The organism is Vibrio gangliei, assembly GCF_026001925.1.
Taxonomy (GTDB): Bacteria; Pseudomonadota; Gammaproteobacteria; order Enterobacterales; family Vibrionaceae; genus Vibrio; species Vibrio gangliei.
Genome location: NZ_AP021870.1, coordinates 57,672 through 288,357, shown reverse-complemented (window position 1 = coordinate 288,357; position 230,686 = coordinate 57,672). Strand labels below are relative to the sequence as shown.

Genomic DNA, 230,686 nt, shown 5'->3' with positions numbered 1-230,686 from the left:
CAACAAACCGGCAACTGCTAAAGCCAAATATAATTTTTTCATTTTATCTTCCCTTCATGCACGATGAATGATTTTAGGTTTAACAATGCACCCAAACTGTATTTTATGCATCAAATGTTAGTTATATTTTTGTATTTTATCTAAATTTTATCCGAATTTCTTCCATTTTATACCCTAAGTGAGAGCACAAAACAGAGTATTATCGACACATTAAATAGAGAAGGTAGACCACACTCAATACCGGAGACAACAAACTCGCGAGAAATTGCCACGGAGACCAAAGCACTCTACCCACCCAATCTGACAACTTCTCCAGCAAAGGATAAAAGCACCACAAACCGACATTTAAAAGTGGTTAGTGAGACATGAGCAATAATAAGAAGTAAAAATGAAGTTGAAAACTCCAGCACAGAAACACAATTGCTAACAATTATCATATTATACAAATACCTCTAATTAAGACTATCTGATTGAACCACCAAATAGCACTTGCTAAAATTAATGCCAATCGACGTGTGGACGACCTCACCTCTCAGTTTTCTTCGGGGACGACCCCATTCAACCATGAATGAGGTATAACCATGGCGTGGATAATTTTGCTTCTTGCGGGTATCAGTGAAGTCGCTTGGGCTGTTGGGCTCAAATACACAGAAGGCTTTACTAAACCCCTTCCTTCCATTATTACGGTCTGCTGCTTAATAGTAAGCTTCTTCCTCTTAGGCTCGTCATTGCGTACATTACCGCTCAGTATTGCTTACGGTATTTGGGTAGGAATTGGCGCTGTAGGTACAGCCATTTTAAGCGTCTACTTATTTAATGAGAGTATGAGCGCCCTCAAAATGATCAGCTTATGCTTAATCGTGCTAGGTATTCTGGGAATGAAAGTTTCTGCATAAAACTCAACTGCAAGCATCATGAGCACATATTATTTCAATCAATATCAATATGTGCTCTTTTATTATTCCAATAGCTAGCATCTCGTCTATGACGATTTAAGTAAATTCATATTGCTTATTTTCCCTAAAACTAACTCAGTCAAATTGCTCTCCGAGTATTACACCCATTGTAAACATCCCACCTTTAACTCAGATTTGAATGTAGACACCAGATGGCCACCGTGAGATTTCGAATAGAAATATTTAAACGGTAGACACACAAAATCACTCAATAAAGAGTGTTACTTTTCAATGCGTTACAAGGAATTTTAACTAGATAAGATTTGGAGCGTGCGGCGGGAATCGAACCCGCATCATCAGCTTGGAAGGCTGAGGTAATAGCCATTATACGACGCACGCTTAATAGGTAAGCTGTCTGTTGAAGACGGTAGTTACTATGCCACAACGTTTGAAAAATAAAAGCCCTTTTCTGCACATTTTCGTTTAAGTGCGCACAATATAATCAACACCTTACTTAACTCTCAATACTACTCACAATTTGCATAAAAAAGCAGCTCCCCGTTTCATAGAGAGCTGCTTGAATTTAAAACTGATTGCATTTGTAGCTAATAGACGTATTTTATTTTACTTTTTCTTCTTTCTCCACTTGCTCAGCTCCTAGCCACACGGTGAAAACGCCCCACCACAGTGACAAGATAACCGCGCCTAAGAACAAGCCTATTATCCCCGCGAACATCATACCGCCTAATGAACCAATCACGACGATTGGCATTGGTACCACTGAGCCACGGCCCATAAGGATCGGTTTTAAGATGTTATCGGCAAGACCAGCTAGTAATCCCCACACGGTAAAGATGATGAATGACGTGGTATCGGCGGTCATGTACATATAACCAAACAAAGGCAATAGCGGCAAAATAGCGGGCAGCTGGGCGATACAAAGCACCAAGACCGCCAAACTGATCAAACCGGCTGCCGGAATATGGAAAGTAAATAACGCCGCGCTAATAATTAAGCTTTGAATGAAGGCGACACCAATCACACCGACGAGCACACTGCGAATAATATTCGACAACATATTCGCCCACTGGCTACCATGTTCACCCGCGCTGCGTTCAAACACTTGAGTCACTACTTTCTCAATAGGTTCACTGGCTGCCATGAATACGCCAGCAATCACCAGCGACAACATAAACATAATCAAGCTACCTAGCCCACTACCAAAGGTGGCTAATAAATGGCTAAGCACCACTTTAATTTGTGGTAGGAACTGAACCACCATATCTTTGATGTGCAACGATAAATAGGTTAAACCATCAAAAATATGCTGCCCAACAAGAGGCCATTCCTTTATTGCAGGATTAGGCGCCCAATGGGCAAGTTGGCCAGATTTCACAACTTCCGTTAAGAATATCAACCCATCGTAAATAGATGTGGAAATCATCGCAAATGGAGAAATCAGTAATAGAATACTCAGCACAGTCACGATAGTCGCAGCAACCGTTCGCTTGCCATTTATTCTGGCACTGAGCATATTCACTAAAGGGTTTAAAGCAACTGCAATAATCGCACCCCAAAGCACCGGCAAGATAAAAGGTTTAATGATATGGAATGTCCCCCACACCAAAATAAAAATTAACCCGATACGAATGGCGGACTCGACCATGTTATTTACAAATTGACGCGAAGATTCATCAATCGGCTTCATATTGAAGTTTCCTGTAGAGTGCAAGGCTATAAGAATTAAGAACTTAACTATAGTTTATTTCACAATAAAGAGCACTGAATTCAGACAATTTATAATCCGTATTGACGAGCAGGTTATACCCTTCTTAAAACTTCAGATAGGAATAGGACCAAATGCATACCGAAAAAACAGAAAAACAAAAAATGTTAGCAGGAGAATTATTTCTGCCATCTGACGACGAGTTAGCTAAAGAGCGAGACCGCACCAAGAAATTGTGTTTTCAGTTAAATCAGACATGTCCAACTGAAATTCAAAAGCGACAAGACATCGCCAAAGCAATCGTCGGTGAATCCAATGGTTTGTATTTTGAATCACCTTTTAACTGTGATTATGGATACAACATCAAGGCGAAAGACAATCTCTATATCAACCACGGTTGTACTATTTTGGATGCAGGTGAAGTCAAAATTGGTCGTAACTGTTTGATTGCTCCAGGGGTAGTGATTGCAACCGTCAACCATCCGCTTGAAGCCAGTGTTCGCTCTAGCGGGCTAGAGTATGCTCGCCCCATCACCATTGGCGATGATGTTTGGATTGGTGCTAACGCCACGATTTGCCCAGGCGTAACCATTGGAGACAATTGCATTATTGCCGCAGGTAGTGTCGTTACGAAAGATCTGCCTTCGAATACTGTTTGCGGTGGTGTCCCTGCAAAGGTTCTGAAAGATAACCCAAGAAAATAATGCACCGTCTAAATAGAATAAACCCCACCGAAGTGCATCACCTGATGGGGTTTGCTAACCAAGCGTTCTTTGCATCAGAGCGTTAACGCAATATCGAGTACTTTTTCAATAAAGTCGCGAGAACCAGCATTGACATCACACCAATCGCTGCTGCCACGTAGCCTATGTTTGGCAAACCTAAGTGAATAATAACTTTACCGCCGAGCAATGCGCCCGCACCAATACCTAAGTTAATAATGCCGGAATACATCGACATAATAACTTCAAACGCATCATTATCAATATTGAATACTTTCACCTGCATAGTGACCGGAACCAACATCATCACAACTCCCCACACAAAAATCAGGCTGCTAATTCCCCATTGAGATAAAGCCACAGCACTTACCATCAACAAACAAATACTCAATAGCACACCGCTTGCTAGCAGTAATTTTGTATTGTGTTTCTCACCCCAGAAACCAAAAATCACACTGCCAACAATACCTGCGCCACCAAACAACAATAATAAAAACGTCGTAAAGTAACTATTAGCCTGCCCCACTTCATGCATGAAAGGTTCAATGTAGCTGTAGCTTGTGTAATGCGCGGTGAAAATCAGAAAGATAAACAAATAGGAACCAAGCAGTACTGGCTTTTTGAAGACCGCAGACAAACTCTTCAAGCTGCCCGATGACACACTAGGTAACGTTGGCAACAAGCGAGCAAGAATGATCATCATGGTAAACGCGATCACACCAATCACACCAAAAGTAGCGCGCCAACCAAACCATTGACCAATTAAGCGCCCAACAGGCACACCAAGGACCATAGCCAATGATGTACCAGTGGCAAGCACACTCAGCGCAAAGGTCTTTTTACCTGCTGGCGCAACACGAATGGCGATCGCAGCGGTGATTGACCAAAACACCGCGTGAGAAAACGCAATCCCGATCCGACTGATCACTAAGACTGGAAAATTCCAGGCGAAAACCGATAACACATGGCTAGCTGAAAATACGCCAAATAAGCACAGCAGCAAGGTTTTACGTTCCACTTTGCGGGTTAGTAGCATGAGAGGAAGTGAAAACAACGCCACCACCCACGCGTAAATCGTGAGCATCCATCCCACCTTAGCGGCAGTAATATCAAAGCTGCTCCCGATATCAGTTAAAATACCGACCGGAACAAATTCTGTGGTATTAAAAATAAACGCACTGAACCCCATCGCCAGTACTTGTAAATACTGTTTACGACGCGATATTTTTTCTGTCATAGCCAATCCAAAATGTGTATTTGCCCAAATGTTTCGAGCACAAAATCGTGATTTGAGTCACACATGTTAGCACTGTATTTTCACGGAGTATAAATACTATTTTGATATTTTTTATGGCTATGGGAACACCAGTTAATCTTCACAACAAGGTGATGTTTTAGGCGATATTCTGCATTTAGTCATAATGATGATCGTTTTAAGACCTTTTTGGAATTTGGGTAAACACCCTCAAAGCGTTACCATATTGACCCTTTTGTGATTGTCTCGATTATTCACACGCTCATTTTTTAAAATAAGGTCTGATATGGCTTCTGCGATTAAAGCCACTTTTCGCTCTCTGCAATTTTATAACTACCGTTTATGGGCCATTGGCGCATTAGTCTCAAATATCGGGACTTGGATGCAACGGACCGCGCAAGATTGGTTAGTCTTGACTGAATTGACGCAACACAACGCGACCGCTGTGGGTGTGGTGATGTCGTTGCAATTTGGCCCTCACGCTTTATTGCTGCCCTTTTCTGGCTATATTGCCGACCAATTTGATCGACGCAAAGTTCTCATTGTTACTCAATCTTTACTCGCGCTTTTACCCTTGTTGCTTGGCATTTTGACGTTAACTGGCCATATTGAACTGTGGCATGTGTATATTTTTGCCTTTATTCTCGGCTGCACCACCGCAATTGATGCCCCTGTTCGCCAAACCTTTGTGACTGAATTAGTGAGTGATAAAGATCTCTCCAATGCGGTTGCATTAAATTCAACCTCATTTAATTCTGCAAGGATGATAGGCCCTTCTCTGGCGGCATTGTTAATTGCAGGCATTGGTACTGGCTGGGTATTTATCGTCAATGCTTTATCTTTTATTGGTGTGATCTTTTCCCTGTTTCATTTCAAGCTCCATCAATTACATCCAAGCACTCGCAGCGCCAAAGGACCGGGAGCGCTGCTCAAAGGATTCAAATATTCATGGCAACGTGAAGATCTACGCACCATCTTCTTCATGTTATTTATGATTGGAACCTTTGCGCTTAACTTCCCTATTTTCATCTCAACCATGGCGGTTAAAGTATTTGATATGGGCGTAGGACACTTTGGGTTTCTCACAACGTTAATGGCGGTGGGCTCCGTAGCTGGCGCATTATTCTCCGCCAAAGGTGAAGGCCCCACTATGCGTTCATTGGTGCTCGGTTGTGTCGTCCTGACAGTCGGATTCACCATTTCAGCCATCAGCCCTACTTATTGGCTATTCGGCTTAACCTTGATATTAATTGGTGTCTCGGTGCAAACCTTTAACACTTCCAGTAATAGCCTACTTCAACTGACTACTGAACCCAGCATGCGTGGCCGCGTGATTGCAATCCGTATGGCAATTGCTATGGGATGTACCCCAATTGGCGCACCTATTGTCGGTTGGATTGCCGACCAATATGGCCCGCGCTGGTCACTCGCCTTAGGCGCATTAAGTAGTGCAATTGCCGCTTTAATTGGCTTGTACTATTTCAAGAAGCAAAAACAGGCTCAAGAAACAAAAACAGATTCAGAAGCCAAGACAAGTTAAAGAAACAAAGCAACTTGAATTTAATTCATAATCAGCATGAAGTAATTACTATTGTTTTTGTCACTAATTGGGAAGATTATTTAGCCATCTAGACGGTTATTTATCTTCACAATTCGAGGCAGTATTCATGGAAGACAACAAATCAAGCTATATCATCAACACAACCACCACACCTTTTTATGCTGATCAAGTTGGCAGTTTACTTCGCAGCGAACCTCTGAAAAAAGCACGTCTGCAATACCAAAACGGTGAACTTTCTCAACAAGACCTCATCGATATTCAACGCGATCAAACTCGTCTTCATGTCGAAAAACAAAAAGAAACGGGCTTAAAAGTGATCACTGATGGCGAATACTCTCGTGCTTGGTGGCATTTTGATTTTCTTGAAGGTCTCAATGGCGTTGAAGGTTTTACCCCAGAAGTACCACTTAACTTTAAGGGCACTAAACCAAAACTGCACAGTGTCAAAGTGGTTGATAAAATCAGCTTTTCCAATTCTCACCCTTTCCTCAGTGACTTTAAATTTCTAAAATCTCTGATTAAAGACGATAAGCATGTAGCAAAACAAACCATTCCAAGCCCAAACATGTTGTTCTTACGTGGTAAAAATGAAGCCGCCTGCTATCAAGATAATTTAGATTCCTACCTCAATGATCTTATTCAAGCGTATCAAGATGCGATTCAAGCCTTTTACAATGCGGGATGTCGTTACCTACAACTTGATGACACAGCTTGGGCGTTATTTTTCTCCGAAAATGGTGTAAAAGATCTTGAAAAGCTAGGCTACACAACAGAGCAAACTTTAACGATTTTTACTAAGCTAATTAATGAATCCATTAAAAACAAACCCGATGACCTGTTGATCACCATGCACATCTGCCGTGGCAATTTCCGTTCGACCTACTTTGGATCAGGCGGTTATGACGCTGCCGCCGAAACCATTTTTGGCAAGCTAAACGTCGATGGTTTATTTCTCGAATTTGATGATGAACGATCTGGGGGTTTTGAGCCGTTGAAATACGTTAATCGTAAAGATTTATTCGTTGCTATCGGCGTGATCACGTCAAAATCACCACGACTTGAAGATAAAGAATTCATCAAGCAACGCATCGCTGACGCTGCAAAATATCTTCCACTAGACCAATTACGTCTAAGCCCACAGTGCGGTTTTGCTTCTACCGAAGAAGGCAATGTACTTTCTGAGCAAGAGCAATGGAACAAGCTCAAGCATGTAGTTGAAATCGCAGAGGAAGTCTGGAGCTAAAGACGAAACTCACGAGCAATTAGCGCTGACTCAGGTTGGCGCTTTTTGTGAGTAAATTAAAATTTATATGTAAATCCATATCAACTTAGAACAAATTTTAGTCAAAAAACCGCTTACAGCCAAATTTTTCAAAACGCCGTTTTCATTTTATAAAAAATCAATTCTATAAATAACATTCCAAATAATAACCACTCTATGGACGGAATGTATTAATGAAAAGATATTTAGCGCTCGCTGCCATTGTTACCTTACCCGGATGTTATTTCGAAAAATTAGAAATGCTACCCGTATGCCGTGACATGACGGATCTATACGTTTGTGATGACTTCAACCAAAATAATTTAACTAAATGGCAATTATTAGCCACGGATGGCGGTGATCCAGACGGTGTGTTTGATGTGCCCAAAGGTGAGGGTTATTTACGTTATACCGCGGGTTCAAAAGGTGGCGAAATTCTATTAGCTTCACCTAAGTCGATTCAAAAAGTCCTACCCTATGATGACTACTTTATTGAAGCTCGTATTCGACCTAGACAAAACAGCACCACGGCCAATAAACAACTGTATTTCTTTGGCCGCTATCAAGAAGCCGGCAGTTGGATTGCAGGCGGATTAAACCTTCAAAACTCCCCAACAAGTACCAAAGCAGAAATGGCGATCAGTGAACAGGCGTCCATTTCACGCCCTTCGCAAACCTCAATGCCCATCTACTTAGGAGCAAAAGATGGCACTGATGACGGCACTTGGTACAAAGTTCGCTTTGATATGGAAGGTAACGATCTCACTTTGTATTTAGATGGTGAGAAGATCAGCACGATGTCACTACCAACGACTAACACAGACTTTTCACAATCAGGCCCGTTCGGTATTTTTACTAACAATCGCTCATTTGAAATCGATTACATCAAGATTGGTAATCCAGAATTAAAACCGGTATTACTGGTTCTCGATTACAAACAGCCAACTTGGGATTCAGCAATAGCTGGTGGTGAATCGTTGGATATTAATGTCACCGCCATGCAGAGTGATGGTGTGACTGCCGATACCTTCACTGTGACCTCAAGCGACACTAGCATTGTTCAAGTGGATACCTCGGGCAATATGGTCAGCCTTATTCCACTTGCCGTTGGTGAAGCCAGTGTCACCTTCCAATCAGGTTCAGATCCAACGCTCGCCAAAACCATTCAAGTCAATGTTGAAGCGCCTTTTGTCATGCCAAGCGAAAGCTACAACTTAACTGGCAAAACCTTCCCAGCCATCAACAGTGTTGAGCAAGCCATTGATCCTGAGCTATTACTCACTTTTGATAACACCCCAGCATTAGGCGAAAAAGGTGAAGTGCGTATTTACCGCAGCAGTGATGATCAATTGGTGGATACCTTGCTACTAACTGGCGACATCAATCAATTAGGCTATAAGACTCAAGATAAAGTTCGTACCGTGAATCAACACCCTATTTACTTAGATGGCAATACACTACGAATTCAACCACACAGCGATGTATTGGATTACGGAGAAAACTATTACGTAGTGGTTGGTGATGGTCTCGTGACAGGTGCAACCTTGGATGGAAAAGCGTTCGTTGGACTAGGCAAATCTAGCCAGTGGTCATTTATGACGAAATCAACTTTACCTTCTGGCGATCAAATCACTGTAGGTAAAGACGCCAGCAATGACTTCTCAACGCTTCAAGCTGCTTTCAATTTCATTATGAAAAATAGCGCAGCAGATACACCGGTGAACATTAATTTAGCCGCAGGCACATACCGAGAACTTCTGTATCTAGCCAATAAACATAATGTCACTATTAGCGGTGTCTCTCCTGAAGACACCATTATCGAATATGATAACTATGAAACCTTAAACTCGGGATCTGGCAAAGGCTCTGCACCAGGAGCAGTTGAAGGTGGACGAAGTGTCTTTTTGGTGGAGTCCTCAGATATGTTAACGCTAGAAAATTTAACGCTGAGAAATTCACATGTCCGCTCCAATTCAGCCTCAAATCAGGCAGAAGCAATCTATTTCAATGCCAATGACAAGCAGCGTTTGATAGCCAAAAACATTCATTTCGAAAGTGAACAAGATACCTTACAGCTGAAAGGTTATAGCTGGTTTTATCACAGTCTGATTGCAGGAAATGTCGATTTTATCTGGGGTAACAACAATACCGCGCTATTTGAAGAATCGGAAATTAGAACCATTGGAGATTCTAAAGATGGAACTGGCCTAGAAACCAGTGGTGGTTACGTTCTTCAAGCTCGTACCGTCAGCGCTAATGATCTCGGATTTGTGTTCTTAAACTCAACCTTTACTCATGGGATTGGTCCTGTTGGAAATACCATCAGTGATGCATCTACCTACTTTGCCCGTAGCGCTGGCTACAGTAATTACTTTGACAACATCATTTTGATTAACAGTAAAGTGGATAGCCATATTGCCGATATTGGCTGGGCTGTTGAAGGCATTAATGGTCAACCAAAACCGAATCCAAGTGAACCAACCGCAACCACCGGATGGCGCGAGTTCAATACCATGAACATTGATGGTGAACCTATGGCACTTGAGAATCGCCAAGGGGTTTATATTCTAAATCAAGAAGAGGCTCAGCCTTATTTGACACGTGAAGCCATTTTCTCAAATTACAATGGTGGCGCGGGTTGGAATCCACAGCCTTAATCAATAAATTCTGATTCAGCAATAAAAAATCCGAGCCACTTCAAGAAGAATGGCTCGGATTTTTATTTATCTGAATTGATTAACGCAGATTAAGCTTCTGTTACTTTAGGTGGCTCAAACGCTTTGGTTTCAAGCGTATCACCTACCCATTTTTCCACTTTAACTAACGCAGAGTTAGCCGCACAACCATTGGCTAGGCGAGAGGTTGGGATATCTAAAGTCAGAACGTTTGGACCACCGTTACGGCAGATACCGATTTCAGGGTCAAAATCAGGCCATGCGCCTTCGTGGATACATACAGAACCTTGTTTAATCCCATCCGTCACATTCGCCCCCGCAAGCACTTGACCACGTTGGTTAAATACGCGAACCACATCACCAGTTTTGATGCCACGTTTTTCAGCATCGTCTTTGTTGATAAGGATCGGCTCTTTACCTGCAATCGCGTATTCTTTACGAACATCCGCGTAGTTGAACTGGCTATGTAGACGGTACGCTGAGTGTGCCGTCATAAGCTGCAATTCGCCTTCTTTGGCAGAGCCAGTGTATTCAGTCGGTTCTAACCAAGTTGGGTGTGGAGGACAGTCTTTAAGACCATAGCTTTCCAATGTCTTAGAGTAGATTTCAATCTTACCACTTGGCGTACCAAGCGGGTTCATGACTGGATCTTTACGGAATTCAGCAAAACGGACAAACTTCGCAGCCTCTTCATTCCACTTCATTTCTAGGTATTCATTTGCTTCCCAAAATTGAGTGAAGTTAGGCATAGGAACGCGAGCATTACGGCCACCTTTTTGCGCCTTCTTATAGAAATCACGCAGCCACTCCATCTCTTCACGGCCTTCGGTATAAACGCGACGACCACCTTTGAATAAATGCTCAGACAACGAAGCAAACACTTCAAAGTCACTCTTCGATTCCCCTTGAGGCTCAACCACTTGCTTCATTGGTGTGATGAACTGATTACTGTAGTCACCCACCATGGTCATGTCATTGCGTTCGAAGCTTGTAGTGATTGGGAAAACGATATCGGCGTGTTTTGCAGCAGCCGTCCAGTAAATTTCATTGATAACAACAAAATCTAGCTTGTTCCACGCTTTAACCAAACGGTTAGTATCTTGGTGTTGAGTAAAGTTCGCCCCACCTGAGGTCCATAGCATACGAACATGCGGGAATGTACGAGTTTGACCATTGTGTTGGTATTCTTTACCTGGATTTTCCATCGCTTCAACAATACGTGCGACGGGGAAAGCATTCACCACACCACCGACATTAATGCCCGCTGTGAAGTTTTCATCAATGGTTGCCGTCATCGCAGGAAGTACACCAGCATCACGGGCTGGGTTACCACCATTTGAGTAATGGTAAGAGAAACCAAAACCACCGCCTGGTAAACCGATTTGGCCTAACATGGCAGCCAGCGTTGTGATCATCCAGTGACGTTGTTCACCAAATTGTTGACGCTGCATGCCCCAGCCAGCCATCAACATAGTGCGGTTTTTCGAGAAAATATCCGCTAATACTTCGATTTGTTTGGCAGGAACACCTGTGATTTTTTCAGCCCAAGCAGAGTCTTTAGCAATACCGTCAGTTTCACCTTGTAGGTACTGGTTAAATTGATCAAAACCTTGCGTATATTTATTTAAGAACTTCTCATCGTGCTGCTTATTCTTAACTAAGGTATGCGCGATACCCATAGCAAGCGCCACATCGGTCATTGGGTTTGGCGCGACCCATTGTGCTTTTTCACCAAAGAAATCAATGGTTTCAGAACGAATTGGATCGATAGCAATGATGGTTTTGCCAGATTTTTTCAACTGGTGGAAGAATTCTAAACCTTGGCCATCCGCTGCCGTCCAAGCAATTTCCAACGTGTTGATTGGGTTCAAGCCCCAAAGCACAATCACTTCAGAGTTTTCCATGACCACTGGGTAAGTCGTTTGTTGCTCATACACTTCAATTGAACCCACGACATAAGGCATGATCACCTGTGCGGCACCAGTTGAGTAGTCACCTAAGTAACCAACATAGCCACCAGCTAATGCCATATAACGCTGTAACAAAGTACGCGCATCGTGTAAAACACCACTTGAACGCCAGCCGTAAGACCCCGCATAAATCGCTTCTGGGCCGTAAGTATTACGAATTTGCATGTGCTTATCATGGGCAAGTTTTAGTGCTGTATCCCAAGAAACACGCACATAATCATCTTTGCCGCGCACACCAGCCGGATTGTCAGGGTTTTCAAGGAAACCTTTACGTACCATTGGGTAATTAACACGCGCTTTGGTATAAACCTGAGACGGGCCAGTTTGTTGTAAATGGTTCACGACGGTTTGTGGTAATGCATTCGTTGTTTCAACTAATTTTCCGTCTTCAACTCTCGCTTTTAGAATGCCCATACGGCCAGCCGTGACCACATAACCACGCTCAGCAATTTTGGTATTGGCAGAAGCAGGAAGATGCACAACACTGCTGATCGCTAACGCACCGGCAGAAGCGCCCGCACCTTTTAAAAACCCGCGACGGGAGATATTCATATTGCTCATAATTCTTACTCCTGTCCTTTCATATCTTTGGCGTGATATTGGAAGAATTTAGTCAAAATTTCTAAGTTCGCATCTGAGATATCAGTACGAGAACCCATGGTTTTCACAACCGATGGCCATGCGTTCATTGTAAAATGATCAGCTGGAATCTTAGCGTGACAGGTTGAACAATATACATTGTCTAAATCTTTCGCGTATTTCCACATTGGCTCACGAGATGACAATACAGGGCTATCAATCTCACCGGTTAAGGTTGCGCTACGCCACTCGTTTCCATAATGGTCTGTTTCGTACTCACCTACTTTCAGCGCTTTCTGACCATTCTCAGTCAAGCTAGCAAGGATGGCACGTTTACCATTATCAAAATAAAGGATCTGCTCAGCACCTTTCATTTGGTAACCCGATACCGTTACAGAACGTTTCTCGCCATCGGCTTTCTCTACAGTTAATGCAGTGGTCGGATTAATGGTTGCAAGATCCCCCATTTGAATAGGGTTAAGTGCATACACTTCTTTGGTATCCGCCGGTGTTTTCTTCGCGATATCAACTAAATGGTCGAATTCAGACGTATCTAACTTCATCTGTGGAGCCATGTGAGCGACGCCTTTATGACAATCGATACAAGTTTGGCCATCTTTTTGCGCTGCGATATGCATTTCACGAGCGCCTTTAGGTTGGTCGTAAAGCTCCATCGCATCAAAACTGTGGCATGAACGGCAGGTTGCAGAATCATTCGCTTTAAGCTGATCCCACACGGTTTGCGCCATTTCTAAGCGATGTTCTTCGTACTTTTCATCAGTATCAATTTTACCGGTTACGAACTCATGGTAGAGATCTTTTGATGCACGGATCTTGGTCCACAGATAATCGACGGTGTTATGGGTTGGAATGTGGCAATCGGCACACTCGGCTCTTACGCCTTTGCTGTTACTAAAGTGCACTGAACCTTGGTACTCGTGAAAAGGTTTTTCCATAGTGTGGCAAGAAACACAAAATTCAGTGGTCGAAGTGGCATGAAGCACAGCTTGGGTTCCCCCAAAAGTGATCCAGCCAATTACCACACCGATTAAAACGATAATGGCAACGTAGCGTTTTTTCATAATTATTATCCTATATATGCTCACAGGTTAGATTCGCAGCGGCGGCAAATCTACCACTTAAGGATAGGTTCCGAAAGTGATATTTATCAAGTAAATCATTAATTTTTAAGCTATGTGGTTCGTTTATAAGTTTCGCCCTTGAATCATTACAATTACGCCACAACTTATAAAATTAGATTTAACACTTTCTCACAAGACAAACACTAAAAACCATTTGTCTGAATTTGCTGTCTTCTCTTCTCATGACTAAGGAAAACCCATGTCTATTTTGTCTGATATTCCCTTCTCTCTTCTCGAACTTGCTCCTATGAGACAAGACTTCACCGTCAAACAAACTCTAAACAATAGCCTTAAATACGCGCAGCACGCAGAAAAACTCGGTTATCACCGCTTTTGGCTAGCAGAGCATCACAATATGCCTGGCATCGTTTGTGCAGCCACATCAGTACTTATTGGCTATATTGCCGGCGGCACAGAAAAAATTCGTGTCGGTTCTGGCGGGATCATGCTGCCGAATCACCCACCACTGGTAGTAGCGGAACAATTTGGCACATTAGAAAGTTTGTATCCTGGAAGAATAGATTTAGGTCTAGGACGTGCTCCTGGAAGCGATCAAATTACCAGCCGCGCACTCAATAGAGATGAGAAACGCGCCGATGAGTTTCCAATCGAAGTAGAAGAACTGCAAACCCTGCTTGGCCCATACAACGGATTTAGCCAGGTTCGAGCCATGCCAGGTGAAAATACCAATGTGCCGATTTGGCTATTAGGTTCGAGCCTTTTCAGTGCACGACTTGCGGCAGAAAAAGGCTTACCTTATGCTTTTGCTGGTCACTTTGCTCCTCGATTTATGCACGATGCAATTGAGATTTACCGCAATGAATTCCAACCTTCTGATGTTCTGGATAAGCCTTACGTTATGCTCGGTTTACCTTTAGTTGCCGCGGAAACCGATGAAGAAGCCCAATATTTATCGACTACGACAAAACAGCGTGTGCTTTCGCTCATTCGCGGTAAAGAACTGTGGCTAAAACCACCCGTCGACAGTATGGACGGATTATTGAATGAGCAAGAAGAAGCCTATGTCGATAATTTCCTAGCGCTATCCATCACTGGCGGCCCTTCAACTATCAAACATCGTTTAGAAATGATGGTGAAACAACTGGGCATTGATGAATTTATTTTCACCAATGATTTGTACGACCCAGAAAAACGCAACCGTGCACTTGAAATATTGGCTGAAGTTAAGAACGCGTAAATAGCCATTTTTTAAAGATAGAAATATCAAATTCAAAGCTGAAATAATGCACTCTTATAGAGAATATTTTTCAGCTTTCATTCTTGCCAATTTAAACAACTTTCACTCTGTACATGAAACCAAACACTCTATTTGCGCATAATGTGACCATGCCAGAAATATAAAAACACCCAGTTCCATCAAATGACAAATAATGAAAATCATCACGGTATGCGTAATGAGATTCGCTCTATTGTCCGTCCTCTAATATTCACTTTTTATCATAATAAGAATTAAGGATGAGACATGAGGAAAAATAACAAACATATAAGGACATTAAAAACCTACTTATTATCTGCTTGCACGATAGCCCTATTATCAGCATGTGACGACACCAAAGATGAGACAGACGACAACGATAATGGCGCCATATCGGAAACCTACTTTGATACTACCAATCCTCCCAATTTCGATATCGTATTACCGGAAACTTCCGGCCCAACAGCAAAATTAGCCGCCAGTGAACCGGTTACAGATCCTGTTACGCCTGAGGCTAATCACGCCATTATCTACTACGTTACTAAACCGGGCGATACGGATTACAGTCAATACAGCTTATATACGTGGAATAACGACAGTTGCGATAGAAGTGACGAAAGTTGGTTGAAAGGCTGGGAGGATACGTCTAACTCCCCAACCGGCATCGATCAATACGGACCTTATTGGGATATTCCTCTTAAAGATGGGAATACCGATTGCATTAATATCATTATTCGAGATCAGGATTTATCAAACACGCTAGGCAGTGACGCCTCGCCGAACTTAAGTAGCAACAATTATAATATTGCTTTAGTCGCTGGTAGCACGACGGCATATAAAAATAGAGAACAAGCTTTTATTGAATTATCGGGGATTTCTAATGCTCAAGCTCACTTAATAACATCAAATCAATTAGTATGGAAAAACGCACCGAGTAATGTGGCTGAATATCGACTCTACGTTTCACTTGATGGAAAAATACAATTAAATGACAACTATGAATATACTCAGCCGTATATTGTTTTGTCTTCATCAAGTTTATCGGCAGAGCAACAAAGCCAATACCCACAACTTAAAGATGATAGCTTAACCTTTACTTTCGATAACACCATTAATAGTCGTAATGTTATTAAGGCACAATTAGTTGCTATCGCAGTGGACGACGAAGGTAATGTACTTGGTGGCACCAAGGTTCAAACGGCCAATAGCTTAGATGCCTTATTTGCCGACAACGCCCAAGATACTGAATTGGGGTCAGTGCTCGAAGCTGACGGGCGAACTCAATTTCAAGTTTGGGCTCCCTCTGCACAGAATGTCGTCTTGGTTCTTTTCGATGAAGCTAAGAAAGAACGCGGCCGTTTACAAATGGACTATGATTCAGCGACTGGTGTCTGGTCATTGACAACGGATAAAGCTCAATCTGGCTCCTATTATCGCTACGATACCACTGTTTTTCATCCCGCTTCTAACCAAGTCGAACAATATCAAGTCACCGATCCCTACTCTTTAAGCTTATCGACCAATTCAGCTTACAGCCAAGTTGTTGATTTAACCGATCCGAGCTTAAAACCTCAAGGTTGGGATACATTACAGCGACCAGTGAAGCAAGATAATCCTGCAGATTTCATTATTTATGAATCCCATGTGAGAGACTTCAGCGCACTGGACAATTCAACTCCAAGCGAATACCGAGGAAAATATCTCGCCTTTACTCAAGCCGATAGCACTCCAGTGAAACATTTACATTCACTGAGTGAAAGTGGTGTCACTCACTTACATTTATTGCCTATTTTTGATATTGCGACCATTGCAGAATCGAATGATAACGTGGCTAATCTGGATCAACCGTTTAGCAAACTATGCCAAGTTAATGCAAGCGTGAAAAACAGTGACTTTGCGAGTTATTGCCAATCGGCCATGAGCATTCAAGAGGTATTAGAAGAGTTATTAGGATCCGATAGTGCTGATAATCCTAAAGTTCAGGAACTTAATCGATTCATAGCCGATGTGGATAGCTTTAACTGGGGCTATGACCCGTTTCATTACACAACACCAGAAGGTTCTTACTCAACAAACCCAGAAGGCACGGAACGTATTCTTGAAACCCGAGAAATGGTTCAAGCAATCAAAAATAATATCGGTATGAATGTAGTAATGGACGTCGTGTATAACCACACCAATGCAGCTGGCCCAACGAGTGATACTTCGGTATTAGATAAAATCGTACCTTGGTATTACAACCGTTTAAACCCCATTACGGGCAGTGTCGAGAACTCAACTTGTTGTTCAAATACTGCGCCAGAGCATGAAATGATGGGCAAACTTATCCGTGACTCTTTAGTTGTGTGGGCACGAGATTACAAAATCGATGCATTCCGTTTTGACCTTATGGCCCATCATCCACTAAAACAGATCCAAGATGCCTTAGCCGCGGTGCAACAGGTTGATCCTAATATCTATTTCTATGGTGAAGGCTGGAATTTTGGTGAAGTGGCTGACGATGCATTATTCACTCAGGCTTCTCAAGCTAACCTCGCCGGAACTGGTATTGGTAGTTTTTCTGACCGTTTAAGAGATGCCGTGCGTGGCGGCAGTCCATTTGACAGCCAAGAAGGGATCAGAGCCACACAAGGGTTTGGTAATGGTATCTATGTTGAGCCAAATGACCTAAGCGAGCAAACCTTGACCGATGCCTTACATGTATCCGACCTTGTTCGCCTTGGTATGGCAGGAAACTTGAAAGACTTTTCATTTATCGATTCGACGGACGTACTGATTAAAGGCTCCGAACTCGACTACAATGGTCAAGCAGCCGGTTACGCCCAAGACCCAACAGAAATACAAAACTATGTGTCCAAACACGATAACCAAACGTTATGGGATAACAACCAATATAAAGTGCCTTATGCTAGTTTGCTCGAAGAAAGAGTCCGCATGCAGGCTGTCTCACTTGCGACGGCGATGCTAGGTCAAGGTGTGCCATTTACTCATATGGGTTCTGAGCTACTGAGATCCAAATCCATGCAACGTGATTCTTATGATTCTGGTGATTGGTTTAATAAAGTGGACTTTACACTTCAAGACAACAACTGGAATAAAGGGCTGCCACGTAAAGATAAAGATGGTGACAACTACGCCATCATTAGCAAAGTGATTGAAACGCACAGCCTAAACGCAACGCCATCTCATCTTGAAATGGAAACCATGGTGTCGTATTACAAAGATCTGGCTAAGTTACGCCACACCTACTCATTACTGCGTTTAGGAAAAGGTGAAGAAGTCATTAACCGAGTAAAATTCCACAATACCGGCAGCGATCAAATCCCTGGATTGATCATCATGAGTATTGATAACGGCACTCACGTTGATGATGTTTCCACTAACAATATTGATGGTCTAGTCGTTGCCATTAATGCCTCACCAAATACGATCAACTTTCCTTTACCAGTAGAACGGCTTAAATTAAGTCCGGTGTATCAATCCGATTTAGCCCAAGGAGTTACAATTGAAGGAACCGAATTAACCCTTCCAGCTTGGACTCCAGCTGTTCTAATTCTTCCGAGACAATCCGTTAGAGGAGAAGGCATTCCAATCAACTGATAACCCAATAAACTTATCGTTTATAAAACTGATAGCTCTACCTACGGCAGAAAAGCCAATGGTAGAGCTCTACTCCCCCTATAAAATGCTCCTTTTTGTAGGAGTGGAATAAAGATTCATACTAATCGCTACTAACAAATCCGAATCAAACAACAACTGAGCATTAAAGTATCTAGTCCTGTCTTCGCTTTAGAGCGTTTACAGACAGCACTGGAAAACAGGTAGTAAGATGTTACTCTTTTCGATGTTGCCTCTAGCAGTCTTGAATTACCTGCTTGCTGAGAGGTTTGACCTTGAGCCTGCTAAGGTCGCTTCAATGGTGCTGTTTGGTAACTTTTTATGCATCGTAACTTTGCCAGTGCTATTGACGATTGCTTTGTCATTAGAACCTTTTTAATCAATATTCTCTTTTGAATGACTATATTGTCCTTGTTTTAAGAATGCATACATAACACCGGTTACAATCGTTCCTGCAATAATTGACAAAATGTATAAGCCAACATTGCCAACGGCATTTGGAATCGCCAGAACAAACAGACCTCCATGTGGTGCCATCAAGGAACAACCAAAGAACATAGATAGAGCACCAGCTAAAGCACCACCGACCATAGTAGAAGGGATTACTCGCATTGGATCTTTCGCAGCAAACGGTATGGCACCTTCAGAGATAAAACACAATCCAAGTAAAAATGAGGCTTTTCCCGCTTCTTGTTCCGTTTTAGTAAATTTGTTCTTAGATAAATAAGTCGCGAGTCCCATACCAAGAGCAGGTACCATCCCTGCAGCCATGATCGCCGCCATTGGTAAGTATGATTGTGACGCAAGTAATCCGACACCAAATGTATAAGCCGCTTTGTTTACCGGACCACCAAGGTCGAAACATTGCATTGCACCAAGAATTAACCCTAGTAAAACTGCGTTAGCCGACGTCATGCTTGATAAGAAATCGGTCAGCATCGTCATGGTTTGCGCTACAGGTCCTGCTACCAGATAGATCAACACGAGACCAGTAAATAAGCTTGAAATAAGAGGAACAATTAAAATGGGTTTCAACGCTTCCATACTTTGTGGCAGTACTACTTTTTGGACAACAAATCTTGCTGAATAACCCGCAATAAAACCAGCAATAATTCCGCCAATGAAACCCGCACCACTGCTAGCCGCAATGAACCCTCCGATTAAGCCTGGAGCTAGCCCCGGACGGTCAGCAATAGAAAATGCGATAAACCCGGCTAATACAGGAACCATTAGAGCAAAAGCAGATTTTCCGCCAATCTGCATTAATGCTGCGGCTAATGTTCCTTCCTCTTTAAATGCCTCAATACCAAAAACAAAAGAGAGTGCAATACATAAGCCTCCGGCAACTACGAGTGGAAGCATGTGTGACACACCGGTCATTAAGTGCTTATATACACCGCCTAACTCTATTTTAGTTAACTCGTCAGTCGCCTTAGTCGTTTGGTAGATTTTCCCGTTCTCTAATGCTAATGCAATAACCTCGTTTGCCTTTTTTAACGCATTCCCAGTACTGGTTTTATATAATTTTTTACCGGAAAAACGGGCTAGATCGAGTTCAATATCAGCAGCAACGATAACCACATCTGCTTGATCAATATCGACCTGCGTAAGTGTATTTTTTGAGCCAACCGATCCACGCGTTTCCACTTTAAGTTCATAACCACTATTTTGGGCGGATAGTTCTAACGCTTCAGCCGCCATAAATGTATGCGCTACGCCCGTAGGACAGGCAGTAATAGCAACAATTTTATATGTCATGTAGGGTACCTTATTTATTTTTTATTCGATTTAACATTCACTTCTTGAATAAGCTGCTGCTTGCTCAAAAAGCTCCTGACTCGGTTTAATTCCGGTATATAAGTGAAACTGCTCAACGGCTTGAATAGCAAAAACTTCACTACCGGTGATCACGGTTTTATTTATGGATTTTGCAAACTCAACCGCTGGTGTAACAACCGGGATGGCAACAACATCAAACAGCACTTGCGCATGTTCAATTTCTTGCTCAGAAAAGCAAAGGCTTCCCTCTTCTGGGCCACCACTCATGCCGAGTGGCGTTGCATTAATCAGCAAATCAGCTTCGATGCCTCTCATATCAGCTTGCCATTTGAAACCACACAAATCGGCTAACGCCTTACCGCTCGTCTCATCAATAGCCACGATCACGCCATTGGTGAATCCCAGGTCTCTTAGTGCACACGCCACCGCCTTCGCCATTCCTCCACTGCCTTTTAAAGCAAATGAAAAATCAGTTGGGATCGAGTATTGAGTCAGTAACGTAGAAATAGCAATGTAGTCGGTGTTATACGCCTTGAGATGGCCGTCAGTATTAACGATGGTGTTGACGGAATTAATCGCTGCCGCAGAAGGATCGAGCTCATCCACTAATGCGATGACTTGCTCTTTAAATGGCATCGAAATAGCGCAACCCCGAAAACTAAGGGCTCTCACCCCGGCTATCACGCCAGCCAGATCTTTACTGGTAAATGCCTTATAGAGATAGTTCAGATCCAATGCATCGTAGAGGTAGTTATGAAAGCGTGTACCAAAGTTGGTAGGTCTTGCAGCTAAAGACATACAAATCGTTGTATCTTTGTTAATTTTTGTGTTCATCAAAACTCTCCATTTCTTTATTCACGAATAGGTAAACCACGGCGAAAATGTATCGAAATCTCGACATTCTCTTTTGCTCACGGTGAGATACACCTTGTTGATGGAGATAGAATGGTCTAAATTGAGGTAATTAAAAATTGATGCATTTAAATTTTTTAAGTTCCTCTTTTATGACTAGCAATAGACTCGAACAACAATATCTCAAACTGCTTAACCACTTTGGTGAAACAAGGGTGTCGGTAACGTTACAAGAGCTTTCGGACTACCTTTTCTGTACCAAGCGGCATATGCGAAATCTTTTGATCAAAATGCAAGAGTCCGGCTGGATTGATTGGCAAGGAGAGTTTGGGCGTGGAAAACGCTCGACACTAACGCTACTAAGTAATAAAAACCAGTTACTTAGTAAAAAAGCTGAAACCTTAATTGATAAAGGTCGCTTCAATGAAGCAATTGATCTTCTCGGCTCAGACAAACACTTAGTTGCACCATTATTGCGGTCGAAATTAGGCTTTAGCATTAACCCAGACAACCAGGTTCTGCGTGTTCCCTACTATCGAACTATGTACAATTTGTACCCAGGGACACCTTTGCGCCGTTCAGAGCGTCACCTTATTCGTCAGATCTTCAGTGGATTAACTAGAGTAAAAGAGGAAATAGGTGAAGTAGAAGGCGATTTAGCTCATCATTGGCGACAAATTAACCCGTCTATCTGGCGATTCTATATAAGGCCTGCGGTTCAATTTCACGATGGTCGTCTGTTAACTTGCGACGATATTGTTACCTCTCTTAATCGTGCTCGTAAGCTTGACCTTTTTTCACATATTGAGCAGATAAAAATTGTCGGACCACATTGTGTAGAATTTGAACTCAGCGCAGAGGATGATAACTTTCCGCAACTATTAGCAACAGCCTCAGCACTCATACTACCTGCTGATCATGATGAAATAGAGCATTTTGCCCGCTCACCAGTTGGTACAGGCCCCTACCAAGTGATACAAAATGACGAACGCCGTTTATGTCTTAAAGCATTTGATAGTTATTTTGGATTAAGAGCTCTACTTGATCAGGTCGATATCCTGATGTGGCCGAATCTAACCCATCAATCAGATGGATCAGTCGAAGAGACACAGCTATCATTATCAAACAAAGCGAATGCAACCTGGTTGAGTTCAAGTTTGAGTGACAAAGAATATATCACAGGAGTTGCGTCTGATCTGACTGGTGGGCCTTCTGACCTTTTCGAGGAAATGTTTTTAGAACAAGGTGGATATTTCCTACTCTGCGATAGTCACTCGGATAAGTGGCAAAATCCAGAAAGCCGAGCTTGGTTGCAACAAATTCTTAATCCTTATTCCATATCACAAGAGCTGAATCCTGCTATTCGCTATTTATGGGTGCCGGCAACCAGTTTACTTCCCAATTGGTGCCACAGGATTGCACCGACTCATTCAGCTTCTCCTTTTAATAGCACAGTATCAGATGCTGTGATTCGCTTAGCCTATCATGATCACCATCCTGAGTTTCCAGCTCTCGCCAATGCGATGGCCTCCCTACTTAAGAGTAACAATATTAATCTCGAGATAATCGAGTTACCTTATGAGCAGTGGGCGCAAGGTACGGCAGATAATATTGATATCTGGTTGGGTACCATCAATTTTCCAGTACCAGAAACCTGGCATGTTGGTGCCTGGTTACTAGGCTCGCCGCTGATGCGCAGATCAATTGGTGGCCGAGATAACAACCTATTGCGGTACTGGCATAATCAATGGCGCTGTGGAGAAATAAATTCGGAACATCTTATTTGGCAAGTAGTTCATTCTGGTTGGCTACAGCCACTATTTCACCATTGGATGCGTCTTAAAGGCCCAGCTAACGCTCAGGGTATCCACCTTAATAACTTAGGTTGGTTTGATTTTCGAACTACTTGGTTTGAACCAGAAGACCAATAACTATCTACCACATACGATCCATATATCGACATATTACTAGGCAAATTAATTAGAAAAATCATGCAAATTTCTGACGAGTAAGTTCATATCTTTGTTGGGCAAACTCGTCTTGGGGCACTTTCGATTTAGAAATGGCAGCATATCGACTGCGATAGCAGCCATTTTAATACTCCACTTTAATGCTCAGTATTGTTCTTTAATAATTAGCATTAGACTTTATTACTCACTCACACATTTCCACACGCGTAACACACATAACCTTTCTTTTTGTAATGACAAATTCATAAACTTAATTTTCATTTTTAATGCGTGCGTTAATGAATTGTTAGCAGTATTGTTAAATGGAACTTACATTTAGTTACAATTTGGAGGTAGAGTATGAAAGTTCTTATTCAATATGAAGAAACGGGTATGTACAAAGACAGTACATGGAGCACTCCTTCATTACGCGCCAAAGGCCAATTACATGCGGTCGAACCTGCTTGTGCAGCAACGTTAATTAAAAACCACAAAGCGAGTTTACACAGAAATAAACAAGGGGATATTGTCATCGAAAAATAAACAATATCCATTAATGCTAAGGTTAAAACATAGCAAATAAACTCGCATAAAAAAGAAGCAAAAAGCGCCACCATTAATGATAATGACGGCGCTTTTGTTGTTTCTGATAGTCAGAAATTTTGCAGAATTAAGACTTAATTAAACGAGATAGATACAACAAGATCACAGCACCAACGGTAGCAGTAACAATTGAGCCAATGAATCCTCCAGAAGAAAGCCCTAGAAGACTGAAAGCGAAGCCACCAATAATTGAACCCACAATACCAATGACTATGTTACCTACAACGCCAAAACCAGAGCCTTTCATGATTTGCCCAGCTAACCAACCTGCTATTGCACCGATAATTAGGAATGTAATTATTGACATCGGCATTCTCCTTTTTATTGAAAACAAACTAATCTCACTGTTCTAAGACTAGCTAACTTTTCAAAAAAAACTCAAGAATTCATTCAATTATTTAAAATTTTCATCTTGCCTGATTTCTTCCTCATTAGAAAAAGAACAAAAAAAGCAGCCGACATCCCGCTGCTTAAAGGAAGAACTAAGCGTGTTTAGTCTGAGTTAGACTAAATGCTTTTTAAACAAGTTGATCTGATCCAGCAAGACTGGACACCACATTAAGCGACATTTTGCTGTTCAAAGTTAACTGGGCTTAGATACCCAAGAGCACTGTGCCTTCTCGTCCGATTATAATCAACCTCTATGTATTCGAAGATCGTTTGACGCATCTGGTCTCTCGTCATAATCGGCTCATATTGGATCGCTTCAACTTTCATAGAATGGAAGAAGCTCTCAACACAAGCATTGTCCCAGCAATTTCCTTTCCTACTCATACTTTGTTTTAGATTATAAGTAGTTATGAGGTCTCGATAATCTTTTGAGCAGTACTGACTACCTCGATCACAATGAACGATAACCTGCTCAGGGAACCCACGACGTAACAACGCCATTGAGAGTGCGTCACAGACCAGCGTAGCCGCCATTCTGGTATCCATAGACCATCCGATTACTTGTCTTGATTAAAGGTCAATAATTACTGCCAAGTACAGCCAGCCTTCGCTTGTCGCAACATAGGTGATGTCTCCCGCCCATTTTTGATTCGGAGCCGCTGCGTTAAAGTTCTGAGCCAACAAGTTTGGAGCAACAGGCATTTGATGCTTGCTGTCCGTAGTGCACTTAAATTTACGTGCGGCTTTCGGCGTTAAATCTTGACGCTTCATACTGGCCGCCATGGTTTTAACGCCTTCCGAAAAAAGACTATCGAATGGCTTTAAAGAGAATTGAAGCCATATTCGACGCTAAGCCAGGTACACCTGAAGGTGATGAGATTGAACTGCTAGCTTCTTTTGTTGAAGGATATGAAGATGAGCATTATCCAATATAATTGAATTTATCAGTTGAAGTAGTCAATGAAAATTGCTCATAGCAAATATATAATGAGTGACACTGGCTATTAGTAGAGCAATTGGTTAGTTAAATAAATCACTAGAAGTACTATCGATATTAATAAAATCACAAAGATTAGAACTTGAAGCACCTTTTTTATCAGACTTGGCCTATCAAGAATTTCACCAGCTTCTTCTCTTAACCTTCTATCTTCATCAAAATGCCACTTAATAGCAAAATAGGCCCCAATACCTAAAACTATAAGTTTCAAAGCTCCAGCAATGTACGGAAAAACATCTATTAAACTGTTATCCATTTTTATTCCCAATAAACTAGATGCTGATTATAGTGATGAGAATACCAGACCACCGAATGAAGTGAAACATAGTGACAAAACTTTACGTATTTGGTGCTGCAATAAAGGCCATAAATGGAAGGAAACCGTTAACTCTCGAGTGGCTCGCCTAAAAGATGAAACATACGGAGCTGATTGCCTTTACTGCAAGCACTGTGCTGTATATGGAAGCCTGTATTTAGGCGAAAATCGTCCTGATTTGTTAGAACTATGGGATTATTCTAAAAATACTATCGACCCGATGACATTGATAGTGATGGATACTGATGTTCATCTCTAGTGCAAAAAAGACAACAGCCATAGTTTTAATAGCTCTTTAGTTCAGACGAAAAAAAGGCACCCGAGGGAAGGTGCCAATCATTACCATTCAAAATGGAACGAATTACATATTTTTACTTTAGTAGTTAGATTTTCGCGCCGTCATTCACCCAATCTACGACCAATTCACGCTCTTCATCTGTCATCTTGGTTAAGTTACCTAATGGCATAACACGCGTTTGAACTTGAGATTGAATACGTGGTGCATTAGTTTGGATTTCTTCCGGCGTATCCAACATCACACCGGCGGGCGCTGTCGCAAACATATTGCTGGTTGGCGTTGCTGAGTGACATTCCACACAACGCTCCTTGATCACAAGTTGCACTTGAGCAAACACTGAGGCTTCACCCGCGCTGGACTCAGTTGCCGGCTCGGTTGCTTGTGCATTCTCACTGGTTGCGGAAGAGGCATTGTCATCGACTGTTGGTGCTTGTTGTTGAGCGACAGGCGCATCAGGTTGAGATAAGCTCGGCATTTTATTCGATGTCACAAACGCAAGACTTATCATACCCAATACCGCCACAGGCACCGCCCATGCAAATTTTTGGCTGCCATGACGCGTATTAAAGTAATGACGAACCAAAATACTGAATACCGCTAAACACGCCAAAATTAACCAGTTGTATTCCGAGCCATACGTGCTTGGGAAGTGGTTACTAATCATGATGAACAGCACTGGCAATGTTAAGTAGTTATTGTGACGAGAGCGCAATAGACCTTTCGCTGGCAGTGCAGGATCAGGTTCAGTCCCCTCTTCAATTGCTTTCACTAAGTTACGCTGCGCAGGCATGATGATGAAGAATACGTTACCCACCATGATGGTACCAATAATTGCACCAACGTGAATGTAGGCACCACGTCCACTGAATACTTGGCTTAGCCCGTACGCGGCACCTACTAAACAGAAGAACAGCACAATACCCAATAGCATTGGTTTCTTACCCAATGGCGAATCACACAATAATGTGTAAATAACCCAACCAGATACCAATGAACCCACACCAATACCAATCGCAGCACCCACACTTAAACCTGAGCCAGGAGCAATCAGATAGATATTCGCATTGAGGTAGTACACCACCGCCAATAGCAGCACACCGGTGATCCAAGTGAAATACGCTTCCCATTTAAACCAATGTAGGTTGTCTGGCATTTTTGGTGGCGCAAGTTTGTATTTTTCTAGATGGTAAATACCACCACCGTGAATCGCCCATAAATCGCCTGATAAACCGGTTTTAGGGTTCACACGGTTTAAGTTATTTTCAAGCCAAACGAAGTAGAACGACGCACCAATCCACGCGATACCCACGATCATGTGTACCCAACGAATTGCAAGGTTGAGCCATTCGGTAATATGCGGATCCATAATTTTCTCCTTAACTTTTCCATGTCTAGAGCACAATAAGCCGGGATATGGTGAACCGACTTGCTCTGAGCAGACTCTTCTTTTAACAGGCTATCGCGCTTAACAGGTTAATATCGACAACAACCTAAACTAGATCATGACTAACCCAATGAATTACTTAACTTTAGGTAAGTTATCTAGTGACAAGATGACTTTAGTTGATGGTTCAAAATACACTTCATCACAGTTATTGCCCTCTCCGGCACGATCAACAATTAAGAATTGATCATCGGCTTCAAGGGCCAATACTGGATGGTGCCAAACCCCTTTGTGATAATTGACACCTTGACGCCCGTTGCTCAAAAACGCGCGTAATGCCTCGGGTTGCAAATCTTCACCTTTCTCTGCCACCACGATTAAGTATGGGTGACCAAGAAGAGGAATAAAGGCTTGCGAGCCTAAAGGATGACGCTCCATCATTTGAATATGCAACGGGTACGTTAAAGGGGTAGCCTGGAAAATACTGATGATGGGTTCACCACCGTTGTCTGCCACATCCACATCTGCCATACGGTGATAGCGTCGAGTCGAGCCGTTGTTAATCATAAAATAGTCACTGACTTCTTTATCAATCACATCACCAAATGGCTTAAAGGCCTCTTTAGTTAATGGTTCGACTTCAAGTGAAATAATGGTGTCTACAGTCATGTTATCCCTTCCGTAATTTTCTAGCTGAGTGGGACGTTATCTCAACAGATCAAGACGTCCTCGTGTCTAGACAGTCCTCATTCCCTTTTATGATTTACATGTCTTGCAGGCGAAACAGAGCGATCTTATTGATCTGAGCGATTGCTGTCGCAAACTCGGTTTCTTTATCGTTGTGAATTCTCTCGGCAAACGAGGCCAAGATTTGGTGACGGTTCGCCCCTTTTACCGCCATGATAAAAGGGAACTGAAAACGAGCTTTGTATCGCTCATTAAAATCGGTAAATTGTGCAAATTCTTCTGGCGTACATTGGCTAATACCTGCGCCAGCTTGCTCGGAGGTTGAAGCAGCAGTCAATTCACCATTAATTGCGGCTTTGCCAGCTAAATCCGGGTGAGCGTTGATCAAGTCTAATTGCTCTTGTGGCGAAGCATCTAACATGGTTTTGGCCATTGCCGCGTGTAAATTTTCAATATCATCCGAGGTCTCATTTAACCCCTTATCAAATGTACGCTCGGCTACCCAAGGGCTGTGTTCGTAGATATCTGCGAAGGTTTCTACAAACTCAGCTTTGGTCATTTGGCTTGGTTTACATGTCTTAAATAGTGCCACGATCGCTTCCCTTTTCATTGCTTATTTATTTTTATTTGCTTATTTATTTTTATTTGCTTATTTATGCTTCCATTGTATTTCTATTTTCTGATTACTTGAGCATGTCTGGATGTGGATGACATTCATGCCAATGTTTCGCAATATCAATACGACGGCACACCCATACTTTGTCGTGCTGTTTGACATATTCCATAAAGCGCTTCAAACCTTGAATACGTGCTGGGCGACCAATCAAACGACAGTGCAAACCCACCGACATCATTTTTGGCGTTTCTGCCCCTTCTTCATACAAAGTATCAAATGCATCTTTCAAATATTGGAAGAATTGCTCACCGGTATGAAAGCCTTGGTTAGTTGCAAAGCGCATATCATTGGTATCGAGCGTATAGGGAATAACAAGTTGAGGCTTCGGTCCTTCGGTATGCCAATAGGGTAAGTCGTCATCGTAGGCATCTGAGTCATATAAAAAGCCACCTTCTTCTGCGACTAATTTACGCGTATTCACACCATTGCGGCCTGTGTACCAACCGTAAGGGCGCTCACCTGTGATGTCTTTAATCACATCAATCGCTTTTTGCATGTGTTCACGTTCGGTATCAATATCGATATTGTGATAATCCAACCAACGATAACCATGGCTACAGATCTCATGGCCCGCTTTCACCATTTCCTTTATAACGTCAGGGTGGCGTTCTGCCGCCATACCGACCACGAAAGCGGTCAACGGATAATTGAATTGCTCGAAAAGTTTCAGAATACGCCATACGCCAGCACGACTACCGTATTCGTAGATGGATTCCATGCTGATGTGTCGAGCATTAGGGAAAGGTTGCGCACCAATAATTTCAGACAAAAACGCTTCAGATTCTTTATCACCGTGTAACGTACAACGCTCACCGCCCTCTTCGTAATTCAATACAAATGAAACGGCAACTCTGGCATCGTTTGGCCATTGTGCGTGAGGTAGTTCTTTTCCATAACCAATTAGGTTACGTGGATAATCACTGCTCATGAACCTCTCCTTATTAATCATCCCTGAATTCAATTACGTTCTGCTTACTGTCGAGGCCTGGATTTTTAATCTGCACGACTGGTTTCTAACGGTACAGAATACGACTGCAGTTTGCTTTTTCGAACGAACTTTAATCTTTGTTTTATTGATTGTATACAATTATTAAAACATGGCAAATTATTTTCTTCACATCTTGTTAACTCGCGCACTATTCACCCTGTCACAACTAAAAACCTGACTTATTAGTCAAATAATGCTCGATTTTTATAGTAGATTTCAGCATGCCAAAAAAAGAATAAAATCATTAAATTTCAACCAGATATAAAATTACAAGCAAAATACCAAAGCCGACATAGCATGATCTGTTGCTAATTTTTTATACAGTCAGCTTTACCTAACACAATCTTGTGTACATAATTAAATCCAAATATTCACATTTCTTTCACAATCAACAGGGATGACCATGGGAAAACTTACAACACACGTTTTAGATACCGCCAGTGGTGTGCCAGGCAGTGACATTAAAGTTGAGCTTTTTCGTATTACTGAGCAAGGGGCGCAAAAGATCAAAACCGTCATGACGAACTTTGATGGCCGTACCGATTCACCGCTATTAGAGGGAGCAGAATTTGAAACGGGTAAATATGAATTGATTTTTCACACAGCGGCCTACTTTCAGCAACGTGGTGTCACGCTCGACGAAGTCCCATTTTTAGATGACATTTCAATTCGTTTTGGTATTAACGATCAAAGCAGCCACTATCATGTGCCACTACTTTGCTCACCTTATAGCTTCTCAACCTATCGCGGTAGCTAATCAAAAGATTCGATGAAATAGCCCGTTTGCTGTCGGCTATTTCATCCAGTCAAGGGAAATGCCCATTTTATTAAACCGGTGTGAAGATCATGATGTTCTTCAGGGCTTCTTACGCCTCAATTGGCGTCAAGCTCTCTATCTCAGCAGCCTCATTTGACGACGTTGCAAGTAGATGCCAAACCACAAGGAATCAAGACAGTGGAAAATTCAAACAGCGAAACCTTAACGCCAGAATCAAGCCAACCAACGGGTTTGCTCGAACGTTTCTTCAAACTGAAAGAACATGGCACCACAGTTAAATCTGAAATCATTGGCGGTATCACCACTTTTGCCACCATGGCTTACATTATCTTCGTAAACCCATCAATCATGGCCACTTCCGGTATGGATGCGGGGGCATTATTCGTTGCGACTTGTGTCGGCGCGGCCATCGGCACGTTATTAATGGCCTTTTATGCTAATTGGCCGGTCGGACTGGCACCGGGCATGGGCTTAAATGCTTTCTTCGCTTTTACTGTTGTCGGTGAAATGGGCTACACCTGGGAAGTCGCCTTAGGCGCAGTATTCATTTCAAGTGTGCTGTTTGTCGCCATGAGTTACAGCAGTTTTCGTGAATGGATCATTGACAGTATCCCGCATAGTTTACGTTATTCGATGACTGCTGGTGTGGGCTTGTTTTTGGGCTTAATCGGCTTAAAAACAGCAGGCATTGTAGTAGAAAGCCCAGCGACGTTAGTTTCGCTTGGTGATTTCACTCAGCCGAGTGCCGTACTCGCCGCGGTCTGTTTTTTGATCATTAGCGTGCTGAGTGAACGTAACGTATTTGGTGCAGTATTGATTGGTATTTTCTCTGTCACGTTAATTGGCTTTTTCATGGGCATTGTCGAGTATCACGGCATTTTTGATACTCCTCCTAGCCTAGCACCAACCTTTATGGCAATGGACATTAGTGGTGCGCTAGAAGTCTCTATGATCAGCGTGATTTTGGCTTTCTTGTTCGTCAATATGTTCGACACAGCGGGTACTTTGATGGGTGTCGCGCAACGAGCGCACTTGGTCGATGAACAAACGGGCAAAATTAAAGACCTACGTAAAGCATTAAAAGCAGACAGTATCGCCAGCGTAGCCGGTGCGTGTGTAGGCTGCCCTCCTGTAACGAGCTACGTTGAAAGTGCCGCGGGGGTCGCAGCCGGCGCTCGAACTGGCTTATCTTCGGTTGTGGTTGGCTTATTATTTATTGCTGCGATTTTTGTTTCGCCGCTAGCAGGCATGATCCCTGGTTATGCTACCGCGGGCGCTTTAATTTATGTTGCGTTCGTAATGATGAGCAGTATGCAGCACATTAAGTGGAATGACTTTACCGATGCCGCTCCTGCTGCCATTACCGCGCTCATGATGCCGCTGACCTTTTCTATCGCCAATGGTATCGCACTCGGTTTCATCACTTACACTGTGCTGAAAGTGGCAACGGGAAAGAGCAAAGAAGTCTCGATTTGTATGTACGTACTCACCGCTATTTTTATCGCTAAATTGGTCTTTATGACTGGGCATTAATTTCTCTCAAGCAGGCTGTCACTCAGCCTGCTTTCTTTATAGAGACGTTAAACCTGATCGAGTTCAAATAAGTCAAATTGTGTCTATGCAAGCGAACTCAAAATTGCTCTAAATCAAAATTAATTCAGCCACACTCCGTTATGTTGAAGTCATGCTAAACACTTCATAAGAGAGGATGTCTATGAAGCTAAAAGCCTGTGAAAATGATTCCATCATGATCATCTCACCACCAAAGCCTATATGTTGAAAGGTGGACTTAATCACGAAGTAGAATTGGCACGCATGCCAACCACAGAAGATGAACTGCTTGAACTACTCAGTGATTCCATTTCCATGCAAATGAATTAGAACCCATTGAACTAACCAACCTAAGCAGTCAAGAAAATTCACGAAGGTTCCAATTTTACTATCACCCCATTTGTATACCGCTAATGGGGTGATTTTTACGTAATTGATAACTCTCTCACCAATTTTAGTCTTAAAAACGACCAATAAAATATATTGATATATAGTAACCGGATCGAGAACGCATTCATGCAAGTAATAAAAGATCCACTATTGATTACATATTAGGCAGTTAAATCTTCTTGCAATGTGATTTTATATACATTTTTCTTGCATAAAATAACGTTTTCATTAGTATATCGAACTAGTAATTAATTGGTGCAGATAGTAAGCATGACCATTCAAATTAACGACATTAATAAATTCTACGGCAGCAACCAGGTCTTGCATGATGTGAGCTTTAGTTGTGATGCAGGCGATACTTTGGTTTTACTTGGCCCAAGTGGGGCGGGAAAAAGTTCACTGTTGCGCGTATTGAATTTATTAGAAATGCCAGATAGCGGTACACTCACCATTGCCGATAAATCATTCAACTTTTCAGATGATATTTCTGAAAAACAAGGAATGGCACTGCGTAAAAAAGTGGGCATGGTTTTTCAGCAATATAACTTATGGCCGCACATGAGTGTGTTGGATAACTTAATTGAAGCTCCGGTTAAAGTCGCAGGTATGCAAAAAGAGCAAGCCAAACAAGAAGCGATGCAGATTTTAACTAAGCTGCAATTAGCCGATAAAGCCGATGCTTGGTCTCTACAGCTTTCCGGTGGTCAGCAACAACGCGTTGCGATTGCACGCGCGTTAATGATGAAACCTGAAGTATTACTGTTCGATGAGCCTACCGCGGCGCTTGACCCTGAAATCACCTCTCAAGTGGTCAACATTATTAAAGATTTGAGCAAAACTGGGATCACGCAAATTATCGTGACTCACGAAGTTGATTTTGCTAAAAAAGTAGCCAGTCATCTTCTCTATTTAGAGAAAGGCCACGTGGTGGAATATGGCGATCATTCGCACTTTACTCAACCACAATCACAAGCTTTTGCTGACTATTTAAAACATTAATCAAACAGATTAAAAAACACTGATAATAAAACAGAATGCTAGCCCAGGTTAGCGAAAATCACAGATATAAACGGAGTTATACAAATGAAAAAAGTTCTACTTGCGAGCCTAATTGGTCTAGCTTCAACGCATGCCTTTGCTCAAGACACGATTAAATTTGCGACCGAAGCGACTTACGCGCCATTTGAATACATGGATGATAACAATCAGATTCAAGGCTTTGATATTGATTTAGCCAAAGCGCTTTGTGAAGAAATGAAAGCCACTTGTACTTTCCAAAACCAAGCGTTTGACAGCTTGATCCCGGCGCTTAAATTCAAACGTTATGATGCTGCAATTTCTGCAATGGACATCACTGAAGAACGTCTACAGCAAGTAAACTTCACCAATGCTTATTACGATAATGCTGCTGCATTCGTTTCTGCTAAAGGTAAAATTTCAACGTATAAAGATTTAGAAGGCAAACGTGTCGGCGTACAAAACGGCTCAACCCACCAAAGCTATTTAACCGAGCAAATGCCAGGTGTAGAAGCTGTACCATACGCAAGCTACCAAGATGCGTTCATCGACATGCAAAATGGCCGAATTGATAGCGTATTTGGTGACACCGCCGTTGTTGCTGAATGGTTTAAAAAAGACGACAACCTAGCTTACGTTGGCAAGCCAGTGACGAACCCAAACTACTTTGGTAACGGTTTTGGTATTGCCGTGAATAAAGAAAACAAAGAATTGGTTGAGCAACTCAACGCAGCTCTAGAAAAAATCAAACAAAATGGCGAATACAAAGCGATCTTCGACAAGTACTTCGCTAGCAAATAAGTGGTAAACAATACGTGATGTTCTCAGGTTACTCTTTGGCGTTAATAAACGCGAGCTGGCTGACTATTCAGCTCGCTTTCACCAGCCTTTTGGTCGGTTTGGTTCTTTCTATGATATTTGCAAGTGGGGAAATGTCTCGCTTCAAATTCATCTCTTGGCCAACCACAGCCTTAGTCACGGTGATCAGAGGGTTACCTGAGTTATTAGTGGTTTTATTTATTTTCTTTGGCTCTAGCCAGATCTTGTTTTACATCACGGGTGATTACATCGAAGTCAGCCCGTTCTTATCTGGTGTGGTCGCGTTATCGCTGATTTTTGCTTCCTACGCGGCTCAAACCTTACGTGGCGCATTAAAAGCGGTGCCAAAAGGTCAACGTGAAGCGGCAGTTGCACTCGGCTTACCTAAGTCGCATGCCTTTATTCGTATTATTCTGCCGCAAGCCATTCGTCATGCCCTACCCGGTTTAACGAACCAATGGCTCGTGTTATTAAAAGACACCGCTTTGGTTTCTTTGATTGGTGTCACCGATCTTCTCAAACAAGCGCAGCTCACTTCAGCTGCAACCCATCAAAGTTTTACTTGGTATGCGACTGCGGCAGCGGTCTATCTAGTGATTACCTTAATTACTCAACGCGTGATCGCCAAGATCAACAAAAAATATCAATTACAAGATGCCAATATGGCTTCAAACAAACCTAAGAAGAAACAGCCGCTAGGAGCGCAATCATGAATGAACAACATGTTTGGCAGCTACTCGATGGCCTGCAAACTAGCCTTGAGTTAACCGCGGTATCATTGCTGGTTGGTTGTACTTTGTCACTGCTGATGACCATGACGCTAATCGTGCGCCTACCTGTTGTTCATTGGTTAAGCCGAGGTTTAATCACGCTATTTACAGGCACGCCGCTGTTAGTACAAATCTTCTTGATTTATTACGGCCCAGGCCAATTTGCATGGATTCGTGATAGCTTTTTATGGGATTGGTTACGTGAGCCTTGGTTTTGCGCAATGTTAGCGCTGGCGTTAAATACCGCTGCGTACAGTACACAATTGTTCAAGGGCGCATTTGATGCTATTCCTTCTGGTCAGTGGCAAGCTTGTCGCGCACTCGGCATGAACACCAAAACAACCTTGGGTGTACTGTTGCCATACGCCATTCGTCGCGCCATTCCCGCTTATTCTAATGAAGTCATTTTGGTGTTTAAAGGCACCTCACTGGCCAGTACCATCACTATCATGGACTTAATGGGATACGCACAACGCATCAATGCACAAACCTACGACACCTTAACCGTGTTTGGTATTGCCGGCGCTTTCTACCTGATTGTGAATGGCATTTTGTCTTTAGTATTCCGCAAAGTAGAACAAAAAGTGCTGGCGTTTGAATCACAAAGCCATTGATAGCAGAAAGAAAACAGAATCAAAAAAGCGAGCTGATGAGCTCGCTTTTTACGTTCAGACACATTAAATAATACCAATCACACTAGTTAGATGGTCAGAGATTGCGTAGGAAAAAAACTTGAGAACAAGGCGAAAATTTTCGATAAGTAGTTATTCTACAATCAACTTTTTATAAACGAAAAGTATAACGAAGTTATCGAGTTTTTTAACAAGCAAGGATGATCAGATAATTAGTACGATTGGTATAACTCAACTAAATATCAAACATCAAATTACCCGGTGCGAGGAATGGCCAGCGCAATACCGTTGGCTCTCCTTTTTCTCCATCAGCAAAGAAGTAGCCTACTTGTGGTGCGGCATACACTTGATCACCACGGCTAAAAGAGTGTTCATTTAATGTTTGATGCGACAACTTCGCTTCCCAAATTTCATTGGTTTCCCAACCCAGTGGAGCTAACTCAACACGCACTTCTGCACCAACAGGGTTAACCGCAATGACTTGGCATGGCAATGATGCCTGGCTGTTTGGCTTTTTCGATAAGCTCAACTCATGACCACGAATGTAAAGTGAACCATTTTTTTGTGTCGTTTCCGTTTTTGGCGGCAGAATAAATGCTTCGCCATTTTGCCAATGTATATTATTCCAATTGGCTTGGAATTGATTCACATTACCGAAGAAATCAAACACAAAGCGGCTGTTCGGGTGCGCATACAGTTCAACCGGAGAATCCACCTGCTCAATTTTACCGTTACTCATTACCACCACGCGATCAGACAGCTCTAATGCTTCATCCTGATCGTGAGTCACAAACACACTGGTAAAACCTAATTCATCGTGCAAATTACGCAACCAACGGCGCAGGTCTTTACGCACTTTCGCATCAAGCGCACCAAACGGTTCATCCAGCAATAACACTTCAGGTTGGGTCGCCAACGCACGCGCTAACGCAATACGCTGTTTTTGCCCGCCAGAAAGCTGTTCAGGGTAACGCCCAGCCAAGTGACCAAGCTGTACGATTTCCAGTAATTGTTGCACGCGTTTATTAATTTCAGCCGCATTTGGTCGCTTTGAACGTTCCATAACTTGCAAGCCAAACGCCACATTATCTGCAACCGTCATGTGGCGAAATAAGGCGTAGTTTTGGAATACAAAGCCAACGCGGCGATCACGCACATGTACATTGGTCACATCTTTATCACCAAAATGAATCGAACCAGTATTAGCATTTTCTAGCCCAGCAATAATGCGCAATAACGTGGTTTTACCTGAACCTGATGGGCCTAACAAACCTATCATTTCACCATTTTCAATATCTAACGAGAGCGGTGAAAGTGCCTCAAACTTGCCAAACTGTTTGGAAATATTATCTAAACGAATACTCATAAATCACCTTGTTGCTCTTGTTGAGATTGCTGCCCATTGATGTGATTTCGTTCTTGTCGCCATTCAACAAAAGCTTTCAAAATCAAAGTTAATAACGCAATAAATGCCAGTAAGGATGCGCTGGCAAACGCGGCTTCTGATTGGTAATCCTCATAAAGCAACTGGACATGCAGCGGTAAGGTATTGGTTTCACCACGGATGTTACCCGAAACCACAGCGACTGCACCAAACTCCCCGACTGCGCGAGCATTAGTTAAGATCACACCATAAATCAGGGCCCATTTAATATTTGGTAAGGTGACGCGACGGAATAATTGCCACCATGAAGCGCCAAGAATAACCGCGGCTTCTTCATCTGAGCGCCCTTGTTGCTGCATCAATGGGATCAGCTCTCTGGCAACAAACGGGCAGGTAACAAACACTGTCACCAATAATATACCCGGCCAGGCGAACATAATTTGTAAATCATGCTCAAATAGCCATTCACCCAGCCAACCACTACTACCGTATAGCAACAAATACAAAAGACCGGCAACCACAGGAGAAACCGCAAATGGAATATCAATTAATGTGATTAAAAATTTGCGACCTACAAAATTAAAACGAGTAACTGACCACGCCAGCATTACGCCAAATACCAAGTTAATCGGCACCGTCATTAAAGCCACGATCAAAGTTAGGCCTATCGCATGTAGCGTATCTGGCTCACTTAGGTTTTCAAAATAAGTCGCAATACCGCTTGCAAAAGCCTGTTGGAAAATACTGACTAGTGGGATCACCAAAAGAATGGCAACAAAAAATAACGCTAATGAAATTAAGCTCCATTTAACCAGTGGTTGCTCGCCAATTCGTGTAGGTCTAATGTTTGAAGAGTTGGACATCCTTTCCCCTTACTTTCCGTGAATACGGCGTAAATAAGCGCCTTGCCATAAGTTAATCACCAGCAATAAAGACAACGACGTTAATAACACAATCGAAGCAATCGCACTGGCGGCAGGGAAATCAAATTCTTGTAAGCGCACAAAGATCATCAATGACGTAATTTCACTGACATAAGGCATGTTACCGGCAATAAATATGACCGCGCCAAATTCACCTAAACTTCGCGTAAATGACAATGCAACACCCACCAATAACGCAGGTCGAATCGATGGCATGATCACTTTCCAGAATACCGCCCAATCAGACGCGCCGAGTGTCATACCCGCTTCTTCTTCCTCTTTAGAAATCTCTTCTAAAACTGGCTGAACGGTACGAACCACAAACGGAATACTGGTGAATGCCATGGCGACAATAATACCAAGCGGCGTGTAAGCGACTTTAATACCAACGCTTTCTAATATGCTGCCTAGCCAACCACTGCTCGAGTAAAGCGTCGCTAGCGTTATGCCCGCGACCGCGGTCGGCAAAGCAAAAGGCAAATCGACTAGTGCATCTAAAATTCGTTTACCCGGGAATTGATAACGGACTAATACCCAAGCCAGTAATAAGCCGAAAGCACCGTTAAACAATGAAGAGATAAACGCAGAGCCTACCGTCACTTTATAACTGGCAACAACACGAGGATCGGCAATCACATGCCAATATTCACTCAATGTCATTCCTTTGGTTTGCATCACAAGTCCAGTGGCAGGTAACAACAAAACCAAGCTTACAAACAGTAGAGAAATCCCTAAACTGATGGCAAAACCTGGTAATACGCGTTGCTGTTTTGGGCGAGACATAGTTTTTGGACGAGACATCACTGGTGATTCGCTCATAAACCCTCAAATAACCAATCTAAAAATGACTTGTTACCGCCCTGAAAAGAGCGGTAACAATATGCTAAGAAATGCAGCTTAACGACGTTGAAGTTGATCGAGTTTCGCACCATTGGCAAATTGAGTTTTCATTGCGTTATCCCAACCACCAGCAATCTCTTCTACAGTTAACAGCTCGACTTCAGGGAAACGGTCTGCAAATTCCGCTTTCACTTTTTCATCATGCACACGGTAGTTAAAACCGGCTAGCATGCGCTGTGCTTCTTCACTGTATAAGTAAGAAAGGTATTCCGTTGCCACTTCCGTTGTGCCGTTACGTTTTGCATTACGCTCAACCACTGCCACTGGGAATTCAGCTAAGATAGACGTTTTTGGCACCACCACTTCGTAGTTATCTTCACCGTATTGTTTACGGATATTGTTTACTTCCGATTCGAACGTGATAAGAACGTCGCCAATTTTACGCTCAACGAAAGACGTTGTTGCGCCACGGCCGCCTGTATCAAATACGGCAACGTTAGCCAGCATTTGTTTTAGGAACGCATCTTGTTTGGCTTCGTTATCTTTACCAAACGTTTTTTGTGCATAGCCGAGAGCGGCTAGGTAAGTGTAACGTGCGTTACCAGATGTTTTCGGGTTAGGGAAAACCGATGCCACGCCTTCACGTGCTAGATCGCCCCAATCTTGAATATTTTTAGGGTTACCTTTACGTACCAAAAACGCGGTAGTTGAGTAATATGGTGAACTTGCATTTGACAACTTACTCTGCCAATCCGCAGGGATCAATTTACCTTTATCATGCAATACTTGTACGTCTGTCACTTGATTAAATGTCACCACATCGGCAGACAACCCTTGCAGAATGGAACGTGCTTGAGCAGAAGATCCACCGTGAGACTGTTTGATCTCAACCGTTTTGCCGGTTTTCTCTTGCCAGTGCTTTTCAAAGATTGGGTTATAAGTGGCAAACAATTCACGCGCGATATCATAAGATGAATTCATAATGGTTTGATCGGCGGCTGATGCGTTAAATGAGCTTGCAATGAATAGCGTTGCAAGTGCGGTTTTGATTCGTTTCATTATCGTGATACTCCTGTATGAGCCTGAATGGCTTCCTTATGTGACTAGAATATCTGCATAATTTAATGATAACAAAGGTTAGAAATAGAACTTTTTGGAATATTATCGAACAATAAATTGTTTACAGTATTGTTAATAGCTATTGTGTTAGCATCTGGGAACAATAGAAACTAGCCACTGAATTTATTACAGCGCAGAGGGAAGCACGTGTCTGAAAATCCAACTTCTGAATTTCCAACGATCGAAGCTTATGTTGGCCAAACGCCTTTAGTCCGATTACAACGCTTGGTAACTGACAATCAAAGTACGGTTTTAGTCAAACTAGAAGGCAACAACCCAGCGGGCTCGGTGAAAGACCGCCCTGCCCTCAATATGATTATCCAAGCAGAAGCCCGTGGCACCATAAAACCAGGTGACACTATCATTGAAGCCACCAGCGGGAACACAGGTATTGCATTGGCGATGGCTGCCGCGATTAAAGGCTATAAGATGATTCTCATCATGCCGGATAACTCAACCCAAGAACGTAAAGACTCGATGCGAGCCTATGGCGCAGAACTGATTTTAGTCACCAAAGAACAAGGCATGGAAGGCGCGCGCGATCTTGCTTTGCAAATGCAGAGTGAAGGCAAAGGGATTGTGCTCGATCAATTCAATAATGCAGATAACCCAGATGCGCACTTCAATTCAACGGGGCCTGAAATTTGGCAGCAAAGCCTCGGCAAAATCACGCATTTTGTGTCGAGCATGGGTACAACGGGCACGATTGTTGGTGTTTCTCGTTATCTCAAAACGCAAAACCCCGATGTGTGTATTGTCGGTTTACAGCCATCCGAAGGTAGCGCTATCCCAGGCATCCGCCGTTGGCCGAAAGAATATTTACCAGGCATTTATGATGATTCCACCATTGACCAAGTCATCGATATAGACCAAAAATCCGCAGAAGATACCGCTCGTGCTCTAGCGCGAGAAGAAGGGATCAGTGCAGGAGTAAGCTCAGGTGGCGCAGTCTTTGCTGCAATTGAAATAGCCAAACAAAATCCCGGTTCTGTTGTTGTTGCGATCGTATGTGACCGTGGTGATCGCTACTTATCCTCTGGACTATTTTCTTAATAATTTTTTAAGCTCGTGTTTGTCTTACTAAGATAAACACAGCTTACCGATAAAATGAGTCCCCAAGCGCACCAAAAATCATCATTCATCCCTAATTGAGTGCATGAATCACATTTTTGTCTACAAACAGAATACACAAATGCAACAATAATAAGGAAAATCAACCAATTAAAAATTTGGCACGCATTCTGCTTTATATACATTGAATACATGGCAGTATTCGTGAGGCCAATCTCTCACAGCAATGTGGTTAGTTGGTTCATGTTATTTTCCTTTGAGGTTACCTTTCCCATTGATTTGGGAAAGGTTTTTTTTTGCTCTCATACTCAACCACCAACATCAATACGCCTCATCTATGGACAATTATTTTTATCGTTTAGACAAAAACTTTTCACGAGACTGAGAAAAAAATTATTGTTAAATTCGCGCCGAAAACACACCTATCTCGTTAATCATTTGTTATAGTAAAAACACTTACATTTAATGTGATTATACCCAAGTGACTTCAAAGTGCGAACACTCTGTTCACTAACCATTAGCGAATTGTATTTTTCTCGTGCTCGTAGCGATGAGCGCATTCATTTACACCAACCTTAGCGATATACAGATGACAAATAAAATCATTGTAGGATGGCGGGAAATGCTTGCTTTACCAGAGCTTGGCATTGAACAAATCAAGGCAAAAGTCGATACCGGTGCGCGCAGTTCTTGCCTGCATACCTTTAAGATTGAGCCGTTTGAACAAGATGGCGAATTGTGGGTCCGTTTCTGGATTCACCCTGAACAAAAAAATGATGATTACGTAAAAGAATGCGTAGCAAAAGTTATCGACCAACGTACAGTGAAAGATTCTGGCGGTCATGAAGAACAGCGCTATGTCATTAAAACCCTTCTCCGATTTAATAATGAAGAGTGGCCCATCGAAGTCACCCTCACCAATCGTGAGAATATGCTATTTAGAATGTTGTTAGGACGTACGGCCATGCACCATCGCATTATTGTCGACCCTACCGCTTCTTTTTTAATTGCTTCACCTGAGACACATTAGTCAACAGATTCTAAGGAACACGATTTATGAAAATCGGAATTTTATCTCGTAACCGCTCTTTATATTCTACTAAGCGTTTAATCGAGGCTTGCCAAAAACGCGGTCATGAAGTGAAAGTGATTGATGCGCTACGTTGTTATATGAACATCAACTCAGATAAGCCTGAGATTCATTTTAAAGGTGAAGAGCTGAAAGATTTTGATGCGATTGTTCCGCGTATCGGTGCTTCTGTAACGTTTTACGGCACAGCGGTTTTACGCCAATTTGAAATGATGGGCGTTTACCCGGTCAATGAATCCGTGGCGATTACCCGTTCTCGCGACAAACTACGCTCTATGCAGCTGCTTTCTCGAAAAGGCATCGGCATGCCAATCACGGGCTTTGCGAGTAAACCTGATGATATTAAAGACCTACTCGACATGGTTGGCGGCGCGCCAGTGGTGATCAAACTACTCGAAGGCACGCAAGGTATTGGCGTGGTATTAGCAGAAACACGTAAGGCCGCCGAAAGCGTGGTTGAAGCCTTTATGGGCTTGAAAGCCAACATCATGGTACAAGAATACATTAAAGAAGCAGGCGGCGCGGATATTCGCTGTTTTGTGATTGGCGATAAAGTGATTGCCGCCATGAAACGTCAAGCTGGCGAAGGGGAATTCCGTTCTAACCTTCACCGTGGCGGTACTGCTTCATTAGTACGAATTACACCTGAAGAGCGTAAAACCGCCGTCGCTGCAGCCAAAATCATGGGCTTAAATGTAGCGGGGGTCGATTTACTTCGCTCTTCTCGTGGTCCTTTAGTCATGGAGGTGAACTCATCACCAGGTCTTGAAGGTATTGAAGCCGCAACAGGGAAAGATGTTGCAGGCATGATTGTGGACTTTATTGAAAAGAATGCATCAGCAAAAGGAACCAAAACTCGTGGGCGTGGATAAATCTGAGCGTGGCGAAAAAAGAAGAGTGAAAAAAAATTCACCTTTTGAATTCATGGGCCATACCGTACAAGCCGGTGAACGTAAAGTATTGGAAATCGAAGCAGCGAAACTCTATACCCATTCGCCGCTTTCGATTCCTGTTGAAATTATTCATGGTAAGCAAGCTGGGCCGATTTTGATGGTCAACGCTGCGATTCATGGCGATGAGCTCAATGGTGTTGAAATTGTGCGTCAATTGATCGAAAAAATTGATGCCAACAAACTCAAAGGCACCCTCATTGCGGTGCCAATCGTGAACGTATTTGGCTTTATTCATAAGTCACGTTATTTGCCTGACCGCCGTGACTTGAACCGTTGTTTTCCGGGTTCAGAGCAAGGCTCTCTGGCTTCACGTATCGCTTACACGTTCTTTACCGATGTGGCGAAAAAAGCGGATTACATCATTGATTTGCACACTGGCGCGATTCATAGAACCAACTTGCCGCAAATCCGTGCTTGCTTAGATAACCCAGAAACACTGCGCATGGCGAAAGCCTTCGGCACACCAGTGATCATTGATGCTGCGCTGCGTGACGGTTCATTACGTGCTGAAGCAGAGAAATTTGGCACGCCAGTGTTAACTTATGAAGCCGGTGAAGCGCTTCGCTTTGAGCCCATTGCCATCAATGCGGGTATTTTAGGTGTACAACGTGTAATGCAAGCCTTAGGTATGCAGCGCATGAGTCGTAAAAAAGTTCCTGAGTCGGTGATTGCAAAATCAACCAATTGGGTTCGCGCAGAAAGCGACGGCATTCTTCGTACTATGGTGACCTTGGGTGACCGAGTACACAAAGGGCAAGTGCTGGCTTATATCAGCTCACCGCTTGGACATGAAGAAATCACCATGAACGCACCAAAAGATGGCATCGTGATTGGTCAGCAAACATTGCCATTGGTGAACGAAGGTGATGCGGTTTTCCACCTCGCTTACTTTAGTGAAGACAATGACGAAGTGGGTGATAAAGTCGAAAGTTACATCGACCAAGTGATTGAACACGTCGAAGCGAAAGAAGAAAGCATTACGACTGGCTTTATTGCAGTCCCGAACCAAGATCGCGATAAAATCAATAATTAATCCGTTGTTTCTTTACTACGAGCAAACATAAAGCGCTTTATTAAGCACAAAGGCCAAGCAAATCACTCTGCTTGGCCTTTGTTTTTTATACTAACGAAACACTTAAAACGCCGTATTAAGCATTAAGCATTAAGCATTAAGCATTAAGAAGCGATAATACATCTTGAGTTGAACCTGTCTCGGCTAAACGCGGGAAAATCAGATTAACGCTGTTGTTATGTGTATCTAGGTTCAGGTCTGTCATCGCATCCGTCGCAAGAGTAACGTTGTAACCCAACTCCCACGCTTGACGTGCAGTCGACTCCACGCCAATACTGGTCGCAACACCCACGACCACCACTTGTGTCACCTGATTAGCTTTTAAGTATTCATCTAAATCGGTATTGGTAAATGCGCCCCAAGTTTTCTTAGTCACTAGGTGATCGCTTGGTTGAACATCTAAGCGAGCATCTAATTCAGCCCAATCAGCGGGTAGTTCGCCATGCGAAGCCACTTGTTCATTACGACCTGGTGCGCCGCCCGCTACGTTAACCAGTACAACAGGCTGCTGCTTAGATCGAAACGCTTCAATAAGTTGGCAAGACTTCTCAACAACCGGATCCGTGTCATGGCAAGTTGGCAAAGCCAAAATACCTTTTTGTAAATCAATGACGATCAAGGCTGTTTTAGGGTCAAGAACGGTAATAGGCATGAATACTCCGATATAAGCGAAAATAAATAGTAAATTACATTTTGTTACATTCAAGCATTGTACTGGATAATTGCACCCACTGTTAGTTTTATGAATAACTGGTTTTATAAATAACTGTTAGTAAGCTGCATGTTTCCCCTACTTCAAAAAGCATAGCCCTAAAAACAAAAAATCAAACACAAGCCTACACTCATGTTTGATTTTTATTCATAGTGAAAATTGGAAAACGCTAACTAAATTAACGCTAACAACGATTACAAATACTCACAAAGGTAAGCCGTTGCCACTTCAACTTTCAAGTCAAAAGACGAATCACCAATCACATTGAAAGATTCGCCAGATTGATAGGTCACCCAATCTTGTGTGCCAGGCAGCTTCACCGTTAATGCGCCTTTGACGACGGTCATACGCTCTGGGGCAGCGGTGCCAAATGTGTATTCACCCGCAGCCATCACACCAACGCTGCTATCGCCGTCTTGTTGAGTAAAACCAAGAGATTTAACGCTGCCTTCGAAATAAGTATTTTCTTTGATCATCTTCATGTCCTTATGAGATATAAAATAACAAGCATTGTTGTATACAATCGCAAGCCAGAGCTCAAGTTTTATTTTCAGTTTGTGCTAGTATCTGTTGACCTTAGTATCAGCAAGCGCAAGGCGATCAAATGCATCCATCACTTGTTGAGAAGTCATGATTCTGCTGTGCCCAAAACCTGTTGTCGTCACTAATTCAACCAAAGCGCTTTGTTTTGCCATCATTTGGCTAATCGGCAATTTAGCAAATCGATCTGCATCATCATGCACAATGATCGTTGTGCTTTGACGTTCAAGTAAGTGTTGCTGAGGATTAATGGATTGAAGCGGATATTGGTACTCCTGCTCGACTTCGGAGATCACTTCGTTAAACAGTTTCATCGAAAACCCTGAACGTGAGACGGCTCGCATTAAGTTTTCCAAATAGTCCAACACCGGCGCAACCAGCAGTAATGGAATACTCTGAAGTTTCTCATGTTTCGATTCCAATACCGCTGCACTGCCCATACTGTGAGCCGCAATACCAACAATGTCACCACAAGAATCCGCCATCGCTTCCAGCGCATTCACAAACGCGGGCAAGTGCCCATAACGCCCTTCACTTTCACCATGACCAGCATAATCAAAGGCCAATGCGGTAAAGCCTTGTTGAGCAATATGCTCCATCAACGGATAAAATTGTGAGGTGGAACCCGACCATCCGTGCGTGACTAACCAAATCGGACCTTGGCCTAAGGAATAGGTGGTTAACGTGCCTTCATCACATGAAACTTTGCCACGCACAATGCCTTGAGGCTCTGTGTTCTTCACCTTTAAGCGAGCAGGGGTCAGCAATAACTTTTTTGCCGTTTTAATCGCATGCTTTCGCGCTAATGTATGGTGAAGACGAGTAGACACATTCACCAAACTGCGCTTTAAGCTAAAACGACTTGGGGTATTAAAATAAATTTTATTGCTCATTTACACATCCTACTTATTGCAAGGCAGAGAGACATTCAGCCGCACAATGTGTCACATTCGTTATATGAAACGCAACATTTTGAAACAGCTTTGCAATTAATCGCTGAAATTACCATCGATACCATTCTTTCAGGCAAAAATTTGTGATAAAAATGATCATAATTAGTTAGCAAGAAAACTATTTTTTCTTTTCACAATCTCTATGGATGGATCATGTCAGGCATTATCGAGCAGTTTCTCTTTTCCGCGTCCATTACTGGTCCTATTTGCCTCATGTTGCTACTGGGTGTGTTCCTGAGACGAATCCATATTATCAATGACACCTTTATCGATATAGCCTCTAAATTGGTGTTTAAGGTTACCCTCCCTGCCTTACTGTTTTTAAGTATTATTAAATCGGACTCCATCAGTGATAGCAGTATTCCGCTTGTCGGCTTTGCGGTGATAGCCAATATTGCGTTTTTTATCTTTTCCACTTTTACCGTGAAATGGTTAATGAAAGATGGCAGTCAAAATGGTGTGATCATTCAAGGGGCATTTCGCTCTAACACAGGGATTATTGGCCTCGCTTATGTTGCCAATGCCTATGGCAATGAAGGGGTGGCAATTGCGGCCATTTATGTTGCTGCAGTGACCGTACTGTATAACATCTTAGCGGTGATCACTTTATCGCCTAAAAATCAGCAACCGGACGTCAATACCTACAAAAACATGCTGATTTCTATTATCAAAAATCCACTGATCATTGCAATTCTTCTTGCTTTCAGCTTGCATGAATTCTCAGTCACGGTGCCACAAATGTTACTGCATACGGGGCAATATTTTGCCAATATGACATTGCCTCTCGCATTATTGTGCACCGGTGGTTCTTTAAATATCAGTGAGTTACGCCACGATAAAGCCGCCAACATCATTTCAAGCAGTTACAAGCTAATTTTGTGTCCATTGCTTATCACCTTAGGTGGGTATTGGTACGGATTTCATGGTTTAGAGCTGGGTATTATTTTCTTTATGAGCTCTTCCCCTGCTGCGGCAGCTAGCTATGTGATGGCAAGGGCCATGGGCGGTAATGCGACCCTCGCTGCCAATATTATTGCGTTAACCACCGTAGGATCCATTGTGACCTGCACACTCGGCATTGTATTACTTTCCAGCCTCAACTTGATGTAGATATTTATGAGCCAAGAACTGAACAAAGACATCACTTTACTTGGTGGTGTCGGGCAACTCTCCACCACTTTATTAGGCACAGGGCTTTTTATGATCCCAGCTATCGCCGCCAACCTTGCTGGTGAGTGGTCTCTGTGGGCTTGGGTCATTTTATTTCTCGCCATCTGCCCAATTGCTCTCACTTTTGCGATCCTCGGTAAGCAATATCCAAACGCAGGTGGCACAGCCTACTTTGTCAAACAAGCTTTTAACCGCAGGGCTGAGCGCAGTGTTGCTTGGCTGTTTTTAAGTGTATTGCCCGTTGGCTTACCTGCTGCGTTAACGCTCGCAGGTGGGTTCGGTAAAGCCTTACTGCCAGAGGTTATGGCCAATCAATATTTCGCTGAAGTATTGAGCCTATTGCTTATTCTGGCTTTAACGTTACTCGGCAGCAAATCTTCTTCCCAATTTCAAGCCTTAATCGCATTCGGTATTTTTGCACTGGTGGCGGTGTTCTTTTGGCAAGGTGACATTTTGCTACCTGACATTGCCATGCCAGCATTAAATCCTTCATCCATTGTGCCTCTTGGCAGTGCTTTGGCGGTGATGTTCTGGTGCTTTGTGGGGATTGAGGCGTTTTCTCACATGGGAGAAGAATTTAAAAAACCTCAACGAGATTTCCCTATTGCCATCATTCTGGGGTGTTTTGTTGCCGGTTTCATTTATTGGGCGTGTTCTGTGGTGATCTTAAAATTCCACGCTTTTGAACCTAATGTGGCAGCGCACAGCTCAATTCCTTGGCTAAGCGAGCAATTACTTGGCGACAAAGCGAGCATTATGATCACAGTAATTGGTTACTTTGCCTGCTTTGCGAGCATCAACTTATATACCCAAAGCATGATTAGATTGGTGTGGGCACAAAGCCGCGATTACCAACCACACAGTCGATTAGCGCAACTGTCTAAACGAGGTGTGCCTACGGGGGCAACCTATGCAGTGGCGGCGGTGTTATTTCTCTCCATTTCGTTAAGCCATATCGTCAATTTGGACCTCGAATTGCTCGTCAAATTAGCCAACAGTGTATTTGTGCTGCTTTATCTGCTCGCCATGTTTTCGGCATTTCGCTTGCTGACTGGCTGGGCAAAATATCTCGCCGGATTTTCGACTTTACTTTGTACTGTTGTGTTCATCTGCTTAGGCTGGAGCATGCTCTATGCCCTCACTATTTTCATTTTATTGATGCTGCCTTGGGGTACATGGTTCAAGAAACGTACGGCAACGGAATACAGCCTAAAATAAACTGAACGCTGGAGAAATACCGAAGCTGAGGTTAAAAAGAAAAAAGGAGCATGAGACTGCTCCTTTAATTTTGATGGTATAGGCTTGCTCTTCAACAACAAGCCAGAGTGTTAATGCAATTATTTAGGCTGCACAAAATACATGTCTTTCGCGTAAATATTGCCTTTCGGGTTGTTGTCAGGGAACCCTTTTAGCGTTTCACGAACCAGTCTTGTGTGCATGTAATGGTGCAGAGGAATAAATGGTTCTGCTTGATTCAATAATGCTTCTGCTTGCTGGTAGATCTGATAGCGCTTAGTTTGATCTGCTTCATTGCTTGCTTTTTTCATTAAATCATCAAATTTCGGATCACAGTAGCCACTTTCATTGGCGACATGACCACAGGTAAAACTATCGAGTAAACCTGATGGCTCTGGATAATCGGCAAATGCCCAAGAGCGAGCCATTTGGTAATCACCTTCCCCTTTGCTCGCAACATACGCCTGCCATTCCATATTTCTTAATTCGACTTTTACACCCAGTGGCTTCCACATTGATGCCAAGGCTAACGCAATCTTCTTATGGTTTTCACTGGTGTTATAAGTCAAGGTAAATGAAAGTGGATGCTGCTGGTCATAACCTGCCTCTTTCAAGAGCGCTGCAGCCTTTTCCATGCGCTGCTTTTGATCAAGCTTAGCAAACTCTGGCAATGCGGATTGATAATCTGGAATTGTAGGTGGCACAAGCGAATAAGCAGCGGGTTCGCCTTGTCCTGTGATTTTTTCAACTAAAATATCACGGTCAACGGCCATGCTCAGAGCTTGGCGTACACGAACATCATCAAACGGTTTTTGCTTGATATTGAAAGAATATAAATAAGTACCAAGTAATGGCTGCGCTTTAATTTGAGCTGGATTTTCTTTGATGAGTTTTTGATAGTACTCAAGCTGCACTCGGTTGGTCATGTCGATTTCACCCGCTTGAAAACGTGCTAATTCGGCAGCTTGCGACTCAAGACCTAAGTAAGTCACTTTATTAATGACGGTTTTATCGTTATTCCAATATTGAGGATTGCGAGCCACTTCTACGTATTCATTCGGCACCCATTTTACTAATTTGTACGCACCGTTAGTGACTATGTTCTCAGGGCGAGTCCATTGATCGCCAAATTTCTCCACTACTTTTTTTGGCAGTGGGAAGAAAGTTTTGATGCTCATTAAACTCAAGAAATAAGGCGTTGGTTTGGCTAACTGAATTTCTACCGTTTTATCATCAAGAGCTTTGATACCTAATGATGAAGCTGGTTTATCGCCTTTTAGAATTGCTTCCGCGTTAACTATGTTAGCCGTGGTAAAGTAATGACCGGTATTATTGCCCGTATTTGGGTCCACCGCTCTTTGCCACGCAAACACGAAATCAGACGCTAAAACTGGCTCCCCGTTTGACCACTTCAAGCCATCACGCAGTGTGAAAGTAACGATTTTGCCATCTTCAGAAACCACCCATTTTATGGCTTGACCTGCGATAATTTGTCCATGCGCATTTTCAATCAAAAAACCTTCAAACATATCGTTATCGATAATGTCACCAGGCATGCCTGAATTAACAAATGTTGGGTCCAATGTACTTGGCTCAGCACCGTTTCCTCTTACGAGTTCTTGTTGTTTAGCTAATACATCACTAGGGCTAACATCAGCCGCTTGAGCCGATAAACTCGCAGCAAATAACACCGCAGACGCAATTAGAGATTGCTTCATCTTATCTTCCTTGATTATTGAGTCGAACTTTATTGAGAGATACTACACCAACGTATGAGGAGTTTGATAGATTAATCAGTAATGAAAACTTCCACTAACTGATAAAAGAATTTTAAGATAAACTCTCGTCATGTATTTGTTTGCAAGGAAGCAAGCCTGATGTTTACAGAATGGGAATCCAACCGAGTTTGGTACATAGATAAAAGCTACCGTGTATGTGGTTTAACTCACATTCAACGCATGGTGGTGATTAAACTCGAAAATGATGAACTCATGGTGATTTCACCGATTGAACTTTCGACGCAGTGCCAGTTGGAATTATCTCAACTCGGAGCGGTGAAATTTGTGGTATCGCCCACTCCGACTTATCATCATCACCTTTCAGATTGGTGGCTTGCCTACTCCAAAGCTTATTTTTTCGCGACACATTCACTCATTGAAAAACGCACCGATCTGAATTTTGATGGGGTTTTGTCGCATCAAACACCCAAAGAATGGCAAGGACAATTATTACAAACGTCTATTGGTGGCGATGAGTCACCCAATAAAATGTTGTTTTGTGATCCACTCAGCCGCACGCTTTTTATTACCGATAATTTGGTAGCACTACAGCCTCACCTACCCACAGGTCAAAAGATCACAACCTTGATTCAAGGTGGCCGTAACCAGCTTACTTTGCCATATCGTGTGCGCCGTAAGTTTAAAAATAAAGCAATGCTACGAGCATCCGTGCAAGAAGTGATGACTTGGCCATTTGACCGTTTGATTTCAAGCAATGGTCTGTTAATTGAAAAAGACGCGAAGGACGCGTTTTACCAAGCCTTTTGGTGGGCATTCCAATAATTATTTTTAACAAACAATCACTAAAACTTCCTATTTCCGGCAAATCATGACAACCTACGCGCCTAATTCAGTCATTTGATTTAACGGTATATTGTATGAATTATTTTTTCACTTACCTGAAAGGCATTGCCATGGGCGCGGCCGATGTGGTTCCTGGTGTATCAGGCGGAACCATTGCTTTTATAACAGGGATTTACGACACCCTGCTTGGCAGTATTCGTAAAGTTAATCCAAGCTTACTCGGATTGTGGAAACGTGAAGGCTTTAAAGCGGTTCTCACCCATATTAATGCCGGATTCTTAGCCGCTCTATTTGGTGGTATTTTAACCAGCATTTTGACCTTGGCGAAATTAATCTCTTGGCTGTTAGTCACTCACCCTATTCCGCTTTGGTCATTCTTTTTTGGTTTGATCTTAATTTCCGTGGTGCATATCTTAAAGCAGGTCGATGATCGACGTCTGATCCATGTCCTCTTTTTAGTCGCGGGAATTGCGTTTGCCTACACCATCACGGTATTACAACCGCTCGATTTACAGCCAACGCCGCTTAACCTCATCTTAGCGGGCGCCATTGCTATCTGTGCGATGATTTTACCGGGCATTTCAGGTAGTTTTATTTTATTGCTATTAGGCATTTACCCGGCCATTTTAGCTGCGGTAAAAGAGCTCAACATTGGCGTATTAGGTTTGTTTGCAGTAGGCGCAGTGTGTGGTCTATTAAGCTTTTCTCATTTACTGTCATGGTTATTAAACAAACATCGTTCGGCAACGCTAGTTTTCTTAACCGGATTAATGATGGGTACATTACCTAAAATTTGGCCGTGGAAAGAAACCATCAGCTGGCGAGTAAATTCTGATGGCGAGCAAGTACCTCTAGTCGAGCATAACTTGCTGCCACATCAGTTTGAGCAAGTCGTTGGCCAACCGTCTCAATTAATATTAGCCATCGTGTGTATGCTGGCTGGTATTGGTATTGTTTGGCTGCTTGAGAAAGTGGCACAGAACAAAAAATAAACGGGGTATTCATCAGCATGCTCAAACACCCAAGTGCTTCACTGTACTTGGGTGTTTTATTTTGTGCTCTTGTCCTCAAACAAAAGGGATTCTCATTCAAGTCGGAATCATTCGTGTTAGCATCATTCATATTAGTCTCTAAACCGTGACAATTAACTGATCTATCTTTATGTCCGAGATGTCATTCAAACATACAAAACACAATTCAGCCTATTTGTTAGGTATGTTCACTGTACTGGCGTTAGTGGCTGGTTTTTTTGCGCCTCAGCTATGGGAAATGTGGCGTACTCCCTCTGATTCACATTTTGAAGCGTCGCAATATTGTGCCCTTTCTCGCCAAGTTTGCCAGCAAAGCAATGTCAGTCTTCAGCTCGATACGGATATCGCAAAACCGTTACAAGAAACCCGCCTACAAGTGCAGTGGCCAGACAACAACAGCGAGCGTTTATTGTTAACTTTACGAGGTTTAGAAATGGATTTAGGAACCGCCAAATTTCCGGTAATAAAACAACCCGATGGCAGTTATCAAGGCTCTGTGGTTCTTCCCATTTGCACCGATTCGAAAATGACATGGATTGGCACATTGAGTGACCAAGCAGGCAATAAAATTTACGCGTCGATTAGGATGGAAAAATGAAGAAATCTTGGGTCATTATCTTAGCGTTGGCTTTTAGCTTAGGCTTGGCATTAAACTTTTATTTGCACCCATCACAACAGACATCTCAATCAGCTACAAGCTTAGCGCTCATAAATGGCGATAACGACAAAACGGATATTTTCGATCCCGCCGATACTCGAATTAGAGTCATTTATTTTGGCTTTACCCGTTGTCCAGATGTGTGCCCAACATCATTAGCCATGCTTTCTGCCGCAATGAAGCAACTGGATGACGATCAGCTTTCCCATATCCGTCCAATCTTCATTACATTAGATCCTGAGCGAGATTCCGGTGAAGATGCACAAAAATACGCACATTATTTTCACCCAAATATTCAAGGTTATTCAGGCTCTGCGGCAGCCATTCAGCAATTAGCAACTCGTTACGGTGTGATTTTCCAAAAAACCGAGCTTAAAGACTCTGAACTAAAATACACGATAGATCACAGCTCTTATTTCTATTTTGTTCAACCCGACGGCACCTTAATTAAAAAAGTGCCACATACATTGAATCCACAACCATTAATTCTTTCTATTCAACAAGTTGAAAAGGAAAACGCTTAATGAAAAAGCTTGCTTTATTACTCTCTGGACTGCTATTGAGCTCGGCAGCTTTTGCCCATAATGGCTTACACTACAATGACCCGTATGCTCGCGCGACTCCACCTAATGCAGCAAACAGCGCCATTTTCATGACTATAGAAAATCACATGGATAGCGAACGTACTTTGGTCGCAGCCCAAACGGATGTTGCGAGCAAGACTGAGCTGCATACGGTAGAAAAAGATGGCGACATGATGAAAATGCGTCAAATTGACCAGCTGAATTTGCCAGCTCATGGTGAAGTGGTATTGAAACCTGGTGGTTATCACATCATGCTGCTTAACTTAAAACAGCCTTTAGCTGAAGGTGACAAAGTAACCCTAACTCTGGAGTTTGCCAACGGTGAAACTGAAACGTTAAGCGTGCCGGTAAAAAAAGTGATGGCCGGTATTTCGCATAATTCCGACCATTCAAGTCATTAATCATTTTTCTCTGGTTTAGCTTTAGAAAGTACGTTTAAAGGAGGTATGAGGCCTCCTTTCTTATTCGAGATAACAGGATTCAAGCCCCATCATTATGCCTAACCATCAATCAAGCCATGCCTTCAAAACTTTTATTTTTACGGTATTTGCACTCATTGCATTTGCGGCAAATTCGGTTCTGGCTCGCCTTGCTTTAATGGATGGCAATATTGATCCATTAAGCTTTACCACCCTGCGATTAGCTTCCGGCGCTATCATGCTGTGCCTACTTCTAAGCCTTCGACCAAGGACAAGCCACAATAAAACCGCTTCTCACTTCACTTTGAAAGGCAGTATGGCATCCGCGCTGTGCTTATTTGTCTATGCTCTGTGCTTTTCTATCGCTTACCTTTCGTTAGAAACGGGCACTGGAGCGTTAATTTTGTTTGGCGCGGTACAAATCACTATGATCGTTTACCAATTATGCAAAGGGCATAAGTTGGTATTACTTGAGTGGTTGGGGATCACATTGGCGTTTGCTGGATTTGTTTATTTGATGTTGCCCAATGCTTCTACGCCATCATTTTCTGGCTTTGTATTAATGGCACTAGCAGGCATGGCGTGGGCAGGCTATACCATTCGAGGAAAAACAAGCTCTGATCCACTCAGTGATACCACAGGCAACTTTGTACGCTGTTTGCCTCTGTGCTTGTTATTAATCATTTATATTATGGTCACTGAAAATACGCTGACTTATCACGGTATGATCTTAGCCATCATTTCAGGTGCGGTGACATCAGGAATGGGATATGCAATTTGGTATGTCGCACTGAAAGGCTTAAAGGCGACTCAGGCCGGTGTCGTGCAATTATTGGTACCAGTGATTGCAGCTTTAGGCGGGGCGATCATGGTTCGAGAACCGATCACCCTACCATTTGTTGTTGCTTCAGCGATGATTTTATTGGGTATTCTATTGGTTACGTTACAAAAACGATAACCCTTTAGACTCAATTAAAGCCGCCAACCCAATTAACTGGCGACTTTCACTTTGATTTTACTGTTGTCGATTTCTTTGCCGTTTAACGCAAATCGAGCGGTTTTAGCCTGATCAAGATCCGGCATATAAATGAAACCAAACCCTTTAGAAAGACCGGTTTCGTCATCCAGTACTAAAGTGCACTCACCGACTTCTCCAAACTCTTCAAACAATTGACGCATTTCTGATTCAGTTGTTTCACGAGAAAGATTTCGAACTAACAGTTTCATGGTATATCTCTTTTATAAGTAGGAATGTAAAAACACACTTAATAATGGCATATAAATGGCTCGAGGTAGACTAAATTCTATATTTCGTGACATATTTGTCTCACTCCATCATTGTTTTTCAAGGAAGAAAAATGAATATCGGTATTTACCTCTACGATAATGCAGAAGTGCTTGATTTTTCAGGCCCTTATGAAGTGTTCACCACAGCAAACCGTGTGAATTCAAACGGTCAAGATTTCAATGTTTTCCTGATCGCAGAACAAGCAACCCCTGTGACGGCAAGAGCGGGTTATCGTGTTCTTCCCGACTACAGTATTGCTAATCATCCTAAATTAGATGTCTTAATTGTGGTTGGTGGTGTGCATACTGATGAAATGTACAAAGTTGGTGTGCTTGAGTGGATAAAAACTCAGGAGATGCAAGTACCTCTAATCGCATCGGTTTGCACTGGCGCTTTTATACTGGCGCAAGCAGGGATACTTAACCAACACTCAGTGACAACGCATTGGGAAGATATTCCCGATCTCAAACAACGATTTCCAAAGCTGAAAGTACAAGAGAACGTCCGTTGGGTAAAAGATGGTAACCGTATTAGCTCAGGAGGGATCTCGGCGGGCATTGATATGAGTTTATTTATCGTCAGTGAGTTATTGGGAATGGACATCGCGGAAGCAACCGCCAAACAAATGGAATTTCGATGGGAACAAAATCCTGACTAGCTCCTAAAATAGGAAACCCTGCCAACTCTTTAGTTAGCAGGGTTTGATTATTAGGCTTTATTTAATAAACCAATATTAAGCCGCTTTTTCTTTATCAAGTTGCTCATCATTTGATTCAAGACCGTCAATGAACTCTTCATGTAAGGTACAAATCGCCGCTTCATAATTTTCATCATCAACCACAAATTGCACATCCACATTACGCATCGACGAGTGCGCTGCACGCGGCGTAATATCTTGGTTCATTAATGCGATCATGCCGTGGCTCAGCGCTATATTGGTGTCAATTGAAGCACCAATCACGGAAATTAACGCCACCATCTTGCCGGTAATTTTTGCTCGTGGGAACGCTTTTTCTGCGCGAGACAAGACTTTGTTCTTGCTCTTCGAATTACCGCTTAAATAATAAGTAATCGAGTTGGCGTTCATTTCTTTACCCACTAGCTGAACACGCTCATCATTGATGATTTCCATCAACTCATAACCGACGTTATCCGCTTGGCCCACCATAGCTTGGTCAAAAATATGCAGTGCAAAGACTTTATTTCGACCAGCAATAATTTCCACTTTATCGGTGTTACCCGCATAACGATGTGGGTCAAACGCATGTGAAATCAGCGTACCTTTATGTTCTGGTTCAAAGGTATTTTTGATTACCAATTCAATACCACTACGACGTAAACCAGAAGCTGCATTCGGGTGAATCGCTTCCATACCTAAATTAGCAAGTTGGTCAGCGACGTCATAGTTCGTCTGCCCCATTGGACGCACTTTTTCTGGACCAACAACGCGCGGGTCAGCAGTACTCAAGTGATACTCTTTATGAATGACTGCTTGTTTTGCTTTCGACAACACCGCTAAACGACTAAAGGTCATTTCACTGTAACCACGGTCATAGGTCTTCATTAAGCCTTCGGCGCAGTAAACATAGCCTGTCACGATCGGAAGTTCTTTAGTCACATCAATATCTTGCAACGCATTTTCAATCACTGCGTCGAGATCACCTGACACATCTTTTCCTTGGCCATCAAGATCCCAACCAGATAAGTCAACGAACTTAGCGTTCACATCAAGAGTGTTTAGCTTCAAACAAGTATTGTACGCACTATGTGCTTCACCGATGGAAGATAAAAACTCTCGGATTTGCGGCAAATAATGCTGCATTGAAAACTGACCATACTGGCAGGTTTCCATAATATTGTTGATACAGTTCGTCGCTTGCGCGATGCGATCTTTAATAAAGTTATCGGCACGACGGCGACTGATTGGGTCAGCAAACATATTTTCGTTAATCAATAACATGCGTTGTTCAAGCTCTTCCATGGCTTCCACCCACGCATCATCACGATTTTCAACTAAACGATAAATACCGGCTTTACCTGAACGCTTACATTCCAATAATGCATCGGTAATACCGCCATAAGCTGAAACCACAAACATACGGTTATACGGGTTCTCTGGACGAAGTAAGATGTTATCGAGAACAGCGTCAAAGGCTGACATTGAGGTACCGCCAATTTTTTCAACGGTATGATTTGAGTTTTGAATGTTGGCAGTGTGGCTTCTATTTGAAGAAGTCAAAATAGGCTCCTTGGGTTTCAAAATTTTTCAATAAATGAATTCTTATGAGTGTGGACGTTTCACTCTCGTGACGCGGACACTTCGTGCTCGTATCTCGACCGAAATACGACAAAGCGTAGCGGCCGAGAAACGAGATACGTTTATTTATTCAACAATCGGATACACACCATCTTTATCGTGGGTTTCTGCACCCGTTAGTGGTGGGTTGAATACACACGCCATCACCATGTCTGCGCCTTCATAAGCACGTAATTGGTGATCATCATGCTTGTCTAGGATATAAAGCGTGCCTGGTTTGATTGGGTAAGTTTTGTCACCTTTCACTTCAATCTCACCTTCACCAGAAATGCAGTAAACCGACTCTAAGTGGTTTTTATAGTGAATATGGGTATCTGTGCCTGCATAGATATTGGTAATGTGGAACGAGAATCCCATCTTGTCTTCTTTCAATAGCATACGCACACTTTCCCAAGTATCGGCTACTACACGACGTTCACTGTTTCGGCATTCTTCTAATGTTCTTACAATCATTATTTATCCTTTTTTCCCCTTCTTATTTGAAGCTGCAGCTTTGTTGACTGCGTTTGTTCGCCCCAATCACATAGACAAGCTATGCTCATGGGCTCTCACAAACTTGTCGCCTCACTGCAACTCCAACTAATTTGGGGATATGTACATTTATTAATAGAGGTCGACGATACGTATACTAACTTTACGTTAGCACTCACTTGCCAAGACTAATTACGCATAGCTAACAACTGCCAAACTGGCATTTCACTGACAGGAAGCTCAGTAAATACTTCCGATTCTTTCTGTTTCGCTTGTTTCGATTTATGCATATTGGCTTGTATCATTACGTCTCCTTTACTACTTCATGAAGCTTTCTTAACTAATTTTTCTGAAACCTTCTCAACGGCATTTTCGAAAATGTGAATACCTTGCTCTAGCTCAGATTCACTGACCGTCAATGGACAGAAGAATTTCACTACTTCATCATCTGGACCAGCTGTTTCAATCACCATGCCGTTGTCAAAACACTCACTAGTGATCAGGTCTGAAATATCACCATTCTTACAGGCAATACCTTGCATCAAACCGCGACCTTTAATACCTTCAAACAAGTTTGAATATTGCTTCAATGCTTTGTTCAACGCTTTGTTCAATTGCTCTGCACGCTCTTTAATGTGCATCTCAAATTCATCGTTGTGCCAGTAAGTATCAATCGCTTCGGCAGCGGTGACGAATGCATGGTTGTTACCACGGAATGTACCGTTGTGCTCACCTGGTGCCCATTGGTCGAGCTCTGGCTTCATTAACATGATCGCCATTGGCAAGCCATAACCACCAATTGATTTCGATAGCGTCACCATATCTGGCTTAATGCCTGATGGCTCAAAGCTAAAGAAAGTACCTGTACGACCACAACCGGCCTGAATGTCATCGACAATCAATAGAATGTCGTTGTTTTTACAGATATTTTCTAAACGTTGTAACCATTCATTAGAAGCGGCATTCAAACCACCCTCACCTTGAACCACCTCAACGATCGCAGCAGCAGGTTTATCCATACCAGCCGAGTTATCTTGCAGCATGGTTTCAAATAACGCTAAACCATCAATGTCGGCATAACCTTCATAAGGAATACGGGTTACACCTGAAAGTGGCATTGCTGCGCCACCACGGTGATGCTGGTTACCTGTTGCGGCTAGTGCACCATAAGACACACCGTGGAAACCGTTAGTAAAGGCAACAATATTGCTACGACCTTTTACTTTACGCGCCAGCTTCATAGCAGACTCAACGGCGTTGGTACCTGTTGGGCCAGTAAATTGAACTTTGTATTCCAAATCACGTGGCTTCAAAATCTTCTCATTTAAGCTCTCAAGGAAACGGGCTTTCGCTTCCGAGTGCATATCAAGACCGTGGGTTAACCCATCTTGGTCGATATAATCTAGTAATGCTTTTTTAAGAACAGGGTTGTTGTGGCCGTAGTTCAATGAACCTGCACCGGCTAGAAAATCTAAGTAGCGATCGCCGTCTTCGGTGTGTAACCAACAGCCTTTCGCAGATGAAAATACAACTGGGAAGTTATTGGCATAACATTGAACGTTTGATTCGTGCTTTTTAAAGATATTCATGATTGATCCTGTCTATCATCCTATGTGTTTATCTCGGCTGAGCTCATCCCAACCAAGAATTTTTGAATTTATCGAATTTAAGTATTTATGTTGCTAGCTCGCGCTCTTGTCGCTAACTCATAGCAAGCGGGATATGAAATAAGAACTCACTGTCATGTTCACCATCAAAGTGATTGTCTTTATCTAAGAACACACTGACTCGCCCTTCTTCACCATCCTCTCGTTCAATCTTTCTAAATAGATTCCACGAGCCATGGTTGTCTTTAGTAATCGTCGTCTCAATAGCAGCTACGCCAGCAATACACTCACGAGCTAATAACGATTTGATCATGCGATAGGCAAGCCCACATCCGCGGCTATTTTCCGCAACAGCCACCTGCCAGATAAACAATACTGGGCGGTTAGGGTGACTAGAGGGTTTGAGATAAGCGGAAACAAAACCTGCAATTTCGCCATTTCGCTCAGCAAGTACACAAGTGTCGCTGAAATGGGATGTCTGTAAAAAGTTACAGTACGCAGAGTTCGTATCCAAAGGAGGACACGATTCAATCAAGGCATTCACCTGATTGCCATCGCTTATTTCGGGTTTTCTAAATGTCCACTCGTCCTGAGTGCTGGTCACTTTTTTAGGTTGTGCAACCCATGGTGCCGTAATCATCTTAGCCCTATTTTTTATTTGTACGCTTCGCTTTAAAAGGTGATGTCAAATCAAGAATCACACTCTTATGTCAGCTCAAGCGGTGATTGATTTTTATCAGTAGCAAACTAAACAAACCTCAAAATTGTTTAGTGCCCTAATCAATTTCGTTTTAAATAATAACGTCTGAGATATTTTTATCAACCCCTTATTCCTAAAGTGAATATACAGATACAACATAAATCACTGATAAAAAAGGAACAAATTGGGATAAAATTAATTTTTAATGACAATCAACACATTTAGGGGTGTAATCAATTATTCATTGCGATGTCACCAGAATGACAATGAAATGCAATCAAGAGCGACTAACGTATGGCAAGTGTTGAGATAACAAAAAGCCCTTTGCTTGAGTTCAAACAAAGGGCTTTGAATGGGGTTAATATTTTATGGATTTATGAATGAAACGTGTCACAAAAGCTTTCTACTTTTTTGACTAACTGCTGCTTTTCTTCCTCGGTGATAAAACTGGCTTCAATGGCATTGAGAGAAAGCTGCTTTAACTCTTCAAACGTTACCGGCAGAGCCTCTGCCACTGCAACAAAATTGTCTGTCATGTAACCGCCAAAATAAGCAGGATCGTCAGAATTCACGGTCACACATAAACCCTGACGTAGAAGCTCAACAATATTGTGTTCACCCATAGTTGAAAACACTTTGAGCTTAATATTCGATAGCGGACAAACCGTTAACGGCGTGCGATCTTTAATTAATTGCTCAACCAATTGTGGATCTTCAACACAGCGGACACCGTGATCAACTCGCGCTACCCCCAGCAACTTCATTGCATTGTGAATGTTTTGTGCTGGCCCTTCTTCACCTGCATGCGCGACGGTTAAAAATCCGTGATTCATCGCCTCTTCAAACACTTGCTGGAATTTTGCTGGCGGATGGCCTTGCTCTGAAGAATCTAAACCTACCCCGATAATTTTATCTTTGTGTGGCAGCGCTTGACGCAAGGTTTCAAACGCACTGTCTTGATCTAAGTGGCGTAAAAAGCACATGATAATTTGGCTAGAAATCCCAAGCTCTTCTCGGCCTTTTTTCAACGCTTTATCAATACCGTTAATCACAGTTTCAAACGCAATACCTCGCGCGGTATGGGTTTGAGGATCAAAGAAAATTTCTGTGTGGATAACATTATCTTGCTGGCAACGCAGTAGATAAGCCCAGGTTAAATCGAAAAAATCCTGCTCATGAATTAAAACGTTCGCACCTTGATAATAGATATCTAAAAACGATTGCAAATCATCAAATTGATAAGCCGCTTCCACTTCTTCTGGTGAGTTGAATGGAATAGTAATTTGATTACGCTTAGCCAAGTCAAACATCAAATCTGGCTCTAAAGAACCTTCAATGTGGAGATGGAGTTCAACTTTAGGTAAGCCTTGTATGTACGTCATCATTTGAGAATTCATTATGTTTATCCTTTATAAAAATAAAATGAATGCGCAACGATTTTTCTTTTGATGTAACAATCCAGTTCCGAGAACAAGCTCAGAAAAATATACGATTGATATAAGTGTAGCTGTACAAAGAGAAAACGATCGCCCGCTTGCTCTTCGTAATCAGAAATTGAGGCTTCTGGTAGAGACTCCTGCACCTAAAGCAGCTTGGCTAAATCATGGTCACATTTAGCAAGTGCTTAATCAGCGGGATTATACGAAAGGCACTTTGATGCATGAGTCACATCAAAGTTAGGTGTGAATTGTGCAGAAGAAGTGGCGTAAATGCAACACCACTTCTTAGGGTCTGTTGACCTTAGTTTAACCTTAAATGCTATTCAGAAAGCGTATCCCAATATTCACACATGATGCGATTAGCTTGCTTCCAGCGCGGATCCGATTGCAATTCTTTTAAGCTAAAGGTTTGTTGCTTAAGCAGGTTCATGGCTTGAGGCACTTCGACAATCGGTAGGTTATCTAAGACCTCAATGGCAGATGCGCGGTTATTACACATCAACACCATGTCACAACCTGATTGCATTGATTTTAGTGATCGAGCTGCTGGACCGCCCATGATCGCTGCGCCTTCCATATTGAGATCATCTGAGAATACGATGCCTTTAAACCCAAGCTGATTGCGTAACACGTCTTTGAGCCAATATTCAGAACCACTGGCTGGCTGATCATCATAATGTGGATACACTACGTGTGCTGGCATCATGGCGTCTAATACACCGGCATCAATTTGAGCTTTAAAAATCGCCATATCGTTTTCAAATATGTCCTGACGATCATCAAATGGGGTTTCATAATGCGAATCTACTACTACGCCACCGTGACCAGGGAAATGTTTGCCGGTGGTTGCCATACCCACTTGCTTCATCCCTTCCATGTAGGCGCTGCTGTAGGTCAAAATGGTATCGAGATCTTCACCAAACGCACGGCTGCCAATGGCTTTACATTGAAAGGTTTGGTCTAGAACAGGAGCAAAACTGAGATCAATATCATGAGCAATAAGTTCCGCCGCCATCAACCAACCGCCAAGCTCAGCGGCTTCAACCCCATTGTCCATTTGCGCATAAGTTTGCGCAGGTGGGATTTTAGTAAAGCCGTCACGAAAACGCTGCACGCGGCCACCTTCTTGGTCGACACCAATTAATATCGGGCATTTAGCCGCTTTACGGATTGATTGGTTAAGGGCAATAAGCTGTTCATTATCATGATAATTTCGAGCAAATAAAATCACGCCACCGACCGTTGGGTGAGCTAAGATTTCTTTGTCTTCTGCGTCTAATTCATAACCTGCAACGTCTAACCACAACGGACCCATGGCGCTTTCCTTATATATTCAAAATATTTTGCCCTATTTTGTCACTAATACGATATCTTTAAAACCGAAGTCTTGCTAAAACTAAGTCATATAAATCAAACATTAGAGGTTGTGATGGAAAAGTATATTGGGATTATGTCGGGCACCAGTTTAGACGGCGTCGATACCGCTTTGGTAGAAACCGACGGGCAATCTATCCAACTGCTTGCACAAGATTTTTTCCCTATACCAGACGACCTCAAACAAGATGTGCTGGATGTGTGTATTGGCCAGCAAACCACGCTAGTGAAAATCGGTGAAATTGATCATCGTCTGGGCAAAGTATTTGCCGATGCCGTGGAACAACTCATCGCCAACAATCATATTGAACGTAGTGACATCAAAGCGATTGGTAGTCACGGTCAAACGGTGTTCCACACGCCCGATTCGGCTTATCCATTTACCATGCAAATCGGTGATGCCAACCTCATTGCCGCGCAAACCGGCATCACAACCGTGGCAGATTTTCGCCGTAAAGATATGGCATTAGGCGGTCAAGGTGCGCCTTTGGTTCCGGCTTTTCATAAAGCGTTATTCGATCATCTCGACAATAACATTGTTATTTTAAACATTGGCGGGATTTCTAATATCTCCATCATTAATAGCGATCAAACTTCTGGCTACGACACAGGCCCGGGCAACATGTTAATGGATGCTTGGATGCAGCAACACTTTGGTAAGCCGTACGATAAAGATGCCGCGATTGCCCGTTCAGGTACAGTACAACCGGAGTTATTACAGCGTTTATTGTCTGAAGACTATTTGAAGCTGCCTGCCCCAAAGAGCACCGGTCGAGAACTGTTTAACCTACCTTGGCTTGAACAAAAACTGCTTGGATTAACGCTACAGCCGCAAGATGTTTTGGCAACATTGGCTGAGTTCACTGCACTCACCATTGCCGACCAAGTCACTGGCTTAACTCAATCTAATCAACAAAATGAATTGTTAGTGTGCGGCGGCGGCGCGCAAAACCCATTATTAATGGAAAGATTACAAACACTTTTGCCTGATTGGGAAATTGGCAACACCTTAAAATACGGCATTGATTCCGATTACATGGAAGCCATGGCGTTTGCTTGGCTGGCTCATCAAACCATGCACAACCTACCGGGTAACCTACCAGCTGCCACCGGCGCTTCTCGCCTTGCGGTGTTAGGGGCGATTTACCTACCTAATTAGAATATCAATAATTAAAAATGAGAGAGCCAAGCGATGACAATTCACTTGGCTCTTTATCATTTTATGAGTCGTTTCTGACTATACCTGCAACCAGACACATTCATCTTCGATTTTCACCGGCCATGTTTTCACTTTGGTTTCAGGTTGCTCTACACACTCTCCTGTTTGTAAGTCAAAATGCTGCTTGTACAAAGGCGAAGCAACGCACGGTTTACCTTTCACATCACCAATGATGCCACGGCTTAATACGAACGCATGGCCAATCGGATCCCAATTATCTATCGCGTACACTTTGCATTCTTGAGTGGGCAAGTAAAACAGTGCGATTTGTTGCTCTCCTACTAAAGCATTGGCTCCAAAGTGACGATCAAGTTGAGATAATTTACAAATGTTATGCCACATAATTAAGCTCCTACTATTTCGCGGGTTTGAGCCACAGTTTCATTTGTTTGTACTGAGCTGCTTGCATCTTCGATAAACCCATCCTCTTCTACAAACTTAGTTGGAATACGCTGTTCACGAATCCGTTGGTAAGTCATGGGCACAGAATGATTCGCATCCGGTTTATTGATAAATGGACGGAATTTGGCGAGTTTGAGTGGGTTTTCTACGGTGGTTTTCCACTCACATTGGTAAGTATCGATCACAAGTTGCATTTGGTTTTCTAGTGATTCAGCTAAACCAAGTGAATCTTCGATCACCACTTGTTGCAGATACTCTAATCCGCCTTCCAAGTTTTCTAACCATACTGATGTACGTTGTAATTTATCGGCGGTTTTGACGTAGAACATCAACACGCGATCGATGTATTGAATCAATTGTTCTTTGGTGAGGTCAGTGGCAAATAAATCGGCATGACGCGGGCGCATCCCACCATTACCACACACATATAAGTTCCAACCATTTTCAGTGGCAATCACACCAATGTCTTTCCCTTGAGCCTCGGCACATTCACGCGTACAACCGGATACCGCCATTTTGATTTTATGTGGCGAACGTAAGCCTTTATAGCGATTTTCCAGTTCAATCGCCAAACCGACCGAATCATCGACGCCATAGCGACACCAAGTCGAACCAACACAAGATTTCACCGTGCGCAGCGATTTCCCGTAAGCATGGCCGGTTTCAAACCCCGCTTGAATCAACTCTTCCCAAATATCCGGCAATTGACCTTGTTGCGCACCGAATAAGTCGACCCGCTGACCACCGGTAATCTTGGTGTATAAGTCGTATTTTTTTGCCACTTCACCCAATGCGATAAGTTTGTCTGGAGTAATTTCACCACCCGCAATACGGGGCACAATCGAGTAGGAACCGTCTTTTTGTAAGTTAGCCATAAAGGCATCATTGGTGTCTTGCAGACCACTGTGTTGCGGCTCCAAAATATGCTCATTCCAAAGGGAGGCAAAAATCGAGGCCGCAGTCGGCTTACATAAATCACAACCTAAACCGTGACCGTGCTGACTGATTAAAGTATCAAAATCTTTAATACCTTCGACTTGGCATAAATGGAACAACTCTTGGCGGGAATATTCAAAATGCTCACAAATATGGTTGTTCACTTCCATGCCCATATTAGCCAGTTCGGCATCGAGCACGGTTTTAACCATGTTGCTACAACCGCCACAGCCGCTGCCCGCTTTAGTGCAGGATTTCAAAGAAGCAAGATCGTGACTACCTGCGTGGATCGCCTCCACCAAATCGCCTTTGGTAACGTTATGACAAGAACAAATCAGTGCGGTATCCGACACTTCACCGGATAACATTGAAGTATCAAATAATAGATGCGCCGCATGATCGGGCAAAGTCGTGTCATTGAGGTAGCATTGCAGCAAAGCATCATAATCGGCGTTATCGCCCACTAAAATCGCGCCTAACAATTTATCGCCTTTGGCATTGACCACCAGCTTTTTGTAGGTACCCGCCACCGTATCTTGCAATACCATTTCTTGCGCGCCTTGAGTCATCATTTGGGCATCTCCAATTGAAGCAACATCGACACCTAGTAACTTCAACTTGGTACTCATGTCGGCACCTTTAAAGCTATTTTTGGAATCAGAACCTTGGGTTGGAATAATGAACTCTTGCAATAAACTACCGCAAGCCACACGCGCCATTTGATAACCGGGCGCGACTAGACCAAAGATTTTTTGCTCCCATAACGCACACTCACCAATGGCATAAATATTCGGGTCATTGGTTTGGCACGCATCATTAATCACAATACCGCCACGTTCACCAATCGCGAGACCTGCTTGACGAGCTAAGGCATCTTGCGGGCGAATCCCCGCCGAGAACACCAATACATCGACTTCAATAAATTCACCATTTTTAAAGTTCAAACGGTGCTTGGCACTTTCGCCATCAGTGATTGAGGTGGTCGCTGTATCAAGATGCACATGCAAACCGAGTGCTTGGATCTTTTCTTCTAAAACATGGCTAGCACCCGCATCCAATTGCACTGGCATCAGACGCGGCGCAAACTCGATAACATGGGTATCGACACCGAGCAGACGCAGCGCATTGGCCGCTTCTAAACCCAGTAAACCACCGCCAATCACTGCGCCAGAGCTGGCTTTATCACAGGCTTGACGAATTTCACTCAAATCATCAAGTGTGCGATAGACAAAACAATGATCTCTATCATTCCCTTCAATCGGCGGTACGAATGGGTATGAGCCGGTAGCCAAGACTAATTTGTCGTAGGCTAAGACATCTTCATCATCCATCACTAAACGCTGGTTTTGCGTATCAAGCGTGGTGACTTTACTACCGAGAATTAAGCGCACACCCTGTTGTTGATACCAGTCTTCACTGCTGAGTAATAAATCTTGATGGCTTTGGCCGGAAAATACAGATGATAAATGCACTCGGTCATAAGCAATAAAGCGCTCTTCACCAATCACGGTAATGGCGTAGTGGTCCGTTGCTTTCGCTTCCACCAAACGCTCCACTAAGTGATGCCCGACCATACCGTTACCGACCACCACAAGGTTAGGTTTATTAATTGAATATGCTTGGTTCATGACAATCTCCTTAAGCGCGTTTGATGTCAGAAGCAAAAGTCACTTTCGCTTTCGGTTGAGAGGGTGAGGAATCTTCTGGCTGTTGATGCACTTGCTTTTCATACAAGAATGACAACACTGCTTGGCGATAAGATTGGTATTGTGAATCATTGGTGAGCGCGACACGATTACGAGGTCGTGGCAGCTCAATATTTAGCACTTCACCAATCGTGGCTGACGGGCCATTGGTCATCATGACGATTTTGTCTGATAGCAACACAGCTTCATCGACATCGTGCGTGATCATAATGATGGTATTACCGAGTTCGGCTTGAATTTTCATAAGTGAATCTTGTAAGTGCGCGCGGGTTAATGCATCTAACGCGCCAAAAGGTTCATCCATCAACAACACTTTGGGTTGCAGGGCTAACGCGCGAGCAATACCGACACGCTGCTTCATGCCGCCAGAAATTTCACTGGGCTTTTTATCGGCCGCGTGGTGCATTTGAATCAAGCCCAAATAGTGATTGGTTTGCTCTTTTACCCAAGCTTTATCTTTGCCTTTGGCGATTTGTTTTACCGCCAATTCAACATTTTGATATACCGTCAGCCAAGGCAATAATGAATGGTTTTGAAACACCACTGCCCGTTCTGGGCCTGGGCCATCCACTTCTCGGCTATCCACAATCACACCGCCATCGGTTGGCATAGTTAAGCCTGCGACTAGGTTCAGCACCGTCGATTTACCGCAGCCTGAATGGCCAATCAATGAAATAAATTCACCTTTTTTAATCGTTAAATCCACGCCTTTTAGGGCAATAAACTCACCTTTTGGGGTTGGAAATCGCATCCCCAAACGAGTCAATTCCACCATAGGTCTCTGCAATGAATGCTCCGGCAATGAAGACTCTGGGTTCGTGTCTTTTTCATCACTAACGGGTTGTATTTTTAATGCTTCCATACTCATATTTCTCTTCCTTATTCTGATTCTGTGAGTTGCCTACTTTGCGACTTATCGAAGCTGCTGGGTTTTATCCCAAGACAGTTTTTTCTGTAGCAGCAACATGCCTCGATCGAATAACAAACCAATAAAACCAATCACAATCACAGCCACCATAATTCGCCCGAGCGAATCCGAGCTGCCATTTTGAAACTCATCCCATACGAATTTTCCAAGCCCTGGGTTTTGCGCTAGCATTTCAGCGGCAATCAACACCATCCACGCAATACCAATCGAAAGTCTCAAGCCGGTAAAAATCATCGGAACCGCAGAAGGTAAAACGATGGTTTTCACGTGCTGCCACCATGAAAGACGAAGCACTTTACTCACGTTTAATAAATCCTTATCTACACTGTTTACCCCAACCGTGGTGTTGATCAGCGTTGGCCAAATACAGCACAAACATACCGTCAGCAAAGAGTTCACAAATGACTTCTCAAACATCGGATCATCCGAAACATAAGTGGCACTCACCACCATGGTAATAATCGGTAGCCAAGCAAGTGGAGAAACGGGTTTAAGTAATTGAATAATAGGGTTAAAAGCCTGATATAAAGATTGATTCAACCCCAGTACGATACCGACAGGAACCGCAATCACAGTCGCCAACAAGAAACCTGCCGCAACGGTTTTCAAGCTAGTGCCAATTTGGTCAAAAAAGGTTGCCTTACCTGTATATGGGCGAATACGAACTTCGGCATTTGGATCTTTCGCCAATTTGGCTTGATTGCGATCTTCTTGACGCTGATAAAACGCAGCTTCACGTTCACGGCTGGCAAAGTGATCATCGACTAAACCATTAAATTGCTGCGCCGTTTCGTAAGGACCTGGCAATGCACCTAATGAGGTATGTACCTGCTTAGCCGCCAAGCTCCACATCAATAAAAACGCTACGATCCCAACAATCGGTAATAACCATTTTTTCGCTTGAGATACCGACTCTTGGGCGGACTTATAGGGCAATAAAGAAAAAACATTATTTCTCTTTTTGCTAGCATCATTTGCGATGGAATAAGACATAATTTCTTCCTTGAATTGATTTAATTTATCCAGTACCAGTTAATCGTTCTTGACTTAACTATTTGTAACCAATAGCAAATTTATCTAAGTAAGCATTGGGTTGTTTACCATCAAAAGTAATATGATCAATAAAGTGTTTTTGTGGCGCTCGGAAACCATCGGAGGTATTGAGATCTGGGAAATCTGACGCTTTCATGGTGCCGTCATCAATCAGTGACTGTGCAGCAATTTTGTAGATATCTGGGCGATACACTTCTTTCGCGATATCCATATACCAAGAATCCGGCTTGTGCTCTGGGATTTGTCCCCAGCGACGCATTTGCGTTAAGGTCCAAATCGCATCGCTGTAATATGGGTAGGTGGCGTTATGACGGAAAAAGACGTTGAAGTCAGGAATAGCGCGTTTATCACCTTTTTCATATTCAAAGGTTCCTGTCATCGAGTTCGCGATCACTGCTTTATCTGCCCCCACATAAGCACTGCGAGATAAGATATTCACCGCTTCATTTCGGTTTTTGTTGTTTTCTTCATCCAGCCAATAAGCCGCGCGGATCATAGCGCGTACCACTCTTAAATGGGTGTTAGGGTATTCTTCCGCCCATTGTTTTGATACGCCGAACACTTTCTCCGGGTTGTTTTGCCAAATTTCATAATCGGTCACAACCGGTACGCCAATGCCTTTGAATACCGCTTGTTGGTTCCACGGTTCGCCGACGCAATAACCGTGAATCGTACCGGCTTCCATGGTGGCTGGCATTTGTGGTGGTGGCGTTACGCTAAGCAAGACATCGGCTTTGGCTGTGCCACTGTTATCGCCTTTTTCTGGCGCGTAAAAGCCTGGATTAATTCCACCGGCCGCCAGCCAATAGCGCAATTCATAGTTATGAGTAGACACAGGGAAAACCATGCCCATTTTGAAGTTCTTGCCTTCGCTGTTGTATTTTTCAATCACAGCTTTTAGAGCATCCGCTTTGATTGGGTGGCTAATTTTTCCATCGGGATCTTTGGCAAGTTGTGGTTTCATTTGCTGCCAGACATCATTGGAAACCGTAATCGCATTACCATTTAGATCCATACTGAATGCGGTAATAATGTCGGCTTTAGTGCCGATGCCTATGGTGGCTCCTAGCGGTTGCCCTGCTAACATGTGCGCGCCATCTAACTCACCGTCAATTACTCGGTCTAGTAGCACTTTCCAGTTAGCTTGTGATTCCAAGGTGACGTACAAACCTTCATCTTCGAAGTAATGTTTCTCATAGGCCACGGCGAGCGGCGCCATATCGGTCAACTTAATAAAACCAAATGTGAGGTCTTCTTTTTCTGGCTCGCCAATGGTGACTTTTGCCTGTACCACAGGGCTTACAGCCAACGAACAACTCAAGCCTAATACACTCAGTGCCAATGATGGCTTGACCCACTTTCGTCTAACTTTGTTTGATAACGTCCCTACTTTGCTCATATGCACTCCCTGCAAGCTTTAAAAGTTCTAAAAACAAAAAAGGCGCTACCGACCCGAAGATCGATAGCGCCTTTGCTATATCTTATTTGATGTTCACTTACCGCCATTGATAAGTAACTTCATCATTCATTTGTTTTTACTGCCTATCTAAAATAATTCAAATATTGTGCCAACTTTATAAATACCTAATTTTCAACAAGATAAGTATTAAACGAGGATAAATGCTGTCATTCATGTGTTGTAATGGTGCAGCTTTGCACTACTTTTTTACTACAAACTCAAGTTCTCTAGTGTCGAAATCAAGTTCTTGGCCACTTGGCCTAGGGTCTGACTGTTTTTCATCGCCGAGGTTCTAAGCGCTTGATAGGCTTGCTCTTCATCTAAATTATGCAGTTTCATCAATAACCCTTTCGCTTTATCGACGTATTTTCTGTCATCAAGCTTTTGATTTAATTTGTCGATTTGCTTGGCTTGCTCAAGTGCATGTTGACGAAGGTTAAGCGCATATTGCAGCCAGCCAGAGAGGTTGTCGGTTAAGCCTAAGGGTAATAACGCGTAACCTTCTTGGGTTGGTAATGAGTGAAGATCACTACTGCTAACCATTTGAGTAAAAACCAAAAGTGGCGTATTTTGCTGAGCGGAAAATTCGATGACCCATGCCAGCTCACCGCAGGGTTTATGCCAACTTGCGACAATACAGGCATTAGGTTGTGCTTGAAGTTGAGCCGGTAACTGTTTTAATGAGCACGCGGTAATGTCTTCAAAATCGGCCGCTAACTGCGCACACAGCTGCACTTGTCGTTCAGTATTATCACAGCACACAATCAGGGGCGTATATTTATCAATTTGCTCTGATTGAGTTTGAGAGCCTTGAGATTGAGAATATGGCATAGCTCGATTCACAGCGTATATCCTTGTCATCTTATTTTAAATAATAAATAAGCTGCAATTCACATACCTAAATGAATAACTTTCCCTTTAAAAACAACAAAATACCTCTAAAGTGGTAGACTCTCAATTTGCATCACTTGCGTCAATTGCTCATGCAAATTAACCACTTCTCCGATGATGATCAGCGCAGGTGTCAATCCTTTCAATTGCTTAGCTAAAGTAGGTAACTGATCTAAGGTTGAAATGTGGGTTTGCTGTGCTGCACTACACCCCTTACCAATGATCGCGACAGGCGTGCTCACCGCTAAACCAGATTGAATCAAACCTTGGTAGATTGCACTAGATTGTTCCAACCCCATATAAAAGACCAAAGTTTGCCCTGAACTCACCAGCCCTTTCCACGAATCAAACGCGCCATCCATGACGTGACCGGTAACCAAGGTAACGCTACGTGACATGCCTCGGTGAGTTAATGGAATTTTACTGGATGCCGCGCATCCAATGGCTGCGGTAATGCCAGGGATCACATCATAAGCAATGTTATGTTCAACCAAGGCCAAAGCTTCTTCACCCCCGCGGCCAAAAATAAAGGGATCGCCCCCTTTCAAGCGCACCACTTTTTTTCCCATCGCAGCCTGTTCAATTAAGATCTGATTAATCTGCTCTTGCTTTAAGCTAGGTTGACCGCAACGTTTTCCAACATACATTTGCTCGCAATGTTCAGGAATAAGCGCCAATATTTGCTCGCCAACCAAGCGGTCAAATACCACCACATCGGCCTGTTTAATAGCTTTGTAGGCTTTACGAGTCAGTAAGTCGGGATCATTTGGTCCTGCTCCAACCAACAACACTGAACCATTCTTTGGCTCCCTACTTTGTCTATGTTTAGCAACATTAGGGATAACAGGCGAACTCACGCCATTGAATGGATAGCGGTTCATTTTTCTATTGATACGTAATTGAATTGATGATGCATTCTTCATAACACGTTCCTTGTGCTTAAATTTATTTAATCGCAGTAACAGCAATAGGCTGCTGTTTTAAATACCCTTTCACTTCCGGTAAGCATGAACCGCAATTCTTGCCGCAGCTCAACACACTTTGTAGGCTGTCTAGGCTCATGTTGGGTGACTTTTCTAACTGCTTTAAAATGTCATCTTCGGTCACACGGAAACAACTGCAAATCAACTTACTGGCTTTACCGTCTTGTTGGCTCAGTACCGAGAGCAATCGACCTAAATTGAACTTTTCTCGAATCAAAGGTTGTAGGCTGTCGATATTAAGCTCGCTTGGCTGATTAGACACACACACCATGCCAATGACTTTTTGGTTCACCAGTATCAACATCAACCATGAGTCTTGCAGATCTAACGTCAGACATTTGCTTTTCGGATAAAGCTTCTGAGCCAAGGCTTTTATATCTTGTTTTTCAATGGCATTTACATCAGCAAAACGCCATATCCCCTGCTGGTATAACCCGGTTGAGCGTGCAGAGCTAAAATCAACATGCTGCAAACTTTTGTATGCCCATGGGGCTTGTTTACAATCTAGCCCTATTGCAAAGCCATAATGAACAACAGGCATGGCTGAAATATTTACCCATTGTGACTTAAACGCAGGCTGGCCTGAATGAGGATCAACCAGGCTATCATTTGCTAAGTTCACTTGGCTTTTGCCACCAAATAACCCAGCCCAATGCATCGACATAAAGGCTTGTTGCTGGCTAAGCCCTTTATCGACAGACAAACGTGCGATCAAAGCTTTCTCTATATTGTTTTTTTGAAAATCGGTTTGCTGAAAATTTGACTGCTGAATAACAACCAAACTATTGGGCTCAAGTTTATGCTGCTCGGCAGAGATGGGATTTAGATAAACCGTCGGCTCCACTTCACTTGCGCACAGATGACTGATGTGGCCAGTACGCGTCATGGTATGCCATTGATCACGCTGACGGCCTGAGTTCAACCACCAACTTTGTTTCACATTCGACTGCGTTTGTATCGCCGATTTAGCGGCCACAATCAGATTGGCTTTGCCATTTTGGGTAGGAAAATGCAGCTGCTGAGTGTGTTTATGGCGCAGTACTTTTTGACCGCCCAAAGGCCAAGACTGAGGCTTCCAAGCATGATATTGCTCATCACTCATTTTGCTAAGACTCGATAAATCCAACTGCAAATCCGTCGCTTGATTAATCCCAGTTAATGCGGCAAATTCTCGAAACACATCGGCTTCACTGGCAAACTCAAACCCCGATTTCACGGCCACTTTTTGGCACAACAACTTGCCAACTTGACTCACCATCCACCAGTCTGGTTTTGCTTCTCCTGGCGGGGCGATGAATTGTCTTTGACGGGTTAGGCAACGCTCAGAATTGGTCACCATACCTTGCTTTTCACCCCATCCGGCTGCGGGCAATAGCACATCGGCATATTGAGCCGTATCGGTATGAGACGTAATATCGGACACTACCACAAAATCACATTGCTCTAGTGCGCGCCTTACTTGCGCCGAGTTGGGCATAGATACAGCGGGATTGGTCGCCATGATCCATAAAAAACGCACCTTACCAGCTTCAACCGCTTGGAATAGATCCACCGCTTTTAAACCAGGTTGAGTTGCCATATTCGGCGCTTGCCAGAACTCACCCACTTGTTGAATGGAACGCTCATCAAAACCACGGTGTACTGCTAGCTGATTAGCAAGACCGCCCACTTCACGCCCTCCCATCGCATTCGGCTGTCCGGTTAAAGAAAATGGGCCGCTACCTGTTGAGCCTATTTTTCCACTGATTAGATGCGCATTAATAATGGTATTGGCTTTATCGGTACCCGATTGAGATTGATTTACGCCTTGGCAAAATAGCGTCATGGCTGCTTGAGAATCAGCAAACCACTGATAAAACGTTCTTAGTAGATTGATATTGACTGCCAGCGATTTACTTAATGCTTCTAATTGATATCCCGGCTGATTGACTTCATTCTCTAATGCATCAAAACCATTCACATGTTGTTGGACAAACTCAGAATTAATCGCTTTTGTATCAATAAGATAACGAACCAAGCCATTAAATAAACTGACATCACCATCATTTTCAATTTGTAGATGTAAATCAGCTTGCTCTGCGGTAATGGTTTTTCGAGGGTCAATCACAACCAGTTTCACATTTGGGTTGGCTTCTCGCGCTTGCTGAATCCGGCGAAAGAGGATCGGGTGAGTCCAAGCCGTATTCGCACCAACGAGAACGATTAGATCGGTATGCTTTATATCTTCATAATCAACCGGCACGATATCTTCACCAAAAGCGCGAACGTGTGCCGCCACCGCTGAAGACATACATAAGCGTGAATTGGTATCGATATTGGCACTACCGACGTAACCTTTCATTAATTTATTCGCAACGTAATAATCTTCTGTTAATAGCTGTCCCGAGACATACATGGCAACAGAATCCGGGCCATGCTGTTCAATCGTCTGATGAAGCTTATCCGCAATAAGCTCACTCACTTGTTGCCAGCTGACTTGTTCACCCTGCACATTCGGGTACAACAGACGAGAAGGCATATCAAGGCTTTGCGCAAGCGCCGAACCCTTAACACACAAAGCACCTTGGTTAGCTGGGTGGCTGACATCACCGATGATCTCACCATTCGGCTTCACTTCAACACCACAGCCTACTCCGCAATATGGACACGCTGATTGAATACATTCCTTTGCCATAAATAAGCTTCCCTTTCTTTTGTATCCAGAAGGCCAAACAATTCGAAACCAAATAAAAGTTACATAAAGCAAAAACGAAAAACGCCTCTTAGACTGTTTTCACCGAAGTGAGCACAAATCTAAGAGGCGTCTTTGCCTGTTGCGAATCAGGTTTTCTGAATATCAAATGTTATTCATTGTTTATAAATAAGCGAAAAACGTGCCAATTATTAGAGAATAACTAAGGTATTGTTTTTAATGACTTTCAATAGAAGCCCACTTAAAACCCCTATGAATTACGCACTCTTTCTGTGCACAAATTAAAACAACGCCCCTTATTTGACTAAGAGGCGTTGATCGTGTTTGAGCTTAATATCTTATCGAAAAATTAATGATCAACTGTGAATGCTTTATGCTGTTGATAAAGGTTAGACACAATATCATTCGAACTTGCACCGCTATCTAAGCCAAGTGAATCCGCGCTAATATTATCTAACACGATAACTTGCTCACCGCCTTGCTCATTATTAACGGTCAAATTGATTTTCCCATCTTGCTCAGACCCTTTCACACCGGCTAGCAGATCCTCCATATTGATACCGTTCGAGTCCATGTCTTTCAACAAACCTCGAATATCAATCTTATCGACATTAAGTTCAAAGTCTTTGATCACATCAATCGCGGGAGACGCCGTAGTGCCAATATCTTTAGCATGCCATACAAAGGTATCGGTTTCGCCATCGCCGCTACCATAACGCTCACCACCCCATAGCTCGTCGTTACCAGAACCACCAATGAGAATATCTGCGCCAGCACCGCCAACAAGAATATCGTTACCTGCACCGCCAATCAGCACATCGTGGCCTGAAGTACCAACTAAAACATCATTAGTATCATCACCGACAACAACCGAGTGATCGGTCGCATCTGTCGCCGTTAAAGCGTCCTCTGAATCTGGCTGAACATCAATATCAACATTTGTCGTTTGAGGCTCATCAATCGTTGTATCTACGGCATCCTCATGAGAAACCGCTTCGACAGTCAAACTATGATCACCTTCAGGCAAATCCGTTAAATAAGCATCAGCAAGATCTTGCGATGTCACAATCCAAGAGCCATCGTCTTGCTGCTCACCGACCGTTTCACCCACGGAATTAACCAATTTACCTGAATCTAGGTTATCAATTCGAATATGATCTAAATCCGATGCTTGAACATGCTCACTCAGTAAACCGAGCAATGGAATCAATGCCAGTTGCGCCGCCGTTACCGAGACATTCGGTACATAGCGAGTCGTACTCATTAAAGCAGGGCTTGCCATGAAAGCGGCTGCACCCGCGACTGAAACAGTGAATGAATCTTCATCGGTTAGCACATCACCTGAACCTGTATTTCCATTATCACTGGTAGTCATCGTGATGGTCGCATCACCCGCTATATCACCAGTAAAATTAATACCAATATCAAAGAGCTCTTTTAACTCAGCCAAGGTACCGGTCAATTCTAGAGATGCTGTACTATCGCCATGATTAGAGATAAACCCCGTATATTCTTCTGGAATCGATAATACGCCATTACTTGATGACAGCGTTACCGTTAAGATTCCGTCACCGTCATCGGCATCAATATCATCTACCGCTAGCCCTGTAATGAGGAAAGCCTCACCAGTCGTCGCCCCAGTGAGCGTTTCGGTTGGGACAGTGTTCTCCGGTGCATCATTGACGGGAGTAACATCAACATTAATCGTCGTTTCAACCGCCAAACTGTCATCGGCAACCACGCCATTATCAACTGAACGTATATCCAGTTGTAGCTGACCATCCCAATTACTACTATTGGCATTGCCTGGATTGAAAATGATGCTATCTAATGTTCCTGACTCTGTGATGATTATCCATGTGCCATCACCATTGTCAGTGATCGTACCGTTCACATCAGCAGGAAGGCTAAACTCAGCCCCCATACCAACAGGGACATTACTGATAGTCACTTGAATCACTTCCGGCCCATTTTCAGTAATTTGTGCCTCATCCGTACCAGCGCCGCCAGGAACAGGTACATAGGTGGCTGTGTTATCAACCGTAGAAACATCAAGACTCAGTACAATATCTTGCTTTTCATCACCAGATGCTGTGGTAACCACATCCGTATCAATTTCATCCGCTACCGGTAAAATTTCAACAGTAATACTCTTATTGATAGACACAATTTCATCAAGTGAATCTTCTTTGGTATTAACGATCACACCTACTTCAATCGTACCACTGAAGTTTTTAGGTGGTACAAGAGTTAAACTGTCAAAGGTATAACTACGCTGCTCCCCCGTTGCGCTTGAAATGGTCCAAGTGCCATCACCATTGTTGGCTGCGCCTTTCACCACAAAGCCTTCCGGTATACCGGTTAAAATAATGGAAACGATTTTTTCCGAGCCATCAATATCTTGCAGAGTAATAGTACCTTCAGCCAGAGAAATACCACCAGCAGCGTCTTCATTACCTTGAATAGAGTCACCGCTAGATGATTCCACTAATACGTCATCATTCACGGCAATCACATCAATGCTGACTGTGGTTTCTGCAGTGGTTCGAGTATCGGGTTCGGTTCTGTTTCCATCCAAATCATAAGTTGCCGTATCAACAATCACACCACTAACAGTAAAGTCTACTTGGCCACTGAAATCTTCTTTCGGCATAAATTGAACATTACTGAGTTGCTCTGGCGTTAACGTAACCTCACTCACTTGTTCGCCATTTAATAAGAAGTATCCCATGTCTGGATCAACACTAATCGTCAATGATTGGAGAGTTTCCATCCCTTCTTCAACAGTATTGCGAGAGTCGCCAAACGTCACATTTGAAAAATCTATCGTAATCAGTGCATCTTCATAAGCAATGCCCGAAATAGGAACTTCAGTCCCACCCGACTCACTAATAGGCTGTTTATTCTCATCAAGCCCACCACTGCTCACCACATCAACAGAAATACTCGCGCCGACATCTGCAACAGGAGAAACATTCACCGTCACGGTTTGAGTTTGTTCTTTCACATCACCACTATTGGTATCCGTGCTGACGTACTTGATGTCAAACTGGAAATCACCTGCATAATCTGCTGGCGGAATAAGAGATAGGCCACCTAAGTTTAATGTACCATCAACGTTAATGCCGGCTTCAAACACATATTGACCGGTTTCGAAATCGAACTCAGCCCCACCTATCACCGTACCTTCAGGAAGCTGTGAGGCATCAATGACAAGCGTCAACACATCATTCGGAATTTCACTATTTCCATCACCATTAACATCTTCAGTTGAGACAAAAACCGTATTACTTTCAACCAGTAAAGTGCCTAAATTGATCGTACCATCTTCTATACCACTGACCGTCGTTTCGTCAGCCGTAATTTCAGCCGCCAAATCAATCGAATCATTGGTATTGTTAGCAAAATCCAAAGTAATTTGACCTTCAATAACCACCACTTCACTTCGATCATTGTCATCACTCAAATCTTGAACCTTCGCGATAACTTTAATATTCACTTCATCGGTAAAACCTGCTGGTGCTTGAATCTGAATATTGGATAAATTGCCATCTTTGACGGTCCAACTACCATCGCCGTTATTGACCGCACCAGTGACGACAAAACCTTTTCCTTCCGACAAGCTAATGTCACCAAAATCAATCACTAGCTCAGTAATCACTTCATCACTGGATAGGTCATTTTCAGCAAACATGATGGTGCCAACACCACCTTCGGATGTCGGGCTTAGATCTACTACACCACTTTCATCACAAGGTGCAGAGCCTAAGTCATCAATAATGCCATCGTTATTAGCATCAGCACCGGTACTAATGACAATTTTCCCAGCACCTGTTTCGGAATCGTACGGGTCACCAACATCTTCTACTTTCGCGACGACATTAACGTCTAATGTGCCTATTATATTGACTTTTTCAGCAACGACATCAGAATCGACATCATCTTGTTGCACGGTGATCGTAGTCGTTAATTGGAAATCTTTATCTGAGTTGTCAGGCAAAGAAATTTTAAGTTCTGCACCATTGTTTAACTCATCCAGATAGGCATCAAGATTAATGCTACCGCTAGCGTCAAAACTTAGCTCTTGCTGCGAGCCATCGGAATGCACTATGTAGAGCGTATAGTCAGAGATCGCATCGCCGCTCACTCCACCTGGTAAGCTCAATGTAAAGGCCGTGACATACTCTTGCGAATCGGAAAAACTCGGTTTCCAGTTTAAAGTAACCAATTCATCTTCAATGCCGCTCGAACCCGTTGTATAGGTATCTTCAATATCAATAGATGGAGCGACATGAATAATAATGTCTTTTTCATAGACCGCACTATCACCATCATCTTCTGTCACGATAACTTTAGCGGTGAGGTTGATATCTTCGGTACTGTTTGTAGGAGGAAGCACCACAATATTATCAAGTGTCTCCAATTCCACTTGGTAAATAGGTTGACCATTTTCTTGACCAACGTAGGTCACCTTAACCTGTTCTCCGTTGCTAAATACCTTAACACCTTCAGGAATACCTGAAATCACGACTGAAAGTGTTTCAGAACTATCACCATCTAGCGCTTTTCCGTTTTCACCCGAAATAATACTAAAGTCAAATGGCACGCCATCGCCTGCAATAGAACCACTCACTTCGTCACTAGCATCATCTTCGAAGATATTGACTTCAACACCCGTCCCATTACCTTCGTCATCGGTGATAACCTTCCAAGTGCTGCCATCGTTAATTTGAATAATCGGATCATCCGCCACACCTTTGACAGCAACGTTTACAACCTTGCCTGGCATAACATAAATGTCGGAATCGTTGGCACTCGTAGTTGAATCATAAGAGGTGTTATCTTTTACGACACCTTGAACAGTAAAGGTAAAATCACCACTCGCTTCCGGTGGCGGCATAAAACTCAATTGATCTAGGTTTGAATATTCGATTTCGTAGTAATCACCTTCTTCATTCCAGGTTACAAGGTCCGTATTTTCTAAATCTAACTCTTCACCATTTAGGAGTAACTTACTGCCTTCTGGTAGGTCACTGATTCTCACATATAGAGTTTCAGAACCATCATCTTTATCAGAGTTTTGCGTTAACTCGATAACAGACGATAAATTAAGCCCCACATCTTCATCAGATTGAACACGGTTCACTTTTAAAATCAGATCTTCATCGGCATCCGGCTGAACCCGGACAACGATATCTTTTGGATCGGAAAGTGCGGTTTGCTTACCGTCTACGTACGGGTCTTGCTCTTCACTTTGAGCCCATGCATTAATGTGAATATCACCACTGAAATCTTTATCAGGGGTTACCGTTAAAGAACCAATATTAGCTTCTGAAATTCGGTAGGCTGTTATTGTACTACCATCCTCCAACGTCACTTCTACCTCTTCAAGGCCGGTACCTTTCAGCGTGCCAGAAGAGCCTTCAGCTATTTGTACAATGTAATACAGCGATTCAGAACCATCGTTATCATTAAGCACTGCTGACAAACCATCAACCGGTATGTCAGTATCTTCCGTGCCAATATATTCCTCAATGTCTGGATTGCTCCAACTAGGAATATCAGCGATACCATCAACCGTGATAACAAGATCGCCGGTAATAGAACGAGTTTCTCCATCATCCGTTGTGATGTCTGCTTTCACTTCAAAATGCAAGCCATCTGATGAGAAGTCTTTATCAGGAACAAACGTTAAACCTTCAAGAGTCATCACTCCATCAGCATCAGGGCCAGTAAAGGCACTGATAGGCAATTCAATATTGCCATCACTATTTAACGCAATCGGATCACCATTTAAGAAAAACTCACCATGAGGATCCTCAGGAAGCACAATGGTTACGGCATCAAATGTTTCACCTCGGTCAACATCCCCTAGGTCAACCGCCAGCGATACATCAATACCAGGAGAAACTTCCGTGTTATCAAACTCATCAACTGGCTGTCCATCTTCTTCTTGGCCACTCGAAGGGTCTGGGAACATAAAGAATGGATCTTGGTCACTCAAATTTAGTGTCGCTACTGCTGTATCTTCATCACCATCAAAATCGACAACTCTTACGGTAACCTGTGCGGATAAATTTTCCTCTTGGTTGTCCAATTCTGGGTTAGCGACAAAAGTCACTTTTCCATGATCATCAACACTGATTGTGCCAAGTAATTGATCACCATCATCGTCATAAATATTTAACTTACTGAAAGGTGCTTGATGCTGCACAGGCTTTATGCCATCAGTGCCATCAATAAAACTTAAATACAATTCATGTGTACCATCTGCCCCTTCATTTTCTGGGATCAACACAGTAATGTCTGTATTACCTTCCGTTACATTAATTTCAATATCTTCAATATCAGGAAAATCATCCTCAACGGTGACCACAATCGAAGAATTTGCGTAATCATCAGGGTCATCACTTCTGCCAACTTCGTCACCATCTTTATCCACGACATAAACAGGTAGTTTAATATCTAACTCTGTACCAATCGTTGGATCAGACTCAACCGGTTTGGCATGATCCAATGCACCAGTAATTTCGAACGTATAGCTGCCATCCGGTTGGAAAGTCACGATAAAGACTTCACGATCACCAGCCATACCACTAAAAGTGCCATCATTATTATCTAGCATTGTGACCGCAACACCTTGAGATGTTAGCCCTGGGTTCAATACAGTAAAGGCACTAGCATCAATTTTGAATGTGGCAATTTCATCGCTACCGGTATTGATTGTGATCTGGCCAGAAGCTATTTCAGTTGGAGAACCATCCGGGCTTGTCGCATCAGGCTCAGAGCCTTGATGATTATCTCCACCAGCATCAATACCTTGCTCTGAAACGGTGACACCAGAGTCGACAGAGAATGCAGGATCAATACCATCTTGTATTGTAATCTCCGCCATTGGGGGGACGGGTAATAAATCACCATCGGTATCTTCAATTTGGATAGGGAGATTAATAGTAATCTGGTCACCATTAACCAATACTCTCCCCGTGTCATTACCGTCATCACCACCTAGATGATCAAGAGGCCTATTTTGAGTGACGGTGACAGTATAATTTACACTCAAACCATCATCATCTTGAGTCGCAGCTAAACTGATAACCAACACTTCTTCGCCACCAGAAGTCGAGCCTATTAATAAACCAGTATCTTGATTAAATACAAACGTTAGCTCTTGGCCTCCCGATGTTAATTCACTCTCTAATTCTGCGATGAGAGATGGCAGGCCTGCTGGATCAATTTGAATACTCGTCGGATTTAAGCGGTCAACACTTGCATCAATATGCGCTGCTGCAGAGGTATTTGTAACAGGGTAGCCGCCTGTATTGCTACCATTGGGGTCATTAGGTGTTAAATCACCTTCGATAATAGATACAGATGTCCCTTCAGGAGCATCTGTTCTCGAATCACCATTATCATCATTTAAAGTAAATTCAATCACTCCTACTGCATCATCATCATCGGAATCTGTCCCAATAACATTTAGTGAAATAGTAGAAATATCACTTGAGTCTTGATCAAGTGGTTTATAGATTGTGACCGTATATTCACCAAGATTATTTGGATTCAGTACCACGGTTAGAACTGGGTTATTAAGATCATTTTCATCAATTAATGTTGCAGTCAGACCGTCTGTACTAAATTCCCAATGAGTATCATAGCCATTTGATGTAAATTCAGAGTTTTCTAAGCCTTCAAATACGATGGTTTTGACATCATCCGAGCCTGTTACCCAGGTTAAATTATCTGAGCCTGAAGTACTGACCGCTTGACCATCAGCCGACCTTAAATCATTTTCATTGAAAGATAATGGCGTGTCATCAGTATTAAAGACAGGATTATTACCATCTTCAATATTGATTGTGATAGTCGCTGTATCACTAGAATCACCATCTTTATCAGTAGCAAAAACATCAAGCTCAATGGAAGTGACATCTTCCGAATTAGTTTGGTCAAGTGGCTCATATTGACTAATGGTATATGAACCATCTGCCGATACTCTGATCTCTAAAACAGGAACATCAGGAGAACCTGAAATAAAAACGTTTATTCCGGTGATATAAGTAACATCACCCACAGTTGTCGTAACATACTCAACTTCTGTTGGAGTTTGATTCGAAGTCAGCCCTTCTAAAAATGTCTCTTGCTCTTCAGTTAGATTGAACTCCACTCTATCAATTGCGTCACTCGCAATGTCGATAGCAACTTGCCCTGAATGATTTTGAGGATCGGTGGTTGATACATCCGCTTCTTTAAATGACAGTGTGCTATCCGTTAAAACAGGCGCCTCACCATCATTAAACGTCACACTTACATCAATTGGCGTTGGTATGTTATCGCCATCAACTAACTGATCTCCATCGGTATCTTCAATTTGCAATGGAACATAAAAACCTAATTGATTATCTAGCGGGTGATCAAGTGGCTGTCTTTGCTCTAATTCCATGGCAACGGTAACATTACCATCCGTATCCACTGTTGGAGTGAAGGTCAAGACGAACACGATACTGCCATCATCAGCCTTACCTGTGATTGTAATCACCCCATTTTCATTTACTGGATCCGAATCTATCGTGACCGCACGGCCATTTGACATTAATCCCATTCCGTCAACAGTCGCTTTAAATGTTGAATAATTATCAATAGTTAAACTTGTTGGGTCGAGATCATCATTGGCCGCATTAATGGTGAATTCGCCTGTTGATTTTGGCACGGTCGGATAGTCTAGATCATTACTGTCCTCATCGTTTAAATTCCCTTCGGTAATACTGATCTCATTGTCTGTAACATCGCCCGAAGTTGGGTTTGCACCATCATTGATAGTCACGGTAATCGACGAACTCGCTTTATCTCCATCCATATCCGTGGCAACCACATCGAAAGTAAAGCTTGAAACGTTATCCTCTGGTTGATCAATTGGCTCAAATTGCTGAACAGTATAACGGCCGTCTTTGGCAGTATTATTAAAGATGATTTCCAATACTAAGATGTCGCCATTACCATCTGGATCGGGAATATACACTTGGATGTGGCCATCGGCCGGTTGACGTACCGATGTATCTTGACCGTTAGAAGTTATGCTATTGAGGGCGGTTTGCTGTTCTGGTGTTAAGGCGAAAGTAATCGACTCAATCACATCACTGTTGGTATCCAGATCTAACGTTCTACCGTCAGAAATCACATCACTACCCGCTTCAGTTTCTTCAATTACTGTAGTTTGATTAATATTCTCAGGATTGAAGCTAGGGTCCGCACCATCGACAATGGTCACAACCACGTTAACGGGTGAAGAGTTACCCTCAGCATCTTGCAGGAAATCACCATCGGTATCATCGATTTGAACAGGGACCGTAATATTAATTTTATCGTTAGTTTGTCCGTCAGGAGCAGGAGTAAATGAAATAAAGTCGCTATCAACAACATTTTCATGATCAAGCGGCCCATATTGAGTCAACGACATAGATACTTCAACATCACCACTATCCTCAACACTCATTGGGGTCAAAACAAGAGTAAACACCGCATTACCATCAGCAGTCGCGGTAATCGTAATGACACCATCAGCTGTATTTTGCGTAACAGAAAGAGGCTCACCATTTGATGTTAATTTCTCAATATCCGTTTGTAATGCAGCCCATATCCCATCTTCGAGTCTTAAAGTTTTAGGAGCTAGTGCATCATCCACGGCAGGGATAATAAATGATGTATCTTCAACTGGTGCATCGCCTGGATACAAAACGGTTGCAGAAGAATCAAGATCGCCTTCGATAATTTCAATTGTGGCATTTACACTTGCACCATCGGCATTACTACCATCGGCAACCGTTATCACGATTTGTCCAGGAGCAGGGTCACCATCGGTATCTGTAGCAGTAATGTTTATCTCAAATTTGACCTGATCAGATACATCGGTCTGATCTAAAGGTTTATACAGGGTGGCTGTATAGTTACCTTCCAGATCGTCCAAAGTGACAACCATAATTGGGTCATCAGGTGAACCGCCAACTTCATATAAGGTGAGAGTTTTCCCATCCTCACTATATGCAATCGCTGTATTCATCCCATTCGATGTCAGATTAGTTAAACTGTCGGGCTGTGTGGAATCAAACTTGATCGATTCAATATCATCGCTACCTACGGTCAGTACAACTTGACCAGTCGAATCGGTTACGCCATTTCCATTAGAATTAACCGCATCATCTTCTTCAAAAGTAATGCCGCTATCAGTAGCAAAGGTTGGATCGGCACCATCGGTAATAACGATATGAATCGTGCCAGGGTCACTTGGGTCGCCATCAAAGTCAGTCGCAACAACATCGAGAGTGATATCATTTGTACCCGGGCTGCTTTCACTATAAGGCTGTTCTAGCGCTTCATATTGAGTCACGGTGTAAGTGCCGTCTTTTTCTATATTATTGAGTTCAATAACTAAAACAGGGGTGTCAGAACCTTCAGTGTAAATCCCATCATCAGTAGCTGGATCGTCTGGAATATAAACGATCACTTTGCCATCAATAACTTGAACGCTGGTATCCTGATTATTGGACTGCAAAGCATTTAAAACCGCTAGCTGTTCATCCGTTAAAGCAAAATCAACACTCGCGATGGAATCACTTCCAACATCCAAGGCAATTGAGCCATTACTTGGTTGATTGGCTTCAATTTCAGTAATTGCAACTGTCGCTGAATCACCAAAACTCGGCGCAACGCCATCATTGATGGTAACGTTGACTTCGCTGGCATTGGTGAGGTAATCACCATCACTGTCTTTAACTTGAATGGGTACAGTGATAACAATATTGCCATCGCTTTCTTTGACTGAACCTTCTTGGTTGCCATTTTTCACATGGTCTAAAGGTGCATGTTGAGTCAGCACCATATCAACCGTGACATCGCCATTAGAGCCTTGAGCTGGGGTAAATGTTAGCTCAAGCACCAAGGTACCATCAGCGAGTTTTCCTTCTAATGCCCCAGTTTCAGAGTTAATAATAAAAGTAATTGTTTGACCAGATGATGTTAGTTCTGTCGAAAGCTCATTTAGAAATGCGTTCAAGTCTGCTGAGCTTTCATCCAATGGATTAGGATCGATGACTACACTCTCCGGAATTAATCGATCTACCCCAGAAGAAAGGTTTAATGTAACGGCTTCCCCAACAAGAGGATAATCAGATTCCCCTGAACTGTTCACTAAATCAGGTTCAGTTATGGTTATGTCAGCAGAGCCACCGGTGGCATCGGCTCCATCGGTGATAGTGATGGTAATTTCGCCAACATTACTGACATCACTGTCTTTATCAGTTGCAGTGACATTCAAATTAATGGTGGTTAAATTATCTTCCGGCTGGTCGATCGCTTCAAGCTGCTGAACGGTATAACTGCCATCTTTTGCGTCATTATCTAAAGTGATAACGAGAACAGGGGTATCATCACCACCATTAACGCCCGGAATATAAACGGTAATCACACCATCAATGTTTGAAACCTCTGTGTCATAACCATTAGAGGTTAAATCGTCCAGTACCGCTTGCTGTTCAGCCGTTAATTCGAATTGCAGAAAATCTATGGTGTCACTACCAACAGTAACTTCAATCTCTCCAGGTTGCGGATCCGCAGAATCACCATTAATTTCTGTAAATGAAATAGCATCATCGCCAACAGTCGGGTCTGTGCCATCAGTAATGGTCACAGTGACATCAGCTGGTGTTAAATTACCATTTTCGTCCGTTAACCAATCTCCATCGGTATCTTGAACTTGTACTGGAACAGTGAGCTTAATGGTATCGGCAGTTGAATTATCCGGAGCTTGAGTAAATTCTATAAAATCACTGGTGAAGTTTGGATCATGATCGAGTGGCGCATTTTGTGTAAACACAACCTCTACACTAATCCCGTTTTTACCGTCATCTTGAGCATTAACGCTTGGGGTTAACACCAAAGTAAAAACAGTAATGGTTCCTGCAACCGCCGTTAATGTGATAACCCCAGATGCATCGATGGTTTTAGTAACAACAAGGTTCTTGTCACCCGAGGTTAATTTTTCTAAATCTGCTTTTAAAGTGTCCCAAACAGCCGGTTCAATATCTAATGTCTCAGGAACAAGGTCATCATTCACCGCCGTTAACGTAAACGAACCATTATCACTTGGAGCTATGTCGTATGTTGTACTATCAACATCGGATAGCTGCCCTTCTGTCACACCAAGCTCAACGCCAATACCATCACCAGACGCATTTTGACCATCCGTAATATCAATAATGGCGGTGCCAGTGGCAGTATCGCCATCATTATCAATCGCCGTCACGGGTAATTCAAAATGGATAGTTTCACTGTCAGGTTGATCAATCGGGCCTGAAACTACCGCTGTGTAGGTACCATCTAAGTTGATAGTAATGGTCAATAATGGTTCGCCATCACTATTTGACAATGACAACACATTGCCATCTATATCCACACTAGTTGGTTGATCGTTAGAAGTGACATCAGTAAATGCATCGGCGGCTGACGCATCAAATGTTAAGGTTTGAATGGCATCAGAACCGACATCAAGCGGCACTTCGCCCTTAACCTCGAAGTCTATTTGATCGGTTTCATTGATGGTTGTGCCTTGGTCAGTGGAGAATTTAGGAATGTCTCCATCTGAAATAGTGATATAGACCGTCGCAGGATCTTGTAATAAAGACCCGTCAGTTTCGTTAATTTGGATGCCTGCATTTATCTTTATTTCTTCACCATCAACAGAAACATAACCATCACTATTCCCAGTATTGAGGTGATCTAACGGCTCGAATTGAGTCAGCTTGACATGCACAATTGCGCCGAGAGCTATTGGCGCGGCACTTAATTCAATGGTTAAAACTGTAACACCACCCGATATACCAGTGATCGTCTTACCATCAGCACTTAATGTAAATTCAATGGGATTACCGTTGGCTGTGCTTAATTCAGTAGCTAGTTCTGTAAGTAAATCGGAAACTTGCGACTCAGCAAAATGAACCGTACTAGCTTGAAGACGATCGACGCCACTATTAGAAGCTGGATGAATGGGAATATTCGTTGTTCCAACTATGGGATAAGTATTTTCTGGAAGAAGATCGCCTTCAACAATATCTAGGTCTCCTTCTTCTCCACCTGTTGGAAAATTTCCATCTTCAAAGCGAATATCTAAGACACCTTTCGCTATATCGCCATCTTTATCCGTAACGGTCACAAGCAAACCTGCATCCGGATTTTTAGATGTTCCTTGGTCAAATGGACGAAATAAAGTGGCGGTATAGGTTCCATCAGTATGAATTTCGACTGTGAATATCACTTCCCCGAAAACGTTTTTGACTGTTAATAAGTTACCCTCTATTTCGGGTTCAAGAATATCAAAGCTTTGGCTGGTAATACCTTCAAGCTGAGGCTGTACAGCATCAAAGACAATAGTGGATATTTCATCTGAGCCGATATCCAATGGGATTTGTCCATCAATCGGAATACCGCGATCATCCGCTTCCCTAATCAAAATTCCCGGGTCCGTACCAAAACTAGGGTTCTCGCCATCCAAAATCGATACATCAACTAATGCTGGCGAATTTAACTCATTGCCACTTTTATCTTGCCCTTGAATCGCCACATTGATGGTGATTTTGTTGTTAGCATTAGACACCAAACCTGCAGTATTGCCATTGGAAAGGTGATCTAGTGGACCATAAACCGTCGTGGTGAGAGTCACCGTGACATCTCGGTTATTATCTGAACTTGCGGTAATTTGAGCGGAAAACACACGCTCACCGTTAAGTTCACCGATAATGGCATTGTCTGCTTCACTGAAACTAAACGTAACCTTCTCTCCACCAGAGGTCACTTCGCTATTTAATTCGGATAACAAGGCTTGAAGTTGAATCGGTTCAAAAGTGAACGTATCGGGAACAAGAGGAAAACTGCCCGCTTTGAGGAATAAATCAACACTGTTAATCACTGGGTAAGCGGTATTCGAATAAGTTTGAATAAGAGAAAGGTCACCTTCCTCGAACACAGTTGAAGCTTGCACACCTCCACGAGCTTTAACGAGTGCGAATTCATCCTCTTCTTGTGGATATTCAATCTCAAAACCTTCCGTCATAAACCCCGCCTGCGTCAACACCTGATCGTTGTCATAATCGACTTCAACAAACCCATCGGTCGCGGTTTCAATTGGGCCAGATTCGGATGCTTGGGTATCTTCATCTTGGTTATCTTGCTCTTGTTCTTCTTGCTGATCGTCTTCAGAATTATCAACAGCAAGACCATTTTCAACCATAATGGCAATGTCTTGAGGAGAAAGGTTCGACTCTTGCAGTGCGGCAACACTGACAACAACATTAGGATCGACTTCAGTCGTGACTGGCTGTCCTGAGTCATCAACTGTGACACAAGTGACACAATCTGACTGAATCACCTGCTGCTGACCAGACGTTGTTACCACATAACGAGCATTTGGATCGGCCCATAGCTGGTCTGAAGACATAAGTGTCTGAGTCCCTGTAATAGGCTTTAAGGATGGAATATCTTGGCCAATATAGACTTGCCCTTTATCAACCGTAATCGTTGAAACATTTGAATTCATCTTATCCATACTACAGATCCCACTTCTCAATCATGCAATTTCAAACACATTTCATTGCAAAACATTCATCTAATCTATTGATAAATTTGCGCAAAACAACTTTACCGATACCCCCAATGAAACATAATATATACAAAACAACGCAACGCAATTCACATTTTTGTGATTTTGAGGTTTTGGTTACATTTAAGTGTAGAAAATCCTGACAGAATTCTCCTTAAACTCAGTGTTTTAATCGTCAGAAATATCTGAAATATCACAAACTCAACACTACACTTTGTAACAAAGCCCCATTCAAAATATCAACTTAGCCGTAAATATGGATATTGTATGAAGCAAGGACCGACACACGTAGCCACAGAAGATAGAGAGTTCATCGACAATAAGTCGGCCGCCTTGTTGATCTCATCACCAAAAAGACCTCGTATTATTTTGTGGTTAATTGCTCTATTTTTTATTTTTCTGATTGCTTGGTCAGCATGGGCGCAAATTGATAAAGTAACGACAGGCTCAGCTAAAGTTATTCCTTCATCTCAGTTGCAAGTGGTGCAAAATTTAGAAGGCGGTATTGTTAAGCAAGTTTTAGTCAAAGAAGGTCAATCCGTAGAAAAAGGCCAAACACTACTTTTAATTGATGACACTATTTTTCGTTCCAACTATCGAGAAAAAAGCCAAGACTTGGCCAGTCTGAGCGCAGATAGCATTCGACTAAACCAACTAATCACAAACATCACCATAAATAATAAAGCCTCAGATTGGCAGGAAAAAGTCGCTCTGACCATTACCCCACTCCAATTTGATGAAGCGTTTTCTAATCAACACCCTAATTTGGTAAGACAACAGCAGAATGAATACCGTGATGTGATGTCTAATTTGCAAAATCAACTGAATGTCACCGCACAGCAGATCAAACAAAAAGAACAAGAACTCAGAGAAACCAAAAGCCGCGTGGCAAATTTGGCCAATAACTACAAAATCATTCAGCGTGAATACAATATGACTAAGCCGTTAGCGGAAGATGGCGTCGTCCCTGAAATTGAGATTTTACAATTAGAACGCTCTATGAATGACAGCTTACGAGAGCTGACTTCCGCTCGGATGAAGTTACCTCAAACCGAGTCTGAAATTCAGGAAGCCACGTATAAATATGTCAATATTGCTTCGGATTTTCGCGCCAAAACTCAACAAGAATTAAGCGACACCACGAATAAGCTTTCGAGCATGAGCGAAGTTCAAGTGGGCCTACAAGACAAAGTGAGCCGTACAACAGTGGTTTCTCCAGTCAAAGGCACGATTCAAAAAATTCACGTGAATACCATTGGCGGTGTGATTCAGCCAGGCATGGACTTAATTGAAATAGTTCCAACTGAGGATACGTTATTAATCGAAACCAAAATTGCCCCGCAAGATATCGGTTTTTTACATCCAGGCTTGAAAGCAGTAATCAAGTTTACCGCGTATGATTTCACCAATTATGGCGGGTTAAATGGCACACTCGAAACCATCAGTGCCGATACGATCCAAGATGAAGAAGGCAATAGCTATTACTTGGTTAGAATACGTACTGATAAAAATAGTATGCATGATGCTAACGGCGAAGATCTTCCTATCATTCCAGGCATGACAGCCTCTGCTGATATCATTACCGGCAAACGTACGGTGTTAGATTACCTACTTAAACCGGTACTAAAAGCCAAGCAAACGGCGTTAAGGGAGTAACTATGAAAGATCCATTATTACAATCGTTACTCTACGTCAGCCAATATTATGGCCAAGACCACTCTGCTGATTCATTAATCAGTAACTTGCCTTTACAAGATGGCCTACTTACCCCGCATTTTTTTGAAAGAGCGGCAGAGAAAGCTGGCCTTGCAGCAAAGCCGAGACAAATAACATTGGCTCAATTATCGCCGACCTTATTACCTGTGGTCGCTTTGCTAAATGATGGTAGCAGCTGTGTGATCTTGTCACTCAATCATGAGTCTAACCAAGCCGAAGTAGTCTATGCGGAAACCGAAGATTTAGCGCAAGAAATCGATCTTGGCGAATTACAACAACAATACAGCGGACAATTATTTTTAGTCAAAAAGCGTTTTCGTCATGATGAGCGCTCACCGGAAGTATTAAAAACTCGTGATGGCCATTGGTTTTGGAGCACATTATGGCAATCTCGTACTATTTATACCGATGTGCTGTTAGCCTCTGTTTTAATTAATATTTTTGCCGTTGCGACCCCGTTATTTTCTCGATTAGTGTATGACAAAATCGTCCCTAACTTAGCGTTTGATTCATTGTGGGTGCTGTCATCGGGTGTGTTTGTCATTTTCATCTTTGATTTATCACTCAAGCTCATACGTTCTTACTTTATCGATCTAGCTGGTAAGAAATCGGACATTCTCATTTCATCGAAAATATTTAACCGCGTGATGGGGTTAAGAATGGAATCAAAGCCTGCATCTGTAGGCGCATTTGCCCGCCACCTACAAGATTTCGAATCCATTCGTGAGTTTCTCACTTCGGCAACGGTCGGCGCTTTGATTGATTTGCCTTTTGCGCTCTTATTCTTATTTGTGATCTATATGATTGCTGGGCCTTTAGTGCTTGTACCCTTTGGTGCCGTTGTCATACTGGCGATATATAGTTGGATGATCCAAGCGCCACTTAAACGCTCAATTGAGGAGGGTTCTCGCCTATCTTCGCAAAAGCACGCCAACTTAATTGAAAGTTTGCACCAATTAGAGACCGTAAAAACCTTTAACGCACAAAGCCAATTCCAATACCGCTGGGAAGAAGCTGTCGCGCACATGTCCAACTGGGGAATCAAAACACGCCGCATTACTGACTCGGTACAAAGTACGGCCGGTTTCTTACAGCAATTTGTTTCAGTAGCCATGATCATTGGCGGGGTATATTTAATCTCTAATGGCGATTTAACCATGGGGGGCTTGATCGCTTCCACCATGTTAAGTGGTCGCGCCGTTGGACCATTAGTACAATTATCCATGCTTTCTACGCGTTATAACCAAGCAAAATCCGCCATGACAATCATTGAACAAGTCATGGAGATGCCAATGGAGCAAGAAGAAGACAAACGGTATATTCATCGCTCGAAATTACAAGGCAAGATTGAATTTAATAACGTCAGTTTTCATTACCCAAACAGCAAAACTTACTCATTAAGAAACCTTAACTTCACTATCCAGCCAGGTGAGAAAGTGGCGATTATAGGCCGGATTGGCTCAGGAAAATCCACCATTCAGCGCTTAATAATGGGCCTTTATAAAGCCACTGAGGGCTCAGTAAAACTGGATGATTTAGATATTAATCAGTTACATCCGGTTGACGTAAGAAACAACATAGGTTGCGTACCGCAAGATTGCTCACTCTTTTTTGGCTCTATCCGGGACAACATCACACTAGGCAGACCTAGAAGCAGTGATCAAGATATCCTGATTGCAGCTCAACGCGCTGGTGTCACTGATTTTACTCAAGATGATGAAGCAGGCATTAATAAACAGGTTGGTGAAGGTGGCAGTGAATTATCTGGCGGTCAAAAGCAAGCCATCGCTATCGCCCGAGCTTGGTTAACCCGACCACCGGTATTAGTGATGGATGAACCCACTAGCCAAATGGATAATCGTTCAGAAGCGCTGTTAAAACATCAATTAAAGCAACTGGGTAAAGAAGAAACTCTCGTGCTCATTACGCATAAAACCACCATGCTAGATGTCGTGGACCGAGTGATTGTGTTAGAAAAAGCGCAGGTTGTGGCTGATGGCCCTAAGAATGAAGTATTGAGAATGTTGATGGGACAAACTGTCGACAGTGCCTCATCACAAAAAACGCAATCGGCCGTCAGTTCAGAAGAGAAGAAATCTGCGCCAGCTAAATCCAAACAAATTCAAGTCGAGATTCAGGGCAGTAAATAGCCTATCACCAAGTGACTTGGGTATAAATTTTGAATAAATAACGTTAAGCGATTTTTTGACAGCTCGGTAGCTGATACACGAAAGGATCATGACACAAACTGCCTTGTGGGCCGTGTTTTCTAACGCACGGCCTATTTCTGTCATTGCAAACCAACGGTTTTCGCACCATAAAGGCGATAATAATGTCGGCCTTCTCGCCGCCGCAGAAACACGATGATAGATAATATGCGCAGGGGTTCGACGAATAATCTCTGTTGCCACCTCAACATATTCATCCATTTCTGGCGCATCCAAGCGCCCTGCGCGCCACGCTTTTGCCATGGTACTGCCTTCAACGATATGAAGTGGGTGTAGCTTCAAACCATCCGTTCCGACTTGCATTACTTTTTCAAAGGTTTCAAAGTAATCGGTTCGATTCTCTTTTGGTAAGCCAATGATTAAATGAGTACATACTTTGATTCCGAGCGCACGAGCACGTTGAGTGATGTCGGCATAACAAGCAAAATCATGGCCGCGATTAATGCGTTTCAGCGTGGCATCATTAGCGGTTTGCAAGCCTAGCTCAAGCCAAATCTCATAACCTTGCTGCACATAACCACTGAGTAGCTCTAACACGGCATCCAGCACACAATCCGGGCGAGTTCCCACGCACAAACCGACCATATCGGCTGACTTTAATGCTTCTTCATACATGGTTTTGAGAATTTGGACTTCGGCATAGGTATTGGTGTATGCCTGAAAATAGGCGAGGTATTTCTTGGCACGCTTCACCTCTCCCGCTCGATCGTTGAGTTGGGAGTGAATCGGCTTGATTTGAACATTCTCGTCCACGAAGGAAGATACATTGCAGAAAGTGCAACCACCGCGGCCAATCGTGCCATCACGGTTTGGACAACTGAAGCCTCCATGAAGTGTCAGTTTGTGGACTTTCTCGCCATATCGATGCTGTAAATCTTGACCAATTGTGTTCACTAGCTCGTGCAGCTGCATGATACCCTCAGCATTATTGCAATATTCAAAAGCTGAGGAGTATAAATAAGCTCAAGGCCGTACACATTACTTGAAATCAAAAAACAATTATTTCACCACTTCCAGTGAATCGGTATCAATCGAGACTTTATTCCAATCTTTTTCCACTTCACCACGGATCACAATGGTGTCATTTGGCGTTACTGTGCGGCCATACCAAAGATCATCATCAATCTCGACCGTAATTTCACCGGTGGCATCTTGGAACACATAATCTTCGTCACCAAGCGACATAGTTAAATTGCCCATCAGCTCGACTTTGGTGTCATCGCTGGCATTCATTGCGCTGATGACATCTCGTAAAATACGCTTTGATTTAGATGGCCCAACAAAGCCGCCTTTTCCTTGGCTCACATTTTGCTGAACGACAGGGGTTCCATCGGCATTGACCAGATGATTGCTGGCTAATGCAGGTGTGGCAGCTAAACTCACTAAAGCTGCAATTAACAACGCTTTCATAAATCACCTCATGATCTAAATTCTTTTAATCTCTAGTTTGGATTATGACAAGTTAAGCGTGAAGATAGCGTGAAGAAATGGCCAAACTACAGCTCCCATTCACACAAACCTCATATAAATGCATTTGCTAAAAGCATGTACAAAATAGCTATCTGTGTTTTTCTATGAATTTACTAACATCACATTCTTGCATTTATCCGTAGTATCCATTCCATCGTGAAATAACTGGACGGGACTATAATGTATAAATATAAATTACCAGTGTTAGAAAAGATCGGCTTCGGTGCCGGTGATATGGCGGTTAACGTTGTGATATCGTCAATGATGTTGATCATTACTTTTTTCTACACCGACATTTTTGGTATTAAGCCAGAAGATCTTGCCATGCTGTTTATCGTGGTGCGTTTAATTGATGCGGTGACTGACCCCCTAATGGGCATGATCACCGATAAATTCACCTCTCGCTGGGGACGCTACCGCCAATACCTACTCTTCTTGGCGATTCCATTTGGGCTCTCTGTATACCTTGCGTTCAGTACTCCTGATGGAGACTACAACACCAAATTAGTTTATGCCTACGCAACTTACATCTTAGTAACCGTGATGTTTACCGCGGTCACTATTCCTTATATCTCGCTTATTAGTGTATTAACGGATGACCCAAAAGAGCGCTTATCAGCTAATGGTTACCGTTTATTCTTCGCCAAAATTGCAGCGTTTTTAGTAACGATTATTGTTCCTCAGTTGTCAGCAGCTTGGGGCCAAGACAATATCCAATTGGGTTACCAATATTCCATGGGTTTAATGGGCTTGATGGGCACTTTATTGTTCCTATTCTGCTTTGCCACTACCAAAGAACGTATTGAACACGTCGTTGATAAAAAGACGCTCAAAGAACAAGTGAAAATCCTAGCTAAAAATGATCAATGGCTCATCTTATGCGCAGTGTGTGTCACCGGTACGGTTGGTTATGTGATCCGTGGTTCAGTAGCCGCATATTATGCAAAATACTATCTAGGCGGAGATGCCAGTACAATTTCGGCTTTCTTAGCAACTGGTGTAGCCGCGGCTATTCTTGCGATGGTAGCGTCCACTTGGATTACTAAAAAATACTGCAAAATCAAACTGTTCCGTTATAGCCAAGTCGCCGTATTTGTGATTAGTGCGCTATTGTACTTCTGCGTAGGACGTGGTGATTTTGCTCTAGCGTTTATTTTGTACTTCCTAGTGTCTTTCGTTGTGGATTTACATGCACCGGTATTTTGGTCAGCCATTGCAGAAGCGGTTGATTACGGTGCATACAAAACCGGTAAACGTGTCTCTGGCCTAGCATTTGGCGGCATTTCGTTCAGCCAAAAATTCGGTATGGGTATTGCAGGCGCTATCGTGGGCTGGCTACTTACCTACTTCAACTATGTACCAAATCAAGACCAATCGGATTTCACCCTTACCGGCATCGCGCTGATGCTAACCATCATCCCTGGGTTCTTCCACTTCTTGATGGGTCTATTCATGTTCAAATACAAAGTGACAGACAAATACTATCACTCCATGACAGCCACGAAGATCCTCGATCGCGAAGAAAACTTAAGTGACGTAAAAGCGCAAAAACCGGTACGCAACCCACAAACTGCCTTGGGTAAATAATGATTGAGATAGCGATAAAATCCCCCCGTTTTATCGCTATCTCTTTGGCTTTAAATTCGAACATTGAGAAAGATTAAATAGAAAGGAAACGCCATGACACAACCTAGTCATCACCTCCCAAACCCGATTATTGAGCAACGTGCTGATCCACATATTTACAAGCACACCGACGGCTATTACTACTTTACGGCTTCAGTACCTGAATATGATCGCATTGAAATTCGCCGAGCAAAAAGCATTGCTGAGCTCAACACCACCAGTGAATTGATCAACGCTTGGTACAAGCCTGATACGGGCCCATACAGCGATTTAATTTGGGCACCCGAATTACATTTCATTGATAATGCTTGGTACGTCTACTTTGCCGCCGCCCCTTCTCGAGAAATCGTTGATGGGCTGTTTCAACACCGCATGTACGCCATCTCGAATAAAAATGCCAACCCAATTACCGATGAATGGATGTTTGAAGGTCAAATCGAAACCGGTATGGAAACTTTTTGTTTAGACGCCACTTCGTTCAGTCACAATGGCGTGAACTACTACGTGTGGGCCCAAAAAGAAAATGACATTCAAGGCAACTCCAACCTGTACATTGCGGAATTGGAAACGCCAACTATTCTCAAAACCACACCACAACGCTTAACCATTCCAGAGTTTGATTGGGAACAAATTGGTTTTTGGGTCAATGAAGGCCCTTCTGTGATTCATCGTCACGGTAAATTCTGGTTGACGTATTCGGCGAGCGCGACCGATGAAAACTATTGCATGGGTTTATTGTATGCCGATGAAGACAGCAATTTACTCGATCCAAACAGTTGGACCAAAGCGAAAGAACCCGTGTTTAAAACCAACTGGGAGAAAAAGATCTACGGCCCAGGACACAATAGCTTTACTGTCGATGAAGAAGGCCATGATTTGTTGGTTTACCACGCCCGTGATTACACTGAAATTGAAGGCGATCCGCTATGGGATCCAAACCGCCACACCCGCATCAAACGCTTAACTTGGGACAATGGTTTCCCAGTCTTTGGTGAAGCAGTGTAATTTTCTCAACAAGGTATCTGAGTGCTCAGATGCCTTTTTTCATATAAAGGAGCCGTTATGCTCACCTCTTCAAATACGACTTTCTCACCTGAGTCTTTAAAGCATTCACTCGAATCCAATTGTTTTTCTGATGGGCTACCCGCCAATATTAATATTCTCAAAAATCATCATGGCATGACGGCCACCTTTATGGATGTTGGTGCCACTTGGATAAGTTGCCAATTGCCGACAGCACAAGGAATGCGAGAAGTCTTGCTAGGTATGACATCACTAAAAGAATACCAAACTCACAGCGCATTTCTTGGTGCCACAATCGGTCGTTTTGCCAACCGTATCGCCAAAGGGCAATTTTCACTCAATGGACAAGATTACCACATCACAATTAACGACAACGATAACAGCCTTCATGGCGGTATTAATGGATTTGATAAACGACGTTGGCAAGTAAAAGAGTGCAGTGAAAGCCATATTACCTACAATTTACATTCACCCGATGGCGACCAGGGTTTTCCCGGCAACTTAGTGGTAGAAGTGGCCTACACCTTGACGGAAAACAACCAACTTTGTATTGAATATTCCGCCATGTGCGATCAAGATTGCCCGATCAATTTAACCAATCATGCCTACTTTAATTTAGATGGCGCAGAATCAGGACAAACGATTTTAAATCACGAACTGCAACTGTTTGCCGATGAATACCTACCTACTGATGAGCAACTGATTCCAACCGGTGAGCTTCGCCCTGTCGACAATACCCACTTTGATTTTCGAAACAGTAAAACCGTTGGACGCGATTTACTCAAAGATGCCGACCAAAAACTGGCAAAAGGTTTTGATCACGCCTTCACCTTACAACCTGAACTCACTGATGCCAGCAGCCCTATCGCCCATTTAACCAGCGGCGATAAGCAGGTGATGATGTCTGTTTTCACCGATAAACCTGCGATTCAATTCTACAGCGGTAACTTCTTAGCTGGCACGCCATCAAGACAGGGTACGTATCAAGACTATCAAGGCATTGCGCTAGAAACTCAGTTCCTACCCGATTGCCCAAATCACCCAGAATGGCCACAAAGTAATAAGCCATTCATCAAACAAAAAACGTTTTATCAGTATCAAACTATCTACCAATTTGAGTATTCAAAATGAGCACAGCTTTAGAAAAAATGCGCACAGGCGAACGATATGACATTAATGACGAAGAACTGATTGAGATTCGCGACACCACCCGCGATCGTACTGCCATCTACAACCAACTTCCTCGCCGTGAACGTAGAAGTCAGCGAGAGTTAATCGAGCAGATTTTTGCCCGAGTCGGTGAAGATGTGCATATCGAAAAATCGATGAATATTGATTACGGCATCAACACCTACATTGGCAGCCACGTATTCATCAACTTCAATTTTACTGTGCTTGATTGTGCAAAAGTCACCATTGGCGACGGCGCAGTGATTGGAGCAGGCAGCGTGGTGACCAAAGATATTCCAGAGAATGCAATTGCCTTTGGGAATCCTTGTCGAGTCAATAAAATCAACGGCTAAACGAACCATCCACCCACTCAAACTCCCCTATGGCTGATCGCAATGACTCAGCCTTTTTTCTACCCAAAACAAATTTGATATTTTTTATACAGTGAAATGTGTCAGTAATACAACCCCTTAAACACGTAAAAAATCATGAGGCTTCATCGATAATATTATTATTAATCAAACGAATACATTGAAATGCCACATCATGATTACCCGTCACATAAGCGGTCGTGATCGCTCCCTCTTTCATGATGCAAATCGTGTCTAATAATATCGGGTTTGCTTGCGGCATATATTTTTCAATCAAACTTGCAACATCACGCTTATGCTTACAGCAATATTGGGTTATTTGACTATCAGGTTGGCTAAACTCTGCCGCACTGTTAATAAAAAAACAGCCACGAAAATGGCCTAACATAGGCTCACCATCATCAAACCAACTTTTTAATGCCGTAAATAATTTTTCAACTAACTCTTGATTACTGCTTGCCCCTTCTAGCTTCTTTTCGAGCCATGCTAAAAAGACATGATGTCGTTGTTCAAGCGCTGCCAAAATCAATTCTTCTTTGCTTTGAAAGTGATTGTAAAGGGTCTTTTTCGCCACACCAGATACCTTCAAAACCTCATTAATTCCAATCGAATTAATGCCATGTTCATAAAACAAATGTAACGCGGTATTCACTAATCGTTGTCGTTTTTCATTCATGCCGATGCCTTCAAGATATTTCCTCAATGATCTTTCTTGACAAGAAGTAGACCAACTTGTCTACCTTAACAAGTAGACAAGTCTGTCTACCAACAAAACAAGGAAGGTTTATGAAAAGATTCATTACTCCAGTCATTGCAGGGTTCGGTGCCAGTTTCGCCATCGGGTTACTCGCTTTGTTAAACGATTCTATCCAAAACATCGCACTCATTATGGCTCCCTTTGGTGCTACCGCAGTATTAGTGTTTGGAGTGCCAGATAGCCCGCTCGCCCAGCCTAAAAATGTCATTATGGGACACCTGATCACCGCCGCTATTGGCATTATTTTCACGCAATATATTGGTGTAACACCGATTGATTTAGGGGTTGCAACCGGCCTAGGTGTGACTGCGATGCTCATAACGAAAACCACTCACCCACCAGCAGGAGCAAACCCTTTATTGATCATGCTGTCCGGCCAAAGCTGGCACTTCTTAGTGACTCCCGTATTAATTGGAGCGGTTGCGATTGTTTTACTTGGAAAGGCGATGCTACTATTTCAAAAAGGAATATTTCATACCAAACTTTCTAGCTAAGGACAGCGAATGGATCCGATTTCACAAGGGGTATTAGGGGCAACGGCTGCGCTATTAGTCTCCAACAAGGCTAACCGGCGACATGCGGCCAAAGTAGGCTGTGTTGCAGGTTTAGCCCCCGATCTCGATGTATTAATCAAGTCGAGTACCGATCCCTTGTTGGCATTGGAATTTCATCGCCAATTCACTCACGCGTTAATCTTTATTCCTTTTGGCGGCTTAATTGTCGCCTTTCTACTGTGGGCGATTATGTACCGCAACATTCCATTTAAACAAACCTTGTTGTTTGCGGTTGTCGGCTATGCCACTCATGGTTTACTCGATGCTTTCACCACTTACGGCACCCAGCTTTTATGGCCTTTTTCCAATCAAAGAATCGCGTGGGACATGGTGGGAATTATTGATCCGCTGGTCACACTCCCATTGCTCGTCGCCATCATCATGACATGCATAACGTTGTCTAAAAAATGGATCATCACTGGTTCGATATTTTTTGCGGCTTACATGAGTTTTGGGGCTCTACAACATCATCGAGCACTTGAGGCTACCAAGCAACTTGCTCAATTTCGCGGGCAAGAAATCACTCGAATTAAAGCGATGCCGACCATTGGTAATTTGATTGTGTGGCGCACACTATATCAATCTGGAGACCACTATTATGTTGATGCAATACGAGTGTCACTTTTAGGTAAAACCAAAATTTATCCTGGTGATTCTATTGAAGTGTTACATGTCTCGAATACGTATCCAACATTGGCTCAAAATAGTATTCAATTTAGCGATATTCAACGTTTTAGCTGGTTTAGTGATCAGTGGGTAGTTTCAAGTCCTTACACTTCCAACTCGATAGCGGATTTGCGTTACTCATTGCAAGTAAATGGCATTAAACCATTATGGGAAATCGCCGTAGATCCAACCCACCCAGATAAACATATTCAATACCAAATGAACGCTAGCGGTGAAAAAAGAGACATTCTTCCTTGGACTATTTTATTAGGGGAATAATTTCACTCAACTCTCTGAGTAAAGTGATCAAACGCAGTCACTTTTGTATAGCCTTCTGATTCATATAATGCCTGGGCAGCATGATTATCAACAGCCGTAGCAAGTTTAATGGTTAGCGCATTGGTTTCCTGTGCATGTTGCTTGGCCTTCTTTAGCAAAGATCTTGCTACGCCCTGTTTTCTTGCAGATTCAGACACAAAGAGATCATTTAAATACCACATCGGCTTCATCGCGACAGATGAGAACGCGGGATAGAGTTGAATAAAGCCTAATGCTTCATCTTTCTCATTAAGAGCTAAAAAAATCACCGATTCAGAATTTTCTATGCGGGCTTTAATAAACGCTTTTGATGAAACCAAATCCGATTGTTGGCCATAAAATTGACGATACAGATCAAATAAATGCGCGACCTGATCGAGCTCATTAATTGTGGCTTGTTGAATATTCAAATAAGGCTCCTTATTTAAGTCAAACTCAACGCGATGTAATGGCAGATTTAACAATGGTGACACCGATTAACCCTAAAATTGCGCCAGTGACTTTATCTATGTAATAAGCCATTTTGGTGAATCGATGGCGTACTTTTTCAGTTGAAAGTAAAAAGATAATCGCGGCATCCCATAAGAAAACCACCAAAGTCATCCAAACACCTAAGCTAAATTTAAACCCAAAACTGACATCATTATTAAGCACGACAGTAAATAAACTGAGATAAAACAATAGGTTTTTAGGATTCAAAATCCCTGACATAAATCCAGTAGCAAACTCCACGACAAAACTGCTCTTATTGGCAGAAGCGCTAGATGAAGCGGTCTCTATGGTTAACGCTTGGTAAGAGTCTTTACGTGCTTTTAACGCTTGGATGGCAAGATAAATGAGAAATAATCCACCTATGATTTTTAAGGTGATCATTATTGAAACTGAGGCGGCAAGAATAGAACCGACTCCGATAAGGCAAAGTGCAATATAAACCGCATTGGCAGAAGCAATACCAGCCGCGATACCAATAGCGTTTTTTCCTTTATTACGAATCGCACTTTTTACTACCAATACGAAATCGGGTCCAGGACTGAGCAAAGCTAAAAAATGCGCCACAGCAACGGTAACAAATATCCCAAATAAACCCACGTCCATCTTCACCTCCATATGTTGAAAAACGAACATTAGTATGGCCGATTGAGAAGAAATTGGAAGTCTTAATGCGCTTTGCAAGTAAAAGTAAAGGAGCCTAACCTTGTAACTCCGCCTGCTTGGCTTTTGTTAATCCTTCAAACACCAACCGATAAGACTCGGAAAGATAGTATTTCAAGTCCTCATCTAGGTGGCCTGAAGTGTCGAGTTGTTGGATCCATTTCATGCCACGACTGGCAAAGTAAGGGGCGGGAATATAGCCGGCTTCTTCACGTAAAAAATCGAAATTGATAGCTGAGGTTTTAAATGTAAAGGCGGGCTCACCTTGTTTATTGGTTGAGCCTATCGCAAAAACTTTTCCGCCAATTTTCCATACGTGTGAGTGATTCCACTGCATCACATAGGTGCTATTGGGAAGTGAGCGGCAAAATTGATTAAATTCTTCATGCGTCATCAGATGTTGCTCCCTTTGCCCCTTTCCTAATCATTTGAAAAGTATGCCAAGCACCCAGTCCAAATAACACAATGATCAAAACGTTCAGGACGATATTAGAGCTTTGTATCGCTGAGTGCATGCCAGCCAGTTGATCATAAATATCATCAGATAAGCCAAATAAACTGGTTTGATTAAAGCGCCACACTATCCATGCCGTGCTGAAATAAAAGCAGGCTAAATAAAGATGTTTAAAGCGCTTCAACCGTTTGCCTGTTTTGCGCATTACATGACTTTCTCGCGGTATAGTTTCGGGCTTAAACCGGCTTTGTTTTTAAATACGCGGGAGAAATACAATGGGTCAGAATAACCGATAAAACGTGAGATCTGGTTAATTGAGTAGTTGGAAGTGACCAGTAATTGTTTCGCTCGGCTGATGCGTTGATCATCGCGCCATTGGGTAATAGTCATGCCGATTTCATCACGGAACAAATGCCCTAAACGAGAAGGTGACAAGCAAATTAAATCCGCTAATTGCTCATTACTGAAATCTTCATTTAAGTGCTTAGCCATGTAATTGACCACTTCTGTAATGCGCGGATCGACACGCTTTTTAATCAGGTTAGGCTGATTCATTTTGCAACGGATCAGAATTTGCTCAAGCAGGTTCAGGCTCAGCTCATCGGTGTAAGGCTCTTCTAATTTACTCAATTCTTCAATCTGTAAAAATAGTTGATTGAGTTTTGATTGATCATCAATTTGCACCCCTTTGGTCATAAACACACCATTGGTGCATTCTTGCCATTTTAGGCGGTTATTCCAGTAGGCGCGTGGGCGAAAATAAATCCAACGGTGGTGCCATTCTTCCACATCTTTCTCTCGGTGGTAATAGTGTGGTACGCCAGTTGGAAAAAGCAGCAAATCGCCTTCTTTAACATTAAAGGCTTGTTCACCTTGAAAGACGGTCCCCTCGCCTTTCACGGTTAAATTAATAATGAAGCCTTTCATGCCGTTTGGGCGGTCAATGACAAAATCGAGATCGTTATCTCGTTCGATCGGGGTTAAACCTGCCACCAAATGGGCATTGAAATCATAACCGGGTTTAAGTGGATCGTTTTGCATATTGAGGTCCGTATTACTTCCATTAAATCGGAAAATATTGTTCTAATAATTGTTGTAATCCAGCACCTTGATTATCGGTGGTGCAAATGATTTTAGCATGTTTTTGAACATCACTATGAGCATGCAACATTGCAATCCCGATCCCTGCCGCATTTAACATCGAGATATCATTATAATTATCGCCCGCGGTAACTGCTTGCTTTATATCAATATTCAATGTTTGAAGGTAATGTTGCAATGCTTGGCCTTTACTGTGACCTTTCATGGCGAGATCAATTTTATTTTCCCCAGAAAGTGAGCCTTCGAAGTATTCAGTGATCAAAGGCTGCTGCATAAATTGTTGGAAGTTTTCGGTAGTACCTTGCGCAACAAACTTCCAAATTATTGAGCTTTGAGCCAATTCTTGCTTAAAACTGTCAATTTGATAAATGTTTGGCTGTTCCGGTTGCGGATAGGATTGTGCCCAAGCTTTTAGAGGCAGCATATATTCAATAGGCTTGTGCTGAGAAAACGCCATGCCTTGATTGGTGTACATTACCAGTTGCAGGTCAAACTGCTCGGCTAAATCAAGAAACTGCTCTGCAAGATAGTGCGGAATCGGCAATCCCGTTTCGACTTCATTGTTCGCATAATCAAAACGATAAACACCGTTACAACAAATGATAGGCGTGGTTAGACCCAACTCATCATAATAAGGTTTGGCTGCAGTGTGGTGGCGTCCGGTCACGATCATCACAGGGTAAATATGTTTGATTTTTTGTACAGACTCTTTGACCCAAGGATTAAGCGTGTGATCGTCTTGCAAGGTAGTGCCATCCAAATCAAGGGCGAGGAATTGGTACGTCATTAGGCTTCCTTTAGCATGATTGTTTGGATAAACAAAAGCCAGCACGTTCATGTACTGGCTTAGACAATATTGAATCGCGAATAATTAGAGTTTACCAGCAATCATGTCTTCAAGCTTGCCTTGGTCAATCGCAAAATTGCGGATGCCTTCTGCTAGCTTTTCTACCGCCATCGCGTCTTGGTTATGCTGCCACAAAAACTCGGCTTCGGTCAGTGGTTGTGGTGCCGGTTTTGTGGTTTGAGCCGGTTGTAATTTTGCGCTAATTTCACCTTCAGCTTGCTCTAATTCTTGTAGCAAATTAGGGCTAATCGTGAGGCGATCACAGCCGGCTAATTCAAGAATTTCACCGATATTACGGAAACTTGCGCCCATCACGACAGTTGGATAAGCGTGCGTTTTGTAGTAGTCGTAAATTTTCTGAACGGACAACACACCCGGATCTTCTTGCGATGCGAAATCTTTACCTTCTTTGGCTTTATACCAATCCATAATACGGCCCACAAATGGCGAGATTAGGTAAACACCCGCTTCAGCACATGTTCTCGCTTGTGCAAAAGAGAACAACAAGGTCAGGTTACATTGAATGCCTTCTTTCTCTAATTGTTCTGCTGCGCGAATGCCTTGCCAAGTTGATGCCAATTTAATCAAGATGCGATCGTTAGTAATACCCGCATCGTTGTACAACTTGATCAACTTACGCGCTTTTTCGATGCTACCTTGGGTGTCATACGATAAACGCGCATCCACTTCAGTCGAAATACGGCCCGGAATCACCTTTAATATCTCTTTACCAATACTGACTGCCAACATATCGCACGTATCTTCGATCTGCGTTTGCGTATCTTGACTCTGACTTTTCGCATATTCAATGGCTTGCTCGATCAATGGTTGATAGTCGGCTAATTGCGCCGCTTTTAAAATTAAAGAGGGATTGGTGGTCGCATCTTGCGGTTGGTATTGTGTGATTGCTTGAATATCACCGGTATCGGCGACGACGGTGGTGAATTCACGCAGTTGTTGTAATTGATTCATCTCGACTTTCCTAACGACACCCTATCGCCTTGAAGATGAATTCAATGACTCTAGGAATATAAACTTAAGAAAAAAGCGCTCACCCAATGAGCAAGCGCTTTAGCAGATTAGATACCGTTATTTAAGCGGTAGAATAGGCTGTTGTGTTTCAGCGTAGTTTTGAAGTCGCGAACGTTGGTGTTTTTATCAATCACCACTAGTTCAATACCCGCGAACTCCGCAAAGTCTTCTAGCATATCTAGCGTGACGTTTTGCGTGTACACACTGTGGTGCGCGCCACCTGCGTGGATCCAAGCGGCTGCAGACACTTCTAGGTTAGGTTGTGGTTCCCAAAGTGCGTGTGCCACTGGAAGATGTGGAAGATCCGACGGTGGTGTTACGGTGTCGATCTCATTGACCAACATGCGGTAACGGTTACCTAGGTCGATTAAAGTCACAACCAATGCAGGACCTGCTTTGGCGCTAAAGATAGCGCGAGCAACATCATCAGTTTTACCGATAGTATGGCGGTGAATTTGAATCGATGGTTTTTCTGCCGCAATAGTTGGACACACTTCTAACATGTGCGCGCCAAGCACTTGGCCATCACCGGTTAGGTTGTAGGTGTAGTCTTCCATGAAAGACGTACCGCCAGGCAAACCTTCACCCATGGCTTTCACAATGCGCACCATAGCCGATGTTTTCCAGTCACCTTCACCGCCGTAGCCGTAGCCTTTTTCCATCAAACGTTGCGTTGCAAGACCTGGCAAGTTAGTTAGGCCGGTTAAGTTTTCAAAGGTATTCACAAACGCCATGCAGCCACGCTCTTGCAGGAATTTCTCCATACCTAGCTCAAGACGCGCTTCGTTTTTCAAGATTTCGAGTGGCTCAGGCGTTTCGAAGATTTCAGCGGCGATGCTGTAAGTTGAACGGTACTCTTCAAGTAACGCATTAATCGCACTGTCTTCAACCGCATTCACCACTTCAGTCAATTCGCCTAGGCCATAAGCATGAACTTCAAAACCGAATTCAATTTGAGAGCTCACTTTGTTGCCTTCTGTTACCGCTACTTGACGCATGTTGTCACCGAAGCGAGCGACACGTAGTGTGTTACTTTCGTGCCAACCAATCGCCGCACGGCACCAGTGGTCAAGCTGCTTGCGAACCGATTCTTGTTGCCAGTAACCGACGATCACGCGGCGATTAAGACCTAAACGCGTACCGATGAAACCAAACTCACGGTCACCGTGCGCACTTTGGTTCAAGTTCATGTAAGCCATGTCGATGCTTTCCCAAGGTAGCGCTTCGCTAAATTGAGTGTGAAGGTGCACGAATGGTTTATTCAATTGTTTTAGACCCGCAATCCACATTTTTGCAGGCGAGAAAGTATGCATCCATAAAACCACACCAAGACAGTTTTCGTCATTGTTAGCCTCTTGGCATACTTTCAAGATTTCTTCAGGTGATTTCACTGTGTCTTTGCAAACCACTGGCACGCAAATATCGTTGCCTTGGTTAAAGCCCGATACAATTTCTGCACTGTTTGCTGCCACTTGTTCCAGTACTTTTGGGCCGTATAGGTGCTGTGAACCTGTGATAAACCATACTGCTTTTTTTGTTAATGGAGAGTTTGTTAGATCTTTCATAATTGCCTCTATGTTTGTTCTGTTTCGCTTTATTCTCAGTCTTAAGTTGTGCTGACAATGAAGCGCGATTAAATTTGGTCTTTACTGATTACTTTTCTTCTATCAACAGCGCTTTTACTTTTGTCCGTAGTAAGCATCTTTTCCGTGCTTACGTAGGTAGTGCTTATCCAATAACGTCTGCGGGATCGGCAGCGTGCTTGGATTAATAGTGATGGTGCGGTAAGCCATTTTAGCGACCTCTTCCACCACCACTGCGTTATGTACTGCGTTGTGTGGGTCAGTTCCCCAAGTAAACGGCGCATGTTCACGAACTAAAATACCTGGGATCGCCATTGGGTCATTGTCACCACTTTTATTGGCAAGAATGGTCTCAATAATCACCTTGCCAGTATTGAGCTCGTATTCATGCTTGATTTCGTCTTCCGTTAACGCGCGAGCACATGGAATGTGGCCGTAGAAGTAATCGGCATGCGTGGTACCAAATGCAGGAATTGCCGCTCCCGCTTGTGCCCACGATGTAGCGTAAGAAGAATGGGTATGTACGATGCCACCGATGTCTTTAAACGCTCGGTATAAAGCCAAGTGAGTTGCGGTATCAGACGAAGGTTTGAGATCGCCTTGCACCACATTGCCATCGAGATCCACTAACACCATATTTTCAGGGCTTAAATCTTCATAAGCGACACCGCTTGGCTTAATTGCCACCAGCCCCGAATCACGGTCGATACCTGATACATTTCCCCAAGTAAACGTCACCAATTTATGAACTTGTAGATCCATATTGGCACGCCACACTTGCTCTCTAAGTTCAGGTAATAAAAGCTCTGCCACGGCTACGCTCCTTTTTGATCTTCAGTGTAAGTTTGATCTTCGGTATAGGTTTCAATGTGCTGGCCTAAATCACGGTACGCTTGATGACGGCCTTGATAGAAGTCCACGCTGCGTTTAACAGGGGTATAAATATGACGAATTGGGCTCGCCATGGCCGCTTGTGCTTCTGTGACACTAGGGTGAGCATCAGCCGCCACCGCAGCGAAAATCGCAGCGCCAAGGGCACAACATTGGTCCGATTCCACCACCGCAATATCACGGCCCATAACATCCGCGCAGGTTTGCATCACTAATGAAGATTTTTGCGCAATACCACCAATCGCCAGAACGCGGTTCACATCTACACCTTGCGTCGTCATGCAATCCATAATGGCTTTTGCGCCGTGAGCGGTTGATTCCACTAAGCTGTAGAACACATCCGGTGCGGTACTGCCTAAGTTCAAACCACTGATCACGCCTTTTAAACGTTGGTTAGCAATCGGTGTTCTGCGGCCGTTGTGCCAATCCATGCTCAATGGCGAATGATCAGCTTGAGGTTGTTCGCTCGCGGAATCTGCCAGCATAGGAATTAAGATATCGTCGATGTTATCGAGCAAATGTTGGTCTTCAGGATGAGTCTTAACCCATTGTTGAATTGGCCACATCAGCAGGCGTTTATACCAAGCATAGATATCACCGAAGGCCGACTGACCAGCCTCTAAAGCCACTAGGTTTGGATGCGCACTGCCTTTCACTTGGCCACAAATGCCTTCAATAGTTTTGTCACCGATGTGATCCGGTTTCACCATCAAGATATCGCAAGTTGAAGTACCAATCACTTTCACTAGGTCATGCTCACCCGCACCCGCACCGACTGCGCCCATGTGGCAGTCAAACTCACCAATCGCAACCGCAATACCTTCTGGTAGACCAAAACGTTCCGCCCATTCGGCGCTTAATAAGCCCGCTTGCTGATCGGAGGTATACACTTCTGTGAACATGCGCTCACGGATACCATCTAAAGTAGGAGAAATCGCTGATAAGAAATCTTGTGCAGGAAGGCCGTTCCAATCATCGTGCCATAACGCTTTATGGCCAGCGGCGCAGATACCACGGCGCAATTTATTCGGTGCTTGGTTTCCAGAAATCAGGGCAGGGATCCAATCACAAAGCTCAACCCAAGTGTGTGCATATTTTGCCACTTCAGCATCTTGCTCACTCACCCAAGCCGCTTTCGCCCAGAACCATTCTGAAGAATAAATACCACCGACATAACGCGTGTAATCAGGGAAGTTGCCACCGTGAGCCAGTTGGTTAATCAATTCCGCTTTTTGAATCGACGTGTGGTCTTTCCATAAAATGAACATCGCATTTGGGTTATGTTCAAATTCAGGCAATAACGCTAAAACATTACCCTCTTTATCTACAGGCGCAGGCGTCGAACCAGTCGTATCAACACCGATACCGACTACGCTATTGCGTACGTTATCAGACACTTTCGCTAACGCTTCTTTAACCGCTGCCGTCATGGCATCAATGTAATCTTGTGGGTGATGACGGAATTGAGATACCGCAGGTTGGCAATACTGCCCTTCCATCCAACGCGGATAATATTGCACGCCACAAGCGACTTCTGCGCCCGTTATGGTATTAACGATTAACGCTCGTACTGAGTCGGAACCAAAGTCCAAACCGATAGTAAATTTTTCAACACTCATGATGAGTCACCCAATTATTATGAATACGACAAGAGCGAGTCGTTTATGATGATACTTTCGTCCTAACACGCTCTAACTTGTTATTCATTTAATAGGATGGGTCACGATCTCGCCATTAAGATAGCCGCTAAAAATATAGACAAAACCGCTACCCCAAAATTAGTGATAACTGGATCATATTTAGATGTCAGGTTTTGAAGCTAAGGGACATCTCAAAGAGGAGAAAAATGAAGGGTGGGTATTTTATTTGTGCTGACTAAACTGTATATCAACGAGTTTTATAGGTGTTAATCTCTCTCCATGCTATACTTTGCTCCCTTAAATTTTTATCTACTCAACTTGGTGAACACATGAGCCAGCAAAATGAACTTCAACAACTTAACAATCGACTCGATAAGTGCCGCCATAAACTTGCCGCAGCGCAAAAACGTGAAGATAAGCCGGTGATTTTTCAGTTTGAAACTGAGATTAACCAAATCACGAAAAAGATCGCGCAGATCAATCACAAAAATAATTACGACTTAAACAAAGAGCGTAAAGCACTGCTCGCAATGCCATTTAGCCGTGCATTAACGAAAGAAGAGAAAGCAGATCAAGGCAAACTGAAAAAATCAGTGAAAGGGTTAGTCGTTGTTCACCCTTTAACCAAAATCGGCAAAGCGCTACAGCTTGAAGAAATGACAGGATTTGCGCCAAAAGAATTCTAAGCGTAAATTACCCAGGTATATTTCAAAGGATGGTACAACGCCCTGTTTATCATCCTTTTTTGTGTCTCATTTATTGAAAATATCGATAAAACTATGAACAAAAGCTTAATCACCAACCTTATATCTTTATTACTTCTAACACTTGGCTACGTGTCTCAAAACCATATTGCACTCTATGCAGGGTTATTTGCTTTCTCTGGTGCTATCACCAACTGGCTCGCCATTCACATGCTGTTTGAAAAAGTGCCTGGTTTGTATGGCTCAGGTGTTATTCCTGCACGTTTTGAGGAGTTTAAAGCCGCGATAAAAAAATTGATGATGGAGCAGTTTTTCACCAAGCAGAATATTGATAAATTCTTAAATCAAGAAATGGCAAGCAGTGCAGCACTGAATTTAAAACCAATAATAGAAAAAATCGATTTAGCCCCAACCTTTGATTCACTAACGGAAGTCATCATGAATTCTTCATTTGGCGGTATGCTCGCCATGTTTGGTGGCGTTGAAGCAGTTCAACCGTTAAAGCAACCTTTTGTTGAGAAGATGCAGGCCTCTATCATTGAGATAAGCCAAAGCGAACAAGTAAAACAAGCCTTAAAAGAACAACTTGAACAACCCGCGATGATGGAAGACATTCAAGCCAACATTGAAAATATCATTGATCAGCGCTTGAACGAATTAACACCTAAGATGGTCAAAGAGATGGTTCAAACAATGATCCAAAAACATTTAGGCTGGTTAGTTGTTTGGGGTGGTGTGTTTGGTGGTTTAATCGGTGTGATCTCTGCGATTATCAGCGCAGCCTAATAAAACGGTATTACTATGAAAAAATTCGAATTAAGTGACACATTATTAGAGTATGAATACGTTGGCTTTTGGTCCCGTGTTGGGGCAAGTATTGTAGATACGATTCTCTATTCCATTGTACTTGGATTACTTGCTATTCCTGGATTGGAGTCTTATCAACAAAGTTACAGCACACAAACTGAACATTATTCATTTTCATCTTACTCAACCACATGGGCTGGCAGTTCTTTGATGTCTGACACTTGGTGGAGCTACATTCCGTTACTGATAGTCACGGTTCTATTCTGGAAGTTTCGTGGCGCGACTCCTGGCAAAATGTTGATTAAGGCACAAGTGGTTGATGCAAAGACTGGTCAACGATTAACCACGGTTCAATCTATCATTCGCTACCTAGGTTACTTTGTATCGATGTTTGTATTTATGCTCGGTTTTCTATGGGTAGGATTTGATAGCCGTAAACAAGGGCTACACGATAAAATCGCCGGAACAGTGGTGATTCGGCCAAAAGCTGAGACATTCAAACCACAATAAAAGATGCACAATACCAGTTCATAAAGCCTGAATAGTGCTTTTTCAGGCTTCTTTCACTCAAAGAGACCTAATGGCGTAAGTGTACGAATACGAATGCATAATTCCACTTAACACCACCACTTTATCTATCCTCGCTCCAATACAACTCGACAAAACATCAAAGCAAGCAATATCAACGAGGTCACAAATAAACATTAGAAACATTTAGCTACAAACAAACCTGTGAGCAACGCCGTATTAAACTCATGATTTTCATAAAAATAAAACATTCTCTTCTCATAATCCGGCTATACTGATTTAACACAGTGTTCAACTCACGGAGTGACTTATGAGACCCATCACATTGGCATTATTGGCAATCGTTGCCGCCGCACCAATTGGAGCAAGTGCAACCGATCCAAAACCCGCCACCAAAGCAACCATTGCTGAAAACAATAAACTCAAGCAAGCATTACCCTTTAGCGACAAACAAGACTTTGAAAATGCGCAACGTGGCTTTATTGCGAAACAGGATACTGTCACTATAAAAAATGAAAAAGGCGATGTGGTATGGGATTTAGAAGCCTATAAAAAATACATTGGCCTTGATAAGCCTGCACCAGACAGTGTTAACCCAAGTCTCTGGCGTAACGCTCAATTAAATATGATCAATGGCTTATTTGAAGTTACTGATGGTATTTATCAAGTACGCGGTTATGACCTTTCCAATATTACTTTTATTAAAGGTGATACAGGTTGGATTGTATTTGACCCATTGATTTCTCAGGAAACGGCAAAAGCCGCTCTTGAATTCGTCAATAAGCAACTGGGTGAAAGACCTGTTGTTGCTGTTATCTACAGCCATAGCCATATTGACCACTTTGGTGGTGTTCGTGGCATTGTTGATGAAAAAGATGTCTTAGACGGAAAAGTTCAAATCATAGCATCACACGATTTTACCGAACATGCAGTATCGGAAAACGTAATTGCTGGTAATGCGATGGGTCGCCGTGCCGTGTATATGTATGGTGCGTTACTTCCTAGAAACGAACGTGGTGGTGTTAACGGTGGCCTTGGTCAAACAACTTCGACCGGCTTAGCTACCCTAATCAAGCCAACCCATATCATTGAAAAAACTGGCGATGAAATGACCATTGATGGGGTGAAAATGGTTTTCCAATACACGCCAGGTTCAGAAGCGCCAACCGAAATCAATACCTACTTCCCAGACAAAAAAGCATTGTGGATGGCAGAAAACTCAACCAATACAATGCATAACATCTTAACCCTACGTGGTGCACAAGTACGTGATGCTTTGAAATGGGCTAGCTACTTACAAGAAACCATTGATATGTGGGGCGATAAAGTGGATGTGAAGTTCCAAAGCCACCACTGGCCAATGTGGGGACAAGAAAATATTTATGATTATTTCAAAAAACAACGCGATATTTATAAATATACGCACGATCAAAGCGTTCGCTTAATGAACCAAGGCTATGTAGGTTCTGAAATCGCCGAAATGATAACACTTCCAGATTCTTTAGAGAAAAACTGGAGTACACGTGGCTATTACGGCACACTGCGTCACAATAGCCGTGCAGTTTACCAACGTTACATGGGTTGGTATGACGGTAACCCATCCGATCTAAACAACTTACCACCGGCAGACGTTGCGGTTGAATATGTTGAATACATGGGTGGTGAACAAGCGGTAATTAAAAAAGCCAAAGCTGACTTTGACGCTGGTAAATACCGCTGGGTAGCGGAAGTGCTTAAACATGTGGTGTTTGCAAACCCGAAAAATACGGAGGCTAAAGAGTTATTGGCTGACACTTATGAGCAGCTAGGCTACCAAGCCGAATCTGGCCCATGGCGTTCTGTTTATCTACAAGGTGCTTATGAGTTACGTAATGGCACCCCTTCTGCAGGTGGTACAAATACAGCATCACCAGATATCATCAAAAACATGCCACCGGAAATGTTATTTGACTATCTTGCGGTACGAATTTTACCAGAAAAAGCGGCTGGTAAAGCGTTTGCGATCAACATGAACTTCACTGATCTAGATGAGAAATACACTCTGTATGTCGAAAACTCAGTGCTAAACCATACGACCAAACAAACAGATAAACCCGACGTAGCGCTAACATTGACTAAAGAAGCTTTAGATAATGTTCAATTAGGTAATATTACCCTTGAGCAAGCGATTGCAAATGGTGATATTAAACTAGAAGGCGACAAGCAAGTGTTTAAAGATTTTGTAGGTATGTTAGATACCTTCAATTTCTGGTTCAACATTGTCACGCCATAACTCGCTACGGCATCAACCTACGACAATAAAAGGAAGCAGTATGAAAGGAAAAACCATTTCTTGCCGTCCAAAGACCTGGTTACTTACTGCCCTTTTAACCTCAGCAAGCCCATTCACTTGGGCTTGCTCATACGATGGGCTATTTACCAATCCTTTTGCTGAAAGCTTTCCTGGCGCACTTGATGTTGCGATTGCGACACAAGAAGCCATACAAAGTAACCAGATCAAAATGCCTAAGAGGTTAACGGGTACTCCAGGATTACAAAGAGCCAGTTGGTGGTTGAATTTAATGGTGAAAAACCATCCAAATTTACCCGCAAATACGTATATCTACTTAGTAGATACTCAACTCTGGTCAAAATACGACGAAAATAAAAAGCTCACTGTACACGCCAATCCACCTGAAAATGATGCCAACATCGTGCTTGTGTCAGAAACGGCATTGTATAACATCACCAATCACAACTTAAAACTGGATAAGGCGATGCAACTGGGCATGGTCACTCAAACAAATAATGCCACCTTACTATCTAAAAATTAAAGTCCGTTAATTGTTTGAAAGAAATGAATTAGCAAAACTAAACTCGTATAATTGAGCCCTTACAACCATACTTACATCATTGCAACTAGGGCTCTATTTTTTATCACCTCAGCATACCACCGTCGAACCATCAGCTCGCTTCACCATACCTCACTCGCTGACATATTTATCGAGCTCAACCAACTCAAATACCAATTTATTTGCTAAGAGAATTTACCTTGAGCCAATAGACTCTGTTGACTACAATAGCGCCTTTATACCTCTATTATTTTAGGCAATAACTACTATGAGCGATACTAACCAAAAGCCAGAATTACCGGATCACCTAGCAGGTAACCCACGTAGCCCACACTATGTTGCTGAGTGTTTTGAGTATCCTATCGGAATCCGTTTTAACGGCAAAGAACGTACTGATGTCGAAGAATACTGCATCAGCGAAGGTTGGGTAAAAATTGCCTCTCCAAAAGCCAAAGATCGCTATGGCAACCCAATGTTGATCAAACTAAAAGGCGAAGTTGAAGCGTACTATCAATAAGCTTTTTAGAGCGACATAGAAAAGAAAGAGGTGACAGCGTTTGTTGTCACCTCTTTTTTAATGGTCAATATATTCTATTGATATTACTAAATTTAGCCTTACCGCCACTTCAATAACCGCTTCTCTAGCAATGTAATCACATAACTGATAAGCACACCAAGCAAAGACAAGATCGCCACGCCCGTGAACAATCGTTCTAAATCATATAACGATCCAGCTTCCAGAATATAAGCGCCAATACCATATTCAGCGCCAAGCATTTCAGCGGCCACCAGCAAGATGATAGCAATAGCAAGGCTGACACGCAGGCCAGATAGAATACCGGGCATAGCTCCAGGTAATACGATTTTGCGCACAATTGAAAACCACGACATGGAAAAGCTTTGCCCCATTCGGATTAACGAACGGTCGACGTTATCCACAGCACCGTAAGTCGCGACTACGGTTGGGGTAAACGTACCAAAAGCAATTAATGCATATTTTGATGCTTCATCGATACCAAACCAAATGACAAAAAGTGGCAATAAGGCAATTTTAGGGATTGGGAAAATCGCTGAAACCAACGGGACGAGTCCAGCTCGAGCTAAAGAAAATAATCCAATCATAATCCCAAGGCTAATCCCAAGTAATACGCCAATGGTTGCCCCAACAGCAAGGCGAGTGAGAGAAGGCAATAGCTGTTGCCACAACATTCCGCTTTGATATAAATCGACAAAGGTATGCCACACATTCGATGGCTGAGGCACGGTTAACGTTGAGATAAATCCGCTGCGAGTTCCTAATTCAAGTAAAGCAATCAACACAATAAACACTATCGCACCGACCCAAGGCTTAGACTTCGGCGCAAAACCTCCGCCACGAAAAGGTACGGGGGTTTGTTTCGCACCTGGAGAAATATTATCCATCAATCAACTCTCCTTCTGCGGCTAAGGCTTCTTCACGCATTAATTGCCATAAGTAGGATTGCTTTTCAGCCAAGTTCACATCGTTACTGTGTCTTTGATTAAGCGGGGTATCAATCTCCACCACTTCATGAATGCGACCAGGACGGCGTGATAACACGACAATCTTATGCCCTAATCGAACTGCCTCGTTGAGATTATGAGTCACATAGACCGCTGTAAAAGGCTCATTCGTCCACAGATTAACCAAATCATCCATCAAAAGCTCTCGAGTTTGGCTATCAAGTGCGGACAAAGGTTCATCCATCAGCATCACAGCAGGCTTAACCGCTAACGCGCGTGCAATGGCGACACGCTGCTTCATACCACCAGATAACTGTTTCGGTAGTGCTTTACGAAAATCCGTGAGATTGGTGCGATTCAATACATCCGCAATAATGGCTTCTTGCTTAGCACGAGGCAGTTTATGATCTTCCAACACCACACTGATATTGCCTTCCACACTTCGCCAAGGCAGCAAAGCAAAATCTTGAAAGACGTAAGTCAGTGGATTTAAACAATCTATCGTAGGTTCGCCTACTTGAAGTATTTGTCCAGAGTCAGCTTGCTCTAAGCCGCCAATCATGCGTAATAATGTCGATTTACCGCAACCAGATGGTCCAACAATACAAACAATTTTTCCCGTAGGAATATCTAATGAGATGTCTTTTAAAACCTGCATCTCACCATAATTATGGCTTAGGTTTTCAATGATTAAATTCATTTACCCGTGCCCTATTGCGCTTGAGCTGAATCATCCACAGTCTTCACATAACTGCTATCAACCACATCACCCAATTTGATATCTGCTTTCACCATTTTCTCTTTTTGGAACCAATCCAACTGATTTTGCAAAGAAGCCATATTTAAGTAGTTATCGGCATTCAAACGCATCGAACCATTAATGATACTTGGGGCTGCTTTTTCTAGTGGTTGGTCGGTATAGATGTATTTATGAATCAACTTCACCATATCGTCTTGTGCTTGTTTGCCAGCCGTTTTATCAATCATGGCGGCGTTATAATCAGCAGCGCCTTTGGCTAAAGCCGTTAGAAATGCTTGAGTTTGTTCACGTTCATCTTGTGCATTTTTTGTCGAAGTGAAGATGGTCGTTACTTGATAATTTGGTAAAAAGTCAGACACATTACCAATAATATGGATAGCTCCACTTTCCGCTAAAGGTTTAGCAATATGTGGCACAATCGACCACGCATCCACCTGACCGGTTTTCATTGCGCCAATGATCGCACCCACTTTTTGTAGAGGCTTAAACTTTAAACTAATGCCTTCTAGCTGTTCAATTTGTGCGCCAACGTAATGAAAAGAAGAGCCTGCTTGAGAAATAGCCCAAGTTTTACCATCCAGCTTAGACGGATCCGTTAGGCCAGTTTCATAAGCTTTATTTGAAACGACAATCTTTTGACCATCAATTTTAGGATCTTCAGAAAGCGAACCACCAATGACTTTAACTGCCCCTTTATCTGCCAATGAAATCAAGCCACCAGACATGGCCGTTACTGCATAGTCCACATCATGTGAAGCGACCGCCACTGCCATTGGTTGTGCGGCTTGGAAGAACTTCAATTTCACATCCAGCCCTTGCTGTTTGAAATACCCCTTTTCAACCGCAACAAAGGTGGCCGCATGGCTAGTAAAGCGTAATGCGCCAACCGTAATTTCTTTATCGGCTGCATAACCAGTATGAGAAAACAAAGCACTCACTAAAGTTAAAGAACTAAGTATTATAGAAAGTAAACGCTTATTTTCTTGGGGAGACGCAGTAATAAAACCCGCGGAGTTTAAAAGAGACATGGCAATTCCTTCTGATACATTTTCATTCACAATGTGGTGAGTCCAATTTCCACATGCATTTAGGTCTATTTGTAATTATTTATTAACAAATAGCTAAATTAAGCCATTTATCAGGGTGGATCAATCCTCTACGTCACATCCGCTCCATAAACCCACCGCAGACCCAAAAACAACGACCTGAAAGCAACGACATCTTATTCAAGTTTTTCGAACAAGTTAGTGCATGCACTGATCTCATCACTAATGCAATTTTCACTAAAATGACTACATCAATGACATAAACCCGAGGTTATTATGACTCAAGCTCATATTCGAGAAGTCCGTCTTGTTATGCAATCTCAACCCACATCTGATGGGGATGGCGTGAAAATCCAGCGTGTGGCAGGTTTTAATAACAAGCATTTTTCACCATTTTTAATGATGGATGAATTAAAAGCCGATGATAAAAAAGATTACGTTGGAGGCTTTCCTCCTCATCCACATCGTGGCATAGAAACGCTAACGTATATGATGAATGGTCACTTTCAACATAAAGACCACATGGGAAATGTTGGAGAACTGCGTAGTGGCGGTGCACAGTGGATGGCGGCTGGACAAGGCGTAATTCACAGCGAAATGCCAATTATGGAAGAAGGCCAATTGCACGGTTTCCAAATTTGGATAAACCAGCCTGCACGCGACAAAATGAAACCAGCTAAATACTTTGATTTTCAGCCTGAAACCATCACAGAAGAATATTTGTCGGATGGCAGCTTACTGCGTGTGTTAGCGGGCGCTCTTGAAGTCAATCGAAAAGCTCTACAAGGCCCTTTGATGGACACCGGCGTACCTGCAACCGTAGCGGATTGGAAAACTCAAGCAAATGAATCAATCTCGTTGAACATACCAAGCCAACATAATGCGATGATTTATGTCTATAAAGGCAAGATCAATGTAAACGGGAAATCACTAAAGCAATCTGATTTCGCCATCATGCCAGCTTCGAGCTTAGAAAATAACACGATGGATACCATCCAGTTAGAAGCAAGCAGCGATGCAGGATTATTGATCTTTGTTGGTCAGCCTATTGATGAACCCGTCGTACACTATGGCCCCTTTGTGATGAACAGCATGGATGAAATTAACCAAGCAATAAACGATTACCAAGCGGGTAAATTTCACCAATATTAAAATTAAATCGCCTAGGCCAATATCACAGAATCTTCATGAACATAACCTGTGATCAAGGTCTACAATTTAACTATCGTGATTCATTCACTCGCTATAACTGCCAGGAGAAAATAATCACGATACCTTGTGCTTCTGATTCGCATCATAATAAGCCACTCCCTGCTTTTCCCTAATAGCAGGGATTTTTTTGTTTAAAATTCTAGTTCTGCTGCCACTAAACAACCTCGCTCTAATCACTTTACCAATACATTCACCAAGCCAATACAATGAAAGAAAGCTACATTTTGATTGAATGAAAGATGAGTCATTTATTTCACGCAATAAAACAATTAAGCAATAGTGATTTAGATCACATCATAGATTCCATAAAAGATCTTTAATGATTATTTGGTGACAATGATCACAATAAATATTAGTACAGCCAATACTGAAAATGTGACCACCATCACTAAAAGTTTGGCTAAAAAGTTAACGTTATGGATTTGTAAGTAAATTACAAAATAATATTGATAAGTAGATCGCACAAAATTGAAAAAGTGCAGCAGAAAACATGAGGGGTATCACAAAAAACCCGTTATCAGTTCTTATTTAAAATTGTGTGGTAAATTGATTGGGTACTAAGCAACCAATACGGTTTTCGCGAACCGTTTACCACAACAAAATAATTAAGAACATCAAACGGGAGTCGATATGATATCACCTGATGCTAAGATCAAGATACAAAATTTTGGTCGCTTCCTCTCTAACATGGTCATGCCCAATATCGGAGCATTCATCGCGTGGGGATTTATTACTGCCTTATTCATTCCAACTGGTTGGCTACCAAATGAAACGTTAGCTTCCATGGTTGGCCCAATGATCACTTATTTACTTCCCTTACTGATCGGTTATACCGGCGGTAAATTAATCGGTGGTGAACGAGGAGCTGTTGTTGGTGCTATTACCACGATGGGTGTCATTGTGGGAACAGATATACCTATGTTCATGGGCGCGATGATCGTAGGCCCAATGGGTGGTTGGGCCATTAAGGCATTTGACCAACGTGTCGAAGGCAAAATTAAAAGCGGCTTTGAAATGTTAGTGAATAACTTCTCTGCCGGCATTATTGGTATGATCTGCGCCATCATTGCTTTCATGTTAATTGGCCCATTTGTCAAAGTGCTTTCAAGCGGATTGGCATCAGGGGTACATTTTTTAGTAAACGCCCACTTACTACCTCTCACTTCTATTTTTGTAGAACCTGCAAAAATCTTATTCTTAAACAATGCCATCAACCACGGTATTTTCTCACCACTAGGTATTCAGCAAGCTGCGGATACAGGTAAATCAATCTTCTTCCTAATTGAATCGAACCCTGGTCCTGGACTAGGTATTCTGTTGGCATACATGTTTTTTGGCAAAGGTACGGCGAAACAAACCGCTGGCGGTGCATCCATCATTCATTTCTTTGGCGGTATTCACGAAATCTACTTCCCGTATATTTTGATGAATCCTCGTTTGATTTTAGCGGCAATTGCCGGCGGTATGACGGGCGTATTTGTCCTGAATATTTTTGATGCAGGTATCGTATCTCCAGCATCTCCAGGCTCAATTTTCGCAATTTTACTACTGGCTCCAAGCAGTTCATTAATTGGTGTTCTTTGCTCTGTTTTCTCAGCGACAGCGGTTTCATTTACCGTTGCAGTAGTACTGATGAAATCACAAAAGACTACCGAAGAAGATGGTGATAAAGCTGCGCTGGATAAAGCAACGGCGGAAATGAACAACATGAAGTCAGCCTCTAAAGGTCAATCTTCAGATTCAAACAAAACGGTTAATTTGGCAAACACCGTTAATTTAGCAAAAGTAAATAGCATCATAGTGGCATGCGATGCGGGGATGGGCTCCAGTGCAATGGGAGCGAGCTTACTGCGTAAAAAGGTTCAACAAGCGGGCCTTAACATCCATGTGACCAACCTTGCTATTAATAATTTGCCAGAAGGAGCTGATATCGTGATCACTCATAAAGACTTAACAGACCGAGCTCGTAAACACGCGCCAAACGCACACCATATTTCATTAACTAACTTCTTAGATAGCGACATGTACAACCAACTTGTCACTAAACTATTGGCTACTCAGCGCCCAGAAGCCGCAAACGATAATCAAGTGGTAAAAGTTTCCATTCTTGCTGCAAATGATGATAGCTATGAAGAACAACCAACCTCTGTGTTTACTATTGAGCGCAAGAATATTCACCTTGGGCTAATGGCTAGCAATAAAGAAGAAGCCATTCGCTTTGCAGGAAGCCAGTTAGTTGAACTCGGCTATGCTGAACCTGAATACGTTGATGCCATGTTCGAACGTGAGCAACTAGTTTCGACCTACCTTGGCGAATCTATTGCTGTGCCACATGGTACAGTCGAAGCAAAAGATCGTGTGCTCAAAACCGGTATCGTCATTTGCCAGTACCCATCAGGGGTTCAATTTGGCGAAGACGACGATGAGATTGCTAAACTTGTCATTGGTATTGCAGCTAAAAATGATGAACACATTCAAGTAATTACTACGATAACAAATGCGTTAGATGACCCTGATGCTATTGAGAGATTAACGTCAACAGATGATGTAGAAGAAGTATTAGAAATACTGCAAGGCAACCAAGCCGCTTAATTGACTCTCATATTAGAGGTCAGGTGTTCCCCTATACATCTGGCCTCACCCAAAAAGTTTAATCGTAGGAATTTATTATGAAAAATGCAGTTCATTTTGGTGCAGGAAATATCGGCCGTGGGTTTATTGGTAAACTACTGTCAGATGCTGATGTTCAAGTTACTTTTGCAGACGTTAACGCCCCATTGGTTGATCAAATCAGTCACAAACAAGAATATAAAGTCAAAGTAGTAGGCTCTAAATGCCAAATTGATACCGTCAGCCATGTAACGGCGGTGAACTCGGCAAGTGACGATGTCATTGAGCGTATCGTTCATACGGATCTCGTCACAACAGCAGTGGGTCCAAATGTACTTGATATTATTGCTAAAACCATAGCAACCGGCATTGCTAAGCGATTTGAAGCCGGCAACACCTCACCGCTAAATATCATTGCTTGTGAAAATATGGTTCGAGGCACCACTCATCTAAAAGGTGAAGTCTATAAATATCTCGCTCCAAGCCTTCATAATCAAGCCGATGAATTGATTGGCTTTGTCGATTCAGCGGTCGATCGAATTGTGCCACCAGCCGAAGCGGCTAACGATGATCCACTTGAAGTGACCGTAGAAAGCTTTAGCGAATGGATCGTCGATGAAGGGCAGTTTAAGGGTGAAATCCCAGACATTGCAGGGATGGAAAAAACCAATAACTTAATGGCCTTTGTTGAACGTAAACTATTCACGTTGAATACCGGTCACTGCATTACGGCCTACTTAGGTTGTCTAAAAGGACATAAAACCATCCGTGAAGCCATTGAGGACCCTGAAATTTATTTTGATGTAAAACAAGCCATGTTTGAAAGTGGTGAGGTGCTGATCCAACGCTATCAATTTGATCGCGAATTGCACGCCGCCTACATCAATAAAATCCTAGATCGCTTTGCTAACCCTTATTTAGTCGATGAAGTTGACCGTGTGGGGCGTCAGCCAATCCGCAAACTTGGAGCCAATGACCGTTTGATCAAACCGTTACTTGGCACAATTGAATACGGTACAGAAAATATTTCATTATTAAAAGGGATTGCAGCCGCTTGTAAATACCGTAATGATACGGACCCACAAGCCGTTGAGTTACAAAAATCTATTCAAGATCAAGGTATTAAAAAAGCATTAGCGCATTATACTGGCCTTGATGAACACAGCCGTGAAATTCAAACAATAGAAAAACTATACCAAGAGTTATAAAAGCACTATTTATAAAGTGCCGGGCTTTAGAAAACGGACTTTAAAAACCAACGTTTAGGAGCCTAACTTAGGCTCCTAATGAAATTTAGAAGAAGTAATGAGCGAAGAACTAAACGAAACTGACATTCTTGAACGACTAAACCAAACGCCGACTGTGCGAGGTTTCTTTATTCAAACGGTAGACATTTTTAATGAGTCGATTGATGCGCTGATTAAAAGGATCTTCCGCAAGGATAACTTTGCCGTACAATCCGTCGTCGGCCCGTTACTGCAAGATTCTGGCCCACTTGGTGATCTCACCGTCCGGCTAAAACTGTTGTTTGGCCTTGGTGTACTACCCGATGATATTTATCATGATATTGAAGATATCATCAAAATAAGAAACAAACTCAACAGTGATGGTTCAGAGTATGAATTTACTGATCCCACCATCATTCAGTATCTTAAATCTCTCCATTTAACAAACCGTATGAATATGGTTTCGTTGCATGTTGCAGAGCCAGATGGCGATATTGATTTAAATTTTTATCAAATGCAGTTACAAAGACAGCAACAAGTTATCAAGTCCGGGCTCTCGCTTGCCATTGTTGAGATGTGTAATGAGTTGAAAAAAGACAGCCCTTTCTAGCCGTACTTTGACCAATTGATCGTACTTGAGCAGATTCGGTCACTCTTTTAAATATGCGCTGAAATCATATTCAATATTGTATTAAGTCATTCAAATATTCTTCCCGCCTCTCTTATACTGGTTTCCACTATTTATTTCATGGTTGAAACCAAGGAAGCTTATGTCTGCATTATTCCAACCTTTAACAATTAAAAGCATTGAATTAAAAAACCGCATTGCTGTTCCGCCTATGTGCCAATATTCGGCAATCGACGGTGTGGCGAATGATTGGCATCACATTCACTATGCTGGTCTTGCTCGTGGCGGCGCAGGTGTTGTGATTGTCGAAGCGACAGCCGTATCACCAGCAGGTCGTATTACGCCAAAATGCCTGGGTATCTGGAATGATGAGCAAGCAAATGAATTGGCGAAAGTAGCCACGACCATCAAACAAAACGGCAGCGTTGCCGGCATTCAAATTGGCCACGCAGGCCGTAAAGCCAGCGCTAATATTCCATGGGAAGGCGATGATCATATTGATTCATCTGATGCTCAAGGCTGGGACACCATCGCCCCTTCAGCCATCGCTTTTGGTGCCAATTTACCAAAAACACCAAAAGCCATGACGCTTGATGACATTCAACGTGTGAAGCAAGATTTTGTAGCAGGCGCTAAACGTGCATTAGAAGCCGGCTTTGAATGGCTAGAACTGCATTTTGCTCACGGTTATTTAGCACAAAGTTTCTTTTCTCGTCATACCAATCAGCGTGATGATCAATATGGTCAGGATCGTTCACTATTCTTAGTGGAAACGTTCAACGCGGTACGTGAAGTGTGGCCAGAGCATCTACCTCTGACTATTCGTCTTGGTGTGGTTGAATTTGATGGCGAAGATGAAACCATGCTGCAAGAGTCCGTCGCCATGCTCAATACAATGAAAGCGAATGGTTTGGATATGGTGAATGTCAGCGTTGGTTTTAACACGCCCACCGCTCAAGTGCCTTGGGGCCCCGCGTTTCTTGCACCGATTTCAGAACGTATACGCCAAGAAACAGGCCTACCGGTAGCGTCTGCTTGGGGTATAGATAAACCCGAAGATGCAGAACGCGTTGTCGCTGAAGGCCAAATGGATCAAGTCATGATAGGCAAAGCCTACTTGGCAGACCCTCATTACACCTATCGTTTGGCAAAAGCACTCAACGTTGAAAAACCTTCTTGGATTCTTCCTGCACCTTACGCTCATTGGTTAGAACGTTATACCTTCGCCGATAAGTAAGTACTAACATTTTTCAACCACTAAGCCTCAACGAATGGTCTATCAACCGTTGAGGCTTAAAAAATAAATCACGATCTTAAAATTACGCTTGGTAAAACTAAGATAAACCACCAACACATTGATAAAACCGAAGTGATCAGGACAAAGCTCGACACATTAACAGAGAAGTTAAACGCAGCCAACATCCACTGTTGATGAAACAAATTAAAGTATAGCGAAAGCCCCCATAGCACCGTAACCAGAGCGATTACAATCACAGAACCTTTAAGCGCGTTATTAAAATCGGCCTTACTCGGTATGCAATGAAAACAAATCAAAGAGGCAACCAATAAGCTCAATCCGGCCCTGGGTGAACTCAATGCGTGATTGAGTAACACTTCGCTCGCATGCCAACAATATTGTAAGGCAGCCATACTCACGGTATAAACATTGGCCACATCAACATCCAAAACAAACGTTGGCAGGCTTGGCATATTCATAAAATGATAAAGCAAGGTGATGACCGCAAATGCACTTGCTAATGGCGCTAAGGCGATAAAAATGCATCCGATTGATTGATATAAAGAACGACGGTTCCAATTATGTTCAACATAACCTAACCGACCATCTTTACCGACTTGAAACCAACAAATCTTATGGACTTTGTGCCCAAACAAGATCGCCATTAATGCATGAGATGCTTCATGGATGGGGGTACCAATTATCGCAGAAACATAAAACAGAAATTTAGAGAAGGGGTTACGAAAGATTTTATTCGCAAATGTTCGTGTCAATAAGTGGTGCAGCAGAATCACCACACTCACAACCGCAAAGAATAACCACAAACCGATCATATTTATTTTGTATCGTATTATCAGAAAGCCGTATTCTAGCTTAAATTTTGCCATTTATGTGAGTAACAACGTAGGGCTTAGCAACAAATAAAAAAAGTGGCGGCTAAATAACATTAGCCGCCACTTTGCGTATAGTCATGAATCATTGCTTACAACGATTAATCATCATCAACAAACACATGCCCTTCTAGAGAATAAGGTTCACTCAAATGCTCTCTGTGCTGCATTGAATGTCCACGAATTTTTTTCAGCTGCTTCTCAAGTTGAGTCGCTTGTTGGTAATCACCTTCTGCATAAGCAATATAGATTTGATGTTCAAGATCTTCGATACGGTCTTCATGAGTCATGCTAGCCTCCCGCTCGTTAAAGCTCCATTCAAGCCCACCTTGCTATCATGCTGAGTGTAGTATAGCGGTTCTCACCTTGCTAAATTTTTGCTATCTGAATCAAAACCTACAGTTTTAGTGGGAGTATTATCTTGGTTTTTCTCTTTAACCCGATTAACATAATGGTCAAATAATTAAAGATTCTTATTCCCGATAATTGAATGACAATACGGCAAGTGGAAGTGTCATATTCTTACCCCAAATGGGAATACATTTGCTTGCAATAAAGAGCACGGATACATGCCAAACTCAACCATAAGCCCAACCGCTTTTCGAAAAGTTATCATCACCTTGATGGCTCCCCTACCTTTCATTTTGGCAATGAGCGTCTACTTCAGCGAGTTGAGCATTAAAAACACATTACAGTTGGTCGCCACGACCTATGTAAGTCGAATCGAAGTACTCGTTAATGAACTAAGAGATGAAAATCAGCAAGCGCTTTATGATGCTCAAAACTGCAAACAGATACAGCACGATTTATTATTCGAAGCCTATTTGAGAGAAATGTTTCTCGTTGAAAATAGCAAAATAACTTGCTCGTCAAAACGCTCGGTCACCGGCACTCACTTCGAACAGTATCGAATCCCAAGCAACCTTCTTCAGCATGGCGAATTTTTATACGACTTGCCAAAATATCACCAACGTAGCTTAATCGTTGTCGATCAGGATAAAAATAATCCCACTCGATTTGCGCTTTCAATCATTGATAGCGCCTACCTGAATATAAGGCTTGGCGTCAATTCTGATGACCGTGTATCCGATTCTCACTTATTTGCTTCAGGATTGTATTACCCGGAGATCAACACTCAGTACCCACACGACTATAATGTCTCCGCTCAATCGACAGACATGCATTTTAAAGTCTACGTTGAACCAAGTAAAAAACTCATACGTGAAAAAAGAACCATTTATCTACTCAGTGCCATTCCCATTTCTTTGATCATTTCAGTTCTTTTCTATCTGATTTCATTTTGGGCTAAAGGTCGTCGCTCCTTAATTGAAGATCTTAAAAAAGGATTAAAAAACCATCAATTCTATCTAGTGTATCAACCGCTCATTGATAGCAAAACCGACAAAATAGGGGCTGTGGAGGCGCTAATTCGCTGGAATCATCCAAATAATGGTTTAATCCGACCTGATATTTTTATTCCTTTGGCTGAGCAACATGGGCAAATCAATGCCGTCACTGACTTTGTATTAGAGCAAGCGCTCAAAGATTGGGAAGACAAAGTTCACAAGGATATGAATTTTCATTTAGGAATCAATGTCCCTCCTACTTACCTGTCACAGCCCAATTGTATCTCGCGATTTCATAATTTGGCCCAACGATTCAAAGCACAAAATATTCAACTATGTATTGAAATTACCGAGCGTCAATTATTGGATGAAGCTGGCAGACGCGTGTTAACCGATATTCGTAAACTCGGTATTGTGGTGGCTATTGATGATTTTGGTACCGGTCATACCTCCCTTGCCGTACTGCAAGATACTGATTTTGATTATTTGAAAATTGATCGCTGCTTTATCAATACCATTGGAGTGGAATCGGTAAACGCACCAATATTGAATAATATTATTCAGCTTGCTCATGATCTGGAGGTACAAATCGTAGCGGAGGGCGTAGAAACGCAGCAACAGGCCGACTACCTGATAAAGCATAAAGTCGAGTATCTACAAGGTTTCTTATTTTATAAGCCTTTATCACTAAGCGAAGCCGTAAAATTAGTTTCTGAGACATCACCTATAAATGATGAAATTTTGGAATAGGTGCAATTCCACCCTTTTGCTAATCTTACTGAAAATTCAATGATATAGTCTCGCCATCTTTTCTCATCAAACTTTGGTTACTCAAAATGGAACTTTCTATTGAGATCATGGCTCTGTTGGTCGCAGTGGCGATGTTGGCAGGCTTTATTGATGCTATGGCGGGCGGCGGTGGCTTATTAACCTTGCCGGCATTGTTGGCGGCAGGTATCCCCCCTGCACAAGCGTTAGCGACCAATAAACTTCAAAGTTCATTTGGTAGTTTTTCAGCAAGCTTATATTTCATTCGCAGCGGTACGGTGAAACTTCAATCCATGTGGTTATCTATCGCTTGCACTTTTATCGGTTCGGCTCTAGGTGCTGAAGCGGTACAAGTCATCAAACCAGATTTATTAATGAGCATTATTCCCATTGTGCTTATTGCCATTTCAAGCTACTTCTTGTTTTCATCTTCTGTAACACCATTGCCCGATGAGAAAGCCAAGCTATCTCAAGCGGCATTTGCACTACTCATAGGCACAAGCGTTGGATTTTACGATGGCTTTTTAGGCCCAGGTACAGGCTCGATATTCGCTGTTTGTTTTGTCGCTATTGGCCGCTGTAGTCTCGTGGTGGCCACCGCAAAAACCAAGATCTTGAACTTTACTTCAAACATTGCGGCTCTCTCCTTTTTTATCATGGCGGGCTTACCCATTTGGGAGTTGGGTTTAACCATGGCCGTCGGTAACTTTCTAGGGGCAAGACTAGGCGCCAAAGTCGTGCTGGGTAATGGTCAAAAAGTGGTACGCCCTCTGGTGATTATTATGTCGATGACCATGGCCTTTAAGCTCCTGTGGGAACAGCATCAGCAATGGCTTCTATCAATTTTTTAACTCGCTCATGGCTATAAATATTCGGCCGACAGCATAAATGCACCGGCCGAAATAATGGCTTCAACTCCTCAAAATAAAAGCAAAAACGTTCTTCAATCTGCAGGGTTTTAACAATCGACAATGGCACGAGTGCCGTTAATACCCCTCCTAAGGCTAATTGTGCTGCCGCGGTATAAGAATCCATTTCCATTGTTGGCTCAATGCCAAGCTGAGTCAGTACATCGAGCTGATAGCGGTTGGCTGGGTTGGTCAGGTCGTTGGTGATCACTTGAGATGGTAATTGATGCAATACGTGTTTACTCACCAGAACGAACGGTTCTTCACACAGTCGAATGGCTTTTAAACCATGCTGGGCCGGCAAATCGCCAGCGCAGAATCCAATGGTTGCCTTACCAGACTGAACACGCTCTACAATTCTTGGCGTATGATGAGTACTAATACGAATAGCACTATCGATGTGAAAATAAGCCCCCATCATCGGTGATAAATACCCTGCTACAAGCGTTTCTGAACAGTCGAGTCGAATGATGGTTTGATCTTGCACGTCATGCTGCTCATAGATCCGCCCTTGTAATTCATGAAAGGTAGGGCCGACACTCGCAATCAGCTCTTTAGCCGCCGGTGTCAACCTTACATGTCGACCGTCAGGTACAATCAATTTCTTACCCAGTTTTTTTTCAAGCAAAGCAATGCGCTTACTCACCGCCGACTGACTAATGTATAACTGACTACCAACGCGGCTCATGGTTTTTTCGCTTTCTAATACCAGTAAAGTTTCAATACCTTCAAGTAACATATCATTGATGCTAGTTAGGAATAGGTAATAACAAGATATACTAAATTGACTCAAACATGAAAAATATAAAAAAGCGCCCAATTTGAGCGCTTTGAAAAAGTAATGATAAAAATGAATTTAGTCTTAGAGCACTAAGGCTTAATAACTTTCAAACTCTGCAACTGCTGGTGTTCCATTCGAGCCAGTAATATTGAAATTCACTTTGTTCAATGTGGTAGCAGAGAAAGTAATCGTACCAGCTCCAGACCCTGTCGCTAGCACATCACCATTATCATTATTAGTTAATGTCCAGCTGGTAATACGGCCTTCAAATCCAGCGGCTTCACGAATGATCACGGTACTGATTGTTTGCGCCTCACCCCACTTCAAAGAAATACGGCCAGTAGAGCTTGATGGCGACCAATACGAACTCATATCACCATCACGAACATCACCATAGCTGCCGTGACCTTTACTTGAACCATCTGAACCAGCAATTAAAGCGAGATTTTCTGTTGACGGTGTACCTGAACCATTATCACCACCTGAACCGTCTTCACCGCCAGAACCGTTATCGCCACCATTGCCTGTATCTCCGCCGTTTCCAGTGTCTCCACCACTTTCAACGCTGCAATCACCATCAGACACTGCAAAGCCGTTATTAGGCCCAGCCGTAGCAAGCACAATATCTTTAACACATTCAGCATCATCTAATGAATAACTATATGGGATAGAAATGGAAGTCGTCGAAACCGGATCTGGGCCTGCTGGATGGTTAGTATCATTTGCAACCCAAGTGACATTTTCAAAAATGTTTCCAGAGACATCCCAAAAGCCCATATCATCGGTGTAGAAGGTGCCTATCGGGTTTTGTGCATTGGCAAAATGATTATTTTCCGCTTTAATTTGCCCGCCGATGCGTGGGTTCATGCCAGACTTTTCGATACCATCATAATAGTTATTGAAAGCATGAGCCGTACCATGACGTAGTAAAGGTAGGCGAGAATCAATATCTTCATAACGGTTATGGTGGAACGTCACATAAGTATTCTCGGTATCACTGTCGCTCGACCCCATCAAACCACCACGGCCAGAGTGATGAATATAGTTATAAGAGACGGTGACATACTGAGTGCCCGCTTTCATATCAATCAAAGAATCGTAGCCATCTTTTTCACCGCCAGAGGCTTCTAATTCATTGTGATCAATCCAGACATTGTGAACATCGGTTTCCATACCAATGGCATCACCACCATTAGAGGTGGGTGAACCCGATTTCTTTACATTACGTACATGAATATTACGAATAATGATGTTGGACGTTTCACGTAAGTGGATACCAATTTCGTCAAATAAAGCCCCATCTCCTGTCCCGATAAGAGAAATGTTACTGACACGTTTGAATTGAATTTCATCGCCTGTGGTATCACAGCTTCCTGATACTTTTCCCGTGTTTCCATGATTGATAACGCCAGAAACATAAATGATCAACGGTGTATCATCAGCCTCACGACTACACATGGCTTGGTTTATCTCTGTACCTGTTGTCGCATACACAACCTGACCACCTTCACCGCCGGTTGTACCGCCATTCAAGCTGGCATAACCAACAGGCCCAGCCATCACAACGCTCGAGGCACCAAATAGCAAAGCAAAAGTCATACTTTGGGCGAGTTTCGTTTTCATTATATTTTTATTCATTGTTCATTCTCATCCTTTCATAAAGTCCATGATGTCTTGAGTAAAAACATCAATGAAAAGCATAGCTATTATTTTCAAAACAATGGTTCATAAATGACAATTTGTTAAAAAGATCACAACAAATGAATGAAAGGTCAGTAAAACAACACTAAAAACAAAACCCCAACCATCGCTGATTGGGGTTTATAGAGAGCTTCAGACTTCAATGATATTTAACTGATCGTTGTGTTATCGCGATAATACCTCGCCAGCCATTTTTGTTTAGACAAACGAATAAAAAATAATGAACCGCGTACAATCCAATCGCTGAACATGCCAATCCATACCCCATACACTCCAAAACCAAGCACCACACCGAAGAGGTAACCGCAGCAAATGCGGCAGCCCCACATGCTGATGATCGCTGCCCACATGGTAAATTTCACGTCTTTTGCCCCTTTAAACGCCGCAGGAAGCACAAAGGATGCCGCCCAAATAGGCATGAAGAGCGCGTTCAGATAAAACAGATTCACCACCACATCGATGACTGACTCTTCTGAGGTATAAAGTTGGGCAATTTGATGAATGAATGGCACAAAGAGCAAGGTTGAAACCACTAATAAAATAGTGGATGCCACGAAAATCAACATCAATTCTTGCTGCGCCATCTTAGGTCTGTTTTGCCCTAAACGTTTACCGACAATCACCGTTGCAGCCATGCCAAGTGTGTTTCCTGGAATGTTGATCATTAAGATAATCGAGAACGCAATCACGTTACCTGCCATCGCAACGGTGCCCATGCCCGCCACCATAAGAATGGTGATCATTTTGCCAATGTTGAACATCAGTGATTCCACACTAGCAGGGATACCAATACCCAAAATATCGCTTAACGTTTTGCGGCTAAATTGAGTGAAATACAGTTTAAATGGAATAACAAAACGTGAGTTTTTCGCCAAATACGCCAAAATAATACCCGCGCCCACCCAACGAGCTAGAGAAACCCCCAGACCAGCGCCAAGCAGCCCCCAACCTTGCCAATCGCCCACCCCGTAAATCAACGGGTAACTAAACGCAATATTGAGCAAGTTAGTGAGAATATTAACTCGCATTGGCAACTTACTGTTCCCTACAGCACGTAACACCCCACTGCCCGCCAAAGTAATGGCCAGAGCAGGATAGCTTAGCGCCATCGAGGCCAAATACACTTCAGCCAGATGAATGACTTCCGGTTCCGCACCATAAGCCACCACTTCGAGCAAAGGCTTACCACCGAGTACCACAACAACCAAAAACAAAACGGCAATCAATGTGTTCAAACTGATCGTTTGTCTGGCTTGATCAATCGCTTGCTCACTGTTCCTACGGCCATAAGATTGCGCCACAATCACCGTGCCGCCAAGCTCAATGGCCGCCAGAACCGAGTACATGATGTAGGTAAAACTGTCGCTAATACCAATTGCGGCGGTTTGGGCTTGGCCGAGACGGCTCACCAAAATCGTACTAATGATGCCCATTAACACGACACATAACAGCTCAATAAAAATCGGCCACGCTAAAGGAAATACATCACGAATTAATAAAACCTTATGGCGTTTACGTATCGTTAATGGGCGATCTTTTAAAGACGAAAAAGGGAAATTCATGCCTCTACTCTATGGTTACTCCGTAAATAATATCTCGGTCGTACACGGTTTCAATACGGTCACCTAGGCTCACTTCGCCATGTAAATAACCGCCATTAGAAATGTGTCTTGGAATATCGGCGTATTTCCCTTGGTGAGCGGCTTCAAGTGCAATGAGCGCAAAAGAGGCAGGGTCATCAAAACGAGCAAAACGATGTTGCTCTGATGGTAAGAAATAGCCACGATGAAAGTGCTTATCTATTATATTCTTACCAATAGAATCTGCTAGCATTAATACCTTATCTTGACCTGTCTTTTCATGCAGATCGAGCAAAGCGAACAACAAATACGGAGAGGCAATCTGTGTGTTGGTATTCACTTCCGTTAGCCACATGGTATCCGGTGAAATGAGGCCAAGTTCAAAGCGGGCGAACATGGTGGCTGTCAGCTCTCTTATCTCAATATCTTTGCTGGCAATAGAGGCTCGAATAAGTGGCAATAGGTAGGCAGGATCCACATCTTGACGCTTTAGTTCTGTGCCTTTCTTACCGTAATACCCATCACGCGGGAACACATAGCCCGTCATGTCATGGCCACTATTCCACATTGGGACGATTTTATTTTCCATCATATCCCAAGCGTGTTTGAAATAAGCCTTAATACCACTTACGGCCCACGCCAACATGTCTTCATCACCAGTTTGCTTTGCACACTCTAAAATTGCCAACGGGTTATCCACCACCACCGGCCAACTATCACGGAACAACACATTCGCTTCACGCGCAATATCACCAAACTCAGGGCCAAATTGACGCTTCGCACGGTCTCCAAACCAAGAATAAGTCAGGCTGTCATCATCAGGGATAGGTTCGCGTTGCAGCGGTGAAGAAAATTGATACACCGGCATCCCTGTTTCTGGGTGACGCGCCAACACAAACTGTTTGTACAAATGCTTCGCCCACATTTCCGCGTGCACTTCGGTTTTGTATTTAGAATAAAAAGTCGCCGCGTAAATCAAATCTGTTGAGGCATTCACAAAGGTTAAACCGACTGTTTCGGGTAACTGGGGCCATTGCGTTGGGTCTACCACCGGCTGAGGTTGGTGATGGGTAAATACATTTTCTACTGGCGCCACGCCATATTGCCCATGACGACTTAAATCGAGTTTTTGCCAATCCAACACATGCGCCGCCCAAAAACCGTGTAAGAACTGAGTCGTTTTTTCTGCATCCACTTGGTACAAGAATTCATAAAACGGAAAATGATGCTTTAATTCATGCACGCGCTCTTTACTGGCAGGCCCTTCAATTTCACCGGTTTGTTGATTGATAAAACGATGCCCACCCCAATGAAATAAGCCACTTTCTGCATCGGTGTAATTGTCTAAAAACTGCTTAGCCATTTTATGTGCCACATCCTGCCAATGTGAATCACCGCTAATTACAGATAAACTCACTAATCCACGCAGCACATTTTGTTGACTGGCAAAGTTGCTCATTACGACTTTCTTACCATCTGGGTAAGTCCAATAAACGGGCTTATCATTGAGTGTATCGGCACCATCAGCCAGCACATATAACTCTTGATTTAAGAAACGATCGAGGATGTGCTGATAATAATCCGTCATTAATCTAAGGGAAGATTGTCGTGCCATGTAAAACTCCTAAAATAAGATGAAATCTAAAATTGATATGAAGATTGAAACCAAGGAGATAAGCATTGTTTGACTCTCTCTATCAGATTCTTATGCTGTTCATCTGAAAGCGAATAAGTCAGTATTCTTTTATTTTCAATCTGTTGGTTTGCGTTGATGATAAAGTTATTGAATTCTTCAAAGCGGGACTCATGCGGATAAAACCAGACAACATCGCCTTCCTTACCTTTACCCGACATTTTATCCCAGCCAAAAATATGATCTTGCATTAAGCAGTCGACGAAAGCGCAGTGGCCGATTGCATCTGGATCAGCATATTGTCCATCGTAAAACTGACTGGTTGGGTGCCACGGCCTGCCAAGCGCATAACTGCCTTGAGGCACACCGGCTTCCTTTAATAATTTGCACTGCAGAAAAACAAACCCTAATGGTTGATGTTTAGGCGAACTGGGTGCGGTGACATAACCATAGACATGATCGCCTTTTACATCAGTTCGGTTACGCGCCACGATGTCACAATGGGTAAATACCGCCTGACCTGCGCCAAAAATAAAATCAATCGCACCACTAATCCGGCAACGATGAAAATAGCTACGACCACCATTAATGAATAAGGTATCGTGATAACTCTCAAGCTGAACCTGTTCACAGTGAACGCAGTCAGCATGATTACCAATCAACAAAGCAACAGACTGAGTGTGACGAATTCTTAAACGCTCAGGTCGAGCTTGGTTTTCTAAAAATTTAAAATCATTACGGATGGTTAATTGACTGACTGAACACTGCTTTGCGTCTATACACACGGTTCTTGAGCCATAAGTGCCTGGAATACTGCCATCATGTTGAATTTGTTGGTTATAGCAAGAAGCAGTAATGATGGTGTTTTCTTGGCCGTAGCCGATGAGGTGTACATTATCGCGAGTGACATTAACCCGTTCATAATACACGCCAGGTTTAATCAATATTTGATAGGCTTGCCCATCATCAGGGAATGAATTCAACGCTTGTTGGATAGAAGTAAAATGACCTTGTAGCGGCATTGGTGATACCACAACTTGTCGCTCATTCTCCATAAATACGTTTCTCCATAACAGAACAACATCGCCTTGCCCTATTCTTCTGCTTTTATTCATTGAATATCGGAGATCTGGCAGGGTTCTGAAAAAAGCCCTACCCCGTATAGAGGTAGGGAATGTGGATCACAACTACAATGTAAAAAGCGTAAATATAAAAATCACATTATTAACGGGTTAATTTTTTCAATAAACGATTACCTTTACTTAAGAAACTTTGCGCGGCTTCTTCAGGTGTCGATTTACCGTAATCAATGTGCTGCATTTCTTCGCTGAATAATTCCATTAATTGCGCATTATCCGTATATGGCGTTGTCACAATCTTCGTTGGAACATTCAGAGCTTGTTGATAGCCCAAGTATTGCAAGCTAGATTTATCCAGTTGACCATTGTTAGTCAGAATATCTAGGCCACTTTTGCTCAATGGAATACTGCGGCTTAACCCAAGCGCTTGAACACCATCAGGATCATTGAGTAAGAAGTTAATTAATTTTGCAGCTTCCTCTGGGTGCTTAGTATTACGGCCAATTGAGAACAGCATAGATGGGCGAGACAGCAAACCTGCATCCGTCGCACCGTCTACCATTGGGTAATCGGCTAGTTCAAGTTGCATTGGTGGTTTTAGGTTATCGGCATATTTCGCAATCGCAGAGTCCCACATGTACACACCACCGAACTCACCTTCAATCCAAGGGCGCATTTCATAAAGGTTACCACGACCGTATGAAGCGAACTCTTTCGTGGATGGGAACACATGGTTCTTCACTTGATCTGCATACAATTGGAAGAACTCTTTCATTTCATTTTGATCAAATTTCAACATACCATCAGTGCCGATGATGTCTTTGTTGTGTTTTTGAATCATATAAGAACGGTTCATTGCAAACACATCACGGGCTTCAATGACGAGTGGGTAATATTTCTCACCCAATTTTTCTTTAAATACTTGGCCTGCTTGCATCAACTCATCCCAATTTTTCGGATAAGCAAGTCCCGCCTTAGCCCAAGTGTCTTTATTAAAATAGAAAACTCGAGACGTCATACTCACAGGCAAACCGTTTAATTTACCAGCATTAGTACTCATTTCGATCGAAGCGTCGGTGAAATTAGAAACCCCTAGCTCCTTCGACAGGGAATTCATATCATAGAAACCGTTCCCGTCTTTCGAAAAGATAGGCATCCAGTTCCAGTTGGTTTGCATCACATCTGGCTCAGTGTTACCGGCAATTTGCGTTGTCAATCGAGATAAGTGGCCGTCCCAACCTGTGTACTCACCTTTCACTGTAATATCAGGATATTTCTCTTGGAATTTTTCTAACGCCGCGTTAGTTGCTTGGTGACGTTCATTCCCGCCCCACCAAGACATGCGTAATTCCGTTTTTGCAAATGCGTTAGCCGAAGCCACCGCAAGAGCAAGTGTAGTGACAGTCGTTATTAGATGTTTATTCATAATCAGTCCTTTAAATATAGTTTTAGTTATCTAATGAAATATTTTTTTCTGATACGGCATCGAAAATGTGAGTTTTTTCCATTTGTACTTTGAAACGTACATTCTTTTCTGAGCCAAAACCGACACGGCTTTTGACTACATCTACAGGCACACGAGCGGTTAATGTTTTACTTGCCACTTTGAAGTAAACAAACACCTCATGCCCCATATTCTCCATACGAATGATATCGCCACGTAACACGTTAGAATCATCGTCTTCATCTGTAGCAACGGTAATATCATCTGGACGCACACCAAATACCGTTTTGGTGTAGCCATTTAATTTGATATTTCCAGCTTTCTCTTTTGAAATTAAAAGGCGTTGACCCTCTAATTCAGCATACAAATCGTTACCTTCTTCGGTTAAAGTCACTTCATTGAGGTTCATTTCCGGCGCACCAATAAAGCCGGCGACAAACATGTTTTTAGGATTGTTATAAAGCTCCTCAGGGGTATCCACTTGCATGATTTCACCTAGCTTCATCACACAAATTCGGTCTCCCATCGTCATCGCTTCGGTTTGGTCATGCGTCACATACACTGAGGTTGCTGGGCTATTGCTGGCTTTTAAATGTTTGTGAATATCCGAGATACGAACACGCATCGAAGCACGTAATTTTGCATCCAGATTCGATAGAGGTTCATCGAACAAGAACACTTCTGGTTTTTTCACAATCGCACGCCCTACCGCGACACGCTGGGCTTGACCACCAGAAAGCTGGCGTGGAAGACGATCGAGCAAATCTTCAATTTCTAAGATTGCAGCCGCTTCTTTAACACGCTGTTCAATTTCTTCTTTTGGCAATTTTTGCAGTTTCAAACCAAACGCTAGGTTCTCTTCAACAGTCATGTGTGGATAAAGAGCATAGTTTTGGAATACCATCGCAATACCACGATCTTTTGGCGCCAGGTTATTCACCACACGATCACCAATTTGGATTTCGCCACCACTGATATTTTCCAACCCCGCCAACATACGTAATGTGGTTGATTTCGCACAGCCTGATGGGCCAACAATCACTAAAAACTCACCATCTTGAATCGTTAGATCAATGCCATGAACCGCTTTAAAACCATTGGAATATACTTTTTCTAATTTTTTAAATTTAACTTGAGCCATGATTTATTACTCCGAAATTAACCTTTAATGCCGCTATTTGAGACGCCTTCAACAAAGTATTTTTGAGACATGAAGAACACCACGATGGAAGGAATGATTGCGATAGACGCCATTGCTAAAATCTCATTCCAACGAGCACCTTCTGTCACGTCGATGGACATTTTCAGAGCAAGCGCAATTGGATATTTTTCTACACTCGATACGTAGATAAGTGGGCCTAAGAAGTCATTCACCGACCACATGAACTGGAACAAAGCAACAGAGATGATCGCTGGGCGGATCACAGGGACCACCACATGCCATAACACTTGCATTGAGTTACAACCATCAATCATGGCGGCTTCTTCCATATCCGTTGGTACACCACGTAGGAACTGCACGAGCATGAAGACAAAGAAGCCCTGTGTTGCAAATGCCAGTGGTAAATACAGCGGCAAATAACTATCTAATAGCCCCATCTCACGGAACATTAGGTACTGAGGAATCAATAGCACCGTTTGTGGTAGAAGGATGGTGGCAATTAATGTTGCAAACCAAAACTTCTTCCATGGAATATCAAAGCGAGCAAAGCCGTACGCCACAATGGTTGAAGACACCACAGTAAAAAACACTTTAGGCAATACATATAAGAAAGTATTAATAATGTAATGACCAAAGGTAAACTCTGTACCGGTTTTCCAGCCATTGATAAAGCCGTCTAAACTCCATTCACTTGGGATTAAACTCATTGAAGTGAAAATTTCATGGTTTGGCTTAAATGCTGCGGTAAACATCCATAAAAGTGGATACAGCATCATAAAACCAACAATGATTAATACAGAATAACGAATAAATGCATTAATTTTTTCACGACGAATAGTTCGATTATTTTCTGCATTTGCAGCTTCTACTGAAGTATTCATTTTATTATCTTTCGTAGCTATAGTATTCATTGTTATTTCCCACCTTTATCGCCAGAGTAGAAAACCCAGTATTTTGATGAGCGGAATGTAATTGCTGTAAATATGGCTACGACGACAAATAAAGACCATGCCAAAGCACTACCATATCCCATATCAAAGTATTTAAATGCTGTTTCATATATATATAGTGAGATTAAATACGTTGATTTCATCGGGCCGCCACCGGTTACTACGTATGGCGCAGTAAACTCTTGGAATGCTTGGGTGGTTTGCATAATGAAGTTAAAGAAAATAACTGGGGTAATAAGAGGCACCGTCACTTTCATGAACATTTGCCACTTACTTGCACCATCAATCATGGCCGCTTCATATTGAGACTGTGGTACGTTTTGTAGCGCAGCTAAGAAAATAACCATCGCCGAACCAAACTGCCACGCACGTAATAAAGTGATAGAAAAGAGTGCAAATGAAGGTTCACCTAACCAGTTGATTGGATCGAGGCCGATAACACCAAGTAGTCCATTCAGCACACCATCAATAGCAAACAATGCACGCCATAAAACGGCGATAGCAATACTACTACCTAGAATTGACGGGATGTAATAAGCAGTACGGAAGAAGCCAATACCACGAAGTTTAAAGTTCAAGATAAAAGCGATAAGAAGAGCAAAAGCCAGTTTTACTGGAATGGTCAAGAAAACGTACAAAAATGTCACGTTCATTGATTTCCAGAATGTGCCATCTTCAAGAAGCATGTACCGATAGTTCTCAACGCCCACAAAGTTTGGTGTGGTCATCAAGTCATAATCAGTAAAGCTCATCAAAAATGACGATACGAAAGGGAAAGCAGTAAACAGTATCAACCCGATAATGTAGGGAGATAAGTATGCTAAACCCAGCTTACGATTTTCATACATTTCCTTGTCCTCAGTTTTAATTATTAGATACTACTAAGTTAGATATCACCCTTATCAATGCACCTTAATAGCAGGTTTAAAATAGACGAGATAAAATAGTTCATCCATAGGCAAAAAACGTAATTGTGATCGCCTCGATCATTTATGGAACGATGTTTCAGTTATTTGGTGATCTAGTTAAAACTAGCTAACACAATGTTTTAGTTTCATAAAAATTGAAACATACCTAGGTAGATAAATATAATTTTTCAAAAATGCAGACTAAAGTCTAATTGATAAATCAAGCAGTTAACAAATCGTTAATGCTCTGTATTTTTTCGGGGATAAAATTAATGATCAATTTCAAAATTATTTATCCTAATTTTTAAAACAATGTTTCATGGATCACATTTAACAGGAGTTAATAAATAAAATTTTATTTTTTATATATTCTTCCAATGCTAACCAACAAAACAAATAAAGGACTATAATATGAAAAAGATGTTAACTCTATCGTTATTAGCTCTCGCAGTGACTTCCACTGCCGCTTCTGCGACTTCAATTAATATTCGACATGAATGGAAACCAGAATATGGTGATAAAAACGACAGTGCTCATGCTGACCGTATTGCAGTAAGCCATCGCTTCAAAAGTGGTATTGGCTTTGAAGTCGAAGCAAAATGGAAGAGTAATAATGAAGATGCTTACGGCGATATGAGTGGTAACGGACAGCAAGCTAACATTAGTTACCGTTGGAAAATTAACGATACCTTCAGCCTAACACCACAATTTAAATTAGAATCTGGTGCCGATAAAGTCGGCTACCAAGGTAACTTGACCCTTGGCTATAAAGCAACAGACGATATTTCAACCTCTATCCGCTATCGTTACCACTATGAAAACTTCAAAACATCCGCTGGCAAACCAAACTCTCACTACAACCGAATCACATTAGCGGCAGGCTATAACGGTGTTCAAGATTGGAAATTCGGTCTAAGTACTGATTACACCATCAAGCAAGAAGGTCAAGAAGTGTGGAATGGTGAGAAATACGGTTTTTCTGAAATCAACGGCAAAATCACATACACCGGTATTGGTGGTGGCTGGGCACCGTTTGTTGAAATTGGTGTCACACCTGCCGATAAAAATGCAGCTGGCGACGATGATAAAGACGATTGGCGCCCACGCTACCGTGTCGGCCTGGTTTACAGCTACTAATAGGGCAAATAACTAAACCAATCATCTTTATATTTCATTCGCGTAAACATATAAAAATGATCCGCAACCGCCTTATGCTTTCGCAGTAATAAGGTTCCGCATCCTCTTCATTTTGTTTAATGCGTGATGAAACCAAAACCGGAAAAGGCTTATTGGCCATGTTGTAAAAATGCATGTGTTGGTAAGCCTTTTTTTCTTCTTTGGAACCTAAAAACATGAATAAATCACTCTTTACCCAGTTAGGAATATCGGCTGCGTTAGTCTTTGCTTCGCCACTACACGCGGCACTTTATAATGTAACCGTCGCTCAAGATGGCTCTGGTGATTACAAAACCATTCAAGAAGCCCTAGCCAATGCCCCACAAGACGACAGTTTATATACTATCTATATTAAAAATGGCACCTATCAAGAGCGCCTTAATATCGAGAGGCCAAATCTCTATTTCATTGGTGAAAGCCAAACCAACACCATCATTACAGCCACAACGGCCAGCGGTACGCAAAAAGACGATGGGTCGACATGGGGCACAACAGGAAGCCGCACGGTCAATATTAATGCTGAAAACTTTAAAGCCAGAAACTTAACCATTGCCAACGGCTTTGATTACCCAGCAAACCAAGAAAAAGCCGATGATGACCCCACCAAAATCAAATCAACTCAAGCGGTCGCACTATTAATCTCCAAACCAGGTAATCACGCCCAGTTCAAAAATGTCACTCTGGAAGGTTACCAAGATACGCTCTATCTAAAATCGCCAATGAACTATTTTGATCAATCGAAGATCAGTGGCCACATTGATTTCATCTTCGGTTATGGCGGTGCACTCATTGAAAACAGTGAAATTATCGCTCGTGATAGAAACGACGTCTCGGAAGGTAACTCGTACGGCTACATCACCGCACCAGCAACCGATATTAATCAAGCATTTGGCCTAGTTTTCAAAAGTTGCCATCTCAAAAAAGAAAACCCTAAAATGCCGGCTAAATCGTTCGCATTAGGCCGACCTTGGCATCCAACGACAACATTCGAAGATGGCCGCTACGCCGATCCAAACGCGATTGGGCACGCTGCGTTCATTAATTGCCGTATGGATGATCACATCTACGGCTGGGATAAAATGAGCGGAAAAGACATTAATCAAAACACCATTTGGTTTACACCTGAACAATCTCGTTTCTGGGAATACCATAACTTTGGTGCCGGAGCAGTGCCCCCCAATCAACCCAGTGATGCTTATCGCCCTCAGTTAACTCACCAGCAGATTAAACAATACGATAACGATACTATTTTGGATGGTTGGACACCTGATATCTCCCTGCCGCCTCACAGCAACCTTCAAGGTGAGGTACTTAACTCTTCAATGAGTTTTCCAGCCATCATAACTGCCATTGACAGTAGTGGTCAGAAAGTCATTGCGAAAACCGACAAACAAGGTCGCTATGAACTTAGTATCAGTAAGATGACGTTGCCGATTGTGGTATCGGCCAATGACCTCAGCGGATTTTCTTGCCTGAAAAGTGATAAAAAACGTTCATTCTGTATGAGCGCACTCATCACCGATGCTAAACCTGGTGAAACCACATTAGGTAACATCAACCCATTTACTGATGTTATTGTGTCCGGTTTAGCCAATTCTGTCGGTATTGACGGCCCGCAGCAATTAGTAGAGAAAGGCTACGTACCCGTCCTGCCTTTAAAAGAATTAGAGCAAGCGCGTGCTAATTTTCAACAGGCTTTCTCTCAAGCATTTGAGCAGCGAGGTATGAAAGATACCTCAATATTAAGCCCTGAAAACTACGATAAAAAGTATCACTCTGTGATGAAAAAACTCACCGAGAAAGTGCTACATAATCGCGGTTATACCACCAGCACTGGACTGGCGTCAGCAACCACATTAACCGATTTGGCTTTCCACCCTATTTTGAATATTGAGAGCAATCCAAAATATCAATTGCAAGATGACCAGTTAGACCAAGTGGCCCATCAAATAAAATCGGCTAAGACACGCGTCTTTTTGGTTGGCGATTCAACCGTATCGAATTACGAGCAAGATGTTTACCCGCGTATGGGTTGGGGCCAAGCGTTTGATTTGCAATATTCTGATCGTGATTTAGCGATTGTTAATGCCGCTCGTTCTGGCCGAAGCTCTCGCGATTTCATCAATGGTCGCTGGCTCAGCAGCCTTGAACCGTACGTGAAACCAGGCGACTACTTATTCATTGAATTTAGTCATAACGATGAAAAATGTAATGGTGCCAATGGAGAGCGTGGCCCCATTGATGTCGCGAACTTGTGTACTTATCCAAACTCAGAAGACGGCAAACCTCAATACCCATTTGGTAAGCCACACTACTCATTCCAACACTCGCTGGAGCGCTACCTCGCCTTTGCTAAAAAACACAAAATGCAGCCAGTATTGTTAACGGCTACAGCGCGAGCAAAAACCGCAGCAGGCGAATACGGTGCTCCGATCAATCCACTCCAGCATGTCACCAAGCAAAACAGCAGTAATGGTTATGGCTTCTTTGGCAGCTACACCCAAACGGTTATCGACACCGCCAAAAAACACAATGTGCCACTGATTGATATGCAGGCAGAATCGATTCGTTTAGGCGATGAAGCTGGTAGTGGTTGGAGCAATATTTGGTTAGCTGTCGACCCTGCTCAATACCCATATTATGAAGGACGTACCGGAAGCCTTGAAAAGCCTGATACGACTCACTTCCAACAATATGGCGCTCAGGAGCTAACTAAAGTGGTTGTTGACTACATCAAACAAGAACCCAAATTGAAAAAGCTCGCTCGTCAGTTATAAGCCCTTTGCAACACACCTAAAACAAAAAACCACCTCAAACTGAGGTGGTTTTTATTTCATCTTAAACCAAGAAATATTGATAAGAATTAGGTGGCTATATTAACGGTAATTTGCAATTTCAACGGTAACTTAGAAAGACGTTTTTCAATGGTTTGACGAGTTTGTTCTATATCTTCAATCAAAATTTCTTCACAGTTATTATCAGGAAGAATGTCCACATCAATCCACAGCTCCTGCCCGACTTTTGCAACACCGGCCAATTCAATCTCTTGGTCTGATTCTTTACCTGCCGCGACAACACTTTGGTCTACGCTGTGGCAGATTTCTTTGCTCGGTGCCATCAAGAAGATTTCTCTCAAGGCCGAACGCAACATATCTAATGGGACTTTGATGAAATAAAACGACATCGCTAGCATCATTAATGGGTCGGCATACACCGCATATTTAGCAGCCGGCGTTAATGTCATTAACCATGCCACCACAAAGCTGGCTGTTACCGCAACACTCAATAATGTGTCCATTTGCCATTGCTTTACTTCTGCATCAATTAAACCCGAAGAGCGTTTTTTATTTAGTGATGCCATGTACCACCACGCTAAACCACAGCCTAGAACATTAATCGCACCAAACGCGGTGGCAATTGACGCATCCACTTCGCGTCCACCAGTAAATAATGAACCAATGGCTGAATACAATGAATAGGCCACGATCAATAAAATCACTGCGCCTTTTATGGCAATCACTGCTGGCTGAAACAGGGCACGACCAAAAGTAAATTGGTTATCAGAAGGCTTTCGAATATATCGTGCCGCTGTGAGCGACAATAAAGTTAACAGTAAGCTCACTAAAGAATATACACCGTCAAACATGATGACCAACGAGCCAACTAATAAACCCACCACCAAACCACCACCAGCAAACATTGACGCTAAAAGGGCTGAAAGAGTTAAAACGCGATTTTCTTTATAATTTGTTTGAGCACACATTTTATTTACACCAGTAGAAAACTGAATGTATTTTGGCTGAAAGGCGGGACTTTACAATAACGATTTGTACAAGCTAACGAGGGCGAGACTTCTAAAAGAAATTTTTTAATTAAATTTCAATCACTTGAAATCAAAAACAAGCGTCATAAAATTTGACACTGAGTGAGTTTGTCCTCTTTTTTGAAGCTAATATCAAGGTGAAATTAAACGCACTCTTGTTGTTTAGATGGAATATCGAAAAAATTGAAATCACGCAAAATCGAGTGGTTAGAAATCAAATAAGTAGTCACTCACTTTATCTGCGAGCCAAGTCATCGCAGGATTTTCAGCACTACCAGCAATACTGAACATACAAAAATCTTCTTGAGTTAACCCGTAAGTATGTCGAATAACCGACAAACGCTGCTCACGTAAATGATGACGAATAAGAGGTTCCGGCAGTACGCCCCAAGCGTTTTCACTTAAAATCGTCGACAGCATATATTCGAAACTAGAAAAACCAATGTAGCGATGCGAGAAAGGCTCAAGGCTGGAGTTATCTTGCTCATTGAGATAAACCATCACCGCTTGCATCGACTTTCTTAGCTCTTGATCACTGACCCTTTTCAGCTTAATCAACGGATGCGTAGCACTACATACTGACATCATGCGAATTTTGCCAAGTGGCTGATAACCAATACGAGGATCATCTAACCGCTCATAATCCACACCAAAAGCAAAATCCACTTGTTGTGTGGCCACTAGATTGGCTAAATCACCACTTGAAGCAAGAATGATATTAAAAGAAGTGTTCGGAAACAGTTTGTTCAGTGAATGGGCAAGATCTTGCCATAAGTAATCGGGTAAAGAATCATCTCGAGCGACCCAGACTTCAGCCGCAAATTCATCAGAAACCTGCGCGCAAGTATGTCGTATACGAGAAGCGGTAATCATCATGGTCTCACAATCTTTGTAGATCGCTTTTCCTGCTTCTGAGAGCGTCAAGTTATTGCCCGTGCGAACAAACAGCTCGACGCCTAATTCTGTTTCTAATGCTTTGATCGCCATGCTCAATTTAGTGCGATTACACTCTAATTGACGTGCCGCTTCTGAAACCGAACCGGTGTTGGCAATAGTGCAAAATGCTTCGATTTGAGACAGATTCATAGGCCGCTTACTCAGTTGACATTTGGGGCATGATAAACAATTTCTCACGCATTGCCTATCCACTCGCCGTCAACTAATCTCAGGTTTCAAGCGCGACAAATCACCCTGAACAAGTTGCGCGATTACACACTTCGCCCAACGTGGTTGTGGCAGCGTTTTTACCAAAAATTTTACTTTTTTGCGCCAGATATAATTCGGCGGTCGAGATCGCATCGACCAAAGCATTATGCGCATTGTAGTCAGGTAAACCGTAACGCTTACGCACATCATTTAATTGCAACTCTAATGCCGTCGCTTTTTGATGAAAGGTGAGATGTTTTTCAATTTTCAATGTATCAAGCCAAATCAAAGGCAAACCGTCGAGGCCATATTTTTTCTTAATATAAGAATCAATAAACTTACGCTCGATAATCGCCCCATGCGCCATCACCACTTTACCCATCATTTTGCTAAACAACCGATTCATGGCTTCATCAAGTCTGTCACCCTCAATCAACATTTGCGGCACGATATGATTGATGACCGCACTCTCCGCTTTAATCGTTTGGTCGTCATCCACATAACAATGTGCGGCAGTCCCCATATCGATTTGGTTTTGCTTCATTTGAATATTGCCAATACTCAGTAAGCTGTCTTTTTCGAAATCCAACCCTGTGGTTTCAAAATCCAGCACCAAAAATTCCAAGTCTTTAAGCAAGGTTTCAGGCTCTGGCAACGGTGTTTCAAGCAATAGGGTTAATTCAGGCGACGCTGTCTCTGGGATCACTATCGCTTGACGTTGTTTTTCCAATTTCACTAAAGGGTGAAAATAATGCTTTATTGCTTGTAACATGGTGAATTAGCCTTTGGTGAAGCGCAGTTTCGCGCCTTCTTGTAATTCATTGATGATCTTAAACGCGTCTTTTAAATGCTTACGTTCAAAGCTGCTGAAGGTTTCAGGATCGATATGATTATCGGGCTTTTTGCCTAGCTTCAACGCTTCATTTTGATGGGTAAAACGAACCTGAGTGATAAAGCGGTAAGCGCCGATAATATTCTTATAGCTTTGCTCCGTCATGACACCTTTCTGATAGGCCCATTCAAAACGTTCTTCTGTTCCGGTTAATGTGCCTTCGGCCGATAAACTGTAAATTCGGGCAAGGTCAATGATGAGGTTTAATGCGTATTTTTTGATATTCAAAGTACGGCTGTTATCACCACTCTTTTCCAATACCAAATTATTAAAAATCCCCAATGGTGGCTGCGTATCGACCGCATCTCTCACCAAAGACGGAATAAAACGGTGGCTTTCGGCAATACATTGGTGCAAATGCTGCTGTAACTCCGTCGCCAATTCCCCATTGCCATACAAAGAGCGCACTTCTAAAAACACACTGATGTTGAGTAGCTTATTGTATTCCGGTGTACTCACCCATTTACGGTAATACTCTTTCCAGCGTGATAATGGCTGGCACCATTTTGGTGTCGCGGCCATATATTTACCATCACACAGAGGATAACCACAGGCATCGAGCCCATTACAAACCATCATAGCGAGGTGAGTAAAATAGGCCATATCGGCTTGTGTCGCGCAGTCATCAATGATCAATGCACTATCTTGATCTGATAATAAATGCACTTCGTTGCGAGCATGAGAGCCAGCAACAATCCATGAATAATCACAAGGCGCTGGGCCTAATTTATCTTCGGCGAGTTGAATAATACGGCGGTTAAAGGCATCCATGATCATCGACATCACGGAAGCGACAATATTAGAGGCAACCTGGCTTTCCACTAATGCAGAGAAGATGGTCGTACGTTCATCTTTTAGCATTTTTAGCGCTTCAATCGAATTCGAATATTTGATTTTCTCGATCAAGAATAAAGCTTGAGTACGGTGGTTATGCACTAAATGCGTGGTGGTAATCAGCCCTATCACTTTTTTTCCTTGCACCACAGGCATACAGCGAATATTGAATTGCATCATCAAAGAGATGGCTTCTAGCACCGTCGCATCAGAATGAATCAGTTGTGGGTTGGTGGTCATCACCGTAGAAATAGGCAGCTCGGTATCCACGCCTTTAGAAACAACGCGCGTTGTCATATCACGGTCGGTAATGATGCCAACAATGTCGTCGCCGTCTTTTACTACCGCGCAAGACGATCGCATTTCACCACACATGTACATAGCGACTTGCTTGATGCTGGTCTCTTTATCAACGATCGCAATATTTTCGCTCGCCACTTCAGCCACCCGTCGATAGTAAGGGCCTTTGTTATCAGGCGTCACACGGTACAAAGCTGAGTTCAAACGGGCACGAGCGCGAGTGTCAAAGTATTCAGAATATTGAGGGTTAGATTTAAATAGATTCTGCAAAGTGGAATGAGGCACAAGATATAGCAGACTGTCGGCTAATGCGGTGGCGGTGTAGCCATCTTCGCTATCAGCCAGCGGCTCTAAAAAGGTAAAGCCAAACTGATCTTCTTCCCCTAAGCGAGCACGTAATGAGCCATCTTTCATTCGCTGCTCAACCGCTCCAGTGCGAATAATGTATAAGAAACGCTCTTCACAGCCTGAACTAAAGTGAATTTCTTCACCTTTTGATAAGTAGATGATTTTTACTTTACTGACCACATCTCGTACTACCTCGGTCGGCAGTTTGTCAAAGGGATCAATACGTACAACAAAATCATAGATATTTGGCAATAAAGCGTTGCTCATAAATACGGTCTCTTAATTCAATGTGTCAACAATATCAAAACACCATTTCAAATATAACAAGAAAAGTGAAAACTATGCTTTCGTGCACAAAAAAAGCAGCCAAACGCTGCTTTTTTTATGATTTGCAATTTTGAGCTTAAGACGCTTTCGACATTGGGTATTCGTGGTAACCCAACTGCTCAGAGATATTGCGGCAAGCCACTTGTAGCATATTGACATATTCCGCCATGCGATCTTCATCAAAACGGATGGTTGGGAATGAAATGGATAAGCCCGCAATCACATGACCAAAGCGATCATACACTGGCGCTCCAATACAACGTAAACCCGGTTCTTGCTCTTCATTATCTTCGGCATAACCTTGTTGTTTTACGACTTTCAATTCTTCAAGCAATTGATCGACATTTTCATGTGTCTTTTCTGTGTGCTTAATGAATGTCACGTCTTTCAAAGCATTACGCACAAATTCTTCATCACGTTCCGCTAATAATACTTTGCCAATCGCCGTACTATACAGTGGGTTGCGGCGACCAATACGTGATTGCATGCGCAAGTTGTAGCCAGAATCAATTTTGTGCGTATAAATGATGTGGTCGACATCCAGTGCGCCTAAGTGAAGCGCCTCATTGGTCTTCTCTGAAATATGACGCATTTCTTTATCTGCCAATGTGATGATATCCACATACTCAAGTGATTTTGCGCCCACTTCAAACAACTTTAACGTCAATGAGTATTTATCGGCCTCACCTTCTTGATCCACATAACCCAACATTTTCATCGTTTGTAAGAAACGATATGTCGTACTTTTTGACATCATTAAACGCTGAGATAGCTCGGTAATACCGATATCCTTTTGCTCACCTAGCGCTTGCAAAATCCCAAATACTTTCAGTACTGAGGATACTGCATCAGGTTGCTTACCTTTATCCATAGAGATTAGACCTTTAATTCATGAAAGTTATTCTTATTACTGACCTATTCTATATAGATGTCATTTTTTTTAAAACACCCAGTTCAAAAAAGTGAAACAGAGCGCACGTATTTTCAATAAACTAGATATCCGTCACTTTTAATGAAACAGCTTTTTAAAAATTATTGAAAACGTGTTTTAGTATTGCTAATGTGACAACACATAAACGAAAACACTCTACTCTATTTGTTCATTGCCGACCCAGTAGGAAGGTAAGAAAAGGAAAAAAACTATGATTCTTAATGCATTCAATCTTGAAGGTAAAGTTGCCATCGTAACAGGCTGTGACACTGGTCTTGGTCAAGGCATGGCACTTGGCTTAGCACAAGCGGGCTGTAAAGTGGTTGGTGTTAACTATGCATCACCAGACGAAACCATTGAACTTATGAAAGCGGGTGGTCATACTTTCCTAGATGTTCGTGCCAACCTTCTTACTCAAGATGATATTCCTCGTATCATTGAAACGGCTGTCAATGAATTCGGCAAGATCGATATCCTAGTGAACAACGCTGGTATCATTCGTCGCGAAGACGCAATCGAGTTTTCTGAGCAAAACTGGGACGACGTAATGAACATCAACTCTAAGACTGTGTTCTTCATGTCTCAAGCGGTTGCTCAGCAATACATCAAACAAGGTCACGGCGGTAAGATCATCAACATCGCGTCTATGCTTTCTTTCCAAGGCGGTATCCGTGTACCTTCTTACACTGCATCTAAGAGTGCGGTAATGGGTATCACTCGCGCAATGGCGAACGAGTGGGCAAAACACAACATCAATGTAAACGCAATTGCACCTGGCTACATGGCAACCAACAACACTGCCGCTCTACGTGCAGATGAAGAGCGTAATGCAGCAATTCTAGAGCGTATTCCTGCTGACCGTTGGGGTAAACCAGAAGACGTAGCGGGCCCATGTGTATTCTTAGCTTCTGATGCGGCTAGCTACATCAATGGCTACACTGTAGCAGTAGATGGCGGCTGGTTAGCTCGCTAATACTGAACGACCAGAAAGAAGAAAGGTTGAATTATGTTTGTATATGGTAAAGACGTTGAACTAGAAGATCTTGGTGATGGCGTTAAGCGCAAAATCTTAGCGTACAGTGACAACATCATGTCAGTTGAAGTTCACTTCGAAGACAACGCGGTCGGTTATCTTCACAACCACCCGCATGAGCAACTCACGTATGTTCTGTCTGGTGAATTTGAATTCACTATCGGCGATGAAACGAAAATCGTAAAAGCCGGCGATGCACTCTATAAAGAGCCAAACATCATGCACGGTTGTAAGTGTCTTAAAGCAGGCGTATTGCTAGATAACTTTACTCCAATGCGTAAAGACTTCATCGAGTAACCCTTATTTCGTTCCCTAACCCTCAAAGCAGGCGTTAGGGAACCCAAATTCAAAGTTAACTATTTTCTATTGGAGAAAATCATGAAAATCGCACTAATGATGGAAAACAGCCAAGCAGGCAAAAACGCAACAATTCTTAACGAATTAACTAGCGTTGTTGAGCCACTAGGCCACACAGTTGCTAACGTAGGTATGAGCGATGAAAACGATCATCACCTAACGTACATCCATCTTGGTATTCAAGCTAGCATCCTACTTAACTCTAAAGCAGTAGATTTCGTAGTGGCTGGTTGTGGTACAGGTCAAGGCGCAATGATGTCTCTTAACCTACACCCAGGCGTAGCATGTGGTTACTGCCTAGATCCTTCAGATGCTTTCCTATTCAACCAAATCAACAACGGCAACGCGCTTTCTCTAGCGTTTGCAAAAGGTTTTGGTTGGGCAGCGGAGCTTAACGCACGTTACATCTTCGAGAAAGCATTCACTGGTCCTCGTGGTGAAGGCTACCCAGTTGAGCGTAAAGAACCACAAGTTCGCAACGCAGGTATCCTAGGTGAAGTGAAAGCCGCTGTATGTAAAGAAAACTACCTAGATACGCTACGTGCTATCGACCCAGAATTAGTGAAAACTGCCGTTACTGGCGAGCGTTTCCAAAAATGTTTCTTCGACAACTGCCAAGATGCTGAAATCAAAGCATTTGTTCAGGAAATTTTAGCGTAATACCAATCAAATTAATTAGATGAGCAGAAATTGCGTAGGTAAAAGGCTTGAGAACAAGGCATAAATTTTCGATAAGTAGTTGTTCTACAATCAACTTCTTTATAAACGAAAAGTATAACGCAGTTATCGAGTCTTTTAACAAGCAATAATGGTCAGATAATTAGTACGATTAGTATAGGCTAACGATCCAAACTGCACTACTCTATATGATGTACCTACTTTTGCCGATCTCCCCCAGATCGGCTTTTTTTATTAGCTATCTACCCTGTTAACCTCCCTCTCTTTTTCAAGAAATCTACCTTAATCACAGAAATCAAAACGATGTTCCATTTTAATTGACCCTCATGCGCCAATTATTAATAATAGAGGCAATATTTTTATAGGAGAAAAATTATGCAAGTCAATCGTGTTGCCGTTATTGGCGAATGCATGGTCGAATTACAAAAAGCTGGGGATGAGCTATACAAACAAAGTTTTGGTGGTGATACCTTAAATACTGCGCTATATCTTTCTCGCTTAACCAACCAAGCGATTACTACCTCTTACATAACGGGTTTAGGTAAAGATCCTTTCAGCCAAGCGATGATGGAAGCTTGGAATGATGAGAAAATTGATACTTCTCATGTACATATTTCTGAGACTAAATTACCTGGCTTATACTCAATTTCAACCACGCCAGATGGTGAACGTAGTTTCCAATACTGGCGTAGTGATGCGGCAGCACGTTACTGGTTGCTAGAAAAGAAACTCGACACCATTATTGATGAATTAAGCGATTATCAAATGATCTACCTCAGTGGTGTGAGCTTAGCTATTTTGCCAGAAGAAGCCCTGCAAAAACTGATGTTGGTGCTAAAAGCCTGCAAACAAAAAGGCTGCAAAATCGCGTTTGATAATAACTACCGCCCAGCACTATGGTCTTCTAAAGAGAAAGCTCGCGCAGCTTATCACTCGGTAATAAGCCTTGCGGATATGACCTTCTTAACCTTTGAAGATGAAGAAATGCTGTATGGTGATACCAAGGAGCAGCAAGCGATCGACCGCACTCAAGCGTGTGGCGTCACCGAAATCGTGATTAAACGTGGCGCAGAGCCTTGCATGGTGATCACTCCAGAAGGCACATGGGAAGTCGCAGCCAATAAAGTCGAGAACGTGATTGATACAACGGCCGCAGGCGACTCTTTCAGCGCAGGTTACTTAGCAAAACGCTTAACTGGCGGAAGTGCCGAAGAAGCAGCGCAAATGGGACACAAACTGGCTGGCACGGTAATTTGCTTCCGCGGAGCCATCATTCCAGCCAATGAAATGCCGGCATTAAACTAATTTTGAAAACGAATTTATTAAGGATAAATCATGACAAGCATTAAACAGCGTCTGAGCGAAATTAAAGTGGTTCCTGTTATTGCCATTAAAGATGCGGATAAAGCAGTAAAATTGGCACAAGTGTTGGTTGAAAACGGCCTACCTTGCGCCGAAGTCACATTCCGCACGCCAGCCGCCGCTCAAGCCATCAAAAACATGCGTGAAGCCTACCCAGACATGTTAATCGGTTCAGGTACGGTTCTGACTACAAAACAAGTGGATGAATCTATCGAAGCAGGCGTTGATTTTGTCGTTAGCCCGGGCCTTAACCCAACCACAGTAAAATACTGCCAACAACGTGGCGTGACTATCGTACCTGGCGTCAACAACCCAAGCCTGGTTGAACAAGCGATGGAGCTAGGTTTAGATACATTGAAATTCTTCCCAGCAGAGCCTTCAGGCGGCGTGAACATGCTAAAAGCACTGACTGCCGTTTACCCAGTTAGCTTTATGCCAACTGGCGGCGTGAGCCCGAAAAACGTCAATGATTACCTTGCTATCCCAGCAGTCTTTGCTTGCGGTGGTACTTGGATGATCCCAACCGATCTTATCGACAATGAAAAGTGGGATGAATTAGCTGCGCTTGTGGCTGATGTAGCGAAAGTGATTGCTTAATCACTTCATATATCCCGATAAAAAACCGAGCTTAATATTGCTCGGTTTTTTTGTGCTTCAATTCTATTCAGCTCCTAAAAACGAATACACATCACCTTTTAAAACCATATTTCAACTACTATGTGCTCAAGCAAAAATTTCGTGCGACACAAGCCGTATTATTTCTGGTTAAAATAGCAGCAACCCTTATTTATCAAGTCATCAACGCAATCCCTTCTGTCTTCTAAGACCGTGCTAGAGATCACAGATATTAGCAAAGACAAAAAAATTGAACCTCCGTTTTGATTTTGCGCACATTTTATTTTTACTTTTGGAGGTATGATGCATAAAAATCAAAACGATGTTTCAGGAAGATTATTATGAACTATGATTATTTAGTGATTGCTGGATATTTCGCCCTGATGGTTCTCATCAGCGTTCTATTCAAAAAAATGGCGAGCAACAGCACCAGTGACTACTTCCGTGGGGGCGGTAAAATGCTCTGGTGGATGGTTGGTGCAACTGCCTTTATGACTCAATTCTCTGCATGGACGTTCACCGGTGCCGCTGGTAAAGCATTTAGCGATGGTTTCGCTATCCTATTTGTTTTCTTCGGCAACATGTTGGCTTACGTTTTTGCCTACTTCTATTTTGCACGTCGCTTCCGCCAAATGCGCGTTGATACACCAACAGAAGGTGTTCGTCGTCGCTTCGGTTCTGTGAACGAGCAATTCTTTACTTGGGTTATCATCCCACTAAGCGTCATCAACGCAGGTGTATGGTTGAACGGCCTAGGTGTATTCGCTTCAGCAGTATTTGATGCAGACATCATTACGACTATCTACGTAACCGGTGCAGCTGTATTGGCTATCTCGCTAATCAGTGGTGCTTGGGGTGTGGTAGCGTCTGACTTCATTCAAACCCTAGTTGTTGCGGTTATCTCTGTTGCTTGTGCAGTTGTGGCGCTATTTGTTGTTGGCGGCCCAGGTGAAATCGTAACGAACTTCCCTGGTGGCTTCTTCATTGGCCCTGACATGAACTACCCTATGCTACTTGTTGGTTCTTGCTTATTCTTCCTAGTAAAGCAATTACAAAGTATCAACAACATGCAAGAGTCTTACCGTTTCCTTAACGCAAAAGATTCGAAAAATGCTAGCAAAGCGGCTCTTATGGCGCTAGTAATGATGGCAATTGGTGCAATTGTTTGGTTCATCCCACCTTGGGCAACCGCGATTCTATACCCAGATGCAGCGGCTGCTTACCCTAACTTAGGCGCGAAAGCATCGGATGCAGTTTACCTAGTATTTGCCCGCGAAGTGATGCCGATTGGCACGGTTGGTCTTCTAATGGCAGGTCTATTTGCGGCTACCATGTCTTCAATGGACTCTGCACTGAACCGTAACTCTGGTATCTTTGTTCGCAGCTTCTGGGCAACCGTAGTACGCAAAGGTAAAGCGTCTGATAAAGAACTATTACGTGCAGGTCAAGTGGCGTGTCTTATCAACGGTATCCTTGTTATCTTGATGGCTCAATTCTTCAACTCATTGAAGCACCTAAGCCTGTTTGATTTGATGATGCAAGTTGCGACGCTACTGCAATCACCAATCCTAGTTCCATTGTTCTTGGGTATCATCATCCGTAAGACACCAAAATGGGCGCCATGGGCAACAGTTCTTGTCGGTATGTTCGTGTCTTACCTAGTAGTAACGGTATTCACTCCACAATTCGTAGCAAGCTGGTTCGGTATTGAATCACTAACAGGTCGTGAAACATCAGACTTCAAGACAATGATCACAATCGCTGCTCACTTGTTCTTAACCGCTGGTTTCTTCTGTGCAACGACTCTGTTCTACAAAGAAGAGAAAGATACTCACCTTGAAGAAACAAAAGCGTTCTTCGAAGATGTGGACACAGAGTGTATCGCAGAAGACGGCCAAGACGAAGTTGACCGCATGCAACGTCAAAAACTAGGTACGCTAGTAAGCTACATGGGGTACGGTCTAACCGCGATGGTTCTGATTCCAAACCCAATGTGGGGGCGCGCATTATTCCTAGCTTGTGCGATAGCCATCCTAGTCTTTGGATACTTACTTAAGAAGAGTGCCAAAGCCGATAATGCAACCGTGGCTAATGCAACCAACTAATTAAATCAATGAATAATAAACAGCCAGTCCTAGTTACTGGCTGTACTTTTAGGAGAATATTATGGCTAAAGGTCAAATCATCGATCTACAATTTGAAACTTTCGTAGATTCAGATACTAACAACAAAGTCACTCGTTTAACGCCGACTAACGTTATCTGTCACCGTAACTACTTCTATCAAAAATGCTTCACCACTGATGGTTCTAAGCTTTTATTTGCTGGTGACTTCGATGTGGTTAACGGCGAAGCAAACCGCAACTATTACCTGCTTGATCTAAAAACCCAAAAAGCCACTCAGCTTACTGAAGGCAAAGGAGACAATACCTTTGGCGGTTTTATCTCAACTGACGACAAATCGTTCTTCTACGTGAAAAACGAATTAAACCTAATGAAAGTTGACCTGGAGACACTAGAAGAAAAAGTGATCTACACCGTTGATGAAGAATGGAAAGGTTATGGCACTTGGGTTGCGAACTCTGACTGTACTAAACTCGTGGGTATCGAAATCAAGAAAAGCTGTTGGAAACCTCTCACTTCTTGGGAAAAATTCGCTGAGTTCTACCACACCAACCCAACCTGTCGTTTAATCAAAGTTGATATCGAAACTGGCGCGTTAGATGTAGTACATCAAGACGATGCCTGGTTAGGTCATCCTATTTATCGCCCGTTTGACGACAATACTATCGGCTTCTGTCATGAAGGCCCACACGACCTTGTAGATGCGCGTATGTGGCTAGTGAATGAAGATGGTAGCAATGTTCGTAAGATCAAAGAACACGCCGAAGGTGAGTCTTGCACGCATGAATTTTGGATTCCAGATGGCTCAGCAATGGCTTACGTTTCTTACTTCAAAGGCCAAACGGAGCGCGTGATCTTCAAAGCCAATCCAGAAACACTCGAAAACGAAATGGTGATGGAAATGCCACAATGTTCTCACCTAATGAGTAACCACAACGGTACGCTTATGGTGGGTGATGGCAGCGATGCGCCTGTGGATGTCAACGACACTGACGGCTACGATATCGAAAACGACCCGTTCTTATACATTCTTAATACTGAGAAGAAGAGCTTTGCCCGCCTAGCAAAACACAGTACATCTTGGGAAGTGTTAGACGGAGACCGTCAAATTACCCACCCTCACCCATCATTTACCCCGGGTGATACTGGCGTATTATTTACTAGCGATTTCGAAGGTGTACCTGCGGTTTACATCGCAGAAGTTCCAGAAGAATTAAAGGCATAATCTCGTGTAAAACAACACATTTTTAACAACCACCGAATCCCAGTTAACAGCCTGTTAACTGGGATTTTTTATGCCTATCACACCAGTTATTTCGCGCCACATTTTAAACTCATAAGTAACGTGAATCTGTTCACATTCCTAATCACACAAAGTTACCAAGATCACAAATCAAACCAACCTTTCTTTTAAAATAGAACACTGTTTCACTATAGTATTTAGGCAAGAAGAAAGTGTCTTTGCAACAACAAAAATAATAATCAAAAGGACTGTGAAAATGAAAAAATTGCTTTTAGTACCAATGGTTGCAATCGCGTTAACCTCCATGGGCGCGTCTGCTGCTAGCATCAACCTTCGTCATGAATTTATTCCTGAAGAAGGCGACATGGCTTCACGTCACCGTGATCGTATGACACTGGCTCATACTTTTGCGAATGGTATCGGTATCAGTGGTGAGATCAAATGGGGCTACGCTGGAGATGATGTCAACCTAGGTGAAATCAAAAGTGTTGGCCATGAAACAAAAGTTAGCTACAACTACAAAGCATTCGATAGCTTCACTTTACAACCTGCTTATGCAATCGATGCTGGTGACTCTTCAGTAACTCATAAACTGGATTTAAAAGGTACTCAAAAGCTTACCGATGATTGGAACGTCGCATTACGTTACCGCTATGGTTATAAAAACGTTTCTGATCCTGGTACAGACAACAGCCACTACAATCAGTTGAACCTAACCAGTGGTTATAACATTGGCGACTTTGGGCTCGGTATTGATTTTGAATATAAATTCGAACAATCAGACAGCTCAGGCTACGACGGTGATAACAACTATCTAAACCTAGTTAACTTAACCGCAGAATATAAAGGCTTTGAAAGCGGCTGGAGACCTTTTATGGAATTCGGTATGGTCAGCCAAAATACTGACGGAATGAAAGAAGGTAAAGATGAGTACGTTCCTCGCTACCGTGTCGGCCTAAAATACAACTTCTAATAAACCTATCTACATTAAAGAGTTTATATCGCTATATATAAACTCTTTTTTCTTTTCGCTTTAAAGGACGTGACGATGAAAAAGAAAACTCTAACAGGCTTAATTGCTCTTGCGCTTAGCCCACTTGCCGCCCACGCAGCGCTACCGGATGTTAACTCACTTGAATGGCATGCAGTTACGTTTGGCCAGTCAACTGACTTAAACTTCGGATCCACCATCTTGCCGGAAAAAGTCGGCACTAACCAAGTGACCGTTGATGGTAAAAAAATCACTTCAGGTAAACTTGAAAAGCACTTCACCATTGAAAGCCGCGGCGGCAAATTAGCGAACTCTCACGAAGGTGTCACATACTACTACACAGCTCTACCAACCGATGTGAACTTTACGCTTTCTGCCACCGTCACGCTTGACCAACTTGGCCCAGAAACGGGCGCTGCGCCAAACCGCCAAGAAGGTGCAGGTATTATGGTGCGCGATATCGTCGGTAAACCACGTCTCGATCCACAACCTCTGGGCATGGAAGAATTCCCAGCGGCTTCAAACATGGTGATGAACGCATTCCGTGCTAATAAAAAAGGCGATGCGAACGGCTTAACCAACATCAATGGTAATTATCGCGAGGGTATCTACCACCCTTGGGGCACAGGCGGCAATAAAATGTACCGCGATGAGTACCTAAAAGGCGTGAAGTTTGGTGAATCACTTAAATACACTATGTCAGTAACTCGTACTGACGAAACATTCGAAGTCACGTTCAGCGATGGCAAAACAACGAAAACTGTGCCTCTTAAAGACGCACCGGCAAACCTAGTTGAAATGCAAGATCCTGATAATCAATATGTTGGTTTCTTCGCTTCACGTAACGCAAAAATTTCTGTGTATGATGTGGATTTAAAACTGTCTGAAGCTAACACCAAAGACGCACCAAAATACCAAGCACCACAAAATAAACTGGTATTTGAAAATGCCTCTTCAGCACACACAGCCAGTGACGATTACTACGTTCAAGCGCGTGCCAACTACGCCGGTACATTCTCTGTGACTCAAGATGGTAAAGAGATTGTTTCAGGTGAAAAAGTGGAAGCGGGTGCGCTATTTAGCCACAAAGCCGATCTTGATAAAGCGTCAAGCAACTTTGAAATTACCTTTACAGCGGCAGAAGGCCCAGATCTTAAACCTAAAGTACAAAAAGTCACTGTAACGAAATCTGTAATTGATAACCCAGAGAAAATCTACGTTAGCCCGAATGCCACCGCTGCGGGTGATGGCAGCGAAGGCAAACCGGTTAACCTAGAAACCGCGCTGCAACTACTGGCACCGGGTGGCACTATTTACCTAGAAGACGGTGACTACCCTGCCACTAAGATTTCAGCAGAGTTCAGTGGTGTAGAAGGTAAAGAAAAAACACTCGTTGCACTGGGCGATAACGTTCGCTTTACGGGTGAAGTAGTTCATTCTGCTCATTACTGGCACTACAAAAATATCGAAATCGCTGGCGGCCAATTTATTGTTTACGGTAGCCACAACACCTTCGAGAAAATGTTGACTCACGGAGCGCCGGATACTGGCTTCCAAATCACCTCTCCTGAAGGTGTAGGTCGCGCATTATGGGCAAGCTACAACACAGTCATGGATAGTGAAAGCTACAACAACATGGATAAATCTCGCATCAACGCCGATGGTTTCGCAGCCAAAATGCGCGTGGGTGATGGTAACACCTTTATCCGTTGTATCTCGCACCACAATGCGGATGACGGCTGGGATCTATTCAACAAAGTGGAAGATGGCCCGAACGGTGTGGTAACTATTATCGATTCTATCGCGTTCAAAAATGGTCAAACGCTAGACCATCCAAATTCAGGCGGCACCATTGGTAACGGCTTTAAATTGGGCGGCGAAGGCTTACCAGTCAACCACGTCATCAAAAACAGCCTAGCGTTTGCCAACAACATGGACGGCTTTACCGACAACTTCAACCCTGGTTCATTAACGGTTGAAAACAACGTCTCAATCGACAATAAGCGCTTTAACTACCTATTCCGTTTAAGCCCATATTCAGATGAGATCAAACAAGGCACATTCACAGGTAATACCTCTCTGCGTTTCTACCAAACCAGTAAATACGATGATTCTGTCAGTGCAGATAAGTCGGTTGATAATGCTTTCTATGAAAAAGGCAAAACACAATTTACTGACGGTAACACCATCAAACCTGAGCTACTTGAGAAACTAAAACAAGCAGCGAAGATTGATGAGTCGAAGCCAATGCCAGGTCGAGATGAAGCCTTAGCACTGAAAGAGTTGCTTAAATAACCGCACATAAAATGAAGCGCCGGTGGTATTCAGGCGCTCTCGATTAAGACCACAAATCAAACAAGCCCCCAGTTTATAACTTACTGGGGGTTATTTTTTTAGCCGCGAAGTTAATCGTTCTCGTGTACCAGATAAGTGCAAACGCATTGCTGCTCTTGCAGCATCAGGATCTCCCAATTCAATGGCATGGCATATTTGTTCATGTTCTTTTAAAGCCTGAATTTTTCTTTGAATTGGAGTAATCTGTTGTTTTTCTGGTACTAAATGACTATCAATGTATTTTAATAAACCAAGAAAATGTGGGTTTTTTGAGGCGATAGCAATAGCGTAATGAAAATTTAGATCTGCTTGGAGCGGTGGTTTTTCTTCATTAATCATACTTTCCATTTCTACAATAGCGGCTTTAATACGCTGTAAATCTTTCTCTGTTCTATTTTTAGCCGCCATCAACGCTGTTTCAGCTTCAATAGCAATACGCATATCTAAAATATAACCAAGCTTTTCTGCAGCAGGTGCATCCGTATCTTTAAGCTGAAATCCATCAAGCAAAGGCTTAGGAAGCACAAATGCTCCTTTCCCCTGCCGAGTTTCAATTAAATTATTTGCTCTCAAATTGGCTATCACTTCTCGTATTACCGTCCGGCTCACATTAAATTGCTCAATCAACTCATGCTCAGATGGTAACTTATCCCCCGCTTGATACTTACCATTATCAATTTCAGAGATTAGATCTTGAATAACATCTGTCGATAATCGACCGGATTTTTTCATTCTTAACATTCCTTAAATTAGCCACCCAACTTGTATTACAAGCATTAGTAATTTAAACAAACGACTAAATAACAAACGTGACCAAACTCACACATTATTCCATTTATAGATAAATAGTATATATTTACAGCAAAAATGAGATCAAAACACCATTAATCTATAATCCACACTGATACATTTACCGCATAAGATAACACCAACTTGTAATACAAGTAAGAATTATCTAAACGGATTAATTGTTTTTTTTTAAATTTTAAGATACCAAACATAAATGAGGGAAATCATGTTTCGCTACAATTTCGATGAAAAATTGAGTTTTAGAAAAGCGATATATTATGAGTTTGATCCCATTAAGCTCCCCAAAACTTTTCAAGATGGTACCGGTGGGCTTGGGCAATTCGCTCCTGAAAGAGGATGTATCGAACTGCATGATTCAGAAGGATTCGTTGCCCACTATTTAGCAATAGATAAAACCTTTATCCACACTATTTTACCTTTGATCTTAACGGGAGAATCTCGTTCATTTAATGAATGGAGAAACTTTTTATATTGGAAGGTAAGAAATAGTGGCAGCCAAAGTGAAAAAGCAGTTTGTTTAGGAAAAATGGATACTCTGATGCTGGATCTCCTAGCACAACGCAAAAATATGCCACTACACCGCTTCCTCGGTGCAGAGAAGGATTGGGCTAAGGCTTATAAAGGTGGGGGATCCATTTTACTTGACGATTCGGAGCTTGTTGATGACATGCAACGCTACGTCAGTGAGGGATATACCACTGTTAAATTCAAAGTCGGTAGTGACAACATGGAGCGAGATTTACAACGTATTGATAAAGTTCGAACCGCACTTGGGTCAGATATCGAAATTGCAGTAGATGCCAACCAAAAATGGGATGTGCAAACCGCAGTTCAATTCGCAGAGCTGACAGAATCTTTTAATCTAGCTTGGTTAGAAGAACCGATCCACGCAAATGATATGAATGGTATCAAAGAGTTAAAAGAAAGAGGGGTCAAAGTTCCTCTAGCGTTTGGCGAATCGATGCGTATTAATTACGAATTTGAAATATATGCCGAGAAAGGGGTTGATGTTTTACAGCCGTCGGTTGGTCGCATGACAAGAATAGATGATTTAATTGCTATTAGAAATTTATCCCGTGAAAAAAATCTGCGATTCATGTCGGGAGGACGTGTTTATCTATGCGCCTTATTTGGCACATTATTTAATGAAGATGAATTAATTGAATTTCATGAACCTATTAGCCAACCGGTTTGTGAATATGCACTCAATATTCCTGAAGAACGAAATGGGAGATTTTATTTACCTACCAATATTCCAGGCAATGCTCAGAGATTAAATATAGAAAAGCTAGAAAGAGATGGCCTACTTAAATTAAAACAATATTTTTATAACAACTAATAACACTTATTTACCCTACAAGGATTTTAATTATGAAGAACAAAGCTATTTTAGGAGCTGCACTATTACTGACTTTATTCTCCACAACAGGATGTTTTGATAATAAATCAGAAACTCAAGTAGAAACATCAAAAAACACCCCACAAGTGCAGCAAGATACCTCTCTAGCTTGGACTGATAATACTGTAACCTTATATATTCCAGGAAAGCCGGGAGGTGGTTCTGATCTTACGACTCGATTTTTATCAAATGGCTGGTCAGACAAAACGGGAATGAATTTCGCAGCTAAAAACTTTAATAGCACGGTTGCCAGTTTTACACAGCTAGCAAATAAAAAGCCAAATGGCTTAACATTAAGTGAAACCCATTCTGCACTCTTTACTCAATATGTCACTGGCTCGTCTGATGTTGACCCACTTAAAGATATAACACTTATTGCCCATATGGGAAACAATGGCTTACGAGCAATAGCAGTACGCACCGATGCGCCCTACAACACTTTTGCTGAGCTTGTCGAATATATGAAAGCAAACCCCAATACGGTCAAAGCGGGTATTTCACCTAATGGAACTACTCAGTTTTTATTAGGCACACTTGAGCATAATTTAGGCATAAAGTTCAAATATGTAGAAGCCTCTCAAGAGACAGACCGCTTAACGAGTCTTGCTGGCGGGTTTATTGATTTAGGAACAGTATCTCTCGCAAATGGTGAAGAATATGAACAAGCTGGAAAATTAAAGATCTTAGGCACCGTTGGTGCAAATGGCGCCGTGATCGATGATTTCATGCCTACTGCTCCTGAAAACTATAAAACTCTGCAAGAGATGGGTTATGAAAAATCTTATGCCGTAACCAACTATTACGTCATAGGGCCAAAAGGCATGGACTCTGCATTGGTTGAGAAAATCAATATGTCACTAAAAGACTTAGCCAATAAAGACAACCCTTATTACATCGGAATGAAAGGTATGGGGCAAATGGCTCAATGGCATTCAGTAGAAGAATCAATGGCTAATTTCAAAGATGAATATGAAAGTAAAGCTGCCGTAGCAAAATCTTTAGGTATATACAGAGAAGAGTAATTCATCATGATATTAAAAAATGACCAAATTATCAGTCTACTTTTTCTTGTTTTGGCAATTGTATTCCTAATTTTTGTTAATGATATAGAGATACCTAAAAACCTGACTGAACCCGGACCAAGAATTATGCCTGTTATATCGATAACATTAATGATTATTTGTTGTATAGGCGTATTTTTTGAATCAATAAAGAATAAAAATCAAAGCGAAAAGCCATTTTTGTCAAGAGATGGGTGGAGGAGATTATTTTTCATGTCGGCTCTATTAATCACTTATTCTCTTGGGCTTATGTACTTTGGATTTTTAATTACCACACCATTTATGGCTTTTGCTTTAATAAACATGTTCAGTGGTGATAAAAAAATATCAATATTAATAGGAGTAGTTGCATCAATGATCATAACCTCATCGATCTATGTCCTATTTTCCGTAGGCTTTAATGTCATGTTGCCACCAGGCATATTATTCGAATAAATCGGAGGTCTTATGGACGCATATCTCTCTAGTTTATTGCTCTGCTTAGAGCCTTTAAATTTGATGCTCATCCTAATTACAGCTGTGGTAGGTTTAATATTTGGTGCAATCCCCGGGCTAAGCGCGGCAATCGGCATCTCTCTATTATTACCAATGACAATAGGGATGGATACCACCCAAGCATTTTGTATGCTGTTATCTATGTATATAAGCGGTGTATCCGGCTCTTTCATTGGTGCGACTTTGATTGGGATCCCAGGAAGTTCATCATCGATAGCCACAACATTTGATGCATATCCAATGACAAAAAATGGACAGGCAACTCGCGCACTAACGATTGGTATTTTAGCCTCATTTTTTGGGACGATTGCCTCTATTATCATTGCAACTTTTCTTAGCCCTATTATTGCAGACCTTGCATTACAACTAGGCCCATGGGAATACGCAAGTTTATGTTTTTGTGCAATAACACTAGTAGCAGCCCTATCCCAAGGCAGCATGTTTAAATGCTTGTTGGCAACATCCATTGGCTTGCTGATCGGATGTATTGGTATGGATAAAGTTTCAGGAGTCACACGTTATACCTTTGGTACTCACGAATTAGATGGTGGCATCAGTGTCATTGCCATCACACTAGGTATTTTTGCTTGTCGACAAATTTCCATGAACTTTGCAAAAGGCGACCAAGAATTACCAGAAGTCAAAGATGGTAACTTTAAAGGTCTTGGCATATCGATTGTTGACATTACACGCCATATTGGTGCCATCATCCGCTCATTCTTTATTGGCTTATGGGTCGGTTTTTTACCTGGGATGGGCTCTGGCGTATCAAACATGATTGCTTATGCACATGTGAAATCAAGTAATAAACATCCTGAAAAGTTTGGTAAAGGGTACCCAGCTGGTATTTGGGCATCAGAAGTGTCTAATAATGCATCAATTGGTGGTGCAATTATTCCAATGATTGCATTAGGGATCCCTGGTGACAGTATTACCGCCATGCTCTTAATCGGCTTAATGATCCATGGCTTGCAGCCGGGCCCTCTCATGCTGACGTCTAACCCAGACATCTCTTATTTAATTTTTGCAGGCATTCTAGTTTGTTGCTTAATCGTTTTAACCATGCAGTTATTAACAAAACGTTGGTTCCCTTTATTACTCAAAATTCCGTATCACTATTTATATGGCACTATTTTGATAGTTGCATTCATCGGGGCATACGGTACAGCTAATAGCATGTTTAGCATCTATGTCATGCTCGGTTGCTGCTTATTAGGTGTAGTGATGGAAATAGCCAAGCTCCCAACGAGCCCATTTATTCTCGCATTCATTTTAAGTAAGAGCCTAGAAGAATACTTTAGAAAAGGGGTGAGCTATGCCGATGGCGATTATTCAATGTTCTTAACACGCCCAATTTCATTGATGTTCATTTCTATTGCTGTCATTAGCATCTTATGGCCATTAATAAAAAAATATCGCGCTAATAAAAAGCAACAAACGGCCGGTTTAAACCTATAGACAGGACATCATTATGAATGAAAATAGCTACCCAAATCGCTTTAAACAATCGCTGAAGAACAAAGAAAAACAAATTGGCTGCTGGAGTGCTTTAGCCAGCCCAATAACAACAGAAATATTAGGCCTAGCAGGGTTTGATTTTATCTTATTAGACGGGGAACACGCTCCAAATGACATACAAACATTCATCCCACAACTCATGGCACTAAAAGATAGTCAGAGCATTCCTGTGGTACGACCGCCGGTGAATGATCCTATTGTCATGAAGCGCTTACTCGATATTGGATTTTATAACTTTATTATTCCGTTTGTAGAAACCAAAGAAGAGGCAGAGTTGGCTGTTTCTTCAACTCGTTATCCACCCGAAGGTACACGAGGTGTATCGGTTGGACACAGAAGTAATGGATACGGGACCATTAACGACTACTTCCAGAATATTAATCAAAATATCAGTGTTATTGTCCAAATTGAAAGTCAAAAGACATTAGATAATTTAGAAGCCATTTTATCGTTAGAAGGTATTGATGGTGTCTTTGTCGGCCCCAGTGATCTCGCTGCCGCTTTAGGCCATTTAGGTAACCCGAATCATCCTGAAGTTCAAGAGGCTATCAAATCAGTTTTTAATCAAGCGAAAGAGGCCAATAAATCAGTAGGAATTTTAGCACCAATTCAAGCAGATGCTGAACGCTACCTAGAGTGGGGAGCCAATGTCGTTGCCGTCGGTAGTGATTTGGGCGTATTTAAAAATGCAACTCAGCAGTTGTGCCAACACTTTTTAAATAAGTAACGAGGGAGAAATAATGATGAAAATTGGATTTATCGGTTTAGGTATCATGGGTAAGCCGATGAGCAAAAACCTAATAAAAGATGGCTATTCATTAATCGTTCTTGACCGCGGTAAAGATGATATAAAAGAGCTCGTTGAAGCTGGAGCAGAAACAGCAACCTCACCGAAAGAAATCGCTCAACGTAGTAATGTCGTTATTACGATGTTACCTAACTCCCCTCACGTCCAAGAAGTCGTATTAGGTGATAATGGCTTAATCGAAGGCGCAAAGGAAGGCCTTGTCCTTATTGATATGAGCTCTATTGCCCCATTAGCAAGCCAGGAAATCAGCAAAGCACTAGCGAACAAAGGCGTTAAAATGCTTGATGCACCGGTCAGTGGTGGTGAACCTAAAGCTATTAATGGCACACTCTCTGTTATGGTTGGTGGAGACAAAGCGACTTTTGAGCAATATTATGATGTCATGAAAGCCATGGCAGATTCTGTTGTCCATACTGGTGACATTGGCGCTGGGAATGTCACCAAATTGGCGAACCAAGTTATTGTTGCTTTAAATATCGCTGCCATGTCAGAGGCTCTGGCCCTTGCAACAAAAGCAGGAGTGGAGCCTGAACTTGTCTATCAAGCTATTCGAGGGGGGCTCGCGGGCAGTACCGTTTTAGACGCAAAAGCCCCCATGATCCTCGACCGTAATTTTGAACCTGGATTTCGTATTGATTTACACATCAAAGATCTCGCTAACGCATTAGATACATCACATGGTATAGGCGCTCAACTGCCACTGACCACACAAGTTATGGAAATGATGCAAGCACTCAAAGCCGATAACCTTGAAACAAAAGATCATTGTGCCCTTGCATTGCATTACGAAAACTTAACTAAAGTAACCATACAGCGTTAAAGCCCCCTCCTCTAAGCAAGCATCTAACAGCTACCGATTGGGTAGCTGTTTGGTTTTATGGCCCCACACTAGTAACCTGTTGAATACTTGAAGTTCCCACCTCAATTTTTAATTGAACGATAAAATTGTGACTACCTCGCCTACCGACACGAAAAATACGCCACAACTTCTATCAAACTGTCCAAAATCTTAAGTTTTTAACCCACCAAAACCTCGAAGATAAGCCTATCAACATTATCGAGGTTTACCGATGTCTAAAAACATAATTGCTGTCGATCTAGGCGCTTCTAGTGGCCGAGTGATTTTGGCCAAAGTGGCCTCGCAAAAGATCGAATTATCTGAAATTCATCGCTTTGCCAATCAGCTCATTTCTCGTAATGGGCATGATTGCTGGGATCTAGACGCGTTACTGGCGCACATCAAGCAAGGCATCGATAAAGTTTTACAGCAAGGCATCAAGCCTGATTCTATCGGTATTGATACTTGGGGCGTTGATTTTGTACTACTAGATAAAAACAGAAAACCACTCGGTGATTTCGTGGCTTACCGTGATAAGCGCACTCAAGGTGTGATGGAAACCTTTTTCGCTGAGCAGATGTCAAAGCAAGACGTGTATGCTGAAACTGGCATCCAGTTTTTATCGTTCAACACCTTGTACCAACTCCGTGCAATCAAACAAAGCAATCCAGCTTGGTTCAAGGATGTCGAACGTTTGTTGTTTATTCCTGATTACCTTAACTACCGCTTAACAGGCGTGCAAAACTGCGAATACAGTAACGCTTCCACCAGCCAATTACTCAATTGCGAAAGCAAAAGCTGGAGCAAGAAACTGCTCAATGCGATTGATATTCCAAGCCATTGGCTGCTCGAACCCCAATTACCCAACCATGTGATTGGCCATTACGAGACAAAAGAAGTGCAAATTCCTGTGGTTTCAGTGGCGAGCCACGATACGGCATCAGCGGTAGTCGGCGCGCCTTTGCAAAATGAGAACACGGCGTTTTTAAGCTCTGGCACTTGGTCTTTAATGGGCATTGAGCGTCTTGAACCTATCATCAATGCACACACCACAGAATTAGAACTAACCCATGAAGGTGGCGCAGAAGGTCGCTTCCGCATCTTAAAAAACATCATGGGCATGTGGTTAGTCCAACGCCTGCAAAATGAATTTTCACAGTTTAGCTTTCCACAACTGGTGGATATGGCCAAATTAGTGACCCCATTTCGTTCGTTGATTAATCCTGACGATCAGCGATTCCTCAATCCAAGTTCAATGCGCGCTGAAATCCAAAACTACTGCCGCGAAACCTCTCAGCCAATTCCTGAAACTATTGCTGAGCTTTCGCGCTGTGTTTACGACAGCCTAGCCTTGAAATACCGCAAAGTATTCCAAGATTTGCAAAGCATCAGCCGTGTTGAACTTGACTCTATCCACATTATTGGCGGTGGTGCCAATAACAAATTCTTAAACCAATTATGCGCCGATGTTTGCCACACTCCGGTTCAAGCAAACCCAACTGAAGCCTCTTCACTTGGCAATATCGTGTGTCAATTGGTGGCCTTAAACGCCATCAACAACATCACTGAAGGTCGTGAACTTATTCGCCAATCCTTCCCTATCGACAGCTATACGCCACAGCCGATAGCGCACTTACAACAAGCTGTAGACACGTTTACTCAGCTACTCACTCTTACTGCAAGAAAATAAGGCTTAATCCAATGAACAAAACTGATATTGAAACCGCATACAACATCGCCAAACGACAATTTGCTGAACTTGGCATAGATACGGATAAAGCCATTGCTAAAGTCAATGACATCCCAATCTCGATTCATTGCTGGCAAGGCGACGATGTACGTGGTTTTGAAAACCCAGATCAAGAATTAAGTGGCGGCATTCAGGCCACCGGTAACTATGTTGGCCGTGCTCGTTCTGCGCAAGATTTACGTCAAGACCTCGACAAAGCGTTCTCATTAATTCCTGGGGCTAAGCGCTTAAACCTACACGCGATTTATTTAGAATCCGACACGCCGGTTGATCGTGACAAAATTGAACCAAAACACTTTGCAAATTGGGTGGAATGGGCGAAAAAAGAACAAGTAGGCTTAGACTTCAACCCCTCTTGTTTCTCACATCCGAAAAGCGATGATGGCTTCACTTTGTCGCACCACGATGATGAAATCCGTCAATTCTGGATCGATCACTGTAAAGCCAGTCGTAAAATTTCTGAATACTTCGGGAAAGAGTTAGGCACGCCTTCAGTGATGAATATCTGGGTTCCTGACGGCATGAAAGATATGCCTGCAGACCGCCTTGCTCCTCGTAAGCGTTTGATGGAATCTCTAGACGAAATCATCTCTGAAAAGATCGACACTCAATACCACAAAGACGCAGTAGAAAGTAAGTTGTTCGGCATTGGCGCAGAAGCCTACACCGTCGGTAGCAACGAATTCTATATGGGCTACGCCACCAGCCGCGGGATCCTACTTTGCTTAGATGCGGGTCACTTCCACCCAACCGAAGTGATTTCCGACAAAATTAGTGCCTGTTCTTTGTATGTCGATGAATTCATTTTGCACGTCACCCGCCCAATGCGCTGGGACAGTGATCATATCGTATCGTTTGATACTGAAACGCAAGAAATCGCCAAAGAAATTGTTCGTCATGGCTTATTTGATCGCGTCAACGTTGGCCTTGATTTCTTCGATGCCTCTATCAACCGCATCGCGGCGTGGGTGATCGGTACTCGTAACATGCGTAAAGCACTTCTAAAAGCGGTACTTGAGCCATCCGACAAACTTAAAGCCCTTGAGGTTGCTGGCGACTACACCACGCGCCTAGCACTAATGGAAGAGTCTCACTCTAACGCATGGGCGGCGGTTTGGGATTACTACTGCCTACAAGCGGGCGTACCTGTCGGAGCAGATTGGCTGCAAGATGTGAAACATTACGAAGAAGCCGTTTTATTACAACGCTAACCCATCACTAAGAGGATAACTTGATGATACGCAAAGCATCGGTGATGACGTTAAAACCAGGCTGTGAGGCCGAGTACCAAAAACGTCATGATGAGTTGTGGCCAGAAATGGAACACATGCTCAAAACCCATGGCGCACATAATTACTCGATATTTCTGCACCCAGACACGTTACAGCTGTTTGCGTATGTCGAAATTGAATCGGAAGCACTTTGGCAGCAAACCGCTCAGACGGAAGTATGCCAACGTTGGTGGGCGTATATGACCGATATCATGGCCACCAATCCGGATAACTCCCCCATCGCCACCGAGTTATATCCGGCCTTTTATTTAGCATAAATCAACCAAAGTGAGGGCCAGTCTCTCACTTTGATTTAAGGAAAAACCATGACTCAAATCTTTTTAAATGAAGCAGTAAAACGAGAAATCGATAAAGTTTCAGAAGCCGCGCAATACCTTTGGCAACGTGAATGGGCAGAACGCAACGGCGGTAATATTTCTGTCGATGTCACAGAGATCTTTGGCGAATTACCTCCTAGCTTAGACAGTTTTCCACACTGCAAATTATCTATGGTTGGGGATGACCAATTTCCCAAAGAAAGTGCAGGCCACATTTTCTTTGTAAAAGGCACTGGCGAGCGTATTCGCGAACTCGATCAACCTCAATTAGCCGGCTGTATTTTACGTATCGATGACGATGCGCAGGGCTATCACATTTTATGGGGCGGTCGCGATTTGCCTGATTACGCGCCGACGAGTGAGTTCATCTCACACGTTGAGATCATTATGCAAAAACAGCAAGCGGGCTCCGCTGATCGCTGCGTGGTTCATACCCACCCAATTGAGCTGATTGCCCTATCGCACCATCCTAAATACGCCCATGATGAAGAGCTGTACACTCATGTCTGCTGGCAGATGATCCCAGAAGTGCGCGCATTCGTACCACGCGGTATTGGCATCGTGCCGTATTGCATGCCTGGCAGTAAAACCATGGCGGATGGCACCAAAGAAAAACTGGCTAAACACGATGTAGCGATCTGGGAAAAACACGGTGCGGTTGCGACAGGTGTCGATGCGCTGACGGCGTTTGATTTCATTGATGTCGCCAACAAGGGCGCAAAACTGTTCCTAATGTGCCTTGCCAGTGGCTATGAACCTGAAGGGGTCAGCAAACAAGCCATGCACGAATTAAAGGAAACCTTTGGGCTATAACATTCAATTAATCTAACCAATAAGCACCGCTTTCTTTGAGACGGTGCTTTTGTCATGTTCTTGGTCGTGACAGCAATTTTTTGGTAGTGACAGCAATCACAGTTCAGAAAAACTTAACAGACGCAGATTTTAAGAGTCGATCTTAGTCAAATACAGATCGTGAAAATTACTATAAAACACCATTTTATTTTTAATCTTAGCTGGGCAGAAAAGTAATGAAACTGAACGTCAACGATTTCTTTTCCAACACAGAAAGAGCCATTACGACGGAATTGCGCACGCCGCAAGATAACTTTCCTGAACATAGTCATGATTTCCAAGAGTTGATCATCGTCTCACAAGGCAGCGGCACTCATGTTATCAATGATATTCCTGACAGCTTAGAGCAAAACCACGTCTGCTTTATCAGCCCACAAGATCGTCATTTATTCGAAAATGTCGATAATTTATATCTAAGCAACATCTTGTTTCGTAAAGACGCGCTTAGTTTGCCAGCAGGACTCAATGATTATTTGCCGCAAGGGTATTCCGACCATAAAGGTTGGCATATTAGTAATCAAGCGATGCAGAAGGTGAGTCACTTAATCCAAACGCTTGATACCGAAGTGCATCAACCACAACGTGATTCTGAATGGATGGCACAAGCCCTGTTTCAACAATTAATTGTCGAGTTACACCGAGGCAAATTGGCCCCGCTAGAACACGCCTCAATGGATGATAAAACGCTACAAGTTTTAGATTGGATCAAAGCCAATTATCACCAAGAGTTCACCATTGGTGAAGTCGCGGATCAGTTCCAGCTTTCATCACGCACCTTGAGCAGAAAGATCAAGCAAATCACCCACCAATCGTTTAATAACTACTTACACCAAGTACGCATTAACCAGGCAATGCAACTGCTGCAATATTCTGATTTATCGGTCACGGATATCGCCTTTAAGGTCGGCTATTCCGATAGTAACTACTTCAGTACTAAGTTCAAAAAGCTCATGAATAAATCACCATCAGAATTCCGATAGTTTACGTCCAACACCTCATCCATCGATGGCCAAATTCACTTGGCCATTTTTTATATCGAAGCCACCTCTAGGAGCCAATTTCAGCAAGATGACGGTTTTGTGATTCTGAATACACAAACTTGTCATTTCGGACAACAAAAATTCAAGCTTGGCATTTTTGCAAAGGTGCGCCAAACGGGGCTATGACATGATTTCGTCGAAATAAAACGAATGCGCCAGTTTAAATAAGATGAATTAAACACAGCGTTCATACTAATAAAAAGTGGGGGTCTGTATGTTCAAGCGTACAGCAATAACGAAATGTATCTTACTATCTGCAGTGCTTTTGCCATGTGCACTGCCAGCTTCAGCGGCGACCATTCTCAGGCTTGCCTACGCTGAAAACAGCCAACCGGTCAAAGATGCGCTGCAATACCTAGGTAAAGCCGTAGAAGAAAAAACCAATGGTGAAGTTAAAGTGCAATTTTTTCCTGATGGTCAACTCGGCGGCGAACGTGAACTGGTCGAAATGACACAAGTCGGTGTGGTTGACATCACTAAAGTGTCATCCGGCTTAATGGAAAGTTTTTCTCCGGTTTACGGGGTATTTTCACTGCCATATCTATTTGAAAGCCAGCAATCTTTCTACAAGGTGATGGAAGATCCAACCATCATGAATACCGTTTATCAATCGACCGAACATCTTGGATTTACTGGTGTTGGTTGGTATGACTCCGGTGCTCGCAGTTTTTATATGAGCGAAAAACCGGTGCAATCATTGGCGGATTTAAAAGGTAAGAAAATCCGCGTAATGCAAAGCGAAACTTCCATCCGCACGATGAAATTACTCGGAGCATCACCTATCGCTATGGGGCAATCTGAAGTATATACCTCATTACAACAAGGCATTATTGATGGCGCAGAAAATAACGAATTTGCACTCACCATTGCCCGTCATGGTGAAGTGGCACCTTACTACACCTACGACGAACATACGCGCATTCCTGACATTGTTCTCATGAGCAATATGACTAAAAAGAAACTCACGCCAACCCAACTGCAAGCCTTAGAAGAAGCCGTAAAAGAATCGACTGAGTTGGAAAAAGCGAAATGGGCCGATGAAATGAATAAAACTCGCCAATTGGCCGAAAGCGAATTTGGCGTGAAGTTTTTCCATGTTGACCATGCTGAGTTTAAACAAGCCGTTCAACCTATTTACGATGATTTGCAATCCAAACCTGAGCTGTACTCACTGTACCAAAAAATAAACCAAATTCAGTGATCGCTAAGTTTCTGACTCACTTTTCACGCAACACACCAACTTGCGCTGAAAGCTGAGAACTAGGAAGGGAATAACATGAACAAAATTAGAACCATTTTAGATAGAAGCATCGAGGCCTTTGGTTGCCTTGCGTTGCTTATCATGGTCGCGGTTGCCTGTTGGCAGGTGATCAGCCGCTATGTATTTAATTCACCAAGTACCTTTTCTGAAGAGTTTCTACGCTTTGCTCTGATTTGGGTATCCTTGATTGGTTTAGCTTATGTGTCAGGCAAACAAGAACACATTAGCTTGACCTTATTTCTTGATAAGTGCCCACCACATTTAATCCATATCTGGAAGATCGTGTTGCAAGTAGTATTCATCGGTTTTGCGGTGTATGTCCTTATCATTGGTGGCTGGAACGTTTCATCCATCACTATGTACCAAATTTCACCGGTACTCCAAGTCTCGATGGGTAAAGTCTATTACGCACTGCCAGTGTCTGGCGTGTTAGTCATTATCTACTCATTGCTGAATATCGCTGATCTGATTAAACAAGGTCAGACTCAACAAACTGATGGCGTTGCCAAAACGTCTTTGGAAGGTCAAAAATGATTGATCCAGTTTTAGCTTCCTTCACACTTATTTCCGTTTTTGTGGTGCTACTGATATTAGGCACACCAATCGGCTTATGTATTGTTATCTCTTCGACTGCGACTATTTTAATGGCGCTCGACTTTAACCTCGCCATGTTCGCAACAGCGCAAAAAATGTTCTCTAGCTTAGACAGTTTTGCTTTGCTAGCCGTACCATTTTTCATTCTCTCAGGGGTGATAATGAATAACGGCGGCATCGCCACACGCTTGGTGAACTTTGCTAAATTGTTCACTGGCCGTGTCCCTGGTTCTCTGTCTTATACCAACATTGCTGGCAACATGATGTTCGGCGCTGTATCAGGCTCAGCCATTGCTGCATCAACCTCAATTGGTGGTGTAATGATCCCGATGAGTGCCAAAGAAGGCTACAACCGTAACTTTGCTTCTGCGGTGAATATTGCTTCTGCACCCACTGGTATGTTGATCCCGCCGACAACGGCTTTCATCTTATATGCGCTTGCCAGTGGTGGTACATCGATTGCCGCTTTGTTTGCAGGCGGTTTAGTCGCGGGCAGTTTATGGGGCATTGGCTGTATGGTTGTTACCTACTTTGTCGCCAAGAAAAACAACTACCGCGTTTTCTTCCCTCTACAAAAAGGCGTGGCAGCCAAAGTGACCAAAGATGCATTACCAAGCTTATTATTAGTGGTGATTGTGGTCGGCGGTATTGTGCAAGGCATCTTCACTGCCATTGAAGCCTCAGCGGTTGCTGTGGTTTACACCGCTTACTTAACTTTAGGTTTATATAAAACATTAACGCTAAAAGATCTGCCAAACATCTTCACACAAACCTTTGTGATGACAGGTGTGATCATGTTCTTACTGGCAACATCGTCTGCTATGTCATTCTCTATGTCTATTACCAGCATTCCAGCGGCATTAAGTGAATTGATTTTAGGCATATCTGACAATCCACTCGTGATCATGTTGGTTGTGACCGTATTCCTATTAGTCGTTGGCGCCTTTATGGACATCGGCCCTGCAATCTTAATTTTCACACCGATTTTATTACCAATTGTGAAGCAAGTCGGCGTTGACCCGGTTCACTTTGGTATCTTGATGGTCTTTAACCTAGCGATTGGCACCATTACCCCACCGGTAGGTAGTGGCCTATATGTCGGTGCCAGTGTTGGTAAAGTCAAAGTTGAAGATGTCATCAAACCGCTTGTTCCATTTTATATCGCGATTTTCATCGTGCTATTGCTCATCACATATTTACCGAATTTAACGCTTTTCCTGCCTAAGTTATTAGGTGTGATGTAATTTTATCGAGGTTTTTACAATGCAAGTATTTCCAGTAAAACACAATGCTCTTCTTCGTCGTCCTGTCCGTACTCACGAAAGAAGCCACGTAGTAGAAAAAATCAACCGTTTGATCGACAACTTAATCAACATTAAAGATGAAACTGGCGAGTTCTTACTGCACTTAGATGATGGCCGCACCATTGACACCAAAGGCTGGGCTGGTTGGGAGTGGACCCACGGCATTGGCTTATATGGCATGTATAAATACTACCAACAAACCAATGATCAGCAGGTTCTAAAAATCATTGATGATTGGTTCCAAGACCGCTTCTCGGAAGAGCAAGCGACTAAAAACGTCAACACAGTGTGCCCGTTTTTAACCCTGGCTTATCGCTACGAAGAAACCGGCGATCAAAGCCTACTCCCTTATTTAGAAACGTGGGCTGAATACGTAATGTATGAAATGCCTCGCACTGAAAACGGCGGTATTCAGCACATCGTTTATAACAGTGAAAACACTCAGCAAATGTGGGATGACACATTAATGATGAGCGTGATGCCGTTAACTAAAATCGGCCTACTGTTGAACAAGCCTGAATATGTGGAAGAAGCGAAATACCAATTCTTAATTCACATTAACTACTTGATGGATAAGGAAACCGGCACTTGGTTCCACGGCTGGACATTCGACGGTAAACACAACTTTGCCAATGCGCGCTGGGCTCGTGGTAACAGCTGGGTCACGATTGTTATTCCTGATTTCTTAGAATTATTAGATTTGCCAGAGCACGATGCTTATCGCCGTCACTTAATCCATGTGTTAAATCGACAAGTGGAAGCCCTAGCTCAAAGCCAAGCTGAAAATGGCCTTTGGACTACGTTACTCGATGATCCAGATTCTTATGTTGAATCCTCAGCCACAGCAGGCTTTGCTTACGGCATTTTAAAAGCGGTACGTAAACATTATATCGATCCTAAATACGCACCAATAGCCCACAAAGCCGTAGATGCGCTAATTAAAGACTATATCAATGAAGATGGTGAGTTAATCAATACTTCATTCGGTACCGCCATGGGCAGCGATCTTGATTACTACCGTGAAATACCATTAACTTCAATGCCTTATGGCCAAGCGATGGCAATTTTATGTTTGTCTGAATATTTGAGAACGTATTTGTAAATTACTAATCACACCAAAGAACCATAAAGCGCTATGAATTTAGTGTTTTATGGTTCATTTATAAATTACTCCCCACTGTCAATCTTGATCATCACCGCATCTGGTCGCCAATATTCAAATTCGCAATCCATGAGCTCACCATCTTGTTTATAATTCACGCGGCAAATTTTCAAGATAGGTTGCCCTTCTGATAACCCCAGTGCTTTCGCTACATGCTTTGGTGCGGAGGTTGGAAATACTTCAAATTTTGATCTTTTTGTTTGATAGCCGTAAGTATTGCTAAAAAGATGAGTCAATGAGGTAGCAAGGTCGAATTCGAGAATATTAGGGAAAAGTTCTGATTTTAAGCAGTTTTCCACCAGCAATACCGCTCGATCATCGATAAATCGAACACGCTCAATAATATGAATAGAAGACAGTGAATCAATCTCAAGCGCTTGTGCATATTCACCATAAGCAATATCAGTTCGAACTGTCACTAATTCTGTACGTGCCTGGCGGTGCTGCTCTTGTACCATTTTTTCAAAGTGGCTGCGTGATAACGGGTTATAGCAGATCCTCGGCGGTGAAACATACCAACCTTTTCTACCTTCACGATAAATCAGCCCTTCTGTTTCTAATGACACCAACACGTCTTTGATGGTAATTCGAGTCGTGTTGAATAATTCACTCAGTTCACGTTCCGATGGCAGTTTGCTGCGTCGTCCCAATGTTCCACTCGAAATCCTATCTTTAATAATGCTTTTTATCTGTCCTAATCGTGTCATTGATGTCTTTCACTCGCAGAAAATGGCTTTCTGATCTAGTCCAATATTTAAGCCCTTACTCTACTGTCGGTTTATAACAAATCCGTGACAGTAAAAGGCACATTCTTCCTTGTCGTGCTTGCGTCATTAACTTGCAATCAAATCGACTTAAAACTGCAAGCTAACTGAATTCAAAGCGTCATATTGGGGTTTTAGGATGATTTTCGAACTTACTGACCTAGTCCAAAGGAAGCGACTTTTATGAAACGTTTGTTAATTAGCACCACTCTTATTACCTCACTGTTTACTGCTCATACTTTTGCACAAGAAAACAACATGGACACACTTGTCAGCGCCGCCAAGAAAGAAGGCGCGGTCTATAGTGTCGGCATGCCAGACTCATGGGCAAACTGGAAAGATACTTGGACCGATCTGACAAAAAATTACGGCCTGAAGCATCAAGATACTGACATGAGCTCGGCGCAAGAAATCGCGAAATTTGCGGCAGAGAAAAACAATGCCACGGCCGATATTGGCGATGTAGGTTTTGCGTTTGCCCGTGTTGCGGTCGCGAAAGGAGTAACACAACCTTATAAACCAACCACTTGGGATAGCATTCCAAATTGGGCAAAAGATAAAGAAGGTCACTGGGCGCTTGCTTATACCGGCACCATTGCGTTTATTTCCAATAATAATCTAGTCAAAAACCCACCAAAAACTTGGGCTGATTTGCTTAACGGTGATTATAAAGTGACCGTAGGTGATGTTGGTGTTGCCGCACAAGCTAACAACGGCGTACTCGCAGCAGCTTATGCTATGGGTGGCGATGAAAAGAACCTAAAGCCAGCTATCGACTTCTTTGGCAAACTCGCCAAGCAAGGACGTTTATCTTTCACCGATCCTAGCGTCGCGAACCTTGAAAAAGGGGAAGTTGAAGTCGCGATCATGTGGGATTTCAATGCGCTTAACTACCGAGATCAAATTGAACGTGATCGCTTTACTGTCAGCATTCCACAAGATGGTTCCGTCATTTCAGGTTACACCACCATCATCAATAAATTCGCTAAAAACCCAAATGCCGCGAAACTCGCTCGTGAGCATATCTTCAGCGATCAAGGCCAAATCAACCTTGCCGAAGGTTATGCGCGCCCAATTCGTACGGAAGTGAAACTACCGAAAGAGGTTCAAGACAAGCTACTGCCTAACTCTGAATACGCTAACGTTCACCCAATCAAAGATTTTAAAGCTTGGGAAAAGTCAGCCAGTCAATTACCTCGCCAATGGCAAGAAAACGTACTGATCAATCAGCAGTAATTAGGGGATTAACCTAAATAAACAGCATGGTGTGAAAACCATTCTATCAACGACTATTCGGTGAAAGTTATGAACCACAAGGTCATCTTAGTTGTTCTTGATGGCCTCAATTACCAAGTAGCTCATCAATGCATGGGCTACTTACAAGGGTTAATTGAGCAGCAACGAGCATCTCTTTTCAAACTCAACTGTGAACTGCCTTCGTTATCACGGCCTCTGTATGAGTGTTTACTCACTGGTGTCCGCCCGGTAGACAGTGGCATTATCCATAATCAGGTAGTACGCCGTTCTTACCATGAGTCCATTTTTAGCTTAGCCACCCAGCAAGGCAAAGTGACAGCCGCTTCGGCGTACCATTGGATGAGCGAGTTATACAACCGCGCTCCTTTTGATGCAGTAAGAGACAGAAACACGCATGATGAATCTCTTAATATTCAACACGGCCGTTTCTATCATTGGGATCACTATCCTGATGAAGCGGTCTTTTTAGATGCGGATTATCTACTGACGACTTACCAACCGGATTTCTTGCTCATTCATCCAATGAACATTGATGATGCCGGACACCAAAGTGGTTTAGATTCGAGCCATTATCGCAATACTGCTCGACATGCCGATGTCTTATTGTCGAACTTTATCCCAAGTTGGCTAAAAGCGGGATATCAAATCATGATCACCAGTGATCACGGCATGAATAATGATTTATCTCATGGTGGTGTTTTGGCTGAGGAACGCGAAGTGCCATTATTTCTACTCGGTTCAGCATTTCAACAACAAGCCGATAACCCCAAAAACGATACTATTTTTATTCAACAAACCGAACTGTGCGGAACGGTTTGCCAAGTTTTAGGCTTGCAGCATAACAAGCCGTATTGTGCCGGCTTATTAAATACCGCTAATCAAAATCCATTAACGTCTTCTATGGCAGAGCAATGAATTCCATGTCGTCTACTTTCACTCGGTCACAAGTAAAACCACACACAACATCAAGGGCGAACTATCTGCGAAAGCTTAAACCGCTTATGTGGTTAGTTCCTTTTATGGTGGTTTTTTACTTGTTTCAAATCGCCCCAATGATATGGGTGGTGATCAACAGCTTTATCGATGAAGGGCATTTTTCTTTCGCTCATTACATCGATATTTTAACTTCAAAGTTTATGTTACAAGGCTTTCGAAATAGTTTATGGGTGTCTATTTGGTCAAGCATGATAGGCTTGATGATTGCAACCATTCTCGTTTCATCATTAAGGCATTTAGATAGCAAATTTCGTGATGCGATTGTGTCCATCACCAATATGTGCAGCAATTTCTCCGGTGTCCCGTTAGCCTTCGCATTTATTATCATTCTTGGCACCAATGGGGCTATCACACTGTTTTTGCGTCAACATGGCTTGGTGGGGGATTTTAACCTGTATGGTGAATCTGGTTTATTGGTGGTGTATGTCTACTTTCAAATTCCATTAGCAGTGTTACTGCTCTACCCTGCATTCGACCAACTCAATCAAGACTGGAAAGAGGCCTCGGCACTACTTGGCGCCAATACTGCTCAGTATTGGCTAAAAATCGGCTTACCCATTCTCACTCCGGCTTTATTTGGCACTTTCATTATTTTGATAGCCAACGCCATTGGCGCGTATGCAACGGTTTATGCGCTCACCGGTGGAAATTACAACATGATCACCATTCGAATTGCGAGTTTAGTCTCTGGTGATCTCTTCCTTGAGCCGAATCTAGCCGCCGCTATTTCTGTGTTATTACTGACCATTTTGGCTTTCATTACGGTCATCAACCAGTGGCTTATTGCAAGGAGTTACCATGCAAAACGTTAACTCAAATGGTTCACACCGGACGTCATCCAGTCATCATCAATCTAAAACGATTCATCAAGTGATCGTTTACAGCATTATCGTTGTAATGTTATTGCCAATCATCGCCACCTTACTGTATTCAATTTCATCAAAGTGGGGAGCAACCGTACTGCCTGACGGTTTTTCATTGAAATGGTATACACAGCTGTTTACGGATGAGCGTTTTATTGCGGCTTTTTGGCGCTCTCTCATTCTGTGCATCGGATCACTTATCTTCAGCCTAGCGTTAATCTTGCCAATGATATTAGTGGTGTTTTACTACTTCCCTAAGCTAGATAAGTTAATGAATCTGCTTATTTTATTGCCATTTTCCGTTCCACCAGTGGTGTCTTCTGTTGGTTTATTGCAACTGTATTCTGATAGCAGTATTCCTTTGGTCGGCACGCCTTGGATCTTAGTTGGAACCTATTTCACCATTGCGCTACCTTTTATGTACCGCTCTCTTGCCAATAATTTACAAGCGATTCAATTGCATGACCTAATGGATGCCGCTCACTTACTCGGTGCTAGCAGTACCAAAGCATTTTTATTAGTGATCTTACCTAACTTAAAAAAAGGATTGTTATCGTCCCTGTTTATCTCTTTTTCCTTCTTACTCGGCGAGTTTGTATTTGCCAACATTTTAGTCGGCACACGCTTTGAAACGTTACAAATTTACCTATACAACATGCGTCAAACCAGTGGTCACTTTACTTCTGCCTTAGTCATGACGTATTTCTTTTTCATTCTTATTTTGACTTGGCTTGCCAGTCGTTTTAGCCAAGGAGCTTCATCATGCAAATAAATTCACACCACTCTTACGTCCATGTCAGCCAACTCAGTAAAAGTTTTGGTACTAATAGCGTATTTGAAAATATTGAGTTCTCGATAGAAAAAGGGGAGTTTATTACCTTACTTGGCCCGAGTGGTTGTGGTAAATCGACCTTATTACGTAGCCTTGCCGGTTTAAATGATGTCGATAATGGTCATATCCATGTCGACGGTAAAGACATCACTCACCAAATTCCTCAGGAAAGAGGAATTGGGATGGTCTTTCAATCTTACGCTTTATTCCCAAATATGACCGTTGAACAAAACATTGCCTTCGGTTTAAAAATGAAAAAGCTCGATAAAGCCACAATTCAAAAAGAAGTATCCAACGTCATTGAACTGGTTGACTTACAGGGTCGAGAAACACACTACCCACATCAGCTATCCGGCGGACAAAAACAGCGTGTCGCATTGGCACGAGCGCTCGTTGTTAAGCCAAGAATATTGTTATTAGATGAACCACTATCCGCCCTCGATGCTAAAATTCGCAAACGCCTAAGACAGCAAATTAGAGAAATCCAAAAAGAACTTAACTTAACCACGATTTTCGTCACTCACGATCAAGAAGAAGCCATGATCATGTCTGACCGTATTTTCGTGATGAATAAAGGCAGCATTGTGCAACAAGGTTCACCAGAACGGATTTATACACAACCTGCTAATGAGTTTGTGGCTGCCTTTATGGGGCACTACAACCTGATAAACGCGCAGCAAGCCCATCAATTATTTGATATTGAAACTGAGCATAAAGTGGCGATTCGTCCTGAATCTATTTATGTTCATGAACAAGGCCGACATTATGCAGAACATATTTCATCACCGCATGAAGCCACCATCAAAAATCATCAATTACTTGGCAATGTCATCCGCTATCATGTAGAGCTTAATGGTTGTCAATCTTGTGCGCTCACAGTCGATCTATTAAATCGCTCATCCGAACGATTATTAGAAGCAGGGCAACAGCTGCAATTGCGCTTTAATATGAATGAAATACAACCTGTGGGAGTTTAATCATGGTACAGCCTCTATATGTATTTGACATGGATGAAACGCTCATCAACGCCGACTGTGCCATGCTATGGCATCAATTTTTAGTAGAACAAAACATCGCGACTGATCCTGACTTTCTCAAAGAAGATCAACGCCTGATGACACTGTATGCTAAAGGCGAAATGGACATGGTGGATTATTTAGCTTTCTCCATTGAGCCAATCCGCCACTTATCAATAGAACAAATTGAGCAATTAGCCGACCAGTGTGTAGCTGAAAAAATCTTGCCGCGTCTATTCCCGCAAGCTCAAGCATTAATAACGACACTTAAACAGAAATCGAACACTATGCTAATCATTTCTGCTTCAGTCAGCTTTTTAGTTCAAGCGGTAGCCAGAAGGATCGGTATTCAACATGCCATTGGGATTGATTTAGTCATTCAGAATAATCACTACACTCCAGCTATTTCAGGCACAGCAAGCTACCAACAAGGTAAGGTGATACGCCTAAAGCAATGGTGTGAACAACATCCAACCGAATTTTCAGAAGTGCATTTTTATACCGATTCCATCAATGATTTGCCGCTATGTGAATATGCCGACCACGCTTATTTGGTCAACCCTTGTCCACGTTTAACCGAGCAAGCGAAAAATAAGCCATGGCAGATACTGGCTTGGGGTTAACTTGGGATTTATTGAAGAGAAGTAAGATTATTTACACTGTAAAACGCAAAACATAAGCAACCAACACAATAAAAAAGGCCCAAAACGTTTCGATGTTCTCGGCCTTTGATTATTTATAGCTAAATTAAGCAGCTGACTGACCGATTGATAATTGCAGTAGATAATGCTCAAGCTCTGAGTCTGTGACTATTTCAAAATCGGTGAAAAGCGCGATAGGTTTCAGTGACTTACCTTTTCCTTGCTCTAAACGCACAAACCCTTTTTCACTTAAAGACTTAAGCGTATTAGAAAGGTTAGATTTTGCCCGTCCCGTTAACTCTGACAACTGAGTTAAGCTATTAGGTTTTTCTGAGTCAATAACACGTAACAACTCAATATTCTCCGGACGTAGAATCTGTGAAATGGCATTAAGTGATGTATACCAAACCTTTGGCTCATGAGCTTGAGGTTTATATCTACCTTGAGCAATAGCTAATAATCTTATACGAATGAGCTTTTCAGACATGATCCCGATTCTTGCTTTCATATTATTTACCCTCTATTGCAGCAATGGTTCTATCAATACCTTCAAAGAAATCTTTAAGTAACGTGTAACAATCAGAAAATTCGTAAGGCGTACCCTGATCAACGGCTGATTTATGTAAATGATCATATTTGTAGCGCTTACCGCTGAACTTTTTCCCTTTCGGCGCTTTAATAGCATGTGCATTATCATGCCCAAACACTCGCTTGTTGAATTTATTATGCAGAGTCAAATTATAGCGAATGCCATGAGGTCGTTCTTTTGTCGGTGGGACAGTCCAAGCTTCAATTTTCCACCAATATCCATCATCACGATGAACCTGTTCACCGTGCATACTCAATAGAACATCAATTTCATCCACACAAACACCCTCAACCAGTGTTATGACCTGAGTATAACACTGGTTTTATATATTTTGAAAATAGATAGATTTAAGCGCTTCATATTAAGCTCTATTGACGTTCACTTATTTAATAACAACGGCCAATGATGCTGTTTTCAAAAAAATGAGACTAACTGATTAAATTTACAGACAAAAATGGCAGAGAACACACGCTCTCTGCCATTTAGGTATCGACAATAAACTATTGATCTTTCTAAGCCGTTTTACACTCTTGCTTAATCACGTCTACTAAACGTTCGACAGCTGACACTAATTCTTCCGCTGTAGCATTAGTAAAATTCAGACGTAATCCAGGCGTGATACGTTCGCCTTTTTTGTAGAATACTGAGCTTGGTACGACGGCCACTTTGTTAGTTAACGCCGCTTTGGCTAAGGCAAAATCGTCACATTCTGGTAGTGTGAGCCACACAAACATGCCGCCTTCCACTGGGTTAAAATGACAGCCTTGTGGCAATTTCGCTTGCAACTGTTCAGCAAAACTCAAATAACGTTCTTGGTATAGCACGCGCAGTTTTTCGATATGAGATGGGAAATCAGGATGAGTGATTAAGTCCAGTAACACCGCTTGCATCGGGATACTTGAGTGCAAATCTGCGCTTTGTTTAACCTTCACTAATGGCGCAATCCATTCTGATTTACCGCTCACAACGCCCATACGCATACCAGGCGTGGCAATCTTAGAATAAGAACGTAGCACTAACGCTTGGTCTGGGCAAAAGCTCGACACCAAAGGCAGCATCTCACCGGTAAAACGCAGTTCTCGATATGGAACATCTTCAATTAAGGTGACTTTATATTGCTGACAAAGCTGCGCCACTTTTTGACGAACTTCTAAACTCCAAGTCACGCCCGTTGGGTTATGAAAATCCGGTACGGCATAAAATAACTTCGGCGATTGTTCAGCAAAACAGGCTTCAAGTTCGGCTAAATTCGGGCCATCGGCTTGTTGCGAAACACTTACAATATTGGCTTGCGCTAAGCCAAAAACTTGCAACGCCCCAAGGTAACTCGGCGCTTCCATCACCACTTTGTCACTTGGGTTCACGTAAGCACGGGCAATTAAATCTAGTGCCTGTTGAGAGCCTGTACACACCAAGGATTCATGGTGTTCAGGTAGTTTGAATTGACTGCGGAAGTAGTCCAATAACGGACCATAACCCGCGGTTTGACCATATTGAAATAAAGCAGGGTTTTGAGCTAATGATGCCAGTGATTTTTCCATCAAAGCAATGGGAAAGTGATCCCCATCTGGTAAGCCGCCGGCTAATGAAATCACGCCCGGTGCTTGGGCATCTCTTAAAATTTCACGAATATAAGAAGGTTGGATTTGTTGTAAGGCGTGAGTAAGTTCCATTTTCTGCTCGTTATTAATGTATTGATAATTTGCATTGTACGCCTTCTTTACATCTCGGCAATATCACAAATACAAAAATGCCCAGCAATTTACTGGGCATTGTAAAGAAAAGATGAGTGATTAACGCTTAAATTTCTCAGCAAGCACGTTATCTAAACCGATACGGCCAGAACCAGAAACCAATAAAGAAACTGCAATCGCTAACAATGCTAAACCAAATTCATAACCACCGTTGGCAAGGAATAAACCGTTGTGGATATGCACTGACAAGATCGCGACTAGCATTGTAAATGCCACAACGAATGCTGATGGTCGAGTCAGCAAACCGATCAATAAGAACAGGCCACCAAAGAACTCACCAGAACCCGCTAAGAACGCCATCAGCATCCCAGGCTCTAACCCCAATGACGCCATAAACTTGCCTGTTCCCTCTAAGCCATAACCACCAAACCAACCAAATAGTTTTTGCGAGCCGTGTGCCATGAGTGTAATACCTGTAGGAACACGTAAAATGAGTGGAGCATAACTTGCTGGAGATTGAAGTACTTTTTGTAAAACTGACATAGATGTTCCCTTATTCTTCACTAAATAAAAATTAACTTGTTGATATAAAATAAAATATTGAACTTATGACACGTTTGAATTAGTGCCATAAATACGATTCCATTGATAAAGCGTGATGCTGGATCCCACCTTTCAATATGGTCAATTCATCGCTGCCTTGGCTCGCGCCAAGTGCCACCAGCAATGGTAAATAATGCTCATGAGTTGGATGCGCACGGAAAAAGTCTTCCTGTAATTGCGGCACCGTCATTAGCGTTTGGGCATCACGATGGGTGATTTGTTCACGCACCCATTGCTCAAATCGCACCACATAATCGGCCGCTTGATTTGAACCGGGCACCACATCGCGTAAATTATGAGTAATCGAACCTGAACCGATAATAGCGACACCTTGCTCGCGCAGTTGGCTCAAGGTTTGCCCCAATCGATACACATCTTCACCGCTCGAATGTGAATTTATCGACACTTGAATCACAGGAATATTCGCCTCCGGCACTAAATGCATTAAAGGCACCCATGCGCCGTGATCTAAGCCTCGTTGCGATTGCTGCTGCACCTCAAAACCCGCACTTTCCAACTGTTGTTCAATTTGATTAGCCAAGCTGGGGTTACCCGCAGCAGGATATTGCAATTGATATAACTCAGTAGGAAAGCCACCAAAATCATGAATAGTTTGCAGTGCATCATCCGACGTCACACCCGTGTAGCCGTTCGTTACCCAGTGTGCTGACACCACGACGATCGCTTTTACGTCATCAAACTGAGATTGCTGTTGCTCTAATAAATCACGAGCATGACTCGCTTCAATGGCAAACATTGGCGAACCATGTCCAACAAACATCACCGGTGCTAATTTCATAACGGCTCCTCATCTCATTCATTAACAACCAAACACGTTGGCTGCGACTTGGGATAAAGTTTGTACCTATTGCGTTTTATTGACAATACAACTAATAATGAACACATTGTTTAAGATTATTGAACACTGGTGGGTAAGATGGATAAATTGAACTTAATGAATAGCTTTGTGTATGTCGCTGAAAAAGGCTCATACACCGCCGCAGCTCAGCATCTGGGCAAAACCAAAGCATTAATGAGTACGCATGTCTCTCAACTTGAAAATACGCTAGAAGTTCGGCTCATCCATCGTTCGACACGTGGATTACAGCTCACCGATGCCGGACGCGCTTATTACGAGCAAGCCAAGCGTATATTGGATGACATTTCTATGGTGGAAGTCGGCCTGAGAAGCGATCAACAACAAGTAGCAGGCCGATTACGCATTAGCGCCCCAACCACTTTTGGAGAATGCGTGTTAATGCCTTTTGTGGCGCAGTTTATTCAGCAACATCCAGATCTCAATATTGATGTGGTATTAAACGATCGATTTGTAGATCTTGTATCTGAAGGCTACGACCTTGCCATTCGCATTGGTCACCTGCAAGATTCTGATCTGATCGCGGTCTCCGTTGGGCACATGACATTAAAGGTGTGTGCATCACCCGCATTTATTGAACAGCACGGCTTACCTAGCCATCCGCATCAATTATCTGCACTGCCAGCCGTATTTGATAGTAACCATAAAGGCCCTAAACTGAGGCAGTGCTTTAAAGATGGAGAAACATTGAGCTTTCCTATTCAAGCGGCCATTTCCGTCAACAATGCCCTCGCCTCTGCAACGTTAGCCGCGCATGCCAATGTCTTTACCATTAGCCCAGATTTTGCTGTCGACCCTTATATTCGTAACAATAAACTGGTGCAACTGCTTCCCGATTATGATTTTGGCGCTTATCCCGTGAATGCGGTTTACAGCCATCGCAAATACCTACAGCAGAAGGTCAATGTGTTTAATCAAGCGCTTAAAGCCTATATGGCTCAATCGTGCCCGACACAAAGCTCCTAAGATATTCAATTCGTGATACTACAAACCTTAAGTTAGAATGAGGTTTCAAGAATAAGGAAGATTCAACATGGATATGAGTGTCGGCCAAGTGGCCAAACGTGCTGGGATCAGCGTAGCAACCTTACATTTTTATGAGCAAAAAGGACTGATTTACAGCAGCCGAAATGCGGGCAACCAACGACGCTACCCCAGGCAAATACTGCGACGCATTGCGGTAATCAAAGCGGCGCAAAATGTCGGCTTAACATTACAAGAAATCTCCGAGCAACTGGCTTACTTACCTAAGCACCGAGCCCCCAAAAAAGAAGAATGGGAAACGTTAGCCAATCACTGGCAACAACAGTTATCACAAAAAATCATGCAGCTACAAACGCTACAAACTCAACTCGGCAGTTGCATTAATTGTGGTTGTTTATCATTAGATAGCTGCGCGCTGTATAATCCAGAAGACAGCAGACCGGTGGCTCAAGCAGGCGCAAAACTGAGTATCATCCCAACAAAATCTGAATGAATATATATCCAAACACCCATGGCGAAAGCGAAAGTTAATCCAAACCACATCATCATCACTCTACCGTCACTGATCCATCGCATCGGTGGAGACAATAACGCACAAGCCAAACAATTAGCCCATCACCTAGGTTGTGAATTAAAGCGCATTCGCCGTTCACGTAATTGGCAAATCATCGGTGAAAGAGATGGCTTGATCGCCTTTCAGTCCGCTTTGAAAGAGGAATCTGAATCCAAGTTTCAATACCTTATCAGCAAGCTAGAACAAGGCTTAGATCAGCCAAATGACCAGACAGAATCAAAAGCCGAGCAATTAGCCGCGTTAATTGAGCACCAACCAGATATCACATTAAGTGAATTGATGGCAAGGACCCATTGCTCGTTAGTTGAAGCAAGAATAGCGAGAGAAACGGTAGAAGGGTTTTAGCCAATGAATGCAAGAAATAAAGCCATCATCCATATTCGAGACTATCAAGCCAGTGATGCCCAAGTCTTACGTCAGTTGTTTTTCAACACCGTTAGACTGGTTAACACCAATGATTACACTCACACACAAATCGAGGCATGGGCACCGAGTGATTATGACGAGCACGTTTGGGCGCAGCACATGCAAACACTCAAACCGTTTATTGCTGAAATAGATGGGAAGATTGTCGGTTATGCCGATTTGCAGTCAGATGGTCTGATCGATCATTTCTTTTGTCATCATCAATATCAAGGTTGTGGTGTTGGAAAGGCATTAATGCAACACCTGCTGCAAAAAGCTTCCGAGCATAAGCTCAAGCAGTTATATTCTTATGTCAGTATTACTGCTAAGCCTTTTTTTCAACATTTTGGTTTTATACAAGACAAACAGCAAAGTGTTGCAATACGAGGCCAAGAATTGATTAATTTTAAAATGATATTGACACTTTAAATGATTGAAAAAGTAAATTATGGCTGACTATTTATACCAAACAGAAAGGCTGATCATTCGCCGCTTCACACTAGAAGATACCCGCATTATCGTGCAACTTTTAAATCAAGATTCTTTTATTCGCTACATCGCCGATAAAAAACGTCCGCACACTGGATGACGCCACTCCGTATCTCAATCAAGGGCCACTTAAAAGCTACGCTGAACATGGTTTTGGCTTAAATTTAGTCGCCTTAAAACATAACCAAACCCCTATTGGTATGTGCGGCTTGATCAAACGGCCAGAATTGGACAGCCCAGATATCGGCTACGCGTTATTAGATGATTATTGTGGGCAAGGCTATGGCTTTGAAGCCGCGAGTATGGTGCTAACGCAAGGCATGGCGAGCTACCAGCTTGAGACAGTTCAAGCCATCACACTCCCTGACAATATTGCCTCTAATGGATTATTAACCAAGCTCGACTTTCAGTTGATAAAGCAAATTGAACTCTATGGCATGCAGAATAACTTGTACCAGTATCAAAAGTAACGATTTAATCACTCACAGCCAAGGTACTCATGCGTTGCTTAACTTGGGTAAACAAACCCAATCCAGCCAAGATACCGAGTAACGCAAACCCAGCCCAAAGCCACTGTGATGAAAAGTCAGCAAGCCCAAGCAACCAACCGGCAGCCCAGTTACCAATAAACGCGAAGAAACCACCCACACACGAATACAGGCCATAATAACTGGCAATATTGTTGCTTTGAGCAAAACGAGGGATATAAGCGCCAATTAAGGGGTAAACCATCATTGAGCCAACACTGAACACCACCGCGCATGCGACAAATGGCAAAAATGGATAACTGGCAGTAGGAAAACTCAAAGCCAAAAATGAACAACCCATAATCGCCATGCCATATCCCATACCTTTGGCGATACCTAAATGGTTTTCAATCCAGCGACTGATTGGCAACTGTAAAAGTACGCCCAAAATAGAAGACGTTAGAAATACCAAAGTGATATAGGACGGATTTCCTGTCTGCTCCTTTACCGCATAAGGAATAGATAAGTAAAGTTGATGAAATAAAACCTGAAATACCGCAGCGCACAAGACAAATTGCATAAAAGTACGGTGTTTGAACATGGTTAACCACTCACGCCAAAATGCTTGTGGGACGGCTCCGTTTTCATTTAGCTTGTGTTGTAACTTTTTCTCTTGAGGTAGGTAGTACCATTGCAAAATAAATAGAGCCGAAAAAAGTAGAGCCGAGGTATAACCCACCATACTAAAACTCAGTGAGAATAACGCGAGACCAACAACGGGCCCTGTGAGCTTACCTATCTCAGTACAAAGATTCTGCAGCGCGAATACGCGGTTTCTCTCTACATCATTTGGATATTCAATCGACAAATAAGCTTGGCTACTTGGGGTAAATAAAGCGCCCGCAAAACCAGTCAAAAAAGCCCCGAGCACAATGAAAGCAAATTGTTCACTGACAGCAAGAAATAGGAACCCTAAGATCCGAACCAAGCAGCCGATTAATATCAATCGTTTATAACCAAATTTATCGCCTAAAGTGCCGCCAACCAGAAACAGTCCTTGCTGACTTAATACCCTTAATCCAATGATCAAGCCGACATACCAACTGCTATAACCTAAGTTTTGTAGATGCTGAGCGAGGTAAGGCAGCAACATATAAAACCCAAGATTAAAGCTAAAGGCATTAAACACTAACACTCGGCTTGCGGGTGAGAGTAACAACCAATCTTGCAGCGTTTTTGAAGGCATGATTACACTTATTTAATCAATATAGACAGCGCCGTTACGCGACCGATTTTTGAGCCTGAGCACGCAAAGTACGCACAAAAGGACGACCAGTGTCATCTATCATGACGTTTGCATCAACATCATAAATATCCTTGATTAACGACGAAGTCAGTACTTGCAACGGGTGCCCAACTTTCACCAGTTCCCCTTGCTTTAATACCAAGAGATTATCGGCATATTGGGCGGCCAAATTCAGATCATGCAGCACCATTAATGTTGTGTATTGATGCTTGGCTGTTTCTTGAGATAAATGTTCAAGTAGCACATGCTGATAATGTAAGTCCAATGCACTCACTGGCTCATCTAACATCACAATTTCAGGTTTTCTCATTAAGGCTTGAGCAAATAAAATCATCTGACGTTGGCCACCACTTAAAGTGCGAACATCACGATTAGCCAAGTCAGCTAAACCAATACTGTCTAAAATATGAATGGCTTGATGCAAAACCTCTTCACTTAATGACAAGCTTAGCGCATCCAATCGACCCAGTAGCACGACTTCTAGCACAGTGAGATTGACGTCTAAATGAATATCTTGCGGCATATAACCAAATAACTGACGCCACTTAGCTAATGGCAACTCAGACATATCAATATCATTGAATCTGATCGAACCATGAGATGGCTTTATATCGCCAAATAGTGTTTTCAATAATGAGCTTTTTCCTGTGCCGTTTGGGCCGAGGATGGCCGTCATTTCACCCGGTTTTAAATTGAAACTAAGATCATTGGCAAGCGTTAATGGGCCAATCGATGTCGTTAAAGATTGCACTGACAGCATGTTAACCCCTTTTGAAAATGATCAACCAGAAGAAGAAAGGAACGCCAATAATCGCGGTCACGATCCCAATAGGAAACAGTGCGCCCGGCACAATCACTTTCGATAAAACCGAAGCGGTGGAAAGTAAAAAAGCACCAATTAAAAACGAAAGCGGCAAAAAGAAGCGCTGGTCTTCTCCAACTAAAATTTTGGCAATATTCGGGGCAACAATACCAATAAAACCAATGATGCCAACAAAGCTGGTCACGGTTGCGGTCATCAAGGCGACAATAAAGAGAGTTTTCAATCTCAAGTGAGTGACATTCACACCCACGCTTTTTGCTCGCTCTTCACCTAATCGCAGTGACGTTAATTTCCAAGCATCTTGCAGGAGAAAATAGCTGCCAGCTAATACCACCACAGACACAATCGCTAAATTAGACCAAGTCGATTTTGACAAACTACCAAACAACCAAAACAAGATTTGTTGGCTAAGCTCTGGCGAAGAAATGAATTGCACTAAAGACAATAACGACTGAAATAAAAACAGCAGCGCAATACCAGCGAGTATCAATTGACCTGAACTAATGTGCCGCATAGAAGCAAGAGCAAACAAGAAGCATGCAGAAAGCATACAACACACAAAAGCGCCAATCGGTACCGCATACTGGCTATCTAGCCCCAAGGAGCCAATATACAACATCAAAGCAGCACCAAACCCTGCAGCAGCAGCCATACCTAAGGTATACGGGCTAGCCATTGAGTTATTCAGTAGGGTTTGCATTTCAGCGCCTCCAACCCCCAAAGCCCCACCAACCACAATCGCCATTAAAGCGATTGGAAGACGTAAGTTGCTGACAATAATTTGGGTAGAAGGCTCAACTTGAAAAGGTAACCCGACAAACTCCAACAACGCATAAAGCACTTTTGACGCATTAAGCAATGATGGACCAGTCATAATATCAATAACAAACGATACAAATAGCACCACAATAAACGCTGACACTGTGACCAATCGACGACGCTCACTTTTTCTTTGTTCAGCGACAGCATTTAATAACACATTGGTTTGCATCCATTTTCACCTTAATTTCTTCCCTCAATGATTCCACTGAAGATTTTTTCTCACACTTAATGGGACACCTGAGAAAATAATAATATTGATAACCACTATCAATATCAATTAACATCTTCACAAACAACCTCACCCATCACTTAAGAGCAAGTGAATTTCCCAAACATCAAAAGGAATGAATTAAGTCATGTGGAAATATCTCGTTATTGCACTCAGTTTTTTCAGTGTTGCGGCACAAGCTGCAACCACCACAGTCACCGACGTTTTAGATCGCACAGTCACGTTTGATGCACCAGCAAAGCGCGTTATTGTTGGCTTCTACCCTGAAGATTACATGGCTATCGGCACGGAAAAGGCCTACGACAATGTAGTCGGTATGTCGAAATACATTTGGCAGGCTAGAGAAGCCAATTGGCAGTTATATGTTAAACACCGCCCTTCTTTAGATAAGATTCCAGGAATTGGCAGAGTTGATACCAATACCTTTTCAATTGAAAAAGTGATCAGCTTAAATCCAGATGTTTTAATGCTGGCCGACTGGCAATACAAAGCGCTAGAAAGTGAAATCCCACGCCTCGAATCAGCAGGCATTAAGGTCATAGTGGTAGATTACAACGCACAAACCGTCGAGCGTCATGTTCAAAGCACCTTACTAATAGGTGCGATTACCGGTCAAAATGAACGTGCAAAGCAAATTGCTCAGGAATATCAAAACACCGTCGAATCAATTGAAACAAAGTTAAAAGAAGCCAACTTACCTAAGCCGAAAATTTATACCGAATTTGGCGCTGCGGGCATCAATGAAATTGGCTATACATTTGGTAAAAACATGTGGGGAGCCATTGCTACCCTTGCTGGCGGCGATAACATTTCTGCACCTTATGTTGAGTGGTGGGGAAAACTGAACCCTGAACAAATCATTGTCAGTAACCCTGATATTATTGTTATGACTGGATATGAGACCGGCAGCAACGATACCTCAATGTTAATGGGCGTAGGCATTGATGAATCTATTGCCAAACAACGTTTACAAGGCTTTAAACAACGCAACGGTTGGTCGACCATTTCAGCGGTGAAAAATAACCAAATGTACGCGGCGTATCATGGCGCTTGCCGAACCATATTTGATGCTGCACTCATTGAGTTTTATGCCAAAGCTATGTATCCAGAAGTATTTAAAGATCTCACGCCAAATCAAAATTACTTAGATTTTTATAGCAAGTATTTACCTGTTGTGCCTGAAGGTACATTTATGACTAGGCTTTAATGCAAGTAACATACCCAATAAAAAGCCCTCTAGATCCCATTTGATCTAAAGGGCTTTGTGTTTAATAACCCTATGATTAAAGCTTTGTTTATTCCTTATTCCCACGCTTATGCTTTGGCACATAATTCAATATTGAAATGGGCACAGGCTTTCTTGGTTCAAACCCTTCAATGACGCGGCGCTCAAGTAGATGGCCAAGGCGGCTTTCTATCATGCACAGATTTTTAAAATCATCTTTAGAAAGCAATGACACCGCTTCACCTTGTGCACCCGCACGGCCTGTACGGCCAATTCGATGGACATATTCATCCGCTGGATAGGGTAAATCGTAGTTGATCACACAAGGCAGGCCTTCAATATCAATGCCACGAGCCGCAACACCAGTAGCAATCAAATACTTCACTTTACCTTGCTTAAATTCTTCCAACACTCGCGCACGTGACGCTTGATTACGGCCACTGTGAATGGCTTCGGCTGTAATACCGCGTTTTTCGAGTTGCGTTGCGAACTTAGCTGCGCCATGTTTGGTCTCAATGAAGATCAAGGCTTGCGGCCAAGCATTCTCATTCAGTAAATGAGTCAATAATGATGATTTCATATCTTTATCAACCGTCACTAACCATTGGCTGATATTGGCCTTTGAAGCACTGTGCTTGGTGATAGAAATTTCTTCAGCATCATCAATCGCGGTACGCGCTAATTCACGAACAGGATTCGAAAGCGTGGCCGAGAACAATAGGTTTTGAATATTCTCCGGCAAACGCGCCAAGATCTTGTTGATGTCGTCAATAAAGCCCATGTCGAGCATCCGGTCAGCTTCATCTAAAACCAGCGTTTCCACTTCTTCAAAATGCACCGCATGTTGGCCGTATAAGTCAATCAATCGTCCTGGTGTCGCCACCAAAATATCCATCCCTTCAATCAAGGCTTGTTTTTGTGGCGCGTAATCAACCCCACCGTACATAGCCATCGATTTAAGAGATAAATGTTTGCCATAAGATTGAATACTTTCGTGTACCTGCATAGCAAGTTCTCGAGTTGGAACTAGAATTAAGGCACGAATTCGCTTCTTACGCTGAGTTTGGCCTTGGCTGAGTTGCTGCAGAATTGGCAACACAAAGCTAGCAGTTTTACCTGTACCCGTTTGAGCAGCGGCGATCAGGTTTTTACCTGAAAGTATGATCGGAATGGCATTTTGCTGAATTTTGGTTGGTTTTTCATAACCTTGTTCAGCAATGGCTTGCAAGATCTCAGGGCACAAACCCAGTTTAGAAAATGACATTGGATTTCTCGAAATATGAAACAGATGCGGCATTGTAGCGAATTTATACAGCTGTCTGTAACCAATATCACAAATAAATAATTGGCTTTCTTTTAACCTTTTTAAAAATAAGGAAATACCTATGAATACTATCGGTAATTCCGATTAGTAAGACTCGAAATTATGACGTAATTTTCTAATTAACAAATCGTTATATAGTGCCCAAAGTAATTGAAGTTGCAGTGAGGCGACAAGTGAGTGAGACCCCATGAATTTAGCTTGCCTAAATGATTGGGGCGAATGAACGCCGTCAACAAAGCTGCAGCTTCAAGTACGAAGGGAACAATTACAAATCCGCAGGGAGACAATGTATGTCTAGTGAATCTAAATGCCCTTTCCACAATAGCAGCAATGTAAGTAAGAGTGGGAATACTGCCGCAACAGGTACTCGAAACAAAGATTGGTGGCCTAACCAACTTGACCTTTCTATCCTTCATCAACAAGGCCAAAAATCTGACCCTATGGATCCAGATTTTGACTATGAAAAAGAATTCCTAAGCTTAGACCTCAAAGCAGTAAAAAAAGATCTCCACGACTTAATGACTGACTCTCAAGATTGGTGGCCTGCCGATTTCGGTCACTATGGTCCTCTATTCATTCGTATGGCTTGGCACAGTGCCGGTACTTACCGTGTGCAAGATGGTCGCGGTGGCGGCGGTACAGGCCAACAACGTTTTGCACCACTAAACAGCTGGCCAGATAACGTTAACCTAGATAAAGCTCGTCGTCTCATTTGGCCTATCAAACAAAAATACGGTAAAAAAATCTCTTGGGCTGACTTATTCATCCTAACGGGTAACGTGGCGCTTGAATCGATGGGCTTCAAAACCTTTGGCTTCGCTGGCGGTCGTAAAGACGTGTGGGAGCCAGAGCAAGATGTTTACTGGGGCCAAGAAACGACATGGCTTGAAGATGACAAACGCTACACAGGTGAACGCGACCTTGATGATCCACTAGCCGCAGTACAAATGGGCTTGATTTACGTTAACCCAGAAGGCCCAGGTGGCAAACCTGATCCAGTACTTGCCGCGCATGATATTCGCGATACCTTTGCTCGTATGGCAATGAACGATGAAGAAACCGTTGCACTTATCGCGGGGGGGCACACCTTCGGTAAAACTCACGGTGCAGGTGATGCCGCTAACGTAGGTGCCGATCCAGAAGCGGCTGACATTGAAGCTCAAGGCTTGGGCTGGCACAACATGTTCGGCTCAGGTAAAGCGGGAGATGCCATTGGTTCTGGCCTTGAAGTCACTTGGACCCAAACACCAACCAAATGGAGCTACTACTTCCTAGAAAACCTATTCAACTACGAATGGGATTTATTGAAGAGCCCAGCAGGTGCTTGGCAATGGGTTGCAAAAACCGATGATGCAAGTGTGCCAGATGCATTTGAAGCGGGTAAGAAGCATAAACCAACTATGCTTACTACTGACTTGTCGCTACGTTTCGACCCTGAGTATGAAAAAATCTCACGTCGTTTCCTAGCCAATCCACTTGAGTTCCAAGAAGCATTTGCTCGCGCATGGTTCAAATTAACTCACCGTGACATGGGGCCAAAAGCTCGTTACCTAGGTCAAGAAGTACCAGCAGAAGATTTGATTTGGCAAGATCCAATCCCAGAAGTGAAACACCCTCTGATTGATAAAGCCGATGAAGCTGAACTGAAAAAACAAGTACTTGCTTCGGGTCTATCGGTTTCAGAGCTTGCAAGCACAGCTTGGGCAGCAGCGTCTAGCTTCCGTGGCTCAGACATGCGTGGTGGCGTAAACGGTGCTCGTATCCGTCTTGCTCCACAAAAAGACTGGGAAGTGAACCAACCAGAGCAATTGGCTAAAGTGCTCGCCAAACTTGAAGAAATTCAAGAAGCGTTCAATAAAGCGCAATCGGGTGGTAAACAAGTGTCTCTTGCTGACCTTATTGTACTAGCAGGTAACGCAGCGGTTGAACAAGCAGCGAAAAATGCAGGTGTGGATGTTGACGTACCATTCCACGCAGGCCGTGCTGATGCCACTCAAGAACAAACAGAAGTGGAATCATTCGAATACTTGAACCCAATTGCAGATGGTTTCCGCAACTACGACAGTGGCAAAACCAAAGCACCTGCTGAGTTCCAGTTAGTCGATAAAGCGCAGCTTCTTACACTAACTGCGCCAGAAATGACGGTACTTGTCGGTGGTCTACGTGTACTAGGCACTAACTACGGTCAAACCGAGTACGGCGTGTTTACTGATAAGAAAGAAACATTAAGCAATGACTTCTTCGTGAACTTGCTTGATATGGCCACAGAGTGGAAAGCGGTTGGTGATGATAAGAAACTGTACCAAGGTACGGATCGTAAGTCTGGCCAAGAGAAATGGAAAGCCACTCGCGCTGACCTAGTCTTCGGCTCAAACTCTCAACTACGCGCCGTCGCAGAAGTTTACGCTTGCTCTGATGCCAAAGAGAAGTTTGTCAAAGACTTCGTTAAGGCTTGGACCAAAGTCATGGAATTGGATCGCTTTGACCTGAAATAAACCTTTAATAAGGCAAAGAAATCCTAACCTAAAATGATGAAATCCCCAGCTCACTGAGTTGGGGATTTTTTTATCTCGTATTTAAACCCACCTCACCAACATGAAATTCATTCATGATCAATGTGAAGTTATCCCATTATCTTTCATGCTCGCATACCAGTATAACAATCATATCGATTATCAATTTTTGGCTCGCAGCCATGCTTGCAATCAATAAATTCAGGCGCGAATAAATGGATGGAAATGATTATGAACAAAGACTTCAATTTTAAAATCAGCCGTATACGCTTTGATGAACACTATCGCCCATCAGACAACACTCGTATTACCACAAACTTTGCCAATTTGGCGCGTGGTGAAAGCCGTGAAAGTAATTTACGTAACGCACTCAAGATGATGAATAACCGCTTTAACGCGCTCGCAAACTGGGATAACCCAACTCATGATCGTTACTCTGTCGAGCTTGATATTGTGTCGGTTGAGATTGATCTGGAAGGCAATGGACAGACTTTTCCATCCATTGAAGTTTTGCAAACCCACATCGTTGATAACAAAACCAAACAACGTATAGAAGGGATTGTGGGAAATAATTTTTCATCTTATGTCAGAGACTATGATTTTAGCGTATTACTGCTCGAACATAACAAGAACCAAGCGCAATTTAGTATTCCAGATAACTTTGGCCTGCTGCATGGCAATATTTTTAAGAGCTTTGTTCATTCAGAGACATACAAAGCAAACTTTCACAAATCACCGGTGATCTGCTTAAGTGTTTCAGACAATAAAGTGTATAAACGAAATGGAAATCAGCACCCTATTCTTGGCTTTGAATATCAACCAAATGAATCGTCATTAACAGAGCAATACTTCAAGAAGATGGGCTTGCAAGTGCGCTACTTTATGCCGCCGAATAGCGTTGCTCCGTTGGCATTCTTCTTCTTTGGCGATCTGCTCAATGACTACAGCAATTTAGAGCTGATCAGCACCATTAGCACCATGGAAACGTTCCAAAAAATCTATCGCCCTGAGATTTATAACGCCAATGCAACGGCAGGTGTGAGTTATCAACCGAATCTAAAAAACCAAGATCATTCGCTGACACAAATTGTTTATGACCGTGAAGAACGTAGCCAACTTGCCAAAGAACAAGGCAAATTCACTCATGAACATTTCATCAAGCCATATGGCACGCTACTAGAGCAATGGTCAAACAGCTGCACGCTTTAATTAATAAGGAATTGAGAATGAAAACATTATTACCAACATCAACCGCGGGCAGCTTACCAAAACCAACCTGGCTGGCAGAGCCTGAGACCCTATGGTCACCTTGGAAATTACAAGGGGATGAACTCATCAACGGCAAACAAGACGCTCTGCGCGTATCACTGCAAGAGCAGCAAGCAGCAGGGGTAGATATTGTCAGCGACGGCGAACAAACGCGCCAACACTTTGTCACTACGTTTATCGAACATCTAAATGGCGTGGATTTTCAAAATCGTAAAACCGTCACAATCAGAAACCGCTACGAAGCCAGTGTACCGAGTGTCGTGGGGCCGGTTTCTCGTCAAAAATCGGTTTTCGTCGAAGATGCAAAGTTCTTACGTCAACAAACTGACCAACCGATAAAATGGGCACTACCTGGCCCAATGACGATGATTGATACTCTCTATGATGCTCATTATCAAAGCCGAGAAAAACTGGCTTGGGAGTTCGCTAAAATTCTTAATGAAGAAGCCAAAGAGTTGGAAGCGGCTGGCGTAGATATTATTCAGTTTGACGAGCCAGCGTTTAACGTCTTTTTTGATGATGTCAACGACTGGGGTATTGCTTGCCTCGAGCGCGCCATCGAGGGGTTGAAGTGCGAAACTGCGGTACACATTTGTTACGGCTATGGCATTAAAGCCAACACAGATTGGAAAAAAACACTCGGCACCGAATGGCGACAATACGAAGAGGTGTTCCCGAAATTACAGCAATCGAATATCGATATCATTTCGTTAGAATGCCACAACTCTCATGTGCCGATTGAACTGCTGGAATTAATCCGTGGCAAGAAAGTGATGGTTGGCGCAATTGATGTCGCCACCGACAACATTGAAACACCAGAAGAAGTAGCCGACACACTAAGAAAAGCGCTTCAATTTGTGGATGCCGATAAACTATACCCTTGCACCAACTGCGGTATGGCCCCGCTTTCTAGACACGTCGCAAGAGAAAAATTACAAGCGTTACATGCTGGTGCGGAGATCATTCGCAAAGAGCTCGCGAACAAATAACTATCACTGAATCTAAGCCTATTGAGAGACCCATTGATTAATCATTCAGTGGGTCTCTTCCATTTTGACTTATCCGATAACTCAACTTGATAAGTCAATGACACAATAAACACGATATACCTCGGATAAATTTGTTATGAACATGTAACAAAATGTGTGGTAAGGTTCGATTAGCAATCATTCTCCATTAAGCAGCGAGTTCAATCTATGCCGTCATCCGCTAAAGCTGTCATTATTCTTATTTTCTGTACTTTCTTCTGGGGAAGCACCTTTCCTATTGGTAAGCAGGCTCTCAATGAAGTCCACGCTTTAACATTAATTCTGTGGCGTTTTCTGATTGCAGCTGCGTTTTTAGCCGTGTACATCAAACTGATCCGTAGCCCCAAAATAGAGCTTTCAAACAAACAATGGGCTTGGGTATTTGCGGTCAGTGCGGTCGGTGTAGGCGGGTTAAACCTCGGCTTATTCACGGGGTTATCCTATACCAGCGCAACCAACGGATCGCTCATCATGGCACTTAGCCCGATTATGACGTCAATTATTGCCAGCATTGCGCACCGCTCGCTTCCTTCACGAACTCAGTTATTTAGCTTACTGGTCAGCCTGTCTGGCGTGCTAATTGTGATCACCAATGGTCAATTAGATTTGCTGATCAATTTAGATTTTAATCATGGAGATAAGTTGATTTTTACCGGTATGCTCGCTTGGAGTTTGTATACCTTTTTTAGTCAAGGTATCAGCAAGTGGATGCCGGTGATTCCCTATACCTTGGTGGGAATGGTCTGCGGCGCAATCGTGATTGGCACCATGTGTGCCCTCACTCCAGATGTGCACCCGTTTGCAGAACTTTTCAACAGCTCTACCAGAAACATTTTAGATGTCGTGTATATAGGTTTATTTGGTACGGTAGCAGGCTACTTATTATGGCTAAACGGAATTCGCTTATTAGGTTCGGCCACTGCGTCATTATTTTTTAATTTCGTGCCAATTTTTGCCATGTTAACTGCCTTTGCTATGGGACATGAAATATCTCAGCTGCAATTAATTGGTGTGGCTGTCGTCATTGCAGGCTTGGTTTTGCCTCGCTTATTAACGATGAAGAAACCAAAACAACCAGCGCAATCTTGAAATAAAAAAAGAGGACTACCATGAGTCCTCTTGTTTACATTCCCAAAAAACTTACGACAGTAATTCGTTAATCACTTTCAACACACCGGCATCTTGGTTGCTCGGCGCAATAAAACGAGCCAACTTTTTCACTTCAGGATGAGCATTTTCCATTGCGTACGAGTAATAACTTTCTTTCAGCATTTCCGCATCATTAAAGTAATCACCAAAGCTCATGGTTTGCTCATAACTAAAGCCTAACGTGTTTTGCAAATGCTTAATTGCAGCGCCTTTTGAAGCCGTTGCATTCATCACATCCAACCAAATTTTGGCGCTCACCACGACTTGGTGTGACTGACCAAAATGTTGATTAATGGTTGGGTATACTAATTGCTCTGTACCACCAAAGTGACAAATTGCAATTTTGATAAAATCATCATCGACAGTCAGCACGTCTTCAACAAACTCACAACGTTGATAATATTTAGCAAATTCTTCTAGCGCTTGTGGATCTTGCGTTTCGATGTAAGCAGATTTCTTACCACACAACACTAAATGTGCCCCATCAATCAATCGAGCTTGTTTTACAATATCCGCTGCTTCCGCTTTTGGAATCGTACAGCTATATAGCTCTTGCCCTTGATGCATAACTAGAGTGCCGTTTTCTGCAATAAAATACATGCGGTCTTTGATCGGCTCAAAAGTATCCATCAAGCTGTAATACTGACGGCCAGACGCAGCAGCAAACATCACTCGATTAGCATCTAACTTTTCAAATACAGGATAAAATGCCGGGGCAAGCTGGCCATTTTCATCCAACAAGGTGCCATCCATATCGGTGGCGACAAATTTTATTTCAGGTTTCATAAACGACTATCTTAAAAAGTAAAAGGCCCAAATCAGACCTTAAAAATGAATTAACTGACCAGTTCAACATCGGTTTTCGGCACACAACAACAAGCCAGTACCTTGCCTTCATCAATTTCACCCGGGAACAGCGCAGGCATATCAGGTTGATCCACTTTGCCCGACTCCAGGGTCATTTTGCAGGTCCCACAAAAGCCAGAACGACAACTGTTGGCAACGGGAACGCCTGCTTTCTCAGCTTGCTCTAACAAGGTAGATTGATTGTCACCTTCAAATAGGTTGCCATCAATGCTAATGGTGATTTTCTTAACCGGTTCGACTTCCACCACATCTTGGCTGGTATCTGGGTAGAATTCTTTTTCTTTGGTTTCGAGCACTTCTACCACATCACCGGCGCGAATTAACCCTTCATTTTTCGCAATGACATTCTGACCAAAGAAAATCCCACCGGTTTCATCGGCACGGAATTTAGCTAGCGTATTTAGTGGCTCATTTTTTTCGCTGCGCATGGCGGTTTTTGGGTTTACCGTAGTCAGCACACAGCGCATGCAAGGCTTAACGATTTCAAACTCCACTTCACCAATGCGAATACGTTTCCAACCATCTTCAGCAAACGCTTCGGTGTTTGATACCACAATATTAGGCCTAAATTGGGCCATGCTGTGCGCAATACCTTCTGGGCTTCGAGCGTTCAATTCGTCTAGCGATGCTTGGCTCGCCAATAACAACGGATAACCGTCGGCAAAACTCACATTGGTTTGAATTTTTTCACGCTGACGATTCGATTGCTCACCGGTAAACAAAATTTGCACCGGCTTGCCAATCACAAAACTTGCCCAATCATTGGCCTTTGGGTGAGTCGAATAGGCGCTAAAAGTGTCATTCCATACTTGGCATTCTACTTCCTGATTTTCAAACTCATCAAACCGTAAATGAAGTGATTCTTTTGCTTCTGGGTAAGTAAGCACCAACCCACTTGCGGTGAGCGCCGATTTTATTCTCACCATTTGATGATGCTCACGTGCCGTCACCATTCGACCATTCATGTCTGCAACCATAAAACGACGGTCGAAGCTGAGCCCTTGTTTCTCAACCCAAGATGACGACAGTTCGATACCAGTGATGGATTTAACTGGGTAAACATTAATTTGACTCAGCACCGCGTCTTGCTTGTTTTCTAAGCCTATGGGCGCTAGCCCTAATGTGGCTTCAATTTTAGCAAGTTTTCTTTCTAATTCATTTTGGTGCTCGAATTCGGACTGGCTCATCATTGCTCCCTCTCAATATGGGTAGGAAGTGTAAAGAGTACCATCATTCAGGCCTAAGAGAGAGCATAAATAGGATGAAATATCAGGGCAATTACACTATGATTGCGCCCCGCACGAAAGCGTTTGCTTTTTCAATCTGCCCTGAGCGGCACTCATTTGTAGCATAAACGAATAAGGTGGGAACCATGACAACTTTGACCATTACACGCCCTGATGATTGGCACGTTCATTTACGTGACGGCGATGCTCTAGCCAACACAGTAAAAGACATCAGTCGCTACAATGGTCGTGCGCTTATCATGCCAAATACGGTTCCACCTGTGACCAATTTAGAGCAAGCGCTGGCTTACCGCGAACGCATTCAAGCGCATAATGCTAGTGATCAATTTGAGCCTCTAATGTCACTGTACCTTACCGATAACACCACACCAGAAATGATCCGCGAAGCACACGCTTCAGGTAAAGTGGTGGCTTGTAAACTTTACCCTGCTGGCGCGACCACCAATTCTGATTCAGGTGTAACGGATGCTAAAAATGTTTACCCAGCTTTAGAAGCGATGGCCGAAGTAGGCATGTTGCTGTTGATTCACGGCGAAGTGACCACTCACGACGTGGATATTTTTGATCGTGAAAAGACGTTCCTAGACACGGTTTTGGCTCCTATCGTTAATGACTTCCCGCACCTTAAAATTGTGTTAGAGCACATCACTACTCGTGAAGCGACTGAATTTGTTAAAAATGCTGGCGATAACGTAGCAGCAACCATTACTGCTCACCATTTGCTATTCAACCGTAATCACATGTTGGTTGGCGGCATTCGCCCGCACTTTTATTGCCTACCAATTCTAAAGCGTGGCACCCACCAGCAAGCGTTAATTGAAGCTGCAACATCAGGCAGCAAGAAATTCTTCTTAGGTACCGATTCTGCGCCGCACGCGCAAGGTAAGAAAGAAACCGCGTGTGGTTGTGCGGGTTCTTACACCGCTCATGCTTCTATCGAGCTATATGCTGAAGTATTCGACAAAGAAGACAAGCTTGAAAACTTGGAAGCCTTTGCCAGCCACAATGGCCCAGATTTTTATGGCATTCCACGCAACAGCGATACCATCACATTAGAAAAATCAGCCTGGACTGTACCAGCAACCATGCCATTTGGCGGCGATGTGGTTGTGCCAATCCGTGCGAATGAAGAGATTGAGTGGACAGTGAAATAAGTTATTGACCAATTAAATAACTAAACAATAAAGAGAAAAAGCCGTTTAATTTTCAATGATCAAACGGCTTTTTTGTTGCTTCGCTTAGCGATTGAATTGCCTTTCACATGGAATTCCATCCATATCGCCGTCCATTTTGGTGTCTGGACAGTTATCAAGGAAAAACTTCGCTTCCTCATACGTTCTCATTTGAGAGCAATGTTGCCTTCCATCACAGCGATAGTTCACCGCTTTCTTTACCGTTTGCTTCGCGACTTTTGGCTGAGATTGTAATTCAGAAAACTCAACGTTGGGCACACTACTTCTTTGATTGGAATAATATTGCCCCGCCGCCAAAGCAATCAATACGATAAAAATAAGTGTCTTCATATTGCTCTCTTCCTTGATACCAAATTTTGAACTTAAAATTTTGCCAATGTAACACCAGCATCCGATCTAATAAGACAATTCAGTATTCAAAAAATAAATTTTGCGGCAGACATAATAAAAAGGCCAACACAATGGTTGACCTTTCATCACTATTTTTAATTCTGAACTAATTCAATCCTTGCTCTTTTGCTATTTGCTTTGCCATTTGTGGGGCATTCCACAGAGAAGGCAACAGGATCAATGAAACCGGTACTGCGGTGATCACGATAAAGGATTGCAGGGCCGAAATACCGCCCGACCCCAGTGAAATCAAAATCAGAGCGGTTACCCCCATCATGATTCCCCAAAATGCACGAATACCAGCGTTTGGTTCGGTATCACCACTCATAACCACACTGATGGTATATGTCATAGAATCACCCGTTGTGATAATAAACACCGTCGTTAGGATCAAAAATAGAATCGACATTAGCATGGGTAATGGTAACTGCTGAGTCACAGCCAGCAATGCGCCCGGTAAATTAAAACCTTCAAAAGCCGAGCTGACACTTCCTGGATTAGAGATTTCAAACGCTAGCCCACTGCCGCCAATAATGGTGAACCAAAAACACGTCACCAGAGGCGCGACAATACAAATTGTTCCTATCAATTCACGAATCGAACGGCCTCGCGAAATACGGGCCACAAAAATCGCCATCATCGGAGCATAACCAATAAACCAACCCCAAAAGAATATTGTCCAGCCTCCTAACCAAGCCTCATCGCCGCGGTAGGTTGCCATCGGGATGAAGTTATCAATCATGGAACCAACGCCTTGAATATAGCCGTCGAAAATAAATCCCGTAGGCCCAAACAGTAAGATGTAAGCCATTAGGGCCACCGCTAGAATCACATTGTAGCGACTCAACATTTGCATACCACGATTAAGGCCACTCAATGCCGACAAGGTATAAAGCGCAATAGTGAATAGCACAATGATCATTTGAGTGGTGAAGCCATCAGGTAATGCAAATAGTTCATTTAATGCATAACTGATTTGCAGCCCCAAAAATCCAATCGGACCAATCGTACCGGCGGCAACGGCAACAATACAACACGCGTCAATTGCAGCCCCTAAATGGCCTTTCAAGGCTTTGTCACCTAAAACGGGATACAGTAAAATTCTTGGTTTGAGTGGTAAGCCTTTATCATAATGAAGGTGCATCACCACAATAGTGGATAAACTCCCCACAATCGCCCACGCTAAAAAGCCCCAGTGCATAAAGGCTTGAGATAACGCATTAATTGCACGCTGTTGAGTATCATCGGTGGCTTCATATACGGGAGGAGCGCTGACGAAATGCGCAATAGGCTCTGCTGCCGCCCAAAAAACACCACCGCCGGCTAATAAGGTACAGAACAATATGGCTGTCCAACGGAAATTCGGCATCTCCGGTGTGCGCACGCCACCAAGCACCACGCGGCCCGTTCTCCCCACAGCCAAATACAAAGCAATAAAAAACGTCGCTAACATTAATATTTGCCAATAAGGGCCAAACATTTTTACCGACCAAGAAAATCCAGTGTTAACAAGATAAGCCAATGTTTGAGCATCAAATAGCGCTAACAATACGAACAGTAAGATAAAACCACCGCTATACCATAAAGCAGGGTTACTCAAACTTAATTTTTCTATCGTAGACTCTGATTGAGATGATGAGTGAGTAAAAGAAGATGAAGATGTGGAGCTTATGGTGTTACTTAAATCAGGCATTTAGCCTCCGTCCAGTCCTTGTAGGTGTCGCTGAACCTTTTACCTACAAAGCAATATTTATATCTGTGGATATCCTTTTCAAGCAGATAGCCTTCTATTAGTCATGGTGTATTCAATACGCATTGTTTCGTTAGAGAACAAAACAAAAGCCAACTAATTTAGCCGCGATAGAATATAGACTTCCAACAAAAATGCAACCTAGATCACATTAAATACAAATAAAAAAGCAAGAACAAAAAAAACAAAAATCACAATTATTTCAAATAGATAAAAAATTAACCGTATGGTTGATTTATTGATACATTAATCAAAAAAGATTTATCTATTGATGCGGATATTGTATTGAACTCATCGCCCTCCCCTAAAACTATTTAGAATTCAAACTAAGAAACATAAAACCTAAACCCACAACCCGTTTTAATAAGTATCCACATTTATTGACCAAGTCATCCAATACAAACTATTGCAGAAAAAGCGGGATTGCATACCAACGAGTACCAAAGCTAAGGTAGACATACACTTAACTGCTTATCTCGGCTTGAATCAGCATTGCAAGACAAACTCAATGCTGTCGCCATCAAAGACTATGGGCAAACGGCATCAATTTGAGTGAGAAAGCACAGCAACAGCTACAACAATTTAATGAACAAGGTTATCACCATCTCGCGGTTTGTTTAGCAAAAACTCCGCTCTCCATCACGACAGACAGCCAAATAAAAGGCGCCCCCAAAGATTTCACGGTTGATATTCGCGAGCTTAAACTCTGCGCCGGCGCGGGATTTATTTACGCTTTATACGGCAATGTGATGACGATGCCCGGTCTACCCGAAAAACCGGCGTTCATGAATTTGGATATCGATGAAAACGGGAAAATTGTTGGGTTGAGTTAAATTAATCTCACTTTCGGCTTGGGTGTTAAAACATATTTCACAAAATAAAATATCGTTCTAATCTCAAACTAACAAGCAATCTGACCATCTTTCTGAAAAATCATTACCCATTGATTTACATTGAATAATCCATTTTATCAGTAGCTAATTTATTAGTTAATTCATCCAAGTTTTCCTTCATCACCAGATAATCTATTCTTTCCATTCCTCTTCTACCTTTTAAATCTGCTAACGGTTTTTATTGTCAAGATAAGTTAAAACGAGCCATCAGGAACATTTTTTCGCAATTCGTTGCATAAAAACCAGACGATTTTTCGAGTCACTATCGAATTCTCACAAAATTTAAGTGTGCATTACGTCAATTATCCTACAGTTGTTTCGCAGGAGAACTAAAGTTATCTCCCTACTAAATACCTTTATATTTTATTTTTATAACAATGGGTTAAGGATAATTATTATGGCTATAAGTCGAAATGGAGTGGCTAAAAACGCCTTTAGACTAAGCGCACTGACGGCATCTTGCCTGATGGCATTTAGTAGCTACGCGGCAGTGGATTGCAGCACGCTAGAAACTTGGGATGCCAGTGCGGTTTATACTGGCGGGCAAAAAGTACAACAAGATGGTAATGCCTACAGTGCCAAATATTGGACGCAAGGTAACAGCCCAAAAGAAGCGGGCGAATGGGGCGCTTGGGCTCTAGTCGATTCATGTTCCACCGATGAAATCACTAACGAAGTACCAACCGTGGATCTCACCTCTCCGACTGCTTCAACGTCAATCACTGAAGGCGATGTGGTCACACTCACCGCCAGTGCTGCCGATTCGGATGGCACGGTCGCTCGTGTCGATTTCTTGGTTGATGGCACTGTGATTGCACAAGCCACCAGCGCACCATATTCAGCAACTTGGACTGCGATTTCTGGTTCACATACTTTTAGTTCTGTTGCTTATGATGACCAGGGCGCAAGCAGTACAACTAGCTCAGTATCGCTCGATGTTCAAGCGGCTCAAACTGGCGGCAACCAAGCACCAACGGTTTCTGTTGCACTCTCAAGCAGCAGCGTCACTGTCGGTGAAGTGGTGACCTTAACTGCGACTGCGGCGGATTCAGATGGCACTGTCGATAAAGTCGATTTCTATGTGGCTGGCGCTTTAGTCGGCACCGTCGCTTCTGCGCCATACACGCTGAATTACACCACTACGCAAACTGGCTCTGTTTCGGTTATAGCTAAAGCCACCGATAATGAAGGCGCAGCAACCGAATCTTCCGCGACTACATTAAAAGTGATCAGCGACCAACCTATTGCTGCCACTTGTCATCCTGATGGCTTATACCAAACCGAAGGCGTGAACGTACCTTATTGCGATGCTTACGATGAAGAAGGTCGTGAGATCATGGGTGCCGATCATCCTCGCCGTGTGATTGGTTACTTTACCAGTTGGCGCGCGGGTAATGATCCGCAAGCAGCTTACCTAGTGAAAGACATTCCATGGGAACAATTAACTCATATTAACTATGCGTTCGTCAGCATTGGCTCGGATGGCAAAGTGAATATTGGTGATGTCAACGACCCGGAAAACCCTGCGGTAGGTAAAACTTGGCCGGGAGTCGATGTCGATCCTGAATTAGGCTTTAAAGGTCACTTCGGCGCATTGGCGACCTACAAAAAACGTTATGGTGTGAAAACCTTAATCTCGATTGGTGGCTGGGCAGAAACAGGCGGTCACTTTGCTGCCGATGGCTCACGCGTTAACGATGGTGGTTTCTATACCATGACCACCAATGCCGATGGTTCAATCAACCATGCTGCGATCGAAAAATTTGCTGATTCTGCGGTTGAGCTTATCCGTAAATACCAATTTGACGGTATTGATATTGACTACGAATACCCAACCTCGATGGCCGGTGCCGGTAACCCGCTTGATAAAGACATTATGGAACCTCGCCGTGAGCATCTATGGGCATCTTACCAAGAGCTCATGAAAGTGTTACGTGAGAAGATCGATAAAGCCTCAGCGCAAGACGATCAATACTACATGCTAACCATCGCAGCGCCATCTTCAGGCTACCTACTTCGCGGTATGGAAACCTTCGATGTCACGAAATACCTCGATTACGTCAACATTATGTCTTACGACTTACACGGCGCGTGGAACGATCACGTTAGTCATAACGCCGCGTTGTATGACACAGGTAAAGACTCAGAACTGGCACAATGGAACGTTTACGGCACAGCAGCGTATGGTGGCCTAGGTTATCTCAATACCGATTGGGCTTATCACTATTTCCGCGGTTCAATGCCAGCAGGCCGAATCAACATTGGTGTGCCTTACTATACTCGCGGTTGGCAAGGTGTGACCGGTGGCGATCATGGTCTATGGGGTCGTGCTGCTCTACCGAACCAATCTGAATGTGCAGACGGTACAGGTGAAGGCGAGAAAAATAACTGTGGTAACGGCGCAGTGGGTATCGACAACATGTGGCACGATACCGATCCACGCGGTAACGAAATGGGCGCAGGCTCGAACCCAATGTGGCATGCCAAAAACCTAGAAAAAGGCATTTGGGGCTCTTACGCCGATGCCTATGGTTTGAAACCGGATACCGATCCTTCCGATGTATTAACTGGCACTTATACCCGTTACTACGATGATGTAGCGGTCGCTCCTTGGCTATGGAATGAAGAGAAGAAAGTCTTCCTTTCTACTGAAGATAAAGAGTCGATCACCACCAAAGCGCAATACGTTATCGACCAAGGTATTGGCGGCATCATGTTCTGGGAATTGGCGGGCGACTACAGCTGTTATGTACTTGATGCAAATGGCAACCGTACCGATGTCGACCCTACTGAGCAAGCTTGTGCGACAGGTAACGGTGAATACCACATGGGTAACACCATGACCAAGACCATCTACGATGAGTTTAAGTCAGCAACGCCATACGGCAATAAAGTGGCAACCGGAGCGATGCCAGATCAAGTGGTGGATATTTCGGTCAACATTGGCGGCTTTAAAGTGGGTGACCAAAACTACCCTATCAATCCGAAAATCACCTTTACTAACAACACCGGTCAAGACATTCCTGGTGGCACGGAATTCCAGTTCGATATTCCTACCTCAGCGCCAGACAATGCCAAAGACCAATCAGGTGGTGGTCTAGCGGTGATTAGCTCTGGTCATACTCGCGCGGATAACGTTGGTGGTTTGGATGGTGTGATGCATCGCGTTGCCTTTACTCTTCCAGCATGGAAAGCTCTGCCTGCGGGTGAAAGCTATGAGCTAGATATGGTGTACTACCTACCTATCTCTGGCCCTGCAAACTACACCGTCAACATTAATGGCGTTGATTACGGCTTTAAGTTTGAGCACCCAGAGCTGCCAGTGGCTGAAATAGATACCAGCACAGATGGTGGTGATAACGGCAATGGCGATGGCACTTGTAGCGCTGACGGACTAGTGACTTACCCAGACTTCCCACAAAAAGACTGGGCAGGTAACCCAAGCCATGCCAACCAAGGCGATAAAGTCATCAACGATGGCGTGGTTTATCAAGCTAACTGGTGGACGTCATCTGAACCTGGTGACAATGCTGATTGGACGAAAGTGTGTACTTTATAATCCAGTCAGTTATCCAATAAGTTCCGAGATAATGTGAACAAAACTTAGATCTAAGCGCACCGGATTTTAAGGTGCGCTTATTTTATTTCCGCTCCGGTCTCTATGTTCCGCTTATTCACTCTATCTTGCCCTATTATTGGTGTTTTATTTCCTACCTCATGAGGGCAAAAAATCAGTTAATACCACAACTATTCTGTGAATTTAGCAACATGAAATCATAATGTGCAAAAATAATTCACACGGGAATCTCTCGCCCACATCACAACAAAATTACAACATTCCTAGCTATGTATTTCAATTAGATATCAAATAATTAAATCACATCCGTTTAAACGAATACTGAGCAAGTGACTCGTTAAATCCTATTAGATCTATCATTTACATTCTTCTGTGACAGTTATCTAATTTTTGCATTTTAATGACAAACTGTTTAGGGTACTAAACAGTTTACAAAGCATTGATGTTTCCGTTTTGTGAAAAAACTAGCCAAGGATGCTAAATAATGACCACCAAATTAGAAGTAAAAAACCTCTATAAAGTGTTTGGAGAAACGCCGGAAGATGCTTTCCCATTAATAGAAAAAGGCCTAGAGAAAGACGAAATTTTTGAAAAAACTGGGCTGACTGTCGGTGTGAAAGATGTTTCTCTTTCCATCAACGAAGGCGAAATTTTCGTCATCATGGGCCTGTCGGGTTCGGGTAAATCAACATTAGTACGTTTACTCAACCGTTTAATTGAGCCAACCAAAGGCCATGTTTATCTCAACGGTCAAGATATTGCCGTTATCTCACCAGAAGAATTACGTCAGGTACGCCGTAATAATATCAGTATGGTTTTCCAAAACTTCGCCCTAATGCCACACATGAGCGTGCTCGAAAATGCTGCTTTTGGCTTGGAATTAGCGGGCGTTGATTTGGATAAGCGTAATGATGCAGCTCGCAATGCCCTAGCGCGTGTGGGACTTGAAAGCCAATGTGATTCATACCCAGATGAGCTATCTGGCGGTATGAAGCAGCGTGTTGGCCTAGCTCGTGCACTGGCAACCGACCCAGATATTCTGCTAATGGATGAGGCCTTTTCAGCGCTCGACCCATTGATTCGTACTGAAATGCAAGATGAGTTGATCCGCCTACAAAACGATGACCGTCGCACCATCGTATTCATCTCACACGATTTAGATGAAGCCATGCGCATCGGTGACCGTATTGCCATCATGCAAAATGGTGTTGTTGTGCAAGTAGGTACACCAGATGACATTTTGCAAAACCCAGCCAACGATTATGTGGAATCTTTCTTTAGTGGCGTTAATGTTGCTGACGTTTATTCCGCCAAAGATATTGCTCGTAAAAAACCCGCTGCAGTATTTAAGAAAGGTGAAACCGATGGCCCGGCAGCCGCACTGCAAATCCTATCGGATCAAGATCGTGACTATGGTGTTGTGATCGACAAAGGAAATAAGTATTCCGGCATTGTGTCGCAAGACTCTCTCAAAACAGCCTACAAAGAAAAACGTCCTCTTAGCAGCGCATTGCTAAAAGACACCATTTCTTTGGATGCGGACACGCCTGTGAGTGAATTAATCAGCAAAGTTGCCGAAGTACCTTACGCGGTACCTGTGGTATCCGAAGATGGTTTTTATCACGGTGTGATCACCAAAACCCGCCTGCTGCAAACTTTAGATAGAGAGTAATCATTATGACGACTGAAACAAGTGTAAGTGCAGCACAAGCTGCCGATCCGTGGGCCTCTGCCGCGGCAACCACATCAAGCGATCCTTGGGCAACCGCCAGCTCAGCAGAAAGCACAACTTCATGGCTGAGCAATACGCCAACACAGCCCGTTGAACCCAGCATTGATTGGGCACACCCATTTAAAGATGCGGTGATCCCGTTTGACCATTGGGTTGAGACCGGCTTGAACTGGTTAGTTGCGCATGGTCGCCCAGTATTCCAAGCCGTGCGAGTACCGATCGACTTTATTTTAACGTCTTTCCAAACCGCCTTAGTGTCAACACCGTCTTTAATCATGATGGCGATCTTAGTGCTGATAGCTTGGCAATTGGCGGGTAAAAAAATGGGCTTTGCCACGTTAGCTTCCCTAGCCATTATTGGTTTTATAGGCGCATGGGATGAAGCTATGGTGACGCTCGCCCTCGTTCTCACCTCGGTTTTCTTCTGCTTATTAATTGGCTTACCAATGGGGATTTGGCTGGCACGCAGTGATTCGGCCGCCAAAGTGATTCGCCCTATATTGGATGCAATGCAAACCACACCAGCGTTTGTGTACTTAGTACCCATCGTCATGCTGTTTGGTATCGGTAACGTACCGGGCGTTGTGGTAACGATCATCTTCGCCCTACCGCCGATCGTGCGTTTGACCATTCTTGGTATTCAGCAAGTACCAGAAGAATTGATCGAAGCGGGTCACTCATTTGGCGCTAGCCCGAAACAAATGCTGTACCGCATTCAGCTGCCACTGGCGACGCCAACCATTATGGCTGGTGTTAACCAAACCTTAATGTTGTCGCTGTCTATGGTGGTTATCGCTTCTATGATCGCGGTAGGTGGCTTAGGTCAAATGGTATTGCGAGGCATTGGCCGCCTAGATATGGGCCTTGCCGCAGTCGGTGGTTTAGGCATTGTGATTTTGGCTATCTTGTTGGATCGCTTAACGCAAACCATTGGGGTTTCAGCGCGTGATAAGAAAACCAAATGGTATGAATCAGGCCCTGCGTCATTGATTTATAAGTTGGTGAAGCCGAAAGAAACCAATCAGCTTTCATCGAGCAAACAGGCGTCTAGCAAATAAACGCTTATTAATTAAACATCTAGTAAACAAAGCTACATCAGCGCAAGGAGGAACAAACGGGTTCCTCCGCCTGATTCAGTTAATTGGTAAATGAACACAATTAAGAAAGAACTCACTCGAACAATACATCACTCGAATGTCACTTAATTCGAAAAGAAAGACACAACAGGAGAAATGATGAAGACAACACGGATGAAAATCTTATTTAGCGCGACTTTACTCGCATCAGCGACGTCATTTGCTGTCAACGCCGATACTCTACCGGGCGAAGGTGTCACGGTTCAACCTGTGCAATCCACGATTGCCGAAGAAACGTTTCAAACGCTTTTAGTGAATAAAGCTTTAGAAAAACTGGGGTACGATGTTAAGCCTATTCAAAACGTAGACTACAACGTCGCCTATACCTCTATCGCCAATGGTGATGCCACTTTCCTAGCTTCTAACTGGGAACCTCTGCATACCGATAAGTATAAGCAAGCCGGCGGGGATGCCAAATTCTACCGTGAAGGGACTTACTCAACTGGTGCAGCGCAAGGCTACCTAATCGATAAAAAGACAGCGGATAAATACGGTATTACCAATATTGAACAACTAAAAGATCCAAAACTTGCCAAGCTATTTGATAGCAATGACAACGGTAAAGCGGACTTAACCGGCTGTAACCCAGGCTGGGGCTGTGAAGCCGTGATCAACCACCAGCTTAAAGATTTTGGTTTAGAAGATTCAATTGATAATAACCAAGGTAGCTATGCTGCCATCATCGCCGATACCATTTCGAGCTATAAAAGCGGCAAGCCTGTGCTTTACTACACATGGACACCTTACTGGGTGAGTGGCGTATTGGTTCCAGGTAAAGATGTCGTTTGGTTAGAAGTGCCGCATTCCTCACTTCCTGGCGAGCGTAGCGGTATTGATACCACCCTACCCAATGGCAAAAACTACGGCTTCCAAATGAACAGTATTCATATTGTTGCCAATAAAAAATTTGCTGAAGAAAACCCTGCCGCTGCGAAGTTATTTGCTGTGATGAAGCTGAACATTAACGACATCAGTGCCGAAAACTTAATGATGCGTAATGGCCAAAACAAAGCAGCTGATATTGAAGCGCATGCCAACGGTTGGATTAAAGCACACCAAGATTTATTTAATAGCTGGATTGAGCAAGCCAAAGCAGCGGCGAAATAAATCACTCCTCTATTTCAAGCTGCCCACTGCGGCAGCTTTTCTATTCTATCAAACTGAAATCAAAGAGATCACGGATGAAAAATACAACAAAAACACTGTATCTATCAGCTTTAGCGAGCTGTGCAATGTCTCTCTCCACTCAGGCCGATGAGCTACCAGGCAAAGGCATTACTGTACAACCGGTTCAATCCACCATTGCTGAAGAAACCTTTCAAACACTTATTGTTAATAAAGCAATGGAACAACTCGGCTACACGGTAAAAACAACGCAAGAAGTGGATTACAACGTCGCCTTTACTTCCATCGCCAACGGAGATGCCACTTACCTGGCGGTAAACTGGGATCCACAACAAAAAGACAAATACGAGCTGGGTGGTGGCGATGAAAAATTCTATCGCAAAGGTGTGTATGTCAATAACGCGGCACAAGGCTACATGATCGATAAAAAAACCGCCGATAAATACCACATCACCAACCTTGCGCAGCTGAAAGATCCTAAGCTCGCCAAACTGTTTGATACTGATGGTGATGGCAAAGCCGATCTCACCGGCGGTGAACCGGGCTGGACAACCGAATCTATTATCAATCACCAAATCAAAGCTTATGGTCTTGAAGATACCGTGACTCAGCAACAAGGCAGCTATTCCGCTTTAATTGCCGATACCATTTCACGTTATAAAAGCGGCCAACCTGTCATTTACTATACTTGGACACCGTATTGGGTGAGTAGTGTATTAGTTCCAGGTAAAGATGTGGTTTGGTTGCAAGTGCCTTTTTCTGCCATGCCTGAAGGGCTACAACAAGATACTGAACTACCAAACGGCAATAACTACGGTTTCCAAGTGAACACCATGCGTATTGTCGCCAACAAACAATTTGCGCAAGACAACCCAGCGGCAGCTAAGCTGTTTTCTATCATGAAGCTCGATATTAACGATATCAGCAAACAAAACATGATGATGCGTCAAGGGCAGAACAAACCGGCCGATATTGAAGCCCAAGCCGATGGCTGGATTAAAGCTCACCAAAAACAATTTAATGGATGGATTGAGCAGGCGAAAGCGGCTGCAAAATAACGCACAAACTCAAATAACACTGGAGCGGTGAATGTGCCGCTCCAATTATTCAAATTAATCCTTTTCCAACATAAGGAATTATTGTATTTTCCTGCTCTCAAACACAGGGGCAAGCACATGGATAAACACGAAGAAGTCTTGATCGCGATTCGACAAATCATTCGCGCCATCGATCTACACTCACGACAACTCAATAAAGAGCTTGGTTTAACCGGCCCGCAGCTGTTAATCATGCGCTCAATTCGTGATTCAGGTGAAGTGACTATTCGCCAGATCTCGATCAATACCAACATGAGCCAAGCGACTGCAACTACCATTATCGACCGCATTGAAAAACGCGGGTTAGTGGAACGTCGCCGCAGCCAACTAGACAAACGTAAAGTTCACGCCTACTTAACTGAAGAAGGCGCCGCCTTGCTAGAGAAAGCCCCTCTGCCACTGCAAGATCACTTTATCCAACGCTTCCAAAACCTTGAAGCGTGGGAACAGTCTTTGTTGTTATCATCCGTACAACGCATTTCTACCATGATGAACGCTGCTGATCTGGATGTTGCACCTTTACTTGAAGTCGGTAACATTGCGCACCAACCTAGTTCAAATAATCATTAAGGTCTGAATAATGAAGTACGAATGGATTTTCTTCGATGCCGACGAGACGTTGTTTCACTTTGATGCGTTCAAAGGCATGCAACTGATGTTTGAGCGTAAAGGCGTGACCTTCACTGAACAAGATTTTAGTGAATACCAAGCGGTCAACAAACCGCTGTGGGTGGATTATCAAAATGGCGATATTACTGCCGAGCAACTAAAACACATTCGTTTTGAAGGTTGGGCCAATAAATTGGGCACTACGCCATCAGAGCTGAATACTGCATTCTTAGAAGCCATGGCAGATATTTGTGCAGTGCTACCCGGCGCCAAAGAACTCATGGAGTCGATTGCAGGTAAAGCCAAAGTCGGCATCATCACGAACGGTTTTACTGATTTACAAGAAATTCGCCTCGCCCGTACTGGTATGAACAAATACGTCGAGCAGGTGATCATTTCAGAGCAAGTGGGCACCGCCAAACCGGATCAAATCATTTTTGAACACGCCTTAAACCGCGCCGGAAATCCATGCAAATCCAAAGTATTAATGGTGGGTGATAACCTGCATTCTGACATTCTGGGCGGAATTAATTTCGGTATTGAAACCTGCTGGCTCAACTCACACGGCGCACAAGCCACAGACGGGATTAACCCGCACTACACCGTGAGCTCACTAGGTGAATTACAGGCGATCTTGGAAGCATAAGACTCACCGTTAATCGCCAAATAACAAAAGCGCTTCATAGAACTATGAGGCGCTTTTTGATATAAGCAAACTAAATAGCCTCATCTGAGGATAGATAAATAAGAACCTACTTTTTTTTACTCAACTTCACCAAGGTGTCATGCCAAGCGTTACTGCCATCTTTTTTAGAGACATCGTATTCGGCGCAAAATTGAGAAATCGTCATATTGCTGTCGCCGGTCGCCAGTTTTAGTGCCAACTGTACTTGTTGCAACTTACCTTGCAGACGCATCACTTGTCCGGCATTAGGGTTCTTTTCTTTGGCGTATTTGAGCGCAGCGTGTTTACGCTCAGCAGCTCCAGCTCGGCGATCAGCTTCACCTAATAAGTGTTTGAGTTGTGCAACACTTTTGCCTTTTTTGAAAGCAGGTTCAAGCAGCTCTACGCACTCTTCAAACGTTGGATTAACCACATAAGGATCGATTTTCTGAGCTTGTTGGCGCATCCACTTCAATGCGAGTTTTTCATCTGACATAACGGAATCTTTTCAAAAATGGGCCAACAGGGTATCGCTCTACTCTTGGCCGTTGCAAACAAAAGTTAAGCGTGGCTGACTACTGCAAATCTTTACAGGGAATAAGGCTTAGGCTTTTTTAACATATTTGGCCGACACCATCATATCGCCCGCGCCCGATAACTTACAATCTAGCTCATGATCTTTGCCTTCGATAATACGGCGAATCGAGCCTTTCGTGCCAATCTTCAACACTTGCGATGTGCCCGTTACTTTCAAATCTTTAATCAAGGTGATCTTATCGCCCTCTTCCAGCGCCGTGCCGTTGGTATCACGCGCAACAAACACATTCTCCAGCTCTTCTTGCGGGTTCCACTCATATGCACATTCAGGGCAAATCAATTGTTCTTGATCTTGGTACACATATTCCGACTGACAATTTGGGCAAGCAGGTAAAGACATGGTTTTCTCTTTTCTAAATACAACGAATCAAATAAAAGCAGGCGTAAGCTTACAGTATCAAGCCAACAAATTCATGACTTACTTCGTTTTCTCAAAAGTGTGTTGAAGGTAAGCGAAGCGAGTAGCGTTCGCAAGCGTTTCGGTTGATGGGGGCTTACTTAGCTGTAATGACAATTGCAGACCGAGCATCAGCAATTTATAAATCGCTTTTGGGCAAGCATTAATCCTCCAACCCGGTCATCCCGCACATGAGCCTAAGCGAAGAAGATGCGGGATCTCGCTTTCACGTAAGTTTCGTTGGTGTGAAAGATTCTGGATAATTCGTGCCTTATTTCCGGAAAGACAGGTTTTAAAGATAGTTAAAGTGCAAAATGTTACCGGTTCGCTAACTAAAAATTGGACAGAAACGCGTTAGAGTTTCCACTTAATTTAGCAAAATACGGATTAAATCAGGTATGGGAAACCCCATAGTCTCTGCTGAAAGTGTGGTTCAGATAGCATAGATTAATACTAGAACTCTCATCCGCATTGGATGAGAGTTCTATCGTATAAATTTTGTTGGCTCGTTTTTAAATCAGGAATTTATAACCCAGCGATATCATCAGCAGACTGAGTGATACTGAAATGGTTCGTTGAATCAGTTTGGCGCCATACTTCATTGCTGATGAGCTACCAACATGGTTCCCAAGTAAATTCATTGCTACTAAAGGCATTGCCAGCATATATAAGACGTTACCTGCAATCATGAAGGCGAATAATGCGCCGATGTTAGAGGAAAAGTTAAACAACTTGGAAGTCGCTGATGCTGAAACTAAATCGAACCTAAGTAAGTAGTGTAACGCCAGAATTAGAAAGCTACCGGTACCAGGACCAAAGAATCCGTCATAGAAACCAATTACAAGTACAGCAGTTGGAACGCCAAATAAAATGACTGTTTTATTAATTGGAGCAGAGTTATCTTCATTGCGATTCTTCTTCGGAATGAACGATAAAATTATTCCGAAAGGGAGCATAAAGAGAATGATTTTACCGATAGTATCGGGATCAAAGTAGAGAATAGCTTGTGCACCCGCGTACGCACCGATGAGGCCGGCTGGGATACCTGTTGCCACGGCAGTCCAAATTACTTTTTTATTTCGTATAAAATTACGTATTGCTGCGATAGTACCTAATGTGCTGACAATTTTTTCTTGTCCAAGAGCTAATTGAGGTGGCAATCCAGCAAGGATAAAAGATGGGACTAAGATTAATCCTCCACCGCCTGCTACTGAGTCAATGAAACCAGCCGCAAAGGCTGATACCATTAATGCCACTAGTATTAAAAGCGTAATATCATTTCCTAACCATTCCATCGCTATCTCTCCGACTATTCATTTCCACATGCTTTTATCAGCACAGAAGTATCAAGACGACCAAATCCTCTTTCTTGCAAAGAGAGGTACTGACGATCAATTTCTTCAGTAAGAGGAAGAGATAACCCATTTTTTTCTGCTTCGTTAAGACAAAACCTGAGGTCTTTGCGCATCCAGTCAATTGCAAACCCAAAGTCAAACTTGTTCTCAGACATAGTGACTGCACGGTTTTCCATCTGCCATGATCCTGCTGCTCCATGTTTTAACACATCAACAACCTGCTCTATGTTCAGACCTGATTTCTGGGCAAGAAGCACCGCTTCACTGAGTCCTTTTAAAACCCCAGCAATACATATCTGATTAACCATCTTGCATCTCTGCCCCTGACCGTTGTCACCCAGCAGAACGACTTGATTTGAATAACTTGAGAGTACTGGAGAAATAGCTTCAAAAACGTCTTTTTCTCCACCACACATGATGGTTAACACGCCATTCTCAGCGCCTGCCTGGCCACCTGACACTGGAGCGTCAATGAAATGTATGCCTTTCTCCGCACACTTAGAAGCAAGTTCCTCGGCCAGCTCTGCTGATGTTGTTGTGTGGTCGAGCAATACCGAACCTGCACACATACTGTTAAGTACACCAGTATCACCATATACGACACTTCGAACGTCATCATCATTTCCGACACAGAGAGCAACAACATCGGCTCCCTCAGACGCTTCTGATGGTGTAACCACAGACTTACCCGCATATTCAGTTGCCCAATTTTGAGCCTTTGAAGTCGTACGGTTATAGACAGTAACGTCAAAGCCACGATTTGAAAGATGTCCTGCCATTGGATATCCCATTACACCCAAACCAATGAAAGCGACTTTTGAAATGTTATTTGAATTATTCATATTGTTCCCTTTTTACTGACGATGCTTATTACATTGAAATACCTTAATTGATCATATTGACATATGTCAATGCGGTTAATTTACTTATGTTTATAATTTTTCAAATGAATTAAACTAGGTAACAATCTGTGAGAGTCATTGAAGTATCTGTAGGAGCGCCAGTGAGCAACGCCAAGTTTGTCAAAATTGCCAACATCATCGAGAGTCGAATTGAAACGGGGGAATATAAACCTAACTCAAAGCTACCGACTCACAGAGTGCTTGCCGATGAACTGGAAACGACACCAGCGACCGTCGCCAAAGCCTACAACCTACTTGCAGATAAAGGGAGAATTGAATCACACGTAGGTCGGGGAACCTATGTATGTGAAAGGTCTGATTTGGGTAAAGCGATCCAGGCACCGGAGCATAGTGACGATTATAATTTTTCTATTCTTCAGCCTTGTCTGCATAAAAATGTTGATTCACTTCAACGGGCTTACCAGTCTACAGCGAATAAAATAACATCGGAGCTGATCGGCTATGTTGAGCATTCAGGGCATGAAACCCATCGTCAAGCTGGAGTGACTTGGGCTGAGCACTATGGTTTGGAAGGCGGGAATGCCAACAATACAATTCTGACCAGTGGCGCACAACATGCGCTCTCTCTACTCATCGACGCTATGACGAAACCTGGCGATACCATCGCTGTAGAGTCTCTTACTTACCCTGGTATTTTTGCTATAGCCAATCTTTCTGAGCGTAATATCGTGGGTGTTCCGATGGATGAATATGGGGTATCTCCGGACGCTTTAGACGCGGTTATTGCAGAGCACAAACCTAAACTGGTCATTATCGTTCCATCACACCAGAACCCAACCGGAATCACCATGCCTGAATTTCGCCGGGAAGAGGTCGCTAAGGTTATTCGTCAACATAACATATGGCTTGTTGAAGATGACATTTACTGTTTTCTTGATGAGAAGCCAATACCCACTATCAGTAACTTTATTCCAGAACTCTCTTTTCATATATCGGCACTTTCGAAAGCAATCAGTCCAGCTATGAGATGTGGCTATATCAAAGCGCCCGATAGCCAGATTGCTCTGCTAAATGCCCATATACGAGCGACTATCTGGCTTCCATCTCCCATCAACTTTAGCGCTGCAACCCACATGATAGAAACAGGGGAAGCATTTGAATTAGCAAACTCTCAACGTAGCACTGCTCAAGAAAGGCAGTTAATGGCTCGCGAGATCATCCCAACGATTCAATGCAGATCCACTGGATATCACATCTGGTTGCCTTTACCAGAACAATGGAAAGCAGAGCACCTAGTTCAACAAGCTAAAAATCAAAATATCCTTGTCAGCAGTGGCAGCTATTTTGATGTAAATGGCATAGAAGCGGGTCATATCCGTCTTTCATTAATGTCAGTCAGCACTGAAGCGAGGCTACGCGAAGGGCTTAATAAGTTGAAATCTCTCTTGGATTCAAAAGTAAATACTTTGTTCCCATTTTAGTCAGTAGATAGGTGGATTTAGCAAAGAGAGCCTCAATGGTTGTACATGAGGTTTGAACAGTAATCCAAAAAGCATTCGCCTTGTAGCATTACTAAAGTTTGTTAGGTGATCCTCTTATGCAGTCTGTTCGAGGAACCCGATGAACAATAAACAGGGCAAAATCAATTTAGCCATAAAAAGCTGAATTTAAATCTGGAACATCTGAATCAGGAAAACCTCTTTCGAAACTCGCGTGGTGTTAATCCAACAATATTGATAAAGGCCTTTCGACATGCACTGATATCTTCGTAACCAACTTGGTTGGCTATCCATTCAAATGAGTGTTTTGTACTTTCCAGGTAGTCACATGCATTCTGTATTCTGAGACGCTGCAAATACTGATTTGGATTGTAACCCGTAGCCTTTAGGAACCGTCTTTGCATAGTACGTTCAGTAAGGTTTACTTGCTTCGCTAACTGATGTATCGATAACGGTTCCATATGACCTTGATGCATTATTTGTTGAACCGAAACAATCACCATATCACCATGAGCGAACGATGGTTTGAATTGTTGATAATAGCTCTGTTCTCTCTGCACGGTGTCGATAACAAGTGTTTTACCAAGTTGGCGAACAACCCTGGGAGAAGAATATTTAGAGACCAGTTCAAACCCGAGATCCAGCCACGACATCATACCGCCCGCCGTCACTATGTCACCGTGATCGATCAATATCTTATTGCTGTTAAGAGGAATCTCCGTAAACATTCTGGTAAATGTTTCTGCTAACGCCCAATGGGTTGTCACTTCTCTTTTCCCAAGCAAGTTCGTTGCCGCCAAAATAAATACCCCCGCGCAAGCAGATGATAGAACTGTACCTTTGGAATATTGCTTTCTAAGCCATTCAATATGTTTGGCTTCAGGTGCTAAGTAATAATAATCAATTGAAGCTGGCGGTAATATAACAACTGTAAAACTATCTTCTATCAGATCAGTATGTGGGATAATGATTGGCTCAAACAAAACATCAATACCTTGCTCTCGACAAACTCTGCTTGCTAGTAAAAACAATTCTTCAAGACCATAAACCGCAGACTTCAATACAGAAGGATACTCACAAATTCCAATGGATATTTTTTTCATACGACTCTATACGCGTGTCGGTTTTTGCCCTTTTTATGTCATTTTAACCACTAAAAAGACTACAGCAAGTTGCTCATAATTTTCCTGAACAAAAAGTTAAAACAAAAGGAAATCAAAAATGAACAAAACTGCATTACTTATAATTGATATACAAAATGATTACTTCCCTAAAGGTAAATTCCCATTATGGAATACAGATAAGATCCTGATAAACATTAAAGAATTAATTGCTAAAGCTAACCAACAGCATATTCCAGTCTTTCTTATCCAACACGTATCTTCGGCTCCTAAGGGAATGGCACCTTTCTTTAAAAAAGGTAGTGAAGGAGCGAATATCCACCCAGAAATAATCGCGATATGCCCTAATGCAGATGTCATACAGAAACAGCATGCAGATAGCTTTTATCAAACTCATTTAGAGAAATCACTGGAAAAGTTTGATATTGATGAGTTACTGATATGCGGGATGATGACACAAAATTGCGTTACGCATACTGCTATATCAAAGAAAGCAGAAAAATATAAAGTGTCAATTATTGAAGACTGTTGCACAACTACAGATGCGATGATTCATAAAATTGCGTTGAATGCAGCATCACCTCGCGTACCTCTAGTAACGTTTTCCGAAGTATTATAGAAATAGTCATTAGAAAATGTATTGAAACCTCACAGGTATCATTTTCTAGTGAGGTTTCGCCTCTACTCACAATGGGGCACTTTCGTGCTAGAAGGTGCCGAATGAAACAATTCTGTCGGATAGGCAACACCTGTTACCAGATGCCGCTCTCCTAAAAACCTTTGCATTCTGGAGTTAAGCGTTAGCAGTTCCTATCATTTACACCAAGCAAGTAATTCCTATAACAACCTAGCTCTACAGGGCATCCAGAAATGTCAGCAACTGACTAAGCTCACTTTCATCCACTCTAATCCAGCGTAGCATGTCACTGCGTCTGTCCAGCGATTCATTATTATCGAGAATCATTTGATCGGAGACTGTCGGATCCCGATAGTAGAAAATGGGACTGATATGATGCTTAACCACCCCTTTCAATGTAGGAAAAATACCATTATGTCCATATGGAGCCGTTTTAGATACCGCTACCAATGAAGGCGTTCTAAACGCATATCTATCACTGTTGTCCAGAGTCACCAGTGCTCGACCAAAATCTTGTCCAAACATGTGGGGGCCTTGATTTCCCTGAGGAACACCAATTGAATGAAACGACATATCACTCATTAAGTCCCCAGAATGACAAGAAGCACAACGCGCCTTACCATAAAAAAGTATGGCACCGCGTTTTTGCACTTCTGACAATGCAGACGTATCGCCATTTATGTATTGTTCCCAAGCTGAAGGCGTACACTCCTCACTGATCTTCTGCCTTATGAAGCTTGCCAATGCATTACCAACCAAAGGTAACGTCAGGTCTGCCTGAGGTATGTTGGCAGATTCCATTGCGGCCAGCAGCATTCGAACATCAGGATCATTTTTTTCGAGTAGCCTTTCTTGAATGAAGGTATTTTGAGCAGGCACCTTGTCAGCATAGTATTGTGACTCAACTAGGTCGACATGCCGATTGGTATTGAATCGTTTACTGGTCCCGAGAAACTCGTCACGAGCCAACAGTGGTAAAACTGCCGCAACAGCGAGCGCAGAATCAAAGCCCAACGATCTCCCCTCGCCAACGGGTGAAAAAATCTTTCCGTCAATAGCTTGAACCTTACCATCCCAAAAGAACGTATTGAATCGGCTATCACCCCGAGCAAAAAGAGTAAAAGCGTTACGCGGCACAACTGCGCCATCACTAGCTAACCTCTCCTCACCTTCACCTATCCCTCCAACACCAATCGCTAAAGGTAGCCCATCAGTGAGTGCCTTGTTATCAAGATGGCAATTAGCACAAGCAGTATCCTTATCCCCACTCAACACAGGGCGTTCAAATACCACTTTGCCCACATCTGCCAAATACGAAGGTTCTTTCACCAACGGCTTTGAACAAACATTCCCTTCAAGCTCAAACGCTTGAATAGCCACCCTTAATGTCTCATCCAGAGACATAGCGCTAACCTGGAATGACGCAAACATAACAAGAAGCCAGGCTTTCACATTTACCTCTCCCTAAACCTATGTTGCTCTATCAATGGTTCAATAGAGCGTTGGTGCAGCTCTATTGCCTCCAGTCCAAGGTAACCAAGTACAGACTCTGGTACTCGCATTGCAAGCATGATCTTCCGAGTTTTGTCATATTCGTGGCACGCCAATAAATGTACTTTTGCTGTTTGGTTCAATGTGTTTGATTCCAATTGCTCAATATACCAAGTCTCATCCATCGCCAGAGAACACTCAGCGGTTTGCTCCATAAACTGATTTTTATAATAGAAGTATGCAAACACGGGTGAAACCACATAGATTCCTATCCAGGCGATACAACACAGTGAAATAATGAAGTAAAAAACACGCTTCATCGCGCAATAATCCCTAGTGAATTCAATGTCACCGTATCAAGGGTTTGCGAAACAGGTATATTGTTGTCCACTCGATAGGCATTTAATGCTTTACGAGTTTGCTTGCCCATAATCCCATCTATGATTCCCTTGTAGTAACCACTTGTATAGAGTGCGAACTGAACGCGGATGATAAGCTCCTTACGTTTTTCTAATTCCTCTGCAGTAGATACTGGTCGTTTGGTTGCAGGCGCTGTATAACTCGGGGTAGAAGGTTGAGTAAGAGGTTGGGATTTTTGCTTTTTAACTGGAGCACTATAGGTCGACCCCGCGGACGACCGATGGGAACTATGACTTCTGTGGCTACTGTGGCTCCGATGCGCAGCGATGTATAGGGGAATAGCCTCATTTAGTGGCGCTAACACAACCTTGTCTAGTAACAATTCATCTTTAACATCGAGCTCCTCCGGTGCTGCAGTACCTGCGTTGGCACCTGAGTTTAACGCGAAGAAACCTGGTAGTAAGGCAGCTAGATTGAAATTCCTTTTCATATTATTCTCCTTGGTGATGCATGATACTTTCCACGAGACGATGAAAAATAACCTCCACAACTGTCTTTTAATTGGCAATCTGAACACTCACTAGGGTAGTAGTTCTTCCAGTCTGATATAGATTTGACAGCGTACGACCTGATTGAAGAAGGTAAATGACAAAGTGGAAAATTAAACAGCGTCGGATTTAACCCGGCCATTTCAGCAGTCAACAGGCCCTTTATCAGGGCGTCTTCATAATCTTCTGGAGCACACTTTAGCGCTGACCAGTTTCTTTTAGCCCAACCAGTCGCTTCCAGGTTCATTATCGACAACTGCACAACACCAGAAAAAACACGAGCAACGTATTCGGCAACTTGTGGTAACTCGCTAGCGTTGTGTTGAGTCGGAATGAAGCGCACTTCCATCTTAATGCCTGAGTTTCCAGCGTTAATCATCCCAACGACCGTTTGTGAAAACGCGCCATCTCTTCCAACTAGATGATCATGAATTCGGCCTCTCACCGAATAGAGAGGAATACCGAAGGTGATATCGAGGCGACTAGCCATCAAAGCCAGCTGTCCAGTAAATTCTGAATCTGAAAATGCCCGCCCATTGGTCAGGACATGTAAACGAGTGTTGGGAGCATGGTCTGAGACAAACTCCAGAAATTTGATAAAAGCATCACCGTACAATAGTGGCTCCCCACCACTAATACCAACATCACCATCAAACCCAAATGCGGCTAGAGCGAGCGCTCCGTATGACAACAACCAGTCATCCCTTTCCTCTCGTGGAGGTTGCGAACAAAATAAGCAAAGGTTATTGCAGCGCTCGGTTACAAGCAGTGTGTTGTGATTGACTCTTCGCGACAAAATAACCCGCAACTGTCCAAACTGGTTTATGTTAACCACATCGCCATCATCTACAGAATTATGTAATGTCGAATGAGTGATAACACCAACAAAATCGTCACTAGCAGAATTCAGGTGCGCTTGTTGCTCCTTTGCAAGGAAGACCTGTTCTAAGTAACGACTGTCGCTCGTTCCTTTATCTTTGCGGATTTGATAAAAACCAGAGGTCGAAAATCCGTCTTCTTCCAACGAGAATGTATCGGGTCGAATGACGTTACTCATGTAACCACTCCTTAAGCATCTCACCAATGCCGTCTTCTGCGTATAGATGGTTAAGAATTAATGTGAACATTGCTTTGTGATACTGACAAAATCGAGAAAGGCTCTTATCGCCGATTGGTTCTCCAAAAACACTAATGTTTTGACAAGGGTCTGAGCCACAAAACGGTTGGTATGCACAGGAGGCACATCCCGGATGAACAGAAATAAAAGACTGAGACAATATTGATTTGTACAGACTGTTTGACTCGATGACTGGCTCTTGAATGGTTCCAAGTGAAAAATCGATATCGGGGTTGGTCTTTTGAAGCATCCGAGCCTCATCGCTTCCATATATACGACCATCATAATTGAACATGATACAGTTTAGGATTAGGCCGCTCGGAGATTTTAGGTCTGCGTATCCACTGTAATCCGCATTAAATATTCTTCTAAGGTGAATCAATGCAGAATGTTCGATGATTCTTTCCCCCGCGAGTCGCTTTCGGTTTAAGACCTTCAAGAGTTGTTCATAAAAAGCCATGAACGCCTTAATATCGTACGTCTTTGCATTCCCTTTATTGGCAAAACCGTAAGGGCTTATCGGGCGAACAAACATGTCGGAAAATCCAAGATCACTATGCGCGTCGACGATATCTTCAGGCTTTTGCAACAACGCCTCGGTTACGGTGGTAACGGTAGCAACTCTATCCGGACCTAACCTACGTCTAATTTTTTCAACGCCTTGTTTCACCAGTTCAAAGGAATTTCCACCCTTCAATACTCGATTGGAGTTATGTGTGAACGCCCCTCCATCGAGTGAAGTTGAGAAATTAATAGGTTTGTCTTCACTCCATGTCAAAACGTCATCGTTCAGTAGAGAAAGGCTCGTTGCAATTACTATCTCAAACTGGTCGACACCCAGGTTAGAAACCGCCTCCTGATAGATCTTTTGAACGAGATCAAACCTTAAAAGAGGCTCGCCCCCCTGAATTTCCAGCTTGTATGGAGCATTTCCGAGGGAACGGATTCTTTGGAGCAAAAGGGGAATCAAGTCTGGATCTAGATCGTAGTTACTTGCTTTGACAGAGGCTCGGCTCACCTGGCAATAATGGCATGTGTGATCACATCTTAGCGTTGGCACAATCATAAATATGGGATTGAAGTTGAGCGCCGACATTAAGCGTTTTGACATACCCGAAGCGAGAGAGCCAACCGAAGCAGATTTGTATTCGTCATCACAAATAAAGAGCTTTCTTTCAAGCAACTCATCGATGACAGCATCATCGGTGGAGTTTTTATCTATCAGCGAATTGAGTTCCATTCTGCTTAAGTACGCATGAAACCCGGCCTGATTCGTTAATAACGCAATATCAGAGTCAAGAAACTCGAAGTTAAAAGGGAGTACGTTCATTTCGATAGCTTCTTCTCAACGGAGCTAAGAACAGCTGCGGAAATACCCTCCAGATAACTACTGGTTTTTTTTGATAATTTTTCTCGAAGCAGATAGTCATTCAACAGGCGTTCGAATTCCAGAATGATATCCTCATCTTGGGAAGAAAAATGGACGGTCCACCGTGTGTCTTCATCTGCTAGCTTCCAGGTGGTTAAAGGCGACATCCAATACAAAGCATGCCGGACAACCGACTCTGAGAAAGTACTTTTTTCTAATTGATGAATTAACATGTACACACCTTTTAATTGGATTTGCTCCCACAAAAGGCACGTTGAGTTCGTCGCTAAAGGAGTGCAAAACTATTATGTAAAGTGAAAATATAGCACCATATGCATTTTGTGGTTATGATGGTGGTCGCATTTGAGAGGGGGGGCGTTATTTAGTTTTGAGGCATAAGTACATTGATTTGATTCAAAAGAAATAGTTGCAATGCTTTTTGTAAGAACAACAACAGCTCTCTACTCATCACCTTACTTCGCCACGGTTTAGATGTCTGATTGAAAGTCGTCCCCGAGCCTAGAGATCTAAAG

197 protein-coding genes, 1 tRNA gene and 5 pseudogenes (1 of these 203 running past the window's edge) are annotated in these 230,686 nt (G+C 42.9%); 106 read left to right on the top strand and 97 right to left on the bottom strand.

Features of this window, described 5'->3' with window-relative positions:
• A protein-coding gene (locus tag Vgang_RS13270) for a hypothetical protein (RefSeq protein ID WP_105901328.1) crosses the window boundary here: on the bottom strand, positions 1 to 42 show its 5' portion. 627 nt of this gene lie to the left of the window's left edge; 42 of the gene's 669 nt are visible here — the first part of the coding sequence; the start codon lies at positions 40 to 42; its stop codon lies beyond the left edge, outside the window.
• Between the two features lie 539 nt (positions 43 to 581).
• Between Vgang_RS13270 and Vgang_RS13265 the strand changes: the two genes are divergently transcribed.
• Entirely contained in the window at positions 582 to 896 is a 315-nt protein-coding gene (locus Vgang_RS13265) for a DMT family transporter (protein ID WP_105901327.1), read from the top strand.
• Between the two features lie 324 nt (positions 897 to 1,220).
• Here the strand turns inward: Vgang_RS13265 and Vgang_RS13260 are convergent.
• A tRNA-Gly gene (locus Vgang_RS13260) sits at positions 1,221 to 1,295 on the bottom strand.
• 220 nt (positions 1,296 to 1,515) lie between these two features.
• Positions 1,516 to 2,604 carry an AI-2E family transporter gene (locus Vgang_RS13255; protein WP_105901326.1) on the bottom strand — a complete coding sequence of 363 codons (1,089 nt, stop codon included), beginning with the start codon at positions 2,602 to 2,604 and terminating at the stop codon, positions 1,516 to 1,518.
• A 152-nt stretch (positions 2,605 to 2,756) separates the two neighbouring features.
• On the opposite strand from Vgang_RS13255, the gene Vgang_RS13250 reads away from it, so the two are divergent.
• Positions 2,757 to 3,326, top strand: a complete 570-nt coding sequence (locus tag Vgang_RS13250) for a sugar O-acetyltransferase (protein WP_105901325.1) — start codon at positions 2,757 to 2,759, stop codon at positions 3,324 to 3,326.
• Between the two features lie 82 nt (positions 3,327 to 3,408).
• Here the strand turns inward: Vgang_RS13250 and Vgang_RS13245 are convergent, their stop codons facing one another.
• Entirely contained in the window at positions 3,409 to 4,581 is a 1,173-nt protein-coding gene (locus tag Vgang_RS13245) for a sugar transporter (protein ID WP_105901324.1), read from the bottom strand.
• A 304-nt stretch (positions 4,582 to 4,885) separates the two neighbouring features.
• Here Vgang_RS13245 and Vgang_RS13240 point away from each other — a divergent pair, with 304 nt between their 5' ends.
• From Vgang_RS13240 to Vgang_RS13230, 3 genes are all read left to right on the top strand, one after another.
• Positions 4,886 to 6,139 (top strand): MFS transporter, encoded by a 1,254-nt coding sequence (locus Vgang_RS13240; RefSeq protein WP_211293963.1) that lies wholly within the window; start codon positions 4,886 to 4,888, stop codon positions 6,137 to 6,139.
• A 127-nt stretch (positions 6,140 to 6,266) separates the two neighbouring features.
• The gene (locus Vgang_RS13235; RefSeq protein WP_105901323.1) at positions 6,267 to 7,403 is read left to right on the top strand and encodes a 5-methyltetrahydropteroyltriglutamate--homocysteine S-methyltransferase; all 1,137 of its coding nucleotides are present in this window, start codon (positions 6,267 to 6,269) and stop codon (positions 7,401 to 7,403) included.
• Positions 7,404 to 7,615: 212 nt separating this feature from the next.
• Positions 7,616 to 10,078: a pectinesterase family protein gene (locus tag Vgang_RS13230; protein WP_105901322.1), complete on the top strand. Its 2,463-nt coding sequence runs from the start codon at positions 7,616 to 7,618 to the stop codon at positions 10,076 to 10,078.
• Between the two features lie 89 nt (positions 10,079 to 10,167).
• On the opposite strand, the gene Vgang_RS13225 is transcribed toward Vgang_RS13230, so the two are convergent.
• Together Vgang_RS13225 and Vgang_RS13220 are read right to left on the bottom strand one after the other, a co-directional pair.
• Entirely contained in the window at positions 10,168 to 12,627 is a 2,460-nt protein-coding gene (locus Vgang_RS13225) for a molybdopterin guanine dinucleotide-containing S/N-oxide reductase (protein WP_105901321.1), read from the bottom strand.
• A gap of 5 nt (positions 12,628 to 12,632) precedes the next feature.
• Positions 12,633 to 13,727, bottom strand: coding sequence for a NapC/NirT family cytochrome c (locus Vgang_RS13220; RefSeq protein WP_105901320.1), 1,095 nt, complete (start codon positions 13,725 to 13,727; stop codon positions 12,633 to 12,635).
• A gap of 259 nt (positions 13,728 to 13,986) precedes the next feature.
• Here Vgang_RS13220 and Vgang_RS13215 point away from each other — a divergent pair, with 259 nt between their 5' ends.
• The 3 genes and pseudogenes from Vgang_RS13215 to Vgang_RS13205 all read left to right on the top strand — a co-directional run.
• The gene (locus Vgang_RS13215) at positions 13,987 to 14,985 is read left to right on the top strand and encodes an LLM class flavin-dependent oxidoreductase (RefSeq protein ID WP_105901319.1); all 999 of its coding nucleotides are present in this window, start codon (positions 13,987 to 13,989) and stop codon (positions 14,983 to 14,985) included.
• 285 nt (positions 14,986 to 15,270) lie between these two features.
• A complete protein-coding gene (gene pulA, locus Vgang_RS13210) occupies positions 15,271 to 18,603 on the top strand; it encodes a pullulanase-type alpha-1,6-glucosidase (protein ID WP_105901318.1) in 3,333 nt (1,110 codons plus the stop codon).
• A 229-nt stretch (positions 18,604 to 18,832) separates the two neighbouring features.
• Positions 18,833 to 19,000: pseudogene (locus Vgang_RS13205) on the top strand (AEC family transporter); the annotation flags it as partial.
• Here Vgang_RS13205 and Vgang_RS13200 read toward each other — a convergent pair.
• Positions 18,997 to 20,370: pseudogene (locus tag Vgang_RS13200) on the bottom strand (fructose-specific PTS transporter subunit EIIC); the annotation flags it as partial. The pseudogenes Vgang_RS13205 and Vgang_RS13200 overlap by 4 nt on opposite strands.
• 39 nt (positions 20,371 to 20,409) lie before the next feature.
• Positions 20,410 to 21,234 carry a shikimate 5-dehydrogenase gene (locus Vgang_RS13195; RefSeq protein ID WP_105901316.1) on the bottom strand — a complete coding sequence of 275 codons (825 nt, stop codon included), beginning with the start codon at positions 21,232 to 21,234 and terminating at the stop codon, positions 20,410 to 20,412.
• A gap of 170 nt (positions 21,235 to 21,404) precedes the next feature.
• Here Vgang_RS13195 and Vgang_RS13190 point away from each other — a divergent pair, with 170 nt between their 5' ends.
• Together Vgang_RS13190 and Vgang_RS13185 are read left to right on the top strand one after the other, a co-directional pair.
• Positions 21,405 to 23,183, top strand: coding sequence for an SgrR family transcriptional regulator (locus Vgang_RS13190; RefSeq protein WP_105901791.1), 1,779 nt, complete (start codon positions 21,405 to 21,407; stop codon positions 23,181 to 23,183).
• Between the two features lie 378 nt (positions 23,184 to 23,561).
• Positions 23,562 to 23,744 carry a hypothetical protein gene (locus Vgang_RS13185; RefSeq protein ID WP_105901315.1) on the top strand — a complete coding sequence of 61 codons (183 nt, stop codon included), beginning with the start codon at positions 23,562 to 23,564 and terminating at the stop codon, positions 23,742 to 23,744.
• A 127-nt stretch (positions 23,745 to 23,871) separates the two neighbouring features.
• Here the strand turns inward: Vgang_RS13185 and Vgang_RS13180 are convergent, their stop codons facing one another.
• From Vgang_RS13180 to Vgang_RS13170, 3 genes and pseudogenes are all read right to left on the bottom strand, one after another.
• Complete coding sequence (locus Vgang_RS13180; protein WP_105901314.1) at positions 23,872 to 24,111, bottom strand: GlsB/YeaQ/YmgE family stress response membrane protein; 240 nt, start codon at positions 24,109 to 24,111, stop codon at positions 23,872 to 23,874.
• A 251-nt stretch (positions 24,112 to 24,362) separates the two neighbouring features.
• Positions 24,363 to 24,986: pseudogene (locus Vgang_RS13175) on the bottom strand (IS3 family transposase); the annotation flags it as partial.
• Between the two features lie 212 nt (positions 24,987 to 25,198).
• Positions 25,199 to 25,447: a hypothetical protein gene (locus Vgang_RS13170; protein ID WP_105901313.1), complete on the bottom strand. Its 249-nt coding sequence runs from the start codon at positions 25,445 to 25,447 to the stop codon at positions 25,199 to 25,201.
• Between Vgang_RS13170 and Vgang_RS17115 the strand changes: the two genes are divergently transcribed.
• Positions 25,413 to 25,766, top strand: a complete 354-nt coding sequence (locus Vgang_RS17115) for a zinc-ribbon domain-containing protein (RefSeq protein ID WP_105901312.1) — start codon at positions 25,413 to 25,415, stop codon at positions 25,764 to 25,766. The two genes, Vgang_RS13170 and Vgang_RS17115, sit on opposite strands and share 35 nt — an antisense overlap.
• 124 nt (positions 25,767 to 25,890) lie before the next feature.
• Here Vgang_RS17115 and Vgang_RS13165 read toward each other — a convergent pair whose 3' ends face one another.
• The 4 genes from Vgang_RS13165 to puuE form a co-directional block, all read right to left on the bottom strand.
• Positions 25,891 to 27,171 (bottom strand): urate hydroxylase PuuD, encoded by a 1,281-nt coding sequence (locus Vgang_RS13165; RefSeq protein WP_105901311.1) that lies wholly within the window; start codon positions 27,169 to 27,171, stop codon positions 25,891 to 25,893.
• A gap of 153 nt (positions 27,172 to 27,324) precedes the next feature.
• Complete coding sequence (locus Vgang_RS13160; protein ID WP_105901310.1) at positions 27,325 to 27,858, bottom strand: ureidoglycolate lyase; 534 nt, start codon at positions 27,856 to 27,858, stop codon at positions 27,325 to 27,327.
• A gap of 94 nt (positions 27,859 to 27,952) precedes the next feature.
• Positions 27,953 to 28,468, bottom strand: a complete 516-nt coding sequence (gene uraD, locus Vgang_RS13155) for a 2-oxo-4-hydroxy-4-carboxy-5-ureidoimidazoline decarboxylase (RefSeq protein ID WP_105901309.1) — start codon at positions 28,466 to 28,468, stop codon at positions 27,953 to 27,955.
• Positions 28,469 to 28,559: 91 nt separating this feature from the next.
• Positions 28,560 to 29,480, bottom strand: coding sequence for an allantoinase PuuE (gene puuE / locus Vgang_RS13150; protein WP_105901308.1), 921 nt, complete (start codon positions 29,478 to 29,480; stop codon positions 28,560 to 28,562).
• Between the two features lie 463 nt (positions 29,481 to 29,943).
• Here puuE and uraH point away from each other — a divergent pair, with 463 nt between their 5' ends.
• The 6 genes from uraH (at position 29,944) to artM (ending at position 35,479) form a co-directional block, all read left to right on the top strand.
• Positions 29,944 to 30,297, top strand: a complete 354-nt coding sequence (gene uraH / locus Vgang_RS13145; protein WP_105901307.1) for a hydroxyisourate hydrolase — start codon at positions 29,944 to 29,946, stop codon at positions 30,295 to 30,297.
• A gap of 198 nt (positions 30,298 to 30,495) precedes the next feature.
• Positions 30,496 to 31,851, top strand: a complete 1,356-nt coding sequence (locus Vgang_RS13140; RefSeq protein ID WP_105901306.1) for an NCS2 family permease — start codon at positions 30,496 to 30,498, stop codon at positions 31,849 to 31,851.
• A gap of 678 nt (positions 31,852 to 32,529) precedes the next feature.
• Positions 32,530 to 33,258, top strand: a complete 729-nt coding sequence (gene artP, locus Vgang_RS13135; protein ID WP_105901305.1) for an arginine ABC transporter ATP-binding protein ArtP — start codon at positions 32,530 to 32,532, stop codon at positions 33,256 to 33,258.
• A gap of 84 nt (positions 33,259 to 33,342) precedes the next feature.
• A complete protein-coding gene (locus Vgang_RS13130; protein ID WP_105901304.1) occupies positions 33,343 to 34,077 on the top strand; it encodes an arginine ABC transporter substrate-binding protein in 735 nt (244 codons plus the stop codon).
• A gap of 14 nt (positions 34,078 to 34,091) precedes the next feature.
• On the top strand, positions 34,092 to 34,808 hold the full coding sequence (artQ, locus tag Vgang_RS13125) for an arginine ABC transporter permease ArtQ (RefSeq protein ID WP_105901303.1): 717 nt from the start codon (positions 34,092 to 34,094) through the stop codon (positions 34,806 to 34,808).
• Positions 34,805 to 35,479: an arginine ABC transporter permease ArtM gene (gene artM / locus Vgang_RS13120; protein WP_105901302.1), complete on the top strand. Its 675-nt coding sequence runs from the start codon at positions 34,805 to 34,807 to the stop codon at positions 35,477 to 35,479. Before artQ ends, artM begins: the two co-directional genes overlap by 4 nt.
• A gap of 253 nt (positions 35,480 to 35,732) precedes the next feature.
• Here artM and Vgang_RS13115 read toward each other — a convergent pair whose 3' ends face one another.
• From Vgang_RS13115 to cysP, 4 genes are all read right to left on the bottom strand, one after another.
• Positions 35,733 to 36,863 carry a sulfate/molybdate ABC transporter ATP-binding protein gene (locus Vgang_RS13115; RefSeq protein WP_105901301.1) on the bottom strand — a complete coding sequence of 377 codons (1,131 nt, stop codon included), beginning with the start codon at positions 36,861 to 36,863 and terminating at the stop codon, positions 35,733 to 35,735.
• Positions 36,860 to 37,744 carry a sulfate ABC transporter permease subunit CysW gene (gene cysW, locus Vgang_RS13110; RefSeq protein ID WP_105901300.1) on the bottom strand — a complete coding sequence of 295 codons (885 nt, stop codon included), beginning with the start codon at positions 37,742 to 37,744 and terminating at the stop codon, positions 36,860 to 36,862. Before cysW ends, Vgang_RS13115 begins: the two co-directional genes overlap by 4 nt.
• A gap of 9 nt (positions 37,745 to 37,753) precedes the next feature.
• Entirely contained in the window at positions 37,754 to 38,605 is an 852-nt protein-coding gene (gene cysT / locus Vgang_RS13105) for a sulfate/thiosulfate ABC transporter permease CysT (protein ID WP_105901790.1), read from the bottom strand.
• A 96-nt stretch (positions 38,606 to 38,701) separates the two neighbouring features.
• Entirely contained in the window at positions 38,702 to 39,703 is a 1,002-nt protein-coding gene (gene cysP / locus Vgang_RS13100) for a thiosulfate ABC transporter substrate-binding protein CysP (RefSeq protein ID WP_105901299.1), read from the bottom strand.
• A gap of 207 nt (positions 39,704 to 39,910) precedes the next feature.
• Here cysP and cysM point away from each other — a divergent pair, with 207 nt between their 5' ends.
• The 4 genes from cysM to Vgang_RS13080 all read left to right on the top strand — a co-directional run bounded on the left by cysM (position 39,911) and on the right by Vgang_RS13080 (position 43,910).
• The gene (cysM, locus tag Vgang_RS13095; protein WP_105901298.1) at positions 39,911 to 40,816 is read left to right on the top strand and encodes a cysteine synthase CysM; all 906 of its coding nucleotides are present in this window, start codon (positions 39,911 to 39,913) and stop codon (positions 40,814 to 40,816) included.
• A gap of 607 nt (positions 40,817 to 41,423) precedes the next feature.
• A complete protein-coding gene (locus Vgang_RS13090) occupies positions 41,424 to 41,864 on the top strand; it encodes an ATP-dependent zinc protease family protein (protein ID WP_105901297.1) in 441 nt (146 codons plus the stop codon).
• A 26-nt stretch (positions 41,865 to 41,890) separates the two neighbouring features.
• Positions 41,891 to 42,796 carry a 30S ribosomal protein S6--L-glutamate ligase gene (gene rimK / locus Vgang_RS13085; protein WP_105901296.1) on the top strand — a complete coding sequence of 302 codons (906 nt, stop codon included), beginning with the start codon at positions 41,891 to 41,893 and terminating at the stop codon, positions 42,794 to 42,796.
• Positions 42,756 to 43,910, top strand: a complete 1,155-nt coding sequence (locus Vgang_RS13080) for a succinylglutamate desuccinylase/aspartoacylase family protein (RefSeq protein ID WP_105901295.1) — start codon at positions 42,756 to 42,758, stop codon at positions 43,908 to 43,910. Before rimK ends, Vgang_RS13080 begins: the two co-directional genes overlap by 41 nt.
• A gap of 136 nt (positions 43,911 to 44,046) precedes the next feature.
• On the opposite strand, the gene Vgang_RS13075 is transcribed toward Vgang_RS13080, so the two are convergent.
• From Vgang_RS13075 to Vgang_RS13065, 3 genes are all read right to left on the bottom strand, one after another.
• Positions 44,047 to 44,601 (bottom strand): isochorismatase family protein, encoded by a 555-nt coding sequence (locus tag Vgang_RS13075; protein WP_105901294.1) that lies wholly within the window; start codon positions 44,599 to 44,601, stop codon positions 44,047 to 44,049.
• A gap of 254 nt (positions 44,602 to 44,855) precedes the next feature.
• A complete protein-coding gene (gene ppnP / locus Vgang_RS13070) occupies positions 44,856 to 45,137 on the bottom strand; it encodes a pyrimidine/purine nucleoside phosphorylase (RefSeq protein ID WP_105901293.1) in 282 nt (93 codons plus the stop codon).
• An 84-nt stretch (positions 45,138 to 45,221) separates the two neighbouring features.
• On the bottom strand, positions 45,222 to 46,094 hold the full coding sequence (locus tag Vgang_RS13065) for an alpha/beta hydrolase (RefSeq protein WP_105901292.1): 873 nt from the start codon (positions 46,092 to 46,094) through the stop codon (positions 45,222 to 45,224).
• Between the two features lie 213 nt (positions 46,095 to 46,307).
• Here Vgang_RS13065 and Vgang_RS13060 point away from each other — a divergent pair, with 213 nt between their 5' ends.
• Together Vgang_RS13060 and yjeH are read left to right on the top strand one after the other, a co-directional pair.
• The gene (locus Vgang_RS13060; RefSeq protein WP_105901291.1) at positions 46,308 to 47,264 is read left to right on the top strand and encodes an AEC family transporter; all 957 of its coding nucleotides are present in this window, start codon (positions 46,308 to 46,310) and stop codon (positions 47,262 to 47,264) included.
• A gap of 6 nt (positions 47,265 to 47,270) precedes the next feature.
• Positions 47,271 to 48,542 (top strand): L-methionine/branched-chain amino acid transporter, encoded by a 1,272-nt coding sequence (gene yjeH / locus Vgang_RS13055; RefSeq protein ID WP_105901290.1) that lies wholly within the window; start codon positions 47,271 to 47,273, stop codon positions 48,540 to 48,542.
• Positions 48,543 to 48,661: 119 nt separating this feature from the next.
• Here the strand turns inward: yjeH and Vgang_RS13050 are convergent, their stop codons facing one another.
• The gene (locus Vgang_RS13050) at positions 48,662 to 50,278 is read right to left on the bottom strand and encodes a peptide ABC transporter substrate-binding protein (protein ID WP_105901289.1); all 1,617 of its coding nucleotides are present in this window, start codon (positions 50,276 to 50,278) and stop codon (positions 48,662 to 48,664) included.
• Between the two features lie 159 nt (positions 50,279 to 50,437).
• Here Vgang_RS13050 and Vgang_RS13045 point away from each other — a divergent pair, with 159 nt between their 5' ends.
• From Vgang_RS13045 to Vgang_RS13020, 6 genes are all read left to right on the top strand, one after another.
• Entirely contained in the window at positions 50,438 to 51,121 is a 684-nt protein-coding gene (locus tag Vgang_RS13045; protein WP_105901288.1) for a DUF4336 domain-containing protein, read from the top strand.
• Positions 51,122 to 51,216: 95 nt separating this feature from the next.
• On the top strand, positions 51,217 to 52,134 hold the full coding sequence (locus tag Vgang_RS13040; RefSeq protein ID WP_105901287.1) for a DUF368 domain-containing protein: 918 nt from the start codon (positions 51,217 to 51,219) through the stop codon (positions 52,132 to 52,134).
• Between the two features lie 169 nt (positions 52,135 to 52,303).
• Complete coding sequence (locus tag Vgang_RS13035) at positions 52,304 to 52,771, top strand: hypothetical protein (RefSeq protein ID WP_105901286.1); 468 nt, start codon at positions 52,304 to 52,306, stop codon at positions 52,769 to 52,771.
• A complete protein-coding gene (locus Vgang_RS13030; RefSeq protein ID WP_105901285.1) occupies positions 52,768 to 53,355 on the top strand; it encodes an SCO family protein in 588 nt (195 codons plus the stop codon). Before Vgang_RS13035 ends, Vgang_RS13030 begins: the two co-directional genes overlap by 4 nt.
• A complete protein-coding gene (locus Vgang_RS13025; protein WP_105901284.1) occupies positions 53,355 to 53,816 on the top strand; it encodes a copper chaperone PCu(A)C in 462 nt (153 codons plus the stop codon). The genes Vgang_RS13030 and Vgang_RS13025 overlap by 1 nt, the downstream gene beginning before the upstream one ends.
• Positions 53,817 to 53,910: 94 nt before the next feature.
• Positions 53,911 to 54,792, top strand: coding sequence for a DMT family transporter (locus Vgang_RS13020; RefSeq protein WP_105901283.1), 882 nt, complete (start codon positions 53,911 to 53,913; stop codon positions 54,790 to 54,792).
• Positions 54,793 to 54,824: 32 nt separating this feature from the next.
• Here Vgang_RS13020 and Vgang_RS13015 read toward each other — a convergent pair whose 3' ends face one another.
• Positions 54,825 to 55,061: an RNA recognition motif domain-containing protein gene (locus Vgang_RS13015; RefSeq protein WP_105901282.1), complete on the bottom strand. Its 237-nt coding sequence runs from the start codon at positions 55,059 to 55,061 to the stop codon at positions 54,825 to 54,827.
• A gap of 131 nt (positions 55,062 to 55,192) precedes the next feature.
• Between Vgang_RS13015 and Vgang_RS13010 the strand changes: the two genes are divergently transcribed.
• On the top strand, positions 55,193 to 55,780 hold the full coding sequence (locus tag Vgang_RS13010) for a DJ-1/PfpI family protein (protein WP_105901281.1): 588 nt from the start codon (positions 55,193 to 55,195) through the stop codon (positions 55,778 to 55,780).
• Between the two features lie 75 nt (positions 55,781 to 55,855).
• Here Vgang_RS13010 and Vgang_RS13005 read toward each other — a convergent pair whose 3' ends face one another.
• The 6 genes from Vgang_RS13005 to nagZ all read right to left on the bottom strand — a co-directional run bounded on the left by Vgang_RS13005 (position 55,856) and on the right by nagZ (position 62,971).
• Positions 55,856 to 57,283, bottom strand: a complete 1,428-nt coding sequence (locus Vgang_RS13005) for an aspartate kinase (RefSeq protein WP_245879893.1) — start codon at positions 57,281 to 57,283, stop codon at positions 55,856 to 55,858.
• Positions 57,284 to 57,505: 222 nt separating this feature from the next.
• A complete protein-coding gene (locus Vgang_RS13000; protein ID WP_105901279.1) occupies positions 57,506 to 57,892 on the bottom strand; it encodes an ectoine synthase in 387 nt (128 codons plus the stop codon).
• Positions 57,893 to 58,233: 341 nt separating this feature from the next.
• The gene (gene ectB / locus Vgang_RS12995; protein WP_105901277.1) at positions 58,234 to 59,499 is read right to left on the bottom strand and encodes a diaminobutyrate--2-oxoglutarate transaminase; all 1,266 of its coding nucleotides are present in this window, start codon (positions 59,497 to 59,499) and stop codon (positions 58,234 to 58,236) included.
• A gap of 112 nt (positions 59,500 to 59,611) precedes the next feature.
• On the bottom strand, positions 59,612 to 60,157 hold the full coding sequence (ectA, locus tag Vgang_RS12990; RefSeq protein ID WP_105901276.1) for a diaminobutyrate acetyltransferase: 546 nt from the start codon (positions 60,155 to 60,157) through the stop codon (positions 59,612 to 59,614).
• Between the two features lie 434 nt (positions 60,158 to 60,591).
• A complete protein-coding gene (locus tag Vgang_RS12985) occupies positions 60,592 to 61,602 on the bottom strand; it encodes an adenosine deaminase (RefSeq protein ID WP_105901789.1) in 1,011 nt (336 codons plus the stop codon).
• Positions 61,603 to 61,975: 373 nt separating this feature from the next.
• Positions 61,976 to 62,971, bottom strand: a complete 996-nt coding sequence (gene nagZ / locus Vgang_RS12980; protein ID WP_105901275.1) for a beta-N-acetylhexosaminidase — start codon at positions 62,969 to 62,971, stop codon at positions 61,976 to 61,978.
• Positions 62,972 to 63,085: 114 nt separating this feature from the next.
• Here nagZ and Vgang_RS12975 point away from each other — a divergent pair, with 114 nt between their 5' ends.
• Positions 63,086 to 64,189, top strand: coding sequence for an anhydro-N-acetylmuramic acid kinase (locus Vgang_RS12975; protein WP_105901274.1), 1,104 nt, complete (start codon positions 63,086 to 63,088; stop codon positions 64,187 to 64,189).
• Positions 64,190 to 64,267: 78 nt separating this feature from the next.
• Here the strand turns inward: Vgang_RS12975 and nirD are convergent, their stop codons facing one another.
• From nirD to Vgang_RS12930, 9 genes are all read right to left on the bottom strand, one after another.
• On the bottom strand, positions 64,268 to 64,591 hold the full coding sequence (gene nirD, locus Vgang_RS12970; RefSeq protein ID WP_105901273.1) for a nitrite reductase small subunit NirD: 324 nt from the start codon (positions 64,589 to 64,591) through the stop codon (positions 64,268 to 64,270).
• 2 nt (positions 64,592 to 64,593) lie between these two features.
• Positions 64,594 to 67,215 carry a nitrite reductase large subunit NirB gene (nirB, locus tag Vgang_RS12965; protein WP_105901272.1) on the bottom strand — a complete coding sequence of 874 codons (2,622 nt, stop codon included), beginning with the start codon at positions 67,213 to 67,215 and terminating at the stop codon, positions 64,594 to 64,596.
• Between the two features lie 10 nt (positions 67,216 to 67,225).
• Positions 67,226 to 68,068: an ABC transporter ATP-binding protein gene (locus Vgang_RS12960; protein WP_406708321.1), complete on the bottom strand. Its 843-nt coding sequence runs from the start codon at positions 68,066 to 68,068 to the stop codon at positions 67,226 to 67,228.
• A 138-nt stretch (positions 68,069 to 68,206) separates the two neighbouring features.
• On the bottom strand, positions 68,207 to 69,214 hold the full coding sequence (locus Vgang_RS12955) for an ABC transporter permease (protein ID WP_105901271.1): 1,008 nt from the start codon (positions 69,212 to 69,214) through the stop codon (positions 68,207 to 68,209).
• Positions 69,215 to 69,272: 58 nt separating this feature from the next.
• Positions 69,273 to 70,673, bottom strand: coding sequence for a CmpA/NrtA family ABC transporter substrate-binding protein (locus Vgang_RS12950; RefSeq protein WP_105901270.1), 1,401 nt, complete (start codon positions 70,671 to 70,673; stop codon positions 69,273 to 69,275).
• A 270-nt stretch (positions 70,674 to 70,943) separates the two neighbouring features.
• Positions 70,944 to 71,576 carry an ANTAR domain-containing response regulator gene (locus Vgang_RS12945; protein WP_157945995.1) on the bottom strand — a complete coding sequence of 211 codons (633 nt, stop codon included), beginning with the start codon at positions 71,574 to 71,576 and terminating at the stop codon, positions 70,944 to 70,946.
• A 95-nt stretch (positions 71,577 to 71,671) separates the two neighbouring features.
• Positions 71,672 to 72,547 (bottom strand): uroporphyrinogen-III C-methyltransferase, encoded by an 876-nt coding sequence (gene cobA, locus Vgang_RS12940; protein WP_105901268.1) that lies wholly within the window; start codon positions 72,545 to 72,547, stop codon positions 71,672 to 71,674.
• A gap of 22 nt (positions 72,548 to 72,569) precedes the next feature.
• Positions 72,570 to 75,281, bottom strand: coding sequence for a molybdopterin-dependent oxidoreductase (locus tag Vgang_RS12935; protein WP_105901267.1), 2,712 nt, complete (start codon positions 75,279 to 75,281; stop codon positions 72,570 to 72,572).
• A gap of 367 nt (positions 75,282 to 75,648) precedes the next feature.
• Complete coding sequence (locus Vgang_RS12930) at positions 75,649 to 89,892, bottom strand: T1SS-143 repeat domain-containing protein (RefSeq protein ID WP_105901266.1); 14,244 nt, start codon at positions 89,890 to 89,892, stop codon at positions 75,649 to 75,651.
• A 321-nt stretch (positions 89,893 to 90,213) separates the two neighbouring features.
• On the opposite strand from Vgang_RS12930, the gene Vgang_RS12925 reads away from it, so the two are divergent.
• A complete protein-coding gene (locus Vgang_RS12925; RefSeq protein ID WP_105901265.1) occupies positions 90,214 to 91,602 on the top strand; it encodes an HlyD family type I secretion periplasmic adaptor subunit in 1,389 nt (462 codons plus the stop codon).
• Positions 91,603 to 91,604: 2 nt separating this feature from the next.
• Positions 91,605 to 93,812: a type I secretion system permease/ATPase gene (locus Vgang_RS12920; protein WP_105901264.1), complete on the top strand. Its 2,208-nt coding sequence runs from the start codon at positions 91,605 to 91,607 to the stop codon at positions 93,810 to 93,812.
• Between the two features lie 43 nt (positions 93,813 to 93,855).
• Here the strand turns inward: Vgang_RS12920 and Vgang_RS12915 are convergent.
• Positions 93,856 to 94,802 (bottom strand): annotated as a pseudogene (locus Vgang_RS12915) (TIGR01212 family radical SAM protein).
• An 87-nt stretch (positions 94,803 to 94,889) separates the two neighbouring features.
• Positions 94,890 to 95,300 (bottom strand): YgiW/YdeI family stress tolerance OB fold protein, encoded by a 411-nt coding sequence (locus Vgang_RS12910; protein ID WP_105901263.1) that lies wholly within the window; start codon positions 95,298 to 95,300, stop codon positions 94,890 to 94,892.
• 240 nt (positions 95,301 to 95,540) lie between these two features.
• On the opposite strand from Vgang_RS12910, the gene Vgang_RS12905 reads away from it, so the two are divergent.
• From Vgang_RS12905 to Vgang_RS17075, 4 genes are all read left to right on the top strand, one after another.
• Positions 95,541 to 96,947, top strand: a complete 1,407-nt coding sequence (locus Vgang_RS12905) for an MFS transporter (protein ID WP_105901262.1) — start codon at positions 95,541 to 95,543, stop codon at positions 96,945 to 96,947.
• Between the two features lie 93 nt (positions 96,948 to 97,040).
• Positions 97,041 to 97,991: a glycoside hydrolase family 43 protein gene (locus Vgang_RS12900; RefSeq protein WP_105901261.1), complete on the top strand. Its 951-nt coding sequence runs from the start codon at positions 97,041 to 97,043 to the stop codon at positions 97,989 to 97,991.
• A 57-nt stretch (positions 97,992 to 98,048) separates the two neighbouring features.
• Entirely contained in the window at positions 98,049 to 99,140 is a 1,092-nt protein-coding gene (gene galM, locus Vgang_RS12895) for a galactose-1-epimerase (RefSeq protein WP_105901260.1), read from the top strand.
• Complete coding sequence (locus Vgang_RS17075) at positions 99,137 to 99,532, top strand: maltose acetyltransferase domain-containing protein (protein ID WP_281256441.1); 396 nt, start codon at positions 99,137 to 99,139, stop codon at positions 99,530 to 99,532. The genes galM and Vgang_RS17075 overlap by 4 nt, the downstream gene beginning before the upstream one ends.
• 133 nt (positions 99,533 to 99,665) lie before the next feature.
• Here Vgang_RS17075 and Vgang_RS12880 read toward each other — a convergent pair whose 3' ends face one another.
• The gene (locus tag Vgang_RS12880; RefSeq protein ID WP_105901259.1) at positions 99,666 to 100,226 is read right to left on the bottom strand and encodes a TetR/AcrR family transcriptional regulator; all 561 of its coding nucleotides are present in this window, start codon (positions 100,224 to 100,226) and stop codon (positions 99,666 to 99,668) included.
• A 110-nt stretch (positions 100,227 to 100,336) separates the two neighbouring features.
• On the opposite strand from Vgang_RS12880, the gene Vgang_RS12875 reads away from it, so the two are divergent.
• Positions 100,337 to 100,801 (top strand): HPP family protein, encoded by a 465-nt coding sequence (locus Vgang_RS12875; protein WP_105901258.1) that lies wholly within the window; start codon positions 100,337 to 100,339, stop codon positions 100,799 to 100,801.
• Positions 100,802 to 100,810: 9 nt separating this feature from the next.
• Positions 100,811 to 101,806, top strand: coding sequence for a metal-dependent hydrolase (locus tag Vgang_RS12870; protein WP_105901257.1), 996 nt, complete (start codon positions 100,811 to 100,813; stop codon positions 101,804 to 101,806).
• 2 nt (positions 101,807 to 101,808) lie between these two features.
• Here Vgang_RS12870 and Vgang_RS12865 read toward each other — a convergent pair whose 3' ends face one another.
• From Vgang_RS12865 to Vgang_RS12820, 10 genes are all read right to left on the bottom strand, one after another.
• On the bottom strand, positions 101,809 to 102,255 hold the full coding sequence (locus tag Vgang_RS12865) for a GNAT family N-acetyltransferase (protein WP_105901256.1): 447 nt from the start codon (positions 102,253 to 102,255) through the stop codon (positions 101,809 to 101,811).
• A 25-nt stretch (positions 102,256 to 102,280) separates the two neighbouring features.
• Positions 102,281 to 102,940 (bottom strand): LysE family translocator, encoded by a 660-nt coding sequence (locus tag Vgang_RS12860; protein ID WP_105901255.1) that lies wholly within the window; start codon positions 102,938 to 102,940, stop codon positions 102,281 to 102,283.
• Positions 102,941 to 103,034: 94 nt separating this feature from the next.
• Positions 103,035 to 103,391: an MmcQ/YjbR family DNA-binding protein gene (locus tag Vgang_RS12855; protein ID WP_105901254.1), complete on the bottom strand. Its 357-nt coding sequence runs from the start codon at positions 103,389 to 103,391 to the stop codon at positions 103,035 to 103,037.
• Positions 103,381 to 103,656, bottom strand: coding sequence for a hypothetical protein (locus Vgang_RS12850; RefSeq protein WP_105901253.1), 276 nt, complete (start codon positions 103,654 to 103,656; stop codon positions 103,381 to 103,383). Before Vgang_RS12850 ends, Vgang_RS12855 begins: the two co-directional genes overlap by 11 nt.
• Positions 103,656 to 104,492: an arabinose operon transcriptional regulator AraC gene (gene araC / locus Vgang_RS12845; RefSeq protein WP_105901252.1), complete on the bottom strand. Its 837-nt coding sequence runs from the start codon at positions 104,490 to 104,492 to the stop codon at positions 103,656 to 103,658. Before araC ends, Vgang_RS12850 begins: the two co-directional genes overlap by 1 nt.
• 22 nt (positions 104,493 to 104,514) lie before the next feature.
• Positions 104,515 to 105,339, bottom strand: coding sequence for a Cof-type HAD-IIB family hydrolase (locus Vgang_RS12840; RefSeq protein WP_105901251.1), 825 nt, complete (start codon positions 105,337 to 105,339; stop codon positions 104,515 to 104,517).
• An 84-nt stretch (positions 105,340 to 105,423) separates the two neighbouring features.
• Entirely contained in the window at positions 105,424 to 106,371 is a 948-nt protein-coding gene (tal, locus tag Vgang_RS12835; RefSeq protein WP_105901250.1) for a transaldolase, read from the bottom strand.
• Between the two features lie 107 nt (positions 106,372 to 106,478).
• Positions 106,479 to 107,996, bottom strand: coding sequence for an L-arabinose isomerase (gene araA / locus Vgang_RS12830; protein WP_105901249.1), 1,518 nt, complete (start codon positions 107,994 to 107,996; stop codon positions 106,479 to 106,481).
• A 114-nt stretch (positions 107,997 to 108,110) separates the two neighbouring features.
• Positions 108,111 to 108,827, bottom strand: a complete 717-nt coding sequence (locus Vgang_RS12825) for an L-ribulose-5-phosphate 4-epimerase (RefSeq protein WP_264923618.1) — start codon at positions 108,825 to 108,827, stop codon at positions 108,111 to 108,113.
• Between the two features lie 2 nt (positions 108,828 to 108,829).
• Positions 108,830 to 110,524: a ribulokinase gene (locus Vgang_RS12820; RefSeq protein ID WP_105901248.1), complete on the bottom strand. Its 1,695-nt coding sequence runs from the start codon at positions 110,522 to 110,524 to the stop codon at positions 108,830 to 108,832.
• 350 nt (positions 110,525 to 110,874) lie between these two features.
• On the opposite strand from Vgang_RS12820, the gene Vgang_RS12815 reads away from it, so the two are divergent.
• From Vgang_RS12815 to Vgang_RS12790, 6 genes are all read left to right on the top strand, one after another.
• Positions 110,875 to 111,231: a YibL family ribosome-associated protein gene (locus Vgang_RS12815; protein ID WP_105901247.1), complete on the top strand. Its 357-nt coding sequence runs from the start codon at positions 110,875 to 110,877 to the stop codon at positions 111,229 to 111,231.
• Positions 111,232 to 111,324: 93 nt separating this feature from the next.
• Complete coding sequence (locus Vgang_RS12810; protein ID WP_105901246.1) at positions 111,325 to 112,035, top strand: DUF445 domain-containing protein; 711 nt, start codon at positions 111,325 to 111,327, stop codon at positions 112,033 to 112,035.
• Positions 112,036 to 112,050: 15 nt separating this feature from the next.
• Complete coding sequence (locus Vgang_RS12805; RefSeq protein WP_105901245.1) at positions 112,051 to 112,566, top strand: RDD family protein; 516 nt, start codon at positions 112,051 to 112,053, stop codon at positions 112,564 to 112,566.
• 328 nt (positions 112,567 to 112,894) lie between these two features.
• Positions 112,895 to 114,856 carry an alkyl/aryl-sulfatase gene (locus Vgang_RS12800; RefSeq protein WP_105901244.1) on the top strand — a complete coding sequence of 654 codons (1,962 nt, stop codon included), beginning with the start codon at positions 112,895 to 112,897 and terminating at the stop codon, positions 114,854 to 114,856.
• Positions 114,857 to 114,896: 40 nt separating this feature from the next.
• Positions 114,897 to 115,397: a hypothetical protein gene (locus Vgang_RS12795; protein ID WP_105901243.1), complete on the top strand. Its 501-nt coding sequence runs from the start codon at positions 114,897 to 114,899 to the stop codon at positions 115,395 to 115,397.
• Positions 115,398 to 115,683: 286 nt separating this feature from the next.
• Positions 115,684 to 115,932, top strand: a complete 249-nt coding sequence (locus Vgang_RS12790; RefSeq protein WP_105901242.1) for a DUF3297 family protein — start codon at positions 115,684 to 115,686, stop codon at positions 115,930 to 115,932.
• A gap of 98 nt (positions 115,933 to 116,030) precedes the next feature.
• Here the strand turns inward: Vgang_RS12790 and Vgang_RS12785 are convergent, their stop codons facing one another.
• The 3 genes from Vgang_RS12785 to Vgang_RS12775 are packed head-to-tail and all read right to left on the bottom strand — an operon-like array spanning position 116,031 to position 118,685.
• Entirely contained in the window at positions 116,031 to 116,837 is an 807-nt protein-coding gene (locus Vgang_RS12785; RefSeq protein ID WP_105901241.1) for an ABC transporter permease, read from the bottom strand.
• Complete coding sequence (locus Vgang_RS12780; RefSeq protein ID WP_105901240.1) at positions 116,830 to 117,597, bottom strand: ABC transporter ATP-binding protein; 768 nt, start codon at positions 117,595 to 117,597, stop codon at positions 116,830 to 116,832. The genes Vgang_RS12785 and Vgang_RS12780 overlap by 8 nt, the downstream gene beginning before the upstream one ends.
• 11 nt (positions 117,598 to 117,608) lie before the next feature.
• A complete protein-coding gene (locus tag Vgang_RS12775) occupies positions 117,609 to 118,685 on the bottom strand; it encodes an ABC transporter substrate-binding protein (protein ID WP_105901239.1) in 1,077 nt (358 codons plus the stop codon).
• A 294-nt stretch (positions 118,686 to 118,979) separates the two neighbouring features.
• Between Vgang_RS12775 and Vgang_RS12770 the strand changes: the two genes are divergently transcribed.
• The 5 genes from Vgang_RS12770 (at position 118,980) to Vgang_RS12750 (ending at position 125,616) form a co-directional block, all read left to right on the top strand.
• Entirely contained in the window at positions 118,980 to 119,855 is an 876-nt protein-coding gene (locus tag Vgang_RS12770) for a pirin family protein (RefSeq protein ID WP_105901238.1), read from the top strand.
• Between the two features lie 690 nt (positions 119,856 to 120,545).
• A complete protein-coding gene (locus Vgang_RS12765) occupies positions 120,546 to 122,507 on the top strand; it encodes a PTS mannitol transporter subunit IICBA (protein ID WP_105901237.1) in 1,962 nt (653 codons plus the stop codon).
• Positions 122,508 to 122,584: 77 nt separating this feature from the next.
• The gene (locus Vgang_RS12760) at positions 122,585 to 123,733 is read left to right on the top strand and encodes a mannitol-1-phosphate 5-dehydrogenase (RefSeq protein WP_105901236.1); all 1,149 of its coding nucleotides are present in this window, start codon (positions 122,585 to 122,587) and stop codon (positions 123,731 to 123,733) included.
• A 97-nt stretch (positions 123,734 to 123,830) separates the two neighbouring features.
• Positions 123,831 to 124,361, top strand: a complete 531-nt coding sequence (locus Vgang_RS12755) for an MltR family transcriptional regulator (protein ID WP_105901235.1) — start codon at positions 123,831 to 123,833, stop codon at positions 124,359 to 124,361.
• A 160-nt stretch (positions 124,362 to 124,521) separates the two neighbouring features.
• Positions 124,522 to 125,616 (top strand): NADH:flavin oxidoreductase/NADH oxidase, encoded by a 1,095-nt coding sequence (locus Vgang_RS12750; protein ID WP_105901234.1) that lies wholly within the window; start codon positions 124,522 to 124,524, stop codon positions 125,614 to 125,616.
• Between the two features lie 68 nt (positions 125,617 to 125,684).
• Here Vgang_RS12750 and Vgang_RS12745 read toward each other — a convergent pair whose 3' ends face one another.
• Together Vgang_RS12745 and Vgang_RS12740 are read right to left on the bottom strand one after the other, a co-directional pair.
• Positions 125,685 to 126,449 carry a hypothetical protein gene (locus Vgang_RS12745; protein ID WP_105901233.1) on the bottom strand — a complete coding sequence of 255 codons (765 nt, stop codon included), beginning with the start codon at positions 126,447 to 126,449 and terminating at the stop codon, positions 125,685 to 125,687.
• Between the two features lie 158 nt (positions 126,450 to 126,607).
• Positions 126,608 to 126,796 carry a hypothetical protein gene (locus Vgang_RS12740; protein WP_105901232.1) on the bottom strand — a complete coding sequence of 63 codons (189 nt, stop codon included), beginning with the start codon at positions 126,794 to 126,796 and terminating at the stop codon, positions 126,608 to 126,610.
• A gap of 279 nt (positions 126,797 to 127,075) precedes the next feature.
• Between Vgang_RS12740 and Vgang_RS12735 the strand changes: the two genes are divergently transcribed.
• Both Vgang_RS12735 and Vgang_RS12730 read left to right on the top strand, forming a co-directional pair.
• Entirely contained in the window at positions 127,076 to 128,602 is a 1,527-nt protein-coding gene (locus Vgang_RS12735; RefSeq protein WP_105901231.1) for an EAL domain-containing protein, read from the top strand.
• Between the two features lie 86 nt (positions 128,603 to 128,688).
• Positions 128,689 to 129,471 (top strand): TSUP family transporter, encoded by a 783-nt coding sequence (locus tag Vgang_RS12730; protein ID WP_105901230.1) that lies wholly within the window; start codon positions 128,689 to 128,691, stop codon positions 129,469 to 129,471.
• Here Vgang_RS12730 and Vgang_RS12725 read toward each other — a convergent pair.
• The 9 genes from Vgang_RS12725 to Vgang_RS12685 all read right to left on the bottom strand — a co-directional run bounded on the left by Vgang_RS12725 (position 129,422) and on the right by Vgang_RS12685 (position 140,706).
• On the bottom strand, positions 129,422 to 130,267 hold the full coding sequence (locus Vgang_RS12725) for a LysR family transcriptional regulator (RefSeq protein WP_105901229.1): 846 nt from the start codon (positions 130,265 to 130,267) through the stop codon (positions 129,422 to 129,424). The two genes, Vgang_RS12730 and Vgang_RS12725, sit on opposite strands and share 50 nt — an antisense overlap.
• 138 nt (positions 130,268 to 130,405) lie before the next feature.
• Positions 130,406 to 131,947: a pectate lyase family protein gene (locus Vgang_RS12720; RefSeq protein ID WP_105901228.1), complete on the bottom strand. Its 1,542-nt coding sequence runs from the start codon at positions 131,945 to 131,947 to the stop codon at positions 130,406 to 130,408.
• Positions 131,948 to 132,159: 212 nt separating this feature from the next.
• Positions 132,160 to 133,572, bottom strand: a complete 1,413-nt coding sequence (locus Vgang_RS12715) for an EmmdR/YeeO family multidrug/toxin efflux MATE transporter (protein ID WP_105901227.1) — start codon at positions 133,570 to 133,572, stop codon at positions 132,160 to 132,162.
• A gap of 4 nt (positions 133,573 to 133,576) precedes the next feature.
• Entirely contained in the window at positions 133,577 to 135,205 is a 1,629-nt protein-coding gene (locus tag Vgang_RS12710) for a pectate lyase (RefSeq protein ID WP_105901226.1), read from the bottom strand.
• Positions 135,206 to 135,231: 26 nt separating this feature from the next.
• On the bottom strand, positions 135,232 to 136,278 hold the full coding sequence (locus tag Vgang_RS12705; protein WP_157945994.1) for a pectinesterase family protein: 1,047 nt from the start codon (positions 136,276 to 136,278) through the stop codon (positions 135,232 to 135,234).
• Positions 136,279 to 136,447: 169 nt separating this feature from the next.
• On the bottom strand, positions 136,448 to 137,728 hold the full coding sequence (locus tag Vgang_RS12700; RefSeq protein WP_105901224.1) for an ABC transporter substrate-binding protein: 1,281 nt from the start codon (positions 137,726 to 137,728) through the stop codon (positions 136,448 to 136,450).
• A 22-nt stretch (positions 137,729 to 137,750) separates the two neighbouring features.
• Positions 137,751 to 138,887 carry an ABC transporter ATP-binding protein gene (locus Vgang_RS12695; RefSeq protein WP_105901223.1) on the bottom strand — a complete coding sequence of 379 codons (1,137 nt, stop codon included), beginning with the start codon at positions 138,885 to 138,887 and terminating at the stop codon, positions 137,751 to 137,753.
• A gap of 17 nt (positions 138,888 to 138,904) precedes the next feature.
• Entirely contained in the window at positions 138,905 to 139,819 is a 915-nt protein-coding gene (locus Vgang_RS12690) for a carbohydrate ABC transporter permease (RefSeq protein ID WP_105901222.1), read from the bottom strand.
• Positions 139,820 to 139,821: 2 nt separating this feature from the next.
• Positions 139,822 to 140,706 carry a carbohydrate ABC transporter permease gene (locus Vgang_RS12685; RefSeq protein ID WP_105901221.1) on the bottom strand — a complete coding sequence of 295 codons (885 nt, stop codon included), beginning with the start codon at positions 140,704 to 140,706 and terminating at the stop codon, positions 139,822 to 139,824.
• A gap of 471 nt (positions 140,707 to 141,177) precedes the next feature.
• Between Vgang_RS12685 and Vgang_RS12680 the strand changes: the two genes are divergently transcribed.
• Both Vgang_RS12680 and Vgang_RS12675 read left to right on the top strand, forming a co-directional pair.
• Positions 141,178 to 141,903, top strand: coding sequence for an oligogalacturonate-specific porin KdgM family protein (locus Vgang_RS12680; protein WP_105901220.1), 726 nt, complete (start codon positions 141,178 to 141,180; stop codon positions 141,901 to 141,903).
• A 215-nt stretch (positions 141,904 to 142,118) separates the two neighbouring features.
• Complete coding sequence (locus Vgang_RS12675; protein WP_105901218.1) at positions 142,119 to 144,719, top strand: pectinesterase family protein; 2,601 nt, start codon at positions 142,119 to 142,121, stop codon at positions 144,717 to 144,719.
• Between the two features lie 86 nt (positions 144,720 to 144,805).
• Here Vgang_RS12675 and Vgang_RS12670 read toward each other — a convergent pair whose 3' ends face one another.
• From Vgang_RS12670 to kdgR, 5 genes are all read right to left on the bottom strand, one after another.
• Positions 144,806 to 145,705 (bottom strand): cation diffusion facilitator family transporter, encoded by a 900-nt coding sequence (locus tag Vgang_RS12670; RefSeq protein WP_105901217.1) that lies wholly within the window; start codon positions 145,703 to 145,705, stop codon positions 144,806 to 144,808.
• A gap of 267 nt (positions 145,706 to 145,972) precedes the next feature.
• Positions 145,973 to 146,851: a LysR family transcriptional regulator gene (locus Vgang_RS12665; protein WP_105901216.1), complete on the bottom strand. Its 879-nt coding sequence runs from the start codon at positions 146,849 to 146,851 to the stop codon at positions 145,973 to 145,975.
• 100 nt (positions 146,852 to 146,951) lie between these two features.
• Positions 146,952 to 147,683, bottom strand: coding sequence for an exonuclease domain-containing protein (locus tag Vgang_RS12660; protein ID WP_105901215.1), 732 nt, complete (start codon positions 147,681 to 147,683; stop codon positions 146,952 to 146,954).
• Positions 147,684 to 147,689: 6 nt separating this feature from the next.
• A complete protein-coding gene (locus tag Vgang_RS12655; protein ID WP_105901214.1) occupies positions 147,690 to 149,552 on the bottom strand; it encodes a DUF294 nucleotidyltransferase-like domain-containing protein in 1,863 nt (620 codons plus the stop codon).
• 136 nt (positions 149,553 to 149,688) lie between these two features.
• Positions 149,689 to 150,483 carry a DNA-binding transcriptional regulator KdgR gene (gene kdgR, locus Vgang_RS12650; protein ID WP_170066815.1) on the bottom strand — a complete coding sequence of 265 codons (795 nt, stop codon included), beginning with the start codon at positions 150,481 to 150,483 and terminating at the stop codon, positions 149,689 to 149,691.
• 271 nt (positions 150,484 to 150,754) lie between these two features.
• Here kdgR and kduD point away from each other — a divergent pair, with 271 nt between their 5' ends.
• From kduD to Vgang_RS12605, 9 genes are all read left to right on the top strand, one after another.
• Entirely contained in the window at positions 150,755 to 151,516 is a 762-nt protein-coding gene (kduD, locus tag Vgang_RS12645) for a 2-dehydro-3-deoxy-D-gluconate 5-dehydrogenase KduD (protein ID WP_105901212.1), read from the top strand.
• Between the two features lie 33 nt (positions 151,517 to 151,549).
• Entirely contained in the window at positions 151,550 to 151,873 is a 324-nt protein-coding gene (locus tag Vgang_RS12640; RefSeq protein WP_105901211.1) for a cupin domain-containing protein, read from the top strand.
• Between the two features lie 81 nt (positions 151,874 to 151,954).
• Positions 151,955 to 152,593, top strand: coding sequence for an RpiB/LacA/LacB family sugar-phosphate isomerase (locus Vgang_RS12635; RefSeq protein ID WP_105901210.1), 639 nt, complete (start codon positions 151,955 to 151,957; stop codon positions 152,591 to 152,593).
• A gap of 393 nt (positions 152,594 to 152,986) precedes the next feature.
• On the top strand, positions 152,987 to 153,916 hold the full coding sequence (locus Vgang_RS12630) for a 2-dehydro-3-deoxygluconokinase (RefSeq protein WP_105901209.1): 930 nt from the start codon (positions 152,987 to 152,989) through the stop codon (positions 153,914 to 153,916).
• Between the two features lie 30 nt (positions 153,917 to 153,946).
• Positions 153,947 to 154,570, top strand: coding sequence for a bifunctional 4-hydroxy-2-oxoglutarate aldolase/2-dehydro-3-deoxy-phosphogluconate aldolase (locus Vgang_RS12625; RefSeq protein WP_105901208.1), 624 nt, complete (start codon positions 153,947 to 153,949; stop codon positions 154,568 to 154,570).
• Between the two features lie 359 nt (positions 154,571 to 154,929).
• Complete coding sequence (locus Vgang_RS12620) at positions 154,930 to 156,693, top strand: sodium:solute symporter family protein (RefSeq protein WP_105901207.1); 1,764 nt, start codon at positions 154,930 to 154,932, stop codon at positions 156,691 to 156,693.
• A 61-nt stretch (positions 156,694 to 156,754) separates the two neighbouring features.
• Positions 156,755 to 157,936 carry an oligogalacturonate lyase family protein gene (locus Vgang_RS12615; RefSeq protein ID WP_105901206.1) on the top strand — a complete coding sequence of 394 codons (1,182 nt, stop codon included), beginning with the start codon at positions 156,755 to 156,757 and terminating at the stop codon, positions 157,934 to 157,936.
• A 274-nt stretch (positions 157,937 to 158,210) separates the two neighbouring features.
• On the top strand, positions 158,211 to 158,927 hold the full coding sequence (locus Vgang_RS12610; protein WP_105901205.1) for an oligogalacturonate-specific porin KdgM family protein: 717 nt from the start codon (positions 158,211 to 158,213) through the stop codon (positions 158,925 to 158,927).
• Positions 158,928 to 159,002: 75 nt separating this feature from the next.
• The gene (locus tag Vgang_RS12605) at positions 159,003 to 161,240 is read left to right on the top strand and encodes a right-handed parallel beta-helix repeat-containing protein (protein WP_105901204.1); all 2,238 of its coding nucleotides are present in this window, start codon (positions 159,003 to 159,005) and stop codon (positions 161,238 to 161,240) included.
• A 90-nt stretch (positions 161,241 to 161,330) separates the two neighbouring features.
• On the opposite strand, the gene Vgang_RS12600 is transcribed toward Vgang_RS12605, so the two are convergent.
• Positions 161,331 to 162,011 carry a FadR/GntR family transcriptional regulator gene (locus Vgang_RS12600; protein WP_170066814.1) on the bottom strand — a complete coding sequence of 227 codons (681 nt, stop codon included), beginning with the start codon at positions 162,009 to 162,011 and terminating at the stop codon, positions 161,331 to 161,333.
• A gap of 283 nt (positions 162,012 to 162,294) precedes the next feature.
• Here Vgang_RS12600 and Vgang_RS12595 point away from each other — a divergent pair, with 283 nt between their 5' ends.
• From Vgang_RS12595 to bglB, 15 genes are all read left to right on the top strand, one after another.
• A complete protein-coding gene (locus Vgang_RS12595; protein WP_211293960.1) occupies positions 162,295 to 163,428 on the top strand; it encodes an enolase C-terminal domain-like protein in 1,134 nt (377 codons plus the stop codon).
• Between the two features lie 32 nt (positions 163,429 to 163,460).
• Entirely contained in the window at positions 163,461 to 164,510 is a 1,050-nt protein-coding gene (locus tag Vgang_RS12590) for a tripartite tricarboxylate transporter substrate-binding protein (protein WP_105901201.1), read from the top strand.
• A 6-nt stretch (positions 164,511 to 164,516) separates the two neighbouring features.
• Complete coding sequence (locus Vgang_RS12585) at positions 164,517 to 164,984, top strand: tripartite tricarboxylate transporter TctB family protein (protein WP_105901200.1); 468 nt, start codon at positions 164,517 to 164,519, stop codon at positions 164,982 to 164,984.
• Positions 164,985 to 164,996: 12 nt separating this feature from the next.
• Positions 164,997 to 166,502, top strand: coding sequence for a tripartite tricarboxylate transporter permease (locus Vgang_RS12580; RefSeq protein ID WP_105901199.1), 1,506 nt, complete (start codon positions 164,997 to 164,999; stop codon positions 166,500 to 166,502).
• A gap of 13 nt (positions 166,503 to 166,515) precedes the next feature.
• Positions 166,516 to 167,289: a 2-dehydro-3-deoxyglucarate aldolase gene (garL, locus tag Vgang_RS12575; protein ID WP_105901198.1), complete on the top strand. Its 774-nt coding sequence runs from the start codon at positions 166,516 to 166,518 to the stop codon at positions 167,287 to 167,289.
• 13 nt (positions 167,290 to 167,302) lie between these two features.
• Complete coding sequence (gene garR, locus Vgang_RS12570; RefSeq protein WP_319952102.1) at positions 167,303 to 168,190, top strand: 2-hydroxy-3-oxopropionate reductase; 888 nt, start codon at positions 167,303 to 167,305, stop codon at positions 168,188 to 168,190.
• 250 nt (positions 168,191 to 168,440) lie between these two features.
• A complete protein-coding gene (gene rhaB / locus Vgang_RS12565; RefSeq protein ID WP_105901196.1) occupies positions 168,441 to 169,898 on the top strand; it encodes a rhamnulokinase in 1,458 nt (485 codons plus the stop codon).
• An 11-nt stretch (positions 169,899 to 169,909) separates the two neighbouring features.
• The gene (locus Vgang_RS12560) at positions 169,910 to 171,169 is read left to right on the top strand and encodes an L-rhamnose isomerase (protein ID WP_105901195.1); all 1,260 of its coding nucleotides are present in this window, start codon (positions 169,910 to 169,912) and stop codon (positions 171,167 to 171,169) included.
• A 23-nt stretch (positions 171,170 to 171,192) separates the two neighbouring features.
• On the top strand, positions 171,193 to 171,507 hold the full coding sequence (gene rhaM / locus Vgang_RS12555; protein ID WP_105901194.1) for an L-rhamnose mutarotase: 315 nt from the start codon (positions 171,193 to 171,195) through the stop codon (positions 171,505 to 171,507).
• Positions 171,508 to 171,555: 48 nt separating this feature from the next.
• The gene (rhaD, locus tag Vgang_RS12550; protein WP_105901193.1) at positions 171,556 to 172,380 is read left to right on the top strand and encodes a rhamnulose-1-phosphate aldolase; all 825 of its coding nucleotides are present in this window, start codon (positions 171,556 to 171,558) and stop codon (positions 172,378 to 172,380) included.
• Between the two features lie 215 nt (positions 172,381 to 172,595).
• Complete coding sequence (locus Vgang_RS12545; RefSeq protein ID WP_105901192.1) at positions 172,596 to 173,399, top strand: helix-turn-helix domain-containing protein; 804 nt, start codon at positions 172,596 to 172,598, stop codon at positions 173,397 to 173,399.
• A 274-nt stretch (positions 173,400 to 173,673) separates the two neighbouring features.
• Positions 173,674 to 174,660 carry a TRAP transporter substrate-binding protein gene (locus Vgang_RS12540; RefSeq protein ID WP_105901191.1) on the top strand — a complete coding sequence of 329 codons (987 nt, stop codon included), beginning with the start codon at positions 173,674 to 173,676 and terminating at the stop codon, positions 174,658 to 174,660.
• Between the two features lie 75 nt (positions 174,661 to 174,735).
• On the top strand, positions 174,736 to 175,254 hold the full coding sequence (locus Vgang_RS12535) for a TRAP transporter small permease (protein ID WP_105901190.1): 519 nt from the start codon (positions 174,736 to 174,738) through the stop codon (positions 175,252 to 175,254).
• A complete protein-coding gene (locus tag Vgang_RS12530) occupies positions 175,251 to 176,558 on the top strand; it encodes a TRAP transporter large permease (RefSeq protein ID WP_105901189.1) in 1,308 nt (435 codons plus the stop codon). The genes Vgang_RS12535 and Vgang_RS12530 overlap by 4 nt, the downstream gene beginning before the upstream one ends.
• A gap of 19 nt (positions 176,559 to 176,577) precedes the next feature.
• On the top strand, positions 176,578 to 177,720 hold the full coding sequence (gene bglB / locus Vgang_RS12525; protein WP_105901188.1) for a beta-galactosidase BglB: 1,143 nt from the start codon (positions 176,578 to 176,580) through the stop codon (positions 177,718 to 177,720).
• Between the two features lie 65 nt (positions 177,721 to 177,785).
• Here bglB and Vgang_RS12520 read toward each other — a convergent pair whose 3' ends face one another.
• Positions 177,786 to 178,487 (bottom strand): UTRA domain-containing protein, encoded by a 702-nt coding sequence (locus Vgang_RS12520; RefSeq protein WP_105901187.1) that lies wholly within the window; start codon positions 178,485 to 178,487, stop codon positions 177,786 to 177,788.
• Between the two features lie 240 nt (positions 178,488 to 178,727).
• Between Vgang_RS12520 and Vgang_RS12515 the strand changes: the two genes are divergently transcribed.
• The 6 genes from Vgang_RS12515 (at position 178,728) to Vgang_RS12490 (ending at position 184,131) form a co-directional block, all read left to right on the top strand.
• Entirely contained in the window at positions 178,728 to 179,780 is a 1,053-nt protein-coding gene (locus tag Vgang_RS12515; RefSeq protein WP_105901186.1) for an ABC transporter substrate-binding protein, read from the top strand.
• Between the two features lie 69 nt (positions 179,781 to 179,849).
• Positions 179,850 to 180,716 carry an alkaline phosphatase family protein gene (locus Vgang_RS12510; RefSeq protein WP_105901185.1) on the top strand — a complete coding sequence of 289 codons (867 nt, stop codon included), beginning with the start codon at positions 179,850 to 179,852 and terminating at the stop codon, positions 180,714 to 180,716.
• A gap of 5 nt (positions 180,717 to 180,721) precedes the next feature.
• Positions 180,722 to 181,609 (top strand): ABC transporter permease, encoded by an 888-nt coding sequence (locus Vgang_RS12505; RefSeq protein WP_245879892.1) that lies wholly within the window; start codon positions 180,722 to 180,724, stop codon positions 181,607 to 181,609.
• 85 nt (positions 181,610 to 181,694) lie between these two features.
• Positions 181,695 to 182,432, top strand: coding sequence for an ABC transporter permease (locus tag Vgang_RS12500; RefSeq protein WP_245879891.1), 738 nt, complete (start codon positions 181,695 to 181,697; stop codon positions 182,430 to 182,432).
• Entirely contained in the window at positions 182,423 to 183,469 is a 1,047-nt protein-coding gene (locus Vgang_RS12495) for an ABC transporter ATP-binding protein (RefSeq protein ID WP_105901182.1), read from the top strand. Before Vgang_RS12500 ends, Vgang_RS12495 begins: the two co-directional genes overlap by 10 nt.
• Before the next feature lie 2 nt (positions 183,470 to 183,471).
• On the top strand, positions 183,472 to 184,131 hold the full coding sequence (locus Vgang_RS12490) for an HAD family hydrolase (protein WP_105901181.1): 660 nt from the start codon (positions 183,472 to 183,474) through the stop codon (positions 184,129 to 184,131).
• Positions 184,132 to 184,255: 124 nt separating this feature from the next.
• Here Vgang_RS12490 and Vgang_RS12485 read toward each other — a convergent pair whose 3' ends face one another.
• The 5 genes from Vgang_RS12485 to Vgang_RS12465 all read right to left on the bottom strand — a co-directional run bounded on the left by Vgang_RS12485 (position 184,256) and on the right by Vgang_RS12465 (position 187,834).
• On the bottom strand, positions 184,256 to 184,657 hold the full coding sequence (locus Vgang_RS12485) for an HVO_A0114 family putative DNA-binding protein (RefSeq protein ID WP_105901180.1): 402 nt from the start codon (positions 184,655 to 184,657) through the stop codon (positions 184,256 to 184,258).
• 1 nt (position 184,658) lies between these two features.
• The gene (locus tag Vgang_RS12480) at positions 184,659 to 185,015 is read right to left on the bottom strand and encodes a DUF6516 family protein (protein ID WP_105901179.1); all 357 of its coding nucleotides are present in this window, start codon (positions 185,013 to 185,015) and stop codon (positions 184,659 to 184,661) included.
• A 235-nt stretch (positions 185,016 to 185,250) separates the two neighbouring features.
• Complete coding sequence (locus tag Vgang_RS12475) at positions 185,251 to 186,411, bottom strand: aminotransferase-like domain-containing protein (RefSeq protein ID WP_105901178.1); 1,161 nt, start codon at positions 186,409 to 186,411, stop codon at positions 185,251 to 185,253.
• A 120-nt stretch (positions 186,412 to 186,531) separates the two neighbouring features.
• Positions 186,532 to 186,975 carry a DoxX family protein gene (locus Vgang_RS12470; RefSeq protein ID WP_105901177.1) on the bottom strand — a complete coding sequence of 148 codons (444 nt, stop codon included), beginning with the start codon at positions 186,973 to 186,975 and terminating at the stop codon, positions 186,532 to 186,534.
• Between the two features lie 79 nt (positions 186,976 to 187,054).
• Entirely contained in the window at positions 187,055 to 187,834 is a 780-nt protein-coding gene (locus tag Vgang_RS12465; protein ID WP_105901176.1) for a DODA-type extradiol aromatic ring-opening family dioxygenase, read from the bottom strand.
• A 138-nt stretch (positions 187,835 to 187,972) separates the two neighbouring features.
• Between Vgang_RS12465 and Vgang_RS12460 the strand changes: the two genes are divergently transcribed.
• From Vgang_RS12460 to Vgang_RS12440, 6 genes are all read left to right on the top strand, one after another.
• Positions 187,973 to 188,878, top strand: a complete 906-nt coding sequence (locus Vgang_RS12460) for a LysR family transcriptional regulator (protein ID WP_105901175.1) — start codon at positions 187,973 to 187,975, stop codon at positions 188,876 to 188,878.
• 67 nt (positions 188,879 to 188,945) lie between these two features.
• Positions 188,946 to 189,389, top strand: coding sequence for a redox-sensitive transcriptional activator SoxR (soxR, locus tag Vgang_RS12455; RefSeq protein ID WP_105901174.1), 444 nt, complete (start codon positions 188,946 to 188,948; stop codon positions 189,387 to 189,389).
• An 18-nt stretch (positions 189,390 to 189,407) separates the two neighbouring features.
• Positions 189,408 to 189,815, top strand: a complete 408-nt coding sequence (locus Vgang_RS12450; RefSeq protein WP_105901173.1) for a ribosome recycling factor family protein — start codon at positions 189,408 to 189,410, stop codon at positions 189,813 to 189,815.
• A 24-nt stretch (positions 189,816 to 189,839) separates the two neighbouring features.
• Entirely contained in the window at positions 189,840 to 190,304 is a 465-nt protein-coding gene (locus Vgang_RS12445) for a GNAT family N-acetyltransferase (protein ID WP_105901785.1), read from the top strand.
• A gap of 19 nt (positions 190,305 to 190,323) precedes the next feature.
• On the top strand, positions 190,324 to 190,464 hold the full coding sequence (locus Vgang_RS17070; RefSeq protein ID WP_319952101.1) for a hypothetical protein: 141 nt from the start codon (positions 190,324 to 190,326) through the stop codon (positions 190,462 to 190,464).
• Complete coding sequence (locus tag Vgang_RS12440) at positions 190,409 to 190,834, top strand: GNAT family N-acetyltransferase (protein WP_319952108.1); 426 nt, start codon at positions 190,409 to 190,411, stop codon at positions 190,832 to 190,834. Before Vgang_RS17070 ends, Vgang_RS12440 begins: the two co-directional genes overlap by 56 nt.
• A 4-nt stretch (positions 190,835 to 190,838) precedes the next feature.
• On the opposite strand, the gene Vgang_RS12435 is transcribed toward Vgang_RS12440, so the two are convergent.
• From Vgang_RS12435 to Vgang_RS12425, 3 genes are read right to left on the bottom strand one after another with little or no spacing between them, the layout of a single operon-like run.
• Positions 190,839 to 192,077, bottom strand: coding sequence for an MFS transporter (locus Vgang_RS12435; protein WP_105901172.1), 1,239 nt, complete (start codon positions 192,075 to 192,077; stop codon positions 190,839 to 190,841).
• A gap of 34 nt (positions 192,078 to 192,111) precedes the next feature.
• On the bottom strand, positions 192,112 to 192,897 hold the full coding sequence (locus tag Vgang_RS12430; protein ID WP_105901171.1) for an ABC transporter ATP-binding protein: 786 nt from the start codon (positions 192,895 to 192,897) through the stop codon (positions 192,112 to 192,114).
• A gap of 1 nt (position 192,898) precedes the next feature.
• Positions 192,899 to 193,951 carry a FecCD family ABC transporter permease gene (locus Vgang_RS12425; protein ID WP_105901170.1) on the bottom strand — a complete coding sequence of 351 codons (1,053 nt, stop codon included), beginning with the start codon at positions 193,949 to 193,951 and terminating at the stop codon, positions 192,899 to 192,901.
• Between the two features lie 187 nt (positions 193,952 to 194,138).
• On the opposite strand from Vgang_RS12425, the gene Vgang_RS12420 reads away from it, so the two are divergent.
• Entirely contained in the window at positions 194,139 to 195,218 is a 1,080-nt protein-coding gene (locus Vgang_RS12420) for an ABC transporter substrate-binding protein (protein ID WP_105901169.1), read from the top strand.
• Between the two features lie 88 nt (positions 195,219 to 195,306).
• Here Vgang_RS12420 and Vgang_RS12415 read toward each other — a convergent pair whose 3' ends face one another.
• A complete protein-coding gene (locus Vgang_RS12415; RefSeq protein ID WP_105901168.1) occupies positions 195,307 to 196,500 on the bottom strand; it encodes a DEAD/DEAH box helicase in 1,194 nt (397 codons plus the stop codon).
• A 350-nt stretch (positions 196,501 to 196,850) separates the two neighbouring features.
• Between Vgang_RS12415 and katG the strand changes: the two genes are divergently transcribed.
• The 4 genes from katG to Vgang_RS12395 all read left to right on the top strand — a co-directional run bounded on the left by katG (position 196,851) and on the right by Vgang_RS12395 (position 202,459).
• The gene (gene katG / locus Vgang_RS12410; RefSeq protein ID WP_105901167.1) at positions 196,851 to 199,055 is read left to right on the top strand and encodes a catalase/peroxidase HPI; all 2,205 of its coding nucleotides are present in this window, start codon (positions 196,851 to 196,853) and stop codon (positions 199,053 to 199,055) included.
• 249 nt (positions 199,056 to 199,304) lie between these two features.
• On the top strand, positions 199,305 to 200,282 hold the full coding sequence (locus tag Vgang_RS12405; protein ID WP_105901166.1) for a DUF1852 domain-containing protein: 978 nt from the start codon (positions 199,305 to 199,307) through the stop codon (positions 200,280 to 200,282).
• Positions 200,283 to 200,299: 17 nt separating this feature from the next.
• Positions 200,300 to 201,331: a methionine synthase gene (locus Vgang_RS12400; RefSeq protein WP_105901165.1), complete on the top strand. Its 1,032-nt coding sequence runs from the start codon at positions 200,300 to 200,302 to the stop codon at positions 201,329 to 201,331.
• 207 nt (positions 201,332 to 201,538) lie between these two features.
• Positions 201,539 to 202,459, top strand: a complete 921-nt coding sequence (locus Vgang_RS12395; protein WP_105901164.1) for a DMT family transporter — start codon at positions 201,539 to 201,541, stop codon at positions 202,457 to 202,459.
• 51 nt (positions 202,460 to 202,510) lie between these two features.
• Here the strand turns inward: Vgang_RS12395 and Vgang_RS12390 are convergent, their stop codons facing one another.
• Both Vgang_RS12390 and Vgang_RS12385 read right to left on the bottom strand, forming a co-directional pair.
• A complete protein-coding gene (locus Vgang_RS12390; protein ID WP_105901163.1) occupies positions 202,511 to 203,305 on the bottom strand; it encodes a Cof-type HAD-IIB family hydrolase in 795 nt (264 codons plus the stop codon).
• Between the two features lie 50 nt (positions 203,306 to 203,355).
• The gene (locus Vgang_RS12385) at positions 203,356 to 204,573 is read right to left on the bottom strand and encodes a YcbX family protein (RefSeq protein ID WP_105901162.1); all 1,218 of its coding nucleotides are present in this window, start codon (positions 204,571 to 204,573) and stop codon (positions 203,356 to 203,358) included.
• A 185-nt stretch (positions 204,574 to 204,758) separates the two neighbouring features.
• Here Vgang_RS12385 and pyrC point away from each other — a divergent pair, with 185 nt between their 5' ends.
• On the top strand, positions 204,759 to 205,787 hold the full coding sequence (pyrC, locus tag Vgang_RS12380) for a dihydroorotase (RefSeq protein WP_105901161.1): 1,029 nt from the start codon (positions 204,759 to 204,761) through the stop codon (positions 205,785 to 205,787).
• Between the two features lie 84 nt (positions 205,788 to 205,871).
• On the opposite strand, the gene Vgang_RS12375 is transcribed toward pyrC, so the two are convergent.
• Both Vgang_RS12375 and Vgang_RS12370 read right to left on the bottom strand, forming a co-directional pair.
• Positions 205,872 to 206,156 carry an excalibur calcium-binding domain-containing protein gene (locus Vgang_RS12375; protein WP_105901160.1) on the bottom strand — a complete coding sequence of 95 codons (285 nt, stop codon included), beginning with the start codon at positions 206,154 to 206,156 and terminating at the stop codon, positions 205,872 to 205,874.
• Positions 206,157 to 206,322: 166 nt separating this feature from the next.
• Positions 206,323 to 207,909 carry a BCCT family transporter gene (locus tag Vgang_RS12370; protein ID WP_105901159.1) on the bottom strand — a complete coding sequence of 529 codons (1,587 nt, stop codon included), beginning with the start codon at positions 207,907 to 207,909 and terminating at the stop codon, positions 206,323 to 206,325.
• A gap of 540 nt (positions 207,910 to 208,449) precedes the next feature.
• On the opposite strand from Vgang_RS12370, the pseudogene Vgang_RS12365 reads away from it, so the two are divergent.
• The 8 genes and pseudogenes from Vgang_RS12365 to yjjG all read left to right on the top strand — a co-directional run.
• A pseudogene (locus Vgang_RS12365) lies at positions 208,450 to 208,799 on the top strand (formate--tetrahydrofolate ligase); the annotation flags it as partial.
• Positions 208,800 to 209,256: 457 nt separating this feature from the next.
• Positions 209,257 to 212,418: a chitinase C-terminal domain-containing protein gene (locus tag Vgang_RS12360; RefSeq protein ID WP_105901158.1), complete on the top strand. Its 3,162-nt coding sequence runs from the start codon at positions 209,257 to 209,259 to the stop codon at positions 212,416 to 212,418.
• A gap of 502 nt (positions 212,419 to 212,920) precedes the next feature.
• Entirely contained in the window at positions 212,921 to 214,108 is a 1,188-nt protein-coding gene (gene proV / locus Vgang_RS12355; protein WP_105901157.1) for a glycine betaine/L-proline ABC transporter ATP-binding protein ProV, read from the top strand.
• A gap of 5 nt (positions 214,109 to 214,113) precedes the next feature.
• Entirely contained in the window at positions 214,114 to 215,226 is a 1,113-nt protein-coding gene (gene proW, locus Vgang_RS12350) for a glycine betaine/L-proline ABC transporter permease ProW (RefSeq protein ID WP_105901156.1), read from the top strand.
• Positions 215,227 to 215,418: 192 nt separating this feature from the next.
• Positions 215,419 to 216,411: a glycine betaine/L-proline ABC transporter substrate-binding protein ProX gene (gene proX, locus Vgang_RS12345; RefSeq protein WP_245879890.1), complete on the top strand. Its 993-nt coding sequence runs from the start codon at positions 215,419 to 215,421 to the stop codon at positions 216,409 to 216,411.
• A 74-nt stretch (positions 216,412 to 216,485) separates the two neighbouring features.
• Positions 216,486 to 217,487, top strand: a complete 1,002-nt coding sequence (proX, locus tag Vgang_RS12340) for a glycine betaine/L-proline ABC transporter substrate-binding protein ProX (RefSeq protein ID WP_105901154.1) — start codon at positions 216,486 to 216,488, stop codon at positions 217,485 to 217,487.
• Positions 217,488 to 217,604: 117 nt separating this feature from the next.
• Complete coding sequence (locus Vgang_RS12335) at positions 217,605 to 218,096, top strand: MarR family winged helix-turn-helix transcriptional regulator (protein ID WP_105901153.1); 492 nt, start codon at positions 217,605 to 217,607, stop codon at positions 218,094 to 218,096.
• A 10-nt stretch (positions 218,097 to 218,106) separates the two neighbouring features.
• On the top strand, positions 218,107 to 218,781 hold the full coding sequence (gene yjjG, locus Vgang_RS12330) for a pyrimidine 5'-nucleotidase (protein ID WP_105901152.1): 675 nt from the start codon (positions 218,107 to 218,109) through the stop codon (positions 218,779 to 218,781).
• 106 nt (positions 218,782 to 218,887) lie between these two features.
• Here yjjG and Vgang_RS12325 read toward each other — a convergent pair whose 3' ends face one another.
• The 4 genes from Vgang_RS12325 to Vgang_RS12310 all read right to left on the bottom strand — a co-directional run bounded on the left by Vgang_RS12325 (position 218,888) and on the right by Vgang_RS12310 (position 221,990).
• The gene (locus Vgang_RS12325) at positions 218,888 to 219,295 is read right to left on the bottom strand and encodes a hypothetical protein (protein ID WP_105901151.1); all 408 of its coding nucleotides are present in this window, start codon (positions 219,293 to 219,295) and stop codon (positions 218,888 to 218,890) included.
• 108 nt (positions 219,296 to 219,403) lie between these two features.
• Positions 219,404 to 219,736, bottom strand: coding sequence for a zinc ribbon domain-containing protein YjdM (locus Vgang_RS12320; protein ID WP_105901150.1), 333 nt, complete (start codon positions 219,734 to 219,736; stop codon positions 219,404 to 219,406).
• A 569-nt stretch (positions 219,737 to 220,305) separates the two neighbouring features.
• Positions 220,306 to 221,088 (bottom strand): TSUP family transporter, encoded by a 783-nt coding sequence (locus tag Vgang_RS12315; protein WP_105901149.1) that lies wholly within the window; start codon positions 221,086 to 221,088, stop codon positions 220,306 to 220,308.
• Positions 221,089 to 221,102: 14 nt separating this feature from the next.
• Positions 221,103 to 221,990, bottom strand: a complete 888-nt coding sequence (locus Vgang_RS12310; RefSeq protein WP_105901148.1) for an NAD(P)-dependent oxidoreductase — start codon at positions 221,988 to 221,990, stop codon at positions 221,103 to 221,105.
• A 161-nt stretch (positions 221,991 to 222,151) separates the two neighbouring features.
• Between Vgang_RS12310 and Vgang_RS12305 the strand changes: the two genes are divergently transcribed.
• Positions 222,152 to 223,492: an aminotransferase-like domain-containing protein gene (locus Vgang_RS12305; protein ID WP_105901147.1), complete on the top strand. Its 1,341-nt coding sequence runs from the start codon at positions 222,152 to 222,154 to the stop codon at positions 223,490 to 223,492.
• Positions 223,493 to 223,698: 206 nt separating this feature from the next.
• On the opposite strand, the gene Vgang_RS12300 is transcribed toward Vgang_RS12305, so the two are convergent.
• Entirely contained in the window at positions 223,699 to 224,613 is a 915-nt protein-coding gene (locus Vgang_RS12300; RefSeq protein WP_105901146.1) for a GlxA family transcriptional regulator, read from the bottom strand.
• Between the two features lie 118 nt (positions 224,614 to 224,731).
• On the opposite strand from Vgang_RS12300, the gene Vgang_RS12295 reads away from it, so the two are divergent.
• Positions 224,732 to 225,250, top strand: a complete 519-nt coding sequence (locus tag Vgang_RS12295) for a cysteine hydrolase family protein (protein ID WP_105901145.1) — start codon at positions 224,732 to 224,734, stop codon at positions 225,248 to 225,250.
• Positions 225,251 to 225,484: 234 nt separating this feature from the next.
• Here the strand turns inward: Vgang_RS12295 and Vgang_RS12290 are convergent, their stop codons facing one another.
• Genes Vgang_RS12290 through hxsD form a run of 6 tightly spaced genes read right to left on the bottom strand, consistent with a single transcriptional unit; the run spans position 225,485 to position 230,386 of the window.
• Complete coding sequence (locus Vgang_RS12290) at positions 225,485 to 226,720, bottom strand: His-Xaa-Ser system-associated MauG-like protein (RefSeq protein WP_105901144.1); 1,236 nt, start codon at positions 226,718 to 226,720, stop codon at positions 225,485 to 225,487.
• 2 nt (positions 226,721 to 226,722) lie between these two features.
• A complete protein-coding gene (locus tag Vgang_RS12285; protein ID WP_011106272.1) occupies positions 226,723 to 227,079 on the bottom strand; it encodes a TIGR03982 family His-Xaa-Ser system protein in 357 nt (118 codons plus the stop codon).
• On the bottom strand, positions 227,076 to 227,609 hold the full coding sequence (hxsA, locus tag Vgang_RS12280) for a His-Xaa-Ser repeat protein HxsA (RefSeq protein WP_011106271.1): 534 nt from the start codon (positions 227,607 to 227,609) through the stop codon (positions 227,076 to 227,078). The genes Vgang_RS12285 and hxsA overlap by 4 nt, the downstream gene beginning before the upstream one ends.
• Complete coding sequence (gene hxsC, locus Vgang_RS12275) at positions 227,606 to 228,724, bottom strand: His-Xaa-Ser system radical SAM maturase HxsC (protein ID WP_170066813.1); 1,119 nt, start codon at positions 228,722 to 228,724, stop codon at positions 227,606 to 227,608. Before hxsC ends, hxsA begins: the two co-directional genes overlap by 4 nt.
• Positions 228,717 to 230,114 carry a His-Xaa-Ser system radical SAM maturase HxsB gene (gene hxsB / locus Vgang_RS12270; RefSeq protein ID WP_053316518.1) on the bottom strand — a complete coding sequence of 466 codons (1,398 nt, stop codon included), beginning with the start codon at positions 230,112 to 230,114 and terminating at the stop codon, positions 228,717 to 228,719. Before hxsB ends, hxsC begins: the two co-directional genes overlap by 8 nt.
• On the bottom strand, positions 230,111 to 230,386 hold the full coding sequence (hxsD, locus tag Vgang_RS12265) for a His-Xaa-Ser system protein HxsD (protein ID WP_025559343.1): 276 nt from the start codon (positions 230,384 to 230,386) through the stop codon (positions 230,111 to 230,113). The genes hxsB and hxsD overlap by 4 nt, the downstream gene beginning before the upstream one ends.
• Between the last annotated feature and the right edge of the window lie 300 nt (positions 230,387 to 230,686).

Excerpts from the sequence above, each read along its gene's own strand:
- Vgang_RS13265 (WP_105901327.1), top strand. The coding sequence starts at position 582 with ATGGCGTGGATAATTTTGCTTCTTGCGGGTATCAGTGAAGTCGCTTGG.
- Vgang_RS13255 (WP_105901326.1), bottom strand. The coding sequence starts at position 2,604 with ATGAAGCCGATTGATGAATCTTCGCGTCAATTTGTAAATAACATGGTC.
- Vgang_RS13250 (WP_105901325.1), top strand. The coding sequence starts at position 2,757 with ATGCATACCGAAAAAACAGAAAAACAAAAAATGTTAGCAGGAGAATTA.
- Vgang_RS13245 (WP_105901324.1), bottom strand. The coding sequence starts at position 4,581 with ATGACAGAAAAAATATCGCGTCGTAAACAGTATTTACAAGTACTGGCG.
- Vgang_RS13240 (WP_211293963.1), top strand. The coding sequence starts at position 4,886 with ATGGCTTCTGCGATTAAAGCCACTTTTCGCTCTCTGCAATTTTATAAC.
- Vgang_RS13235 (WP_105901323.1), top strand. The coding sequence starts at position 6,267 with ATGGAAGACAACAAATCAAGCTATATCATCAACACAACCACCACACCT.
- Vgang_RS13230 (WP_105901322.1), top strand. The coding sequence starts at position 7,616 with ATGAAAAGATATTTAGCGCTCGCTGCCATTGTTACCTTACCCGGATGT.
- Vgang_RS13225 (WP_105901321.1), bottom strand. The coding sequence starts at position 12,627 with ATGAGCAATATGAATATCTCCCGTCGCGGGTTTTTAAAAGGTGCGGGC.
- Vgang_RS13220 (WP_105901320.1), bottom strand. The coding sequence starts at position 13,727 with ATGAAAAAACGCTACGTTGCCATTATCGTTTTAATCGGTGTGGTAATT.
- Vgang_RS13215 (WP_105901319.1), top strand. The coding sequence starts at position 13,987 with ATGTCTATTTTGTCTGATATTCCCTTCTCTCTTCTCGAACTTGCTCCT.
- pulA (WP_105901318.1), top strand. The coding sequence starts at position 15,271 with ATGAGGAAAAATAACAAACATATAAGGACATTAAAAACCTACTTATTA.
- Vgang_RS13195 (WP_105901316.1), bottom strand. The coding sequence starts at position 21,234 with ATGAACACAAAAATTAACAAAGATACAACGATTTGTATGTCTTTAGCT.
- Vgang_RS13190 (WP_105901791.1), top strand. The coding sequence starts at position 21,405 with ATGACTAGCAATAGACTCGAACAACAATATCTCAAACTGCTTAACCAC.
- Vgang_RS13185 (WP_105901315.1), top strand. The coding sequence starts at position 23,562 with ATGAAAGTTCTTATTCAATATGAAGAAACGGGTATGTACAAAGACAGT.
- Vgang_RS13180 (WP_105901314.1), bottom strand. The coding sequence starts at position 24,111 with ATGTCAATAATTACATTCCTAATTATCGGTGCAATAGCAGGTTGGTTA.
- Vgang_RS17115 (WP_105901312.1), top strand. The coding sequence starts at position 25,413 with ATGTACGGAAAAACATCTATTAAACTGTTATCCATTTTTATTCCCAAT.
- Vgang_RS13170 (WP_105901313.1), bottom strand. The coding sequence starts at position 25,447 with ATGGATAACAGTTTAATAGATGTTTTTCCGTACATTGCTGGAGCTTTG.
- Vgang_RS13165 (WP_105901311.1), bottom strand. The coding sequence starts at position 27,171 with ATGGATCCGCATATTACCGAATGGCTCAACCTTGCAATTCGTTGGGTA.
- Vgang_RS13160 (WP_105901310.1), bottom strand. The coding sequence starts at position 27,858 with ATGACTGTAGACACCATTATTTCACTTGAAGTCGAACCATTAACTAAA.
- puuE (WP_105901308.1), bottom strand. The coding sequence starts at position 29,480 with ATGAGCAGTGATTATCCACGTAACCTAATTGGTTATGGAAAAGAACTA.
- uraH (WP_105901307.1), top strand. The coding sequence starts at position 29,944 with ATGGGAAAACTTACAACACACGTTTTAGATACCGCCAGTGGTGTGCCA.
- artP (WP_105901305.1), top strand. The coding sequence starts at position 32,530 with ATGACCATTCAAATTAACGACATTAATAAATTCTACGGCAGCAACCAG.
- Vgang_RS13130 (WP_105901304.1), top strand. The coding sequence starts at position 33,343 with ATGAAAAAAGTTCTACTTGCGAGCCTAATTGGTCTAGCTTCAACGCAT.
- artM (WP_105901302.1), top strand. The coding sequence starts at position 34,805 with ATGAATGAACAACATGTTTGGCAGCTACTCGATGGCCTGCAAACTAGC.
- Vgang_RS13115 (WP_105901301.1), bottom strand. The coding sequence starts at position 36,863 with ATGAGTATTCGTTTAGATAATATTTCCAAACAGTTTGGCAAGTTTGAG.
- cysW (WP_105901300.1), bottom strand. The coding sequence starts at position 37,744 with ATGTCCAACTCTTCAAACATTAGACCTACACGAATTGGCGAGCAACCA.
- cysT (WP_105901790.1), bottom strand. The coding sequence starts at position 38,605 with ATGTCTCGTCCAAAAACTATGTCTCGCCCAAAACAGCAACGCGTATTA.
- cysP (WP_105901299.1), bottom strand. The coding sequence starts at position 39,703 with ATGAAACGAATCAAAACCGCACTTGCAACGCTATTCATTGCAAGCTCA.
- Vgang_RS13090 (WP_105901297.1), top strand. The coding sequence starts at position 41,424 with ATGACAAATAAAATCATTGTAGGATGGCGGGAAATGCTTGCTTTACCA.
- rimK (WP_105901296.1), top strand. The coding sequence starts at position 41,891 with ATGAAAATCGGAATTTTATCTCGTAACCGCTCTTTATATTCTACTAAG.
- Vgang_RS13080 (WP_105901295.1), top strand. The coding sequence starts at position 42,756 with ATGCATCAGCAAAAGGAACCAAAACTCGTGGGCGTGGATAAATCTGAG.
- Vgang_RS13075 (WP_105901294.1), bottom strand. The coding sequence starts at position 44,601 with ATGCCTATTACCGTTCTTGACCCTAAAACAGCCTTGATCGTCATTGAT.
- ppnP (WP_105901293.1), bottom strand. The coding sequence starts at position 45,137 with ATGATCAAAGAAAATACTTATTTCGAAGGCAGCGTTAAATCTCTTGGT.
- Vgang_RS13065 (WP_105901292.1), bottom strand. The coding sequence starts at position 46,094 with ATGAGCAATAAAATTTATTTTAATACCCCAAGTCGTTTTAGCTTAAAG.
- Vgang_RS13060 (WP_105901291.1), top strand. The coding sequence starts at position 46,308 with ATGTCAGGCATTATCGAGCAGTTTCTCTTTTCCGCGTCCATTACTGGT.
- yjeH (WP_105901290.1), top strand. The coding sequence starts at position 47,271 with ATGAGCCAAGAACTGAACAAAGACATCACTTTACTTGGTGGTGTCGGG.
- Vgang_RS13050 (WP_105901289.1), bottom strand. The coding sequence starts at position 50,278 with ATGAAGCAATCTCTAATTGCGTCTGCGGTGTTATTTGCTGCGAGTTTA.
- Vgang_RS13045 (WP_105901288.1), top strand. The coding sequence starts at position 50,438 with ATGTTTACAGAATGGGAATCCAACCGAGTTTGGTACATAGATAAAAGC.
- Vgang_RS13040 (WP_105901287.1), top strand. The coding sequence starts at position 51,217 with ATGAATTATTTTTTCACTTACCTGAAAGGCATTGCCATGGGCGCGGCC.
- Vgang_RS13035 (WP_105901286.1), top strand. The coding sequence starts at position 52,304 with ATGTCCGAGATGTCATTCAAACATACAAAACACAATTCAGCCTATTTG.
- Vgang_RS13030 (WP_105901285.1), top strand. The coding sequence starts at position 52,768 with ATGAAGAAATCTTGGGTCATTATCTTAGCGTTGGCTTTTAGCTTAGGC.
- Vgang_RS13025 (WP_105901284.1), top strand. The coding sequence starts at position 53,355 with ATGAAAAAGCTTGCTTTATTACTCTCTGGACTGCTATTGAGCTCGGCA.
- Vgang_RS13020 (WP_105901283.1), top strand. The coding sequence starts at position 53,911 with ATGCCTAACCATCAATCAAGCCATGCCTTCAAAACTTTTATTTTTACG.
- Vgang_RS13015 (WP_105901282.1), bottom strand. The coding sequence starts at position 55,061 with ATGAAACTGTTAGTTCGAAATCTTTCTCGTGAAACAACTGAATCAGAA.
- Vgang_RS13010 (WP_105901281.1), top strand. The coding sequence starts at position 55,193 with ATGAATATCGGTATTTACCTCTACGATAATGCAGAAGTGCTTGATTTT.
- Vgang_RS13005 (WP_245879893.1), bottom strand. The coding sequence starts at position 57,283 with ATGTCAGCCTTTGACGCTGTTCTCGATAACATCTTACTTCGTCCAGAG.
- Vgang_RS13000 (WP_105901279.1), bottom strand. The coding sequence starts at position 57,892 with ATGATTGTAAGAACATTAGAAGAATGCCGAAACAGTGAACGTCGTGTA.
- ectB (WP_105901277.1), bottom strand. The coding sequence starts at position 59,499 with ATGAATATCTTTAAAAAGCACGAATCAAACGTTCAATGTTATGCCAAT.
- ectA (WP_105901276.1), bottom strand. The coding sequence starts at position 60,157 with ATGATTACGGCACCATGGGTTGCACAACCTAAAAAAGTGACCAGCACT.
- Vgang_RS12985 (WP_105901789.1), bottom strand. The coding sequence starts at position 61,602 with ATGATGACGTACATACAAGGCTTACCTAAAGTTGAACTCCATCTCCAC.
- nagZ (WP_105901275.1), bottom strand. The coding sequence starts at position 62,971 with ATGGGTCCGTTGTGGTTAGACGTTGCAGGTTATGAATTAGACGCAGAA.
- Vgang_RS12975 (WP_105901274.1), top strand. The coding sequence starts at position 63,086 with ATGGAAAAGTATATTGGGATTATGTCGGGCACCAGTTTAGACGGCGTC.
- nirD (WP_105901273.1), bottom strand. The coding sequence starts at position 64,591 with ATGTGGCATAACATTTGTAAATTATCTCAACTTGATCGTCACTTTGGA.
- nirB (WP_105901272.1), bottom strand. The coding sequence starts at position 67,215 with ATGAACCAAGCATATTCAATTAATAAACCTAACCTTGTGGTGGTCGGT.
- Vgang_RS12960 (WP_406708321.1), bottom strand. The coding sequence starts at position 68,068 with ATGGTGGAATTGACTCGTTTGGGGATGCGATTTCCAACCCCAAAAGGT.
- Vgang_RS12955 (WP_105901271.1), bottom strand. The coding sequence starts at position 69,214 with ATGTCTTATTCCATCGCAAATGATGCTAGCAAAAAGAGAAATAATGTT.
- Vgang_RS12950 (WP_105901270.1), bottom strand. The coding sequence starts at position 70,673 with ATGAGCAAAGTAGGGACGTTATCAAACAAAGTTAGACGAAAGTGGGTC.
- cobA (WP_105901268.1), bottom strand. The coding sequence starts at position 72,547 with ATGAAGAATGCATCATCAATTCAATTACGTATCAATAGAAAAATGAAC.
- Vgang_RS12935 (WP_105901267.1), bottom strand. The coding sequence starts at position 75,281 with ATGGCAAAGGAATGTATTCAATCAGCGTGTCCATATTGCGGAGTAGGC.
- Vgang_RS12930 (WP_105901266.1), bottom strand. The coding sequence starts at position 89,892 with ATGGATAAGATGAATTCAAATGTTTCAACGATTACGGTTGATAAAGGG.
- Vgang_RS12925 (WP_105901265.1), top strand. The coding sequence starts at position 90,214 with ATGAAGCAAGGACCGACACACGTAGCCACAGAAGATAGAGAGTTCATC.
- Vgang_RS12920 (WP_105901264.1), top strand. The coding sequence starts at position 91,605 with ATGAAAGATCCATTATTACAATCGTTACTCTACGTCAGCCAATATTAT.
- Vgang_RS12910 (WP_105901263.1), bottom strand. The coding sequence starts at position 95,300 with ATGAAAGCGTTGTTAATTGCAGCTTTAGTGAGTTTAGCTGCCACACCT.
- Vgang_RS12905 (WP_105901262.1), top strand. The coding sequence starts at position 95,541 with ATGTATAAATATAAATTACCAGTGTTAGAAAAGATCGGCTTCGGTGCC.
- Vgang_RS12900 (WP_105901261.1), top strand. The coding sequence starts at position 97,041 with ATGACACAACCTAGTCATCACCTCCCAAACCCGATTATTGAGCAACGT.
- galM (WP_105901260.1), top strand. The coding sequence starts at position 98,049 with ATGCTCACCTCTTCAAATACGACTTTCTCACCTGAGTCTTTAAAGCAT.
- Vgang_RS17075 (WP_281256441.1), top strand. The coding sequence starts at position 99,137 with ATGAGCACAGCTTTAGAAAAAATGCGCACAGGCGAACGATATGACATT.
- Vgang_RS12880 (WP_105901259.1), bottom strand. The coding sequence starts at position 100,226 with ATGAATGAAAAACGACAACGATTAGTGAATACCGCGTTACATTTGTTT.
- Vgang_RS12875 (WP_105901258.1), top strand. The coding sequence starts at position 100,337 with ATGAAAAGATTCATTACTCCAGTCATTGCAGGGTTCGGTGCCAGTTTC.
- Vgang_RS12870 (WP_105901257.1), top strand. The coding sequence starts at position 100,811 with ATGGATCCGATTTCACAAGGGGTATTAGGGGCAACGGCTGCGCTATTA.
- Vgang_RS12860 (WP_105901255.1), bottom strand. The coding sequence starts at position 102,940 with ATGGACGTGGGTTTATTTGGGATATTTGTTACCGTTGCTGTGGCGCAT.
- Vgang_RS12855 (WP_105901254.1), bottom strand. The coding sequence starts at position 103,391 with ATGACGCATGAAGAATTTAATCAATTTTGCCGCTCACTTCCCAATAGC.
- Vgang_RS12850 (WP_105901253.1), bottom strand. The coding sequence starts at position 103,656 with ATGCGCAAAACAGGCAAACGGTTGAAGCGCTTTAAACATCTTTATTTA.
- araC (WP_105901252.1), bottom strand. The coding sequence starts at position 104,492 with ATGCAAAACGATCCACTTAAACCCGGTTATGATTTCAATGCCCATTTG.
- Vgang_RS12840 (WP_105901251.1), bottom strand. The coding sequence starts at position 105,339 with ATGACGTACCAATTCCTCGCCCTTGATTTGGATGGCACTACCTTGCAA.
- tal (WP_105901250.1), bottom strand. The coding sequence starts at position 106,371 with ATGAATCAATTACAACAACTGCGTGAATTCACCACCGTCGTCGCCGAT.
- araA (WP_105901249.1), bottom strand. The coding sequence starts at position 107,996 with ATGAAAGATCTAACAAACTCTCCATTAACAAAAAAAGCAGTATGGTTT.
- Vgang_RS12820 (WP_105901248.1), bottom strand. The coding sequence starts at position 110,524 with ATGAGTGTTGAAAAATTTACTATCGGTTTGGACTTTGGTTCCGACTCA.
- Vgang_RS12815 (WP_105901247.1), top strand. The coding sequence starts at position 110,875 with ATGAGCCAGCAAAATGAACTTCAACAACTTAACAATCGACTCGATAAG.
- Vgang_RS12810 (WP_105901246.1), top strand. The coding sequence starts at position 111,325 with ATGAACAAAAGCTTAATCACCAACCTTATATCTTTATTACTTCTAACA.
- Vgang_RS12805 (WP_105901245.1), top strand. The coding sequence starts at position 112,051 with ATGAAAAAATTCGAATTAAGTGACACATTATTAGAGTATGAATACGTT.
- Vgang_RS12800 (WP_105901244.1), top strand. The coding sequence starts at position 112,895 with ATGAGACCCATCACATTGGCATTATTGGCAATCGTTGCCGCCGCACCA.
- Vgang_RS12795 (WP_105901243.1), top strand. The coding sequence starts at position 114,897 with ATGAAAGGAAAAACCATTTCTTGCCGTCCAAAGACCTGGTTACTTACT.
- Vgang_RS12790 (WP_105901242.1), top strand. The coding sequence starts at position 115,684 with ATGAGCGATACTAACCAAAAGCCAGAATTACCGGATCACCTAGCAGGT.
- Vgang_RS12785 (WP_105901241.1), bottom strand. The coding sequence starts at position 116,837 with ATGGATAATATTTCTCCAGGTGCGAAACAAACCCCCGTACCTTTTCGT.
- Vgang_RS12780 (WP_105901240.1), bottom strand. The coding sequence starts at position 117,597 with ATGAATTTAATCATTGAAAACCTAAGCCATAATTATGGTGAGATGCAG.
- Vgang_RS12775 (WP_105901239.1), bottom strand. The coding sequence starts at position 118,685 with ATGTCTCTTTTAAACTCCGCGGGTTTTATTACTGCGTCTCCCCAAGAA.
- Vgang_RS12770 (WP_105901238.1), top strand. The coding sequence starts at position 118,980 with ATGACTCAAGCTCATATTCGAGAAGTCCGTCTTGTTATGCAATCTCAA.
- Vgang_RS12765 (WP_105901237.1), top strand. The coding sequence starts at position 120,546 with ATGATATCACCTGATGCTAAGATCAAGATACAAAATTTTGGTCGCTTC.
- Vgang_RS12760 (WP_105901236.1), top strand. The coding sequence starts at position 122,585 with ATGAAAAATGCAGTTCATTTTGGTGCAGGAAATATCGGCCGTGGGTTT.
- Vgang_RS12755 (WP_105901235.1), top strand. The coding sequence starts at position 123,831 with ATGAGCGAAGAACTAAACGAAACTGACATTCTTGAACGACTAAACCAA.
- Vgang_RS12750 (WP_105901234.1), top strand. The coding sequence starts at position 124,522 with ATGTCTGCATTATTCCAACCTTTAACAATTAAAAGCATTGAATTAAAA.
- Vgang_RS12745 (WP_105901233.1), bottom strand. The coding sequence starts at position 126,449 with ATGATCGGTTTGTGGTTATTCTTTGCGGTTGTGAGTGTGGTGATTCTG.
- Vgang_RS12740 (WP_105901232.1), bottom strand. The coding sequence starts at position 126,796 with ATGACTCATGAAGACCGTATCGAAGATCTTGAACATCAAATCTATATT.
- Vgang_RS12735 (WP_105901231.1), top strand. The coding sequence starts at position 127,076 with ATGCCAAACTCAACCATAAGCCCAACCGCTTTTCGAAAAGTTATCATC.
- Vgang_RS12730 (WP_105901230.1), top strand. The coding sequence starts at position 128,689 with ATGGAACTTTCTATTGAGATCATGGCTCTGTTGGTCGCAGTGGCGATG.
- Vgang_RS12725 (WP_105901229.1), bottom strand. The coding sequence starts at position 130,267 with ATGTTACTTGAAGGTATTGAAACTTTACTGGTATTAGAAAGCGAAAAA.
- Vgang_RS12720 (WP_105901228.1), bottom strand. The coding sequence starts at position 131,947 with ATGAATAAAAATATAATGAAAACGAAACTCGCCCAAAGTATGACTTTT.
- Vgang_RS12715 (WP_105901227.1), bottom strand. The coding sequence starts at position 133,572 with ATGAATTTCCCTTTTTCGTCTTTAAAAGATCGCCCATTAACGATACGT.
- Vgang_RS12710 (WP_105901226.1), bottom strand. The coding sequence starts at position 135,205 with ATGGCACGACAATCTTCCCTTAGATTAATGACGGATTATTATCAGCAC.
- Vgang_RS12705 (WP_157945994.1), bottom strand. The coding sequence starts at position 136,278 with ATGGAGAATGAGCGACAAGTTGTGGTATCACCAATGCCGCTACAAGGT.
- Vgang_RS12700 (WP_105901224.1), bottom strand. The coding sequence starts at position 137,728 with ATGAATAAACATCTAATAACGACTGTCACTACACTTGCTCTTGCGGTG.
- Vgang_RS12695 (WP_105901223.1), bottom strand. The coding sequence starts at position 138,887 with ATGGCTCAAGTTAAATTTAAAAAATTAGAAAAAGTATATTCCAATGGT.
- Vgang_RS12690 (WP_105901222.1), bottom strand. The coding sequence starts at position 139,819 with ATGAATACTATAGCTACGAAAGATAATAAAATGAATACTTCAGTAGAA.
- Vgang_RS12685 (WP_105901221.1), bottom strand. The coding sequence starts at position 140,706 with ATGTATGAAAATCGTAAGCTGGGTTTAGCATACTTATCTCCCTACATT.
- Vgang_RS12680 (WP_105901220.1), top strand. The coding sequence starts at position 141,178 with ATGAAAAAGATGTTAACTCTATCGTTATTAGCTCTCGCAGTGACTTCC.
- Vgang_RS12675 (WP_105901218.1), top strand. The coding sequence starts at position 142,119 with ATGAATAAATCACTCTTTACCCAGTTAGGAATATCGGCTGCGTTAGTC.
- Vgang_RS12670 (WP_105901217.1), bottom strand. The coding sequence starts at position 145,705 with ATGTGTGCTCAAACAAATTATAAAGAAAATCGCGTTTTAACTCTTTCA.
- Vgang_RS12665 (WP_105901216.1), bottom strand. The coding sequence starts at position 146,851 with ATGAATCTGTCTCAAATCGAAGCATTTTGCACTATTGCCAACACCGGT.
- Vgang_RS12660 (WP_105901215.1), bottom strand. The coding sequence starts at position 147,683 with ATGTTACAAGCAATAAAGCATTATTTTCACCCTTTAGTGAAATTGGAA.
- Vgang_RS12655 (WP_105901214.1), bottom strand. The coding sequence starts at position 149,552 with ATGAGCAACGCTTTATTGCCAAATATCTATGATTTTGTTGTACGTATT.
- kdgR (WP_170066815.1), bottom strand. The coding sequence starts at position 150,483 with ATGGATAAAGGTAAGCAACCTGATGCAGTATCCTCAGTACTGAAAGTA.
- kduD (WP_105901212.1), top strand. The coding sequence starts at position 150,755 with ATGATTCTTAATGCATTCAATCTTGAAGGTAAAGTTGCCATCGTAACA.
- Vgang_RS12640 (WP_105901211.1), top strand. The coding sequence starts at position 151,550 with ATGTTTGTATATGGTAAAGACGTTGAACTAGAAGATCTTGGTGATGGC.
- Vgang_RS12635 (WP_105901210.1), top strand. The coding sequence starts at position 151,955 with ATGAAAATCGCACTAATGATGGAAAACAGCCAAGCAGGCAAAAACGCA.
- Vgang_RS12630 (WP_105901209.1), top strand. The coding sequence starts at position 152,987 with ATGCAAGTCAATCGTGTTGCCGTTATTGGCGAATGCATGGTCGAATTA.
- Vgang_RS12625 (WP_105901208.1), top strand. The coding sequence starts at position 153,947 with ATGACAAGCATTAAACAGCGTCTGAGCGAAATTAAAGTGGTTCCTGTT.
- Vgang_RS12620 (WP_105901207.1), top strand. The coding sequence starts at position 154,930 with ATGAACTATGATTATTTAGTGATTGCTGGATATTTCGCCCTGATGGTT.
- Vgang_RS12615 (WP_105901206.1), top strand. The coding sequence starts at position 156,755 with ATGGCTAAAGGTCAAATCATCGATCTACAATTTGAAACTTTCGTAGAT.
- Vgang_RS12610 (WP_105901205.1), top strand. The coding sequence starts at position 158,211 with ATGAAAAAATTGCTTTTAGTACCAATGGTTGCAATCGCGTTAACCTCC.
- Vgang_RS12605 (WP_105901204.1), top strand. The coding sequence starts at position 159,003 with ATGAAAAAGAAAACTCTAACAGGCTTAATTGCTCTTGCGCTTAGCCCA.
- Vgang_RS12600 (WP_170066814.1), bottom strand. The coding sequence starts at position 162,011 with ATGAAAAAATCCGGTCGATTATCGACAGATGTTATTCAAGATCTAATC.
- Vgang_RS12595 (WP_211293960.1), top strand. The coding sequence starts at position 162,295 with ATGTTTCGCTACAATTTCGATGAAAAATTGAGTTTTAGAAAAGCGATA.
- Vgang_RS12590 (WP_105901201.1), top strand. The coding sequence starts at position 163,461 with ATGAAGAACAAAGCTATTTTAGGAGCTGCACTATTACTGACTTTATTC.
- Vgang_RS12585 (WP_105901200.1), top strand. The coding sequence starts at position 164,517 with ATGATATTAAAAAATGACCAAATTATCAGTCTACTTTTTCTTGTTTTG.
- Vgang_RS12580 (WP_105901199.1), top strand. The coding sequence starts at position 164,997 with ATGGACGCATATCTCTCTAGTTTATTGCTCTGCTTAGAGCCTTTAAAT.
- garL (WP_105901198.1), top strand. The coding sequence starts at position 166,516 with ATGAATGAAAATAGCTACCCAAATCGCTTTAAACAATCGCTGAAGAAC.
- garR (WP_319952102.1), top strand. The coding sequence starts at position 167,303 with ATGATGAAAATTGGATTTATCGGTTTAGGTATCATGGGTAAGCCGATG.
- rhaB (WP_105901196.1), top strand. The coding sequence starts at position 168,441 with ATGTCTAAAAACATAATTGCTGTCGATCTAGGCGCTTCTAGTGGCCGA.
- Vgang_RS12560 (WP_105901195.1), top strand. The coding sequence starts at position 169,910 with ATGAACAAAACTGATATTGAAACCGCATACAACATCGCCAAACGACAA.
- rhaM (WP_105901194.1), top strand. The coding sequence starts at position 171,193 with ATGATACGCAAAGCATCGGTGATGACGTTAAAACCAGGCTGTGAGGCC.
- rhaD (WP_105901193.1), top strand. The coding sequence starts at position 171,556 with ATGACTCAAATCTTTTTAAATGAAGCAGTAAAACGAGAAATCGATAAA.
- Vgang_RS12545 (WP_105901192.1), top strand. The coding sequence starts at position 172,596 with ATGAAACTGAACGTCAACGATTTCTTTTCCAACACAGAAAGAGCCATT.
- Vgang_RS12540 (WP_105901191.1), top strand. The coding sequence starts at position 173,674 with ATGTTCAAGCGTACAGCAATAACGAAATGTATCTTACTATCTGCAGTG.
- Vgang_RS12535 (WP_105901190.1), top strand. The coding sequence starts at position 174,736 with ATGAACAAAATTAGAACCATTTTAGATAGAAGCATCGAGGCCTTTGGT.
- Vgang_RS12530 (WP_105901189.1), top strand. The coding sequence starts at position 175,251 with ATGATTGATCCAGTTTTAGCTTCCTTCACACTTATTTCCGTTTTTGTG.
- bglB (WP_105901188.1), top strand. The coding sequence starts at position 176,578 with ATGCAAGTATTTCCAGTAAAACACAATGCTCTTCTTCGTCGTCCTGTC.
- Vgang_RS12520 (WP_105901187.1), bottom strand. The coding sequence starts at position 178,487 with ATGACACGATTAGGACAGATAAAAAGCATTATTAAAGATAGGATTTCG.
- Vgang_RS12515 (WP_105901186.1), top strand. The coding sequence starts at position 178,728 with ATGAAACGTTTGTTAATTAGCACCACTCTTATTACCTCACTGTTTACT.
- Vgang_RS12510 (WP_105901185.1), top strand. The coding sequence starts at position 179,850 with ATGAACCACAAGGTCATCTTAGTTGTTCTTGATGGCCTCAATTACCAA.
- Vgang_RS12505 (WP_245879892.1), top strand. The coding sequence starts at position 180,722 with ATGTCGTCTACTTTCACTCGGTCACAAGTAAAACCACACACAACATCA.
- Vgang_RS12500 (WP_245879891.1), top strand. The coding sequence starts at position 181,695 with ATGTTATTGCCAATCATCGCCACCTTACTGTATTCAATTTCATCAAAG.
- Vgang_RS12495 (WP_105901182.1), top strand. The coding sequence starts at position 182,423 with ATGCAAATAAATTCACACCACTCTTACGTCCATGTCAGCCAACTCAGT.
- Vgang_RS12490 (WP_105901181.1), top strand. The coding sequence starts at position 183,472 with ATGGTACAGCCTCTATATGTATTTGACATGGATGAAACGCTCATCAAC.
- Vgang_RS12485 (WP_105901180.1), bottom strand. The coding sequence starts at position 184,657 with ATGAAAGCAAGAATCGGGATCATGTCTGAAAAGCTCATTCGTATAAGA.
- Vgang_RS12475 (WP_105901178.1), bottom strand. The coding sequence starts at position 186,411 with ATGGAACTTACTCACGCCTTACAACAAATCCAACCTTCTTATATTCGT.
- Vgang_RS12470 (WP_105901177.1), bottom strand. The coding sequence starts at position 186,975 with ATGTCAGTTTTACAAAAAGTACTTCAATCTCCAGCAAGTTATGCTCCA.
- Vgang_RS12465 (WP_105901176.1), bottom strand. The coding sequence starts at position 187,834 with ATGAAATTAGCACCGGTGATGTTTGTTGGACATGGTTCGCCAATGTTT.
- Vgang_RS12460 (WP_105901175.1), top strand. The coding sequence starts at position 187,973 with ATGGATAAATTGAACTTAATGAATAGCTTTGTGTATGTCGCTGAAAAA.
- soxR (WP_105901174.1), top strand. The coding sequence starts at position 188,946 with ATGGATATGAGTGTCGGCCAAGTGGCCAAACGTGCTGGGATCAGCGTA.
- Vgang_RS12450 (WP_105901173.1), top strand. The coding sequence starts at position 189,408 with ATGGCGAAAGCGAAAGTTAATCCAAACCACATCATCATCACTCTACCG.
- Vgang_RS17070 (WP_319952101.1), top strand. The coding sequence starts at position 190,324 with ATGGCTGACTATTTATACCAAACAGAAAGGCTGATCATTCGCCGCTTC.
- Vgang_RS12435 (WP_105901172.1), bottom strand. The coding sequence starts at position 192,077 with ATGCCTTCAAAAACGCTGCAAGATTGGTTGTTACTCTCACCCGCAAGC.
- Vgang_RS12430 (WP_105901171.1), bottom strand. The coding sequence starts at position 192,897 with ATGCTGTCAGTGCAATCTTTAACGACATCGATTGGCCCATTAACGCTT.
- Vgang_RS12425 (WP_105901170.1), bottom strand. The coding sequence starts at position 193,951 with ATGCAAACCAATGTGTTATTAAATGCTGTCGCTGAACAAAGAAAAAGT.
- Vgang_RS12420 (WP_105901169.1), top strand. The coding sequence starts at position 194,139 with ATGTGGAAATATCTCGTTATTGCACTCAGTTTTTTCAGTGTTGCGGCA.
- Vgang_RS12415 (WP_105901168.1), bottom strand. The coding sequence starts at position 196,500 with ATGTCATTTTCTAAACTGGGTTTGTGCCCTGAGATCTTGCAAGCCATT.
- katG (WP_105901167.1), top strand. The coding sequence starts at position 196,851 with ATGTCTAGTGAATCTAAATGCCCTTTCCACAATAGCAGCAATGTAAGT.
- Vgang_RS12405 (WP_105901166.1), top strand. The coding sequence starts at position 199,305 with ATGAACAAAGACTTCAATTTTAAAATCAGCCGTATACGCTTTGATGAA.
- Vgang_RS12400 (WP_105901165.1), top strand. The coding sequence starts at position 200,300 with ATGAAAACATTATTACCAACATCAACCGCGGGCAGCTTACCAAAACCA.
- Vgang_RS12395 (WP_105901164.1), top strand. The coding sequence starts at position 201,539 with ATGCCGTCATCCGCTAAAGCTGTCATTATTCTTATTTTCTGTACTTTC.
- Vgang_RS12390 (WP_105901163.1), bottom strand. The coding sequence starts at position 203,305 with ATGAAACCTGAAATAAAATTTGTCGCCACCGATATGGATGGCACCTTG.
- Vgang_RS12385 (WP_105901162.1), bottom strand. The coding sequence starts at position 204,573 with ATGAGCCAGTCCGAATTCGAGCACCAAAATGAATTAGAAAGAAAACTT.
- pyrC (WP_105901161.1), top strand. The coding sequence starts at position 204,759 with ATGACAACTTTGACCATTACACGCCCTGATGATTGGCACGTTCATTTA.
- Vgang_RS12375 (WP_105901160.1), bottom strand. The coding sequence starts at position 206,156 with ATGAAGACACTTATTTTTATCGTATTGATTGCTTTGGCGGCGGGGCAA.
- Vgang_RS12370 (WP_105901159.1), bottom strand. The coding sequence starts at position 207,909 with ATGCCTGATTTAAGTAACACCATAAGCTCCACATCTTCATCTTCTTTT.
- Vgang_RS12360 (WP_105901158.1), top strand. The coding sequence starts at position 209,257 with ATGGCTATAAGTCGAAATGGAGTGGCTAAAAACGCCTTTAGACTAAGC.
- proV (WP_105901157.1), top strand. The coding sequence starts at position 212,921 with ATGACCACCAAATTAGAAGTAAAAAACCTCTATAAAGTGTTTGGAGAA.
- proW (WP_105901156.1), top strand. The coding sequence starts at position 214,114 with ATGACGACTGAAACAAGTGTAAGTGCAGCACAAGCTGCCGATCCGTGG.
- proX (WP_245879890.1), top strand. The coding sequence starts at position 215,419 with ATGAAAATCTTATTTAGCGCGACTTTACTCGCATCAGCGACGTCATTT.
- proX (WP_105901154.1), top strand. The coding sequence starts at position 216,486 with ATGAAAAATACAACAAAAACACTGTATCTATCAGCTTTAGCGAGCTGT.
- Vgang_RS12335 (WP_105901153.1), top strand. The coding sequence starts at position 217,605 with ATGGATAAACACGAAGAAGTCTTGATCGCGATTCGACAAATCATTCGC.
- yjjG (WP_105901152.1), top strand. The coding sequence starts at position 218,107 with ATGAAGTACGAATGGATTTTCTTCGATGCCGACGAGACGTTGTTTCAC.
- Vgang_RS12325 (WP_105901151.1), bottom strand. The coding sequence starts at position 219,295 with ATGTCAGATGAAAAACTCGCATTGAAGTGGATGCGCCAACAAGCTCAG.
- Vgang_RS12320 (WP_105901150.1), bottom strand. The coding sequence starts at position 219,736 with ATGTCTTTACCTGCTTGCCCAAATTGTCAGTCGGAATATGTGTACCAA.
- Vgang_RS12315 (WP_105901149.1), bottom strand. The coding sequence starts at position 221,088 with ATGGAATGGTTAGGAAATGATATTACGCTTTTAATACTAGTGGCATTA.
- Vgang_RS12310 (WP_105901148.1), bottom strand. The coding sequence starts at position 221,990 with ATGAATAATTCAAATAACATTTCAAAAGTCGCTTTCATTGGTTTGGGT.
- Vgang_RS12300 (WP_105901146.1), bottom strand. The coding sequence starts at position 224,613 with ATGAAAAAAATATCCATTGGAATTTGTGAGTATCCTTCTGTATTGAAG.
- Vgang_RS12295 (WP_105901145.1), top strand. The coding sequence starts at position 224,732 with ATGAACAAAACTGCATTACTTATAATTGATATACAAAATGATTACTTC.
- Vgang_RS12285 (WP_011106272.1), bottom strand. The coding sequence starts at position 227,079 with ATGAAGCGTGTTTTTTACTTCATTATTTCACTGTGTTGTATCGCCTGG.
- hxsA (WP_011106271.1), bottom strand. The coding sequence starts at position 227,609 with ATGAAAAGGAATTTCAATCTAGCTGCCTTACTACCAGGTTTCTTCGCG.
- hxsC (WP_170066813.1), bottom strand. The coding sequence starts at position 228,724 with ATGAGTAACGTCATTCGACCCGATACATTCTCGTTGGAAGAAGACGGA.
- hxsB (WP_053316518.1), bottom strand. The coding sequence starts at position 230,114 with ATGAACGTACTCCCTTTTAACTTCGAGTTTCTTGACTCTGATATTGCG.
- hxsD (WP_025559343.1), bottom strand. The coding sequence starts at position 230,386 with ATGTTAATTCATCAATTAGAAAAAAGTACTTTCTCAGAGTCGGTTGTC.